This window comes from Pseudoclavibacter chungangensis (assembly GCF_013410545.1).
In the GTDB taxonomy this organism is placed as follows: Bacteria; Actinomycetota; Actinomycetes; order Actinomycetales; family Microbacteriaceae; genus Pseudoclavibacter; species Pseudoclavibacter chungangensis.
Map to the genome: position 1 here is coordinate 2,235,878 of NZ_JACCFV010000001.1, position 230,686 is coordinate 2,466,563.

At 70.4% G+C, this 230,686-nt stretch carries 184 protein-coding genes, 4 tRNA genes, 6 rRNA genes, 5 pseudogenes and 1 riboswitch (2 of these 200 cut by a window edge); of the genes and pseudogenes, 68 read left to right on the forward strand and 131 right to left on the reverse strand.

The window, feature by feature from the left end:
• From HNR16_RS18255 to HNR16_RS10065, 5 genes are all read left to right on the forward strand, one after another.
• Positions 1-209 carry the 3' portion of a hypothetical protein gene (locus HNR16_RS18255; RefSeq protein ID WP_225737862.1) on the forward strand. It extends 34 nt beyond the left edge of the window, so only the last 209 of its 243 coding nucleotides appear in the window; the start codon falls outside the window, past its left edge; its stop codon occupies positions 207-209.
• Between the two features lie 126 nt (positions 210-335).
• Positions 336-608 (forward strand): hypothetical protein, encoded by a 273-nt coding sequence (locus HNR16_RS18260; protein ID WP_158040546.1) that lies wholly within the window; start codon positions 336-338, stop codon positions 606-608.
• Between the two features lie 27 nt (positions 609-635).
• Entirely contained in the window at positions 636-944 is a 309-nt protein-coding gene (locus tag HNR16_RS18265; RefSeq protein WP_158040547.1) for a hypothetical protein, read from the forward strand.
• Positions 945-985: 41 nt separating this feature from the next.
• Entirely contained in the window at positions 986-1,723 is a 738-nt protein-coding gene (locus HNR16_RS18270) for a response regulator transcription factor (protein WP_158040548.1), read from the forward strand.
• On the forward strand, positions 1,720-3,324 hold the full coding sequence (locus HNR16_RS10065; protein ID WP_158040549.1) for a sensor histidine kinase: 1,605 nt from the start codon (positions 1,720-1,722) through the stop codon (positions 3,322-3,324). Before HNR16_RS18270 ends, HNR16_RS10065 begins: the two co-directional genes overlap by 4 nt.
• Before the next feature lie 43 nt (positions 3,325-3,367).
• On the opposite strand, the gene HNR16_RS10070 is transcribed toward HNR16_RS10065, so the two are convergent.
• The 5 genes from HNR16_RS10070 to HNR16_RS10090 form a co-directional block, all read right to left on the reverse strand.
• Positions 3,368-3,775, reverse strand: a complete 408-nt coding sequence (locus HNR16_RS10070) for a hypothetical protein (protein ID WP_158040550.1) — start codon at positions 3,773-3,775, stop codon at positions 3,368-3,370.
• A 470-nt stretch (positions 3,776-4,245) separates the two neighbouring features.
• Positions 4,246-5,442 (reverse strand): M20 metallopeptidase family protein, encoded by a 1,197-nt coding sequence (locus HNR16_RS10075; RefSeq protein WP_158040551.1) that lies wholly within the window; start codon positions 5,440-5,442, stop codon positions 4,246-4,248.
• Positions 5,439-6,590, reverse strand: coding sequence for an amidohydrolase family protein (locus HNR16_RS10080; protein ID WP_158040552.1), 1,152 nt, complete (start codon positions 6,588-6,590; stop codon positions 5,439-5,441). The genes HNR16_RS10075 and HNR16_RS10080 overlap by 4 nt, the downstream gene beginning before the upstream one ends.
• 77 nt (positions 6,591-6,667) lie before the next feature.
• The gene (locus HNR16_RS10085; RefSeq protein ID WP_158040553.1) at positions 6,668-7,960 is read right to left on the reverse strand and encodes a type I glutamate--ammonia ligase; all 1,293 of its coding nucleotides are present in this window, start codon (positions 7,958-7,960) and stop codon (positions 6,668-6,670) included.
• On the reverse strand, positions 7,957-9,408 hold the full coding sequence (locus HNR16_RS10090) for an APC family permease (protein ID WP_158040554.1): 1,452 nt from the start codon (positions 9,406-9,408) through the stop codon (positions 7,957-7,959). The genes HNR16_RS10085 and HNR16_RS10090 overlap by 4 nt, the downstream gene beginning before the upstream one ends.
• Before the next feature lie 107 nt (positions 9,409-9,515).
• Between HNR16_RS10090 and HNR16_RS10095 the strand changes: the two genes are divergently transcribed.
• Complete coding sequence (locus HNR16_RS10095) at positions 9,516-10,373, forward strand: MurR/RpiR family transcriptional regulator (protein WP_179558195.1); 858 nt, start codon at positions 9,516-9,518, stop codon at positions 10,371-10,373.
• A 308-nt stretch (positions 10,374-10,681) separates the two neighbouring features.
• On the opposite strand, the gene ndk is transcribed toward HNR16_RS10095, so the two are convergent.
• The 4 genes from ndk to ileS all read right to left on the reverse strand — a co-directional run bounded on the left by ndk (position 10,682) and on the right by ileS (position 16,700).
• Positions 10,682-11,101, reverse strand: a complete 420-nt coding sequence (ndk, locus tag HNR16_RS10100) for a nucleoside-diphosphate kinase (protein ID WP_158040556.1) — start codon at positions 11,099-11,101, stop codon at positions 10,682-10,684.
• A 106-nt stretch (positions 11,102-11,207) separates the two neighbouring features.
• Positions 11,208-11,840: a DUF4233 domain-containing protein gene (locus HNR16_RS10105; protein ID WP_179558196.1), complete on the reverse strand. Its 633-nt coding sequence runs from the start codon at positions 11,838-11,840 to the stop codon at positions 11,208-11,210.
• Between the two features lie 31 nt (positions 11,841-11,871).
• On the reverse strand, positions 11,872-13,437 hold the full coding sequence (locus HNR16_RS10110) for a bifunctional folylpolyglutamate synthase/dihydrofolate synthase (protein ID WP_338109156.1): 1,566 nt from the start codon (positions 13,435-13,437) through the stop codon (positions 11,872-11,874).
• Positions 13,434-16,700 carry an isoleucine--tRNA ligase gene (gene ileS / locus HNR16_RS10115; protein ID WP_225737852.1) on the reverse strand — a complete coding sequence of 1,089 codons (3,267 nt, stop codon included), beginning with the start codon at positions 16,698-16,700 and terminating at the stop codon, positions 13,434-13,436. The genes HNR16_RS10110 and ileS overlap by 4 nt, the downstream gene beginning before the upstream one ends.
• Before the next feature lie 329 nt (positions 16,701-17,029).
• Here ileS and HNR16_RS10120 point away from each other — a divergent pair, with 329 nt between their 5' ends.
• The gene (locus HNR16_RS10120) at positions 17,030-17,887 is read left to right on the forward strand and encodes an aminotransferase class IV (protein ID WP_158040559.1); all 858 of its coding nucleotides are present in this window, start codon (positions 17,030-17,032) and stop codon (positions 17,885-17,887) included.
• Positions 17,888-17,920: 33 nt separating this feature from the next.
• Here the strand turns inward: HNR16_RS10120 and HNR16_RS10125 are convergent, their stop codons facing one another.
• Genes HNR16_RS10125 through HNR16_RS10140 form a run of 4 tightly spaced genes read right to left on the reverse strand, consistent with a single transcriptional unit; the run spans position 17,921 to position 20,977 of the window.
• Complete coding sequence (locus HNR16_RS10125; protein WP_158040560.1) at positions 17,921-18,136, reverse strand: hypothetical protein; 216 nt, start codon at positions 18,134-18,136, stop codon at positions 17,921-17,923.
• Positions 18,133-19,086: a DUF4097 domain-containing protein gene (locus tag HNR16_RS10130; RefSeq protein ID WP_158040561.1), complete on the reverse strand. Its 954-nt coding sequence runs from the start codon at positions 19,084-19,086 to the stop codon at positions 18,133-18,135. The genes HNR16_RS10125 and HNR16_RS10130 overlap by 4 nt, the downstream gene beginning before the upstream one ends.
• A complete protein-coding gene (locus HNR16_RS10135; RefSeq protein WP_158040562.1) occupies positions 19,086-19,757 on the reverse strand; it encodes a response regulator in 672 nt (223 codons plus the stop codon). The genes HNR16_RS10130 and HNR16_RS10135 overlap by 1 nt, the downstream gene beginning before the upstream one ends.
• Positions 19,745-20,977 (reverse strand): sensor histidine kinase, encoded by a 1,233-nt coding sequence (locus HNR16_RS10140; RefSeq protein ID WP_158040563.1) that lies wholly within the window; start codon positions 20,975-20,977, stop codon positions 19,745-19,747. Before HNR16_RS10140 ends, HNR16_RS10135 begins: the two co-directional genes overlap by 13 nt.
• A 116-nt stretch (positions 20,978-21,093) precedes the next feature.
• On the opposite strand from HNR16_RS10140, the gene HNR16_RS10145 reads away from it, so the two are divergent.
• Positions 21,094-21,570, forward strand: coding sequence for a hypothetical protein (locus HNR16_RS10145; RefSeq protein ID WP_158040564.1), 477 nt, complete (start codon positions 21,094-21,096; stop codon positions 21,568-21,570).
• Here HNR16_RS10145 and HNR16_RS10150 read toward each other — a convergent pair.
• Complete coding sequence (locus HNR16_RS10150; RefSeq protein ID WP_158040565.1) at positions 21,558-22,217, reverse strand: TetR/AcrR family transcriptional regulator; 660 nt, start codon at positions 22,215-22,217, stop codon at positions 21,558-21,560. The two genes, HNR16_RS10145 and HNR16_RS10150, sit on opposite strands and share 13 nt — an antisense overlap.
• Before the next feature lie 64 nt (positions 22,218-22,281).
• Positions 22,282-23,727, reverse strand: a complete 1,446-nt coding sequence (locus HNR16_RS10155) for an XRE family transcriptional regulator (RefSeq protein WP_158040566.1) — start codon at positions 23,725-23,727, stop codon at positions 22,282-22,284.
• 242 nt (positions 23,728-23,969) lie between these two features.
• Between HNR16_RS10155 and HNR16_RS10160 the strand changes: the two genes are divergently transcribed.
• The gene (locus HNR16_RS10160) at positions 23,970-25,835 is read left to right on the forward strand and encodes a phosphoenolpyruvate carboxykinase (GTP) (RefSeq protein WP_377700694.1); all 1,866 of its coding nucleotides are present in this window, start codon (positions 23,970-23,972) and stop codon (positions 25,833-25,835) included.
• A gap of 133 nt (positions 25,836-25,968) precedes the next feature.
• Here HNR16_RS10160 and HNR16_RS10165 read toward each other — a convergent pair whose 3' ends face one another.
• Positions 25,969-26,919, reverse strand: coding sequence for a hypothetical protein (locus HNR16_RS10165; protein ID WP_158040567.1), 951 nt, complete (start codon positions 26,917-26,919; stop codon positions 25,969-25,971).
• Positions 26,920-27,359: 440 nt separating this feature from the next.
• Between HNR16_RS10165 and valS the strand changes: the two genes are divergently transcribed.
• Positions 27,360-29,969 carry a valine--tRNA ligase gene (gene valS / locus HNR16_RS10170; RefSeq protein ID WP_179558197.1) on the forward strand — a complete coding sequence of 870 codons (2,610 nt, stop codon included), beginning with the start codon at positions 27,360-27,362 and terminating at the stop codon, positions 29,967-29,969.
• A gap of 101 nt (positions 29,970-30,070) precedes the next feature.
• Here valS and HNR16_RS10175 read toward each other — a convergent pair whose 3' ends face one another.
• Positions 30,071-30,547 carry a hypothetical protein gene (locus tag HNR16_RS10175; protein ID WP_158040569.1) on the reverse strand — a complete coding sequence of 159 codons (477 nt, stop codon included), beginning with the start codon at positions 30,545-30,547 and terminating at the stop codon, positions 30,071-30,073.
• A gap of 218 nt (positions 30,548-30,765) precedes the next feature.
• On the opposite strand from HNR16_RS10175, the gene HNR16_RS10180 reads away from it, so the two are divergent.
• Genes HNR16_RS10180 through HNR16_RS10190 form a run of 3 tightly spaced genes read left to right on the forward strand, consistent with a single transcriptional unit; the run spans position 30,766 to position 33,764 of the window.
• The gene (locus HNR16_RS10180; protein WP_179558198.1) at positions 30,766-31,287 is read left to right on the forward strand and encodes a GNAT family N-acetyltransferase; all 522 of its coding nucleotides are present in this window, start codon (positions 30,766-30,768) and stop codon (positions 31,285-31,287) included.
• Between the two features lie 2 nt (positions 31,288-31,289).
• On the forward strand, positions 31,290-31,577 hold the full coding sequence (locus tag HNR16_RS10185) for a hypothetical protein (RefSeq protein ID WP_158040571.1): 288 nt from the start codon (positions 31,290-31,292) through the stop codon (positions 31,575-31,577).
• A gap of 39 nt (positions 31,578-31,616) precedes the next feature.
• Positions 31,617-33,764: a M3 family metallopeptidase gene (locus tag HNR16_RS10190; RefSeq protein ID WP_158040572.1), complete on the forward strand. Its 2,148-nt coding sequence runs from the start codon at positions 31,617-31,619 to the stop codon at positions 33,762-33,764.
• Positions 33,765-33,866: 102 nt separating this feature from the next.
• Here HNR16_RS10190 and HNR16_RS10195 read toward each other — a convergent pair whose 3' ends face one another.
• The 11 genes from HNR16_RS10195 to HNR16_RS10245 form a co-directional block, all read right to left on the reverse strand.
• Positions 33,867-36,518 (reverse strand): fibronectin type III domain-containing protein, encoded by a 2,652-nt coding sequence (locus HNR16_RS10195; RefSeq protein ID WP_158040573.1) that lies wholly within the window; start codon positions 36,516-36,518, stop codon positions 33,867-33,869.
• Complete coding sequence (locus HNR16_RS10200; RefSeq protein ID WP_158040574.1) at positions 36,515-37,765, reverse strand: hypothetical protein; 1,251 nt, start codon at positions 37,763-37,765, stop codon at positions 36,515-36,517. Before HNR16_RS10200 ends, HNR16_RS10195 begins: the two co-directional genes overlap by 4 nt.
• On the reverse strand, positions 37,762-38,847 hold the full coding sequence (locus HNR16_RS10205; protein WP_225737853.1) for a heme ABC transporter ATP-binding protein: 1,086 nt from the start codon (positions 38,845-38,847) through the stop codon (positions 37,762-37,764). The genes HNR16_RS10200 and HNR16_RS10205 overlap by 4 nt, the downstream gene beginning before the upstream one ends.
• A complete protein-coding gene (locus tag HNR16_RS10210; protein ID WP_158040575.1) occupies positions 38,844-40,040 on the reverse strand; it encodes a FecCD family ABC transporter permease in 1,197 nt (398 codons plus the stop codon). Before HNR16_RS10210 ends, HNR16_RS10205 begins: the two co-directional genes overlap by 4 nt.
• A 7-nt stretch (positions 40,041-40,047) precedes the next feature.
• Positions 40,048-41,271, reverse strand: a complete 1,224-nt coding sequence (locus HNR16_RS10215; RefSeq protein ID WP_158040576.1) for a heme/hemin ABC transporter substrate-binding protein — start codon at positions 41,269-41,271, stop codon at positions 40,048-40,050.
• Between the two features lie 58 nt (positions 41,272-41,329).
• Entirely contained in the window at positions 41,330-42,781 is a 1,452-nt protein-coding gene (locus tag HNR16_RS10220; protein ID WP_158040577.1) for a WxL protein peptidoglycan domain-containing protein, read from the reverse strand.
• A 121-nt stretch (positions 42,782-42,902) separates the two neighbouring features.
• Entirely contained in the window at positions 42,903-44,318 is a 1,416-nt protein-coding gene (locus HNR16_RS10225; RefSeq protein WP_179558199.1) for an HtaA domain-containing protein, read from the reverse strand.
• A 338-nt stretch (positions 44,319-44,656) separates the two neighbouring features.
• Complete coding sequence (locus HNR16_RS10230) at positions 44,657-45,535, reverse strand: DUF1206 domain-containing protein (protein ID WP_158040578.1); 879 nt, start codon at positions 45,533-45,535, stop codon at positions 44,657-44,659.
• Positions 45,536-45,561: 26 nt separating this feature from the next.
• Complete coding sequence (clpX, locus tag HNR16_RS10235) at positions 45,562-46,839, reverse strand: ATP-dependent Clp protease ATP-binding subunit ClpX (protein WP_158040579.1); 1,278 nt, start codon at positions 46,837-46,839, stop codon at positions 45,562-45,564.
• A 255-nt stretch (positions 46,840-47,094) separates the two neighbouring features.
• Positions 47,095-47,730 (reverse strand): ATP-dependent Clp protease proteolytic subunit, encoded by a 636-nt coding sequence (locus tag HNR16_RS10240; protein ID WP_158040580.1) that lies wholly within the window; start codon positions 47,728-47,730, stop codon positions 47,095-47,097.
• A 20-nt stretch (positions 47,731-47,750) separates the two neighbouring features.
• Entirely contained in the window at positions 47,751-48,362 is a 612-nt protein-coding gene (locus tag HNR16_RS10245; protein ID WP_179558200.1) for an ATP-dependent Clp protease proteolytic subunit, read from the reverse strand.
• A 225-nt stretch (positions 48,363-48,587) separates the two neighbouring features.
• Between HNR16_RS10245 and HNR16_RS10250 the strand changes: the two genes are divergently transcribed.
• On the forward strand, positions 48,588-49,562 hold the full coding sequence (locus tag HNR16_RS10250; protein WP_158040581.1) for an aldo/keto reductase: 975 nt from the start codon (positions 48,588-48,590) through the stop codon (positions 49,560-49,562).
• Positions 49,553-50,368, forward strand: coding sequence for an ABC transporter ATP-binding protein (locus HNR16_RS10255; RefSeq protein WP_452608576.1), 816 nt, complete (start codon positions 49,553-49,555; stop codon positions 50,366-50,368). Before HNR16_RS10250 ends, HNR16_RS10255 begins: the two co-directional genes overlap by 10 nt.
• A gap of 9 nt (positions 50,369-50,377) precedes the next feature.
• On the opposite strand, the gene HNR16_RS10260 is transcribed toward HNR16_RS10255, so the two are convergent.
• The 4 genes from HNR16_RS10260 to HNR16_RS10275 form a co-directional block, all read right to left on the reverse strand.
• Positions 50,378-50,851: a GNAT family N-acetyltransferase gene (locus tag HNR16_RS10260; protein ID WP_158040582.1), complete on the reverse strand. Its 474-nt coding sequence runs from the start codon at positions 50,849-50,851 to the stop codon at positions 50,378-50,380.
• A 140-nt stretch (positions 50,852-50,991) separates the two neighbouring features.
• Complete coding sequence (tig, locus tag HNR16_RS10265; protein WP_158040583.1) at positions 50,992-52,380, reverse strand: trigger factor; 1,389 nt, start codon at positions 52,378-52,380, stop codon at positions 50,992-50,994.
• Between the two features lie 381 nt (positions 52,381-52,761).
• Positions 52,762-53,529 carry a DUF4190 domain-containing protein gene (locus tag HNR16_RS10270; protein ID WP_158040584.1) on the reverse strand — a complete coding sequence of 256 codons (768 nt, stop codon included), beginning with the start codon at positions 53,527-53,529 and terminating at the stop codon, positions 52,762-52,764.
• Between the two features lie 164 nt (positions 53,530-53,693).
• Positions 53,694-53,767: transfer RNA gene (locus HNR16_RS10275), tRNA-Gly, on the reverse strand.
• A gap of 161 nt (positions 53,768-53,928) precedes the next feature.
• Here HNR16_RS10275 and HNR16_RS10280 point away from each other — a divergent pair.
• From HNR16_RS10280 to HNR16_RS10295, 4 genes are all read left to right on the forward strand, one after another.
• Positions 53,929-54,002, forward strand: a tRNA-Pro gene (locus HNR16_RS10280).
• A gap of 1,080 nt (positions 54,003-55,082) precedes the next feature.
• The gene (locus tag HNR16_RS10285) at positions 55,083-55,961 is read left to right on the forward strand and encodes a type I restriction-modification system subunit M N-terminal domain-containing protein (protein ID WP_158040585.1); all 879 of its coding nucleotides are present in this window, start codon (positions 55,083-55,085) and stop codon (positions 55,959-55,961) included.
• A 149-nt stretch (positions 55,962-56,110) separates the two neighbouring features.
• Positions 56,111-56,920, forward strand: coding sequence for a type II toxin-antitoxin system death-on-curing family toxin (locus HNR16_RS10290; protein ID WP_225737859.1), 810 nt, complete (start codon positions 56,111-56,113; stop codon positions 56,918-56,920).
• On the forward strand, positions 56,917-57,084 hold the full coding sequence (locus HNR16_RS10295; protein WP_158040586.1) for a restriction endonuclease subunit S: 168 nt from the start codon (positions 56,917-56,919) through the stop codon (positions 57,082-57,084). The genes HNR16_RS10290 and HNR16_RS10295 overlap by 4 nt, the downstream gene beginning before the upstream one ends.
• A 401-nt stretch (positions 57,085-57,485) precedes the next feature.
• Here HNR16_RS10295 and HNR16_RS10300 read toward each other — a convergent pair whose 3' ends face one another.
• Complete coding sequence (locus HNR16_RS10300; RefSeq protein ID WP_218868429.1) at positions 57,486-58,595, reverse strand: VanZ family protein; 1,110 nt, start codon at positions 58,593-58,595, stop codon at positions 57,486-57,488.
• A 205-nt stretch (positions 58,596-58,800) separates the two neighbouring features.
• Positions 58,801-59,451 (reverse strand): RDD family protein, encoded by a 651-nt coding sequence (locus HNR16_RS10305; RefSeq protein WP_179558201.1) that lies wholly within the window; start codon positions 59,449-59,451, stop codon positions 58,801-58,803.
• Between the two features lie 436 nt (positions 59,452-59,887).
• Between HNR16_RS10305 and HNR16_RS10310 the strand changes: the two genes are divergently transcribed.
• From HNR16_RS10310 to HNR16_RS10330, 5 genes are all read left to right on the forward strand, one after another.
• Positions 59,888-61,117, forward strand: a complete 1,230-nt coding sequence (locus tag HNR16_RS10310) for a sensor histidine kinase (protein WP_158040588.1) — start codon at positions 59,888-59,890, stop codon at positions 61,115-61,117.
• The gene (locus tag HNR16_RS10315; protein ID WP_158040589.1) at positions 61,114-61,788 is read left to right on the forward strand and encodes a response regulator transcription factor; all 675 of its coding nucleotides are present in this window, start codon (positions 61,114-61,116) and stop codon (positions 61,786-61,788) included. Before HNR16_RS10310 ends, HNR16_RS10315 begins: the two co-directional genes overlap by 4 nt.
• A 214-nt stretch (positions 61,789-62,002) precedes the next feature.
• Entirely contained in the window at positions 62,003-62,791 is a 789-nt protein-coding gene (locus tag HNR16_RS10320) for an ABC transporter ATP-binding protein (RefSeq protein WP_158040590.1), read from the forward strand.
• Positions 62,788-64,197, forward strand: coding sequence for an ABC transporter permease (locus HNR16_RS10325; protein WP_158040591.1), 1,410 nt, complete (start codon positions 62,788-62,790; stop codon positions 64,195-64,197). Before HNR16_RS10320 ends, HNR16_RS10325 begins: the two co-directional genes overlap by 4 nt.
• A gap of 205 nt (positions 64,198-64,402) precedes the next feature.
• On the forward strand, positions 64,403-69,847 hold the full coding sequence (locus tag HNR16_RS10330) for an SCO7613 C-terminal domain-containing membrane protein (protein ID WP_158040592.1): 5,445 nt from the start codon (positions 64,403-64,405) through the stop codon (positions 69,845-69,847).
• Between the two features lie 7 nt (positions 69,848-69,854).
• Here the strand turns inward: HNR16_RS10330 and HNR16_RS10335 are convergent, their stop codons facing one another.
• On the reverse strand, positions 69,855-70,232 hold the full coding sequence (locus HNR16_RS10335; RefSeq protein ID WP_225737854.1) for a VOC family protein: 378 nt from the start codon (positions 70,230-70,232) through the stop codon (positions 69,855-69,857).
• Positions 70,233-70,278: 46 nt separating this feature from the next.
• Between HNR16_RS10335 and HNR16_RS10340 the strand changes: the two genes are divergently transcribed.
• Positions 70,279-71,178, forward strand: a complete 900-nt coding sequence (locus HNR16_RS10340; protein WP_179558202.1) for a helix-turn-helix domain-containing protein — start codon at positions 70,279-70,281, stop codon at positions 71,176-71,178.
• A gap of 45 nt (positions 71,179-71,223) precedes the next feature.
• Here the strand turns inward: HNR16_RS10340 and HNR16_RS10345 are convergent, their stop codons facing one another.
• Entirely contained in the window at positions 71,224-71,814 is a 591-nt protein-coding gene (locus tag HNR16_RS10345; RefSeq protein WP_158040594.1) for a TetR/AcrR family transcriptional regulator, read from the reverse strand.
• 115 nt (positions 71,815-71,929) lie between these two features.
• On the opposite strand from HNR16_RS10345, the gene HNR16_RS10350 reads away from it, so the two are divergent.
• A complete protein-coding gene (locus HNR16_RS10350) occupies positions 71,930-72,670 on the forward strand; it encodes a hypothetical protein (RefSeq protein ID WP_158040595.1) in 741 nt (246 codons plus the stop codon).
• Positions 72,671-72,823: 153 nt separating this feature from the next.
• On the opposite strand, the gene HNR16_RS10355 is transcribed toward HNR16_RS10350, so the two are convergent.
• On the reverse strand, positions 72,824-73,867 hold the full coding sequence (locus HNR16_RS10355; protein WP_225737855.1) for a LacI family DNA-binding transcriptional regulator: 1,044 nt from the start codon (positions 73,865-73,867) through the stop codon (positions 72,824-72,826).
• Between the two features lie 105 nt (positions 73,868-73,972).
• Here HNR16_RS10355 and HNR16_RS10360 point away from each other — a divergent pair, with 105 nt between their 5' ends.
• The 5 genes from HNR16_RS10360 to HNR16_RS10380 all read left to right on the forward strand — a co-directional run bounded on the left by HNR16_RS10360 (position 73,973) and on the right by HNR16_RS10380 (position 78,325).
• Positions 73,973-75,082, forward strand: a complete 1,110-nt coding sequence (locus tag HNR16_RS10360; RefSeq protein ID WP_158040596.1) for a substrate-binding domain-containing protein — start codon at positions 73,973-73,975, stop codon at positions 75,080-75,082.
• A 64-nt stretch (positions 75,083-75,146) separates the two neighbouring features.
• Positions 75,147-76,181, forward strand: coding sequence for an ABC transporter permease (locus HNR16_RS10365; RefSeq protein ID WP_158040597.1), 1,035 nt, complete (start codon positions 75,147-75,149; stop codon positions 76,179-76,181).
• Positions 76,178-76,978 carry an ATP-binding cassette domain-containing protein gene (locus HNR16_RS10370; RefSeq protein ID WP_158040598.1) on the forward strand — a complete coding sequence of 267 codons (801 nt, stop codon included), beginning with the start codon at positions 76,178-76,180 and terminating at the stop codon, positions 76,976-76,978. Before HNR16_RS10365 ends, HNR16_RS10370 begins: the two co-directional genes overlap by 4 nt.
• Positions 76,971-77,333: a putative quinol monooxygenase gene (locus HNR16_RS10375; RefSeq protein WP_225737856.1), complete on the forward strand. Its 363-nt coding sequence runs from the start codon at positions 76,971-76,973 to the stop codon at positions 77,331-77,333. The genes HNR16_RS10370 and HNR16_RS10375 overlap by 8 nt, the downstream gene beginning before the upstream one ends.
• Positions 77,333-78,325, forward strand: a complete 993-nt coding sequence (locus HNR16_RS10380; RefSeq protein WP_158040599.1) for a carbohydrate kinase family protein — start codon at positions 77,333-77,335, stop codon at positions 78,323-78,325. The genes HNR16_RS10375 and HNR16_RS10380 overlap by 1 nt, the downstream gene beginning before the upstream one ends.
• A gap of 88 nt (positions 78,326-78,413) precedes the next feature.
• Here the strand turns inward: HNR16_RS10380 and HNR16_RS10385 are convergent, their stop codons facing one another.
• The 3 genes from HNR16_RS10385 to HNR16_RS10395 are packed head-to-tail and all read right to left on the reverse strand — an operon-like array spanning position 78,414 to position 80,529.
• Positions 78,414-79,376, reverse strand: a complete 963-nt coding sequence (locus HNR16_RS10385) for an Fpg/Nei family DNA glycosylase (protein ID WP_158040600.1) — start codon at positions 79,374-79,376, stop codon at positions 78,414-78,416.
• A gap of 2 nt (positions 79,377-79,378) precedes the next feature.
• The gene (locus tag HNR16_RS10390; RefSeq protein ID WP_158040601.1) at positions 79,379-79,915 is read right to left on the reverse strand and encodes a ribose-5-phosphate isomerase; all 537 of its coding nucleotides are present in this window, start codon (positions 79,913-79,915) and stop codon (positions 79,379-79,381) included.
• The gene (locus HNR16_RS10395) at positions 79,915-80,529 is read right to left on the reverse strand and encodes a mycothiol-dependent nitroreductase Rv2466c family protein (RefSeq protein ID WP_158040602.1); all 615 of its coding nucleotides are present in this window, start codon (positions 80,527-80,529) and stop codon (positions 79,915-79,917) included. Before HNR16_RS10395 ends, HNR16_RS10390 begins: the two co-directional genes overlap by 1 nt.
• 272 nt (positions 80,530-80,801) lie before the next feature.
• On the opposite strand from HNR16_RS10395, the gene pepN reads away from it, so the two are divergent.
• From pepN to HNR16_RS10410, 3 genes are all read left to right on the forward strand, one after another.
• Positions 80,802-83,351: an aminopeptidase N gene (gene pepN, locus HNR16_RS10400; RefSeq protein WP_158040603.1), complete on the forward strand. Its 2,550-nt coding sequence runs from the start codon at positions 80,802-80,804 to the stop codon at positions 83,349-83,351.
• Between the two features lie 138 nt (positions 83,352-83,489).
• Complete coding sequence (locus tag HNR16_RS10405) at positions 83,490-84,491, forward strand: mechanosensitive ion channel family protein (RefSeq protein ID WP_158040604.1); 1,002 nt, start codon at positions 83,490-83,492, stop codon at positions 84,489-84,491.
• Positions 84,488-84,967, forward strand: coding sequence for a globin (locus tag HNR16_RS10410; protein WP_179558009.1), 480 nt, complete (start codon positions 84,488-84,490; stop codon positions 84,965-84,967). Before HNR16_RS10405 ends, HNR16_RS10410 begins: the two co-directional genes overlap by 4 nt.
• Before the next feature lie 108 nt (positions 84,968-85,075).
• Here HNR16_RS10410 and HNR16_RS10415 read toward each other — a convergent pair whose 3' ends face one another.
• Both HNR16_RS10415 and HNR16_RS10420 read right to left on the reverse strand, forming a co-directional pair.
• Positions 85,076-85,519, reverse strand: coding sequence for an NUDIX domain-containing protein (locus tag HNR16_RS10415; protein WP_225737860.1), 444 nt, complete (start codon positions 85,517-85,519; stop codon positions 85,076-85,078).
• A 58-nt stretch (positions 85,520-85,577) separates the two neighbouring features.
• Positions 85,578-86,264, reverse strand: coding sequence for a MerR family transcriptional regulator (locus tag HNR16_RS10420; RefSeq protein WP_218868430.1), 687 nt, complete (start codon positions 86,262-86,264; stop codon positions 85,578-85,580).
• A 90-nt stretch (positions 86,265-86,354) separates the two neighbouring features.
• Here HNR16_RS10420 and HNR16_RS10425 point away from each other — a divergent pair, with 90 nt between their 5' ends.
• Together HNR16_RS10425 and HNR16_RS10430 are read left to right on the forward strand one after the other, a co-directional pair.
• The gene (locus HNR16_RS10425) at positions 86,355-86,795 is read left to right on the forward strand and encodes an anthrone oxygenase family protein (protein ID WP_158040607.1); all 441 of its coding nucleotides are present in this window, start codon (positions 86,355-86,357) and stop codon (positions 86,793-86,795) included.
• A gap of 63 nt (positions 86,796-86,858) precedes the next feature.
• Positions 86,859-87,452 (forward strand): DUF2269 family protein, encoded by a 594-nt coding sequence (locus HNR16_RS10430; RefSeq protein WP_158040608.1) that lies wholly within the window; start codon positions 86,859-86,861, stop codon positions 87,450-87,452.
• A 3-nt stretch (positions 87,453-87,455) separates the two neighbouring features.
• Here the strand turns inward: HNR16_RS10430 and HNR16_RS10435 are convergent, their stop codons facing one another.
• On the reverse strand, positions 87,456-88,694 hold the full coding sequence (locus tag HNR16_RS10435) for a DUF418 domain-containing protein (RefSeq protein WP_158040609.1): 1,239 nt from the start codon (positions 88,692-88,694) through the stop codon (positions 87,456-87,458).
• 49 nt (positions 88,695-88,743) lie between these two features.
• Between HNR16_RS10435 and HNR16_RS10440 the strand changes: the two genes are divergently transcribed.
• Entirely contained in the window at positions 88,744-89,346 is a 603-nt protein-coding gene (locus tag HNR16_RS10440; protein WP_179558203.1) for a TetR/AcrR family transcriptional regulator, read from the forward strand.
• A 46-nt stretch (positions 89,347-89,392) separates the two neighbouring features.
• Here the strand turns inward: HNR16_RS10440 and gdhA are convergent, their stop codons facing one another.
• Both gdhA and HNR16_RS10450 read right to left on the reverse strand, forming a co-directional pair.
• A complete protein-coding gene (gene gdhA, locus HNR16_RS10445; protein WP_158040611.1) occupies positions 89,393-90,739 on the reverse strand; it encodes an NADP-specific glutamate dehydrogenase in 1,347 nt (448 codons plus the stop codon).
• Between the two features lie 118 nt (positions 90,740-90,857).
• Positions 90,858-91,565, reverse strand: coding sequence for a DUF8185 domain-containing protein (locus tag HNR16_RS10450; RefSeq protein ID WP_225737857.1), 708 nt, complete (start codon positions 91,563-91,565; stop codon positions 90,858-90,860).
• A gap of 132 nt (positions 91,566-91,697) precedes the next feature.
• On the opposite strand from HNR16_RS10450, the gene HNR16_RS10455 reads away from it, so the two are divergent.
• Positions 91,698-92,561 (forward strand): acyl-CoA thioesterase, encoded by an 864-nt coding sequence (locus HNR16_RS10455; RefSeq protein ID WP_225737861.1) that lies wholly within the window; start codon positions 91,698-91,700, stop codon positions 92,559-92,561.
• A gap of 73 nt (positions 92,562-92,634) precedes the next feature.
• Here HNR16_RS10455 and HNR16_RS10460 read toward each other — a convergent pair whose 3' ends face one another.
• The 6 genes from HNR16_RS10460 to msrA form a co-directional block, all read right to left on the reverse strand.
• On the reverse strand, positions 92,635-93,129 hold the full coding sequence (locus HNR16_RS10460) for an acyl-CoA thioesterase (protein WP_158040613.1): 495 nt from the start codon (positions 93,127-93,129) through the stop codon (positions 92,635-92,637).
• 35 nt (positions 93,130-93,164) lie between these two features.
• The gene (locus tag HNR16_RS10465; protein ID WP_218868431.1) at positions 93,165-93,716 is read right to left on the reverse strand and encodes a hypothetical protein; all 552 of its coding nucleotides are present in this window, start codon (positions 93,714-93,716) and stop codon (positions 93,165-93,167) included.
• 158 nt (positions 93,717-93,874) lie between these two features.
• Positions 93,875-95,557, reverse strand: coding sequence for an energy-dependent translational throttle protein EttA (ettA, locus tag HNR16_RS10470; protein ID WP_158040614.1), 1,683 nt, complete (start codon positions 95,555-95,557; stop codon positions 93,875-93,877).
• A 79-nt stretch (positions 95,558-95,636) separates the two neighbouring features.
• On the reverse strand, positions 95,637-96,113 hold the full coding sequence (locus HNR16_RS10475) for a DUF6993 domain-containing protein (protein WP_158040615.1): 477 nt from the start codon (positions 96,111-96,113) through the stop codon (positions 95,637-95,639).
• Between the two features lie 220 nt (positions 96,114-96,333).
• Positions 96,334-96,858, reverse strand: coding sequence for a single-stranded DNA-binding protein (locus HNR16_RS10480; RefSeq protein WP_158040616.1), 525 nt, complete (start codon positions 96,856-96,858; stop codon positions 96,334-96,336).
• Between the two features lie 334 nt (positions 96,859-97,192).
• Positions 97,193-97,717: a peptide-methionine (S)-S-oxide reductase MsrA gene (gene msrA / locus HNR16_RS10485; RefSeq protein ID WP_158040617.1), complete on the reverse strand. Its 525-nt coding sequence runs from the start codon at positions 97,715-97,717 to the stop codon at positions 97,193-97,195.
• Positions 97,718-97,812: 95 nt separating this feature from the next.
• On the opposite strand from msrA, the gene HNR16_RS10490 reads away from it, so the two are divergent.
• Positions 97,813-98,064: a hypothetical protein gene (locus tag HNR16_RS10490; protein ID WP_225737858.1), complete on the forward strand. Its 252-nt coding sequence runs from the start codon at positions 97,813-97,815 to the stop codon at positions 98,062-98,064.
• 24 nt (positions 98,065-98,088) lie between these two features.
• On the opposite strand, the gene nadE is transcribed toward HNR16_RS10490, so the two are convergent.
• The gene (gene nadE / locus HNR16_RS10495; protein WP_158040618.1) at positions 98,089-98,925 is read right to left on the reverse strand and encodes an ammonia-dependent NAD(+) synthetase; all 837 of its coding nucleotides are present in this window, start codon (positions 98,923-98,925) and stop codon (positions 98,089-98,091) included.
• Between the two features lies 1 nt (position 98,926).
• Positions 98,927-98,999 (reverse strand) — tRNA-Arg (locus tag HNR16_RS10500).
• Between the two features lie 106 nt (positions 99,000-99,105).
• Here HNR16_RS10500 and orn point away from each other — a divergent pair.
• Both orn and HNR16_RS10510 read left to right on the forward strand, forming a co-directional pair.
• Complete coding sequence (orn, locus tag HNR16_RS10505; protein WP_158040619.1) at positions 99,106-99,726, forward strand: oligoribonuclease; 621 nt, start codon at positions 99,106-99,108, stop codon at positions 99,724-99,726.
• A gap of 49 nt (positions 99,727-99,775) precedes the next feature.
• Positions 99,776-99,848: transfer RNA gene (locus tag HNR16_RS10510), tRNA-His, on the forward strand.
• A gap of 137 nt (positions 99,849-99,985) precedes the next feature.
• Here HNR16_RS10510 and HNR16_RS10515 read toward each other — a convergent pair.
• Entirely contained in the window at positions 99,986-101,182 is a 1,197-nt protein-coding gene (locus tag HNR16_RS10515) for a sigma-54-dependent transcriptional regulator family protein (RefSeq protein WP_158040620.1), read from the reverse strand.
• 106 nt (positions 101,183-101,288) lie between these two features.
• Between HNR16_RS10515 and HNR16_RS10520 the strand changes: the two genes are divergently transcribed.
• Entirely contained in the window at positions 101,289-103,109 is a 1,821-nt protein-coding gene (locus tag HNR16_RS10520; RefSeq protein WP_158040621.1) for a flavin-containing monooxygenase, read from the forward strand.
• A gap of 108 nt (positions 103,110-103,217) precedes the next feature.
• On the opposite strand, the gene HNR16_RS10525 is transcribed toward HNR16_RS10520, so the two are convergent.
• Positions 103,218-104,474 (reverse strand): FAD-dependent oxidoreductase, encoded by a 1,257-nt coding sequence (locus tag HNR16_RS10525; RefSeq protein WP_158040622.1) that lies wholly within the window; start codon positions 104,472-104,474, stop codon positions 103,218-103,220.
• Positions 104,475-104,552: 78 nt separating this feature from the next.
• Between HNR16_RS10525 and HNR16_RS10530 the strand changes: the two genes are divergently transcribed.
• The gene (locus HNR16_RS10530) at positions 104,553-105,191 is read left to right on the forward strand and encodes a TetR/AcrR family transcriptional regulator (protein ID WP_158040623.1); all 639 of its coding nucleotides are present in this window, start codon (positions 104,553-104,555) and stop codon (positions 105,189-105,191) included.
• Between the two features lie 329 nt (positions 105,192-105,520).
• Here HNR16_RS10530 and HNR16_RS10535 read toward each other — a convergent pair whose 3' ends face one another.
• Positions 105,521-106,099 carry a PepSY domain-containing protein gene (locus HNR16_RS10535; RefSeq protein ID WP_179558204.1) on the reverse strand — a complete coding sequence of 193 codons (579 nt, stop codon included), beginning with the start codon at positions 106,097-106,099 and terminating at the stop codon, positions 105,521-105,523.
• Between the two features lie 93 nt (positions 106,100-106,192).
• Here HNR16_RS10535 and HNR16_RS10540 point away from each other — a divergent pair, with 93 nt between their 5' ends.
• Positions 106,193-106,537 (forward strand): metallopeptidase family protein, encoded by a 345-nt coding sequence (locus tag HNR16_RS10540; protein ID WP_158040625.1) that lies wholly within the window; start codon positions 106,193-106,195, stop codon positions 106,535-106,537.
• 252 nt (positions 106,538-106,789) lie between these two features.
• On the opposite strand, the gene HNR16_RS10545 is transcribed toward HNR16_RS10540, so the two are convergent.
• From HNR16_RS10545 to HNR16_RS19120, 6 genes and pseudogenes are all read right to left on the reverse strand, one after another.
• Positions 106,790-107,392 (reverse strand): nucleoside/nucleotide kinase family protein, encoded by a 603-nt coding sequence (locus HNR16_RS10545; protein WP_158040626.1) that lies wholly within the window; start codon positions 107,390-107,392, stop codon positions 106,790-106,792.
• Positions 107,389-108,195, reverse strand: coding sequence for an energy-coupling factor transporter transmembrane component T family protein (locus HNR16_RS10550; RefSeq protein ID WP_158040627.1), 807 nt, complete (start codon positions 108,193-108,195; stop codon positions 107,389-107,391). The genes HNR16_RS10545 and HNR16_RS10550 overlap by 4 nt, the downstream gene beginning before the upstream one ends.
• Positions 108,192-109,640 (reverse strand): ABC transporter ATP-binding protein, encoded by a 1,449-nt coding sequence (locus tag HNR16_RS10555; protein WP_158040628.1) that lies wholly within the window; start codon positions 109,638-109,640, stop codon positions 108,192-108,194. Before HNR16_RS10555 ends, HNR16_RS10550 begins: the two co-directional genes overlap by 4 nt.
• A complete protein-coding gene (locus tag HNR16_RS10560; protein WP_158040629.1) occupies positions 109,637-110,281 on the reverse strand; it encodes an ECF transporter S component in 645 nt (214 codons plus the stop codon). Before HNR16_RS10560 ends, HNR16_RS10555 begins: the two co-directional genes overlap by 4 nt.
• 50 nt (positions 110,282-110,331) lie before the next feature.
• Positions 110,332-110,440: riboswitch (TPP riboswitch) on the reverse strand.
• Positions 110,441-110,484: 44 nt separating this feature from the next.
• Positions 110,485-110,886 (reverse strand): annotated as a pseudogene (locus tag HNR16_RS19115) (EamA family transporter); the annotation flags it as partial.
• 28 nt (positions 110,887-110,914) lie between these two features.
• Positions 110,915-111,343 (reverse strand): annotated as a pseudogene (locus HNR16_RS19120) (EamA family transporter); the annotation flags it as partial.
• Positions 111,344-111,404: 61 nt separating this feature from the next.
• Here HNR16_RS19120 and HNR16_RS10570 point away from each other — a divergent pair.
• Positions 111,405-112,211, forward strand: a pseudogene (locus HNR16_RS10570) (LysR family transcriptional regulator); the annotation flags it as partial.
• Positions 112,212-112,261: 50 nt separating this feature from the next.
• Here the strand turns inward: HNR16_RS10570 and HNR16_RS18275 are convergent.
• From HNR16_RS18275 to HNR16_RS10580, 3 genes are all read right to left on the reverse strand, one after another.
• The gene (locus HNR16_RS18275) at positions 112,262-112,915 is read right to left on the reverse strand and encodes an ECF transporter S component (RefSeq protein ID WP_158040632.1); all 654 of its coding nucleotides are present in this window, start codon (positions 112,913-112,915) and stop codon (positions 112,262-112,264) included.
• A gap of 259 nt (positions 112,916-113,174) precedes the next feature.
• Positions 113,175-113,465: a DUF1540 domain-containing protein gene (locus HNR16_RS10575; RefSeq protein ID WP_158040633.1), complete on the reverse strand. Its 291-nt coding sequence runs from the start codon at positions 113,463-113,465 to the stop codon at positions 113,175-113,177.
• Between the two features lie 251 nt (positions 113,466-113,716).
• On the reverse strand, positions 113,717-114,076 hold the full coding sequence (locus HNR16_RS10580; protein ID WP_158040634.1) for a hypothetical protein: 360 nt from the start codon (positions 114,074-114,076) through the stop codon (positions 113,717-113,719).
• A 168-nt stretch (positions 114,077-114,244) separates the two neighbouring features.
• Between HNR16_RS10580 and glgX the strand changes: the two genes are divergently transcribed.
• The 3 genes from glgX to treZ are packed head-to-tail and all read left to right on the forward strand — an operon-like array spanning position 114,245 to position 120,609.
• Positions 114,245-116,443, forward strand: coding sequence for a glycogen debranching protein GlgX (gene glgX / locus HNR16_RS10585; protein ID WP_158040635.1), 2,199 nt, complete (start codon positions 114,245-114,247; stop codon positions 116,441-116,443).
• Positions 116,444-116,476: 33 nt separating this feature from the next.
• Positions 116,477-118,846, forward strand: a complete 2,370-nt coding sequence (gene treY / locus HNR16_RS10590; RefSeq protein ID WP_158040636.1) for a malto-oligosyltrehalose synthase — start codon at positions 116,477-116,479, stop codon at positions 118,844-118,846.
• Positions 118,843-120,609, forward strand: a complete 1,767-nt coding sequence (gene treZ / locus HNR16_RS10595; protein WP_158040637.1) for a malto-oligosyltrehalose trehalohydrolase — start codon at positions 118,843-118,845, stop codon at positions 120,607-120,609. Before treY ends, treZ begins: the two co-directional genes overlap by 4 nt.
• Before the next feature lie 20 nt (positions 120,610-120,629).
• Here treZ and HNR16_RS10600 read toward each other — a convergent pair whose 3' ends face one another.
• A complete protein-coding gene (locus HNR16_RS10600; protein WP_158040638.1) occupies positions 120,630-121,928 on the reverse strand; it encodes a DNA polymerase IV in 1,299 nt (432 codons plus the stop codon).
• Positions 121,929-122,162: 234 nt separating this feature from the next.
• On the opposite strand from HNR16_RS10600, the gene HNR16_RS10605 reads away from it, so the two are divergent.
• Positions 122,163-123,539: a UDP-glucose dehydrogenase family protein gene (locus HNR16_RS10605; protein ID WP_158040639.1), complete on the forward strand. Its 1,377-nt coding sequence runs from the start codon at positions 122,163-122,165 to the stop codon at positions 123,537-123,539.
• Between the two features lie 10 nt (positions 123,540-123,549).
• Entirely contained in the window at positions 123,550-125,274 is a 1,725-nt protein-coding gene (locus HNR16_RS10610; RefSeq protein WP_158040640.1) for a long-chain-fatty-acid--CoA ligase, read from the forward strand.
• A 30-nt stretch (positions 125,275-125,304) separates the two neighbouring features.
• Here HNR16_RS10610 and HNR16_RS10615 read toward each other — a convergent pair whose 3' ends face one another.
• From HNR16_RS10615 to HNR16_RS10680, 14 genes and pseudogenes are all read right to left on the reverse strand, one after another.
• Positions 125,305-126,225 (reverse strand): hypothetical protein, encoded by a 921-nt coding sequence (locus HNR16_RS10615; protein ID WP_158040641.1) that lies wholly within the window; start codon positions 126,223-126,225, stop codon positions 125,305-125,307.
• Positions 126,226-126,392: 167 nt separating this feature from the next.
• Positions 126,393-127,904, reverse strand: a complete 1,512-nt coding sequence (gatB, locus tag HNR16_RS10620) for an Asp-tRNA(Asn)/Glu-tRNA(Gln) amidotransferase subunit GatB (protein WP_158040642.1) — start codon at positions 127,902-127,904, stop codon at positions 126,393-126,395.
• The gene (gene gatA / locus HNR16_RS10625) at positions 127,901-129,427 is read right to left on the reverse strand and encodes an Asp-tRNA(Asn)/Glu-tRNA(Gln) amidotransferase subunit GatA (RefSeq protein ID WP_158040643.1); all 1,527 of its coding nucleotides are present in this window, start codon (positions 129,425-129,427) and stop codon (positions 127,901-127,903) included. The genes gatB and gatA overlap by 4 nt, the downstream gene beginning before the upstream one ends.
• Entirely contained in the window at positions 129,424-129,726 is a 303-nt protein-coding gene (gene gatC, locus HNR16_RS10630) for an Asp-tRNA(Asn)/Glu-tRNA(Gln) amidotransferase subunit GatC (protein WP_158040644.1), read from the reverse strand. The genes gatA and gatC overlap by 4 nt, the downstream gene beginning before the upstream one ends.
• 106 nt (positions 129,727-129,832) lie before the next feature.
• Positions 129,833-134,257, reverse strand: a complete 4,425-nt coding sequence (locus tag HNR16_RS10635; RefSeq protein WP_158040645.1) for a DUF6882 domain-containing protein — start codon at positions 134,255-134,257, stop codon at positions 129,833-129,835.
• Positions 134,258-134,350: 93 nt separating this feature from the next.
• Positions 134,351-136,789, reverse strand: coding sequence for an NAD-dependent DNA ligase LigA (ligA, locus tag HNR16_RS10640; RefSeq protein WP_158040646.1), 2,439 nt, complete (start codon positions 136,787-136,789; stop codon positions 134,351-134,353).
• A 33-nt stretch (positions 136,790-136,822) separates the two neighbouring features.
• Positions 136,823-137,305, reverse strand: a complete 483-nt coding sequence (locus HNR16_RS10645; RefSeq protein ID WP_158040647.1) for a hypothetical protein — start codon at positions 137,303-137,305, stop codon at positions 136,823-136,825.
• Positions 137,302-138,501, reverse strand: coding sequence for a tRNA 2-thiouridine(34) synthase MnmA (gene mnmA / locus HNR16_RS10650; RefSeq protein WP_179558207.1), 1,200 nt, complete (start codon positions 138,499-138,501; stop codon positions 137,302-137,304). Before mnmA ends, HNR16_RS10645 begins: the two co-directional genes overlap by 4 nt.
• Positions 138,502-138,585: 84 nt before the next feature.
• Positions 138,586-140,496, reverse strand: a complete 1,911-nt coding sequence (locus HNR16_RS10655) for an MDR family MFS transporter (protein WP_158040648.1) — start codon at positions 140,494-140,496, stop codon at positions 138,586-138,588.
• Positions 140,493-141,125 (reverse strand): TetR/AcrR family transcriptional regulator, encoded by a 633-nt coding sequence (locus tag HNR16_RS10660; RefSeq protein ID WP_158040649.1) that lies wholly within the window; start codon positions 141,123-141,125, stop codon positions 140,493-140,495. The genes HNR16_RS10655 and HNR16_RS10660 overlap by 4 nt, the downstream gene beginning before the upstream one ends.
• A gap of 345 nt (positions 141,126-141,470) precedes the next feature.
• Positions 141,471-141,587, reverse strand: a 5S ribosomal RNA gene (gene rrf, locus HNR16_RS10665).
• Between the two features lie 137 nt (positions 141,588-141,724).
• Positions 141,725-144,832: ribosomal RNA gene (locus HNR16_RS10670) — 23S ribosomal RNA — on the reverse strand.
• 407 nt (positions 144,833-145,239) lie between these two features.
• Positions 145,240-146,761: ribosomal RNA gene (locus HNR16_RS10675) — 16S ribosomal RNA — on the reverse strand.
• The 16S, 23S and 5S rRNA genes sit together here, the layout of an rRNA operon.
• Before the next feature lie 665 nt (positions 146,762-147,426).
• Positions 147,427-148,213 (reverse strand): annotated as a pseudogene (locus tag HNR16_RS10680) (MoaF C-terminal domain-containing protein).
• 413 nt (positions 148,214-148,626) lie between these two features.
• On the opposite strand from HNR16_RS10680, the pseudogene HNR16_RS10685 reads away from it, so the two are divergent.
• Positions 148,627-150,183 (forward strand): annotated as a pseudogene (locus HNR16_RS10685) (amidohydrolase).
• Positions 150,180-151,385 (forward strand): MFS transporter, encoded by a 1,206-nt coding sequence (locus tag HNR16_RS10690; protein WP_179558208.1) that lies wholly within the window; start codon positions 150,180-150,182, stop codon positions 151,383-151,385. The pseudogene HNR16_RS10685 and the gene HNR16_RS10690 overlap by 4 nt, the downstream one beginning before the upstream one ends.
• Positions 151,386-151,470: 85 nt before the next feature.
• Here the strand turns inward: HNR16_RS10690 and rrf (HNR16_RS10695) are convergent.
• The 5 genes from rrf (HNR16_RS10695) to HNR16_RS10715 all read right to left on the reverse strand — a co-directional run bounded on the left by rrf (HNR16_RS10695) (position 151,471) and on the right by HNR16_RS10715 (position 160,766).
• Positions 151,471-151,587, reverse strand: a 5S ribosomal RNA gene (gene rrf / locus HNR16_RS10695).
• Between the two features lie 137 nt (positions 151,588-151,724).
• Positions 151,725-154,832, reverse strand: a 23S ribosomal RNA gene (locus HNR16_RS10700).
• Between the two features lie 407 nt (positions 154,833-155,239).
• Positions 155,240-156,761: ribosomal RNA gene (locus tag HNR16_RS10705) — 16S ribosomal RNA — on the reverse strand.
• Positions 156,762-157,446: 685 nt separating this feature from the next.
• A complete protein-coding gene (locus HNR16_RS10710; RefSeq protein ID WP_158039873.1) occupies positions 157,447-159,414 on the reverse strand; it encodes an ABC transporter ATP-binding protein in 1,968 nt (655 codons plus the stop codon).
• Between the two features lie 161 nt (positions 159,415-159,575).
• Positions 159,576-160,766 carry a cysteine desulfurase family protein gene (locus HNR16_RS10715; protein WP_158039723.1) on the reverse strand — a complete coding sequence of 397 codons (1,191 nt, stop codon included), beginning with the start codon at positions 160,764-160,766 and terminating at the stop codon, positions 159,576-159,578.
• 86 nt (positions 160,767-160,852) lie between these two features.
• Here HNR16_RS10715 and HNR16_RS10720 point away from each other — a divergent pair, with 86 nt between their 5' ends.
• From HNR16_RS10720 to glgB, 3 genes are all read left to right on the forward strand, one after another.
• Positions 160,853-162,994: a glycogen debranching protein gene (locus HNR16_RS10720; protein ID WP_158039724.1), complete on the forward strand. Its 2,142-nt coding sequence runs from the start codon at positions 160,853-160,855 to the stop codon at positions 162,992-162,994.
• 418 nt (positions 162,995-163,412) lie between these two features.
• A complete protein-coding gene (locus HNR16_RS10725; RefSeq protein ID WP_377700619.1) occupies positions 163,413-165,362 on the forward strand; it encodes an alpha-1,4-glucan--maltose-1-phosphate maltosyltransferase in 1,950 nt (649 codons plus the stop codon).
• A gap of 40 nt (positions 165,363-165,402) precedes the next feature.
• Positions 165,403-167,967, forward strand: a complete 2,565-nt coding sequence (gene glgB / locus HNR16_RS10730) for a 1,4-alpha-glucan branching protein GlgB (protein ID WP_225737777.1) — start codon at positions 165,403-165,405, stop codon at positions 167,965-167,967.
• Between the two features lie 72 nt (positions 167,968-168,039).
• Here the strand turns inward: glgB and HNR16_RS10735 are convergent, their stop codons facing one another.
• Both HNR16_RS10735 and HNR16_RS10740 read right to left on the reverse strand, forming a co-directional pair.
• Positions 168,040-169,014 (reverse strand): tetratricopeptide repeat protein, encoded by a 975-nt coding sequence (locus tag HNR16_RS10735; RefSeq protein ID WP_225737778.1) that lies wholly within the window; start codon positions 169,012-169,014, stop codon positions 168,040-168,042.
• Entirely contained in the window at positions 169,007-171,607 is a 2,601-nt protein-coding gene (locus tag HNR16_RS10740; RefSeq protein ID WP_158039725.1) for a DUF8094 domain-containing protein, read from the reverse strand. Before HNR16_RS10740 ends, HNR16_RS10735 begins: the two co-directional genes overlap by 8 nt.
• Positions 171,608-171,892: 285 nt before the next feature.
• Between HNR16_RS10740 and HNR16_RS10745 the strand changes: the two genes are divergently transcribed.
• Both HNR16_RS10745 and HNR16_RS10750 read left to right on the forward strand, forming a co-directional pair.
• A complete protein-coding gene (locus HNR16_RS10745) occupies positions 171,893-173,314 on the forward strand; it encodes a DivIVA domain-containing protein (protein WP_179558209.1) in 1,422 nt (473 codons plus the stop codon).
• A 68-nt stretch (positions 173,315-173,382) separates the two neighbouring features.
• On the forward strand, positions 173,383-174,429 hold the full coding sequence (locus tag HNR16_RS10750) for an AI-2E family transporter (protein ID WP_158039727.1): 1,047 nt from the start codon (positions 173,383-173,385) through the stop codon (positions 174,427-174,429).
• A 9-nt stretch (positions 174,430-174,438) separates the two neighbouring features.
• Here HNR16_RS10750 and HNR16_RS10755 read toward each other — a convergent pair whose 3' ends face one another.
• The 10 genes from HNR16_RS10755 to rpsB all read right to left on the reverse strand — a co-directional run bounded on the left by HNR16_RS10755 (position 174,439) and on the right by rpsB (position 182,183).
• Entirely contained in the window at positions 174,439-175,170 is a 732-nt protein-coding gene (locus HNR16_RS10755; protein WP_158039728.1) for an alpha/beta hydrolase, read from the reverse strand.
• Positions 175,167-175,472, reverse strand: coding sequence for a hypothetical protein (locus tag HNR16_RS10760; RefSeq protein WP_158039729.1), 306 nt, complete (start codon positions 175,470-175,472; stop codon positions 175,167-175,169). Before HNR16_RS10760 ends, HNR16_RS10755 begins: the two co-directional genes overlap by 4 nt.
• Positions 175,473-175,610: 138 nt before the next feature.
• Positions 175,611-176,303 (reverse strand): aggregation-promoting factor C-terminal-like domain-containing protein, encoded by a 693-nt coding sequence (locus HNR16_RS17875; protein WP_218868434.1) that lies wholly within the window; start codon positions 176,301-176,303, stop codon positions 175,611-175,613.
• A 135-nt stretch (positions 176,304-176,438) separates the two neighbouring features.
• A complete protein-coding gene (locus HNR16_RS19035; RefSeq protein WP_218868435.1) occupies positions 176,439-177,032 on the reverse strand; it encodes an aggregation-promoting factor C-terminal-like domain-containing protein in 594 nt (197 codons plus the stop codon).
• Between the two features lie 103 nt (positions 177,033-177,135).
• On the reverse strand, positions 177,136-177,696 hold the full coding sequence (locus HNR16_RS10775; protein ID WP_225737779.1) for a DivIVA domain-containing protein: 561 nt from the start codon (positions 177,694-177,696) through the stop codon (positions 177,136-177,138).
• Positions 177,697-177,759: 63 nt separating this feature from the next.
• A complete protein-coding gene (locus HNR16_RS10780) occupies positions 177,760-178,806 on the reverse strand; it encodes a phosphatidate cytidylyltransferase (protein ID WP_158039731.1) in 1,047 nt (348 codons plus the stop codon).
• Between the two features lie 3 nt (positions 178,807-178,809).
• Complete coding sequence (gene frr / locus HNR16_RS10785; RefSeq protein WP_158039732.1) at positions 178,810-179,364, reverse strand: ribosome recycling factor; 555 nt, start codon at positions 179,362-179,364, stop codon at positions 178,810-178,812.
• Between the two features lie 101 nt (positions 179,365-179,465).
• Positions 179,466-180,197: a UMP kinase gene (gene pyrH, locus HNR16_RS10790; RefSeq protein WP_158039733.1), complete on the reverse strand. Its 732-nt coding sequence runs from the start codon at positions 180,195-180,197 to the stop codon at positions 179,466-179,468.
• Between the two features lie 169 nt (positions 180,198-180,366).
• Complete coding sequence (gene tsf / locus HNR16_RS10795) at positions 180,367-181,197, reverse strand: translation elongation factor Ts (RefSeq protein ID WP_158039734.1); 831 nt, start codon at positions 181,195-181,197, stop codon at positions 180,367-180,369.
• 32 nt (positions 181,198-181,229) lie between these two features.
• Entirely contained in the window at positions 181,230-182,183 is a 954-nt protein-coding gene (gene rpsB / locus HNR16_RS10800) for a 30S ribosomal protein S2 (RefSeq protein ID WP_158039735.1), read from the reverse strand.
• A 472-nt stretch (positions 182,184-182,655) separates the two neighbouring features.
• Between rpsB and HNR16_RS10805 the strand changes: the two genes are divergently transcribed.
• Complete coding sequence (locus tag HNR16_RS10805) at positions 182,656-183,603, forward strand: murein hydrolase activator EnvC family protein (RefSeq protein ID WP_179558210.1); 948 nt, start codon at positions 182,656-182,658, stop codon at positions 183,601-183,603.
• On the opposite strand, the gene HNR16_RS10810 is transcribed toward HNR16_RS10805, so the two are convergent.
• The 6 genes from HNR16_RS10810 to HNR16_RS10835 all read right to left on the reverse strand — a co-directional run bounded on the left by HNR16_RS10810 (position 183,588) and on the right by HNR16_RS10835 (position 189,463).
• Positions 183,588-184,541, reverse strand: a complete 954-nt coding sequence (locus HNR16_RS10810; protein WP_158039737.1) for a tyrosine recombinase XerC — start codon at positions 184,539-184,541, stop codon at positions 183,588-183,590. The genes HNR16_RS10805 and HNR16_RS10810 overlap by 16 nt on opposite strands.
• A gap of 101 nt (positions 184,542-184,642) precedes the next feature.
• Positions 184,643-185,146: a ferritin gene (locus HNR16_RS10815; protein WP_158039738.1), complete on the reverse strand. Its 504-nt coding sequence runs from the start codon at positions 185,144-185,146 to the stop codon at positions 184,643-184,645.
• Between the two features lie 365 nt (positions 185,147-185,511).
• Positions 185,512-186,609 (reverse strand): DNA-processing protein DprA, encoded by a 1,098-nt coding sequence (gene dprA, locus HNR16_RS10820; protein WP_158039739.1) that lies wholly within the window; start codon positions 186,607-186,609, stop codon positions 185,512-185,514.
• Positions 186,610-186,736: 127 nt separating this feature from the next.
• A complete protein-coding gene (locus HNR16_RS10825; RefSeq protein WP_158039740.1) occupies positions 186,737-188,338 on the reverse strand; it encodes a YifB family Mg chelatase-like AAA ATPase in 1,602 nt (533 codons plus the stop codon).
• Between the two features lie 34 nt (positions 188,339-188,372).
• Positions 188,373-188,780, reverse strand: coding sequence for a YraN family protein (locus HNR16_RS10830; protein ID WP_338109157.1), 408 nt, complete (start codon positions 188,778-188,780; stop codon positions 188,373-188,375).
• Between the two features lie 92 nt (positions 188,781-188,872).
• Positions 188,873-189,463 (reverse strand): hypothetical protein, encoded by a 591-nt coding sequence (locus HNR16_RS10835; protein ID WP_179558211.1) that lies wholly within the window; start codon positions 189,461-189,463, stop codon positions 188,873-188,875.
• 169 nt (positions 189,464-189,632) lie between these two features.
• Between HNR16_RS10835 and HNR16_RS10840 the strand changes: the two genes are divergently transcribed.
• Complete coding sequence (locus tag HNR16_RS10840; protein ID WP_158039741.1) at positions 189,633-191,312, forward strand: thiamine pyrophosphate-binding protein; 1,680 nt, start codon at positions 189,633-189,635, stop codon at positions 191,310-191,312.
• Between the two features lie 237 nt (positions 191,313-191,549).
• Here the strand turns inward: HNR16_RS10840 and HNR16_RS10845 are convergent, their stop codons facing one another.
• The 5 genes from HNR16_RS10845 to HNR16_RS10865 form a co-directional block, all read right to left on the reverse strand.
• Entirely contained in the window at positions 191,550-191,873 is a 324-nt protein-coding gene (locus tag HNR16_RS10845; protein WP_158039742.1) for a DUF2469 domain-containing protein, read from the reverse strand.
• Positions 191,874-191,885: 12 nt separating this feature from the next.
• Positions 191,886-192,587: a ribonuclease HII gene (locus HNR16_RS10850; RefSeq protein WP_158039743.1), complete on the reverse strand. Its 702-nt coding sequence runs from the start codon at positions 192,585-192,587 to the stop codon at positions 191,886-191,888.
• Positions 192,584-193,537 carry a signal peptidase I gene (gene lepB / locus HNR16_RS10855; protein WP_158039744.1) on the reverse strand — a complete coding sequence of 318 codons (954 nt, stop codon included), beginning with the start codon at positions 193,535-193,537 and terminating at the stop codon, positions 192,584-192,586. Before lepB ends, HNR16_RS10850 begins: the two co-directional genes overlap by 4 nt.
• Before the next feature lie 77 nt (positions 193,538-193,614).
• Positions 193,615-193,965, reverse strand: a complete 351-nt coding sequence (gene rplS, locus HNR16_RS10860) for a 50S ribosomal protein L19 (RefSeq protein WP_158039745.1) — start codon at positions 193,963-193,965, stop codon at positions 193,615-193,617.
• A gap of 157 nt (positions 193,966-194,122) precedes the next feature.
• Positions 194,123-194,875, reverse strand: coding sequence for a hypothetical protein (locus HNR16_RS10865; RefSeq protein WP_158039746.1), 753 nt, complete (start codon positions 194,873-194,875; stop codon positions 194,123-194,125).
• 132 nt (positions 194,876-195,007) lie between these two features.
• Between HNR16_RS10865 and map the strand changes: the two genes are divergently transcribed.
• On the forward strand, positions 195,008-195,775 hold the full coding sequence (map, locus tag HNR16_RS10870) for a type I methionyl aminopeptidase (RefSeq protein WP_158039747.1): 768 nt from the start codon (positions 195,008-195,010) through the stop codon (positions 195,773-195,775).
• 30 nt (positions 195,776-195,805) lie between these two features.
• On the opposite strand, the gene trmD is transcribed toward map, so the two are convergent.
• From trmD to HNR16_RS10900, 6 genes are all read right to left on the reverse strand, one after another.
• On the reverse strand, positions 195,806-196,618 hold the full coding sequence (gene trmD / locus HNR16_RS10875) for a tRNA (guanosine(37)-N1)-methyltransferase TrmD (protein ID WP_158039748.1): 813 nt from the start codon (positions 196,616-196,618) through the stop codon (positions 195,806-195,808).
• A gap of 32 nt (positions 196,619-196,650) precedes the next feature.
• Positions 196,651-197,994: a lipopolysaccharide biosynthesis protein gene (locus tag HNR16_RS10880; RefSeq protein WP_158039749.1), complete on the reverse strand. Its 1,344-nt coding sequence runs from the start codon at positions 197,992-197,994 to the stop codon at positions 196,651-196,653.
• An 11-nt stretch (positions 197,995-198,005) separates the two neighbouring features.
• The gene (gene rimM / locus HNR16_RS10885) at positions 198,006-198,632 is read right to left on the reverse strand and encodes a ribosome maturation factor RimM (RefSeq protein WP_158039750.1); all 627 of its coding nucleotides are present in this window, start codon (positions 198,630-198,632) and stop codon (positions 198,006-198,008) included.
• A 2-nt stretch (positions 198,633-198,634) separates the two neighbouring features.
• Complete coding sequence (locus tag HNR16_RS10890; protein WP_158039751.1) at positions 198,635-198,865, reverse strand: RNA-binding protein; 231 nt, start codon at positions 198,863-198,865, stop codon at positions 198,635-198,637.
• 2 nt (positions 198,866-198,867) lie between these two features.
• Complete coding sequence (gene rpsP / locus HNR16_RS10895; RefSeq protein ID WP_158039752.1) at positions 198,868-199,287, reverse strand: 30S ribosomal protein S16; 420 nt, start codon at positions 199,285-199,287, stop codon at positions 198,868-198,870.
• 327 nt (positions 199,288-199,614) lie between these two features.
• Positions 199,615-199,830: an LPXTG cell wall anchor domain-containing protein gene (locus HNR16_RS10900; RefSeq protein WP_179558212.1), complete on the reverse strand. Its 216-nt coding sequence runs from the start codon at positions 199,828-199,830 to the stop codon at positions 199,615-199,617.
• A gap of 137 nt (positions 199,831-199,967) precedes the next feature.
• Here HNR16_RS10900 and HNR16_RS10905 point away from each other — a divergent pair, with 137 nt between their 5' ends.
• Positions 199,968-201,071, forward strand: coding sequence for a glutamate--cysteine ligase (locus HNR16_RS10905; RefSeq protein WP_158039754.1), 1,104 nt, complete (start codon positions 199,968-199,970; stop codon positions 201,069-201,071).
• A gap of 173 nt (positions 201,072-201,244) precedes the next feature.
• Here HNR16_RS10905 and HNR16_RS10910 read toward each other — a convergent pair whose 3' ends face one another.
• From HNR16_RS10910 to HNR16_RS18830, 7 genes are all read right to left on the reverse strand, one after another.
• Positions 201,245-202,192, reverse strand: coding sequence for an ATP-binding cassette domain-containing protein (locus tag HNR16_RS10910; RefSeq protein ID WP_158039755.1), 948 nt, complete (start codon positions 202,190-202,192; stop codon positions 201,245-201,247).
• On the reverse strand, positions 202,189-203,238 hold the full coding sequence (locus tag HNR16_RS10915; RefSeq protein ID WP_158039756.1) for an ABC transporter permease: 1,050 nt from the start codon (positions 203,236-203,238) through the stop codon (positions 202,189-202,191). Before HNR16_RS10915 ends, HNR16_RS10910 begins: the two co-directional genes overlap by 4 nt.
• A 65-nt stretch (positions 203,239-203,303) precedes the next feature.
• Positions 203,304-204,296, reverse strand: coding sequence for a substrate-binding domain-containing protein (locus HNR16_RS10920; protein ID WP_158039757.1), 993 nt, complete (start codon positions 204,294-204,296; stop codon positions 203,304-203,306).
• Between the two features lie 263 nt (positions 204,297-204,559).
• Positions 204,560-205,660, reverse strand: coding sequence for a LacI family DNA-binding transcriptional regulator (locus HNR16_RS10925; protein WP_158039758.1), 1,101 nt, complete (start codon positions 205,658-205,660; stop codon positions 204,560-204,562).
• A gap of 22 nt (positions 205,661-205,682) precedes the next feature.
• Positions 205,683-207,245: a signal recognition particle protein gene (gene ffh / locus HNR16_RS10930; protein WP_158039759.1), complete on the reverse strand. Its 1,563-nt coding sequence runs from the start codon at positions 207,243-207,245 to the stop codon at positions 205,683-205,685.
• Positions 207,246-207,350: 105 nt separating this feature from the next.
• The gene (locus HNR16_RS18825) at positions 207,351-208,517 is read right to left on the reverse strand and encodes an ABC transporter permease (RefSeq protein WP_158039760.1); all 1,167 of its coding nucleotides are present in this window, start codon (positions 208,515-208,517) and stop codon (positions 207,351-207,353) included.
• Positions 208,518-208,668: 151 nt separating this feature from the next.
• Complete coding sequence (locus HNR16_RS18830) at positions 208,669-210,138, reverse strand: ABC transporter ATP-binding protein (RefSeq protein ID WP_338109158.1); 1,470 nt, start codon at positions 210,136-210,138, stop codon at positions 208,669-208,671.
• A gap of 208 nt (positions 210,139-210,346) precedes the next feature.
• Here HNR16_RS18830 and HNR16_RS18290 point away from each other — a divergent pair, with 208 nt between their 5' ends.
• Genes HNR16_RS18290 through HNR16_RS10955 form a run of 4 tightly spaced genes read left to right on the forward strand, consistent with a single transcriptional unit; the run spans position 210,347 to position 213,184 of the window.
• The gene (locus HNR16_RS18290; protein ID WP_244960559.1) at positions 210,347-210,709 is read left to right on the forward strand and encodes a sensor histidine kinase; all 363 of its coding nucleotides are present in this window, start codon (positions 210,347-210,349) and stop codon (positions 210,707-210,709) included.
• Positions 210,706-211,365, forward strand: a complete 660-nt coding sequence (locus HNR16_RS18295; RefSeq protein WP_225737793.1) for a response regulator transcription factor — start codon at positions 210,706-210,708, stop codon at positions 211,363-211,365. Before HNR16_RS18290 ends, HNR16_RS18295 begins: the two co-directional genes overlap by 4 nt.
• A gap of 44 nt (positions 211,366-211,409) precedes the next feature.
• Positions 211,410-212,018, forward strand: a complete 609-nt coding sequence (locus tag HNR16_RS10950; protein WP_158039763.1) for a gamma carbonic anhydrase family protein — start codon at positions 211,410-211,412, stop codon at positions 212,016-212,018.
• An 8-nt stretch (positions 212,019-212,026) separates the two neighbouring features.
• Positions 212,027-213,184, forward strand: a complete 1,158-nt coding sequence (locus tag HNR16_RS10955) for a PQQ-dependent sugar dehydrogenase (RefSeq protein WP_158039764.1) — start codon at positions 212,027-212,029, stop codon at positions 213,182-213,184.
• A 28-nt stretch (positions 213,185-213,212) separates the two neighbouring features.
• Here the strand turns inward: HNR16_RS10955 and HNR16_RS10960 are convergent, their stop codons facing one another.
• The 5 genes from HNR16_RS10960 to ftsY all read right to left on the reverse strand — a co-directional run bounded on the left by HNR16_RS10960 (position 213,213) and on the right by ftsY (position 219,308).
• On the reverse strand, positions 213,213-214,856 hold the full coding sequence (locus HNR16_RS10960; protein ID WP_158039765.1) for an ABC-F family ATP-binding cassette domain-containing protein: 1,644 nt from the start codon (positions 214,854-214,856) through the stop codon (positions 213,213-213,215).
• Positions 214,857-214,975: 119 nt separating this feature from the next.
• Complete coding sequence (locus HNR16_RS10965) at positions 214,976-216,376, reverse strand: hypothetical protein (protein ID WP_158039766.1); 1,401 nt, start codon at positions 216,374-216,376, stop codon at positions 214,976-214,978.
• 16 nt (positions 216,377-216,392) lie between these two features.
• The gene (locus HNR16_RS10970; RefSeq protein WP_158039767.1) at positions 216,393-217,331 is read right to left on the reverse strand and encodes a TIGR03943 family putative permease subunit; all 939 of its coding nucleotides are present in this window, start codon (positions 217,329-217,331) and stop codon (positions 216,393-216,395) included.
• Entirely contained in the window at positions 217,324-218,328 is a 1,005-nt protein-coding gene (locus tag HNR16_RS10975; RefSeq protein ID WP_158039768.1) for a permease, read from the reverse strand. The genes HNR16_RS10970 and HNR16_RS10975 overlap by 8 nt, the downstream gene beginning before the upstream one ends.
• Positions 218,329-218,432: 104 nt before the next feature.
• Complete coding sequence (ftsY, locus tag HNR16_RS10980; protein WP_158039769.1) at positions 218,433-219,308, reverse strand: signal recognition particle-docking protein FtsY; 876 nt, start codon at positions 219,306-219,308, stop codon at positions 218,433-218,435.
• A 62-nt stretch (positions 219,309-219,370) separates the two neighbouring features.
• Here ftsY and HNR16_RS10985 point away from each other — a divergent pair, with 62 nt between their 5' ends.
• The 3 genes from HNR16_RS10985 (at position 219,371) to HNR16_RS18835 (ending at position 222,958) form a co-directional block, all read left to right on the forward strand.
• Positions 219,371-219,982 (forward strand): histidine phosphatase family protein, encoded by a 612-nt coding sequence (locus HNR16_RS10985; protein ID WP_192498237.1) that lies wholly within the window; start codon positions 219,371-219,373, stop codon positions 219,980-219,982.
• A 285-nt stretch (positions 219,983-220,267) separates the two neighbouring features.
• Positions 220,268-221,428: a TerC/Alx family metal homeostasis membrane protein gene (locus HNR16_RS10990; RefSeq protein WP_158039771.1), complete on the forward strand. Its 1,161-nt coding sequence runs from the start codon at positions 220,268-220,270 to the stop codon at positions 221,426-221,428.
• A 147-nt stretch (positions 221,429-221,575) separates the two neighbouring features.
• Positions 221,576-222,958 carry a VWA domain-containing protein gene (locus HNR16_RS18835; RefSeq protein ID WP_158039772.1) on the forward strand — a complete coding sequence of 461 codons (1,383 nt, stop codon included), beginning with the start codon at positions 221,576-221,578 and terminating at the stop codon, positions 222,956-222,958.
• Between the two features lie 63 nt (positions 222,959-223,021).
• Here the strand turns inward: HNR16_RS18835 and HNR16_RS11000 are convergent, their stop codons facing one another.
• The 5 genes from HNR16_RS11000 to HNR16_RS11020 form a co-directional block, all read right to left on the reverse strand.
• A complete protein-coding gene (locus tag HNR16_RS11000; RefSeq protein WP_158039773.1) occupies positions 223,022-224,032 on the reverse strand; it encodes an iron-siderophore ABC transporter substrate-binding protein in 1,011 nt (336 codons plus the stop codon).
• Between the two features lie 130 nt (positions 224,033-224,162).
• Positions 224,163-226,811 (reverse strand): DEAD/DEAH box helicase, encoded by a 2,649-nt coding sequence (locus tag HNR16_RS11005; RefSeq protein ID WP_158039774.1) that lies wholly within the window; start codon positions 226,809-226,811, stop codon positions 224,163-224,165.
• A gap of 27 nt (positions 226,812-226,838) precedes the next feature.
• Positions 226,839-227,360, reverse strand: a complete 522-nt coding sequence (locus tag HNR16_RS11010; RefSeq protein ID WP_158039775.1) for a GyrI-like domain-containing protein — start codon at positions 227,358-227,360, stop codon at positions 226,839-226,841.
• Between the two features lie 51 nt (positions 227,361-227,411).
• Complete coding sequence (locus tag HNR16_RS11015) at positions 227,412-228,350, reverse strand: carbon-nitrogen hydrolase family protein (protein ID WP_158039776.1); 939 nt, start codon at positions 228,348-228,350, stop codon at positions 227,412-227,414.
• A 125-nt stretch (positions 228,351-228,475) separates the two neighbouring features.
• Positions 228,476-230,686: the 3' portion of an AAA family ATPase gene (locus HNR16_RS11020; protein WP_158039777.1), read on the reverse strand. Its footprint extends 1,692 nt past the window's final position; the window shows 2,211 of its 3,903 coding nt (coding positions 1,693-3,903); its start codon lies off the right edge, out of view; its stop codon occupies positions 228,476-228,478.

The following is a 230,686-nucleotide window of genomic DNA, read 5'->3' on the forward strand; positions in this document are numbered from 1 at the left end:
CCGAGACGACGCCCACGAAGGCGTTCGCGACCGTCGTGATCTCGGCCGCGGGCATCACGACGGGTCAGGAGTACTCGATCGTCGTCGACGGCACCGCCACGACCGTCACCGCCGGAACCGCGATCTCGGGCGGCGGGTTCGGCGGCATGACGCCGCCCGACGGCGGTTCCGGAGCGGGCGCACCCCCGTCCGGTGGCGGCCGTCAGTGACCTCCCGGGGTCCCATAGCCCACGCAGAGGGCCGACCGGCCCCCCACATGAGGACGGTCGGTAGAACGGAACCCGAACGACGACGCGAACACGCACCGCCCGCCGACAGACCGGAACGAGGAGCCCATGTCCATCACCCGCACCTTCCACGCCACCCAGCTCCGCCTGCTCGGCGCACTCGCCGTCGGCGGGGCCGCGACGCTCGCGACGTTCGGCGCCGTGCAGCTCGGCGACGAGGTCACCGAGGCGCATGCGGTCGTCCAGGTCGCCGAGACCTCGTTCGACACGAGCGTGACGGACGCGGCGACGCTCCAACTCGCCGCCGCCCTCGAGCGCATCCCAGACCCGACGACGCTGCACGCCGCGACCGTCGACCCGAGCGCACTCCCCACCCTCTGACACGAGCCGACGACGACGGAGACGACGATGAGCACGACGACACACGAACGCGCGAACACCACGAGCACCACTCTCACCCTGCACCCGCTCCCCGCGACGCCTGCGGCCTCGCGCGCTCCCGCGGCGGACCGATCGAGCGACGCCGCGGCCGCTGCCTCGCGGGCCGACGACGACCGCTTCGCACGTCGCGTCCGGGCCCTCCTGACGTGCAGCGCCGTCGCGGCCCTCGCCGCCGCGGGCGCCGTCGGGGGCGTCATGGACCTGCAGGCATGGACCTCCGACGGCACGACACTCGTCGGGCTCGCCTCGGCGGCCGGACAGGTCGGTGTGTGGTGATCGACGAGGCACGACCGGCCGCGGGGGTGTTTGATGGGGGCATGTCACCGAATCGCGGATCCGCGCAGCTTCGCCGCGCCGACGGCTCGCCGGTCCGGGCCGTCGTCGCCGACGACGAGGAGTACCTCGCGGACCTGCTCCGGATGACCTTCCGGGCCGAGGGCTGGGACGTGGAGGTCACGCACGACGGCCGAGCGGCCCTCGACGCCATCCGGTCGTTCGGACCGGACATCGTCGTCCTCGACATCATGATGCCCGGGCTCGACGGCCTCGAGGTGTTGAACGCCATGCGCGACCGCGGTGACGACACGCCCGTGCTGTTCCTCACCGCGAAGGACGGCGTCGACGATCGCATCGCGGGCATCACGGCGGGTGGCGACGACTACGTCACGAAGCCGTTCAGCCTCGAGGAGGTCGTCGCGCGCGTCCGCGGGCTCGTCCGCCGGCACCTGCGGGTCACCGCGAACGACGACGCCGAGCTGCGGGTCGGCGATCTCCGCCTCAACGAGGACACCTACGACGTGTTCCGGGGCGAGACCCGCATCACCCTCACCTCGACCGAGTTCGAGCTGCTCCGCTACCTCATGAGCAACCCGCGGCACGTGCTCAGCAAGTCGCAGATCCTCGACCACGTCTGGAGCTACGACTTCGGTGGCCGCTCGAGCATCGTCGAGCTCTACATCTCGTATCTCCGCAAGAAGATCGACACCCTCGGCGAACCGCTCATCCACACGGTGCGCGGCGTCGGCTACACCATCAGGGAGCCCGACCGCACATGACGAGGCACCCGTGGACCCTCCGCCGTCGACTCGTCGTCGGTCTCGTGCTGCTGCTCGCGATCCTGAGCGGCGTCGTGGGCACGACGAGCATCGCGATCCTGCACCAGGACCTCATGTCGCGGCTCGACGAGACCCTCGAACAGAACTCGATGAAGCGGATGTCCAAGTTCGACGACGGCGTCGACCAGGGGCGGCCGCCATCGGGGCAACAGGTGCCCGACAACCTCGGCCCTGGGCAGAAGGCGGGCAACCTCATCGTCGTCACGGACGGTGAGACGGTCGAGATGGCCGTGTTCGTCGATGAGTCGGGCACCGAGACCCAGCTGCCCGACGCGGTCGTCGACACCATCCGTGCGGGGATCGACGATAGTGCGCCCCCGCGCACGCTCGATCTCGGCGACGAGCTCGGCAGTTACCGGCTCATCGAGCGCACGGATCCGCGCACAGGGCTCAACGTCTACTCGGGCATCTCCACCTCCGAGGTCGAGACGACGATCCGCAACCTCGTGCTGATCTTCGTCGTGGTCGGCCTCGTCGCCCTCGCGATCGCCGCCGTCGCGGGCGTCGCCCTCGTGAGGCGGAGCCTGCGCCCGCTCGAGAACGTCGCGGCCACCGCGAAGCGCGTGTCGGAGCGCGACCTCGTCGACGGCGAGGTCGAGCTCCCCGAGCGCGTTCCCGAGGAGCAGGCCGATCCCCGCACCGAGGTCGGCCAGGTCGGCGCCGCACTCAACCGCCTGCTCGGGCACGTCGAACAATCGCTCGTCGCCCGCTACCGCAGCGAACAGCACCTGCGCCAGTTCGTCGCCGACGCGAGCCACGAGCTGCGCACCCCGCTCGCGTCGGTCCGCGGGTACACCGAGCTCGCGCGCCGCGAGCCGGAGCGGCTGAGCGAGACGCAGACGCACTCGCTCGCACGCATCGACGCGGAATCCGCGCGCATGACGGCACTCGTCGAGGACCTCCTCCTGCTCGCTCGCCTCGATGCGGGGCAGCGGCTGCGGCACGAGGAGGTCGACGTCGTCCGGCTCGTCGTCGAGGCGCTGAGCGATGCGCAGGCGGCCGACCGCGGCCACGTGTGGGAACTCGAGGCGCCCGACGAGGAGCTCGTCGTCACGGGCGACGGCGACCGGCTGCGCCAGGTGCTCGCGAACCTCCTCGCGAACGCGCGGCACCACACGCCCGACGGCACGCGCGTGACCGCCTCGGTCGCGGCGCGTGACGGCATCGTCGAAGTGCGCGTGAGCGACGCGGGCCCCGGTATCCCGCCCGAACTCCTGCCCGAGATCTTCGGCCGATTCGTACGCGGCGACGCGTCGCGCACGCGGCGCGGCGCGTCCGCCGGCCTCGGCCTGTCCATCTCGCAGGCGATCGTCGAATCACACGGCGGGACGATCGACGTCGACAGCGAACCGGGCCGGACGACCTTCACGGTGCGGCTGCCCGAGGACGCGGGCGCCGCGACGGCGGTCGCCGAGCCGAGCAACGGCGGCGATCCGGTGCGGCGTGCCGCCGCGGACGCGCAGGACCCCAACGAAGCCCTCCAGGACGGGGCAGGCCGGGACAGGACCTCGGCTGATCACGGCGGCGTCGGCGCACGCTGACCCGCCGATCGCCGCACGCGTCACCGGCCTCGGCGCGACACGCTCACCGCGGCTCGACGGCCACGTAGCAGCCGCCGACGTTCAGCGCCATCACCACGGGCCCGACGAACGACGTGGTACCGACCGTCGGCGCCGCCGCTCCCGGCGGGACGACCCCGTAGCCGACACCGTTCAGGAATCCTGCGTCCACGATCTCGGAGGAGCTGAAGTCGTCCTCGAGCACACGATCGGAGACCGTGAACAGGCCCGCACGCTCGGGAGAGGTCCCGGACGCCACCGCCGCCTCGAGGGTCGGCCTCGCGAGCTCGAATCCGCCCCGGAAGGGCAGGTCCACCGCGACGAGCACCATCGCGACCGCGACGATGGCCGGCGCGAGCAGGCCCGCCACCGCGAGCGTCCGACCGACGATCGCGAACACGAGCGCCACGATCCACGCGATACATGCGAGCACGATGAGGCTCCCGCGACGAGGGAAGGCTCGAAGAGCGGTTGCGGCGCGGCGTCCGACCACAGGAGCACGTCCGCGCCGGCGAACGCGAACGGAAGCGCGATCCACCCCGCGATCCGCGCCCCGCGCGGTGGGGCACGACGGCGCCGCGCGGTCGTCGTGCCGAGACGGGGCACGCGCTGCCCCGGACTCGGCACCGCCGGTCAGCGGCCCACGTCCACCGTCCCCCACTCGGGCCGGCCGCTCGCCCCCGGCCCCGTGCTGGCTCCCACGCGCGTCCATCCGCCGCCCCTCCCCCGGGCACACGCCGTGCGCGCCGCTCCTGCCGGCCTGACCGTCGCGACGGCACACGAGGTCGGCCCGACGGATGAACGCGGTTCCCCCGTCCGACCGGACGGCGTTGTCGCGTGCGGACCCGCTCGCCTCCGTCCTCGGACCGACACACCAATCGCCCGGCGATGCACGGGCCCGCCTCAGTGCTCCGCGAGGATGGCCTGGGCGCCGGCCACATAGCCCGCCGCGAGCGCATGGGCGACTGCCGCGACGGCGCCGTCCGCGGGCAGGAATCGCGGATCGTGCAGACTCGGCTGCGGGTCCACGCCGTCCGTGCGCACGCCCACGAACGACATGACCGACGGGACCGCATCGCTCAGGAACGCGAAGTCGTCGGCGCCGAGCGAACGCATCGGGGCCGTCGTGACGAGCCCGAACGCCGGCAGCCACTCGTCCATGAGATCGGCGAGCACGGCGTCATTGCGGAGGACGGGCTCACCGAAGATCTGCTCAAAGCTCGCGTCGATCCCGTACGCCTCCCCCTGTGCGACGACGAACCGCTCGAGCGCGGGGATGAGCCGCGCGCGTTCCTGCTCGGACGTGGTGCGCATGGTCGCACGGAGTCGCCCCGTCCCCGGCAGCACGTTCGCCGCCCCCTCACCCGCGGAGAGCGTTCCGATCGACACGACCGCGGGCGACATCTGGTCGACGGTGCGCCGCACGACCTCGGGGAGGCCGAGCGCGATCGAGGCGAGCGCCGAGACCACGTCACGTGCGTCGTGCGGGTACGCACCGTGGCCGCCGCGGCCCACGAGCGTGACGCGCAGTTCGTCGGCGGCGGCGTTGATGACGCCGGCACCCGTCGAGACCGCACCGATGGGCACACGAGGGTGCACGTGGGCGCCGATCGTGCGGGTGACGCCGTACCGATCGAGCGCACCCGCCTCGACCGCCTCGAGTGCGCCGGACGGATAGGACTCCTCGCTCGGCTGCAGGAACGGCACGAGCCCGACGGGCAGCTCGATCGTCGCCGCGGCCCGGACGACCGCGACGAGCGCGGCGAGGTGCACGTCGTGACCGCACGCGTGCATGACCCCGTTCGTCGAGGCGTCGGGTGCGCCCGTCGCCTCCGTGACCGGGAGCCCGTCGAGCTCGGCACGGAGGAGCACGCCGCCGCCCCCGGCCGGCCCGAGGCGCGTGATCCGGCCGGTGCCGGCGATGCGGTCGAGCGGGAGGTCGATCGCGGCGGCCGCGAGCGTCGCCGTGTCCTCCTCCTGGTGCGAGACGCGCGGATCGCGGTGCACGGCCCACCGCAGTGCCTCCGCCGCGGGGAGTTCGAGGTCGATCGCCGCTCGCAGCGCGTCCGCCGTGTTCCGGAGGTCGTGCGTCGTCGTCATGCGGGCACCTCCGTCGCCTCGTCGAGTCGGTAGACGGCACGCGCGTTGCGGGAACCGATGCGTTCCGCGACGCGCCGCTGCTCCGCCCACGGCCACGCGTCGAGCTCCGCGAAGCGCGCGAGCGCGTGATCGAGTCCGCGTCGGAACAGGAGCGCACCGAGCGTGTAGAGCTCGGCCGCACCCCACGCGTCAGACGAGTACAGGATCTTGTGGAACGGCGCGAGTTCGAGCGATTCGGCGATCACCGCCTCCGAGCGCGAACCGACGTAGTTGATCGCGAGGCCGACGTCGAACCAGACGTGCGGGAACACCTGTGCGAGGTAGCCCGCCTCGCGGTGGAACGGGTAGCAGTGCAGGAGCGTGATGCGCGTGCCCGTGTCGCGCGTGCGGCGCAGGAACTCGGTCAACAGCAGTGGCGAGCAGCGGTGCAGGTCGACGTCCGGGTCCCCGTAGCCGACGTGGAACTGCAGCACGGTGCCCCGCTCGACGGCGGTCCAGATGAGCCACCGGACGACGACGGCTGACTCGAGCCGTCCCCGCTCGGCCACCCAGGCGGCGACGGCCGCGTCGACCTCGTCGTCGCTCGGCTTCGACGGATCGAAATCGAGCCCGATGCGGTACGCCGCGATCGACTTCGTCCCGACCGCCGTCCGCAGCCGTTCGGTCAGCTCGTCCTCGAACGCCGCCCGGAACGATGCCGCGCTCACGCCGCGCTCGACGAGCTCCTCCGCGAGCCGTTCGAGCCGCACGACCTCGTACGCGCGGGCAGCCGCGAGCCGCGCCATCTCCGCGGGCGAGGCGATGAGGTCGCCCCGGTGACCCGTCTCGACGAGGTACGTCCCGGTGCCGGCCGCCGCGAGCAGACGACGATTCACCTCCTCGGGCCCGAGCACTGCGCGGCGATCCAGGTACTGCTCCGGCGTCGCGAACGCGTCGAGATCGAGCAGCGGCGCACAGTGCGCGCGGATGCCGAACCCGAGCTGCGAGTCGAACTGGGTCGCACCGGCCGGTGCGGGGACGTCGGACTCGGTGATGAGGTCCTCGAACGCCGCGCGGTCGACGGCGTCGCGGACGACGCCGTGACAGTGGTGGTCGACGAGCTCGAGCCCGGCGAAGAACCGGGCCCTCTCGGACTCGGGGGTGGACATCGTAGATCTGGCCTTCCTGTCGTGAGGATCCGGGCGCGCCGATGGTGCCGCACCGTCGGTGCGGCGCCACCGCGTGATCAGTACACCGAGGTGTACGCGTCGCAGCGCTCCTCGGGGGTCATGGGGTCGAGGCGGGTGATCTCGACACGCTTGACCGCCTCGAACGTCGCGAGCGTGTTCGGGTGGAACCAGCCCGAGACGACCTCGTCCGCGCGCAGCGCGTCGAGTGCCTCGCCCAGCGAACCGGGCAGGGCGGCGAGGTGCGCGTGCGTCCCGTCGACGTCGATCTCGCCCGTGACGATCTCGGGCGTCTCCAGCTTCTCACGAAGTCCCTGCAGTCCGGCCCGCAGGAGGCTCCCGAGCAGGATCCACGGGTTCGCCCCGATGTCCGCGCCACGGAACTCGAAGTGCAGTTGGCGCGCGGGGTCCCGCCCGTCGATCTCGTTCGTCGGGCAGATGCGCAGCAGCGCCTCGCGATTCCGCAGGCCGAGGCACGACCTCGCCGTCGACCAGTTGTGCGGCTGGAGCCGGAGGTAGCTCGTCACGAGCGGGGCGAACAGGGCCGCCATCGCGGGGCCGTGACGGACGATGCCCGCCGCGAAACTCCCCGCGAGTTCCGACAGGCGCCCCGGGCGCGCCGCGTCGTACACGAGTGTGTTCCCGTCGGCGTCGTCGAGGCCGAAGTGGACGTGCACGCCGTTCCCCGTCGCGCCCGGACGCACGACGGGGGCGAACGTCGCGCGCCGCCCGCCCGCGTCGTACACGTCGCGGACGACGTCACGCAGCAGGATCGCGCGATCTGCGGCCCGCAGCGCGTCGGTCGGTGCGAGCGTGATCTCGTACTGGTGCTCGCCGTACTCGGGCAACCACGTCTCGGGCTCGAGACCGGCATCCGCGAGGAGCGCGACGAGTCGGGAGCCGACGGGTTCGGCGTCGCGGAAGGCCTGCAACGAGAACGCGTGGGGCTCGGTCGTCGCGCCGAGCTCGACGAACTCGTGCTCGAACGCGGTGCGCGTCGTGATCCCGAACTCCTCGCGCAGATCGCGGATCGCGTCGCGCAGGAACGTGCGGGGGCAGCTCTCCCACGGCGATCCGTCGGTGTTCACGAGGTCCGCAAACACGATGTCGAGCCCCGGACGCTCGCCGACGGGCGCGAAGCGCGTGCGCGACGAGAGGTCCGGCCGCAGACGGGTATCGCCCGACGAGCCGTAGGGGATGCCCTCGACGATGTGCCCGTCGACACCGATGCCGAGGTCGGCGGGGACCCACCCGACGCTCGTCCGCTCGTCGAAGTCCGCTGCCCGCACCGCGCGCCCCTTCGTGCGCGCCGCGAGATCGCTCGTCGCGATGAAGACCAGTCCGTCGCTCATTCGAGGTCCTCCGTCGTCAGTCGCTCACCGATTCGCTTCGCGAGCCCCGGCCGCGCGAGCACGAGGACGAGCCCCAGCAGGCACCAGGCGCCCGCGATCCAAGGGAAGTACGTGTACGGGGCCTCCTGGCCGATGATCTGGATCGCGTACACGAGCACGAGGTACGCGAGGCCGAGGAGCGGCACGACGACCTCCCACCTCGGGATCCGGGACCCGGGCTTGAACATGTAGCGGACGACACCCACGGACGCCATGCCGTAGGCGACGACCATGCACAGCGTCGCGATCGTCGCGAACCAGTAGTAGACGTCGACGCTCGTGCCGCCCGCGAGACCGAGTCCGCACGCGAGCACGAGCGTCGCGATCGCGATCACGATCGTCGCGCGGGTCGGGACGCCCGTTCGCGGGTGGACCGTGCCGAGCGACACGGGCCCGAAGCCGTCTCGTGCGAGCGCGAACAGCAGGCGGGACGCGGCGGCCGAGGAGCTCAGGAGCGACGCGAACGCGACGAAGAACGCGATGACCGAGACGAGCACGGCGTACCAGGGACCGATGTACGTCGACGCGAGTGTCGTGAGCGTCGACGAGGCGTTCGCGAACGCGTCGACGCCGGCCGCGTCGGTGCCGAAGCCGATCGTCTGCGCGAACATGACGAGCACGTAGATGCACCCGCCGACGACGACCGCGCTCAACAGCGCGACCGGCACGGCCCGCTTCGGCTCGCGGGCCTCCTCACCCAGTGAGGTACCCGACTCGAAGCCGGCCCACGAGAGGAAGGCGAAGACGGAGGCGGTCATGACCGCCGTGAACGAGGCATCGCCCGGCAGCAGGACCGAGAGGTCGATGCCGGTCGAGACCGGCGCGTCGCCCGCGCCGACCCGCCCGATGATGATGAACGCGAGGACGACCATCGCGATGATGCCCGCGAACCCGATGCCGAGCAGCGTGCGTGCCGTCACGACGGACTCGCGGAGATTGAGCACGAGCGAGGCGGCGACGCTCACGAGCATCACGACGAGCCACACCCAGCTCGGCAGCTCGACCCCGAGCTCCGACATGAGTGCCTCGAAGAACACCGCACACGCACCTGCGATGCACGCGGCGAAGAACAGGTAGGTGCCGAGGAGGGCGAAGCCGCCGAAGAACCCGGCCCTGGGGCCGATCGTCGAACCGGCGAGCGCGTACACCGAGCCCGCATGGGTGATGTAGCGGGTCAGGCGGATGAACGCGTACGCGACGAGGAGCGTGCCGAGGAACGCGACGAGGAACGTGAACGGGACGGCCTTCCCGACGAGGCCCGCGACGCCGATGCCGTTGAGGGACATCGCCATGACCGGGCCCATGAACCCGATCGAGATCGCGGCGACCTCCCACACGCGCAGGCGCCGGGAGGGTCGAGGTGTGGTCGAGGCCGGGGCGTCGCCGCCCGACGCGGATGTGGTCGTCATTCGAGGATTCTCCCTGGGGCGGTGTGGTCGGCGGTCGTGCGCGAGCCGAGAGCGGGGACCCGCGCGGCGTGCGGCCGATGTCGAGGACGGCGGTGCGAACATGGAGCATGGATCAACCAGGCAGGACGGTCTCGGAGCGCGTCCGCGCATCGATCGACCGGCTCACGCCGGCGGAGCGGCGTGCGGCTCGCGCGCTGCTCGCGGCCTATCCCGTGCTGGGGCTCGACACCGTCGCGAGTTTCGCCGAGGCGTCGGGGGTGAGCGGCCCGACGATCGTCCGGCTCGTGAAGTCGCTCGGCTACGGGACGTTCCGTGAGTTCCAGGACACGCTGCGCCGTGAGGTGCACGAGCGCGGCGAATCGGCGCTGTCGCAGGCGACGCGTTCGACCGAACCGCTCGACACACAGGGCTCGCTCGGTCGGGCGCGGGATGCGTACCTGCACGGCATCGAGCGCACGTTCGCGGGTGTCCACGAGCGCGATGCCGAGACGCTCGTGCGGTGGCTCGCCGACACGCGCCGTCGTGTCGTCGCGCTCGGTGGCGACTACTCGGAGCTCCTCGCGCGCTATCTCGTCGCCCAGCTCGTGCCCGTCCGGGGTGGCGTCAGCGAGTGTTCGCCGAATCCCGTGCTCGCTGCCGGGGCGATCGCCGACATCCGTGCGGACCGGGACGTGTGGGTCGTGTTCGACTTCCGCCGCTATCAGGCGTCGTCCGAGCAGTTGGCCCGCGAGGCGGCGGCGTCCCGGGCGCGCATCGCGCTCGTCACGGATCGCTGGCTGTCGCCCGTCGCGAGTGTCGCCGACGTCGTGTTGACGTGCGACGTCGAGGCGTCCGGCCCGTCGGACACGCTCGTGCCCGCGCTCGCGCTCGTCGAGGCGCTGTGCGAGCGTGCGGTCGAGCATCTCGGCGAATCCGCGATCCAGCGTCTCGAGCGCATCGATCCGGTTCGGCAGCGCATCAGCTGAGCGGCGCTCCCGCGGCGCGGGGGATGCGGACACGGCGACTCCTCGCGATCGATTCGGGGCCGGCGATCCCGCCACAGGCTTCCCCGAGCCGCCCGGACGTGTCGAAAGCGTAAACCGGCCCCACCGGCATCCTCAACACATTCACTACGAACCACCGCACATTTGACAAACCTGAAACATCTGAACCACCACCCGGACGGGACGCGCTCCCTGCCGACGGACGAGTTCCGGGTGGTTTTCGGGGTTCCGGGCGACCCGGAAGCCCGAAAACCACCCGGAACTCGAGGTGGTCGCGGTGGTCGCGGTGGTCAGTTGAACCAGATGTCGAGCTCGCGCGCGGCCGACTCCGGTGAGTCGGAGCCGTGGACGATGTTCTGGATGACGCCCGCGTCCCAGTCGCGGCCGAGGTCGCCACGGATCGTGCCGGGCGCCGCGGTCGTCGGGTCGGTCGTTCCGGCGAGCGAGCGGAAGCCCTCGATGACGCCGTGGCCGCCGACGCGAACGGCGACGACGGGCCCCGAGCCCATGAACTCGACGAGCGGCTCGAAGAACGGCTTGCCCTCGTGCTCGGCGTAGTGCCGGGTGAGGAGTTCGCGCGTCGGACGGACCATGCGCAGGTCCTCGATGACGTAGCCCTTGCGCTCGATGCGGCGCAGCACCTCACCCGTCAGGTTGCGGGCGACACCGTCGGGCTTGACGAGGACGAGGGTGGACTGTGCTTCTGCCATGGTGGTTCCTCCGGTCGTTCGTGGCCCGTGTGGGCCGCCAATTGGTCGGTCTCTGGTCGTGTCGGGGCTTTCGCGCGCGGGCGCACGACACCGCGCCGAGGGCGCCTCAGTCGTCCGCGGTGTGCCGTCGATCGCTCGGACGCGCCGCCCACGGTCGATCGTCCCCGGGGGCCGTGCCGGACACGCCGTCGGCTGCGCTTGCATCGCCCGTCGTCGCGGGATCGCCCGCCGTCGCGGGATCGCTCGCCGTCGCGGGATCGCCCGCTGTTTCGGGAGCACCCGCCGTTTCGGGGACACCCGTCGACTCCGCAGCGCCCGCCGCGGCGGGGGTGGGCGTCACGTCGGAGGCGTCGCGCGTCAGGGGCGTCCCGTCGGGCGCGATCTCCCCGGCGGCGAGCGCCCGCTCGTACTCGGCCGTGACCTCGGCGCGATGGCGGTCGATCGGTGCCGCCTTGATCATGAAGTACGCCCACGCGGCGAGGAAGAGCCCACCGACGACGAACATGCCCGCGTGCAGGAACCCCGTCGCGAACAGCAGGATGTGGAACACCCAGCCGGCGATGATGCCCCAGCGGTAGCGCAGCGACGCGATGATGACGATCATCACGGCGAGGACCGCCGCTCCCCCACCGAGCGCGACGGGCGGAGGGAAGACGCGGGTGCCGAAGAACACGAGCACGCACAGGAAGACGGCGAGCAGCTCGAATCCCATGATGATGATGCCGAGCGTCTCACTCATCGAACGCTGACGCCGGACGCGCCGCCGCGGCTCAGCCATCCACGCGGCCCCAGTCCTCGTCCCGGGCGATGCGGATCGCGTCGCCCAGGATCGTGATCGAACCCGTGATGAGCACCGCGCCGCCCTCCTCCGCGCCGGCGAGCTCGCGAGCGTGCTCGAAGGCCTCGTCGGTACGGTCGAAGGCGTCGCAGTGGCGCCCCGTGAGCTCGGTTATGCGGTCGGCGAGCACGAACGCGTCGACCGCGCGCGGCGAGTCGGACTGCGTCGCGACGAACGCGTCGGCGACCGGCGCGAGCGCGGCGATGACGCCGTCCGCGTCCTTGTCCTCGAGCACGCCGAGGACGACCACGAGCCGGGAGTGCGGGATCGCCTCCGGCACCGCCTCCGCGAGCGCCGCGGCGCCGTGCGGGTTGTGCGCCGCGTCGATGTAGACCGCGGGCGCGTAGCCGATGCGCTGCAGGCGCCCCGGGGAGCTCGCGGCGACGAGTCCCTGCTCGACGAGATCCTGTCGCAGCGACTGCTCGCCGCCGAAGAACGACTCGACCGCGGCGATCGCGACCGCCGCGTTCTCGCCCTGGTGCGCACCGCGCAGCGGCAGGATCAGATCGTCGTAGGTGCCCGCGATGCCGCGCACGCTGATGAGGCGGGAGGCCGGTCCCTCGGGATCGTTGCGCGTGAGTTCGAACGCCTGCCCCTCGACGGCGAGCGTCGCTTCCTGGATCTCGCACGCCCGCTCCAGTTCGGCGAGCGCCTCGGGGGCCTGTATCGCACTCACGACGCGCGCCGCGGGCTTGATGATGCCCGCCTTCGTGCGGGCGATCTCGGCGATCGTGTTCCCGAGTCGGGCCGCGTGGTCGAGGGCGATGGGCGTGAAGACGGCGACGGATCCGTCGGCGACGTTCGTCGAGTCCCACTCGCCCCCCATGCCGACCTCGAGCACCGCGACGTCGACGGGCGCGTCGGCGAAGCACGCGAACGCGAGGACGGTGAGCGCCTCGAAGAACGTCAGCCGGGGCTCACCCTCGGCCTCGAGCTCGGCGTCGACGATCGCGATGAACGGCGCGATGTCGTCCCAGTTCGCGACGAGCCGCTCGTCGCTCACGGGCTCGCCGCCGATCTCGATGCGCTCCGCGAGCCGCTCGAGGTGTGGGCTCGTGAGCAGTCCGACGCGCAACCCGTGGGCGCCGAGGAGCGAGGCGATGATGCGCGCCGTCGAGGACTTGCCGTTCGTGCCGGTGAGGTGCACGACGGGGTAGGCGCGGTGCACGTCGCCGAGCAGCTCGGCGGCGCGCCTCGTCGGGGCGAGCCTCGGCTCGGGCTGCGCCTCGCCGACGCGCTCCATGAGGTCGTCGAACACACGGTCCGCCTCGCCGCGCCAGTCGGTCTCGTCGAGGAACGCGCGTTCCTGCTCCTCCCGCTCCGAGAGCTCGACGGGCTCGTCGTCCTCGTCGAGATCGGCGGTCTCGCCGCCGGCGCCGAATTCCCCGTCGGCGCCCGATGCGGCGTCGTCGAGCTCGTCCTCGCCGTCGGCGTGCCAGTCGAGCCGTTCGAGCGGGTCGTCCTCGTCGTCGGGCGTGTAGCCCTCGCCGTTCGTCATGCGGTCACCGCCTCCAGTTCGATCTCGAGCGCACCGTAGGACGACGCGTTCGAGCTGCCGTCCGCGGCGAGCCCACCCACGACGTCGAGGCTCGTCGCGAGCGTTTCCGCCGCGATGAACGCGCGGTTCGCCTCGACCGCGGCGACCGATGCGTCGTCGAGCCGCAGCACGAGTGCGATGCGGTCGGACACCTCGAGCCCGGCCGCGCGTCGAGCGTCCTGCACGGCCCGCACGACGTCGCGCGCGAGCCCCTCGGCGGCGAGTTCGGGCGTCACGGTCGTGTCGAGCACGACGATGCCACCGTCGTCGAGCAGTGCGAGCTCGCGCTCGCCCGCGTCGTCCGCCGTTTCGAGCCGGACCTCGTACTCGCCCTCGACGAGCTCGATGCCACCCGCCGTGACGACGCCGTCGACCTCCGACCAGTCGCCGGACTTGGCCGCCCGGATCGCCTCCTGCACGCGCTTGCCGATGCGGGGTCCGGCCGCGCGCGCGTTGACCTGCAGCACGCGGGAGATGCCGTAGTGGGCACCGGAGTCCGCCTCGAGCGGACGGAACTCGACGGCCTTCACGTTGAGCTCGTCGCGCAGGATGGGCGCGAAGCGTTCGAGGCGGTCGGCCGCGGGGCTCACGACCGTGAGCTTCGGCAGCGGGAGCCGCACGCGAAGCTTCGCCTGCTTGCGCAGGGCGAGCGCGGCCGAGGTGATGGAGCGGATCTCGTCCATCTCCGCGACGAGCGCGTCGTCGGCGGGGAACTCGTCCTCGTCGGGCCAATCGGTCAGGTGCACGGAGCGTCCGCCCGTGAGGCCGCGCCAGACCGCCTCGGTGACGAGCGGCGAGAGCGGCGCCGCGAGCCGCGAGACGGTCTCGAGCACGGTGAAGAGCGTGTCGAACGCCTCGGTGCCGTCACCGGACGCGTCGACACCGTGCCAGAAGCGGTCACGTGAGCGGCGCACGTACCAGTTCGTGAGCACGTCCGCGAAGTCGCGCAGGTGCGCGGCGGCGGTGGTCGAGTCGAGCGCGTCGTAGGCGTCGCGCAGGTCGCCGACGAGGGTACGCAGCTTCGCGAGCACGTAGCGGTCGAGCTCGTTCGCGGAGTCGGTGCGGCGCCTCGCCTCGTACGCGCCGCGCCCCGAGTCGAGTGCGGTGTTCGCGTACGTCGAGAAGAAGTACCACGTCGACCAGAACGGGAGGAGGAACTGCCGCACGCCCTCGCGGATGCCCTCCTCCGTCGTGATGAGGTTCCCGCCGCGCAGCACCGGGCTCGCCATGAGGAACCAGCGCATGGCGTCGGATCCGTCGCGCTCGAACACCTCGTGCACGTCGGGGTAGTTGCGCAGGCTCTTCGACATCTTGCGGCCGTCGTCGCCGAGGACGATCCCGTGCGAGACGACGCGCTTGAACGCGGGCCGGTGGAACAGCGCCGTGGACAGGACGTGCATGAGGTAGAACCAGCCGCGCGTCTGTCCGATGTACTCGACGATGAAGTCGGCCGGCGAGTGCGTGTCGAACCACTCGCGGTTCTCGAACGGATAGTGCACCTGCGCGTACGGCATCGAGCCCGAGTCGAACCACACGTCGAAGACGTCGTCGATGCGGCGCATCGTGGAGCGGCCCGTCGGGTCATCGGGGTTCGGCCGCGTGAGCTCGTCGATGAAGGGGCGGTGCAGATCCGTCGGACGCACGCCGAAGTCGCGCTCGAGCTCGTCGAGCGAGCCGTACACGTCGACGCGGGGATGGTTCGGGTCGTCGCTCTTCCACACGGGGATCGGGCTGCCCCAGTAGCGGTTGCGGCTGACGGACCAGTCGCGCGCGCCCTCGAGCCACTTCCCGAACTGCCCGTGCTTGACGTTCTCGGGCACCCACTCGATCTGCTCGTTGAGTTCGAGCATCTCGTCCTTGAACGCGGTCACGCGGACGAACCAGCTCGAGACCGCCTTGTAGATGAGCGGCTTGCGGCAGCGCCAGCAGTGCGGGTAGCTGTGCTCGTAGCTCGCCTGACGGAACACGCGGCCGCGGGTCTTCAGCTCCTGCGAGATCGGACGGTTCGCGTCGAACACCTGCAGGCCCGCGAACTCGCCCGCGGCGGCGAGGAACACGGCACGGTCGTCGACGGAGAGGATCGTGGGGATGCCCGCGGCGTCACAGACGGCCTTGTCGTCCTCACCGTATGCGGGCGCGAGGTGCACGATGCCCGTGCCGTCGCCCGTCGTGACGAAGTCGGCGACGAGGATGCGCCAGGCGTCGGCGGTGCCGTAGCGCTCCGCATCGGCGTAGAAGTCGAACAGGCGGTCGTAGCGGACGCCCTCGAGCTCGCGCCCCGTGAGGCGCCGCTCGACGGCCGCGACGGCCGCGTCGGCGTCCGGGTAGCCGAGCTCCTTGACGTGCGCCGCGACCCGCTCGGCGGCGAGCAGGTACCGCTCCCCCGGGTGGACGGCGTCGGCGCCGGCGGGCACCACGACGTACTCGATGTCGGGGCCGACCGCGAGCGCGAGGTTCGTCGGGAGCGTCCACGGCGTCGTCGTCCAGGCGAGCGCGAGCACGCCCGCCAGCCCGAGCGCCTCGGCGCGTTCGCCCTCGAGCGCGAACGTGACCGTGAGCGTCTGGTCCTGACGCATCTGGTACACGTCGTCGTCCATGCGCAGCTCGTGGTTCGACAGCGGCGTCTCGTCGTTCCAGCAGTACGGCAGGACGCGGTAGCCCTCGTAGGCGAGACCGTCCTCGTAGAGGCGCTTGAACGCCCACAGCACCGACTCCATGTACCCGATGTCGAACGTGCGGTAACCGTTCTCGAAGTCGACCCAGCGTGCCTGCCGTGTCACGTACTCCTGCCACTCGGCCGTGTAGCGCAACACCGACTCTCGGGCGGCCGCGTTGAACTCGCGGATGCCCATCCGCTCGATCTCCTCCTTCGAGGTGATCCCGAGCTGTCGCATCGCCTCGAGCTCGGCGGGCAGGCCGTGCGTGTCCCACCCGAAGACGCGCTTGACCTGGCGGCCGCGCATCGTGAAGTAGCGGGGGAAGATGTCCTTCGCGTAGCCCGTGAGCAGGTGCCCGTAGTGGGGCAGGCCGTTCGCGAACGGCGGGCCGTCGTAGAAGACCCACTCGCCGGCGCCCTCGCGCCGGTCGATCGACGCCTGGAACGTGCCGTCGCTCTGCCAGTAGTCGAGCACGTGGCGTTCGAGTTCGGGGAACGACGGCGACGCGGGCACACCCTGTGCGGGGGCGTCGCCTGCGGGACCGAACGCTGAAACGGGGTAACTCACCCGGGGCCTCCTGGACTTGTGGATCACGGTGTCGCAAGGCCGGGGACGTGCTCGCGCACGCGGTACCACCCCGATTGCCGTCCGCGAGGACGGCCACTCGTTTCTCGGCTGTGACGGGCCCACCCGTTCGGATCTACTGGGGCGGTCTCCCGCCGGTTCTCCCGAAGACTCCCCGGTGATGGCCGGATCGATGTCGGTGTTCGAAGTGTACCCCGCCGGGGCGTGCGGGGCGTGACCGGTGCGCGGACGCCACCCGACGGCCGCGCACCCCGAACCGGCGGCGGACACACCCCCACCCCGTTCGACGCCGCCCGGCATAGGCTCTCGCCATGACCGGCACGAATCTGCTCGCGAACCTCGACGGCGATCTGCTCGACCCGACCGTCCCCATCGTCCGTGCCGACGACCTCGGCGTCGTCCGTGGCGACGGCGTGTTCGACGCGATGCTCGCGATCGGCGGCACTGCGGTCGACCGTGACGCGCACCTGGATCGGCTCGAGCGTTCGGCCGCCATGCTGGCGCTTCCGCGCCCCGACCGGTCGGGCTACGAGCGCGCGATCGATGCGCTGCTCGCGGCGTGGCCGTGGGAAACGCACCCCGAGGCGATGCTGCGCCTCGTGCAGACCCGCGGGCCGGAAGGCCTCGACCTTCCCGGCGGATGGGTGATGGCAGAGCCGATGGCGCCCGCCGCGATCCGCCAGCGCCGGGAGGGCGTGCGTGTGCTCGCCCTCGACCGCGGGTTCGACGGCGGCGAGGTCGCCGCGATGCCGTGGCTGTTGCCCGGCGCGAAGACGCTCTCGTACGGCATCAACATGGCGGCGAAGCGCTACGCCCTCGCGAACGGTGCCGACGACGTCGTGTTCGTCTCACCGGGCGGCGCCGTGCTGGAGGGGCCGACGTCGACGGTGCTCGTCGACCGGGACGGCGAGCTCCTCACGCCTCCGCAGGACGGGATCCTCCCGTCGATCACGCTCGAGCGACTGTTCGAGGTGGGGCCGCCGGCGGGCCTTCCCGTCCGGTTCGAGGCCCTTCGGCTCGACGAGCTGCGTGCCGCGCGCGGCGTGTGGCTGCTGTCGTCCGGTCGGGTGCTCGCTCCCGTCACCGCGATCGACGGGGAGCCCGTGCCGCGCTCGCCGTTGCATGCCCGCATCGCGACCCTGCTCGGTGTCCCGACGTCCGTCGAGTGAGGCAGGCCCCGTCGAGGGCGGGGCGGCGGATGACTACCACCACGACGCGACGAGGGGCATGAGCCCGAGCGCGACGACGAGGCCGACGAGCAGCACCGCACCGAGCGTCGCGGTCACGATGGCGTCCGTGCGGGTGCTGCCCGCGGCCTGGTCACCGGCCGGGACGAACCCGCCCGCCGGACGCTCGCGCTCCTCATCGGTCGCCCCGGCCGCCCGCTCGGCGCGTGTGCTTCCCCGTCGCCGGATCATGCGTTGTACCCGACGTGGGCGGCGCCCGATTCCACGGTGACCTCGAGCGGCACGGTGGCCTTGGACGAGGTGTCGACCTCGATCTGGCGATCACCCGCGACGCCGCTTCCGGAGAGGGCGTACTCGCCCTCGGGGACGGCGAGGGTCGCGGCCCCGCTCTGGACCTCGAGGCTGATCGAGGTCGGTTGCTTATCGCCGCGCAGCGTGCCGGTGAGTTGACCGGACGAGACCTCCAGGGACACGTCTCCCTCGACCGTCGCGTCGAACTCGAGGCGCCCCGCGGCGATCGTCGCCGTCAGTGCGTTCGCGTCCCCCTCGAAATCCGCCTCGCCGGCTGCGACGTCGATGACGACGTCCCCGAAGGTGCCCGTGACGTCGGTCGCGCCGGCACCGACGGCGATCGTCAGATCGGGTGTGGACGCCTCGAGGGCGCGCGGCAGTTGCAGGCGGATCCACGAGATGCCCCATGAACCGCCGAACCCGATGTCGTCGTCCGGCCCGCTGAGGACGAGCGTCGAGCCCTCCGAGCTGAGGACCCAGTCCCCTCCGGCGGACGCACCACGGATGAGGGCCGTCGCCTCGTCCACGTCGGTGTACTCGACGTCGACGTCCGCTGCGCTCGCCTCGACACGGATCGCGTCGACCCCGTCGACGGGTGCGGTCGAGACGAACGACGTCTCGTTGTCGGCGGCCGGACCGTTCGGGCCGATGTAGAACCCGTCCTCGTCGGTGTGGATGTAGGCGACGGGACTGAGCGAGCTCGCGATCGCGGTCGTGAACGAGCCGACGAGGACGAGCGCCCCGACGACCGCGACCACGATCGCCACCCACGCGTGCGGCCGCCTGAGCGTCGGCCCGCCCTCCTTCGACGTGGGCGGCGGGCCACCGGCGCCCTCGAACGCGTCGGTGCCGGCCTCGGCTGCACCCGACCTCGGTTCGGTGGTGGTCATCATCGTGCTCCGTTCGAATCGGGTCGAGCGTGTGAAAGGTGTGCGAGGACGGCGAGGACGCGGCGGTTGCCGTCCTCGCCCGGTCCGAGATCGAGCTTCTGGAACAGTTGCGAGATGTGCTTCTCGACACTGCCCTCCGTCACGAAGAGCGCCTTCGCGATGGCCTGGTTCGACTTGCCCTCCGCCATGAGCGCGAGGACCTGCCCCTCGCGAGGCGTGAGCCGCTCGAGTCGCGAGTCCCGGCTGCGGCGGTGCAGGAGCTGCGCGACGACCTCCGGATCGAGCACGGTGCCGCCACCGGCGACCGTCTCGATCGACTCGAGGAACTCCTCGACGTCGGTCACGCGATCCTTCAGCAGGTACCCGAGCCCGCCGCGGCGATCCGCGATGAGCTCCGACGCGTAGCGCTCCTCGACGTACTGCGAGAGCACGAGCACCCGGAGGTCCGGGTGCTGCCCACGCAGCGCGATCGCGGCGCGGATGCCCTCGTCCGTGAACGTCGGCGGAAGTCGCACGTCGAGGACGGCCACGTCCGGTGCCTGTTCGGTGACGGCGTCGGCGAGCCCCGCGGCGTCGGGCAGCGAGGCGACGATCTCGTGCCCGGCGTCCTCGAGGAGCCGACCGATGCCCTCCCGCAGCAGGACGTTGTCCTCACAGATCAGGACGCGCACGGCAGGCTCACCTCGATCGTCGTCGGCCCACCGAGCGGGCTCGAGAGGGAGTACGTGCCCCCGGCCGCGCGGACCCGGTTCGCCACGCCGTCGATGCCGCCGCCGGGGAGCTGCTTCGCGCCGCCCACGCCGTCGTCCTCGATGCGCGCCCAGAGCATGCCGCCCGGGCGTTCGAGCACCGTCACGCGGCACCCCTGCGCCCGCGCGTGCTTCGTCGCGTTCGTGAGCGATTCGGCGATCGCGAAGTACATGGCCGACTCGGCGGCGCGGCTGCAGCGACCGCCGACCCGCACGTCGAGCTGCACGGGCAGGTGGGTGCCCGCGGCGAGCGCCGACAGTGCGGCGTCGAGCCCACGGTCCTCGAGAACGGCCGGCTGGAACCCCCGGGCGAGCTGTCGGAGTTCCGTGATCGCGGCCTTCGTCGACGTGTGCGCCTCGTCGAGGAGTGCGGTCGCCGCCTCGGGGTCGGTCGCGATCTTCTGCCGCGCGCGGCCGAGCGTCATGCCGACCGAGACGAGTCGCGGTTGGACACCGTCGTGCAGGTCGCGCTCGATGCGCGAACGCTCCACGTCGGCGGCTCGGATCGCCTCGCCCTGGCGGCGCTCCGACGCCTGGGCCTGCTCGCGCAGTTCGCGCTCGCGATCCGGGCTGAACATGGGCACCGAGATCACCCGGTGCACGACCGCGAGACCGTAGAGGACCGCGAGTCCGAGTGCGATGAACACGACACCGAGCACCACGATCCAGGGCGAGGTGGGTGCGATCGGCCCGACCCACGGCGCCTCGACGCCCGCGTAGGTGATCGGCCAGAACAGCATGCCGATCGCCCAGCCGATTCCCGTGACGACGCCGAGCGCGATCGAACCGAGCAGCGTCATGATGAATCCGTGCAGCACGGCGAGCCAGTTGTTGCCGTCCGCGAACTGCAGGAGCAGGGTGTTCGGGATCCGGAGCCAATCGGTGCGCGTCGACCGACGCATCGGAACCTGCCGGACATCGATGTCGAACAGGGTCGAGACGCGCCACGACTCGAGGAGCCAGATCGCGCGCAGGCACAGCGCGAGCAGTGCGAGGAACAGGAGACCGATACCGAAGACCGGCAACAGCCCGACGGCGAGTCCCGCCAAGGTCGTCAGCGACCAGAACACGACCCAGCCGAAAACGCCGTATGCGGCGAGATGGGTGATGGCGGCGAGAGCGCTGCCGATTCGGAGTTTCATGTCGTCTACGCTAGGCGGGGCCGGGTCGCGTCGCCCTCCGGTCAACCGGACCGTTTGCGGGGGCTATCCCCCGCCACGTGGCCCGCGAACGGCCGCGAGGCCGGGGAGGAACGATCATGCGCACCCTGAACACGACGTCACGTCCCGTCCGAGGTGCGGCGCTCGTCGCCGCGATCGGCCTGAGCGCGCTCCTCGGCGGTTGCGCCGGGAGCGGCGGCGACACGTCCGGGACGACCTCGTCCGCCACCTCGAGCGCCGACACCGTGAGCGAGTGCGCGCAGGTGCAGGCCTCGATCGAGTCGATCTCGACGACCGCCGAGGGCATCCAGTCGAAGATCCCCGGCGACATCCCCGGGGCCGTCGCCGATCTCCAGTCCATTCAGACCGAGCTCACGACCCTCGGCGACGATGTGCAGGACTCCGAGCTGAAGGGCCACATCGAGGACGCGAAGGCGAGCGTCACGGCCCTCCTCGACCTGTTCACGAAGGTGTCGAACGGGGAGATCTCCCAGAGCGACGCGATCACGCAGGGCCTCGCCGAGTACTCGACGCTGAAGACCGCGATCGACGAGGTCAACGCCTACTGCGCGTGACCTCGTGCGGCGGTGACGAATCCGACGCACACGGGCTCGACGGCCCGTTCGATGAGTGGGCCGAGCGGGCCACGCTCCGTTCCGGCCCCGACCCAGGCCGCCGCGGCCGACCCCGCTGCGGCGACGAAGGCGGCCGCGAAGGCGCCCCGCAGCACGTCGTCACCGGACGGGTCGTGGCGGCGCATGAACGACACGACGCGACGCTCGAGCGCGCGCAGCCGGCTCGCCCCCGTCGCGAGCGTCTCCTCGCTCGTCCCCATGAGTTCCGCCTGCGTGATCGCCCACGGGATGCCCGCGGCCGGGTACTCGTCGGCGAGCCGCACCGCGATGTCGCGCAGGGTCGCAACGGCCGCGGCGAACGCCTCGGCCTCGGCCGTCGTGGGCCGCTCGGCCGCGGCGGGCGCCTCCCCTGCCTCCTCGAGCGCCCGGTCGACGCCCGCGAGCGCATCGTCGACCGCGACCCAGAGCAGATCCGACTTCGAGGCGAAGTAGTTGAAGAAACTGCTCCGACTGACGCCCGCTCGACGCGCGACGTCGTCGACGCTCGTCGCGGCGTAGCCCTGTTCGAGGAACAGCTCGCTCGCGGCGTCCTCGATCGACTGCCGGCTCGCCGCCGGTGGCCGTCCTCGCCTCGCAGTTCCGGTCATACCGCCCCTTTCATCCCAGAGGCTAGCCGAGTCCGCCCCGGCCACGGGCGACGGGGCCCGGAACTCACGCCTCCTCGCGGGAGCCGGCGTCGTGGCGTTCGAGGAATTCGAACACCTCCCGCTGGTCGACGCCCGGGAAGTCGCCCGTGGGGAGCGGCGAGAACGTGCGGGCGTGCACGCGAGCGCTCGGCCACACGCGGTTCGTCCAGCGCTCGGCCTGCGCCGCCTCCGGAGCCCGGCAACACTGTTCGTCGTCCGGACACGTCGACACGGCCCGCGCCTTCGTGTTGCGCCCCCGGAACCAGCGCGCCTCGTCGAACGGCACACCGATCGTGATCGAGAAGGTCTCCTGCGCGGTCGTTCCCGTCTGGGTCGAGCACCAGAACGTTCCGGCCGGGGTGTCCGTGTACTGGTAGGTCTCGGTCGTCCGGTTCCGATTCGCGAAGGCCTGCCGCGCGGAGAACTTGCGGCAGAGGAACTGCCCCTCGATCGACCCCGTCACGTCGACGGGCAAGGGGAGGCCGTCGTTCTCGTAGACGCGGGAGATCGCCCCGTCGCCGTCGACGCGAAGCATGTGCAGCGAGATCCCCAGGTGCTCCGTCAGCAGATTGGTCATGCGCAGGGCGGCGGCCTCGTGGGTCACCCCGAAGGCGTCCCGGAAGTCCTCGACCGCCATGTCGCGGCGATCCTTCGCGTCCTGGAGGAACGCGACGGAACGATCGAGCGGCATGAGGCACGACGCAGCGAAGTAGTTGATCTCGAGCCGCTGGCGCAGGAAGTCCGCGTAGTCGGTCGGTCGCCGGTGGCCGAGCACGCGGTGCGCCATCGCCTGCAGCGCCATGGCGCGCAGGCCGTGCCCACCGGGGATGGACGCGGGAGGCAGGTAGATCCGTCCGTTCTCGAGGTCGGTGATCGACCGCGTCGACCCCGGGAGGTCGTCGACGTAGATGAGCGTGAAGCCGAGGTGCTTCGCCATCTCGGCGACGTGGTGGTGCGAGAGCGCCCCGCGAGTGTGGTCGACGCGGGACAGGAGCTGATCGGCCGCGGCGTCGATCTCGGGCATCGCGTTGTTGCGCTCGCGCATCGTCAGACGGAGTTCGGTGTTCGCACGGCGCGCCTCCTCGGGCGTCGCGGTCGACTCGATGACGCGGCGGTCCAGCTCCCGATGGAGTCCGCGCAGCACCGTGAGCACCTCGTCGGGAAGCGTCTTGACCGACGCGAGGTGCGGCAGCCCGAGCGCTTCGTACGCGGGTGAACGCTGCGCGCGCTCGACGTCGATCTCGAGCCGGGAGCGCTCGTCGGGCGGAGTGCCCGAGAGCATCTCGGTGAGGTCGACCTCGAATGCGTCCGCGAGCTGCTGCAACACCGAGAGCTTCGGCTCCCGTTTGCCGTTCTCGATGAGCGAGAGCCTGCTCGGCAGCAGCCCGGTCCGTTCGCTCAACGCCTCGAGCGTGAGCCCGCGCTCCTTCCGGTAGTAGCGGATGCGGCGTCCCAGGACGAGACCGTCCATCCCGACCTCCCTTCGTGTGCACCAGGGGGTGCCTGCGCCCGCGCCGGCCCGTCGAACAAAGGGCCGCCGAACGCGCGTTTTTCCACAGAATCACAAGATCACGAGCCGGATGCCCGCAAACCGCTGCAATCCTATGCGGATTTCGTGAAATTCCGCGATTCTTCACCCGGTTTTTCGTCGCCCGTTGATGAGAATTGGGAGACACTTGAGGAAGCCGCAACTCGCCGTCCACCGAAAGCAGCATGATGAGTCCTCAGCCGACCCTCTCCTCCACCGACATCCCCCAGCTGTCCGCCAACGCCGATGTGAACGCCTGGGTCGTCCGCACCGCGGAGCTCACGAAGCCCGACCGCGTGGTGTGGTGCGACGGCTCGCAGGAGGAGTTCGACCGACTCACCGACGAGATGGTCGAGTCGGGCACACTCATCCGCCTCAACGAGGAGAAGCGCCCCGGCTCGTTCCTCGGCCGCTCCGACGCCGGTGACGTCGCGCGCGTCGAGAGCCGCACGTTCATCTGCTCGGAGCGCGAGGAGGACGCGGGGCCGACCAACAACTGGCGGGCGCCCGCCGAGATGCGGGCCGAGCTGGAGCGGCTCTTCGACGGCTCGATGCGGGGGCGCACGATGTACGTCGTCCCGTTCGCGATGGGCCCGCTCGGCGGTGCGATCACGCAGTACGGCATCGAGATCACCGACTCGCCGTACGTCGTCGCCTCGATGGCGCTCATGACGCGCTCCGGACAGGCCGCCCTCGACCACATCACGCCCGGCTCCGAGTGGGTGCCCGCGCTCCACTCCGTCGGCTACCCCCTCGTGGACGCCGACGGCACGTCGCGCCCCGATGTCGCCTGGCCGCACAACGAGGAGAAGTACATCACGCACTTCCCCGAGACGCGCGAGATCATCTCGTTCGGCTCCGGCTACGGCGGCAACGCGCTGCTCGGCAAGAAGTGCTTCGCGCTTCGCATCGCCTCGGTCATGGCGCGCGACGAGGGCTGGATGGCCGAGCACATGCTGCTCATCCAGGTCACGAACCCCGAGGGCCGGACGTTCACGATCACGGGCGCATTCCCGTCCGCGACGGGCAAGACGAACCTCGCGATGCTCCAGCCGCGACTGCCCGGCTGGAAGGTCGAGACGCTCGGCGACGACATCGTCTGGCTCCGCAAGGGCGCCGACGGGCGCCTCAACGCGATCAACCCGGAGTTCGGCTTCTTCGGCGTCGCACCGGGCACGGGCTACGACACGAACCCCGTCGCGATGACGACGATCGAGCGCAACACGATCTTCACGAACGTGGCGCTCACGGACGACGGCGACGTGTGGTGGGAGGGCATGACCGACGAGGCGCCCGCGCACCTCATCGACTGGCAGGGCGAGGACTGGACGCCTGACTCGGGCCGCCCCGCGGCGCACCCCAACGCACGCTTCACGGTCCGCGCCGAGCAGTGCCCGACGCTCAGCCCCGACTGGAACGCGCCCGACGGGGTGCCCGTCGACGCGATCCTCTTCGGCGGTCGCCGCGCGACGAACGTGCCGCTCGTCTTCCAGTCGAAGAACTGGGAGCACGGCTGCTTCCTCGGCGCGACGCTCGCGAGCGAGCAGACGGCGGCGGCCGAGGGGCCGGTGGGCAAGCTCCGCCGCGACCCGTTCGCGATGCAGCCCTTCGCCGGCTACCACATGGCCGACTACTGGGGTCACTGGCTCGACATCGGCGCCGACCTCGGTGACGCCGCCCCGGCGATCTTCCAGGTGAACTGGTTCCGCAAGGACGCCGACGGGAAGTTCCTGTGGCCCGGCTTCGGCGAGAACGTCCGCGCCGTCAAGTGGGTCACCGACCGGCTCGCGGGCAAGGTGCCCGCCGTCGAGACGCCGATCGGCAACCTGCCGCGGCTCGGCGACATCGACCTCGAGGGACTCGACGGCTTCACCGCCGACGATCTCGTGCCGCTGTTCGAGGTGAGCGACCTGTCGTGGCTCGCGGAGCTCGACGTCACGCGCGAGTACTTCGAGGAGATCGGGCCGAAGGTGCCGGACGCCCTCGTCGCGCAGCTCGACGAGGTGGGCACCTCGCTCAAGGAGAACCTGAAGGAGAACGCGGAGGTCTGACCGCGTCGCGATGGGGGACGCCGCGACGGGCCACCGCCGTCTCGTCCACCACCGTCGCGTCCACCACCGCCGTCACATCCAGCCGGGTTGTTGCTACCGGGCCCCGGGCCCGGTAGCAACAACCCGGCTTTCTTCATGCGTGCGACGGCGCATCGCCGACCGACGCGATCGCGAGCTCGCGCGCCAGCTCCCGCAGGTAGGTCTGTTCGGGTGCGCGCAGGTCGGCGATCGTCACGCGGACGACGTGCCATCCCGCTGCGCGAAGGCGCCGGACGCGGCCGATGTCGCTCCGGAACCGCTCGACCGAGCTGCGGTGCTCGTCCCCCTCGTACTCCACGACGACCCGCGCGTCGCGGAACACGAGGTCGCCACGTGCGAGCACCGTCCCCTGCTCCTCGATCTCGCCGTTGATCTCGGGTTCGGGGAAGCCTGCGGCCAGCAGACGGCCACGCAGCTCGCTCTCCATCGGGGACTCGACACCCGCTCGCGCACGACCCGCGGCGACCCGGAGCGCGGACGCACCGGTGGCGTTGCGAAGCGCGGCGGTGAACGCGAGCAACTCGTCGGCGGTCGCGTGGGGCCTGTCGACGCGGAGCGCGGGATAGTTGTCGGCGCTCGTCAGGAGCGCATCGGCGACGACGAGCAGCTCGTCGACGGTCAGGACGCGTGCGAGGGTCGCCCACGTCGCGAGCGGCGGCAGTACGGGAACGCCCGAGACGACGACCCGGTCCCACAGGGTCCGTCGGAGTCGGAGCCCCCGCACCGCGGCGCCCGTGGGCGGATGGCGGTCCTCCGGCACCGCGACGACGACCGCCTGCGGCGAGGACCATCGCGGCGGGAGCGGCAATCCCCACACGAGTGCCGCCGAGACGCCGGCGATGGCGTGCCACGGGCGCATGCGGGGGACGAACGCTCGACACAGGTCCTCATGATCGAGCACGGGCGCGCGTGAGCGCACGCCACGGTGCGGATGGTCGAGGTCGTCACGACGGAGCCGAGCGGCCGAGAGGCCGCCCGCTCGCGCGTCGCGGTATCGGAAGGGCGCGTCACGGTACTGGTCGGGAAGTTCGATGCGAGCGTTCATGCTCGGATGTTCGGTCATCCCGCACCCTGCCGCGGGCCCGATCGAATCCCTGTGGACAGGGCGGTGTCCACAGCCCGCCCCGACACATGCACCCGGACGAGCCGCACACGCCAGCTCTGACCACCTCCCGCCTCCGCTCCTGCCCCGGACGCCGCACTGCCACCACACAAAAAGCCGGGTTGTTGCTACCGGGCCCGCGGCCCGGTAGCAACAACCCGGCTTTCTTCGGTGCGGGAAGCGGCGCCGGATCGACTCGCGGGGCAATTCGGCGTTCGCGGTCCAGGCGATTGCGGTGCGGGCGATTGCGGTCCGCGCGTTCGCGATTCGGGCGTTCGCGGTCCGGGCGCGCTCGGGCGGCGGGTGGGCGGGCTCCGTTAGGCTTGGTCGGTCACAACCAGGCACCCCTGACTCGGTGCCGCGCACAGCGAAACGGAGCCCGCATGTCGACCATGCCCGCCAACATCCCCGACAAGCCCGCACTCGAGGGCCTCGAAACCAAGTGGGGTGACACCTGGGAGGCCGAGGGCGTCTACCGCTTCGACCGCGACGGTGCCACCCGCGCCGACGTCTACTCCGTCGACACGCCCCCACCAACCGCCTCCGGCTCGCTGCACATCGGGCACGTGTTCTCGTACACCCACACCGACATCGTCTCGCGCTTCAAGCGCATGCGCGGCAAGCGCGTGTTCTACCCGATGGGCTGGGACGACAACGGCCTGCCCACGGAACGGCGCGTCCAGAACTACTACGGTGTGCGCTGCGACCCGTCACTCCCCTACGACCCCGACTTCACGCCGCCGCACTCCGGCGGCGAGGGCAAGAGCGTCCGGGCCGCCGATCAGCAGCCGATCTCGCGCCGCAACTTCATCGAGCTGTGCGAGGAGCTCACGCTCGAGGACGAGAAGGCGTTCGAGACGCTCTGGCGCCACCTCGGCCTCTCGGTCGACTGGACGCAGACCTACCGCACGATCGGTGACGACGCGCGCGCCGCGTCGCAGCTCGCGTTCCTCCGCAACATCGAACGCGGCGAGGCGTACCAGGCGCTCGCACCGACCCTCTGGGACGTGACGTTCCGCACGGCCGTCGCGCAGGCCGAGCTCGAGGACCGCGAGCAGCCGAGCGCCTACCACCGCATCGCGTTCCACCGCCCGGACGGCGAGGACGTCCTCATCGAGACGACGCGCCCCGAGCTGCTGCCCGCGTGCGTCGCCCTCGTCGCCCACCCCGACGACGAGCGGTACCAGCCGCTGTTCGGCTCGACCGTCACGACGCCGCTGTTCGGTGTCGAGGTGCCCGTGCTCGCGCACCCGCTCGCGCAGCCGGACAAGGGCTCCGGCATCGCGATGATCTGTACGTTCGGCGACGTGACCGACGTCGTCTGGTGGCGCGAGCTGAAGCTCCCCAACCGGACGATCATGGGACAGGACGGCCGCATCGTGTCGACGCCGCCCGAGGCCATCACGACCGAGGGCGGCCTGGCCGCGTACGACGAGCTCGCGGGCAAGACCGTGTTCTCGGCGAAGAAGGCCGTCGTCGAGATGCTCGCCGACTCGGGCGAGCTCATCGGCGACCCGAAGCCGATCCAGCACCCCGTCAAGTTCTTCGAGAAGGGCGACAAGCCGCTCGAGATCGTGTCGACGCGCCAGTGGTACGTGCGGAACGGCGCGAACGACGAGACGCTGCGGGCGAAGCTCATCGAGCTCGGCCGCGGCATGCGGTTCCACCCGGAGTTCATGCGGGTCCGCTACGAGAACTGGGTCGAGGGTCTCACGGGCGACTGGCTCATCTCGCGGCAGCGCTTCTTCGGCGTGCCGATCCCCGTCTGGTATCCCCTCGACGTGGACGGCAACCCCGACCACGACCGGGTCATCACGGCCGAGCGCTCGCAGCTCCCCGTCGATCCGTCGACCGACGTGCCCGAGGGGTACACGGCCGAGCAGCGCGGCGTTCCGGGCGGCTTCGTCGGCGAACACGACGTCATGGACACGTGGATGACCTCGTCGCTCACACCGCAGCTCGCGGGCGGGTGGGAGCGGGATCCCGAACTGTTCGACCTCGTGTTCCCGTTCGACACGCGTCCGCAGGGGCAGGACATCATCCGCACCTGGCTGTTCTCGACCCTGCTCCGCTCGGAACTGGAGTTCGGCGTCGCCCCCTGGGCGAACGCGACGATCTCGGGGTTCATCGTCGACCCGGACCGGAAGAAGATGTCGAAGTCGAAGGGCAACGTCGTGACGCCCGCCGATGTGCTCGAGAAGCACGGCTCCGATGCGGTGCGCTACTGGGCGGCCTCCAGCCGGCTGGGCACCGACGCCGCGTTCGATCCGCAGAATCCGACGCAGATCAAGATCGGCCGGCGACTCGCGATCAAGGTACTGAACGCGACGAAGCTCGTGCTCGGCTTCGGTGAACCCGACGGCGGTGACGACGCGTCCGCCGTGACGAACCCCCTCGACCGGGCGATGCTGCGACGTCTCGCGACGGTCGTCGACGAGGCGACCGGGGCGCTCGAGGCGTTCAACCACGCTCGCGCGCTCGAGGTGACCGAGTCGTTCTTCTGGACGTTCTGTGACGACTACCTCGAACTCGTGAAGGAGCGCGCCTACGGCGAGGACGCCGACACGGACGGCGAGGGGCGGCGTTCGGCCGTCGTCGCGATGCGGCGTGCCGTGCGCGTCCTGCTGCGCCTGTTCGCGCCCGTGATCCCGTTCGCGACCGCCGAGGCGTGGTCGTGGTCGGAGTCGGGCAGCATCCACACGGCTCCCTGGCCGCTCGCCGCGGAGCTCGGCGTCCCCGAGTCGACCGACGCCGGTCTGCTCGATCTCGCGAGCCGCGCCCTCACGAGCATCCGCGGCGCGAAGACGGCGGCCAAGGCATCGCAGAAGACTCCCGTCGAGCGTGCGACGATCGCCGGACCCGCGACGGAGATCGAGGCCCTGCGCGGAGCCGCGGACGATCTGCGCGCGGTCGGGCGTATCGCCGAACTCACGTTCGTCGAGGCGGACGACCTGGAGGTGCGGGACATCGTTCTGACGGTCGCTCAGGACTGATCCTCACGAACGAGCCGGGCACCGACCGTCGCGACGGTCGGTGCCCGGCTCGTTCGTGACGCGTCGACACGCGTCGAACCGGGCGACGCGCGGTCGAGGACTCAGACGCGCGTGTAGTTGAACGTCACGTCGCCCGTGGTCACGTTCACCGCGGTGACCACGACCTCGAGCGTGTGTGTCGAGCCGCCCGTCTCACGAGCATTGCAGTCGAACTGCATTCCCTCGTAGAACTCGATCTGGGTGCCGCCGTCGCACGTGACGGTCGCCGCGACACCGAAGCGCTGTTCGTAGTCGTCGGCGAGCGCCTTCTCGACCTGCGCGCGATCGCTCGTCACGGTCTCCCCCGACGTCGGCGAGGTGGTGGAGTTCGTCGGTTTGGGCGACGCCGTCGTCGGCTTCGGTGACCCGTTCGTCGTCCCCGGCGTCGTCGTCTCGCTCTTCGTGGGCGTCGGCGTGATCGTCTCGCGCCCGCCGCCGGCCAGGGTCGTCACGAGCGTGCACCCCGCGAGTCCCACGGTCAACAGCAGCGAGCCGATGATGGCGATGACGGGCCGGATGGTTCGGGACGTACGGTGCATGTGGTTCGCCGCTCCCTCCTCGGCGGGGTCCCGCCGACAGCATCGCGCAAGCGTATCCCCGGCCCGTGAACGTCACCCACATGGCTCGCACAGCGAGCGCCCGCTCCCTGTGGGTCACCGGTGCGAGCCCCGGTGCCCCGCCGGAGCGACGCGGTATGGTGGGAGACCCGATCCCAGGTCGCATCCCCCCGAGCACCTCCCAGTCCGAGAACAGAGGCATGCCAGACACCCCACCCGCACCGAACGCCCGCCGTGCTCGCGGCGTCCGACGTTTCCGGGCCACGGCGGCGCAGGTCCGTCCCGTGGTCTCCCGCGACTTCTTCGCCTGGCACGACGTGTTCGGTGCCTCGCTGGAGGAGCACGGGATCGAATTGACCGAACATCACGCCCTCCAGGTGTGGCAATGGATCGACGAACGCCCCGCCCGGCTCGAGGCGCTCGTCGCCGAGGCCGAGGGGGCGATCAACGGGTTCGTCCTGTTCCACGAGGCCGTGCAGCCGAAGTCGGGTGACACGGTGTTCGTTGTGGACGATCTCTATGTGGTCCGATCCGCGCGCCGCAACGGCGTCGCCGGCGAGTTGATCGGCGCGGTCGACGCGCTCGCCAACGAGCGCGGCGCGAGCGGGCTCCGCGTCGAGGCGGGCGACGACGAGGAGATCGCCGAGGTGTTGCAGGATCGTCAGGTCGCGCCACGGCGGGCCGTCGTCCACACGCTCGTCACCTCGACGAACGGCGCCTGACGGTGCGCATCGGCGGGCGCTGGGCGGCCGGTTCGCCGCCGCCGCGGGGGCTGCCGACGGCGATGCTCGATGCCCTCCGTGCGGCGGAGCGAACGCTCCCCGGAGGGGAGTGGACGCTCACGTGGCTCGAGGACCGTCCCGTCGTGGAGCACGACTCCGGGTATCGGCTCGCGCTCGGCCCGGACGGCCACGTGCACGGCGACGCACCGGGCGCCGAGGAATCGGACGCACCGGCGTGGGACGACGAGGACGAGGACGACCTCTTCCCCGACCGTCCGACCTCGGACTGACGCGCGGAACGGGGCGCCACCCGCCCCTAGTCTTGTGGGATGCCCACCCGACTCGCTCACGACAATCCCTTCGCCTCGCCGAGCACGCTCCCGTTCGCGCTCCCGCCGTTCGCCGAGATCCGCGACGAGCACTATCCGCCCGCGTTCGAGGCGGCGTTCGCCGAACAGCTCGACGAGATCGAACGGATCGCGACCGATCCCGACCCCGCGACGTTCGAGAACACGATCGAGGCGCTGGAACGGTCGGGTCGACTGCTGCGACGGGTCGCGGCCGCGTTCTACAACGTCGCGAGCGCCCACGCGACGCCGGTGATCGAGGCGATCGAGACCGAGATCAACCCACGGTACGCGGCGCACGACGACGCGATCACGCTCGACGATCGGCTGTACGCACGCATCCGCACCGTCGCGGACCACGCGGACGAACTCGATCTCACCCCCGAGCAGGCCTACGTGCTGCGTCGCACGGAGACCGCCTTCCGCGTCGGCGGCGCCGCGCTCGACGAGGCCGGCAAGGCGGCGCTCCGGGAGCTGAACCAGCGGCTGTCGACGCTCACGACGACGTTCCAGCAGCGGCTCTCGGCCGATGCGAACGATCTCGCCCTCGTGCTGGACGACGAATCGGACCTGGCCGGCCTCTCGTCGTCCGAGATCCGAGCGGCCGCGCGCGCGGCTGCCGACCGTGGGCTCGACGGCTCGTACGTGCTCCCCCTCTCCCTCTTCACGAATCAGCCCGCACTCGCCCGGCTCGAGCGCCGGGACGTGCGCGAGCGGCTCTTCCGCGCGTCGATCGCGCGAGGTGCTCGCGGTAACGCGAACGACACGGGCGAGGTGGTGCTCGAGATCGTTCGACTGCGGGCACGGCGGGCCGAGCTGCTCGGGTTCCCGAACGAATCGGCGCTCGTCGCCGCCCGGTCGACCGCCGGCTCCCCCGAGGTGATCGCCGAACGACTCGCGCTCCTCGCACCCCCTGCTGCCCGGAACGCGCGGGTCGAGCAGGAGGTCCTGCAGGGCCTCGCGGATGCACTGCAGCGGGAGGCGGGGGGCGAACCGTTCGCGCTCGAGCCGTGGGACTGGTCGTACTACGCGGAGCTCGTGCGAGCCCGCGACCACGAAATCGACACGGCCGCCCTGCGCGACTGGTTCGAGGCGGAGCGCGTGCTGCGCGACGGCGTGTTCGAGGCTGCGACCCGGCTCTACGGCGTGCGGTTCGTCGAGCGCGACGACCTCGTGGGCTACCACCCGGATGTCCGCGTGTTCGAGGTGGACGACGAGGACGGCACCCCCGTCGGGTTGTATCTGCTCGACCTGTTCACGCGTGACGAGAAGCGGGGCGGCGCGTGGATGAACGACCTCGTGCAGCAGAATCGGCTCTTCGGCGATCCGACGGTCGTGACGAACAACCTGAACGTGCCCCGTCCCTCGGAGGGCGCGCCTGCGCTGCTGACGCTCGACGAGGTCGAGACGCTGTTCCACGAGTTCGGACACGCGTTGCACGGGCTGTTCGCGATCGTCGACTACCCGTCTTCGGGCGGCACGAACGTCGAGCGCGACTTCGTGGAGTTCCCGAGCCAGGTCAACGAGTCGTGGATGCTCGAGCCGGAGATCGTGGAGAACTACGCCCGCCACGTCGAGACGGGCGAGCCGCTGCCGACCGACCTCATCGACCGCCTCGTCGCGAGTTCGGCGTTCAACGAGGGATTCGCGACGAGCGAGTACCTTGCCGCGTCGGTCCTGGACCAGGCGTGGCACACGCTGTCGGCCGCCGATGCGCAGGCGATCGACGATGTCGACGCCTTCGAGGCGGTCGCACTCGAACGCGCTGGTCTCGACAATCCGCTCGTCCCACCGCGGTACTCGTCGCGCACGTTCCAGCACATCTTCGCCGGCGGCTACGCGGCCGGTTACTACGGATACATCTGGAGCGAGGTGCTCGATGCCGACACGGTCGAGTGGTTCCGCGAGAACGGTGGCCTCCGTCGCGAGAACGGTGACCGGTTCCGCTCACGCCTGCTCGGTGTCGGTGGATCCCTCGACCCGATGGCGGCCTATCGCGACTTCCGCGGACGCGACGCCCGCCTCGAACCGCTCCTGGAGCGTCGCGGGCTGATGCCCGTCGAGCTCGATGCCCCGGACGCCCCGGACGCACCGCTCGCGCCGCTCGATGAGGGCACCGCGCACCGCTGACGGTCGAGGTGCCGCGTGCGCGGGAGACCGTCCGGTCGGCCCCGCGTCGACCGACCCGGGTGGTCGTCGTCCGAGGACGACCGCCCGGGCGGCCTCGCCCGTTCAGCCGAACATCGTCGGATCGAGGCCGAGCCGTCGCCTGATGAGCAGGCCGACGGCCCAGTTCAGTCCGGCGACCCCGACGAGCCCGGCGCCGCCGGCCGCGAGGAGCCCGGGGTGGATGGGACCGCGCGTGGTGTCCGCGCCGCCGGCCTCCGGCCCCGACGCCGTGGCGACCTCGTTCCCGCTCGCCTCGCCCGTGGCCTCCTCGGCGGCCTGGGCCTGCGGCGCTGCGGCACCGGAACCCGTGTTCGTGCCGCCGGACTGCGACTGATTCAGTGCCAGGGGCGTCGAGGCACTGTACGTGCCGACCTCGGGTGCGCCCGTGCCGTCGAGGCTCACGGTCATGGGGAGCGTCGGCTTGTAGACGTCTCGCGCACCGCCGGAGGTGAACCAGTACGAGAACAGGCCGGTCTCGTTCTGGAAGTCGACGAAGTCGCTCGGGAACGAGCCCCAGTACGATCCGTTGGCCGCCGTTCGTGCCGCCTGTCCGGTGGCGGTCCCGTCGCCCGAACCGACGACGCCCTGCGAGGATCCGGTCCCGGTGTAGCTCACGCCGAGGTAGTCGGGGGTGAGCGCGAAGCCCCCGTCTCGCTCGACGGTCGCGGCGTCGATGCCGCCGAGGTTCGCGAGCGTGATCGTGCGGTCGTCGAGTTTCACCCACTTGGACGCGTCCTGCATGGAGGCGCCGTAGCCGCTGCCGGTCGCGGTGACCCGGCCGGATCCCGATGCGTCGACGACGAGGAGGGGGTCGGTCGCCGACCAGTAGGCGAGACCGCCGTAGAACGCGACCGTGAATGATCCGCGCCACTGCACACGGAGCGAGCCGTCGCTCGCCTTCGTCACCTCACCGTCGGTGATGCGAACCTGCGATTCGCTGTCCGACCCCTGCCGCTGCGTCGAGACGGCGACACCTCCACGATCGGCGCACGTGTTGGCCCAGCTCGCCTGCTCGAAGGTGGCGCCGTTGGGCTTGATGACGGTGACGTCGCCGTCGGCCGAACGGTACTCGGATTCGTTCCACACACCGGAGCTGCCGCGCACGGGACCGGAACCGGCCACGAGGAAGTTGCAGCCGCCGTAGAACGCACCGCTCGTGCTCTCCTTGTTGAGCCCCCAGTAGAGCGTGGCACCGCCGGCGTCGGCGCCACCTGGATCGTCGGTCGGTGTGGGTGTGGGGGTCGTGTTCCCGGCGACCGCCGTCTTCGTCGTGAGGCTCGCGGGGCTCCCCTCGGCGCCCGCGACGCGTGGTGTGACGGTGACCGTGTACGACTGGTCGGGTCGGAGCCCACCGAGCGTGTACGAACGCTCCGTCGAGGTGCGCTCCCCGACCGGCGTCCCGGTGGCCGTAGTCCCGGCGTAGACACGCGTGACGTAGTCGGTCGGGGGTCCCGCGTCCGTGTGCGTCCACGACCAGTCGATCGTGACCGAGTCGCTCGTCGTGCTCGGGGTCCCGAGCGTCGGGGTCGCCGTGCCGAGCGCCGGAACGACCTCGATCTCGAGCGGCGGGATGTCGGCGGCCGTCCACGAGTCCCCCGAGCGGACTTCGACGATCAATCGGTTCGTTCCGAGCGGCAGGTCCGCGACGTTCCAGACGCCCCGGCCGGCGCCGCCCGAGACGGGGACGACGGTGGGCGAGGCGACGAGGGGCCCCGTGCCGTCGGTGACCCGCACCTCCTCGGCCGAGGCGCCGAGCCCGGTGAACCCGATGCCGAGTTCCTTCAACCCCTTCGGAATGCGTGTGTGGTCCGGGGCCGCACTCGGCGTCGCTCCGACCGTGACCGTGATGGGCTTCGCGCGCTTCTTCGGGTCGGCCGCGCCACCCGAGCTGTACCAGTAGGACGATTGGCCGGTGAGCTCGTTGAACGTGATGAACGACTGCGGGAACGACCCCGCGTCGGCGCCGCTCGTCACCTGCGGTGTCCCCGAGACCGACACCGTGACCCGGTCGTAGTCGGGCGTGATCGTGAATCCCCCGGACGCGAGCGCGACGCCGCTGAACGTCGCGAGGTCGATCTCCGTGGGAGCGAGTTCGACCCACTTCGACGTGTCGTACATGTCCGCGCCGTAGCCGGACGCCGTCCCGCGCAGCGTCCCCGAGCCGTCGGCGACATCGAGCCGCACGTCACTCACGGTCCAGTAGGTCAGGCCGCCGTAGAACACGATCGTGAACGATCCGCGCCACGCGATCGACGCCGTTCCCGCGTCGACGTCGATCGTTCCCGTGCCGTTCGCGAGGTTGACGCGGTTCGCGGTCGTCGACCCGGCGCTCGTCGCGGCAGGCGTGCCGGCGGACGTCTGGCATTTCGTGGACCAGGTCGGCGCGACCTGGGTGCCCGAGCTGTCGGGCTTCGTGATCGTCACATCGCCGTCACTGGCCCTGTAGAACCCATCCGATTCGGTCCACAACCGCGAGCTGCCCGAGTTCCCCGCCGTCCCGGCCGAGAGGAAGTTGCAGCCACCGAAATAGGCGCCACCGCCGACCTCGTCGTTCAGTTGCCACGAGAGGTTCACGTCGGTGATCGGTTCCACCGCGGCGACCGCGGCGTCGTCCGTGAGCGCGAGCAGGCCGCCGACCGCGACGACGGCCACACCGACCGCCGCGACGACACGGGTCACGATGCCGGGTGCCGCGATTCGGAGTCGCCTCGTCATGAGCGCTCCTCGTCGTCGTGACTCGCGCCCGTCGGGACGAGCACGGTCGGGGCGTCCTGGTGCTTCTCGAGATCGATGCCGCCCGCGACCGTCGCCGGGGCGGCCACCCCGCCGGCCGGCGTCGCGGGGCCGAGGAGCGGCGAGTTCTGTTCGCGCATCGCATCGGTCTCGATCCGGAAGAAGTCGATCATGCGGTCGCTCGGCGGCTCGGTGCTCGGTGCCGCGTCGGGCCCGTCGAGCAGCGTGCGCCGCGCCGCCGCCCCGGACACCCGCTGCCGCGCCCGGGCGCTGCGGGACTCCTGGGCGAGCCGGAGTGCGGCGGTCTTGCGGCGTTGCTTCTCGCGTTCGCGGATCGCGCGGCGTTCACGTTGCCCGCGCACCTTCTCGAGCGCTTCCGGATTGACGCCGAGGATGAGGCTCTTCGCGGCGAGATACGCGCCGATCCCGACGGCGAGCGCGACGACCGAGAGGCCGATGACGAAGAACACGGGCAGCAGCACGAGGAACCAGTCGAGCATCGCGAGCGACGAGCCCTGTGTCTGCTGGGTCTCGTTGCCCGTGGCGGCCGTCGCGGCCGTCCCGGCAGGTGCGGCGGCGGGCGCCGCGGTCTCGCTCGCCGCGGGCGCCGCCTCGGTCGCCGGCGCCGCGGTCTGGGGCTGCGCCGCCGCGGCACCGGCGAAGGTGACAGGCGTGAACGACTCGTTGTTCGCGTTCTTCACGCCGTGCGCACCGATCGTGATGATGCCGCACTGGACCTCACGGCAGTCGACGGTCGTCGCGTTCTGGTCGCGATCGAAGGTCTGGAACACGGCGCCCGGGATGCGGATGGTGCCCGACCAGGTGCCGTCGGCCGCGACCTCCCCGCCGTTGGCCGCGTAGGAGGTGGAGCTGCCGGGGAACGTGACGAACAGCTGGAACCCGGCCGGGTTCGTCTCGTCGTCGTACACGTAGCGATAGTTCGCGCCCGTCACGCCCCCCTGGCTCGGCCGCCAGGAGCCGCCGTTCGGGTCGTCGACCCACCCGAACAGGACGTAGATGCCGCCGAAGCCACCCTGTACGGACTGGAACCCCGTGCCCTGCAGCGCGATCTCGCTCTGCGCATCGGGATTCGGGTTGCCGGAGACCGAGACCTGCGCGGCGGCGTGGGCGGGCGCGGCGCCGAGGCCGATCGTGACGAGGCCGAGGACGAGTGCGGCGAGGACGACGCCCGCGGTTCGCTGCAGTGTTCGGGATGCGGTCGCGATCATGCGTTCGGCCTTTCGTCGTCGGCGGTCGAGGATTCGTCGGTGTCGGGAGCGGGGACGGTGTCGTCGTCGGCCGTCGGGTCCGGCCACGGTGGGGGCTCGGGAGCGGTCCCGCCGCCACCCGAGCCGCGCGCACCCACCGGCACGAGGTCGGTGTGATCGCCGACCGGCGGCGCCCCGGGGCCCGGTGGCCGCTCCGCGCCGGATCGGGTCCCGACCTCCGGCTCGTGTCGCGGCGGGTCGCGCCGCACACGATCCGGTGCGCGCCGGACGGGCACGACGATGGGGGCGTCCGTGACGGGGTCCCGGAGGATCTGGACCGGGTACTCGTAGACGTTCGACACGAGTTCCGCCGTGAGCACGTCCTCGGGCGTCCCGTCCGCGACGATCCGGCCGTCGTCGAGCAGCGCGATGCGATCCGCGTATGCGGCCGCGAGGTCGAGGTTGTGGACGATGATGACGACGGCGCAGCCCGTCGCGGCGTAGCTGCGCACGAGGTCGAGGACGAGTTCCTGGTGACGGATGTCCATCGCCGCGGTCGGCTCGTCGAGCAGCATGACCGATGCGGTCTGTGCGAGGACGCGTGCCAGCGCGGCGCGTGCTCGCTCGCCACCCGAGAGCGACGGATAGTGGCGGTCGGCGAACCGTTCCGTGTCGGTGCGGCGCATCGCGCCCGCCGTGATGAGTTCGTCGCGATCGCGCTCGCTCGTGCCCTGCCACGGCGATCGACCCATGTCGACGACCTCCTCGACCGTGAACGGGAAGGCGATGTCGACCTGCTGCAGGAGCACGGCGCGGCGCATGGCGAGTTCCGTGCCCGTCCACGCGTGGCTCGGTACCCCGTCGAGTTCGACCGTGCCCTCGACGATGTCGACGTCGTTCGTGATGACGTTGATGAGCGTCGACTTTCCGGCACCGTTCGGGCCGACGAGTGCGAGCACCTCGCCCGCGCGGATGTCGAGGTCGAGACCGTCCAGCACGCGCCGTTCGCCGAACTCGACCGTCGCGCCGCGGACGCGGAGCACGACCTCGCCCGGCGCCGCCTGCCGCGGCGTCCGCCGTCGGCCCATGATGATGCTGCTCACTGCCAGCCACCGCCCTTCGTCCGACTACGCCGGATGAGGTAGAAGAAGAATGGGCCGCCGATGAGCGATGTGAGCATGCCGATCGGGAGGTCGGCGAACTCGACGAGCGTGCGCGCCGCGAGGTCGGCCATCGTGAGCAGGAACGCACCGCCGAGCACCGAACAGAGAAGCAGCGCCCGGTGCGCGGGCCCGATGATCATGCGGATGATGTGCGGCACGACGAGGCCGACGAACGCGATGATGCCGGCGAACGCGACCGCCGCCGAGACGAGCAGCGCGACGTACACCATCGAGAGCACGCGGACGCGTTCGACGTCGACGCCCACGTGGCGGGCGGCCTTCTCGCCGAGGCTCAGGAGGTCGAGCTTGCGTCCCATCGCGATCGCGAGTGCGGCACCGACGACGATGAGCGGCGCGACGAGCAGAACCTGTTCCCAGCGACTGCCGTTGAGGCTCCCCATCTGCCAGAACACGATCTGCTCGCGCGCCTGCGTGGGCACCTTGAAGGTGATGAACGCGATGAGGGCACCGCACACCGCATTGACCGCGACGCCCGTGAGGATGAGCGTGATGACCTCCGTGCGTCCGCCCGTCCGGGACAGGGCGTACACGAGGAAGGTCGTCACGAGACCGGCGACGAACGCGAACGCCGGGGTCGTGAACGGGCCGAGGAACGTGAGCCCGAACAGGATCGAGAAGCTCGCGCCGACGGCCGCCCCCGACGAGACACCGACCGAGCCGGGCTCCGCGAGCGGGTTGCCGAAGATGCCCTGCATGAGCGCGCCGGCCACGGCGAGCGCGGCGCCGACGAGGAGCGTGAGGACGATGCGTGGGAACCGCACCTCAGCGAGCGCGGCCGCGCCGAACTCGTGGCTGGGCCCGGGCAGCCAGTCGATCCCGAGCCCGCCGAGGACGAATCCGACGACCTCACCCGGCGGGATGTAGAGCTGTCCGATCATGGCCGACAGGAGGCAGCCGGCGAGGAGGGCGATCGCGAGCCCGATCGCGAGCAGGGTCGCCCGGGCGCGCTTCGTGCGCGGCGGGGCGGGCCGCGGCGCATCGAGCGGTCGCTCGACGGACGGTGTGCTGCCGTGGGTGCCGGGACGCCGGTCGCGCTCGGACGCGGACCCGGTCGAACGGGACGGGTCGTCCTCGCGTGCCGCGCCGGTCCGGGCCTCGTGTGTGGACGTCATTCGACCATCACCCCTTCGCACCGCTCGTCGGTTCCGGCTCCGGTGTGTACGCGAGCTCGGGTGCGTAGATCGCGGTTCCGAGCGCGGCGAGCACCGATGCGGTGCGTGGCCCGAAGCTCATGACCTCGTAGTCGCTCATGTCCACGATCCGCTGGTTGGCGCCCGCGGGGGTCTGCTTGATGCCGGGGAGTTCGAGCGCCGCCTCGAGCCCGCCGACGGAGGCGAGCCCGAGGGTCATGACGATGATGACGTCGGGCGCGGCCTGCACGAGCGCTTCCGCGTTCGTCGGCGCCATGCCCTCGAAGCCGACCTCGGTCGCGACGTCGCGTGCACCGATGCTGCGGATGATCGAGTCGGCCCCCGAGCCGGCCCCCAACCAGTAGTAGATGCTGCCGCGGAGGTAGAGGAGGACCGTGCGCGGCTTGTCCTCCGTGTCGCTCGGCGACATCGCCGCGAGCGCTTGCACGGTCTGGCCGATCTCGCGCTGGGTACGGTCGGCGAGCGCACGCCCGAGTTCGGGGACCCCGAGTGCGTCCGCGACGAGTTGGATCTGGGAGCCGACGCCGTCGACGCCCTCCTCGTACACGATGGGGATCATGACGACGGGGATGCCGGCCTCGCGGAGCTGGAGCTGGACGTCGTAGGGGCCGACGGACGTATCGGAGACGACGACGGTCGGCGCGAGCTCGAGGATCGCCTCGGCGCTCAGCTCGTGCCCGTTCTGGGTGACGAGCGGAAGCTGTTCGTTGCCGGGCATGAGCTTCTCGATGTCGGTCGCGGTGTCGCGTCCGACGAGATTGCATCCGAAGCCCAGGCCGATGACGGCGGCGGCGAGGCCGCCGTTCTGATTGAGCGCGAGGATGCGGCTCGTGTCCGTGACGGTCGTCTCGGGCCCGTCGGAGCTCGTGACGGTCGCGGGGAGCTGCTGGACTGCGCTCGCCGCCGAGCTGATCGGCGGGATGGCGCTGCTCTGGGTGTACGCCGTCGACGGGCCGGTGATCGTGCGCGGATCGGGCAGGTCGGCCGAGGTCACGTCGGGCAGCGTCGGCGGCTGGGGCTCTCGCTGCTCCGGCTGGGCGACGCACGATTCGTTGCTGCCCGCGTCCGCCGCACCGATGTTGTGGAAGCCGTTCACCCAGAGGAGGGTGACGACGCTCGCCGCGACGACGATCCAGGTGGTGCGGCGGATCGTCTGTCGCCGGAAGCGCCGGAGTATGCGTGGGAGGGTCATGGGTCCCCGTGGGTCGTGGTTCGTCGGCTGGGTCCCGTCGCCGGGACGCGCCGTCCGGTCAGCGGACGCTCGTGGCGTCGCCGCTCGGGTCGTGAGGGGCGGAGCGGCGCAGCGCGAGGAGCGCCGCCCCGACGGCGAGGAGTGCGAGGGCGCCGACCCCCGCGACGAGTGCGACGTCGTCACCACCCGTGGCGGCGAGTCCGCCCGTGCCCGTGCCCGTACCCCCGGTGCCGGCCGTCGATGCACCCGTCGACTGGGGAGCGCCGGAGCTCGTCGGCGCGGTCGTCGGGAGTGACGTCGCGGTCGGGATGCCGACGACGATGTCGTCCGCGTCGCGCGTGGACGACGTGACGGCGACCGCGGCGGCCGGCTCCACCGCGAATCCCCCGACGACGGCGAGCCCGGCGACGAGCGCGACGACGGCACCGGCGGTTCGGAGGGCGACGCGCGATGCGCGTCCGGCGGCCGGTTCGGGGGCGCGCAGCGGCTCGTCCTCGTCATCGAGTTCGGCGAGCAGCAGGTCGAGTCGGCGTCGGCGCCACCACCAGAACAGGATCGCGGCGATCACGAGCAGGACGATCACGAGGAGCACGACGAGCATCCACGGCAGCGCGAACAGGCTGATCGGTGCCGTGACGGTCTGTGGCAGGTCCGATCCGGCGCCGACCGGTTGGGTGTGGACCGTGAGGGTGCCCGACAGCGGGCCGATGGCGCTCGTCGCGACCGTCTTCGACATGACGACGCTCGAGCCGGGCAGGAGCTCGGGGATCTCGCCACCGATGAGGGCGATGCCACCCGTGCCGCTGATGCCGGCGAGCCGGAGGTCCTCGATCGATGCCAGCCGGACGTTGCCCGTGTTCACGAGCTCGTACGAGATCGCGATCTCGCCGCCGCCGAAGGGGTTCCAGCCGGAGCTGTAGCTCGTGGTGAGGTTGCGGATCTCGGCCGTGGGCGCGAGCGCTCCGCTCACGCGCAGGTCGATGCGGAGGCCGAGGCGGCGCTCGACCTGCACCTGGTCGATGCTCTCGCCGGGCGGCAGCGACGCGACGATCGCGGCCGAGTGGTCGCCGGGCGTGGCGTTGTCGGGCACGGTGACCGTGAACGTCACGTCCGAGCTCTGGCCGGGTTCGAGCACGAGCTCGCTCACATCGGGGACGACCCACGATCCGGCATCGGTCGAGGTCTCCCCCGTGGGCAGGATGTCGATGGCCCCGTCCGTCGTCGTGAACGCGTCGGCCGCGTACACGTCGAGATCGAGCGTGCCCTGTCCGACGTTGGTGATGCGGATCGAGTCGGTGACCGACTGGCCCGGGTCGACCTCGTACCCGAAGTTCGCGCGTCCGGCGCCGAGATCGTTGTCGACCGTCGCGACGGTCCAGGCGGGTGCATCGGCCGTGTCCGCCTGCGCGGGGACGAGCGGCGCGATCGACAGTGCGGCGGCGCCGAGCAGCAACGCGATCGGGAGCGCCGCGCGGACGCGTCGCTCCCGCAGCGGGATCAGGGTGGGCATGGGGGTTCCCTCGTGGTGCGGCCCGGCATCGGTTGCCGGGGTGTCGTCGGTGTGGCGCAGCGGCGCCGGGATCGCGCGGTGCACGGGGTCGTGCCCGTGCACCGCGCGATCGGTCAGGCGATCAGGAGATCGCGGTGACGGTCAGCGTCGCGCGGTAGTCACCGGACGCCGTCGTGGTCGGCACCACGAGCTCGAGGCCGGCGCCGAGCGTCGCGCTCGATGCGGTGGTCGACGTCGCGAGCACGCTCGAGGTCGCGAGACCCGCACCGCCCGTGGCGCTCGATGCGACCGCGGCACCCGCGGTCACCGTCGTGGAGGCGGTGTCGACGACCGAGGGCGTCCAGCCGAGGTACGAGCCCGAGAAGGAACCCGTGCTCGACGTGAAGTCGCTCGACGCTCCCGAGAGGCTCCACGTGTACGGCGAGGCGCCGCCCTTGCGGGTGTCGGTCACGAGCACGTTGTTGAGCGATCCGTTCGCGACGAACGTGTCGCCGACCTGCGCGGCCGTTCCGAGGTCGACGACGTCGTTGCTCGCCCAGGCCCACCCGAACTCACCGCTCGGCTCCTCGATGGGCGGCGTGACCTCGGGGAGCGTCACGTCGATGTCACCGGCGCCGCCCGCGACAGGCGTCTCCGGGTCCTCGATCGTGTAGCCGACGCTGATCGGCTTGGCGGGCTTCTTCGGGTCGGCCGCGCCACCCGAGCTGTACCAGTACGACGACTGGCCGGTGAGCTCGTTGAACGTCACGAACGACTGCGGGAACGAACCGAAGGTCGCACCGGTCTTGACCTGCGGCGTGCCCGACACCGAGACCTCGACGCCCGCGTAGTCGGGGTTGATCGTGACCCCGGCGGGGGCGAGGTCGACACCGCTGAACGTCGCGAGGTCGATCGTCGCGGGCGCGAGCTCGACCCACTTCGACGTGTCGTACATGTCGGCGCCGTAGCCCGAGGCGGTGCCGCGGAGCGTTCCCTCGCCGTTCTCGACGTCGAGGTGCAGGTCGCTCACGGTCCAGTAGGTGAGACCACCGTAGAACACGATCGTGAACGACCCGTCCCAGGCGATCGAACCGGTGTCGGCGTCGACGTCGACCGTGCCCGTGCCGTTCGCGAGGTTGACGCGGTTCGCGGTCGTCGAGCCGGCGGCCGGCGACACCGCACCGCCCGCGGCGTTCTGGCACTTGGTGGACCACGTCGGTGCGACCTGGGTCCCAGCGCTGTCGGGCTTCGTGATCGTGACGTCGCCGTCACTCGACTTGTAGAAGCCGTCGCTCTCCGTCCACAGTCGCGAGCTCCCGGAGTTCCCCGCGGCGCCGGCCGAGAGGAAGTTGCAGCCGCCGAAGTAGGCGCCGCCGCCGGATTCGTCGTTGAGCTGCCACGAGAGCGACGCGCCCGTCACGTTCGCCGCTCCGTCCGCCGCGAACGCGGGCGCGGCGCCGAAGCCGAGCCCTGCCGCGAGGACACCTGCGGCGACGGCGAAGCCGCCCCGCTTCAACACGGACGACCTGGCGGCCGCCGTTTCGCGTGTTGCTGTCATCTGTTCTCCTTGTGAGCAGGCACGACACAGCAGGGGTCGATGGGGAACGACCCCGAGTCGTGCTCGAAGCGCCCTCGACCACCCGAGGAATTAAGGGGAGCCTAACTAAGGGCTGCTTAACCTTACTTCAAGTCTGAGTGTTCGCCAAGAGAGTTCTGCGCGGCCCGCGATCGCGCGACGCACGGGCCTCGACGCGGATCCGGGAGGCTGATCCACCGGCAGCCGACGCACTGCTGCGCCGGGCGCACACGCCGGCACCGTCGCCGGACGTCCACCCGGCGGCACGAACGCGCCGGCACGAACGCGTCGGCACGAACGCGTCGGACGACGCGGCCGCGTCAGACGGTGCGATCCAGATCCTCGAATCGGGCGCGCAGTGCGAGGAAGAGGCCGTACGCACACAGCCCGACGCCGACGGCGGTGAGGAGCCACGGGCCGAACGGCTGCTCGGCGATCGTCTGCAGGGTGCCGCCGAGGCCACCGACCGTCTCGGGATCACGCGTCACGACGGCGATGACGCAGAGGGCGCCCATGACGATGAAGGCGAGACCGCGGGCGACGTGCCCCACGACGCCAGCGCCGACGACGAGATGTCGGGCCGGGCCCGACCCGGCGAGATCGAGCGTCTTCGTGAAGGTCCGACGTACGCCGACCGCGATGGCGTACACACCGACGCCCGCGATCACCAGGCCGACGATCACGATCAGGCTCGCACCCCACCACGTGCCGATGATCGAGGTCGACGCGCTGTCCGCGGTCTGCTCCGTGTCGCTCGACGATCCCGAGAGCGCGCGCTGGATCGTCAGCGCCACCGCCCCGTACACCAAGAGCACGCCGACGCGCTTCCCGAACGCACGCGCCCCCTCGCTCCCGCCTCGCCTGGACCGTTCCGCGAGACCGTCGAGCAGGAGCCACAGCATCAACATCGCGATCGCGAGGAGACACACGACGAGGAGGACCGTTCCACCGGGCACCAGCTCGACCAGTTCGACCGCGCCCGCCTGATCGGGTCGCGTCGCTCCCCCACCGAGCGCGAGCTGCATCGCGAGCACCCCGATGAGGACGTTGACGAGGCCCGCCACGACGAAGCCCGCACGCGCGACCGCACGGAACGCCGGCCGGTCGACGAGCTTCTTCGCCGCGTCGCCCACACCGTCGAGGAGGCGATCGGCAGCCGCGTTGACGGCCGCGTAGCCGTTTCGCGGCCCGCTCGCCATCACGCCCCCGACGTCTTCGGAATCGCCTAGGCGGACTTCTCGGTGCGCAGCTTCTGGCGCGGGAGGATGGTCGGCGCCGCGTTCTTCATGACGACGTCGCGTGTGATGACCACGCGCTGCGCGTTCTCGTCGGACGGCACGTCGAACATGACCGGCCCGAGCGTCTCCTCGAGGATCGCGCGGAGGCCGCGAGCGCCCGTCTGCCGCTTGACGGCGAGTTCGGCGATCTCCTCGAGGGCCTCGGGCGTGAACTCGAGTTCGACGCCGTCCAGCTCGAACATCTTCTGGTACTGGCGCACGAGCGCGTTCTTCGGTGTCGTGAGGATGTCGATGAGCGCCTCGCGGTCGAGTGGCGAGACCGTCGTGATGACGGGAAGGCGACCGATGAACTCGGGGATGAGGCCGAACTTGTGCAGGTCCTCCGGCAACACCTCGCTGAAGATGTCGAGCGTCTCGTCCTTCGAGTGGAGGGGCGAGCCGAAGCCGATGCCCTTCTTGCCCGCCCGCGAGGAGATGATCTCCTCGAGGCCGGCGAACGCGCCCGCGACGATGAACAGCACGTTCGTCGTGTCGATCTGGATGAACTCCTGCTGCGGATGCTTGCGACCGCCCTGCGGCGGCACCGACGCGACGGTGCCCTCGAGGATCTTCAGGAGCGCCTGCTGCACGCCCTCACCCGAGACGTCGCGAGTGATGGAGGGGTTCTCGGCCTTGCGCGCGATCTTGTCGACCTCGTCGATGTAGATGATGCCGGTCTCGGCGCGCTTCACGTCGTAGTCGGCGGCCTGAAGGAGCTTGAGGAGGATGTTCTCGACGTCCTCGCCGACGTAGCCCGCCTCGGTGAGGGCCGTCGCGTCGGCGACCGCGAACGGCACGTTGAGACGCTTCGCGAGCGATTGCGCGAGGTACGTCTTCCCGCAGCCGGTCGGGCCGATGAGCATGATGTTGCTCTTCGCGATCTCGACCTCGTCGACGCGGTCCTCCGCGGACGTGATCTGCCCCATCGCGCGCACGCGCTTGTAGTGGTTGTAGACGGCCACGGCGAGCGACTTCTTCGCCGCCTCCTGGCCGATGACGTACTCCTCGAGGAACGCGAAGATCTCGCGGGGCTTCGGGAGGACGAAGTCGGCGACCGTCTCGTCCTGCGACTCCGCCATGCGCTCTTCGATGATCTCGTTGCAGAGCTCGACGCACTCGTCGCAGATGTACACGCCGGGCCCGGCGATGAGCTGCTTCACCTGCTTCTGGCTCTTCCCGCAGAACGAGCACTTGAGCAGGTCGCTCGATTCGCCGATTCGCGCCATGGTCCACCCTCCAGGTCGTGGAGACACAAGCCTAGCCTCCGCCCCCGACGATAGCGCGACGGTGACGCCGTTCGACGTTCCGGCACGCGCGTTCGCCGGGCGCGGACAGGTGTTGTCGACAACGTCCGCCACGCGCGGCACGTGGGTCACACGCCGCACACGTGCCCCGCCGCTCCCCCGGGCGGCGGAACGCCGACGGGCCCGGCCGAACGAATCGGTCGGGCCCGTGGAGGGTCTCGTCGTCGCGTGAGCGGATCAGTCGACGATGACGGGCTGTGCGCCCTTCCGGCTCGTGAGCACCTGGTCGATGAGCCCGTACTCGAGGGACTCCGACGCCGACAGGATCTTGTCGCGCTCGATGTCCTTGTTCACCTGCTCGACCGTGCGGTTCGAGTGCCGCGAGAGCGCCTCCTCCAGCCACTCGCGCATGCGGAGCACCTCCTGCGCCTGGATCTCGATGTCCGAGGCCTGGCCCGAGGAGCCACCCGTCGCGGGCTGGTGGATGAGCACGCGTGCGTTCGGCAGCGCGAGCCGCTTGCCGGGCTCACCGGCCGCGAGCAGCACGGCCGCGGCCGAGGCGGCCTGGCCGAGGCACACTGTCTGCACCTGGGGACGGATGTACTGCATCGTGTCGTAGATCGCCGTCATGGCCGTGAACGAGCCGCCGGGCGAGTTGATGTACATCGTGATGTCGCGGTCCGGGTCCTGGCTCTCGAGCACGAGGAGCTGGGCCATGACGTCATCGGCCGACGCGTCGTCGACCTGCACGCCGAGGAACACGATGCGGTCCTCGAAGAGCTTCGCGTACGGGTCCTGTCGCTTGTAGCCGTACGCCGTGCGCTCCTCGAAGGAGGGCAGGATGTAGCGGGACTGGAAATCTGGGATCGTCATGTGGTTCGTTCTCCTGCCGCTCAGGCGTTGTCCGGGTCGTCCGAGATGCGCTTGTCGGTGCCGCCGCCGCCGACGACCTCGCTCGCGGACGCGCGGATGTGGTCGACGAAGCCGTACTCGAGCGCCTGCTCGGCGGTGAACCAGCGGTCGCGGTCACCGTCCGCGTTGATCTGCTCGACGCTCTTGCCGGTGCGCTCGGCCGTGATCTCGGCGAGACGCTGCTTCATCGAGAGGATGAGCTGCGCCTGCGTCTGGATGTCGGACGCGGTGCCGCCGAAGCCGCCGTGCGGCTGGTGCAGCAGGACGCGTGCGTTCGGGGTGATGTAGCGCTTGCCGGGCTCGCCCGCCGTGAGCAGGAGCTGCCCCATCGAGGCGGCCATTCCGATGCCGACGGTGACGATGTCGTTCGGCACGAACTGCATCGTGTCGAAGATCGCCATACCGGCCGTGATGGACCCGCCGGGCGAGTTGATGTAGAGGTAGATGTCCTTCTCGGAATCGGCCGCGGCGAGCAGGAGGATCTTCGCGCAGATCTCGTTCGCGTTCTCGTCGCGCACCTCGGATCCGAGCCAGATGATCCGGTCGTTGAGCAGCTTCTCGAAGACGCTGTTCGGCAGAGTGATTTCGGCCACGGTCGCTCCATTCTTGTGAGTCGTGACGAATCTACCGGCGAGGCGTCCCGCTCGCCGCCCTGTTCGCCATCGGCAGAGGTTGCGCGCGACACCGCACTCGTCGATGCGCTGCGGGCGGGGCCGCCCCGACCGCGCACGAACGGGCAAGCGAGCGGCGCCGCGCACCCCGCTCGACGCAACCCTCGAACGGGCCGTCGGGCACGAATCGGCGCGTATCGTGACGGTATGCAGTCCCCCGCCACGCCCCCGGCCCCGTCGGCCGACCGGCACGACGTCACACGCCTCGGGCTCGGGCTCGCGGCGATCGGGCGACCCACCTACATCACGGCCGGTCGGGACCGTTCGCTCGGCCCGGCCGACTCGAGGTCGGTCGAGGTGATGCGGGAGCGGACCCACGAGCTCCTCGACGCGGCGTGGGACCTCGGTATCCGCTACGTCGACGTCGCGCGATCGTACGGCCTCGCCGAGTCGTTCCTCGGCTCCTGGCTGACCGCGCACGCCGCCCGTCGCGCCGAGCTCGTGATCGGCTCGAAGTGGGGCTACGAGTACGTCGGCGGCTGGGACCCGGACGCGCCCGTCCAGGAGCGCAAGGACCACTCGCTCGCGCACTTCGAGGCGCAGTGGCCACAGACCCTGGCGGCCCTCGGGACGCGGCCCGACATCTATCTCGTGCACTCGCTGACTTCCGACAGTCCCGTGCTCGACTCGCCCCCGACCCTCGATGCGCTCCGGCACCTGCGCGACTCGGGGGTGCGTGTCGGGCTGTCCACGAGCGGTCCGGGCCAGGCCGAGGTCCTCGATCGGGCGCGGGCCGTCGACGACTCCCCCTTCTCCGTCGTGCAGAGCACGTGGAACCTGCTCGACCCGTCCGCCGGGCCCTCGCTCGAGGCGGCCCACGACGCCGGCTGGACGGTCGTCGTCAAGGAGGCCCTCGCGAACGGCCGCCTGAGCCCGGCCGGCGACGAACCTCGTGTCGCCGCCCTCGCCGCCGACGACGACCAGTCGGTCGACGCGTTCGCGATCGGCGCGGCCCTCGCCGAGCCGTGGGCGGATGTCGTGCTGTGCGGCGCCGTCACGCCGACACAGCTCGCCGAGAACGCCCGCGCACGGCCGCCCCGCGTCGCCCCCGCGCTCCTGACCGGGCTCGCGGAGCCGGCGCGACGCTATTGGAACGAACGAGGAGAACGATCGTGGACGTGAGTGTGCCGGTGCTGGAACTCCGCGACGTCACCTTCCGTCGCGACGGCCGCGAGATACTTCGCGGCATCGACCTGACCGTCCGCGCGGGCGAGCACTGGGCGATGCTCGGGCCCAACGGTGCCGGGAAGAGCACAGTGCTCGGGTTCTGCGGCGCGCTCGCCCACCCGACGTCCGGCACGGTCGAGGTGCTCGGTCGCCGCCTCGGCCGCGTCGAGCTGCAGGCACTGCGGCGCGATATCGGACACGTCAATCCGCGCCACCCGATCCGGGGTGAGGAGTCCGTCCGTGACGTCGTGTTCACGGGCCTGACGGGGACGATCGAGCGACCCATCCGGTGGCAGCCCACGCCCGAGCAGGCGGCGGAGGCGGACGAGCTCATCGCCGAGGTCGGGTTGACGGCGCGGCGTGATGCGGTCTGGCCGACCATGTCGCAGGGCGAGCGCGGCCGCGCACTCATCGCCCGCGCGCTCATCGCGCACCCTCGCCTCATGCTCCTCGACGAGCCCACGACGGGGCTCGACGTCGCCGCGCGCGAGCAGTTGCTCGAGACGATCGACGATCTCGCGCACTCCGCTCCCGAGGTCGCCTCGATCCTCGTCACGCATCACCTCGAGGAGCTCCCCGAGTCGACGACCCACGCGCTCGTCATCGCGCACGGCGCGGTCGTCGCCGCCGGGCCCGCCGACGAGGTCGTCACGACCGAGATCATCTCGCACGCGTTCGAGCACCCGATCACGGTGACGAAGGAGGACGGCCGGTGGAGCGCGCGCGCCGTCCGCGAGCGGCGCACGGCCGGGGCGCGGTGATCGGGCCCGTCAGCCGTCGACCGTGCCCGCGACGGGTGCGGGGATCGCGTCGTAGGTGACCCATTCGGTGCGCGTCGCGAACCGGTCGTAGAGCACGCGGGCGCGGTAGTTGTTCTCGCGCGTGATGCCGCGGACGACGCTCCACCCCTCGGCGCGTGCGATGCGCTCGAGTTCACCGAGCAGACGAGCGGCCGCGGTGCTGCGCCGTGCCGCGTGCGCGACGAACAGGTCGTCGAGGTAGCAGCCGATCGTCGCCGACAGCGGCCGGTGGAAGGGCCGGAAGTGTGCGAGCCCGACCGGCACGTCGTGGGCGTCGACGGCGACGAGGCCACGGACGGGGTTCGCGGGGTCGGACAACCACCCCCAGACCCGGTCACGCATCGCGGCCGTCTGCTCCGTCTTGTAGAAGCGTGCGTAGCCCGCGTACAGCTCGTCCCACGCGGCCCGATCGTCCGCCTCGATCCCCCGTACCGTCACGTCCATCGCGGCTCCTTCCGTCGTCGCGATCCTGCCACGCCGATGGCGTCCCCGGGAACCGCTCGTCCCGCGCACGCCCGTGGCGGAACGACGAACGGGCCGGGACGATGTCTCGTCCCGGCCCGTTCGCTCACATGTCCTGCGTGCTACTTGGCGTCGACCTCGTCGGCCGCCTCGTCCCCGGTCTCGTCGTCGACGAGGTCCTCGGTGGGGATCGCGGTCGAGGACGCCTCGGCCGCAGCCTTCTCCTCGGCGCGACGCACCGCGACGGTGAACTCCGACACGTCGACGGGGTTCCCCTCGGCGTCGACGACCTCGGCCTTGTCGAGCACGTGGAGCAGCGCCTTCGAGCGGGCGACCTCACCGACCATGCCCATGAACTGGTTGTTCTCCTGCAGGATGTTCACGAACTCCTGCGGCGGCATGCCGTACTGGGCCGCCGACTGGATGAGGAACTGGGTGAGCTCGTCCTGCTCGACCTGCACGTTCTCGGCCTTGATGATCGCGTCGAGCAGCACCTGCTGACGGAACGACTTCTCGGCCTCGGCGCGCACCTCGACGCCGTGCTCGTCGTCGGGCTGCTTGCCCTCCTGCTCGAGGTGACGGGACACCTCGTCGTCGATGATCGACGCGGGGAGGGGGATCTCGACGAGCTCGAGCAGCTTCGGCACGATCTGCTCGCGCGCCTGGTCGACCTGCTCGAAGGTCTTCTTGCTCGTCGCGGTCGTGCGGAGGTCGTCGCGAAGCTCCTCGAGCGTGTCGAACTCCGACGCCATCTGTGCGAAGTCGTCGTCAGCCTCCGGCAGCTCGCGCTCCTTGACGGCCTCGACGGTGACCGTGATCTCCGCCTCCTCGCCCTCGTGCTCGCCACCGAGGAGCGTCGACGTGAAGGTCGTCTCCTCACCGGCGGTGAGCGTGAGGAGCGCGTCGTCGGTGCCGTCGAGCAGCTGGCCCGAGCCGATCTCGTAGGAGATGCCCTGTGCCTCGTCGACGACCTCGCCGTCGACCCTCGCGACGAGGTCGAGCGTCACGAAGTCGCCGTCCTCGATCGGGCGGTCGACGGTGCTGAGGGTGCCGAAGCGCGTGCGGAGCTCGTCGAGCTCGGCCTGGACGTCCTCGTCGGTGACCTCGGCGGCGTCGACCTCGAGCGTGAGGCCCGCGTAGTCGGGCAGCTCGAACTCGGGACGCACGTCGACCTCGACCTCGATGACGAGGTCGCCCTCGAGCGTCGCGACGTCGGGCGTCGCGGTGACGTCGGCCTGCGGGCGGCCGAGCGGCTGAACGCCGTTCTCCTGCACCGCCTGGTTGTAGAACGCGTCGAGACCGTCCGAGATGGCCTGCTCGAGCACCGCGGCGCGACCGACGCGCTGGTCGATGATCGGCGCGGGCACCTTGCCCTTGCGGAAGCCGGGAATCTGGATCTGCGACGCGATCGTCTTGTAGGCGCCGTCGAGGTAGGGCTTGAGCTCGGCGGGCTCGACGTTGATCGTGAGCTTGACGTGCGTCGGGTTGATCTGTTCGACCGAGGTCTTCACGTGGGCATTCTCCTGAGGTACGTGGGTTCACTGCGCGGTTGCGCGGCGCGGCCGACCCATCCGGCGCGATTCACCGGGGCTCGGGTTCCCGCGGGGGAACGCCGGGGCGCACAAACGGAACAAGGATACGCGTTCCGCGGGGTGCACGGGTAATCCTCTCGCCCCTGGTTCCCAGGGAACGGGATGGACGCACGCCTCGTGTGTCCGCACGGCGTCCGCGCATGTCGGGCGCGGGCGTGCCGGCCGGGCCGAGGCGACCGTGGAGCTGTCCGCCCCACGCCGAGGAACGTCCTCCCGTCCGGTACGGGACGGGCGGACGTTCGGGGCGCAGTCGACGAGCGTCGACTGCGCCCCGGACGCCGTGGCGCCGCGCGGAGTGCGTTACAGGAGGAACCCCTTCAGGAGCGCGGTCGCGGCGAAGCCGATGCCGCCGAGCACGATCGCGGCGATCGCCATGCCGTCGGGTGGCGCGGCCTCGCCGTTCGCCCGAAGCTGGTCGATCTGCGACTTCGCGATGATGCCGCACACGAGGGCGGCGATACTGAAGCCCCCCAACGGGTTGAAGACCATTCCGACGATGCCGAGCACGAGGGCGGTCGTGCTGAGCGAGCGGGCGCCCTCGAAGGTCGTGGCGGCGGGACGCTTCTGCTGCGTACCGAAACCCTTCTGCGGGCCGACACCGGGCCCCGTCCAGGTGTGGGTCGTCGGCCGTTCGCCGGGCCAGCCTCCGGGCAGCGTGTTGCCCTGCCCGAAGCCGTCCGCGGCGGGGTTGCCGCCTGGCGCGGCACCGGAGCCGGCGGGCCCGGTGGGCACGCCGTCGTACGCGGCGTTCCCGATCGGCGTCGCACCGTAGGCGGCGTTCGGCGAATACAGCGGGGTCGTCGCAGCATCGGGTGCACTCGGCAGCACCGTCTGCGATCGGGTCGGGGCGGCCGACGGTGCGGCGCCGACCGATGCGCCGAGGGGCGTGGTCGGGGCGGCGGAAGTGTTCGGGGTGGGCGTACCGAGCGGCGTCGTCGCACCCGTCACTGCCTCGTTCGTGCCCGCTGCACGGGTCGACGTGCCGAGCGGCGTGGTCGTGTCGTCCGGGCCGCCGTCCGAGCCGGTCCCTGCCTCGGTGTCGTCGCGGACGGGGTCGCTTGTGTTCATCGGTTCCCTCCCTGGGATCGCTTTCGACCGTACGCATCGTCGGGCCACGGGACAGCGGGGCTATCCCCCGCATCGCGCACGGGGGCAGCTCGGGGATCCCGGGGAAGACGACGGCGCCACGACGACATGACCGTCGACCGACAAGCGGGAGTGGCAGCGTGAAGTGGAGGGGATGACGGGAATCGAACCCGCGTAATCAGTTTGGAAGACTGAGGCTCTACCATTGAGCTACATCCCCGGACGCGGCGCGGACGCCACGAACCAGGAAAGCGTAGCGCATCCACGCAGCGCTCGCGCACGGTCGCGGAGCGCCGCGGTGCCCCGCGCCGTCCTGCGGCGCGCACGACGGGCGGTGCGTTCCGCTAGACTCGCGCCGGTGGCTGCGCTCGTCGCGGCGACCGGGGTGTGGCTCAGCTTGGTAGAGCGCCCGCTTTGGGAGCGGGATGTCGCAGGTTCAAATCCTGTCACCCCGACTCGAATCGATTCAGTTCGGTCGCGGCGGAAGTCTGCACCGCGAGCGGCGGCACTCCTCCGACGGCCAGGACCGCACGCGGCCCCGCCCCGCGAGGTTGGAACGCACTCCGCGCCTGGCCCCGAACCGTGCCCGGCCACGCCACGTCCTTGTTTGACGCCAGTTCTGCCCCCTGAAATCAGGGGTACGGATTGGGCATACCCGATCGGCAAGCGGCTCCCACACGAGGTGGGGGCCGCTTGTTCTCGATCAGGGGAAGACTTTCAGCCCATGGCCCCGCATCTCCCCTCGCGGGGACACACGCATCTTCGGCCGGATGAGATCCCAGGCGCGATTCACGTGATCTGGGCGAAGGATACCGAGTCCGATCGGGGACGCGCAGAATGTCGAAGGGTGGACGACTCTTGCGAATATCCGTCTCATGCAAGACGACCATGTCGTGCCCGAAAAGTCGAACGTGCGTCGCTGAACGCGAGGGACGACGCGCCCAACATACGCATCGATTCGAAACACGCAGAACGCCAGAACGAACAGCGGATACTCGTCAGTGATACGCGTGAGACCGTGATCGCCGGACTCGTCGACATACACAATGAAGTCGCCACGATCGGACCTGGGTGGTTCATTGCACGCGGCACGCTCAGCGACGCAACACCGCGACGATGAACGCAGGTACCTCTCTTCTATCGAATTGAATGCCCGACAGGCCACTGACATGATGACGGGGATACGAGCAGTACTGGCACGTGGTTGTCGGCACCCACTCCGGGGTGGACCATCGTCCGCGATGCAACGCACGTAGACAACCCGCCCCTCAGCCGACGGGTCAGCCCACAACTCCCCGTACTCCGCGGCCGATGCGGCCCCCGCACGTCCTCCCGCCCAACTCCCGTCGGAGCCGTGGTGGCTCCCGCCCGGAGGCGCACGGCGCAGCACGACACCGCGCTGATCCCATCGCCGGGAGACGACCACACGGCGCCCCGTTCCGCGCGGCACCGAGGGCGTGTCCGTGCGTGGCGATACCGTGAGGGCACCACATCGGCGGAACGAGCACGCGCCCGTGGCGCAGGAGAACACGCACATGGCCCCCACCACCGAGGAAGCGCAGCGCGCCGAGCTGCACAAGACGACCTGGCGCATCGCGAACGACCTTCGCGGCAGCGTCGACGGGTGGGACTTCACGACCTATGTGCTCGGCATGCTCTTCTCTCGCTTCATCTCGGCGAATTTCGCGGCCTGCATCGAAGATGCCGAGCAGAGGGCCGGTGCCGCCGACTTCACGTACGCGCGCAAGCCGGACTCGGAGGCCGAGTTCGGCCGCGCCGACACCGTGGCGGAGAAGAGCTTCTTCACCCTCCTCCCCTCGGAGCTCTTCGACAACGCGCGCACCCGCGCACCGCGGGACGCGAACCTCAACGAAAGGCTCGAGCGGGTCTTCAAGCACATCGAGGGGTCGGCGATCGGCGCCGAGGGCGAGGACGACCTGACGGGGCTGTTGGACGACCTCGACGTCAACAGTTCGAGGCTCGGCGACACGGTGGCGAAGCGCAACGAGAAACTCGTGAAACTTCTCGACGCCATCGGTGACCTCCCACCGGGTGACTTCGGCGACAACGCGATCGACCTGTTCGGTGACGCCTACGAGTACGTCGATGCCTCGAGCTGGTTCACGCGCGTCGGCAACACGAACAAGCTCATGCCGGAGGACCAGCAGCACATCCTCGACGCGTTCACGGACCGGCAGGCTGTCGAGCACGTCGCCGCGCTCGTGTCGAACGAGCGAATCGGGGCGAACGAGGACAACATCGCCGTGTCGTCGAACGTCGAGCAGGAGGTCACGCGCGAGGTCATCGACATTCGCGCGCAGAACACCGAGATCGCGCGGATCGTCGCGCATCAGGCCGAGCTGCGCACTTCGATCGACGCGATCGTCGCCGACCGCGAAGGCGGCCGCCCGTGACCGACGAACCATCGGGAGGGGTACTGCTCTACCGGCGCGACGACGGTGCGCCGGCACTGGAGGTGCGGCTCGATACCGACACGGTGTGGCTCAGTCAGCAATAGATCGCGGAGCTGTTCGACACATCGCGCACGAACGTCGTCGAACACATCGGGCACGTCTACGAGGAGGGCGAGCTCGACGAAGCGGCAACCTGTCGGAGATTCCGACAGGTTCGCGTCGAGGGCACTCGACAGGTGGCGCGCGAACTCCCGTTCTACAACCTCGACCTCATCATCTCGGTCGGGTATCGCGTGCGGAGCAAGGTCGCGACACAGTTCCGCATCTGGGCGACGGAGCGCCTGCGCGACTACCTCGTCAGCGGCTACGCACTCAACGAGCAGCGTCTTGCACAGCTCGGCTCGCTCGTACGGATTCTGGCGCGCTCGGACGACGAGCTCGTCACCGGTGTCGCCGATGTGCTCGCCGGATATCTGCCCGGCCTGACGCTCCTGCGTGACTACGACGAGGGCAGCATCGACGTCACTCCACGCGCGATACCCGGTTGGACGTTGACACTGCCGGAGGCGCGGGCAGTGATCGCGAAGCTCGCGTCGGAGTTTCCGGCCGACACGTTGCTCGGCACCGAGCGAGGCGATGCGCTCGTGGGTGTGATCGGCACGATCTACCAGACCTTCGGGGGTCAGGACCTCTACCCGACCGTGGAGGAGAGGGCCGCGAACCTGCTTTACCTCGTGGTGAAGGATCACCCGCTCGCCGATGGCAACAAGCGCAGTGGCGCTGCGCTGTTCGTCACGTTCCTCGCCCGCAACGGCACCCTGACCGCCCCTTCGGGCACACCGCGCATCACGAACAACGCGCTCGCTGCGATCACCCTCATGATCGCCATGAGCGACCCGAAGGAGAAGGACCTCATGATCGCCCTGTTAGTGCGCATGGTCACGGAAGGTGCAGCATGAGCCGCCTCGACGAGCTGATCGGGGAGCTGTGCCCGGACGGCGTGGAACTCACGCCGCTCGGCGATTTCGCCCAGCTCGTACGCGGTAACGGAATGCCCGAGACCGTCCTCACCGATGAGGGCATTGCGGCAATCCGCTATGAACGAATCTCCAAGCACGATTGAGCGGCGACGGATCAAACGATTTCCTTCGTTCGAGCAGAGATCGGCCGAGCCATCGACGCGAGCCCGAGCCCGCGCAACACGAAGGACCTCATCGAAGCCTTCGTCGACTCTGTCTCGGTCGACGCGGAACGGACCCACGAGCTCGCGCCTGTGCGAATCAGGCCGGTTCCCACCGAGATCATCGCCCTGGAGCAACTGGACCGGCTTTGGTTCGGCTACCCCGGAATGTACGGCGGCTTCAGCATGTCGGTGCACAGACGTCGGCTCGTCGTCGAGAGGTGGAGCCGAGTGGTCGGTGACTCCGGCCGAGCGCACGTCATCACCGAAGGCGGATGCGTGCTCGTCGAAGAGGGCTCCGTCTGACGCGTCCACCGCGACACGACGAGCGCACGGAAACACCCTCAGGCGTCGACGCGATGGCTCGACACCGTACCGAGTCCACTCGCCCCCTCGCGATCGTCGACGACGTGCCTTCCCGTCACGAGCCCCGCGAGCCCCCGCCCCGAATCGGTCGCGAGCGTGGCGCCGACGAGGACGACCGCCCATACAACCGCGAGCGCGGCCCACGGTTCCGGCAGCGAGGTGAGGAGCACGAAACCGCCGATGCCACCCACGAAGCGGAGCACCCTCGCGACCGGCTCGGACAGCGGCCCGCCGACGTAGCGCAGCCGCACGGCGAGGTCCCCGACGGTTCGTCCCGTCGTGAGCGCGACGAGGGCCCACACGACGAACGCCGCGACGCCACCCACGGCCACGGTCACCTGGCCGTCCTCGGCCGCCGTGTCGCCGATCACGAAGAACTGCCACACGCGCGCGACGAGCGTCACCGCGAGTGCGAACACCGTGAACCCGATCCCGTCCACGGCCATCGCGAGCAGTCGTCGCGGCTTCGTGACCGGTCGCGGTGCCGACGGGCGGGGCGTCGTTCCCCCGCCTGCACGCAGGTGCCGCGGGACCACGAACGCGACGAGCGACCCCACGAGCGCCCCGACCGTGTTCGTCAGCATGTCGTCGACGTCGAACACGCGGTAGGCGCACGGGTACAGGCCCCACACGCCGGTGAGCTGCGTGGTCTCCACGAGGACGGACAGCGCGAGGCCGATCGCTCCCGCGACGACGATGCCGCGCCCACCGAGCACCCGGACGAAGAACCCGAGCGGCACGAACAGGAACACGTTGAGGACGATCTGCAGCACGGCCGGATCGACGAGGGCCCGCGCCGGGCGCCCGCCCGCCCGCCCGATCGCGTCGCGGACCTCGCCGAGCATCGCGAACGGATCGAGGTTCCACCCCGCGCACACCATGTCGACGGGATCCGGCAGCGGCAGGAGCGTGAACGCCCAGATCGCCCACGCGTAGACGAGCGCGAGCGCCCAGAGGGCGAAGCGCCCGATCGTGACCGTGCCGCGCCGTCGGTAGCTGATCGCGACGAACGGAACGAACAGCACGACCCCGGCGACCATCCCGGCGCCGATCGCGATGAGCGCGAGGACGAGCTGATCGGTCACCATCCCTCCAGTGTGCCGCCGTCCGAGGCCCGCCCCGTCGCCGCCGACGCACGTCACGACCTGCGATGGAGGCGATTCACCCTGGCGGGAGAGCGAGGCGCCCGCGGGAGCGCCCGGTCGCGACGACGCCCCCGGTCATCAGCACCGGAAGTGGCAGGCACCCTGGCCGTCGCACGACCCACCGGCCCCTCGCTCGGTGGTGAGCGCGCTATGACGCCCGGACGTCGACCCCGACCTCGCGCGCATCGGCCACCCGGCGCCCGGACAGGAGGCCCGGCAGCCCACGCCCGCCGTCCGTCGCGAGCGTCGCGACGACCGACACGACGAGGAAGGTGCTCGACGCCCCGGCCCCGACGACCGGGAGGTTCGCGAGGATCATGTAGCCACCGATCCCGCCGAGGAATCGGAGGATGCGGGCGAACCACTCCGGCCGCGCTCCGCCGACGTAGCGGATACCGACCACGAGGTCGCCGACCGTGCGCCCGGACCGGAGCGTCACGACCGTCCAGACGACGAACGTCGCGATCACGCCGGCCGTGCTCGCGAGCGCCCCCCGATCGTCGGGTGTCGCGCCGAGCGCGAGGAACTGGCACAGGTACACGGCGGCCGCGATCCCCATCGTCACGAGCACGATCCCGAGCCCGTCGACGAGCATCCCGAGCGATCGCCGTGCCTTCGTCACCGGTCGCCGCTCGGACGGCGTCCGATCCACCGGAACCGTCCCGGCCGATGTGCCGCTCCGCGACCGTCGAACGGCGACGACCACGACCAGCACGACGAGGACGAGCGCGACGGCCACGGCGACCAGCGCGAATTCGATCGAGGCGAGCAGGGCGAGGAGTGCGTTGGAGAAGGACATGGTCCGAGCGTGCATCGCTCGACCCCGTCGGAGCAATGCATCGGCGCCCGATCGGTACCTGCGGGAGAGCCGATTCCCCCGCCCGGCAGAGGCGACCGGCCGCAGCGGGGAGGAACGTGGGAACATGCTCCTCCGCGACGTCTCCGCCCGACGGGGTGGTGACCCCCAGCCGACCACCGCCCACCCCGACACCTGCTCCCCCCGCGAGCGCGCGACCGTGACCGGTCACGTCCGGTCGCGGGTGGCGTCGGGCGCGAGCGATCGAGTGGCCGCGGTGAACTCGCCGCCGCCCACGCGGGCGGACGGGACGCGCACGGTGCCCGCGCGACGCGACGCGATCGCACCGCCGCGCCCGCCCGACCTCCGAGCGGTATCGGCGGCAGCCACTGTCGTCGCCCCCGTGCCTCCCGCCCGCGCGCGTCGCTATCGTGGCCTCATGTTCCGCCGGCTGCTCCCCCACCAGTGGTGGTTCGACGGGGTGCTCGCGGCCGTCGTCGCCGTAGTGACACTGCTGTCCGTGGACATCTCCGTCCCCCTCGAGCCGCTCATCCCGCTCGCCTACGCGAGCGCGGCCCTCGGCATCGGCGGCGTCGTCCTCCGCCGCGCCGCGCCGAGCATCGCGCTCGTGGCCGTCACGCTGTCGGCGCTCACACAGATGCTGTCCCTGTCGTGGCCGACCCCCGTCAACGCCTGTCAGGTGCTCGTGGTCTACGCGTGCGCCGCATACGGCGGCAAGGTGCTCCGGCGGATCTCGCTCGGCGCCGTCGTCATCGCCGGCATCGTCGCACCGAGCTACCTCGCCCTCGTCGACGCGCTCCTCGACCGCGTTCCCGGCCCCGAGACGGCCGCCTACCAGTTCATCGCGCTCTGGATCCTGACGACCCTCACGCTCGGGTGCGCCTGGCTCCTGGGCCTCGCCCGGTGGCTCACGATGAGGTCGGCGGAGGCGCGCGTCCAGCAGCGCCTCGCGGAGGTCGAGCAGGGCCACTTGCGCGAGCGCATGACGGTCGAGGAGGAACGGGGCCGGATCGCGCGCGAGATGCACGACGTGCTCGCGCACTCCCTCGTCGTGATCGCCACCCTCTCGGACGGCGCCAGGTACGCGATCCGGAACGACCCCGACACGGCGGACGAGGCCGTCCGCACGATCGGTGGGGTCTCCCGCGACGCGCTCACCGACGTCCGTCGCCTGCTCGCCGACCTCCGGCACGAACAGGACTCGGGGCCCGCCGCGACGTTCGACGAGCTCACCGAACTCGTCGCACAGTTCGAGGCCCTCGGGCTCCGCATCGACCGGCACGACGACGGGAACCCACAGGCGCTCACGCCGGGGGCCTCGCTCGCCGCGTTCCGCATCGTGCAGGAATCCCTCACGAATGCGCTGCGGCACGGCGACCCGTCGGCCCCGGTCTCGCTCGACGTCCGCTGGAGCCCGCACGCGCTGCACCTGCGCGTCGTCAACCGGGTGCCCGCACCCGCGGTCGGTGTCGCGCCCCGGTTCGTGAGCGGCGGGCACGGCCTCATCGGCCTGCGCGAACGCGTGCTGCTCGAAGCGGGCACGTTCCGGGCCGCCCGAGCCGGGGACGAGTTCCACGTCGACGCCGCACTCCCCATCGGCCGAGCCGAGACCCTTCCCCCAGCCGAACACGCGAGGATCGAACCGTGACCGACCCGACCATCCGCGTCGCCGTGTGCGACGACCACTCCCTCTTCCGCACCGGCCTGCGCATGATCCTCTCGAATCAGCCCGACATGACGTTCGTCGGGGAGGCGGTCGACGGACCGGGCGGCATCGCACTCGCGCGCGACCTCCGGCCCGACGTCCTCCTGATGGACGTGCGCATGCCCGGCATCGACGGCATCGAAGCGACCGAGCGCATCATCGCCGAGCTCGGCGACGCGGCCCCGAGGATCCTCATCCTCACGACGTTCGACCTCGACGAGGCCGTCGCGCGCGCGGTCGCCGCGGGAGCGAGCGGTTTCGTCCTGAAGGCCGCGGAACCCGACCTCCTCACGGCGGCGATCCGCACGATCCACGCCGGCAACCAGCTCTTCGCGGCGAATGCGACGGTCGAACTCCTCCAGCGCTTCGCGAGCCAGCCCGCGCAGCCCGCCGCGAAACCCGTCCCCGCAGCCTACGAGACGCTGAGCGATCGCGAACGCGACGTGTTCCTGCTCGTCGCCGAGGGCCTCTCGAACGCGGAGATCGCGGCGCGCGAGTTCGTGAGCGCCGGCACCGTGAAGACGCACATCAGCCACATCCTCGCCAAACTCCAGCTGCGCGACCGCGTGCAGCTCGTCGTCTACGCGTACGCGCACGGCCTCGTCGGGCACTGATCCGCCGGACAGCGATCCGCCGGACAGCGATCCGCCGGACGTCGATCCACCGGCCCGCGCCCGCGCCGAACTGCACCGTCTCCACCGGACGGTCCGCTCGTCCGCGCCGCACGGCGGACGGCGGACGGCGGCATCGGCGGATCGTCCCCCGGACAGACGCGGTCGCGACCCGAGGCAGACGCGACCCGGCCTCGGGATCCGTAGCGTGGCCGGCATGAACACGAACGAATCGCACCGGGCCGCGATCAGCGCCCGACTCCTCGACGTCTCGAAGCACTACGGTCGGCCGGGGTCGAGCGAGGTCGTCGCCCTCTCCCACGTCGCCCTCGACGTCGAGCGGGGCGAGTTCACCGCCGTCATGGGCCCCTCGGGCTCGGGCAAGTCGACGCTCATGCACTGCCTTGCAGGGCTCGACCGGCCGACCTCGGGGCGCGTCGTGATCGCCGAGCGCGACATCACCGATCTCGGCGACACGGAGCTCACGATCCTCCGTCGCCGCGACATCGGCTTCATCTTCCAGGCGTTCAACCTCATCCCCACGCTCACGGCGGCCGAGAACATCGAGTTGCCGTTCCGCCTCGACGGACGGCGCCCCGACGGCGAGGAGCGGGCGTGGATCACGCACCTCACACAGGTGCTCGGCCTCTCGGACCGCTTGGGTCACCGGCCGAACGAGCTGTCCGGCGGGCAGCAGCAGCGCGTCGCGATCGCCCGCGCACTCGCCACCCGCCCGCAGCTCGTGATCGCCGACGAGCCCACGGGCAACCTCGACTCGCGGACGGCGACCGAGGTGCAGCACCTCCTCCGCGCCGCGGCGACCGACTTCGGCCAGACGATCGTCATGGTCACACACGATCCGATCGCCGCGTCGATCGCCGACCGCATCGTCTTCCTCGCGGACGGTCGCATCGTCCGGCAGGAGCGCGGTCTCGACCCCGCCGCGGTGTCCCGCATCATGATCGACGACCTCGTGCCGCAGCAGCCGACGGAGGCCCGAGCATGACCGCGCGAAGTGTGCGCGATCAGTTCGTCACGGGACTCATCGCGTTCGTCTCGTCGTTCTTCGGCGTCGCACTCGTCATGGGGTCGACGCTCGTGCGTGATCTCGTCGTGGGCGACGATCCCGAGGCGGCGGGCACGCTCGCGGTCGCGGTCATGAGCGTCGCGTGGGTGTTCATCGGCATCGGCGCCTACACGGCCGCCGTCGTCACCTCGAACACGTTCAACACGATCGTCGCGGGGCGCGTGCGCGAGATCGCCCAGTACCGGTTGCTCGGCGCGACGGCCTCGTCGCTGCGCCGCAAGCTGGCCGTGGAGGGGCTCGTCGCCGGTGTCGTCGGCTCGCTCGCGGGCCTGCTCGCCGCCCTGTCCACCTATCGACTCGTCGTGCAGACGAACGTGGCCGCGGGCGACCTCCCGGACCTGCAGTACTCGTGGTTCGAGCCCGCGACCGTGGCGCCCGCGATCGTGGCGATCGTGACCGTGTGGCTCGCCGCGTACGTCGGTTCGCGTGCCGTCGCCCGGGTCTCCCCCGTGCAGGCGCTCTCCGCCGACGTGGAGACCCCGGCCGAACAGTTGCGGATGGGGATCGGCCGAACCGTCGTCATGTGGCTCCTGCTCGGCTCGGGGCTCGCGCTCCTGCTCGGCGGGGTCGCGCTCGGGCTCGTCTCACCGCTCGGCGTCCTCGTCGCGTTCCTCGGTGGCGTGCTCTCGTTCACGGGCGTCATCGTCGGCTCGGTCGCGATCATCCCGCGGCTCATGGCGCTCGTCGGCCGCGCGTTCGGACGCTCCGCCGCCGCCCAGCTCGCGAGCGGCAACGCCGTCCGCTCCCCGCGCTCCGCATCGCGCAGTTCCATCGGCATGGTGATCGGCGTGGCGCTGACCGTCATGTTCGTCGTGGCGCTCGCGACGATGAGCAGCATCATCCTCGCCGACATCGCGAAGGAGGTCGACGCGGCCGTCGCCGCCGAGGAACTCGAGATGTTCATGACCGTCATCCGCATCGTGACGACGATCATGGTCGCCCTCACCGCGGTCTCGGCGGTGCTCGCCGCGATCGGCATGGTGTCGAACCTCTCACTGAGCGTCCTGCAGCGTCGGCGTGAGCTCGGCCTGCTGCGCGCCGTCGGCGCGACGGGCGCCCAGGTGCGCGCGATGATCGTGACCGAGAGCGCGCTCGCGAGCATCGTCGCGGTCGGCTTCGGCGCGATCCTCGGTGTCTTCTACGGGTGGGCCGGCGCACAGGCCACCTTCGGTGCCGTGAGCCGGGGGCTCGTCGCCCCAGCGGTGCCGTGGCAGCTCGTGATCGCGATCGTCGGCGCGACCGTCCTGCTCGGCGCGCTGGCCGCGGTCGGCCCGGCCATCAGGGCGACGCGGATCGCCCCGATCGAGGCGCTGCGCGTCACGTGAGTCACGCGCGAACGGCCGTGCACCCCCGGGGTGCACGGCCGTTCGCGCGTTCCGAACCCGCCACTCGATCGGCGAACGGAGCGACGCGTCGACCGTCGATCCGACGCCTCGCGCCCAGAGGATGAGCCGGAGCCGCCTCGGGGGTGATCCCGCCACACCCCCGCTGGCCCTAGATTCGTTTCGGACGACGGAACGTGAGGCGGCGATGAACACCCAATCGGACGACAGCGCGGGCGCGCAGGGCCCGGTGTTCCCGCGCTCGATCAGCGAACTGACGGACGTCCACCTGTGCCCGTTCTGTTTCGCACCGCTCGTCACCAGGTCACGGTGCGCGAGATGCGACTTCCCGCTCGAGGCGCCCGAGGCCGAGGAGATCTTCGATCTCTCGAATCGCGCCGCGCAACTCCTCCGCGAGCGGGGCACCGTGCTCGATGCGGTCCACCGCCGCGACCTCGAGGCGACGCGCGCTCAGCGGGCTGCGGCGACGGCAGAGCCCGCGCCGCACGTCGCGGCGGCGGCCCCGGACATCGCGGCGTTCCCCCTCGCCCACGACGCGCGCGTGCCCGACACCACACGCACGGTGGGCGTCGTGGAAACGCCCGGTCCCCCGTTCGTCCAGCCGCCGGCCGCGGTTCCCGTCCGCACGACGGACCCCCTGAACGGTCCGCCGCCCGGACCGGGCTGGACGGGCCCGGCCGGCGGCGTGTTCCCGCCGGCGCAGCCGCCGGCCGCGTACGCGCACGTCCCCGTCGAACAGACCTCCCCGCCGGTCGCCCCCGCCCCCGAGCCGAAGCGGGTCAACGTCCAGCTCGTGCTCCTGAGCACGGGAATCGCGCTCCTCGGAGTCGCGGCGATCGTCTTCCTCACGATCGCCTGGGTCGCGTTCGGTCTGTTGCCGCGCGCGATCGTGACCATGGTCGTCACGGCCGGAACGATCGTCGGCGCCTCGTGGCTCGCGCGACTGCGACTTCGCGCCACCGCCGAGGGCGTCGCCGCGCTGGGTGCGCTCCTCGTCCTGCTCAACGCGTGGGCGGTTCGTGCCCTCGACGTCGGCGGGCTCGGTTCGAGCGGCGAGACGCTCTACTGGGGTACCGCGCTCCTCGTGCTGACGCTCGTGTTCGAGGTGTGGCACCGCCTTTCGGGGCTCCGGACACCCGGGATCGCGGCCTCCCTCTCCGTGCTCCCCGGAATCGGGCTGCTGCTCGCGTCGCTCGCGTCCCCGCTGGATGCCGGGGATCGCCTGGCCGTCGGCCTCACGGGCGCGGCCGCGGGCGCCCTGCTGCAGATCCTCGTCCGCACGACGCGGATCGATGCGCCTGTCGACGGCGACGAACCGTCGCACGGCCGCGGCGTGCCCGGCGCCCCGACCCCGCCACCGGTCGCGCCACGTCGGGCCCGCTCGTGGGCCTCTGTGCTCACGAGCACGGCGGGCGCCGCCCGCCCCTTCGAGTTCCATGCACTCACCATCGTCGGCATCGTCGCGATCGCCGCGACCTTCCTCACGGGACTGCCCGCACTCGTGATCGGCCGTGCGGTGGACGTCGGGCCGTTCATCGCCCCCGCCGTCTGGGTGTGCACCGCGATCGCGGGGCTGCAGACGGTGCTGCTGCTCCGGCGGTCGAGTCCGCCGAGCGCTCGCCCGCTGGCCGTCGTGACGGCCTGCCTGGCGGTCGTCGGCTTCCCGCTCGGGGGTGCCCTCCTCCCCGGTCTCGGCGTGCCGACGTCGATCGCGGCCGGGATCGCGGTCGCCGCGGCGTTCGTCGGCCCGGCGCTCGTCGACATCGTGCGGGCGCGGATCGCGAGCGACTTCCACCAGGCCCTCACGATCGCGCGCGGCGTCGCCCTCGGGACGACGGCGCTCGCATACCTCCATGTGCTCGTGACCTCGCCGATCTCGTTCGGAAACGCGTCGTCGGCCGGTGCCGACGTCGGCGACAGAGACCCGCTCGGTCCGCTCCGGCCCTCGTTCGACGCATTCGAGCCCGCGGCGTTCTGGCCCTGGCTCGGCGCCGCGCTCGGGCTCGGCGTCGCGATCGCCGCGCTCGCGATCGCGCGGCGTCTCGCCGTCCACGCGGGCTGGGTGGCCGCCGCCGCGTCGGCCGTTCTCGTGCTGGCCCCCTTCCGGGCCGGGCAGTGGCTCGCGGCGACGATCCTCTTCGCGGTCGTCGTGGTGGCACATCTCGTCGTCCTTCTCGTCGCCGACCGACGACGTGCCACTCCCGTCCGGTCGGCGATCGTTCGTGTCGCGTGGTGGGGGCTCGGCGTCGCGTGTGTCTCGGCACTCCTCCTGGGCGATGTCACCGCGGGCGCCGGTGTCGCGCTGGTGCTCGTGGTCGTGGTGGCGCTCGTCCTCGCGCGCGCGGCGATCCACGACGTCGCGGAGGTGCCCACCGGCTCGGGGCGGGCGGTGCTCGCACGCGGTGGCCTCCTCGCAGGGACCGTCGCCGTCCTGTGGTTCGGCAGCGCACGGTTCGCGCTCGAGGCGCGCGAGCCCTTCGGCCCCCTCGCCGACGACGAGGCCGTGCTCGTCGCGCTCGCGACCGGCACGCTCCTCACGGTGTTCGCGGGGCTCCTTCCCGGCCGCCTCGTGTCTCCGCTCGAACGGCTCGTGCTGCTCGTCGCCGGGGCGCCCGCCGCCACGTCGTTCGGCATCGTCACGCTCGCGCTGGCAGGGCCCGGTCCGCGCTGGGGCCTCGACCGGCCGGAGGTGATCGCGCGCCCGATCGTGGTGATCGGGCTGCTCGCGATCCTCGCGGCCGTCCTCGTCCTGATGCTCCTTCGCCGGGGGACGCCGGAGGGGCCGCTCCGCGTGACGACCGCCGCGGGAATCGACGTCCTCGCGCCCGCTGCCCTGTTCCTCCTGCTCGGAACCGTCGCCCGGTTCCTGTTCACCGCCGAGTCCCTCCACCCCGCGGCCCCGGTCGCAGGAACCGCCGCCCTCGTGGCCGTGGCCACCGCGGGGTGGAGCCTGTGGAATCGACGTGGCCTGCCGCCCGGGCGGGCGCGAAGCGCCCTCGACACCGCCGCGGCGCCGCTCACGGTCGTCTCGCTCGTGACCGGCGCCCTCGCCGGCCCCGGAACGTTCGCCGTCGCGGCGCTCGCGCTCGGCACCGTCGCGCTGCTCGTCGCGACCGGCGGCACGGGCCTGTTCCGTTCGGGATCCGGCCGCCGTCATGTCGCGTGGCTCGCGCTCCCGGCCTGGTCGCTCGCGTGGGAATCGCTCGTCGACACGTGGGCCGTCGACGTCGCGGCGGAGGTCCGCGGCGTGCCCGTCGGCCTGCTCTTCCTCGCTGCCGCCGTCTTGATCGCCGTACGCGGCCCGCATCGTCCCGACGATCGTCCCCGCTGGACGCCGGGCGTTCTGTCCGGCCTCGCGGTCCTGTTCGCGTTCGGACACGTCATCCCGTCCCTCATCGGCGCGGACTCACCGCTCCGCGCCGTCCTGTGGTTCGTGTTCGCCCTCCTCGTCACGATCACGGCGGGCGCGTTCGGGGTTCCCGCGCTCGCCCGGACGGGCCGCCCCGGGGGGCACGATCCGCTCGACGATGGCGAGGACGGGTACCGGGGCGGGGCACCGCACCGGGGCACGGACCACGGCTGGGCGAGCGTGCTCGTCGGGGCCGCCCTGGCCTCGGTGCCCGTCGCACTCGTCGTCGCCGCGACGCGCATGCCCGTCTCCCCCGGCCCCGACGTCCCGATCGTCAACGCGGCCGTGTGGTTCGGCACGGCCGTGCTCGGCGTCGTCGTCGCCACACTGCTGCCGAGCCTGCCGGGCCGCCTTCCGGCGTCGTCCCGTCTTCGGATCGCGATGTCGGTCACGCTCACGGTGGCCGGACTCGTCGCCCTCGTCCTCGCCTGGACGAGCCACCCGCGCAACGATCAGTACGCGTCGAGCGGCATCCTCGCGGTCGTGGTCGCGATCCTGCCGGCGGTGTGGCCACGCTCGCGCGCGGTCTGGCCGCAGCTCGCACTGCTTCCCGTCGGCGCGCTCGTGGCCGCCGGGGTCAACGTCGCGTGGCACGCGGGACGTGGCCCCCTGTCGCCGCTCCTGCCGGCCGTCGCCGTTGCCGCGCCCGTGCTCGTCGCACTCGCCGCCGTCGCCCTCGTCGTGCGCCCGTCGGCAGGCGTGCCTCGGGGCGCCCGCGCGATCGGCCTCGTCACCGCACCGGCCGCCCTCGCGTCGGCCGTGGCCTGGGTCGACCGAACGGACGGCCTTCCGCTGCTCGCCGATATCGGTCCGGCCGTGATCGCCGTGCTCGCGGCCGTGGCCGCCGCGGCATTCGCCGGTCGGCCGTTCACGGCCCGCGAGCGCCTCGCCCTCGACGTGTCGGCCGCGGCCGTCGCGGCATTCGGGGTGCTCGTCCGCCCAGGCGTCCCCGCGACGTGGCTCGGCCTCGCGCTCGTCGCCGTGGTCGTCGCCGTCGACCCCCCAGTTCGTGACCAGACGCGTTCGCGACGGCGGTGGCTGCGATGGCTCGGTGTGGCGGCGCTCGCGGTCCTCGTGCCCGTCGTGCTGCTCGACGAGTGGCCGCAGCTGTCGGTCCGCGCGTCGCTCCTCGCCGCCGCCGCGGTCCTCGTCGCCGCGGGGGTGCTCGCCGCACGCTGGCGTTCGAGCGTCGGCGGTCCGTGGTCGGGCGAGGCGTTCGTGATGCTCGCGTCGGGCGGTGTCGCGGGTCTCGCGCTCACGGCACTCGGCGTCGACGACGACTCCACCCTCTGGACGGTGATCGCGCTGGTCGTCTCGTCGGTCGTGCTGCTCGGGGCGTCGTCGAAGCTGTTCCCCGTGGCGCTGCGCCCGTACGGCGACGCCCTCGCGCTCGGTGCGGTCGTCGCGCTCGTCGCCGGCTCCGCGACCCGCGCGGTCGTCGGCGGGCGCGCGCTCGACGCGATCGCCTGGGTCCTGCCCGTGCTGCCCGTCCTGACGGCGGCCGCCTGGCTCGTCGCGCGTCGTGGGGGCGACCTCGAGCGGCGCTTCGCCCGGACCCTCGTGTTCGTGACGATCGGGCTCGCGACGGCCGTCGGGGTCTGGATCTGCCTGCGCGATCCCGACGGCTCGGCCGCCGGAGCCCTCGTGTTCGTCCTGACCTCGCTCCTGGCTGCGGCGGCGGTCATCGCGCACCTGCGTCCGACGCCACCGTTCGATACCCCAACCTCGTGGGTTGCCGCCGCGGGAGCGCTCCTCGTGGCGGTCGCCGGTCTATTCGGCGGTGCCGGTCGTCCGGTGGAGCTCGTGACCCTTCCGCTCGCGGCGGCCACCCTCACGATCGGGCTCGTGTCGATGCGCCGAACACCGACGCTGGGCAGCTGGCGTGCGCTCACGGTGGGACTCGCGCTGCTCCTCGCACCGAGCCTGCTCGCCGAATTCGTGTCGCAGCCCGTGTGGCGCCTCGTCGGTCTCGGTCTCGTGGCCGTCGCCATGCTCGTGTGGGGTGCGGTCGGACGGTTGCGGGCGCCGCTCGTGTTCGGGTGCGCGGCCTCGCTCTCGCACGCGCTCATGGTCTTCTGGCCGAGTGAGGCGGGTCGGAGCGCCGTCCCGTGGTGGGCATGGCTCGCCGTTGCCGGCATCATGCTCGTCGTCCTCGCGACGACCTACGAGGCGAGGGACCGCGACCGCGGCGACGGCGCGGCCTCGAAGCGCCGGCTCCGGTAGGCGTTCGTCACCAGGCGGATGCGTCGGAGACGCAGAAGGGGTGCCCCGCGGGGTCGAGCAGCACGACCCACGTGTCGCCCGGTTGCGGCTCCGCACGCGTCGCACCGAGTTCGACGCAGCGCGCGGCTGCGACCTCGACGTCCTGCGCGGCGAGGTCGAAGTGGAACGCCTTGCGGCCGTGGTCCGGCCACTCGGGCGCCACGTAGTCGTCGATCCTGCCGACTCCCAGCCGGTGGGACGGACCGGCGAGCATGCCGTACTCGTCGTCGAGGTGGACGATCTCCCAGTCGAGCACGACCGAGTAGAACGTGGCGAGCGGGCGGGTCTCGGCGCAGTCGAGCGTGATCATGGCCAGGGTGGCGACGGGGGTCGTGGTGGTGTTCACGGGTCATCCTCTCGGTGGTTCGACAGCAGTCTGCGAGGATCTGCGCATGGCGTCTTGGAGATCCGCGACACCGGCCCCGGCGGCCGGCGCCGCGGAGATCGCGGGGAACGTGCTGCACCCGTCCGATTTCCTGTCGCACGTCGCGCTCGCTCGACGTGCACCCGATGCTCGGCTCGCGCCGTGGGTGCGGCACTACTGGTTCGTCGCCTGGGACCTGCCGCCGGGTGTCGGTCATCGTCCCCGTGTCCTGCCCGCACTCGGGACCTCCCTCACCGTCGAGTACGGGCGCGTCCGCCGGACGGGAACGAACGGACCGGGCGCGTTCGCGACGGGACCCGTGACGCGGGCGACGTTCGACATCGGCCTCACGGGCCGCGGCGGCACGGCCGGGATCCTCCTGCACCCCGGCGTCGCCTCCACCGTCTTCGGCCTGGCCGCCCGCGAACTGACGGATGCGGTGCTGTCGCTCGAACGGACCTCGGAGCGCGAACGGAGCGGCGGGGCGAGGGAGATCCCGACCGAGCTCGTCACGGAGCAGCGCGCGTTCGCGAGCGACGCCGACCGGACGGCGGCCAGGTTCGACGAGGCGCTGCTGTCGGTCGACTGGCCCGACCCGGGGCCCTCGACGCTCGTCGCGGAACTCGTCGAGCGGATCGAGCACGACCCCGATGCGACGTCGGTCGCGCGCGTCGAGGGGGTGACGGGCTACTCGACGCGGACCGTTCAGCGCCTCTTCGCGCGGGACCTCGGTGTCGGCGTGGGGTGGGTCCTCCGTCGCCGTCGCCTTCGGGATGCGGTGCGACGCCTCGACCTCGGACACGAGGGTTCGCTCACGGAACTCGCGGCGGAGTGCGGCTGGTACGACCACAGCCACTTCACGCGCGAGTTCCGTGAGCTCATCGGCGTGACACCGTCCGCCTATCGGCGTGCACGTCGTCTCCCGTGAGTTCGGTGTCGTGGAACGGCGTGCGTGCCGCCGCGGGCGCGCCGTTCACAGTCCCGGTGCGTCGCACATCGCGAGCGCGGCGTGCACCGAGCGTTCGAGCATGCGCTCGTCCGTGCGACGCTCGGTCAACAGGGCGCGCGTGTAGCTCGCACCGACGAGCATCTCGATCACCTCGCCGGGGTCGACGTCGCCGGGGATCTCTCCGCGCTCGATCGCCCGCCGGACGATCGCGGCGCCGCGCTCGAAGCGGCTGTGCCAGAACGCGCGACGGGCCGCGACGACGGTGCCGTCGTCGGAGGACAATGCCATCACGCCGCGCAGGAGACGCTGCACGTCGGGCCGCTCGACGAGCGTGACGACGCTGTGGAGCAGGTGCCGGAGGTCGGTCTCGAGGACTCCCGTGTCGGGGATCGGGTTCTCGTCGAGGGCGAACTCGCCGACGGCGTCGGCGACGAGATTCGTGATGTTCCCCCACCGTCGGTACAGGGTCGCCTCGGACACGTCCGCCGTCGCGGCGATGTCCCTGAACCCGAGTCCGTCGTAGCCGTTCTCGAGGAGCGCGCCGATCGTCGCATCCAGCACGCTCCGACGGATCCGGGCGCTGCGACCACCCGGCCGCGCGTTCACGCCATCCATGTGATCAGTGTCCCCCACATCTCCCACGTCATCCTTCGCGACGTAGCTATTGCAATTATTCTCGCATTAGCGGAGACTCGGGAACGTCCGAAACGGACGGGAAGCGAGATACACGATGAGCGAACACCTCGATCTCCGCACGCGCATCGGTCGCGAGACGGTGGACCGACGCGCGGTCCTCGCGTGGGAGGCCGGTCGCGCACGACGCGTCCTCCGACAGCTCGGCGGTCGAGCACGACCCACCGACGACGTCGACGAGCTGCGCGAGCGGCTGCTCGCACTGAAGGAGGACATCGGTCCGGCGGAACTCGAGCGCCGCCTCACCGGCAGGCTGCGCGCCTCGACGCTCGTATCCCGCGCACTCACCGCCGGATCGGGGCCCGCGCGGGCCGCCAGTTCGATCCGGATCCGCGTGCCCGGTGGCCGGGCGACACACCTCGTGGACTGGTTCGGAACACAGTTCGCACTCCCCTCCTCACCGGCCATGCTCGCCGCCTGCCCCGACCACTACCTCATCGGCGACGAGCCGGACGGACGACAGAAGGTCATCGAGACCACAGGCGGCTCCCCCCTCCCGGCCCGCTTCCGCATCCGGTACGGCGATCTGACGGGCCTCCGGATGACCGCGGACCCCAGCTATCCGCTCCAGATGGCGGGCGTCGCGCGCGATGACGCCGGCACGCCGATCGGCGGGGTCCGACACCAGTTCCGCGACGTGGGCGACGGGTTCGAGGCGTGGTTGACGGTCGAGTTCCCTCGCCTCACACCGGGCCACATGATCCGCCGGCACCGCTGGCACCTCGCGTGCGAGTTCGGGAACTGGATCGAGTTCGCCGCGCGAGACACCTCGCAGTAGACGTCGCGCACGGAACGTCGCGTCGCGTCGCGTCGCGTCGACAACGTTGTCAGCCGTCAGCGCGGCCCTCGGCCGTCCGAACGCCGTGGCGATGTCGGCCGACAACGATGTCAGCATCCGTTCGGCACGCGAGGCGGTGCGAGCACGCGCAGCTCAGCCGCCGGGCCCCGGGATCTCACCGCTCCCGCGCTCGACGAACAGCGTCGGCACGACGACGCGCTGCGCCGGTCGACGATCGCCGTCCAGACGATCGAAGAGGATCCGGGCGGCGCGGTGCCCGATCTGCTGCGGATCCTGCGCGACGACCGTGACACCGGGGTCCATGAGGTCCGCGAGCGGGATGTCGTCGAACCCGACGAGCGCCACCTCGTGTTCCAGCCCGCGCTCCCGGAGGGCGCGGAGCGCCCCGAACGTGATGAGGTTCTGCGCGCTGAACACCGCCGTCGGTGGCGTGTCCGAGTCGAGCAGCCGTCCGAGCGCGAGGCGAGCCGACTCCTCGTCCCCGATCTCGGTGACGACCGACGCGAGCTTCGTCGGGATCCCGGCCTCACCGAGCGCCTCCATGAACCCCCGGTACCGCTCGTCGGCGGTCTGGATGGACAACCGGTCCGCGAGCAGGGCGATGCGTCGGTGCCCGCGCGCGATGAGGTGGGCCGTCGCCCGCGCGGCGGATGCCCGGTTGTCGCTCGCGACGACGTCGAGATCGTCACCGACCGGCGTCCGGTCGACGAACACGGCCGGGATCCCGCGGTCGCGGAGCGTGGCCAGGTAGTCCGGTTGCCTCGTGGCCATGAGGATGAGCCCGTCGACACGCCGTCGCATGAATGCACTCACCGCACCCTCCTCGCGCCGCGAGTCCCCGTCGAGCGAGGACGCGAACACGGCGACGTGGTGCTCCTCGGCGATGTCCTCGACGGCACGGTGGATGGAGGCGGAGAACGGGTTGTCGACGCTGCCGACGAGCAACCCGATCGTCCTCGTGCGACCGTCCGCGCGCCGCAGGTTCCCGGCACCGAGGTCCACGTGGTAGTTCAGCACGTTGACGGCGTGCCACACCCGCTCGGCCGTCGCGGCCGAGACGTTCGGTTCGTTGTTGACGACCCGCGAAACGGTCTTCACGCCGACACCGGCGAGCGACGCGACCTGCTTCATGGTGGTTCGAGTGCGGCCGGCCGCGAGGTGATCTGGCTCAGACATCGTTGTCACGGGCCCCTTCCTGGATCCGTTGTTGACTCTAGCGGTCGAGTGAAGTACAAACGATCTTGACAACGTTGTCAACCGCTCGATCGAAATGAGAATTCAATGACGAATCACGGACTCTTCGGACGCAAGCCGCTTCTCGCCGCATCGTCGATGCTGGCCGTCGCCGTGCTCGGCCTCACGGGCTGTGCAGGCTCCGGCCAGGGAACCGACGGCGGCGCGGACGGCGACATCGGCGTCTCGCTCATCGTGAAGACCAACTCGAACCCGTTCTTCATCGCCATGCAGGAGGGTGCCCAGACGGCCGCGGCCGCGAACGGCGTGAACCTCACGCTCTCGGCGGGCAAGGAGGACGGCGACGAGGACACCCAGATCCAGGCGATCGAGGCCGCGATCTCCAAGGGCGACGCCGGCATCCTCATCACGCCGAACGGACCCGCCGTGCTCGACGCGATCCAGAAGGCCCGCGACGCGGGTCTCTACGTCATCGCCCTCGACACCGTGCCCGACCCGGCCGACGCCGTCGACATCACCTTCGCGACCGACAACTTCCTCGCGGGCCAGCAGATCGGCTCGTGGGCCGCCGAGTCCCTCGCCGGCGGCGAGGCGGTGATCGGCATGATCGACCTGTTCGACGACAAGGCCGTCTCGGTCGACTACAACCGGGACCAGGGCTTCCTGCAGGGCATGGGCATCGAGCTCGGTGACCGGTCCGTCAACGGCGACGAGGCACCCCAGGGGTCGTACACGGGCGGCAAGGGTGGCTCCTACACGATCGTCGGCAACGAGGCGTCCCAGGGCGCCGAGGACGGCGGGCGGACGGCGATGGAGAACCTGCTCGCGAAGAACCCGAACATCAACCTCGTGTACACGATCAACGAGCCGGCCGCCTACGGCGCCTACCAGGCGCTCGAAGCGGCGGGCAAGAGCACGGACGACGTCACGATCGTCTCGATCGACGGCGGCTGCGCCGGCGTCGGGCAGGTCGCGGACGGCATCATCGACGCGACGAGCCAGCAGTACCCGGTCAAGATGGCCGAGCTCGGCGTGCAGGCGATCGCCGAACTCGTGAAGACCGGCACCGCGCCCGAGACGAGCGAGGGCCTCGACTTCTTCGACACCGGCGTCTCACTGGTGACCGACAAGCCCGTCGACGGGGTCGAGTCGATCGACACCACGCAGGGTGCGGACCTCTGCTGGGGCACGAAGTAGGCCCCACCGGACACTCCGTGCGTTCGCGACCCGCTCGCGCCACCCCTCACAAGGAAGTGATCTCGTGACACAGACGTCTCCGCCCACCTCGTCACTCGACCTCGCCGCCGAGTTCCTCGACCGCCGCACACCGCTCGACCGCGCGCGCGGCGTGCTGCACCGCTATCCCGCCATCAGCCCGGCGGTGGTCCTCGTGATCGCCATCATCGTCTTCGGGACGATCAATCCGCGGTTCTTCGCACCCGCGAACCTGTCGCTCGTGCTCGACCAGGTGTCGGTCATCGGCACCGTCGCGATCGCCCAGACCCTCATCATCCTGACCGCGGGCATCGATCTGTCGGTGGGTGCCGGGATGATCCTGGCATCGATGGTGATGGCACAGACGGCCTTCCACAACGGGTTCCCCGCGGCGCTGGCCCTGCTCGCCGGGCTCGTCGCGGCACTCGCCGCGGGCGCGCTCAACGGGTTCCTCGTCACCCGCGTCAAGCTGCCACCGTTCATCGCGACACTCGGCACGCTCAACGTCTTCATCGCGTTGACGCTGCTCTACAGCGGAGGTCAGACGGTCAGGAAGTCCGAGATGCCCGGACTCCTGTCGTGGACGGCGACGGCGTTCCCGATCGGGGACGTCATGCTGACCGTCGGGGTCGTCATCATGATCGCCCTGTACCTCCTCATGGCCTACGTGCTGGGGCGGACCTCATGGGGTCGGCACGTGTACGCGGTCGGGGACGACATCGAGGCTGCGCGCCTCGCGGGGATCTCGACGACGAAGGTGCTCATGAGCGTGTACGTCGTCGCCGGCGCGATCCTCGCGGTCGCCGCGTGGATCCAGATCGGCCGCTCCGGCGCCGCGAGCCCGAACGCGGGCGCCGATCTCAACCTCGACTCGATCACGGCCGTCGTGATCGGCGGCACCTCGCTGTTCGGTGGTCGCGGGATCATCTGGGGAACGCTGCTCGGCGCCGTCATCGTCGGCGTGTTCCGCAACGGCCTCTTCCTCGCGAACGTCGACGGCCTCTACCAGACGCTCGCGATCGGCATCCTCGTCATCGTCGCGGTCGCCGTCGACCAGTGGATCAGGAAGGTGCGCAAATGAGCCTCGTCACGGACGCCGTCGAGCCGGTGCCGACGCCGCAGGGCGTCCCCGTGCTCGAAGCGAAGCGACTCGTCAAGACGTTCGGGAAGGTCGTCGGCCTCGACGGTGTGAGCCTGCAGCTGCACGCGGGCGAGGTGCTCGCGATCATCGGCGACAACGGTGCGGGCAAGTCCACGCTCATCAAGTGTCTGACCGGTGCCTACGTCCCCGATCAGGGCGAGCTGCTGCTGGACGGTGAGCCGGTGCACTTCAAACGCCCGCAGGACGCGCGCGATGCCGGCATCGAGACGGTCTATCAGAACCTCGCCGTGTCGCCCGCGCTCGATGTCGCCTCGAACCTGTTCCTCGGTCGCGAGCGCCGGAAGCCCGGCATCCTCGGCACCGTGTTCCGGACGCTCGACACGGCCGGTATGCGCGCGGAGGCCCGTGAACAGTTGCAGCGGCTCGGGATCTCGACCCTGCAGGACGTGACGGTCGCCGTCGAGAACCTGTCGGGCGGTCAGCGACAGGCCGTCGCCGTCGCCCGGGCCGCGGCCTTCGGCTCGAAGGTCGTCGTGCTCGACGAACCGACGGCGGCACTCGGTGTGCGCGAGTCGAACCAGGTGCTCGAGCTCATCGAGCGCCTGCGCGAGCAGCACGTTCCCGTCGTCCTCATCTCGCACAACATGCCGCACGTGTTCCAGGTCGCGGACCGGATCCACATCCAGCGTCTCGGCAAGCGGGCCGCGACGATCACGCCGCGATCGCACAGCATGACCGACGCGGTCGCGATCATGACGGGAGCGGCCGTTGCCTGACGAGAACGGGACACCGGACCGGCGTGCGCCACGGGCCGAGCCGGCGGCTCCGGCTGCGGTGCCGAGGACGCTGTACGCCGAGTTCACGGCGAGGCCCGGCACCGAGTCGGCCGTCCAGGACCTCATCGTCGCCTACGCGGACGAGGTCAGGGCCGAACCCGGCAACCTCCGCTTCGAGGTGTACCGGCGAGCGGAGTCGCCCGCCGCGTTCGTCGTGTTCGAACGCTACGCCGATGAGGCGGCGTTCCGGGCGCATCTCGCGCACCCCACGGGCCGCGCGTTCAACGACGAGCTGGTGCCCCTGATCGAGGAGGACGCGAGCGTGCTCAGTTTCCTGAACGACGTGGTGAGCTGATGGCGACAACCGACGCCGACCGCCCCGACCCGGTCGGGACCGTTGACGCACGGATCGTCGTCATCGGCGAGGCGCTCGTCGACGTCGTCCACCGTCTCGACGGGCGGATCGAGGAGATGCCCGGCGGGAGCCCCGCGAACGTCGCGCTCACGCTCGGCAGGCTCGGACACCGCCCGCAGCTCGTGACGCAGCTCGCCGACGACCGTCACGGACGGGTCGTCCGCGCGTGGCTCGACGAATCCGGTGTCGAGCTCGTCGCGAGCGCCTCCCCCCGCACCTCGACGGCGACCGCGTTCCTCGACGCGGCGGGAGCGGCGAGCTACGAGTTCGACCTCGACTGGGACATCGCCATCGCCCCGCAGGAGGTGATCGATGTGCTCCACTCGGGTTCGATCGCGGCATTGCTCGAGCCCGGCGCTACCGAGGTCGTCCGGGCGATGGGCGAGGCGCGACACGACGCCCTCGTCACCTACGACCCGAACGTCCGGCCCGTACTCCTGGGTGATCGGGGCCCGGTCCGGGAACGGGTCGAGCGCGTCGTGGCACTCTCGGATCTCGTGAAGGCGAGCGACGAGGACCTCGAATGGCTCTACCCGGAATCGAGCGCCGTCGAGGTCGCGAGGGCCTGGCAGGCGACCGGCCCCGCCGTCGTCATCGTCACCTCGGGCGCCGACGGCGCCTTCGCTGTGACCGCTCACGGGGTGTGGGAGGTCGCCGCGCCCCGAATCCGGGTCGCCGACACGGTGGGCGCGGGCGACACGTTCATGGCCGCACTCATCGACGTCCTGCTCCGATTGGGGATCAGCGGAGCCGAGGGACGCGACCGCCTGCACCGCATCGGCTCGAGCGAGCTCACGGGGATGCTCGAACGCGCGGCCCTCGCCGCCGCCATCACCGTGTCACGGCCGGGGGCCGACCCGCCGAACGCGCGCGAACTGGCGGACGCGGAGGACGCCCGGGACGCGGCGAGCACGGACCGGGCCACCGACTGATCCGACACTCGACATCCGACACCGACGCACGACACGACGGCGGGGCCCGCACATCGCGGGCCTCGCCGTCGTGGTGTCGGCAGCATTCTCAGTGCTGGCAGCCGGGGCACCAGTAGAGCTTGCGCGCCTGCATCTCCTCGAGCGCGATCGGCGTACCGCACACACGGCACGGCTCCCCGGCGCGGCCGTAGACCCAGTGCCGGTCCTCGCGATGCCGGAGGGCGTCCTCCTTGCGCTTGCCGCGCAGCCCGTCCATCGTCATCATCTGGCCGACCTCGACACCGATGCGCAGGAGCTTGCGCCAATCGCGCCACAGTGCGCGCACCTGTTCCTCGGTGAGGGCCGACCCCGGCGTGTGCGGGTCGATCCCCGCCCGGTACAGCAGCTCCGCCCGGTACACGTTGCCGATGCCCGCGACGACCGACTGATCCATGAGCAGGATGCCGATCGGCGTGCGCTTGGCGAGCACGGCGCGCGTGAAGCGGTCCTCGGCGGCGCGACCGTGATCCACGAGCGGGTCGGGGCCGAGCTTCGCGAGTTGCGCATCGACCTCGGCCGGCGTCATCACGACGCACGCGGTGGGCCCCCGGAGGTCCGCACAGGTCGCCTCGGTCAGCAGGCGCACGCGAACCTGCCCGACCGGCTCGGGTGGCCACTCGCCGAGTTCCTGCTCGCGCTCGTCCTCGGCCATGCGGACCCGTGTCCGGCGCGGTGCGCCGATCGACGTGAGCGAGGTCTCGCCCCGCGAGTCCTCGATGCGCGTGACCTCACGACGACGCGAGTACTCCCCCGTCTGCCCGAGGGTCGTCGACACGTCGCCGGAGAAATCCCACGCACCGTAGAGACCGAGGTGGACACGGAGCCATTCGTCGCCCTCGAACTCCGAGAACATCTGTTTCCCGACCGCGAACGTGCGCAGCATGACGCGACCGTCGAGCTCCGCCGCCCCCTCCGCGAAACGCCCCTGGGGCGAACTGACGGCGACGCGGTGCCCCGCGAAGTTGGCCTCGAACTGTCGTGCGATGCGGTGGACGGAATGCCCTTCGGGCACTCCTAGGCCCCCGCGCCCGCACCGAGGACGACGGGCACCTCGCCCCGACCGATCGCATCGACCACGCGATCGGCGATGTCGCCCGTGCGCTCGAACTCGGCGAGCTGCGAGATGCGACGCACGTGCCGCTCGTCACCCGGGAACGGCTCCGCGAGGAAGGCGTCGATGAAGGCGATCGCCTCGTCCACACCGTGCTGCCGCGCACCGATCGAGATGACGTTCGCGTTGTTGTGTTCACGCGCGAGCTTCGCGGTGTCCAGGTTCCAGACGAGCGCCGCCCGGATGCCGCGCACCTTGTTCGCCGCGATCTGCTCACCGTTGCCCGAGCCGCCGAAGACGACCCCGAGCGATTCGACGCCGTTCGACCAGTCCTCCGCGACCGCGAGCGCCGCGTTGATGCAGAACGAGGGGTAGTCGTCGAGCGCGTCGTACTCCGCGGGCCCGTGGTCGACGACCTCGTGTCCCGCGAGACGCAGGTGTTCCTGGAGCGTGCGCGAGAACTCGAGACCGGCGTGGTCCGTCGCGACGTGCACGCGCATCAGTCGAACACCGGGCCGCGCGTCCGGGAGCGCTTGAGCTCGAAGAACCCGTCGTAAGACGCCGCCATGACGACGCCGTCGAACAGGCGTACGGCCTCCTCGCCCTTCGGTGCGGGCGAGATGACGGGGCCGAAGAACGCGACGCCGTCGACCGCGATGACGGGCGTCCCGACATCCTCGCCGACGCGGCCGATGCCGTCCTCGTGGCTCGCGCCGTAGACGGCGTCGAACTCGCCCGCGGCCGCGCGGTCGACGATCTCCTGCGGGATGCCGACCTCGGCGACCGCCTCGGGCAGCACCGTGTCGTCGTCCGAGCCGCGGCCCTCGACGTGGATGCGCGTGCCGAGCGCGTCGTAAAGCTCCTTGACCTTCTCGGGACCGAGCTCCTGACCGACGCCGGCGACGACCTTGCCGAGCTGCATCGAGCGCTGCGCGAACGTCTTGTAGCGCTCCGGCACGTCCTCGCGGTTTTCGTTGAGCAGCCCCAGGCTCATGATGTGCCACGTGAGATCGAAGTCGCGGTATTTCGCGACCTCGTCGATCCACCGGGAGGTCATCCACGCCCACGGGCACACGGGGTCGAACCAGAAATCGACCGTGATCTTGTCAGCCATGTCCCCAGATTACCGGTGCGACACCGCCGGGCGGGCCGCCCCGTCACGCTTCCGGCGAACGGCCGGAATCGGCGCCGTGATCCGGGCCGGCGCGCGGAACGACGGTGCACACGGCACCGCACAACCGTGCGACGGCGTTCCGTACGGCCACGGAATCCGCGTGGCACGCGCGACCGTCGGCGACCGCACGCGGGCGCCGGCACTAGGCTTTGGGCAGTTTCTGTAAGCCGTCTCGGGCCCTGCGGCACGAGCGCCCGCACGGAGGATCAAGGATGCCCGGAGAGAACCTGACACACCTCGAGGCGCAGGAGCGCCGCGCGGTCGTCGACGTTCACCACTACGATGTGACCCTCGATCTCACGACCGGCGACGAGACGTTCCGTTCCACGACGGTCGTGCACTTCGATGCCGAGCCCGGTTCGTCGACCTTCATCGATGCCATCACGAGGCAGGTGCACCGGGTCGAGCTGAACGGTGAGGAGCTCGACCCCGCGGTCGTCGCGGACGGCACGCGGATCCAGCTGCCCGGCCTCCGCGAGCGCAACGAGCTCGTCGTCGAGGCCGATGCCGTCTACATGAACACGGGCGAGGGGCTCCACCGCTTCGTCGACCCGGTCGACGGCGAGGTGTATCTCTACACGCAGTTCGAGGTGCCGGACTCGCGTCGCGTCTTCGCGGTGTTCGAACAGCCCGACCTCAAGGCGCAGTTCACGTTCCACGTGACGGCTCCGTCGCGGTGGCAGGTCGTCTCGAACCAGCCGACGCCCGAGCCCGTCGTGGTCGACGCCGAGCGATCGGTGTGGCACTTCCCCGCGACGCCGCGCATCTCGAGCTACATCACGGCGCTCGTCGCCGGCCCCTACGTCGTGCAGCGTGACGAACTGACCTCGAGCGACGGGCGCACCATCCCGCTCGGCGTGTTCTGCCGCGCATCGCTCGCGGAGCACCTGGATGCCGAATACATCTTCGACATCACGAAGCGCGGTTTCGCCTATTACGAGCAGAACTTCCAGGGTCCCTACCCGTTCGCGAAATACGACCAGCTCTTCGTTCCCGAGTTCAACGCGGGCGCGATGGAGAACGCGGGCTGCGTGACGTTCACCGAGGCCTACGTGTTCCGTTCCAAGGTCGAGGACGCCGTGCGCGAGCGTCGCGTCATCACGATCCTGCACGAGCTCGCCCACATGTGGTTCGGCGACCTCGTCACGATGAAGTGGTGGAACGACCTGTGGCTCAACGAGTCCTTCGCCGAGTTCATCTCGACGATCGCGAGTGCCGAAGCGACCGAGTGGACCGAGGCGTGGACCACGTTCAACGCGAGCGAGAAGAGCTGGGCGTACCGGCAGGACCAGCTCCCCTCGACGCACCCGATCGTCGCCGAGATCAACGATCTGCACGACGTGCTCGTGAACTTCGACGGCATCACGTACGCCAAGGGCGGCTCCGTCCTCAAGCAGCTGTTCTTCTGGGTCGGCCGTGAGGCCTTCTTCCAGGGTGTCGCGCAGTACTTCCGGGCTCACGGCTGGGGGAACACGGAACTCTCGGACCTGCTCGTCGAGCTCGAGCGCGCGAGCGGACGCGACCTCGACGAGTGGGCCGCGAAGTGGCTCTCGACCGCCGGGGTGAACACGCTCCGCGTCGAGATCGACGTGGACGGCGAGGGGCTCGTGCGGACGTTCTCCATCGAGCAGTCCGCCACCCCCGAGTACCCGACCATTCGGCCGCACCGCCTCGCGATCGGCCTGTACGAACCGCAGGACGGCACGCTCGTCCGCGTCGACCGGATCGAACTCGATGTCGACGGCGAGTCGACGCACGTGCCCGAGCTCGTCGGGCGCCGTCGGCCGGCCGTGATCCTGCTGAACGACGACGATCTCGCGTACGCGAAGATCCGTCTCGACGACGAGTCGTTCCGGGCGGCCGCGAACGGCCTCGCCTCGTTCGCGTCGCCGCTCGCCCGCGCGCTCGTCTACGGCAGCGCCTGGGACGCGACGCGTGACGCGGAGCTGCGGCCGCGGGAGTTCGTGCGCCTCGTGATCGGTGCGATCGGCGCCGAGACGGAATCGACGACGCGACGCACAGTCCTCGGCCAGCTCGCGACCGCGGCGCGCTTCTACACGGCCGCCGACGATCGCGGCGAGATCATCGAGGTCGTCGCGGACGAGCTCTGGGAGCTCGCGCAGCGCGCCGAGGCCGGCTCGGACGCGCAGTTCGCGTTCGTCAAGGCGTTCGCCGCCCAGGCCCACTCGGCGGCGCAGCTCGATGCGGCCGAGGCCCTGCTCACGGGCGAGACCTCGCTGCCCGGCCTCGAGATCGACACGGACCTGGGTTGGGAACTCGTCGTCGCACTCACGTCGGGCGGTCGACGCACGGCCGCGGACATCGACGCGCGACTGCAGGAGGACAACACGGCCGACGGTCAGCGCGCCGCCGCCCGGGCCCTCGCGTCGATCCCGACGGCCGAGGCGAAGGAGGCGGCGTGGGAGCGCGTCGTCACCCGCACCGACGCGCCGAACGCGATCGTCCGCGCGACCGCGGCGGGGTTCTACCGCGGTGGCGACGACGCCGTGCTCCGCCCCTACGTCGCGCGATACTTCGCGACGATCGGCAGCATCTGGGAGGAGCGCAGCTTCAGCATCGCGGAGGAGCTCATCGAGGGACTCTTCCCGAGCGAGCTCGCGGACGCGTACGTGCGCGACGCGGCGCGGTCGTGGCTCGCCGCGCACGAGGACGCGCCGGCCGCGCTACGTCGACTCGTGATCGAGGGGCTCGCCGGTATCGAGCGCTCGCTGCGCGCGCAGGAGCGCGACGCCGAGGACTGATCGACGCCACGCCCGCTCGAGGCCGTCCGCGTCGCGCGGGCGGCCTCGAGCATGTCGCGCGGCGACGCGGCGGGACCGACCGTGTGCCCGACCGCCCCAGGATTCCCCCACGGTGGGGGCACCTAGAATCGTTCCGCCATGCTTGAGTTCTGGAACAACCTCGTCACGACCCTCACGCCGTTCCGGGTGCCCATCTGGATCGTCGTCTACATCGCGGCGGGATTCGTCATCCGCTGGGGTCTCATCAAGATCATCGACCGCAGCGTCGACGAGATCGTGCACGGTGTGAAGAAGCGCCGCGGTGCGCAGGACACGCAGTCGCTCGCGATCAGCTCACCGCTGGCGGCCGTCCGGACCGTGCAGCGCACCCGCACGATCGGGTCCCTGCTGACGAACATCGTGACGGTCGTCGTCGTGATCGTCGTCGTCTTCCTCATCATCGGCAAGGTGGATCCGGGCATCCTCGCCTCCCTCTCGCTGCTGTCCGCCGCGGTCGGTGCGGGGCTCGGTTTCGGCGCACAGCGCATCGTCGGTGATGTCCTGAACGGCCTGTTCATGGTGGTCGAGGACCAGCTCGGTGTGGGCGACGACGTCGACATGGGACTCGCGAGCGGTGTCGTCGAGAACGTCGGGATCCGCGTGACGCAGGTTCGCGACGTGCACGGCACGCTCTGGTTCGTCCGGAACGGCGAGGTGCAGCGCGTCGGCAGCAACTCGCAGGGCTGGAACCGGGCGATCATCGACCTCGCCGTGCCGTACGACCTCGACCGCGACCACATCGAGGAGGTCATGCTCGAGACCGCGACGACGCTCGCGGACGACCCCGACTGGGCGGAGAAGTTCATCGAGCGGCCATCGATCTGGGGGCTCGAGACGCTGTCTGCGGAGGCCGTCGTCGTGCGTCTCGTGGCCCGCACGCGGGCCGGAGCCCGATGGGACATCGAACGCGAGCTGCGCGCGCGACTCCAGACGGCGTTCAAGGACGCCCACATCTCGCTGCCGCCGCTCAACACGATCGTACTCGACGGCCCGAACGGACTCACACCGCCGTCCGGTCGCCGACCGCACGTCGTCCACCGCGACGCCGAGCCGCAGCCCCGGCCGCGGACCGACTCGGACGACGAGGACGGCCGCTCGTGAGCGGCACACCGATCGGGCTCCGTGGGAGCGACGGGCGCTCGGCCCTCCCCACGCTCTACGACGACGTGGGCGGCATGCCGACGTTCGAGCGCCTCGTCACGGCGTTCTACGAGCGGGTGCAGCACGACGAGGTGCTGTGGCCCATGTATCCGCAGGACGATCTCGAGGGCGCCGTTCTGCGCCTGTCGACCTTCCTCGCACAGTACTTCGGCGGGCCGACGACGTACTCGGACGCGCGCGGCCACCCGAGGCTCCGCATGCGGCACGTCGCGTTCCACGTCAACCCGGACGCGCGTGACCGCTGGCTCCGGCACATGACCACGGCCGTCGACGAACTGGTCGCCGACGGCATCGTGTCGCCCATGAACCGTGCGACGATGCTCGACTACTTCGGCCGCGCCTCGACCGCCATGGTCAACACGTTCGAGCCCACGCCCGAGCCTCCGACCGGGGCCGGCGCATCGACCGGGGCCTGACGCCACCGGGATCGGACGCCACAGACCCCGGGGCCACGCGACCGCATCACCGAGCGGGCTCGCATCGCGCGTCGAACGAACGTGCGCCGACGACGATCGATGCGCCCGCTACCGGTTGGTCGCCGTGTGCCCCCGCAGCCGTTCCGCGAACGCGACCGCGCCGTCCGGGTACAGGGGTGGCCGCCCGGCCGCGAGCGCCTCGAGTGGGAACCAGCCGGCGACGGTGTCGCTGTCGAGCACGGGGCGTCGCTCCTCGATCGGCCAGGCGTCGAGATCGGGGCTCGTGACGGCGAAGACGTGTGCGTACTCGTGGCCGACACGTTCACCGCGCATGAAGTGGCTCTCGAGAACGCCGAGCAGTCGCGCCTCGCGGACCTCGACCGCGAGCTCCTCGGCGAACTCGCGACGAACCGCGTCGACGGAGTGTTCGCCGTAGTCGATCCCACCACCCGGCACGCGGACGAAGAGCTCGTGGCCCGAGCGCGCGGGGTACTCCTCCCCCAACACGAAGCCGTCCCGGACGACGAGCCCGAGGGCGATGTTCCGGATCATCGTCTTCACACCACGATGCTAACGAAGCGGGTCGCGGGGGCGCGATCCGGACCGCACGTCACGAGCCGTCGATCGCGACCGGTTCCGCGACGCGCGGTGCGTTCGCGTGGTGCTGCTGGGCGAGCAGCACGAACGTGTCGAGCAGGGTGCGCCGGAGGACACTTCCGAGGACGACACCCCGGATCATGACGTCGAGCCGGCCGAGCGACGCGACGGCCTGCAGATCCAGCCGCCCGACCTCGTCCGCGATCCGTGCGTAGTCGTCGAGGTGCGCGAGGAGCTCGTCGAGCTCCTCCGCCTGCAGATCGGCGATGGCCCGTTCGGCGGCGAGGTAGGCGGGCGAACCCGGCTCACAGTTCCACCCGCGTGCGCGGACGACCTCGGCGAGTCGCCGACGCGCCTCGGTGTCGGGTTCGCTCCCCTCCACTTCCCCGACGAGCGCGTCCTGCGTGATCGCCATCGCGTCGAGCACGGACGGCCCCTCGTCGAGCGCGTCGAGCACCGTGCGGATCGTGTGCAGCGGAAGCCCCGCGACCCTCGCGAGCGCCCGAATGAGCCTGAGCCGCTCGAGGTGTGATGTGCCGTAGACGGCCTGGTTGACGCCCGTGCGGGTCCCGTGCGGGAGGAGGCCCTCGCGCAGATAGAACTTGATCGTCGCCACGCTCAGACCCGAACGCCGGGCGAGTTCCGCCATCCGCATCTCGCCCTGCTGCCGTTCCACCACGTCGTGACCCCGTTCCGTCATCTCGACCCATCCTTGCGATCCTCGTGTGGATACTACTACTATCCGAAATAGATAGTTCACTACCGATCAGCACCGCCGAACGGAGCCACGATGACCCCGCTGCAACTCGCCGCCGTCCTCGTGGTCGGCTTCGTCGGCTCCGCCGAGTTCGGCTCCGCCGCGTTCGTCCACCCCGTCATCCGCCGCCTCGCGCCGGACGACCAGCTCGTGTTCGAGAAGGGACTCCTGCGGACGTTCGGCCGCGTGATGCCCGTGGGCATGACCGCCGCGGCCGCACTCGGCGTCGCCGCCGCGATCGCGACCCCGACACCACTGCTGGTGACCGCGGCCACGAGTCTCGCTGTCGCGCTCGTCGTGACCATCGTCGGCAACGTGCCGATCAACCTCCGCACGGGACGCATGACCGAGACCACCGCGTCCGACTCGTTCATTCGCATGCGCCGCCGCTGGGACGTGTTCCAGGTCGCCCGCGCGTCCCTCCAGCTGCTCGGCTTCGTACTACTGGCCCTCGGTCTCACGGCCTGGACCTGACCGGCGGAGCACCGCCCGACCGCCCCCGATACCTCCCACACCCGATCGAGAGGATCCGACGACATGACCACGGCACCACCGGACACCCGGCCCCGACCCCGCCTGCACACGAGCACGAAGTGGCTGCTCGGCGTCATCGTGCTCGGCATGACCATGACCGTCTCGACCCGCGTGCTCGGCGGCATCGACCTGCTTCCCGCCGACGCGGTGCCGACGAGTCTCCTGCTGTTCGGCCTCGTCCTCGGCGCCGTGCTCGTGGTCGGCAACATCATCGTCACCGAGGCCTGGACCTACATGGCCGAGCGCACGGGCGACCGCCAGGTCCTCCGGTTCGCCGCGCGGGCCGTCACGTGGGCCGATGTGTTCTTCACGGCGCCCGGCATCTTCCTCGCGGTCATCAGCGGCCTGTTCCTCACCGAACAGCTGGGCCACCACGACGCTTGGGTACGGGGTGCCGAGACGAGCTTCATCACGGCGGGCGTCATCTGGTTCGTCCTGCTCGTCCCCATGCAGAATCGCCTCGCGGTGCGGGCCGAACAGGACGAGCTCGACGAGGGGTTCACGACGATCCTCCACCGCTGGTACGGGTTCGGCATCCTCGCGACCGCGATCACGCTCGTCGCCGTCGGGTTCGCCGTGTTCCAGCCGCAGTTCTGACGATCACCCGCGCACCCCGCCGCTCTCGGCCTTCACCACGGGCCGATGGTCCGGCGCGGCTCGCGGGCGATCCGGCACGATCCTCGCCCCCTGCTTCCAGAGCCACTCGACGGGGCCGAGGCGGAAGCGCCGGAGCCAGAGGTGGGCGAACACCATGACGACGGCGGCCACCACGACGTATCCGGCCATCGTGACGGGCAGGCGCCACGCGACGAGATCGCCCGCGAGCCCGAGCCCCCAGCCGTAGAACAGCGCACCGGCGACGAGATTCTGCAGGAGGTAGCACGTGAGCGCCGTGCGTCCGACCTCGCGGAGCCGCCGGGCGACCCACCCGTCGGTCCCCTGTCGCACGCACCACTCGGCGATGAGGCCAAGGAGTCCGAGCGCGACGAGCGGTGCCGCGAGATAGCGCTCGGCGAGCATCCCGGCCGCCCCACCGACCGTGCCGAGCACGAGGTCGACGGGGAGGGCGATCGCGCCGACGATCATCAGCCGCTTCCGGAGCCGGCCGCTCTCGGGCGCGAAGACGGCCGCGCGGTGGAGCGCGGCGCCGAGCAGGAACATCGCGAGCGTGAGGAAGCCGATGAGGATCGGTTCGGCGCGGAAGAGCGCGAGGTTGTCGAGCCGGAACGCGACGAGGTCGAGGAACGATCCGTGCGCGTACGGCGTGGTTCCCACGGGGACCGATGCGGCCTCACCGCCCGATGTGAGTGCGACGACCACGACGACGAGCGTGATGACGAGGGCGTGCAGGGCCCCGAACACGATGATGAGGGCGCGCTGGGTGCGGGGGCGCGTGAGGAGCAGCCACGCGACGATCGCCCCGGTCACGGCGTAGCCCATGAGGACATCGAACTCGGCGATGAGCACGTAGTTGATCACGCCGTCGACGAGCAGGAGGAACGCTCGCCACAGGTAGCCGCCCGGCCACCGGATCCCGCGCCGCTCGGCCGAGTCGAACTGGATCGCGAGACCCATCCCGAACATGAGCGTGAGCAGCGCGAGGAACTTGCCCTGACTGAGCGCCATGATCGCGAGCTGCGCGAGCACCTCCCCCGTCCCCGTCCCCGGCACGACCGGGTCGAGGAGCATGCCGAGCAGGCCGTCGGGGTGCGTGAAGATCCAGATGTTCGTCCAGAGCGTGCCGAGGATCGCGATACCCCTGGCCACGTCGAGGGCATCGATGCGTCGACCGGGACGCGGACTGCCGGAACCAGTGGCCAATACGCTCGTATTGCTCATGGCCGCGACGCTACCATACGATCGTATTTCCACGGATCGGGGTGATGGCATGCGTGACGAACCGACTCGTCGACGGATCGTCGAGGCCGTCCTCCGCCTCGTCACGAGCCGCGGGCCGGACTCGACGACCGTGAGGAACGTCGCGACCGAGGCCGACGTGTCGGTCGGCGCGGTGCAGCACCACTTCCACACGAAGGAAGACCTACTGCTCGGCGCGATGGATGCCGTCGTCGAACGGTTCCGCACGCGCGTCGAGTCACTCGCGGACGGGAGCGGCGACGCCCGAGACCTCGTCGCCGCGTTCCTGACCGCGATCGCGTGCGCCGACCCCGACAACGAGACGGACGATGTCGAGAACGCGATCGTCTGGACCGTGTTCGCCGCTCGCGCGTGCGTCGACGACCGCATCCGCGCGGCGCACACCGCCTCGTGGCTCGAGGCGGAGCGCATACTGCTCGAGCTCCTCCGGCACGCCTACGGCCCGGAGGTCGGCCCCGACGATGCGGCGGGACTCCTCGCCCTCACGGACGGGATCGCTGTGGCCCGCGTCGCCGAGGGCGATTCCCGGATGCCGCGCGAACGCGCCGTGCGACTCATCGACGCGGCACTCGGCCGCCTCGACGCGGCCGCGCGCGACCGCCGACGGGGCTGACCGCCGCGCGACGATCATGCCGCGCGACGACCAACCGGCGCGAGGATCAGACGACGCCCTGGGCGATCATGGCGTCCACGACCTTCGTGAATCCGGCGATGTTGGCGCCGAGCACGTAGTTGTCGGGGTCGCCGTACTCCTTCGCGGTCGTCCGGCAGCGGTCGTGCACGTCGGCCATGATCTCCGACAGCCGCTCCTCCGTGTGCTCGAACGACCACGAGTCACGCGACGCGTTCTGCTGCATCTCGAGCGCGCTCGTCGCGACGCCACCCGCGTTCGCCGCCTTCGCGGGCCCGAACAGTGCGACCGGATCGGCCTGCAGCAATTCGACCGCCTCCGGCGTGCAGGGCATGTTCGCGCCCTCCGCGACGACCCGCACGCCGTGCTCGATGAGCGCGCGCGCGGCGTCACCGTCGAGCTCGTTCTGCGTCGCACACGGCAGCGCGACGTCGGTCGGGATGTTCCAGACCGAACCGTCGGCCTCGAGGAACGCCGCCCGGCCGCCCCGTCGATCGACGTACTCGCCGATGCGACCGCGCTCGACGAGCTTGATCTGCTTCAGGAGGTCGAGGTCGATGCCGTCGGGGTCGTGGATCGCGCCCGAGGAGTCCGACGCCGAGAGCACGAGCGCGCCGAACTCCTGCGCCTTCTCGATCGCGTAGATCGCGACGTTACCCGAACCGGACACGGTCACGCGCTTGCCCTCGAGCGACTCGCCTCGCGTCTCGAGCATGGCCCTCGCGAAGAGCACCGTGCCGTATCCGGTCGCCTCGGGCCGGACGAGCGAACCGCCCCACGTCATGCCCTTGCCCGTGAGGACACCGGCCTCGAAGCGGTTCGTGAGCCGCTTGTACTGTCCGAACATGTAGCCGATCTCGCGGCCGCCCACGCCGATGTCGCCCGCCGGCACGTCCGTGTGCTCGCCGATGTGGCGGTAGAGCTCGGTCATGAACGACTGGCAGAACGCCATGATCTCGCGTTCGCTCCGGCCGCGCGGGTCGAAGTCGCTGCCGCCCTTGCCGCCACCGATCGGCATGCCCGTGAGCGCGTTCTTGAAGATCTGCTCGAAGCCGAGGAACTTCACGATGCCGAGGTTCACCGACGGGTGGAACCGGAGTCCGCCCTTGTACGGTCCGAGCGCCGAGCTGAACTCGACGCGGAAGCCGCGGTTGACCTGCACGTGACCGTTGTCGTCGACCCACGGCACCCGGAAGATGATCTGCCGTTCGGGCTCCGTGAGTCGACGGATGATCGCGAGCTCGAAGTACTCGGGGTGCCGTTCGATGACCGGTTGGAGCGAATCGAGGACTTCTGCGACCGCCTGGTGGAACTCGGGTTCGCCGGCATTCCGCGCGAAGATGTCCGACTTGATGGCCTCGATGCTTCGTTCCACTCGGTTTCCTTTCGACACGGGCCCGGACTTCCGCGTGCACGGGCCCCGCGAAAGACTACCGGCGGGTCACCCCCGGCGGGAGTCCCGGTTCTCGGGGCGAGGGCGGGCGAGAAGACGGTCAGCCGTGCGACGGGTGCGCGAGACGCTCCACGCGGCGTGCGCGAGACAGGACGTGACCACGCCGGAGGGAGAGTCGGAGCCAACCGGCCGACGCCGAGAGCGCGACGGGCTCGGGCTCGACGAGGAACCCGAGCGCATGTGCCGCGAACGCGACACCGGCGACGGGGGCGTCGTCGTCGTCGAGCCCGGTTCCGGGCAACGGGCGCGTCCAGGTCTCGGTGCGCACCCGCTCGACGAGTGCCGTCCCGAGTTCGCTGGGGACCGCCTTCGCGACGTCGTCGATACCCGTCTCCGCGACGCGCGCGAGCTCGGTCGAGTCGACCTCGGCGATCCGGCGCCACCCGCCCCGGGGCGGCGAAACGGCCGCCCACGCCTCACGCACACGGTCGGGCGGCACCAGGATCGTCCGAGCCTCGTCCCCCACTCGTGCGAGACGGTCGAGCACTGCCCGGACCGGCACCGTCACATCGATCTGTCCGTCGGGCGCATCGGTGTCCGGTGCACCGTCGACCGATGCCCGCATCACCCGCAGGCCGATGACGACGGGCGAATCGTCGAGGATCGTCTGCGGTCGGAGTACGGGCACCCAGACCGCGAGCGCCTCACCGGCGGCCTGGAGCCGGACCGCCCCCTCCTCGACCCTCGCAGCGCGCCCGAGGAACGTCGCGAGATCGGCGAGGTCGCGAGCGTCGTCGAATCGGATCATCGGGGTCATCGTCCCTAAACTATCGGGGTGAGCACCGAATCCACGTCAAGCGCCGTCCCGGAGGGTTGGCTCGCCGAGGGCACCACGGTCGGCGGGGGCGCCCTCGAGCAGCTTCCCCCGCTCGATGCCTTCCTGCGCACCCTCGACCTGACCGACACGGGCGCACGCACCTCGAACGACATCTTCACGGGCCCGAGCCAATGGATGCCGAACGGACGCGTGTTCGGTGGCCAGGTGGCCGCACAATCACTCGTCGCGGCGATGCGAACGATCGAGACCGATCGCCCCGTGCACTCGATGCACGGGTACTTCCTGCGGCCCGGCGACATCGCGGAGCCGATCACGTTCGCGGTCGACCGCATCCACGACGGCAACTCGTTCTCGACGCGCTCGGTGCGCGCCTACCAGTACGGGCACGTGATCTGGTCGATGATCGCGTCCTTCCAGACCCTCGAGGGCGGGCTCGAGCACGCGGCCACGATGCCCGAGGGCATCCCGGGCCCCGAGGAGCTCCCGAGCGAGGCGGAGGCCCTGCAGCGCATCGACCCGCGACTCGCCGAGCACTGGGTGCACCGACGCCCGTTCGAGATGCGTCACGTCCAGCAGCCCGTCTACGTGCAGCCCGCCGAGGAGCGGGCGACGGGGCAGGCGGTGTGGATGCGTACCGTCGCCCCCCTCCCGGACGATCCGCTGCTCCACCAGGCCGCGATCGCCTACGTGAGCGACTACACGATGCTCGAGCCCCTGCTGCGCGCGCACGGCATCGCCTGGATGGACTCGCGGCTGCGCGTCGCGAGCCTCGACCACGCCGTCTGGTGGCACCGGGCGGCGCGTGCCGACGAGTGGCTCCTGTTCGTCGAGTCGTCGCCGAGCGCCTCGGGCGGCCGGGGCCTCACGCTCGGGAACATCTTCACGCGCACGGGCGAGCTCGTCGCGACGGTCGCCCAGGAGGGCATGGTCCGCCTCAAGACCGCACCGGCGGCGACGACGTCCTGAACGTGACGCGGCCCACGGCCGAGCGCCGCGCGCGCCGCCGGGCCGGCACTCAGCGGGAACCCGACGCGTGGCCTCAGGCGCCGCGTGCGCCGCGGAACCGGACGGGCTCCTCGACGAACGGCGTCCAGGCCTCGCGTTCCGCGTCGCTCATGCGCCGCGGCCTGCTCGTCTCGGCATCGATGAACACGATCGTCGAGGCGGCGATCGTGTACCGAGTGCGCTCCGATTCGGGTGGGCCGACAGGGCTCCACACCTCATAGCAGACCTCCGCACTCGCGGCACCGAGCTTGCCGAACCAGAGTTGCACGTCGAGCGGCTCGGGCTGGTACGTGATCGGCGCGAGGTACTCGACCTCGTTGCGCGCGATGAGCGTGAGGGTGCGCGCGCCCGCCGCGGCGTCGATCACGGCGAGCGGCCGATCCGGTTCGGGGCCGTCACCCACGCCGGGCGACGCCCAGAAGGCCCGGACACGCGACTCCTCGAGCAGGGTCAGCATCGTCGAGTTGTTGACGTGGTTGTAGGCGTCGAGGTCCGCCCAGCGCAATCTGATCGGAACGTGGTGGCGCATGCGTTCTCCTGTGTCGTGGACGGGACGCCTCGACGCTAGTCCCCCGCGAGCGCGCCGTCGAACCCTCGTCCGAGTCCGGACCGGCGACGCCGGGCGTACGCGAACGTGAGGACGCCGAGCAGTGGCCCCCACGCGAGCAGCGGCGCGTAGCTCGGCCCAATGAGCGTGAGGTCGCTCGCGTCGGTCGCGCCCCACACGGTGAGTTGCCACGTCGTGAGCGCCGTGAGCAGCACCGCCCCGCCCGCTGCGGGGACGACGGCCGCGGCGATCGGCACCCGACGACCGCCGAGCACGGGGAGCCACCGGGGGAACACCTCGCCCCAGGGGCGCACGAGCCCGAGGGCGAGCAGTGCGACCGCCTCGACGAGGACGGACAGCAGGATGATCTGCAGCGTGCCCCAGCCAGGCACGTCGTAGGACGCACGGAGTTCCTCGGCCGTCAACCCGACGGGTACCCCGAGGGCCAGGGCGATCCGCCAGAGGCCCGAAGGGAGCACGCACAGCCGGATCGCGTGCGCGACCCACACCGCCCACAGAGGCACGGACCGGCCGCCCCGGACGATCTCCGGGTGCCGTGCATCGTTCACACCGTCGAGCATCGCGGCTCGATCGCGTGCCGGCGTCTCCCGCGGGGTGGAACCCGATCTCCCGTTCGGCACGATGGTGCTCACCCGATGGGCCGGGCTGACGCACCGACGACGGACGCCGGGCCCCTTCGGGCCCGGCGTCCGTCGTCGCGCTGCGGTCAGTCGCGCGTGAGCTTGCGGTAGGTCACGCGCGAGGGCTTCGCGGCCTCGGGGCCGAGGCGGCGCACCTTGTCCTCCTCGTAGCCCTCGAAGTTGCCCTCGAACCAGTGCCAGCGGCTCGGCTCCTCGTCGGTGCCCTCGTAGGCGAGGATGTGCGTCGCGATGCGGTCGAGGAACCACCGGTCGTGCGTGATGACCACGGCGCAGCCGGGGAACTCGAGCAGCGCGTTCTCGAGGCTCGAGAGCGTTTCGACGTCGAGGTCGTTCGTCGGCTCGTCGAGCAGCAGCACGTTGCCGCCCTGCTTGAGCGTGAGCGCGAGGTTGAGGCGGTTGCGCTCACCACCGGAGAGCACACCTGCCTTCTTCTGCTGGTCCGGGCCCTTGAACCCGAACTTCGAGACGTAGGCGCGCGAGGGAATCTCGACGTTGCCGACCTGGATGTAGTCGAGCCCGTCCGAGACGACCTGCCAGAGCGTCTTGTCGGGGTCGATGCCGCCGCGGGACTGGTCGACGTACGAGAGCTTGACGGTCTCGCCCACCTTGAGGTCGCCGCCGTCGAGCGGCTCGAGGCCGACGATCGTCTTGAACAGCGTCGTCTTTCCGACACCGTTCGGGCCGATGATGCCGACGATGCCGTTGCGAGGGAGCGAGAACGACAGGTCGTCGAACAGCACGCGGTCGTCGAAGCCCTTGCGGAGGTCCTTCGCCTCGATCACGATGCTGCCGAGGCGGGGCCCCGGCGGGATCTGGATCTCCTCGAAGTCGAGCTTCCTCGTGCGCTCCGCCTCGGTCGCCATCTCCTCGTAGCGGGCGAGTCGGGCCTTCGACTTCGCCTGGCGGCCCTTCGCGTTCGAGCGCACCCACTCGAGTTCGCTCGCGAGCCGCTTCGCGAGCTTCGCGTCCTTCTGGCCCTGGATCTGCAGGCGCTCCTGCTTCTTCTCGAGGTACGTCGAGTAGTTGCCCTCGTACGGGTAGAGGCGACCACGGTCGACCTCGGCGATCCACTGCGCGACGTGGTCCAGGAAGTACCGGTCGTGCGTGATGGCGATGACGGCGCCGTGGTACTTCTGCAGGAACTGCTCGAGCCAGAGCACGCTCTCGGCGTCGAGGTGGTTCGTGGGCTCGTCGAGGAGCAGCAGGTCCGGCTTCTCGAGGAGCAGGCGGCACAGGGCGACGCGGCGCTTCTCGCCACCGGAGAGCACGGTCACGTCGGCGTCCCCCGGGGGCAGGCGAAGTGCGTCCATCGCCTGTTCGAGCTGGGAGTCGAGGTCCCACGCGTCGGCGGCGTCGATCGCCTCCTGGAGCTTGCCCATCTCCTCCATGAGCGCGTCGAAGTCGGCGTCCGGCTCGGCCATGAGTGCCGAGATCTCGTTGAACCGGTCGACCTTGCCCTTGATGTCGCCGACGCCGAGTTCGACGTTCTCGCGGACGGTCTTCGTCTCGTCGAGCTCGGGCTCCTGCATGAGGATGCCGACGGAGAAGCCGGGCGTGAGCGTCGCGTCGCCGTTCGAGGGCGAGTCGAGACCGGCCATGATCTTGAGGATCGTCGACTTTCCGGCGCCGTTCGGGCCGACCATACCGATCTTCGCGCCGGGGAAGAACGACATCGTGACGTCGTCGAGGATGAGTTTGTCGCCGACCGCCTTGCGGGCGCGGATCATTTGATAGATGTATTCGGCCATGGCTCTCAGTCTATGGTCGCGCGGTGGCGCGCCCGCTCGGAGCCGGGCGTCGTCCGCCGCTGGTGGACGGGGCTGGCGGTTACCAGGTGATGGGCTGTGTCGCGCCGATGAGGCACGTGCCGGTCGAGATCGGCGGCACGATCTCGGACGTGTAGCCACGTGGGCCACGCTGACCGATGAGGCATTCCTCGCCGATCTTGACGGACACGATGATGTAGTCGGCTTCGAGGTCGACGTTCGTGCGGTCGAACGTGACCTCCATCGCGGCCTTGTCGAACCCTCCCGCCGCGAGCCCGTCGACGAACTCGTGGGACGTCGCGACGGGGTTCGCGGTGAGCGTCTCCTGGTTGACGTGATCGAACCAGGGCTTGTTCTGTTCGGCGGTGCCGCCGGGCACGAACGACGGCGGGACCGTCGGTGTCGCGCTCGCGGTCGGTTCGGGGGACGGGGTCGGGGTGTCGTTCGAACACCCGGCGAGCGCGATCGCAGCGAGCGCGACGACGAGTGCCGCACCGACGCGTCGCGATCGCGATGGACGGCGAAGGGGTGTTGGCATGTCGCTGGGCTCCCGGAGTGGTTCGACTCGCGACATCTTACGGGCCCGTGGCGCGCGCCCCCTGGATCCGCGCCGCAACGATCCGGGTGCGCCGCTAGCGATGTGGAGCGAGCGAGCAGGCCGCCTCGATGTCGGCCGGACCTCTCGCGCTCGTCTCGGGCCCCGACGTTCTCGTGCACCATGCCGGCGGCCCGCCCGTCGGAATATCCGCGACGCCCGGTCAGAACGGCGGGTCGCCGACGTCCGAGCGACGTGCTTCCGCACCCGATGGAGTCGGCATCGGTGCCTCCTCCGCCGCCGCATCGTCGAGCGCTGCGGGCACCGCCACCGAATCCACCACCCCGGGAGTCCCGAACGCACCGGACGCACCGGACGCACCGGACGCACCGGACGCGCCGGACGCGAGGGTCACACGGTGTCGGGTGAGATCGAGCCCGATCGAGTCGGCGTCGATCTCGACGGCCGTCCCCCTCGCACCGTCGCGCTCCCAGGTGCGGATCGTGAGGCGTCCCACGACGATGACCAGTTGTCCGCGCCGCACGACCTCCGCGGCGTGCTCGGCGAGCGACTTCGTCGCGCGGACGCGGTACCAGTTCGTGTGCGCGTCCTCCCAGACGCCCGTCTCCCGGTTCTGTCTCCGCCTCGTGGAGGCCATCCGGAACGACACCTGCGGGTCACCCCACGGTGTCGTCCCGCGTTCAGGATCGATGCCGACCCTGCCCACGACGGTGATCTGATCGAGCATGGTGCCTCCTGCCGTCGAGCGCCGCACGATGCCGGCGGCGATGGCGACCCGACGGGGCGTCCGTGCCGGTCATCCTCCCCGCCGGGTCGTCACACGAGTGTGCCGCCCCGGGCACGCGGACCGTGGGGCGGACCGCACCCCGGTGGACAGTCACTCGCTCACAGCCCCGCATCGGCACCGTGACGGGCGAGACACCAGCGGACGGGACGGCGATGATTGCGGCGGCTCATGCGGCGGCAGCCCGGAATCGGTACGGACGCACGTCGACACCACCCGACGTCACCCCGCGCGGACGATGTCGCGGATGACGACGACGCGACGCGGCGGCCCCGGGTCAGGCGACGACGTAGTCCGCGAACGACTTCCGGACCTTGAGCACCTTCGGCACCGCGACCATCTGGCAGTACCCCTGGCCGGGGTTCTTCGCGAAGAAGTCCTGGTGGTAGTCCTCGGCGGGCCAGAACTCGCCGAGGGGCTCGATCTCGGTCACGACGCCGCCGTCCCACAGCTCGTCGGCGCGCGCACGCGCCGCCTCGAACGCTGCCCGCTGCTCGTCGTCGGCGTAGTACATGCCCGATCGGTACTGGGTTCCGACGTCCGCGCCCTGTCGGTTGAGCTGACGAGGGTCGTGGAGCGTGAAGAAGATGTCGAGGATCACGTCACCGGGCACGACGGTCTCGTCGAAGTCGACGCGCACCGCCTCGGCGTGGCCGGTGCGCCCCGTGCAGACGGCCTCGTAGCTCGGGTGCGGGGTCGCTCCCCCCGTGTAACCGGAGACGACGTCGCGGACGCCGCGAATCGTCCGGTACACGGCATCGAGGCACCAGAAGCAGCCGCCGGCGAGAACGTAAGAGGTCATGGGACGCAAGCGTAGGCCGAATGTCCGAGGGTCGCCCGAACATGACATCACCACCACGCGCCGGGCCGGCGACGCCGAACGAGAGGAACACGATCATGTCCATCGCACTCCTGCTCCCCCGTGCCGTCGACGTCGTCACAACCCGCCGGGGGCTCGAACGCCGACAGGTCAACCCCACCCTGTGGCGCATCACGCGTCGCGACGGCGCCGTCGTCGGCTACGTCGAACACCTGCAGTCGAGCGCCCGCCCGTTCCGGGCGAAGCGCATGAACGCCGACCGCCGCGGGTTCACCTCGCTCGGCGACTTCGACGACTTCGAGGACGCGTTCGACGTGCTCCGCCGATGAGGGCTCGGCGTGGTGCCGGCCGCGTCACTCAGTGACGTCGTCGCGCCACCACGAGTCGTACGGGGCCACCGGCACGGCACGCTTGTGGCGGGTGAGGTGGAACAGCCGTTCGATGCGTTCCGCGGCCTCGACCTCGACATCGCGCCCCTCGAGGTACGCGTCGATGTCGGTATAGCGGAGGCCGAGGTTCTCCTCGTCGGTCTGGCCGGGCTGACCGTCGAGCAGGTCGGCGGTCGGCGCCTTGACGTACAGCCGCTCCGGTGCCCCGAGTTCCTGCAGGAGCGCTCTGCCCTGCCCCTTCGTGAGCCCGGCGAGGGGTGTCAGGTCGACGGCGCCGTCGCCGTACTTCGTGAAGAACCCGGTCACGGCCTCGGCGGCGTGATCCGTGCCGAGCACGAGCAGTCCCCGTTCGCCCGCGATCGCGTACTGCGCGACCATGCGGATGCGGGCCTTCACGTTGCCCTTGTTGAAGTCGGAGATGGGGTCGGGCAATTCGAGCGCGAACTCGTCCGCGATGCCCGTCGTCGCCTGCTGGATGTTGAACGTCACGCGCTCATCGGGCTGGATGAAGTCGAGCGCGAGCTGCGCGTCGGCCTCGTCCTGCTGCACGCCGTGCGGGAGTCGGACGGCGACGAACACGGCCTCGCGCCCGTCGGCACGTGCCGACTCGACGGCGAGCTGGGCGAGGCGACCGAGGAGGGAGGAGTCCTGCCCACCCGAGATGCCGAGGACGAAGCCGCGTGCACCGGTGGCTTCGAGGTAGTCGCGCATGAACGCGACCCGTTCGCGGATCTCCGCGCTCGGGTCGATGTTCGGGCGCACGTGTAGGGCGTCGATGATGTGTTCTTGTTGTTCGCGCATGCGCCCCCGGGAGGATTCGAACCTCCGACCGGCGGATTAGAAGGCCGCTGCTCTATCCCCTGAGCTACGAGGGCAAGTGCACCTCAACCCTAGCCGGTGCCCCGATGGGGCGACGTGTCGGAATCCGATGCACTCGCGCGCGGACGCCTCTGCGGACGGGCAGGGCTACGATGTCCCTCTATGAGCAACGGCAATGACAAGCTCGTGTGGATCGACTGCGAGATGACGGGCCTCGATGTGTCCGTCGACGAGCTCGTCGAGGTGGCCGTCGTCGTGACGGACTTCGAGTTGAATCTCCTCGATCCCGGGTTCGACGTGGTCATCAAACCATCAGATGCAGCGCTCGCCCACATGGGCGAGTTCGTGCGCGACATGCACACGACCTCGGGCCTCCTGGAGGAGATCCCGGGCGGCCTCGATCTCGCGACCGCGGAGCAGCAGGTGGTCGACTACATCAAGCGCTTCGTGCCCGCGTCCGGCGCGGCACCGCTCGCGGGGAACACGATCGGCACCGACCGCATGTTCCTCGCGAAGTACATGCCGCTCGTCGACGGGCACCTGCACTACCGCAACATCGACGTGTCGACCATCAAGGAGCTCTCGCGGCGCTGGTATCCGCGGGTGTACTTCAACGCTCCCGAGAAGCACGGTGGTCACCGAGCGACCGCGGACATCCTCGAGTCGATCCGCGAGCTGCAGTACTACCGCGAGGCAGCGTTCGTCGCGCAGCCCGGCCCGTCGACCGACACGCTGAAGACGATCTCGTCCGACGTCGTGTCCACGTTCGCGAAGAATCTGTAATAGACTTCCCTGGTTGCCGTCGCACGGAGCGATCCGAGCGAGGCACATGGTGGGTATAGCTCAGTTGGTAGAGCGCCTGGTTGTGGTCTAGGAGGCCGCGGGTTCAAGCCCCGTTACTCACCCCGAACCGAAGGCCCCGACTCCCGCGGAATGACGCGGAAGTCGGGGCCTTCGCCGTTGCCGGGCGAGGCGGCGGTGGGCAGGCCCGATCGTGTCGTGCCGGATCGTGCGACCGGTCGAGGCAACGCACGCGTCGCGGTCAATCCGACCGCTCGTCCACGATCTCGACGCGCGCGCCGCCCCGGATCCGGTACGGGGAGGATTCGATGAGCGCCCCGACCACGCGCCGCAACCGCGACACCTCCGCGCGCACCGACACCTCGTGCCCGCCGTCGCCGTAGACGGCGACGCCGAGGCTCGACGCGGACAGACCGACCTCCCCCGCCCGCACGAGCAGTTCCAGGATGCGGGCGTGCCGCGGGTTCAGCGGCGTCCGCCACCGATCCTCGTCCGTGCGCGTCTCGAGCACGGGCCGTGCCCCGAGACGCAGGACGGCGTGCATCTCGCTCGCGCCGCGGCGCCGCCGGGCGAGGAACGCGTCGCCGAGGGACTCGACCTCGCACGCCCCGAGCCCGGGCACGTCGAGCGGCACGCCCGCGTGCGGCACCGCGAGCCGCGCGGGCGCGGCGACGCCGTGCGAGCTCACGACCCACCCGGTCGCGTCGAGCAGCACGTGCGGCTCGCGGACGGCGGCGAGCACGGCGGCGTGCGCGGCCCGCAGGTTCGCGAGCCGCGCGGTGTGCCGCTGCTGCAGGCTCAGTTCCCCCACCCGCACGGCCGCCGAGACGAGCGCGGAGATCGTCGGGTGCAGCGAGAGCGCGGGGCCGGAGACGTCGACGACGCCGAGCAGTCGTCCCGTCCGCGGATCGTGGATGGGCGCGGCCGTGCAGAACCAGGGGTGCTGCCCCTCCTCGAAGTGCTCGGCCGAGAAAAGTTCCACCGGGGCGCGCTCGGCGAGGGCCGTCCCGATCGCGTTCGTCCCGACGTCCACCTCCGCCCACCGCGCGCCCTCGACGAACCCGAGCCGGTCGCCCTGGCGCTTTGCGCCGCTCGGCCCGCGGCGCCACAGGACGACACCGTCCGCATCGGTCACGACCGTGAGGAATCCCGTCGCCTCCCCCGCCGGGCCGAGCGCCTGGGTCAGGTCGCCGAGCACGGGCCGCAGCGGGCTCGATTCACGGCGTGCCTCGAGACCGGCGAGTTCGAGCGGACGTCGATTGTTGAGGGTGTCCAAGCGGATCCCCGCCGACAGGACGCGTCGCCACGACCTGAGCACGAGGGGCCGCGCCACCGAGGTGGGTTCCTCGCCCGCGATGACCGCGTCGTGGGCACGGCGGAGCGTCCTCGCGTGGACCGCGAGATCGGTGCCCGACCGCACGGCGTCGTAGCCGGTCATGCAGGACAGTCTGCACGATGCGACGCCGTGCAACACCCTGCAACGGTTCCCTTCGGCGACGTGGTGCGGTGTGCTGACGGGATCGACCCCTCCGAAAGGATCCGACATGACGGAGTCACCCAGTTCGGCAACGGCGCCGGACATCGACGCATCGACCCGCGTCGACACATGGTTGCAGGCGTTCGACGAGGCGCTCGTCGCCCGTGACACCGAGCGCGCCGCCGCCCTCTTCGCCCCCGAGAGCTATTGGCGCGACCTCATCGCGTTCACGTGGAACCTCAAGACCGTGGAGCATCCCGACGGCGTGCGGCACATGCTCGACGACGTGCTCGATCGAGTGGCGCCCACGAACTGGCGCACGAGCGAACCGCCGACCGAGGCCGACGGCGTGACCGAGGCGTGGATCGAGTTCGACACGTCCGTCGGGCGCGGCAAGGGGCACCTACGACTCACCGACGAGGGCGCCTGGACACTCCTCACCACGCTCCGCGAATTGACCGGGCACGAGGAGTCCTTCGGTGAGCGCCGCCCCCGCGGCGCCCGACACGGTGCGATCGAGAACCGCCGCTCGTGGCGCGAGGAACGCGACGCCGAGGACGCCGAGCTCGGCGTCACGCGCCAACCCCACACCGTCGTCATCGGCGGCGGCCAGGGCGGCATCGCGCTCGGCGCGCGTCTGCGGCAACTCGGCGTGCCCGCGCTCGTCCTCGACCGGTACGACCGCCCCGGCGACCAGTGGCGCGGCAGGTACCGCTCGCTGTGCCTGCACGATCCGGTCTGGTACGACCACCTCCCGTACCTGCCGTTCCCCGACAACTGGCCCGTGTTCGCACCGAAGGACAAGATCGCCGACTGGCTCGAGATGTACACGCGCGTCATGGAGGTGCCGTACTGGTCGAAGACGACCGTGACGAGTGCGGAGTGGGACGAGGCGAGCGGGACGTGGACCGTGCAGGCCGAGCGCGACGGCGAACCGATCACGCTGCACCCGCGCGAGCTCGTCTTCGCGACGGGCATGTCGGGCAAGCCGAACGTGCCACCCGTGCCGGGCATGGAGACGTTCGCGGGCGACCAGCACCACTCCTCGCAGCACCCCGGGCCGGAGGCGTACGCCGGCAAGCGTGCGGTCGTGATCGGCTCGAACAACTCGGCGCACGACATCTGCGCGGCGCTGTGGGAGCACGGCGTCGACGTGACGATGGTGCAGCGCAGCTCCACACACGTCGTGAAGTCGGACAGCCTCATGGAGATCGGTCTCGGTGATCTCTACTCGGAGCGCGCCCTGCAGAACGGGGTGACGACCGAGAAGGCCGACCTCATCTTCGCCTCGCTCCCCTACCGCATCATGCACACGTTCCAGATCCCCCTCTACGAGCGCATGGCCGAGCGCGACGCGGACTTCTACGCGCGGCTCGAGCGCGCCGGGTTCGAACACGATTGGGGCGACGACGGCTCAGGGCTCTTCCTCAAGTACCTGCGGCGGGGCTCGGGGTACTACATCGATGTGGGTGCCTCGGAGCTCGTCGCGAACGGTGACATCAAGCTCGCCCACGGCCAGGTCGCGAGCATGACGCCGGACGGCGTCGTACTCGCCGACGGGACGGAACTGCCCGCCGACCTCGTCGTCCACGCCACGGGCTACGGCTCGATGAACGGTTGGGTCGCGGACCTCATCGACCAGGAGACCGCCGATCGGCTCGGCAAGGTGTGGGGACTCGGCTCCGAGACCACGAAGGATCCCGGGCCCTGGGAGGGCGAGCAGCGCAACATGTGGAAGCCGACGCAGGTGCCGCACCTCTGGTTCCACGGCGGCAACCTGCACCAGTCGCGGCACTACTCGCTGTACCTCGCGCTGCAGTTGAAGGCCCGCTACGAGGGCATCGACACCCCCGTCTACGGGCTCCAGGAGGTGCACCACCTCACGTGACCGCGTCCCCGCGGTCCCGGGTCGCGGGTCGCGGGTGGCGTCCGGCCGAGGAAGAAAGCCGGGTTGTTGCTACCGGGCCCGCGGCCCGGTAGCAACAACCCGGCTTTTTCAGGCTCGGCTCGCGGGGTGCGGCAACGGTGCGAGTCGCTCGCGTCGGATGCCGAGGCCGATCACGCGCCCGGGCATGCGCCGCAGCGGCGGAATCGCCTGCAGCAGGCGCATGAACAGCGGCACACGGCCGCCCGACCGTCGTCCCACGCGACGTCGAACGGCGCGGAGGATGCGAACCTGCAGCTGCTGCAGGATGCGCGTCACGAGTTCCCGGCGACGCCGGACACCGTCGAGCGCCGCATCGAGTTCGGCCGGCGGAGCACCACGCACGAGGAGCGGCCCGAGCAGATTCGACGCCGCCACGGCGTCCTGGACGGCGAGGTTCACGCCGATGCCCGCGACCGGCGACATGGCGTGCGCCGCATCGCCGATGCACAGCACACCACGACCGTGCCAGCGACGCAGTCGGTCGACGCGGACGCGCAGCACGTGCACGTCCTCGTCGCGCAGGGTGCCGATGCGGGACGCGAAATCCGGGGCGCACGCCGATCCGGCCACCGCGAGCGCCGCGAGCCCCGCGCCCGAAGCCGTCCCGCGCTCCGTGGTCCCGCGGGGCACGACGACGGCCACCTGCCAGTAGTCGCCGCGATCGATCGAGATGACGATCCCTGGCCCGGCACGGAACAGCGGCACCGTCTCGTCGGGGCGCCGCTCGATGCGAAGCCACAGCACGTCGACGTCCGAACCGAGCGAGGCGAGCGGGAGCCCGGCCCGTGCGCGGACGATCGAGGTGCGGCCGTCGGCACCCACCACGAGGTCCCCGGCGAGTTCGAACGGCCCGTCGGGGCCCGTCCCGCGGACGCCGACGACGCGACCGTCCGGGCCGCGGAGCACCTCGTCGACCGCCGTCGATCGCCGCAACTCGAAGGTCGGGAACGTCGCCGCCTGCGCGGCGATGAGATCGAGCAGATCCCACTGGGGCATGAACGCGACGTACGGACACGTCACGGGCAGGTGCGAGAAGTCCGCGAGCACGAGATCCCGTCCGTACACGCGCGCCGTTGCGCGGTCCATGCGGGTGTGTGGAAGACGGAGGACGCCGTCGAGCCAGCCGAGCTCCGCCATGAGTTCGAGGGTCGACGGGTGGATCGTGTCGCCGCGGAAATCGCGCAGGAAGTCGGCGTGCTTCTCGAGCACCGTGACCCGGATGCCCTGGCGGGCGAGGAGCGCCCCGAGCACGAGTCCGGCCGGCCCGCCGCCCACGACGATCACCCGCGACCCGTCTCCCGTCGATCCGTCTCGTTCGCTCGCCATCATCGTCCGCTCCCGTGCTCGTCGTGCCGTGTTCCGTCGTTCCGATGCTCACGGCACGGGTCACTAGATTCAACAGCGATGAATTCTTCCGACGGTGGTGCGCGCGGCGATCGGCGTGGCCGGGGACGGCCGCGCGGACCGTCGACGACCACGGCCGACATGCTCGCGGCGGCCCAGCGCGCCTTCCTGGCCCGCGGGTACCGGGCGGCCACCATGCGCGCGATCGCAGCGGATGCGCAGGTCGACCCGGCGCTGTTGAATTCCCGCTTCGGCTCGAAGCGCGGACTGTTCGTGGCGGCGCTCGGCAGTCCGTTCGATCCGGCCGGACGCGTGGCGGCCGCTCTCGCCGGGCCCGCCGACGCACTGTCCGAACGACTCGCGCGTGCGGCACTCGATGCCCTGCGGGAGCCCCGCCAGCGGGCGGCGATGCGCGTCATGGTCGCCGAGGCGCTCGCGGACGAGCAGCTCCGCGTCCTGCTCGCGGAGTACGTGGACCGCGAGATCGTCGATCGGATCGCCGATCGCGTCGGCGGTGCGCACGCGCACGAACGCGCCCGGGCAGTCGTCTCGGTGCTCGCCGGGATCGTGTTCACGCGGCACTTCGTCGGCGTCCCGTCGCTCATCGCCGCCGTGTCGCCGGAGGACGTGCGCCGTCTCGAGGCGGCCATCCGGGCGGCCGCCGCCCCGCCGCCCCGAACCGGAACCCCCTCGCCCTGAACAGAAGCCTCCGGGCCCGATCACACCCCCGCCACCCGGAACAGCCAACCCGAACCGAGACCTGCCCGCCCCAGGCGCAACCCCGCAGCCCTGCTCCGCAGCCCCGTCCCCCGAACCACCACCCCGAACCGCAGCCTCATCACCCCGAACCGCGCCCCGTCCGACGGACCAGCACGCCCGGTTTCGCGGTCGGACGCAACCGCGCCACCGATCCGGCACTGCGCAAGCGATCCGGTGTCGCCCGTCCCGCAAGAAAAAGCCGGGTTGTTGCTACCGGGCCCGGGGCCCGGTAGCAACAACCCGGCTTTTTCTTGCGTGGGGGGGGCGGGTCAGGAGCCGTCGGTCGCCACGAGCGTGCCGCTCTGGGCGTCGATGTACGCGTGCTGCGTTCCCGGCCCCGCCGACATGACGATCTCCACCTCGATCACGAGCAGCTCCTCGCGCTCCGTCACCTCGGCGTCGTCGATCGTGCCGGGCACCGCGCCCACGGCCGTCGCGAGCGCGTCCGAGAGCGACACCCCCACCTGCTCGAACCGCACCCGGTCGTCGCCGTCGAGTGCGTCCGGCGAATCAGTCGACACGACGCTCGTGCCGTCCGCGCTCACCTCGACCTCGACCGTCGTCTCCCCCACCACGACCTCGACCGACCAGCCGCGCGCATCGTCGTGATCGATCTCGACCCCACGACCGCCCGTGTGGGACTCCGCGGTCGCGATCGCGGCCTGGGCCGCCGCGAGTTCGCCACCCGAGTCGGGAACCGCGGGGGTCGCGGCGGTCGTGGACTCGGGCGTGCTGAGCGAGACGACCTCGGTCGGCCTCGGCGAGCCGCCGTTCGAGCATCCCGCGAGGATCGTCGCCGCTCCCACGGCGATCACGACGGCGAACGTGCGCATGGTTCGAGGCTTCATGGGGCGATGCTAACCGCGTCGCCCGACGGCGCCCGGAGCGGGCTGCCGGGAGCGCCGTGGCATCGAGTCCGCGCGACGCGACAGAATGGTGCGATGGACCTCTCCCCCGACGAGTTCGAGCGGATCGTGATCGACGAGCTCGACGCCCTGCCCGACGAGATGGTCGACGGCCTCGACAACGTGGTCTTCCTCGTCGAGGACCGCCCCGAGGACGGCAGCGAGCTGTTCGGGATCTACGAGGGCTACGCGCTCACGGAGCGCGGCCAGTACGGCTTCGGCGAGCTGCCCGACCGGATCATCGTGTACCGCGAGGCGCACCTGCGCGCGTGTGACACCGAGGCGTCGCTCCGGACGGAGATCCACACGACCCTCGTGCACGAGATCGCGCACTTCTACGGCATCGACGACGACGAGCTGCACCGCCTGGGCTGGGCCTGACGCGGGTCGGCTCGAGCGACGCACCCCCGGTCCGGCGTTCGGAGACTGCCCCGTCCCGCTGTCGGCCGGCTGCGCCCATCCCTGGGCCGGCGCACTGAACAGGCGAACCGCCACCCGGGCGAGCCGAACACGCGAACCACCCCGGCCAGGCGAAGCGCGCCCACGAACTGAACGGGCGAACGACATCGGCGAACTCCCCGGGCGAGCGACGTCGACGAGCCGCGGCGAGCGACCGGGGACGCGACCGCGGCGTCAGCGAGCCCGGGCCACGGGCGCCGGTTCGCCGGACGCGACGACACTCCGACGCGCGGCCTCGGACCGGAGCCGGTCGACGATCCGCTCGACGAGCGTCTGCTCCCCGGGGCGTGCGGACGCCGCGCAGTCGACGACGACGTCGGCGAGGGATGCGGGCGACTCCGACGCGATGAACGCGTCCTCCTCCGCGCGCCAGCCCGCCCACCACGAGTCGTCGCCGTCGCGCGCGACCGCTCGGGCGTGTCTCGTCGGCTCGTCGAGTTCGAGCCACACGCCGAGCGTCGCGAGCGACCGGTTCGCGCGCGAGAGCGCACCGCACCCCTCGACGACGATGGGCGGGCCGAGCGTCACGCGGTGCGTCTCGGCGCGACGGTCCTCGAACCAGTTCCAGCGTCGCCAGCACGGCATCTCGCCGCGCGCGAGCGGCTCGAGCACCGCTCGCGTCGCGTACTCGCTCCCCGCCCGCAGGCCGGACCACCCGGGGTAGAGGTCGTCGAGGTGTACGACGGTGCCGCCGAGTGTGCGCGCGAGTCGCGCGGCGAGCGTCGTCTTGCCCGTGCCCGAGCGCCCGTCCACGAGGACGCACTGCGCGCCCGTCACGAGGCGCCCGTCCCCACGAGGCTGAACGAGCCCGTCACGATCGAGGTCGTGAGTGCGGCCGCCGCGAGGAGGATCGCACCGAGGACGAGGACGAGATCGTCGCGGCCGAGCGTCGAGGGTCGGGCCCACGTGCGTTCGCCGCCGTCGAAGCCGCGCGCCTCCATCGCCGTCGCGAGCACACCGCCACGTCTGATGGCGAGCACGAGCAACGCGAACGCCATGGTGAGTCCCCGACGGATCGCGCCGGAGTCCCCGAGCCCCCGCGCGCGCCGTGCTTGCGCCATGGCGGTCCAGTCGTCGCGGAACACGTCGAAGAGCCGGATGCCGGCGAGCGCACCGAGCACGAAGCGCGACGGGAACCGGCACAGTTGCGCGAGGCCGTCCGCGAGTCGTGTCGCGTCGACACCGGCGAGGACCACGAGCGTGGGGACCCCGATCGCGAGCACGCGCAGGCCGACCGCGATCGACAGACGGATGGAGTTGTCGGACACCGTCGCGAGGAGGAACGTGCCGTAGACGTGTCCACCCGGTTGCGCGTACAGGAGCATGCTGATCGCCGAGACGGGTGCGGCGATGAACAGCGGCCAGGCCCGCCGGACGACATCGCGCGGCGTCGCACCCGCGAGACCGAGCAGCACCGCTGCACCGCCGAGCCCCACGAGCGCGCTCACGGCGTCGATCGTGAACAGCATCGGGATCGAGTAGCAGATGGCCGCCGCGAACGCCGCGACGGGGTTGACGCGATCGAGGAACCGCACGTGTCCGGTCGTCGTCGGGGGCCCGGGGCGCGTGTCGACGCTCATGCGGCGCGCTCCAGTTCGACGACGTGGTCGCCGAGCACGCGGACGACGTCGAGGTCGTGTGTCACGGAGACGAGCGCGTGCCCCTCGTTCACGAGCCGCGACATGAGGCCGACGAGTTCGAGCCACGTCCGGCGGTCCTGCCCGAACGTGGGCTCGTCGAGCACGATGACGCGCGGTGCGGTCGCGAGGACGGTCGCGACGGACAGCCGGCGCTGCTCGCCCCCCGAGAGCGTGAAGGGGCTCGCGTTCGCGAGGTGGTCGAGGCGCAGCGCATCGAGCAGTTCGTCGGCCGTCGCCGTGATCTCGGCCTCACCGCGTTTCGCCGCGCGCGGGCCGACCTCGAGTTCGCGCCGGACGGTCGCGGCGACGAACTGGTGGGCGGGCTCCTGGAAGACCGTGCCGATACGGGAGAGCAGGGCCCGCGACCGCCAGCGGATCGGCTCGGGGCCGACGCCGCGCGCGAGCGCATCGCTCGCGACGACCCGCCCGGCACGTGGGGCGAGCAGGCCCGCGAGCGTGTGGGCGAACGTCGTCTTGCCGACGCCGTTCGGCCCCGTCACGACCGTGGACGTCCCGGCCGGGACGGTGACCTCGAGGCCCCGCTGCACGAGCGGCGCATCGCCACCGCGCCCCACGTCGAGCGCGTCCGTCGACAGGAGGGTCTCGCCGTCGCTCGGCGTCGACCGTTCGAACACGACGGGGATGCCCGGTACCCAGGCACCGTCCGCCGCGAGTTCGGCGCCGCGCTCGGCGATGAGCCGATCCGGGGCGGCGTCGGCGCGCACGCCGCCGCCGGCCTCGAGGACGACGGCCCGGTCGACGAGTTCGAGCCAGGCGTCGACGCGGTGCTCGATCACGATGAGCGTCGCGCCCGTCCGGCGCACGACCTCGGCGACGGCATCGCGCACCTCGATGACGCCCGCGGGGTCGAGGTTCGCGGTCGGTTCGTCGAGCAGCAGCAGCCCGGGACGCATCGCGAGCACCCCCGCGAGCGCGAGCCGCTGTCGCTCGCCGCCCGAGAGCGCCGCGGTCGAGCGGTCGAGCGGCAGCCGCAGCCCGACGGCGTCGAGTGCCTCGCGGACCCGGCGCCAGATCTCATCGCGCTCGACGCCGAGGTTCTCGCAACCGAACGCGACGTCGTCGCCGACCCGACCGAAGATGGTGTTCGCCTGCGGATCCTGCAGCACGAGGCCCGCGGCGACGCGTTCGCGCGCGGGGTCACGGCCGCCGACGAGGAGTTCGCCCGTCTCCTCCCCCTCGTCCTCACCGCCGAGCACGCCCGCGAGCGCGCGGACGAACGTGGATTTGCCGGCACCCGACGGGCCGAGCAGGAGCACCCGCTCGCCCGGCTCGACGACGAGGTCGAGTCCCGCGAGAGCGGCGCGGCGACGTCCCGCGTGCCGCCACCCCCACCCGCGCGCCTCGACGCCGACGCCTCCGCTCATACGCGCGCGCTGTCTCGTCCGGCCGCGAACCGCGAGAGCGCGCCCGTCCTGGCGAGCGCCCGGACGAGGAGCCACCCGACGACGCCCGCGAGCACGGCACCGGAGACGATCGTGCAGGAGGCGTAGACGAGGTTGAAGCCGAGGCCCTTCGCGATGTTGGCGCTCAGGAACAGTTCGAGGACGATCGCGGCGAGCCCGGATCCGGCGCCCGCGAGCACGGCGACCGGCAGGCCGAAGCGACGGTATGCGAAGGCGGCGAACACGAGTTCGGCGCCGATGCCCTGTGCGAGCCCCGAGTAGACGGTCTCGATCGACCACTGGCTGCCGAGGAGCATGGAGACGACGGCCGCGAGCACCTCGACGAACAGTGCCGCGCCGGGCTTGCGGATGATGAGCCCGCCGAGCACGCCGCCGAGCAGCCAGATGCCGGTTGCGGTCCCGCCGAGGCCCGGGGTCACGGCGTCCGCCGCGAGGAACCACGCGTAGCCGACCGTGTTCCAGGCGACGAAGATGAGCCCACATGCGACACCGACGACCGCGGCCGTGATGATGTCGACGACGCGCCAGCGCGTCGTGCGCCGCTCGGTCGTCGTGCTCGGACGAGCGGCGTCCGCGGTGGTCTTGGGTGAACGGTTCGACAAGGTCGTGCCCTTTCTCGATGAGGAGGTGCACGGGTGGTGCGGCGCTTCGCGCCTCACCGAGAAGGTCTCCCTGCGCCGGCATGATCCGGATCAGGTTCGACGGTCGAAGGCTCGTGCCTTCCTCTCAGCCCGGACCACCGGACTCCCGTGTTCCCCAGCAGTCTAGCGGCACCGCGCCGCAGCGGCTCGACCGCACAGGCCACGGCGCCGATCCCGAGGGCCGTGAGCTGGACGGGCCCGAGCGGCGCGGCCGTCAGGATCGCGCCGATCACCGCCGCCGTGCCGGGGATGACGGCGAAGAGCATCGACGCGAACCGGGCACCCGCACGGCGCACGACGGCCGCGTAACCGAACGTCCCGACCGTCCCGACGGCCGTGACGAGTGCGATGAGCGCGAACTCCGGCGCGCCGCCGCTCAGGTGTTGTGGTTCGAGGAACGAGACCGCCGCGGCGGCGGGGGCGGCGACCGTCACACCGATCGCCGTGAAGACGACCGGATCGACGTCGGCCGCGCGACGCGCCTGCAGGATGGAGCCGGCGGCGAGACCGGGCAGCGCGACGATCGTCGCGATGACCCCCGGCCCGATCCGTGGGTCGGCGAGCACCGCGGGGGAGGCAGCCGAGCAGGACGGACGCGGTCGCGAGCACGAGTGCGACGACTCCCGCGGGCGACTCCCGTCGCCGCGTGACGACGCCGAGCAGCACTGCGGTGAGGACGGGATTCATCGCGATCACGAGCGCCGTGACGGTCGGTGAGACCCCGTGCGACATGCCCCGGTAGGCGCTCAGGAACTGCGCCCCCTGGACGCCGGCTCCCGCGAGGATCGTCCACGCGAGTGCGCGGCCCCTCGGCAGGGTGCTGCGGCGAGCCCGGACGATGCCCCAGAGGGCGACCGCGGAGGCGGTGAATCGGATGGTCAACAGCAGGAACGGGGTTGTCGCCCCGAGGGCGAGGGCGGCCAGGGGGTAGTTGGCCGCGTAGAGCAGGACGGTGAGCGAGGCGAGTGCGAGGGTCGATCTGGACATGCTCGGAGCCTGCGCCGAGCACACGCGGCACCGCATGACCGTTCGGGATCCTCGAACGTTCCGGAGGATTCCCGGTCACCCGGCGCACACTCGGCACATGCCGGATCTCGATCTCGTCGCCCTGCGCAGCCTCGTCGCCGTCGCCGCGTTCGCGGGCGTCCGGCGGGCCGCCACCTCGCTCCACGTCTCGACCTCCACGGTGAGCGGCCACCTGCGCCGGCTCGAGGCGATCGTGGGCGGGCCCATCGTCGAGCCGGACGGCAGGTCGGTGATGTTCACGCCACGCGGTGAATCGTTGCTCCAGGCGGCGCGGCGCATTCTCGCCGTGCACGACGAGGCGCTCGATCGACTCACGGGCCCTGACGACGCGGAACTCGTGATCGCGGCCTCACAGTTCGCGACGCATTCGGCGCTGTCGGCCGTGAGCGACGTCGTCGCTCGTTCGGCCCCCGATCGTCGCGTCCGGCTCGAGTTCCATCGCTCGGATCAGGCGCGTTCGCTCGTGACGGCGGGGCGGGCCGACGTCGCGATCGGGCTCGAGGATCTGGGATCCCGATCGAGGCGCATCGGCCGGGTCGCCCTGCGCTGGGTGGGGGCACGGACGGCCACCTTCGACGGCGACGACCGGCCGCTCCCCCTCGTCGTGTTCGCAGGGACGTGCACGGTCCGCGGCCGGATCCTCGCATCGTCCGCCGGCCGGTCCGGCCGGATCGTCCGCGAGTGCCACGATCTCACGGGCCTGCTCTCGGCGGTGCGCAGCGGTCTCGGCGTGAGCGCGCTGCCCGATCCCACGGCCTCGGCGAGCGGGCTCGCGCCCCTGCCGTTGCGCACCGAGCCCGAGCCCGTCACGCTCGTGTGCACGATGAGCGAGCGGGTGCCGAGCGCCCTCGCCGAGGAGATCGTCGAGGCGCTGCGGGTTACGTGGGCGCCGAGTTCGGGCCGCACACCGACGGATCAGCCGGGGGCGATCTCACGTCCCGACGCGAAGCGCGCCAGGACACCGGGGCGTGCGAGCGCACGGGTGAGGAGCCACCCGACGAGACCCGCCAGCACGGCACCGGAGGCGAGCGTGCACGAGACGTAGATCAGGTTGTACGCGAGCCCCTTCGCGAGATTCCCCTGCACGATCCCGTACGTCACGGTGCCGACCGCGGACCCGACGCCGAGCAGCACCGCGAACGGCGCGCCCGAACCGCGGTAGCGGAAGCACATCGCGACGAGTTCGGCACCGAGGCCCTGCGCGACGCCGATGAACACCGTCTCCATCGCGAACTGGCTCCCCATGAGCATCGAGACCGTGGCCGCGAGCACCTCGACGAAGAATGCCGCGCCGGGCTTGCGGATGATGAGGCCGCCGAGTACGCCGCCGAGCAGCCAGATGCCGGTCGACGTCCCGCCGAGCCCGGGCGTGAGCGCGTCCGCGGCGAGCATCCACGCGTAGCCCACGCTGTTCCAGACGACGAACAGGACGCCGCACGCGACGCCGATGACCGCTGCCGTGACGATGTCGACGACACGCCACCGCAACACGCCTGTTCCGGCCCCTCGCACCGGTGGCGCCGTGACGGCCCCGGACCCCTCGATATCGACCCGCTTCTCGTCGTCCATGTGGCGTCCTTCCTCGTACGCATCACACGGGCGACGAGGCGCGAATGCGCATCGCCGGTCCTGCCTCCCTGCGTCGGCATGATCCGGATCAGGTTCGACGGTCGAAGGCTCGTGCCTTCCTCTCAGCCCGGACTACCGGACTCCCGTGGTGACGAGCACACTACGGGAATGGCAGCGTCGTGGGAAGCGCCGGAATGCGCCACCAACGTCGAACGCCCCGGACCGAGGTCCGGGGCGTTCGCGGTCGTCGTGCGCGGGGTCAGGCGGCCTGGAAGGTCTGGCAGTGCGCCGGACCGTGACCACCCTCGATGCGCACCGAGGCCGCGGTGCACACGGCGGCGCTGTTGAACACGCACTCGGTGCGCTGGCAGGCGCCGACGGCGGTGACGACCTTGGGCAGGCCACCGTCGATGCCGAGCGGGAGGAACGTCGCGCAGTCGGCGCCGTTGCTGCTGATCGTGATGGCTCCCGCGTGGCAGCCGTCGTGGTTGTAGCCGCAGTCCGTCGCCGTGCAGCCGGAGACGGTGGGCAGGTCGGCGAGCATGGTCATGGCGCGCTCCTTCAGATGCTGATCCCATGCATCTGGGTTCATTCATGATGCGCTTCGAAATGCATTCTGTATAGCCAGGAAAGGCTGCCTGAATGCCGAAAGAAAGGCGAAAGGAAAGCCTTACCTGAGCATTTCGATGTCATCGGGATCGGCATCGACACGACGCGGGACGCCCCCGCGGACGCCGAGCGCCCGCCCCTCCGCGAGGCGGAACGGGGCGGGCGCGTGGCGTTCCCGACGGGCGGCGAGGATCAGCGCTTGAGCGCCTTGATGATTCGAGGGAGCGCCCAGCCGACGACCGCCGCGAGCGGCAGCGAGACGCCGAGCAGCGCGATGATGTTGGGCTGGAACCGCGTGCCGAATTCGTCGTTCACATACGCGCCGATGGGGACGGAGAAACCGCCACCGCCGCCACCCGAACCGGCACCGCCATTGGGCTCGGCCGCCTCCGAGCCACCACCCTTGCCCTCGGCCTCGCCGACGCCGAAACCGAAGCCGGCCAGCGCGACGGGAACGAGGGTCGTCGACCCGAGTTCGACCTTGTCGCCGTAGGCCGTCTGGACACCGATCCGCTTGATGTTGTCGAGCACTCGCTCAGTAACGTTCGCCATGGCCGCATGGTAGGCGGTGCGACGCCACGGCGGCTGTGCGCGTCGCGATGCGTCGCGCCGGGCCGAGTTCGCGTCGAGCACCACGGGAGGGCGTCCGCTACCGTTGAGCATCCGCCGCTCGGGCGGCGGGCGCACCTCGCGCTCCGACATCGGAGGAACGAACGACCCATGCAAAGCTGGCCAGGCACGCCGTACCCGCTCGGCGCGACCTTCGACGGATCCGGGACGAACTTCGCGATCTTCAGCGAGGTCGCCGAGAGCATCGAGCTGTCTCTGTTCGACGAGAGCGGCACCGAGACCCGCGTGCCGCTCCTCGAGAAGGACGCGTTCGTGTGGCACTGCTACCTCCCGCAGGTGCAGCCGGGACAGCGCTACGGCTACCGCGTCCACGGCGCGTACGACCCCGCCTCGGGCAAGCGCTCGAACCCCGCGAAGCTCCTCCTGGACCCGTACGCGAAGGCGACGACGGGCGAGATCGACTGGGACCAGTCGCTGTTCAGCTACAACTTCGGCGACCCCGACTCGTTCAACGACGACGACTCGGCATCCCACATGATGAAGAGCGTCGTCATCAACCCGTTCTTCGACTGGGCCGGTGACCGTGCGCCGCGCACGCCCTACCAGGACTCCTTCGTCTACGAGGCCCATGTGAAGGGCCTCACCGAGCTCCACCCCGCCGTGCCGGAGGAGATCCGCGGCACCTACGCGGGCGTCGCACACCCGGCGGTCGTCGACCACCTCAAGCGACTCGGGGTCACCGCGATCGAGCTCATGCCGGTTCACCAGTTCGTGCAGGACTCGACGCTGCTCGAGAAGGGCCTGCGCAACTACTGGGGCTACAACACGATCGGCTTCTTCGCACCGCACGCCGAGTACGCCTCGGCGGGCACCCTCGGCCAGCAGGTCCAGGAGTTCAAGTCGATGGTGAAGGAGATGCACCTCAACGGCATCGAGGTCATCCTCGACGTCGTCTACAACCACACCGCCGAGGGCAATCACCTCGGCCCCACACTCAGCTTCCGCGGCATCGACAACGCCGCCTACTACCGCCTCGAGCCGAACGACGCCCGCTACTACACGGACTACACCGGCACCGGCAACTCGTTCAACATGCGCCACCCGCACTCACTGCAGCTCATCATGGACTCGCTGCGCTACTGGGTGACCGAGATGCACGTCGACGGCTTCCGGTTCGACCTCGCCTCGACGCTCGCACGCGAACTGCACGACGTCGACAAGCTGTCGGCCTTCTTCGACCTCGTGCACCAGGACCCGGTGGTCTCACAGGTGAAGCTCATCGCCGAGCCGTGGGACGTCGGGCCCGGCGGCTACCAGGTCGGCAACTTCCCGCCCCTGTGGACGGAGTGGAACGGCAAGTACCGCGACACGGTGCGCGATTTCTGGCGCGGCGAGCCGTCGACGCTCGGTGAGTTCGCGAGCCGCATCACGGGCTCGGCCGACCTCTACGCGAGCTCGGGCCGTCGTCCCTTCGCGTCGATCAACTTCGTCACGGCCCACGACGGGTTCACGCTCAAGGACCTCGTCTCGTACAACGAGAAGCACAACGACGCGAACGGTGAGGACGGGCGCGACGGCGAGAGCCACAACCGCTCGTACAACCTGGGCGCGGAGGGCCCGACCGACGATCGTGAGATCCAGCTCATGCGCGCGCGCCAGCAGCGCAACTTCATCGCGACGCTGCTGCTCAGTCAGGGCGTGCCGATGTTGCTGCACGGCGACGAGATGGGCCGCACGCAGCAGGGCAACAACAATACCTACGCGCAGGACAACGAGCTGAGCTGGGTGCACTGGGACCAGGCCGACGAGCCGCTCATCGAGTTCACCCGCGCCGTCTCCAAGCTGCGGGCGGAGCACCCCACGTTCCGCCGGCGCGGCTTCTTCGACGGCAAGGTCGTCGACCGAGAGGACCTCGCGGGCCTGCCCGACATCCTGTGGCTGTCGACCGACGGATCGCAGATGCGCACGTCCGATTGGAACAGCGAGTACGTCCGTTCGATGGGCGTGTTCCTGAACGGGAACGCGATCGCGGGGCGCGGTGACCGCGGCGAGAAGATCGTCGACGTCGACTTCATCATCTACTTCAACGCCTCCGACACGACGGTCCCGACGACCGTGCCCTCGCTCGGGCTCGACCACCCGTGGGAGATCGTCATCGACACCTCGGGCGAGCACTCGGGTGAGGGGCCGTTCGAGGCGGGCGGGACGTTCCCGCTCGAGCCGCGTTCGCTCGTCGTCATGCGCGCGTACGCGGAGACCCCCGCGGAGCCGGACCACTCGGTCGCCGCCTCGGTCGCCTCGCTCACGACGCCCATCCCCATCATCAAACGCCCAGACCCGACCCAATAGTCTCGTCTCGACACTCTCGTCTCGGAGGACGCCTTGGGACACCCCGCGAGCACGTATCGCCTGCAGATCACGCCGACGTTCGACCTCGACGCCGCGAGGGAGGTGCTCCCCTACCTCCGGGCACTCGGTGTCGACTGGGTCTACCTCTCGCCGCTGCTGCAGTCCGGTGAGGGGTCCGACCACGGCTACGACGTCGTCGACCCGACGCGCGTCGACGCGGCGCGCGGTGGGCCGGAGGCGCTCGAGCGCTTCTCGTCCGACGCGCACGAGCTGGGGCTGCACGTCCTCGTCGACATCGTCCCGAACCACCAGGGCGTCCAGGTGCCGCGCGAGAACGCGTGGTGGTGGGACGTGCTGCGGCTGGGGCAGGACTCGCCGTTCGAGCCCGTGTTCGACATCGACTGGGAGGCCGCGGACGATCGCATCGTGCTGCCGGTCGTCGGCGACGACGACATGCCGACCGGCCCCGGCGCCCCGATCGGACACGTGCGCGTCTTCCCGGAGGAGGGCGAGCTACGCTACTACGATCTCGCGCTCCCGCTCGCCCCCGGCTCGGCGGACGACGTGATCGATGCGGAACGGGACGAGGACGGCGCGGTGACGGGTCATGACGCCATGCGCGTCCACGACCGGCAGCACTACCGGCTCATCCACTGGCGCCAGGGCGACTTCCGGATCAACTACCGTCGCTTCTTCACGGTGACGGGGCTCGCGGGCGTGCGGGTCGAGGACGAGCACGTGTTCGACCTCACGCACGCGGAGATCCTCCGCTGGGTGCGCGAGGGACTCGTCGACGGGCTGCGCATCGACCACCCGGACGGCCTGCGCGATCCGCGCGGCTACCTCGACCGGCTCGCCGAGAAATCGGGCGGCGTCTACACGGTCGTCGAGAAGATCCTCGAACCCGAGGAGCTGCTGCCCTCGGACTGGGCGACGGCGGGGACGACGGGCTACGACGCGCTCGCAGAGATCGACCGCCTCTTCACCGACCCCGACGGGCGTCCGCACCTCGACGAGATCGCCGCGAAACGCTCGAACGACGACCTCGACGACTGGCGCTCGCTCATCCACTACACGAAGCGGCAGGTGACCGACGGGCCACTGCACTCCGAGGTGTTCCGCATCACGCGCGAACTCGTGGCCGCGGGCGTGGACCACCCGAACATCGTCGACGCCGTGTCCGAGGTCCTCTCCTACTTCCCCGTCTACCGCAGCTACCTGCCCGAGGGCGAGTCCCACCTCGAGCTCGCGGCACGCCAGGCGCGGACGAACCGGCCCGACCTCGCCGAGGCGATCGATCACGTGTTCCCCGCGCTCGCGACCCCCGGGCATCCCGCGGCGGAGCGCCTCCAGATGACGAGCGGGATGGTCATGGCGAAGGCCGTCGAGGACCGCGCGTTCTACCGCTACACCCGATTGACGTCCCTCAACGAGGTCGGCGGCGACCCGTCGCGGTTCTCGCTCCGACTCTCGCGCTTCCACGAACTCCAGCAGCGCCGCCAGGCGGAGCGCCCCGCGGGCATGACGACGCTCTCGACCCACGACACGAAACGCGGCGAGGACGTCCGCGCGCGCATCCACGCGCTGAGCGAGGAGACGGAGCTGTGGGCCGAGTCGCTGCGGGAGCTCGACGAGGTCGCGCCGATCTCGCACGGCCCCCTCGCGAACCTCGTGTGGCAGGCCGTCGTCGGCGCCTGGCCCGCGTCACGGGAGCGACTCGCGGAGTTCGCGGTCAAGGCGGCGCGCGAGGCGGGTGACCGGACGAGCTGGACGATGCCGAACGCCGGGTTCGAGAAGGAACTGCGCCGCGCGGTCGATGCGGTGTTCGACGAGCCCGTCGCGGCGAGCGTCGTCTCGAACGTCGTCGACGCGCTCCGCGACGCCGGCCGCAGCAACGCCCTCGCCGCGAAGCTCGTGCAGCTCACGCTGCCCGGGGTGCCCGATGTGTACCAGGGCACGGAACTGTGGACGAGCTCGCTCGTCGACCCCGACAACCGCCGCCCCGTCGACTTCTCGTCCCGCATCGCGGCCCTCGAGGCGATCCTCCAGGGCGCGAGGCCCCCCGTCGACGACACGGGTGCGGCGAAACTCCTCGTGACGGCGGCCGCTCTCCTGCTGCGCCGTGGTCGACCGGAGCTGTTCACGAGCTACGAACCCGTGCAGGCGAGCGGCTCCGCACGGTCCAACGTCATCGCGTTCGACCGCGGCGGCGCGATCACCGTCGCGACGCGCCTCCCGATCGGCCTCGAACGCGGTGGCGGCTGGGGCGACACGATGCTCCACCTGCCCTCGGGCGAGTGGATCGACCAGATCACCGCGCGTCAGTACCGTGGCGGCTGGCCCGTCGCCGTCGGTGCGCTGCTGGCCGAGTACCCCGTCGCGCTGCTCGCGAGGCCGTCGTGAGCGCGCGCCGCAGGCCACCGTTCTCGGTGTGGGCACCGCGAGCGCAGCGGGCCGAGCTCGTCGCGGACGACGCGGTGATCTCCATGGAGCGCGCGGACGACGGCTGGTTCACGCCCGCGGGCCCCGTCCCGGACGGCGAGGTCGACTACGGCTACCGGCTCGACGGCGACGAGCTCGTCCTCCCGGATCCCCGCTCGCGGCGACAGCCCGGCGGGGTGCACGGGCGCTCCCGCACCTTCGACGCGGGCGCCCACGTCTGGGCCGACACCGCGTGGACCGGTCGGCCGCTCGCGGGGGCCGTGCTTTACGAGCTGCACATCGGGACGTTCACGCCGGGCGGCACGCTCGACACCGCGATCGACGGGCTCGACGAACTCGTCGAGCTCGGCATCGACGCCGTCGAGATCATGCCGGTCGGGGCGTGGAGCGGCACGCAGGGCTGGGGCTACGACGGCGTCGACTGGTTCGCGGTCCACGAGGGGTACGGCGGCCCCGCCGCCTACCAGCGCTTCGTCGACGCGTGCCACGTTCGCGGCCTCGCGGTCGTGCAGGACGTCGTCTACAACCACTTCGGTCCCTCGGGCAACTACCTCGGCCGGTTCGCGCCCTACCTCGCCGACGGTCGCGGCACGGACTGGGGCGACTCGATCAACCTCGACGGGCACGACTCGGACGAGGTCCGCCGCTACATCCTCGACAACGCCCGCATGTGGTTCGAGGACCACCACGTCGACGGGCTGCGGCTCGACGCGGTGCACGCGCTCGTCGACGCACGCGCGGAGCCCCTGCTCGAGGAGCTGAGCCGCGAGACCGACGCACTCGCCGCGCACCTGCGCCGCCCGCTCACGCTCATCGCCGAGTCGGACCGCAACGACCCCCGCACGATCCTGCCGCGTGAGGCCGGCGGGACCGGCATGACGGGCCAGTGGTCCGACGACTTCCACCACGCCGTCCACGTGGCCCTCACGGGCGAGACGCAGGGGTACTACGCCGACTTCGCGTCACTCGGCGCCCTCGCGCACGTCCTCGAACAGGGCTTCCTCCACGACGGCTCGTGGTCGTCGTTCCGGGGCCGCCACCACGGTCGGCCGCTCCCGCGCGACACGAGTGCCTGGCGACTCGTGGCGAGCATCCAGAACCACGACCAGGTCGGCAACCGCGCACAGGGTGATCGATTGAGCGGCACGCTCGGCGATCGCCGTCTCGTGCTCGGCGCCGTGCTCCTGCTCACCGCACCGTTCACCCCCATGCTGTTCATGGGTGAGGAGTGGGGTGCCTCGACGCCGTTCCCGTTCTTCACGTCGCACCCCGAGCCCGAGCTCGCGGAGGGGACGCGCGAGGGGCGCAAGCGCGAGTTCTCCCGCATGGGCTGGGATCCGGACCTGATCCCGGACCCGCAGTCCGACGAGACGTTCCGTTCCGCGATCCTCGATCGCGCGGAGCGGGCGGAGCCCGCACACGCACGCGTCCTCCATGCCTATCGCGAACTCATCGCGCTACGCCGCCGCCTCCCGCAACTGTCGTCGCCGTGGCTCACGGAGGTGCGGGCCGTCGCCGACGAGGCCGCCGGCACGATCGCGTTCACGCGCGACGACGTCCGCATCGTCGTCAACCTCGCGACCGAGCCGCGCGAGGTCGAGCTGCCCGCCGTCGCCGGTGCGCGGGCCACGGACGTGTGCTTCACGAGCGACGGCGACGCCGAACTCGACATCGACGCGCAGCGCGTCCGGTTGCCCGCGGAGTCCGCCGTCGTCGTGCTCTGAGCCGCGACCCGCGACGGCCCTCAGGGTTTCGGTGCGGGCGCGTCGCCTGCACTGTTGGCGCGCTCCGTGAGCCCCTCGCGACCATCGCGGCGCTCACCGCGCCCGAGGAGCGACGCCGGCCGGAGCACGCCCGGGCCGAACCGCTCGACGGCCCGGTCGACGGTGCGCTCCGCCGCGTCCCAGGCCTCGTCGCCGGCGGCCTCGCCCCACAGGTCGAGGGCGGCCGAGCCGCCGGGTTCGGCGAGCTCCCCCGCGCGCACGCCGATGAGCCGGACGGGACGTCCCTCGTCGTGCGCCGCGTCGAAGAGCTCCTTCGCGGCACGGAAGAGCACGCGTCCGAGGTCGGTCGGTTCGGGGAGCGTCTTCGAGCGCGTGATCGTCGTGAAGTCGGCCCAGCGCAGCTTGATCGACACGGTGCGGGCCGTGAGCCCCGCACGGCGGAGCCTCGCCCCGACCGCATCGGCCTGGGCTCGTATCTCGCGCTCGAGCGCCGCGTGATCGGGCTCGTCGACCGCGAACGTCTGCTCGTGGCTCACCGACTTCTCACGCCGCTCCGTCTCGACGCCGCGCGGGTCGCGGCCCCACGCGAGATCGTGCAGGCGCTCCCCCGACGCACGCCCGACGAGCCGGACGAGCGCCTCCTTCGGCGTGTGGGCCAGATCGAACACGCTGCGGATGCCCCGGGAGCGCAGCCGCTCCTCGCTCGCCTCGCCGACGCCCCACAGCGCACCGACCGGAAGCGCGTGCAGGAACGGGATCGTGTCGTCCTCGGGCACGACCAGCAGGCCGTCCGGCTTGCACTTGCCCGACGCGAGCTTCGCGACGAACTTCGTCGCCGCCGCCCCCACCGAACACGTGAGCCCCGTCTCGGTCACCACCCGTTCGCGGATGCGCGCCCCGATCTCGCCGGGCCCGCCGAAGAGCCGCGTCGCGCCCGACACGTCGAGGAACGCCTCGTCGATCGAGAGCGGCTCGACGAGCGGTGTGATCGTTCGGAAGATCGCCATGACGCGCTCCGACGCCTCGCGGTACTTGTGCATGTGGCCACCGATCACGACGGCGTTCGGGCACAGTTGCAGGGCACGCGTCATCGGCATCGCACTGCGCACACCGAACCGGCGCGCCTCGTAGCTCGCGCTCGACACGACGCCGCGGCCGCCCGCACCGCCCACGATGACGGGCTCGCCGCGCAGCTCCGGACGGTCGAGCAGCTCGACGGCGACGAAGAACGCGTCCATGTCGACGTGGAGGATCGTCGCCGTCGCGTCGTCGACCTCCGCACCGCTCGTGCGGCGGGCACCGAGATCCTTGCGCGACATACCTCCATTCTCCACCGTCCCACCGACACCCGGCCCGCCACGAGCGACCGTCGTCGCGTTCCCGACACCCGCCCGTCGCACGGCGTTCGCGGCTCGTCGTCCGGCCCGTCACCGGGTCGTCGACCACTGTTCGCGAGCCGACGAGTGCCGGTCATCTTCGCGTCGCCGTCCGTTCGCGCCCCGCTGCGAAACTTCCCGGAACCGGCCGACCGTCGGCCGACAAGGGAGGGTCCCATGCGGATCTCGGTCATCGGCTGCGGCTACCTGGGAGCGGTCCACGCCGCCGGCATGGCGAGTCTCGGACACGACGTGGTCGGCATCGACGTCGACGCGGCGAAGGTCGAGCGTCTCAAGGCGGGCCACGCCCCCTTCTACGAGCCCGGGTTCGAGGACCTCCTCCGCGAACAGCTCGCATCGGGTCGGCTGCGCTTCTCGACCGACCCCTCGGCGGCCCACGGCGCACTCGTACACTTCGTCGCCGTCGGGACACCCCAGCGCGACGAGTCCGGCGCGGCCGATCTGACCGCCGTGCGCGCGGCGGTCGCGGCGCTCGCGCCCCGCCTGCGTCCGGGCGACCTCGTCGTCGGCAAATCGACCGTCCCCGTCGGGACGGCCCGCGAACTCCTCGACCGCCTCCGCGTCGTCGCGCCCGGGGCGTCGCTCGCCTGGAACCCCGAGTTCCTGCGCGAGGGGTTCGCGGTCGGTGACACGCTCACCCCGGACCGCCTCGTGCTCGGTGTCCGCGGCGGAACCCCGGAGGAGACCGCGATCGGACAGCGCGACGCCGCACTGCTCGACGAGGTCTACGCGACGATCCTCGCGACCGGCACGCCGCGACTCGTGATGGACCTGGAGACGGCGGAACTCGTCAAGACCGCCGCGAACGCGTTCCTCGCGACGAAGATCTCGTTCATCAACGCGATGTCGGAGCTGTGCGAGGCGACCGGTGCCGACGTCACGCGCCTCGCGGACGCGATCGGTCACGATGCCCGTATCGGCCGGCGCTTCCTCGGCGCGGGGCTCGGGTTCGGCGGCGGCTGCCTGCCGAAGGACATCCGCGCGTTCCGGGCCCGGGCGGAGGACCTCGGCGTGGGCGAGGCGCTCGGGTTCCTCGGCGAGGTCGACGCGATCAACCTGCGTCGGCGCACCCACGTCGTCGACCTCGCGGAACAGCTCACGGGTGGCCTCGTCGGTCGCCGGGTCGCCGTCCTGGGCCTCGCGTTCAAGCCGTCGAGCGACGACGTCCGCGACTCGCCCGCGCTCGCCGTCGTGGCGGAACTCACGGCACGCGGCGCGATCGTGCGCGGCTACGACCCGGAGGCGGGCGCGAACGCACTGCGCGTCCTCCCGGAGCTCGACCTCGCCGCGACCGCGTTCGACGCGGCCCGCGACGCCGAGGTCGTGATCGTCGCGACCGAATGGGCCGAGTTCCGCGACCTCGACCCCGCCGCCTCGGGCCTGCGCGAACTCGTCGCGAACCCGTCCGTCATCGACGCGCGCAACTGCCTCGATCGCGACGCATGGACGGCGGCCGGCTGGAACGTCGTGGCGCTCGGCCGCGGTTCGCACCGCGCCGTCACGCGATCCGGCACCGGCGTCCCCGCCGCGTAGGCTCGGGGGCATGCACCTCAACGAGACGCGCGCTTGGAATCGCTTCTACGCCCCGGGCACGCACGTCGACATCGAGCTGCCGACCGGCTCGCTCAGCGACCTCCTGGAGGAGCGGGCCGCACAGTGGGCCGAGCATGACGCGATCAGCTACTTCGGCGCGACGACGAGCTACCGGCAGCTCGCCGAGCAGGTGGCACGCGTCGCGAACGGCCTGCGTCGCATGGGGGTGCGCCGCGGCGACCGCGTCGCGCTCGTGATGCCGAACGCGCCGCAGCACGTCGTGGCGTTCTACGCCGTGCTGCGGCTCGGCGCGATCGTCGTCGAGCACAACCCGCTCTACACGCGCGACGAGCTCGAGACGCAGTTCCGCGACCACGGTGCGCGCGTCGTCATCGCGTGGGACAAGGTGGCGCCGACGATCCAGGCGCTCCCGTCCGACCTCGGCATCTCGCGCGTCGTGGCCGTCGACGTGACGCGCGCGATGCCGCTCACGACACGCCTCGCCCTCCGCCTGCCGATCGCGAAGGCGCGGGAGTCGCGCGCGAAGCTGACGGCCAAGGCACCGGGAACCGTGCCGTTCGAGCGCCTCCTCGCGCAGCAGCCGCTCGACGCCGCGCACCCGCGCCCAACGGTGGACGACATCGCGAGCCTGCAGTACACGTCCGGGACGACGGGCACCCCGAAGGGTGCCATCATCACGCACGGCAATCTGTGGGCCAACGCCCGGCAGGGCGCCGCCTGGATGCCCGACTTCGAGCGCGGTGCCGGCAGCATCTACGGCGTCCTGCCGATGTTCCACGCGTTCGGGGTGTTGCTCTCGGTCATCTACTCCGTCGAGACGGGGTCCCGCGCCGTGCTGTTCCCGACGTTCGATCCCGCGCTCGTGTCGCAGGCCGCGAAGCGGTTCCCGCCGACGTTCATCCCCGCCGTGCCACCGATGTTCGATCGGCTCGCCCGCGTCGCGGCGGCGGGCGAGCTCGACCTGTCGCAGGTCGTGTACGCGATCTCGGGCGCCATGACCCTCACGCCAGCGACCGTCCGGCGCTGGGAGGAGCAGGCGGGCAGCATGCTGAACGAGGGGTACGGGCTCACCGAGACGAGTCCCGTCGCGCTCGCCAACCCGTTCACGGAGGCCCGGAAGATCGGCTCGATCGGCCTCCCGTTCCCGTCGACCGACATCCGCGTCGTCGACCCCGAGGAGCCGGGCCGCGAGGTCGAGCTCGGTGAGGTCGGCGAGCTGCTCATCCACGGCCCGCAGGTGTTCCGCGGCTACTGGGAACGTCCCGAGGAGACGGCGCAGACCCTGCTCGAGGGCGGCTGGCTGCGCACGGGTGACCTCGTCGTGCAGGACGAGGACGGCTTCGTCACGGTCGTCGACCGCAAGAAGGAACTCATCATCACGGGCGGCTTCAACGTGTCGCCGAGCGAGGTCGAGCGCGTCGTGAACGGGGTTCCCGGTGTCGCGGAGTCGGCCGTCGTGGGCATCCCCCGCGGGGGTGGTGCCGAGGCGGTGACGGCCGTCGTCGTCCTCGATCCGGGCGCCGCGTTCGACGAGGAGGCCGCCCGCACGGCGGCCCGTGAACACCTCGCCGAGTACAAGCGGCCCTGCACCTACGTCGTCTGGGAGGAGCTGCCGAAGTCGCTCATCGGCAAGGTGCTGCGTCGTCGGGTCCGCGAGACGCTCGTCGCCGACCGGTCGGCGACACGTGCCGCGCCCGAGGACGACGAGGCCTGAGTCCGGGTCACGCCGCCGCGGCCGGGCGGGTCACGCGTATCGGGCCGCCTCGGCATCGGCGATCGTGAACCGACCGTCCTCGGCGGTGTCGAGCGCCCCACGACGGACCGCCGCCCGGAGACTCGCTCGAACGTTCGCCGGTGCGCGCCAGCCGAGCGCGCCGTACGCCCGCGAGACGTCGTCCGCCGACACCCCTCCGAGGCCTGCGTCACGGAACGCGAGCGCGATGAGCGCGTTCCGTTGCACGTTCGTCCGGGGCGGCTGTCGCGCTACGAGCCCCTCGGCCGCGCGGAACGCCGTCTCGTGCGCGGGCGACGCCGCGTCGAGCGCGGTCACGAACGCCGCCTCGTCGTCCGTGTCGCGTCGACGTCGCCGCCTGCGCGCCTCGTCCTCGTCATCGGTGTCGCCCGCACGCGCCTCCGCCGCGATCGACAGGACGCCGGAGCGACCGCCGTGCACGGCGCTGGCGGCCGATCGGGGTGCGGGTATGACCGCCGCCTCGTCGACCGACCCGTCGTCATCGCCCGTCCACGCGTCGTCGGCCGCCCACGCATCGGTCTCCCGCGCGAGCGACGCGAGCTGCGAGGCGGTGGCACCGAACTCGGTCACGGCGGTGACATAGGAGTCGAAGATCTCACGCCGGACACCCGGTTCGTGCCGTTCCACGAGTTCGACGATGCCGTCGATCTCGTCGCGCAGCCTCGCGAAGTCCGCGCCGGGCTCCGGGTCCTCGACGCGACCGTGGTCGTTGACGTGCCGCCGACCACGCACCGAGCCCGTGCCCCGTTCCCCCACCCCTCGCCCGTCGTCACCGATGCCCACCGCTGCCGCCGCGTCGACCCGGACGTCCTCGACGTGCTCCGCGACGGTCGCCGCGACGCGTGCATCCACCTTCGCCCGCGGACCGCCGTGCGGCGCGTCGTGCTTGCTGCCCCTCACCCGCTTGGCCATGGCCTGCCCCTTCCTCCAGCGCTCGCCTCGACGACGGTTCCGCTGATACCGAGGCTATTGCCCGCACCCTCGAATAGGCCGCGGACGCGTCGCCCGATGACGCCCCGGTACACGTCGGCGCCCCGAGGTGCTGACCTCGGGGCGCCGACGGACGGGGACCGTGCGGGCTACTGCGCGGCCCGCTCGAGCACGAGCTCGCGCACGCGCGCGGCGTCCGCCTGTCCGCGCATGGCCTTCATGACGGCACCGATGATCGCACCGGCGGCCTGCACCTTGCCGGAGCGGATCTTCTCGAGCACGTCGGGCTGGGCCGCGAGCGCCTCGTCGATCGCGGCGATGAGCGGACCGTCGTCGGAGACGACCGCGAGCCCGCGGGACTCCACGACCTCGGCCGGCGTCCCCTCCCCCGCGAGGACGCCCTCGAGCACCTGGCGCGCGAGGCGGTCGTTGACGGTGCCCGCCTCGACGAGCCCGTCGAGCTCGGCGATCTGCGCGGGCGTGGCGAGCGACGTGACCTCGACCTGTCGGTCGTTCGCGATGCGCGAGAGCTCACCCATCCACCACTTGCGCGCACCCGAGGGCGTCGCCCCGGCCGCGACGCTCGCGTCGACGACGTCGAGCAGATCCGCGTTGACGATGTCCTGGAACTCCTGGGCACCGAATCCCCACGACTCGCGGAGCCTGCGGCGCTTCGCCGCCGGCGCCTCGGGCAGTGCGGCACGCAGCTCGGCGACGAGTTCGGCCGACGGTCGCAGCGGCATGAGGTCCGGCTCGGGGAAGTACCGGTAGTCGTCGGCGTCCGACTTCGGACGGCCCGACGAGGTCCGGCCCGTGTCCTCGTGCCAGTGGCGCGTCTCCTGGGTGATCGTGCCACCGGCCGCGAGGATCGCGGCCTGACGCTGGATCTCGTAGCGCACGGCGCGCTCGATCGAACGGAACGAGTTGACGTTCTTCGTCTCCGTCCGGGTACCGAGCTTCTCGGTCCCCCGAGGCCGCAGCGACACGTTCGCGTCGCAGCGCAGGTTACCCCGCTCCATGCGAGCGCCCGAGATGCCGAGCGAGCGGACGATGTCGCGCACGGTCGACACGTACGCGGCAGCGAGCTGCGGCGTCCGCTCCTCGCCACCGAAGATGGGCCTCGTGACGATCTCGACGAGCGGGACGCCTGCCCGGTTGTAGTCCACGAGCGAGTGGTCGGCGCCCTGGATGCGCCCGGTGGCACCGCCGATGTGCGTGAGCTTCCCGGCGTCCTCCTCCATGTGCGCGCGCTCGATCGGCACGGTGAACACCGTGCCGTCCTCGAGCTCCACCACGACCTCGCCGTCATGGGCGATGGGATCGTCGAACTGCGAGATCTGGTAGTTCTTCGGGTTGTCGGGGTAGAAGTAGTTCTTCCGCGCGAAGCCGCTGACCTCCGCGATCTCGCAGCCGAGCGCGAGCCCGAGCGAGATCGAGTAGCGCACGGCCTCCTCGTTCACGACGGGCAGCGTGCCCGGCAGGCCGAGGTCGACGGGCCGGATCGCCGTGTTCGGCTCCTCGGCTTCGGTCGACGCCGACACGTTCGGTGCGGACGAGAACATCTTGGTCTTCGTCGAGAGCTCCACGTGCACCTCGAGCCCGATGACGGGCTCGTAGGCCTCGAGGGCGCGCTCGTAGTCCATCAGTTCGGCCTTGCTCATGCGCGCGCTCCGCCCTTCAGCTCGGGGACGCGGCTCCAGAGGGGGCCGCCCCGTTCCTCGTCGAGGGCGCGTTCGAGCGCCGCGCCGACCGTGTAGAGCCGCGCGTCGTCGCGCGCGGCCGCCATGAACTGGATGCCCACCGGCAGCCCATCGGCGAGCCCGCCGGGCACGGAGATGCCCGGGACGCCCGCGAGATTGGCGGGGATCGTCGTGAGGTCCGCGACGTACACCGCGGTCGGGTCGTCGACGCGGGCGCCGAGCTTCCACGCGACGGACGGCGAGGTCGGTGCCGCGAGCACGTCGACCTGGGCGAACGCGTCGGCGAAGTCGCGCTGTACGAGCGTGCGCACCTTCTGGGCCGAGCCGTAGAACGCGTCGTAGTAGCCGGCGCTCAGGGCGTACGTGCCGAGCAGGATGCGTCGCTTCGCCTCGTCGCCGAAGCCCGCGGCACGCGTGGCGGACATGACCCGTTCGACCGTCGGGTTGCCCGCGACCTCGCTGCGCAGCCCGTAGCGGACCGAGTCGTATCGCGCGAGGTTGCTGGAGGCCTCGGCGGGCATGATGAGGTAGTACGCCGCGACGGCGTACGCGAAGTGCGGCGTGTCGATCCACGTCACGGTCGCGCCCCGCGCCTCGAGCGCGTCGAGCGCCTCCGTGAAGCGCTCGGTCACGCCGGACTCGAAGCCCTCGCCCGTCGCGATGGCCCGCGGCACGCCGATGCGCAGACCGTCGACGGCCCCGTCGAGCGCCCCGGCCCGGGCGGCCTCGGCGAACGAGGGCCACGGGTCGGGCAGCGACGTGGCGTCGCGGGGGTCGTGGCCGCCGAGCACGTCGTGCAGGAGGGCCGTGTCGAGCACCGTGCGGGCGGCAGGCCCGATCTGGTCGAGCGAGGACGCGAGCGCGAGCGCCCCGTAGCGGCTGACGCCACCGTACGTGGGCTTAACGCCGACCGTGCCGGTGACCGAGGCGGGCTGACGGATCGAGCCGCCCGTGTCGGTGCCGAGCGCGAGCGGCGCCTCGAAGGCCGCGACGGCCGCGGCGGAGCCGCCGCCCGATCCGCCGGGAATCCGTTCGAGGTCCCACGGGTTGCGCGTGGCGCCGAACGCGGAGTGCTCGGTCGACGAGCCCATCGCGAACTCGTCGAGGTTGGTCTTCCCGAGCACGACGAGGTCGCCGGCGCGCAGTTTCTCGACGACGGTCGCGTCGTACGGCGGCACCCAGCCCTCGAGGATTCGGGAACCTGCCGTGGTCGGCAGGCCGAGGGTTGCGATGTTGTCCTTCACCGCGACGGGGACGCCCGCGAGCGGCCCGAGGGCCTCCCCCGCGGCGCGGCGCTCGTCGACCGCTGCGGCCGCTGCGAGGGCGCCGTCGGCGTCGACGTGCAGGAACGCGCGCACGTCGCCGTCGACCGCCTCGATGCGGTCGAGGTGTGCCCGCGTGGCGTCGACGGAGCTCGTCTCGCCCGCGCGCAGGCGTTCGGCGAGTTCGGCGGCGGTGAGGCGCGTGAGGTCGGGCCCGGTCACTGCTCCTCCCCCAGGATCGCGGGCACGCGGAACCGCGTGCCGTCGCTGTCGGGCGCTCCCGCGAGCGCGGCGTCGCGGTCGAGCGGTGCCTCGACGACGTCGGCACGGACCACGTTCGACATCGCGATCGGGTGGCTCGTGGGCTCGACGTCCGGCGTCGCGACCTCCTGCACCTCGGAGATGAGGTGCTGGATGTCGACGAGCTGGGTGGTCATGTTCGCCACCTGCTCGGGCGTGAGGTCGATGCGTGCGAGTGCCGCGAGGTGTTCGACCTCGGCGGCGGTGATGTCAGTAGTCATGCGGCTCCGTGGGTGTGGGCTCGGACCGCTCAAGTCTAGTGACGTCCCCGCCCACGACGGTCGACCCGCTGTGGACGGTGCACGCCACGCGACGAGCGCGAGGCGGTCACCGCCGCGGCGGCGGAGTCCCGAACCTGCCGTCGCCGCGGTCGTCACCCGTCGGTGGCCACGGCGCCGGACCGGGAGCGGGCCACGCGGGGGCGTCGCCCGCCGACGGCTCACCGCGCCACGGCTGCGGTGCGGGCGGCCGTCGGTCGGCGCTCGGTCCTCGCCCGGGTGGCGGGTTCGTCGACACGGCCCATGCGGGGGGCGGGGTCCCGAATCCCGGGACGGACGGCACGGGCGGCACGCCGCTCGCCGCCGGTGCGGGCACGTCGTTCGTCGGCATCGCGGGCCACGCGGGTCGCGTCGCGTCGCCCGGCTGCCCCTCGAACGCGCCGTCCGCGGCGCGCATCCCGAAGCCGGGCCGCTCGGGCGGCGTCGCCGCCGTCCGGTGTTCCGCGTTCACACCGGGGGCCCCGAAGGGAGCCTGGGGTCGAGGATCCACCGGCGGCTGCCACCCTGGGCCGTTCGGCGGCGCATCACCGGTGGCGTGGGGGCGCGGAGCGCCGACCCGCTGCCGCTCGTCGCCCCGGCCGGGACCGCCGTGCGGGGGCGGGCCGTCCTGGAACCGCGGTGGCGTCCACGCGACGTGGTGCCCGCGCTCGGGCTGCTGGGGGAACGCATGCGGAGCTGCGAACTGCTGCGGCCCCGGGTACTGATTCGGCCCCGGGTACTGATTCTGGCCCGGGTACTGGTTCTGGTTCTGCGCCGGATACTGGTTCTGGTTCTGCGCCGGATACTGGTTCTGAGCCGGACGCTGAGACGGACCGGAGTCCTGAGGCGGACCGGAGTCCTGAGGCGGCGTCGGGTACGCCTGCGAGCCGGCGGACGTCGAGCCCCCGAACGGCTCCGCACCGGGGAACGGCGGCGGTGCGTCGAACGGCTGCGGCGCACCGGGCGGCCGCGTTCCCGGGAACTGCTGCGGTTCACCGGGGAGCTGCGGCATCCCGGAGAACGGCTGCGGCGCACCGGAGAACGGCTGCGGCACACCGGAGAACGGCTGCGGCACACCGGGGACAGGTGACTCCCCCGCGACCTGGTGCCCAGCGGGCACGTGTTGCCCGCCGGCGAACGGCTCCTGGTGCCCGGGCTGTTCCGGCGCGCCTGCCGGGAACGACGGTGGGACACGAGCGAACTGCTGGGTGCCCTGCCACTGCGGCACGCCAGGGATCTGCGGCGCGCCGGGTGCCCGCTGGAACCCCGGACGCTGCTGGTGCGCGGGCTGTCTCGGCGCGCCCCCCTGAGGCCCGGACGGGCTGCCGGGTTGCTGCCGCGGTTGCTGCGCGGATGCGCCGTGGAACTGCTGCCCCGCGCCCTCGGGCCGGGGCTCACCGGCGAACGGTGCCGAGCCGGGGCCCTGTGGCGCGCCCGGCCCCTGTGGCGCACCGGGGGCCGGCGGCACCCCCTGCCCGTGCTCGGGCTCACCGCCACCTGACGGCCGCGCGACGCCGAACGGCTCGCGGTCGGCATGATCGGGGGTCCGCGGCCCGACCGCCCAGGGCGGGACGGGTGCGCCCGCGGGAGCTCCCGGGACGGATGCGGGCGTCCCGAAGCCTGGTGGTGTGGGCGGCGGACCGAACGGCCGAACTCCCTCGGGACGGACGTGGTGGTCCGCCGCGGGCCACGCGATCGCGGGATCCTGTGGGCTCGGCGGAGTGCCGTCCGCCGCGGGGCGCCGCTCGCCTTCGGCGCCGTGCCGCGCAGGGATGCCGGACGCAGTCGCTCCGAGCTCGGTGGCCGACGTCGGCCCCGACGTCCAAGGCGAGAACCCCGCGCCGTTCGCCCGCGCGTCGAGCTCCTGCGACGCTCGGACCCCGAAATCAGCCGGGCCGGGGTGGGCACCGGGTTCGCCGGCTCCCGCGGCGGGCCGCGGCTCGTCGGGACCGCGCGCGGGCGCGCCCGCATCGGGCCCCTCGCCGGCCGACACCATCTCGGGCGTGTCGTTCCCGGCCGTGTCGTTCACGACCGTGCCGCGTTCCGCCGCGTCATCCTGTGCCGTCCCACGCTCGATCGGCTCGCCCTCGACCGGCTCACCCGCGTGCGACGACACGAACGCCGTCGGCGGGACGTCGCTCGACTCGACCGGACCGTGGATGTCCGTGGGAGCGGCGTCGGTGGCATCCTTCTCGGCGGAGGCCGGGTCGGCGATCGTCGGATCAGGTACCTGCGGTTCGGGCGACTCCGTGACCGGTGCAGTCGGGTGCCAGGCATCCGGGTCCTGGATGCCCGTGGTCGTCTCGTCGTCGATCGGCTCGACGTCCTGGACGGCGGGCTCCGCCGCGTCCACGCCGAGTGCCTCGGCATCGGGCCGGACCTCGGTACCGGGCCGCGTCCCGTCGTCGGCCCGCGCCCCGGCGTCGGCAGGGAGCACGGGGCCGGACGGGGCGGCGTCCGGGTCCATCGCCTGCGCCTGCGGCACGTCTTCGCTCGGCGGACCGGCATCGATCGTCGACGGTGCACCCACGTTCGTCGTCTCGGTCGCGGCGGTGTCGATGTCCGGCGGCGTGGCGGGCGGCTCGAACGTCGCGGAGATCTCGTGTGCGGAGGTGTTCGCGGATGCGTCGAGCGCCGTCGTCACCGAGGCGGTCGTGGTGGCCTCCGGTGTCACGGTGGGCGGTTCGTGTGCGCCCAGCGACTCGCCGTCGGTGGCGGGTGCGGGGAGGTTCGCGAGCTGCGGGATGCGTTCCCACCGTTCGCCGGCCCAGGGCTCCGGGGCGGGCGCGCCGCCGAACGGGCCCACGCGCAGTGCGGCACCCGAGTGCGGGGGCGCTGCCACGTCGCCGGAGCCGTCGTCCGCACGTGTCTCGCGTCCGCCGAGACCGGGCCACGGTGCCGCCGCAGCGGGCCGCGCGGGCTCGGCGTGCGATGACGACGTCCGCGGTGCGTCGGTGCGCTCACCGGGGTCCGTGTGACCGGACGCGGTGGATGGTCCCTCGCGGTTCAGTCGAACAGTCGGCGCGTCGTCGCCCGCGGCCACGAGTGGTCCCGCGAGGCCGGCGGACGCCGTCCACGCCGGGTGCTGCCGCTTCTCGAGGCGCACCGTGGGGGCGTCGTCGCCGGAGAAGGTGTCGTCGGTCGGCCGACCGTCGGCGGGGGCCACCGGTGCCGCGCGATCGAAACGCTCACCAACCGAGGGGGCGTCGTGACGACCCGCGATCGGTCCCACGTCGGCGGGGTCGCGGGCGTCGCGGGCGTCGACGGCCCACGGGGGCGGTCCGGCCGCGGGCGCCTGCGGTTCCGGGACGGTCGGTGCGCCGTCGCCGTGCCACGGCGGGGGTCCCCCGTGCTGGTCACGCGGCAACGCCGGCGCAGCGCCTGCGTCGTCGGGAGTCGCCCAGGGCGGGGCGGCCGGTGCCGACATCGCCCACGGCGGCGGGGTGTTCGGTTCGCCGGCCGGGGGCACGTCGCGGCCGTCGCCCGACCCGAGGGGCGCAGCCGCCCGGTCGTGGTGCGTGCCGACGCCCGCGATCGGAGCATTCGTGGCCCATGGCGGCGGGGTCTGCGCCGGCGCCGGGACACCCCAGCCGCCGACCGCGGCGGGCGCGATGTGGGAACCGTCGCCGTCGGAGCGAGCCGGCGCACCACGGTGCTCGTCGCCGGCGGCACGATCGGGGGCCGCGCCCTGCATCCACGCGGGACCTCGGCCATCGGGAGCGGGGAGCGCCGACACACCACCCCACGGTGTGGCCGCCGCCTGATTCGCCGAACCGGGGAGCTCGCCACCGCCGGTGTCCTCGTAGTCGATCGCGGCGATGTCGGGCGTCCCCTGGCGGACGCGGAACCGTTCGATGCGTCCGTGCTCGTCGAACGAGAATCGCAGTTCGCCGTCGGAGCAGCGCAGCACGCGCTCCGCTCCGTCCTCGACGATCGCCGCGCCGGTCACGGCCGCGTATGAATCGAGTGCCGCGATGTGGTCGGACACGAGACCGCTCGTGAGCGCATCGGTGACGGCCTGGGTGGCGCGCTCGACCGTCGGGACGTCGAGCGCGGGGCCGTCGAGGATCATGTGCACGAGCACACCGGGGGCGGCTTCCATGTCGGCGGACCAGTACCGCCCCGCGATCGCCTTCGATGCGGCGAGCAATTGCTCGGGGCTCGTCCGCTCGACGGGAACGAGTGCCGTCGTCAGCTCGGCGATCCCCTCCTTGCCGCCGACGTCGTGGATGTGTTTCGCGAGCTCGATGATGTGCTCCGGGAACCCGTTGACGTTGTTCCAGCCCCACATCCACGTCCCCGCCTCCTCCGAGACGGAACCGACGAACTGCAGGTCGAAGGTGACGGGCTCGGGTGTCGTGGCGAAACGGACGACACTGCCGCCCCCCTCGATCTCGAGCCTCGACTCACCGACGAGGTCGCTGAGCGCGAGCGCGGCATCGGCGTGCGCGATCGCCGCTTCGTCCACGAGTTCCTGAAGCGTGCGGCTGCGCATGGTTCCCCTTCCACGGCGGGACCGTCGGTACCCGGTCAGGCTACCGTGACCGTGCCGCTCGCTGGTGTGAGTCGACGAGCGACCGTACCCGGCTCATGCGGGGTCGGACGCGTCACCGAGGATGTCGGCGACGGCCTCGGGGCCGCCCTCGACGAGAAGCCGGAATCCGTTCGCGTCGAGGACAGGGATGCCGAGCTCCTCGGCCTTCGTGAGCTTCGAACCGGCACCCGGCCCGGCCGCCACGTAGTCGGTCTTCTTGGAGACGCTCGACGCGGCCTTACCGCCCGCACGGATGATCGCCTCCTTCGCGCCCTCGCGCGAGTACCCGTCGAGCGACCCCGTCGCGACGACCACGAGCCCGCTGAGCGGTCCCTCGCTCACGACGAGCGCGCCGGGGCCCGGGTGACCGGGCGTCTCGAAGCGGACGCCGGCGGCGTTCCAGCGCTCGACGATCTCCTCGTGCCAGTCGACCGTGAACCACTCCATGAGCGATGCCGCGATGATTCCACCGACCCCTTCGACCGCGGCGAGTTCGTCGGCGGTCGCGGCACGGATCGCCGTGAGGGATCCGAAGTGATCGGCGAGTGCCCGAGCGGCCGAGGGGCCGACGTGCCGGATGTTGAGCGAGACGAGAAGCCGCCACAGCTCTTTCGTCTTCGCGGTCTCGAGCTCGACGAGCAGCTTCTCGGCGGCCGACGAGGGCAGTACGTTCGGGTGATCCTTGCGGATCCCGGCCTTCCGCCGTTCGGCGGGTGACATGTGCTCCGTGCCGGGCGGGTAGACGCGTTCGATGCGCTGGAACGGGGCGCGTACGACCGGTTCGCCCGTCTCGGGGTCGGATTTCGGCTCACCGGTCTCGGCGTCACGGACGACGACCTTGATGGGGACGAGTTCGTCGAGCGTGAGGTCGAAGAGTCCCGCCTCCGTGACGAGCGGTGGCTCGGCGGGTTCGCTCGGTTGCGTGAGCGCGGCGGCGGTGACCTCACCGAGCACCTCGATGTCGAGCGCGCCGCGCGAGCCGATGTGCTCGACCCGGCCGCGGACCTGCGCCGGACACGAGCGGGCGTTGGGGCAACGAAGATCGACGTCGCCCTCCTTCATCGGCCGGAGCGGGGTGCCGCACTCGGGGCACTCGGTCGGCATGACGAATTCGTGCGCGTCGTCGGGGCGGAGTTCGAGGACGGGTCCGAGGACCTCGGGGATCACGTCACCGGCCTTGCGCAGCACGACCGTGTCGCCGATCCACACGCCCTTCGCACGCACGACGTCCTGGTTGTGGAGTGTCGCCATGCGGACGACCGAGCCGGCGACCTCGACGGGTGCCATGACCGCGTAGGGCGTCGCGCGTCCGGTGCGGCCGACCCCGACCCTGATGTCGAGGAGCTTCGTCTGCACCTCTTCGGGCGGGTACTTGTAGGCGATCGCCCAGCGCGGCGCACGCGAGTTCGCACCGAGCTCGTCGTGCATGGCGAGTTCGTCGACCTTCACCACGATGCCGTCGATCTGGTGCTCGATCTCGGCGCGTTCGGCGCCGTGCCGCTCGACGTACCCGGCGACGCCGTCCGCGTCCTCGAACACGCGGACGTGCGGTGAGGTGGGGAGTCCCCACGCGGCGAGCAGCGTGTAGACCTCGGACTGCGTCGCGACGGGCGGGTCCGGCCATGCGCCGATCCCGTGCACGTACAGGCGCAGCGCAGAGAGGCGCGCCGCCCCGGCCTCGCGCTCCAGGCCCTCCTTCTTGTCGAGCTGCTGCCGAAGCCCGCCGCTCGCCGCGTTCCGGGGGTTCGCGAAGGCCGGGAACCGGCGCTCCGCACGCTTGCGTGCCTCGGCCTCGTCGAACGGTCCGCGGCTCGCGGCAGGGCGTGCGGCCCAGCGCTCGCGGGCCTCCTCGACCGTTCGGTCACGCAGATCGAGTTGCAGTTCGTTGAGGCGGGAGAACGCCTCGACGGGGATGAAGATCTCGCCCCGCACCTCGACGAGAGCGGGGAACTCGTCGACCTCGCCGATGAACCGCTGCGGGATGTCGGTGATGGTGCCGATGTTCTCGGTGACGTCCTCACCCGTGCGACCGTCACCGCGCGTGGCCGCCGAGACGAGGATGCCGTGCTCGTAGCGCAAACTGATCGCGAGCCCGTCGATCTTCAACTCCGTCAGCCAGTGCGGGGAGCCGCCGGTCGCCTCGCGGGTGCGGAGCATCCACTCCCGCAGCTCGTCGACCGAGAACACGTTGTCGAGGCTGAGCATGCGCTCCGCGTGGACGACGGGATCGAACAGCGACGACACCCCGCCGCCGACGGTCTCGGTCGGCGAGTCCTGGGAGCGCAATTGCGGGTGGGCGTCCTCGAGCGCTCGGAGTCGCGACATCGCGGCGTCGTACACGGCATCGGTCACGAGCTGCGTGTCGCGCTCGTAGTACGCCTCCGCGTACTCGGCGAGGCGGACGCGGAGTTCGTCGACCTCCTCGCGTGCACGGTCGAACTCGATGGTCTCGGGTGCGGACTGATCGGCGTCGTGCCCGTCGTGTGCCGTCATCGGCGTCTCCTCGGTGGTGCCTGGTGGTGTTCGTCAGGAACGGCCGCGTGCGGTGCGGCGCTCCACGAGCGTGCGCGTCATGACCTTGCGCGTGACGCCGAGGAGCCATTCGCGCTTCTTCTCGAGCTTGTCGGCGTGACGCTTGACGCTCGTCGCCTCGAGGTACGACTGCCAGATGCCGACGGCGGCGATGAGCGCTGCGAACACGGCGAACACGATGCGCCACGTGCCCTCGAGCTGCATGAGCAGGACGGATCCGATGAAGACGACGAATGCGAGGAACGACCAGAAGACGACCGCGAGGATCCAGTCGCGCGCGCCGAACGACCGGGTGGAGGCCGTCGATCGACGGGCGAGGTCGGCTGCCTGGCTGTCGAACTTCGCGAGGAAGTCGCGTTCCCATCGCTCCTCGTCGTCGACGTGACGGTACGACTTCGCCCACGTCTCGACGTTCTCGGTGAGACGGTCGAGCGCCTGGCCGTCCTTCATCGGCTGCTCGCGTCGTTCGCCGCTCATGCGGACTCCCTCCGGGCCTCGGCCGCGTCGTCGGCGATGAGCGACGCGCGCGCGACGTCGGCCGCGACCGTGCGATCGATCGTGAACTGGCCGAGCACGCGCGTGCCGAGGTAGACGACCGCCGTCTGCCCGGGCGCGACGCCGAACAGCGCGTCATCGAGTCGGGCGTGCAACTCGAATCCGGGCTGTGTCGGATCGAGTCGGGCCGCGGGCCCGTCGTGCGCCTCGCTCGGGCGCAGCACGGCGGTCGCGGGAACCGGGTCGGCGTGGGCCCTGATCTGGACCTCGCAGGCGAACGGCACGGCCGGATCGAGCGGCGGCGTGCCGGTCCAGCTGAACCGCTCGCCGGCGATCTGGGAGACCGCGAGGCTCTCACGGGGGCCGACGACGACCTCGTTCTGCTTCGGTCGGATCTCGAGCACGAAACGGGGGCGCCCGTCCGGTGCCGGCCTGCCGATGTGGAGCCCCTTCCGCTGCCCGATCGTGTAGCCGGTCGCGCCGTCGTGGGTGCCGAGCTCGGTTCCGTCGCGGTCGACGATCGGCCCCGGCTCGAGGCCCGCCCGCTCGGCGAGCCAGCCGCGCGTGTCACCGTCGGGGATGAAGCAGATGTCGTGCGAATCGGGCTTCTGCGCGACGGCGAGGCCGCGGCGCGCCGCCTCCTCCCGCACGAGCCGCTTCGACGGGGTGTCGCCGAGCGGGAACAGGCAGTGCGCGAGCTGCTCGGCCGTGAGCACACCGAGCACGTACGACTGGTCCTTCGCGTCGTCCGACGCACGGTGCAGTTCGCGGCCCTCGGTGGTGTCGAGGATCGTCGCGTAGTGGCCCGTGCACACGGCGTCGAAACCGAGCCCGACGGCCTTGTCGAGCAGCGCCGCGAACTTGATCTTCTCGTTGCAGCGCATGCACGGGTTCGGTGTGCGGCCGGCCGCGTACTCGGCCACGAAGTCGTCGACCACGTCGGCCTTGAACCGCTCCGAGAGATCCCACACGTAGAACGAGATGCCGAGGCGATCGGCGGCGCGCCGCGCGTCCATCGAGTCCTCGATCGTGCAGCAGCCCCTGCTGCCGGTGCGGAGCGTGCCGGGCATGCGGGAGAGCGCGAGGTGCACGCCCGTCACCTCGTGCCCGGCCTCGACGGCCCGCGCCGCGGCCACGGCCGAGTCGACGCCACCGCTCATCGCTGCAAGAACCTTCACCGGGCCAGTCTACGTACGACCGACGACACGAACGGTGAACACCGCCTCGCCCCCGGGCGGCCCGCCGCGGACCGGCGCGGCGGATCAGTCCGCTCGCTCGCTCGCGGTTGCTCGAGGTGGACGGCCGCCCTCACGAGCCGATGGGGCCTGTCCCCCGGTCCCGCCGCAGTCGGCCCCGCCACGGGTGGGTGCGGTGTGTGCGTCGCGGCCACACGACGCACGCTCGCTCTCCGCGCCCGCCGTGCGATGCGTCGCCCGCCCGGGCGGGCGACGCCGTGGTGCGACGGCGCGTTCCTTGCCCCCGCCCACGCGTTCCGCGCGGGACCGCGCGCTCGCGTCGGTGACGGGGACGGCACCGGTCGCCGGCATCCCGTCGAGTTCCGGGTGTGTCACCGCGAGGGAGTTCACGTGTCCCTCGTCCTCCGGGCGCTCGGCATCGACCGTCGTCGCGAGCGGTCGTTCGACGACGAACAGCACGGCGACGAAGCCGAGGAGCACGAGGGGTGCGATCCACAGGTAGACGGGCAGCAGCGCCGAGTTGTAGGCCTCGAGCACGATCGAGTGGATCGGCTCGGGGAGCTGGGCGATCACGAGGGGTGTGAACGACGACGTGTCGCCCACGGCGCCGTCGGCCGGGAGGCGGTCCGAGAGTCGATCGGCGAGTCGGCTCGCGAAGAGCGCGCCGACCACCGCCGAGCCGAGCGTCGCACCCACCTGCCGGAAGTAGTTGTTCGCCGCGGTGGCCGTTCCGACCATCGCGTTCGGGAACGCGTTCTGCACGATGAGCGTGAGGATCTGGTTGGACGCACCGATGCCCGTCCCGATCACGCCGAGGGCGACGCATACGACCCACACGGGTGTGTCGACCCCGATGAACGAGAGGCCGACGAGCCCCGCGGCCAGCACTATGGTGCCGATCAGCGGCATGAGCTTGTAGCGGCCTGTACGGGACACGATCTGTCCCGTGACGATCGACGTCGTGAGCAGGCACCCCATCATGGGGATCATGAGGAGGCCGGCGGCCGCCGCACCGATGCCGGTTTCCACCTGCAGGTACGTCGGCAGGTATCCCAGCACGCCGAACATGGCGATGCCGATGACGAGCGAGGCGATCGTCGTGAGGACGAAGTTGCGGTCCCGGAACATCGCGAGCGGCATGATCGGTTCGGATGCCCGGCGCTCGACGAGCGCGAACAGCGCGGCGAACAGCACGCCCGCACCGAGGAGCGCGATGAGCACCGGGGAGTTCCAGGCGAGCGTCGTGCCACCCCAGATGGACACGAGGACGATAGCGGTCGTCGCCGCCGCCAGCACGATCATGCCGAGGAGGTCGACTCGTGCGTCGTGCCGACGCCGCTTGGGGAGTCGGAGGAGGAAGATCGCGCCGAGGAGCGCGGCGAGGCCGAGCGGCAGGTTGAACCAGAACACCCAGCGCCAGCCAGGCCCCTCGGTCAGCCAGCCGCCGAGGAGCGGGCCCGCGACCGAGGAGAAGGCGAAGACGCCGCCCATGATGCCCATGTACTTGCCGCGCTCGCGCGCTGGGACGACGTCGGCAATGGCGGCCTGGGAGAGGATCATGAGCCCACCCCCGCCGAGCCCCTGGACGACGCGGGCGACGACGAGGACCTCGATCGACTGCGCGAGTGCCCCGATCACCGACCCCGCCATGAAGAGCAGGATGGCGGTCACGAGCAGCGGTCGGCGGCCGAAGAGGTCAGAGAGCTTGCCGTAGATCGGCATGACGATCGTCGAGGCGAGGATGAACGAGGTGATGACCCAGCTCATGTGCTCGACGCCGCGCAGCTCGCCGACGATCGTGGGGACGGCACTCGACAGCAGGGTGTTGTTGAGCGAGGCGAGCAACATCGCGAGCATGAGCGAGCAGAAGAGCAGGACGAGCGTGCGGCGGGGCACCGCGGCGCCGTCCGCGGGCGCACCGGCGTGCTGTTCCCGACCCTCGCCCGAGACGGATCGGCCGGCCACGGTCGCGCTCATCGCGTCGCCTCGATGACGGCACGGAACGTCGCGACGGCGCGCTCGAGGCACGCCTCGCGGTCGGCGAGCATACCCTCCGGGTCGCTCACGAACGCGAAGCGGATGATGGTGCTCGCGAGCATGAGGAGCGCACGGGCCGCCTCGACGGGATCGTCGATCCCGCGGCACGCGAGCGGCGTCTCCCCCGCGTCGATGCGTGCACGCAGGTGCGCGAGCGCGTACCCCTCGGCGAGGCCGATGTGGGCCGCGAACCGCTCGCGCAGGCTCGGCGCCCGCTCGATCAGCAACTGCCGGCGTCCACGGAGCGCCGGGTCGAGGAACGTCGCCTCGAGGATGCGGATGAGCACGTGCATCGTCCGCTCGAAGTCGGCCTCGCCGGGTGCCCGGTCGAAGGTCTCGCGCAGCTCGGCGTCGGTGACGCGCGGCTCGGTCATGCCGAGCACCGCGTCCTCCTTCGTCTGGAAGTAGTTGAAGAAGGTGCGACGCGAGCACCCGGCCCGCGCGACCACGGTCTCGACCGTGAGGGCGGCGAGCCCGTTCTCGAGCGTGAGTTCGGCTGCCGCGTCATGGATCGACCGCCACGTCTCAATGCGGTTCCGTTCACGAATGGGCAGCATCGAAGTCGTCACCGAACCATTCTATGCACTCGTGCACTTTTGCACCAGTGCACGCGGGAGGAGACCGCGCCAAGCGAGGCGCCGAGGCGACGATGTCGCACCCGCGGGACGCGGCGCCCGTGGGACGCGGCGCCCGTGGGACGCGCCGACGGCACGACGCTTCCACGCTTCGACGCTTCGACGCTTCAACGCTTCAACGCTTCAACGCTTCAACGCTTCAACGCTTCGACGCTTCGACGCTTCGACGCTTCGAGGGCATGGCACCGCCCTGGAGGAACACCGATGTGCCGGCCACGTGGAAAGTGGTTCGGAAATGCCGAAGGCCCACCCCGTGTCGGGGTGGGCCTTCGAAAAGAAGTCCGGCGGTGACCTACTCTCCCACAGGGTCCCCCCTGCAGTACCATCGGCGCTGAGCGTCTTAGCTTCCGGGTTCGGAATGTGACCGGGCGTTTCCCGCTCGCTATGGCCGCCGAAACACTATGGATAGTGAATCGATACAGACCACACGCGCTGCGTGTGGCGGTTCCGTCCGTCTATCGGGAACCACAAAGTGGACGCGAGCACTCGTCAAGAGTCTCAGTGTTACGTGCACCCCACCACGAATGATGGGTGTTATCAAGTCATCGGCATATTAGTACCGGTCAGCTCCATGGGTCTTTGGTCCCCACTTCCACATCCGGCCTATCAACCCAGTCGTCTACTGGGAGCCTTCACCCCGAAGGGACGGAAATCTCATCTTGAAGCCGGCTTCCCGCTTAGATGCTTTCAGCGGTTATCCGTTCCGAACGTAGCCAATCAGCGGTGCTCCTGGCGGAACAACTGACACACCAGAGGTTCGTCCATCTCGGTCCTCTCGTACTAAAGATAGATCTTCTCAAATTTCCAACGCGCGCAGCGGATAGAGACCGAACTGTCTCACGACGTTCTGAACCCAGCTCGCGTACCGCTTTAATGGGCGAACAGCCCAACCCTTGGGACCTACTCCAGCCCCAGGATGCGACGAGCCGACATCGAGGTGCCAAACCATGCCGTCGATATGGACTCTTGGGCAAGATCAGCCTGTTATCCCCGAGGTACCTTTTATCCGTTGAGCGACAGCGCTTCCACAAGCCACTGCCGGATCACTAGTCCCGACTTTCGTCCCTGCTCGACTTGTCAGTCTCACAGTCAAGCTCCCTTGTGCACTTACACTCGACACCTGATTGCCAACCAGGTTGAGGGAACCTTTGGGCGCCTCCGTTACATTTTGGGAGGCAACCGCCCCAGTTAAACTACCCACCAGGCACTGTCCCTGAACCGGATCACGGTTCGAAGTTAGATATTCAGAATGACCAGAGTGGTATTTCAACAATGACTCCACACACACTGGCGTGCATGCTTCAAAGTCTCCCACCTATCCTACACAAGTCACACCGAATACCAATACCAAGCTATAGTAAAGGTCACGGGGTCTTTTCGTCCTGCTGCGCGTAACGAGCATCTTTACTCGTAATGCAATTTCGCCGAGTTCGCGGTTGAGACAGCTGGGAAGTCGTTACGCCATTCGTGCAGGTCGGAACTTACCCGACAAGGAATTTCGCTACCTTAGGATGGTTATAGTTACCACCGCCGTTTACTGGGGCTTAAATTCAGAGCTTCGCCAAAGGCTGACCCTTCCTCTTAACCTTCCAGCACCGGGCAGGCGTCAGTCCGTATACATCGTCTTGCGACTTCGCACGGACCTGTGTTTTTGATAAACAGTCGCTTCCCACTGGTCTCTGCGGCCCAAACACGCTTTCCCTGCAAGAGGTACTACGCGTCAGGCCCCCCTTCTCCCGAAGTTACGGGGGCATTTTGCCGAGTTCCTTAACCACGATTCTCTCGATCTCCTTGGTATTCTCTACCTGACCACCTGTGTCGGTTTGGGGTACGGGCGACTAGAACCTCGCGTCGATGCTTTTCTTGGCAGCAGAGGATCACCGACTACGTCTTACGACTTCCGCGTCAGATCTCAGGCTATACGAGTGACGGATTTGCCTATCACTCACCCTACATCCTTGCCCGGATTCAACCATTCACCCGGTTCAGCTACCTTTCTGCGTCACACCTGTTAACACGCTAACCGCACCAGATCGGGTCGAGCGCTAGGCCGGCAGCCACCCCGAAGGGCGGAGGCCGGATTCGGACTCTTAGCAGTACTGGATTGATTGGGACGGTTCTTCGTCGGTCACGGGAATATCAACCCGTTGTCCATCGACTACGCCTGTCGGCCTCGCCTTAGGTCCCGACTTACCCAGGGAAGATTAGCTTGACCCTGGAACCCTTGGTCTTTCGGAGGTCGGGTTTCTCACCCGACATTCGCTACTCATGCCTGCATTCTCACTCGTGTAGCGTCCACGGCTGGTTTCCACCGCCGCTTCACTCGCCACACGACGCTCTCCTACCACTCCATACGACTGAACCACAAAGGCTTGTCACAAGTATGAAATCCACGACTTCGGTGGTGTGCTTGAGCCCCGTTACATTGTCGGCGCGGAATCACTTGACCAGTGAGCTATTACGCACTCTTTCAAGGGTGGCTGCTTCTAAGCCAACCTCCTGGTTGTCACTGCAACTCCACATCCTTTTCCACTTAGCACACGCTTAGGGACCTTAGTCGGTGGTCTGGGTTGTTTCCCTCTCGACAATGAAGCTTATCCCCCACTGTCTCACTGCTGCGCTCTCACTTACCGGCATTCGGAGTTTGGCTGACGTCAGTAACCTGTTGAGGCCCATCGGCCATCCAGTAGCTCTACCTCCGGCAAGAAACACGCAACGCTGCACCTAAATGCATTTCGGAGAGAACCAGCTATCACGAAGTTTGATTGGCCTTTCACCCCTATCCACAGCTCATCCCCCCAGTTTTCAACCTAGGTGGGTTCGGTCCTCCACGAGGTCTTACCCTCGCTTCAACCTGGCCATGGATAGATCACTTCGCTTCGGGTCTAGGACATGCGACTGAATCGCCCTATTCAGACTCGCTTTCGCTACGGCTACCCCACACGGGTTAACCTCGCCACATATCGCTAACTCGCAGGCTCATTCTTCAAAAGGCACGCCGTCACACCAACAAGGGTGCTCCGACGGATTGTAAGCAAACGGTTTCAGGTACTATTTCACTCCCCTCCCGGGGTACTTTTCACCTTTCCCTCACGGTACTTGTCCGCTATCGGTCATCTGGGAGTATTTAGGCTTATCAGGTGGTCCTGACAGATTCACACGGGATTTCTCGGGCCCCGTCCTACTTGGGATACTCTCTACGCCATTGAAGCATTTCGGTTACGGGACTCACACCCACTATGGTCAGGCATTCAAACCTGTTCACCTATACTTCGCTGTCACGCTCGCTGCTCGGTAGCGCAGCCAGAAAGTCCCACAACCCCGATCATGCAACCCCTACCAGGTATCACACACGACCGGTTTAGCCTGATCCGCGTTCGCTCGCCACTACTAACGGAATCACTGTTGTTTTCTCTTCCTGTGGGTACTGAGATGTTTCACTTCCCCACGTTCCCTCAACCCGCCCTATATATTCAGGCGGGAGTCACCAGCACACCAAAAGGGTCTGGCGGGGTTTCCCCATTCGGACATCCTCGGATCACAGCCCGTTTATCGGCTCCCCGAGGCTTATCGCAGATTACCACGTCCTTCTTCGGCTCCAGATGCCAAGGCATCCACCGTTTGCTCTTAGAAACTTGATCACCATGAGTAACAAGAAACTATGTTCTTGACCAGTGGCACCCCAAAAAGGGATGTCACATAAGTGACCGCCACGATCCCGAAGAACCACGACGATCTAAGATGCTCGCGTCCACTGTGTAGTTCTCAACATACGGCCGGTCCCGAGCCGAACCACTCAAACCGAGTGACCCCAACACGGGCCGAGAAACCAGCTCCGACACCAAACGGCATCAGGCCCGGTCCCTCAGGACCCAACAGCGTGCACCCAGCAAACCCACCACCAAACCACTTTCCAACCCGAAGGCGTACTCACGACCCAGCAGCAAACCCACCAGAAATGTCAAATGTTCCACCCATGAGCACCAGCGAACGACATTCGCGTCCGATCTGGCCTCTGCCACCCCCGAAGGGGTGCAGTGCTCCTTAGAAAGGAGGTGATCCAGCCGCACCTTCCGGTACGGCTACCTTGTTACGACTTAGTCCTAATCACCGATCCCACCTTCGACGGCTCCCTCCAAAAGGTTGGGCCACCGGCTTCGGGTGTTACCGACTTTCATGACTTGACGGGCGGTGTGTACAAGGCCCGGGAACGTATTCACCGCAGCGTTGCTGATCTGCGATTACTAGCGACTCCGACTTCATGGGGTCGAGTTGCAGACCCCAATCCGAACTGAGACTGGCTTTTTGGGATTCGCTCCACCTCGCGGTATCGCAGCCCTTTGTACCAGCCATTGTAGCATGCGTGAAGCCCAAGACATAAGGGGCATGATGATTTGACGTCATCCCCACCTTCCTCCGAGTTGACCCCGGCAGTCTCATATGAGTTCCCACCATAACGTGCTGGCAACATACGACGAGGGTTGCGCTCGTTGCGGGACTTAACCCAACATCTCACGACACGAGCTGACGACAACCATGCACCACCTGTATACCGACCTTGCGGGGCGACCATCTCTGGCCGTTTCCGGTATATGTCAAGCCTTGGTAAGGTTCTTCGCGTTGCATCGAATTAATCCGCATGCTCCGCCGCTTGTGCGGGCCCCCGTCAATTCCTTTGAGTTTTAGCCTTGCGGCCGTACTCCCCAGGCGGGGCGCTTAATGCGTTAGCTACGACACGGAAACCGTAGAATGGTCCCCACATCTAGCGCCCAACGTTTACGGCATGGACTACCAGGGTATCTAATCCTGTTCGCTCCCCATGCTTTCGCTCCTCAGCGTCAGTAGCGGCCCAGAGATCTGCCTTCGCCATCGGTGTTCCTCCTGATATCTGCGCATTCCACCGCTACACCAGGAATTCCAATCTCCCCTACCGCACTCTAGTCTGCCCGTACCCACTGCAGGCCCGAGGTTGAGCCTCGGGATTTCACAGCAGACGCGACAAACCGCCTACGAGCTCTTTACGCCCAATAATTCCGGACAACGCTTGCACCCTACGTATTACCGCGGCTGCTGGCACGTAGTTAGCCGGTGCTTTTTCTGCAGGTACCGTCACTTTCGCTTCTTCCCTGCCAAAAGAGGTTTACAACCCGAAGGCCGTCATCCCTCACGCGGCGTTGCTGCATCAGGCTTGCGCCCATTGTGCAATATTCCCCACTGCTGCCTCCCGTAGGAGTCTGGGCCGTGTCTCAGTCCCAGTGTGGCCGGTCACCCTCTCAGGCCGGCTACCCGTCGTCGCCTTGGTGAGCCATTACCTCACCAACAAGCTGATAGGCCGTGAGCCGATCCCCAACCGATAAATCTTTCCAGACACAGACCATGCGGCCGCATCTCATATCCAGTATTAGCTCCGATTTCCCGAAGTTATTCCAGAGTCAAGGGCACGTTGCTCACGTGTTACTCACCCGTTCGCCACTAATCCACCAGAGCAAGCTCCAGCATCATCGTTCGACTTGCATGTGTTAAGCACGCCGCCAGCGTTCGTCCTGAGCCAGGATCAAACTCTCCGTAAATGCATAAACCCCAGCCAACCCCCGAAAGAGCCAACCAGGAAACACTACTCACCATCCCGAAGGACAGCAGAGCTGATCTGACCAACAGACCATCATTACTGACAATCAATCAATCCAAAAGGAATCATGACACCCCAAAAACGGGACGCCACGAGGTAAAATTTGGCATTTGACAATGTGCACGCTGTTGAGTTCTCAAGGATCGGACGCTCCCAGCTCACCGACTCACGCCGGATCAACAGGGGCAGCCCCGCCGCCTCGCTCGCTGCCTGTTCGGCTCGCTCCTGAGGGGCGGCGCTTCGTGGTGGGCGACGAGTGATCGTCGCTCAGCCGTGAAGCTCGATGTCGTCCTGCGGGCGTCTCGCCGGGGCGTTTCGCTCCTGCGGGGCAACGAAGGAATACATTACGCGTGAACGGGTGGTCGCGCAAGTGGCCATGTTTCCCGGGCGTGTCGGGGCTGTCGGGGCTGTCGGCGTGGGCGGTCCTGGTCGGTTCGTCCGCCCGTCCGCGCCGACGAGGCACCGATCGGCGGCCGGCCGTTCGCCGCATCGGTTGCCTCGGCTGCCTCGGCTGCACCGCCTGCCGGTCGGAGCGATCGGGCGACGACACCCGGCCGTGTCATCGCCGGCCCGGGACGATGGACGCCGCAGCCGCCCGACGGCACCTCAACCCGCGGGGCCGAGCTCGGTGACGTTGAGGATCTCGAAGCGGGAGCCGACCGGGAAGTTGACGGCACCCTGCAGGTCGAGGTCGGCCTGGCCGAGGATCTTGCCGTCGGTCCGGAGCTGTTCGAGATCGATGAGCAGCAGACCGAGGGTCGGCACGATCTTCTCGCGCCAGACGAACAGCACGAGGCCCTCACGGATCCGGTAGCTCGAGCAGGCGTCGGTGTCGGCGAGCCCGTGCTCCACCCCGGCGCGACAGTGCCACGTGTAGCGCGGGGCCGAGGGAGATGTGCTCGTACGCCTCGGTCGGTGAGTAGCGGTAGAGGTTGCGCATGCCCACGAGCTCGTCGGTGGGCGCATGCAGTTGGCCGTCGGTGCCGTCGATGCGACCGTGCTCCACGTCCGCCGCCACGAACGTCGGTTCCTCACCGCGGCGGACCCGCTCGAGGGCACTGATCGTCGCGTCCTGGGGCCGCGGAAGGCGGGCGAGCACGCGTGTGGCCGCGCCGGAGTCGAGATCGACGACGAGCGTCGTCGACGTGGGCGGCCGGGTGCCGGTGAGTCCGTCGATCAGGACGAGGCCGGAACGGATGCTCGTGATGCGTGCGGTGACCTCCTCGTCGTCGATCGTTGCCGTGTCACCGGCGAACGAGATCGTGAGCGGACCGGACGGGAAGGTCAGGTGCAACGTCCGGCCGTCGAGTTCGGTGCTCGGCCGGAGCGTGTCGGAGCCGTGTGCGAAGCCCTCCCCCAGGTCTCCCACCGAGATGAACGCTGCGTCGGTCATGTGCTGCTCCTCGTGTCGCCGCTCGTGCGCCCGCCGTCGTGACGCGGCATCAGACTACGAACCACGCCGCCACCTGAGTTGACTCTGCGCGCACCGTGCCTGTCGATCCCGGCGAGCGGCTCGTCGTGCGGCGGCGACGCGATCCCGCGACGACAAGCGATACCGGATTCGTATGCCCTCGGTCCAGGGCCGTGCGCGCACGACCAAGAACACGGCGATCGGCCGAGGGTACGTTTCTCGGCAATCGAGCGAGGGGGGTCGACCGTGCGGCAGTGAGGCCGCGACCGGAACACCGCGCCAGCGACACCGTGCCACGGATGCCGCACCGCCGAGGGGAGAGCCGCATGCAGGAGACCACCGTCGTCGTCGGCGAGATCGAGACACTCGATCCCGCCGTCGGACGAACGAACGCGATGCTGATCGAGGGGGGTGTCGTGATCGCGCACGGCGAGGACGCACTCACCCACACCGCCGACCGGCGGGTCGAATCGGACGGCACGGTCGTCCCGGGACTCGTCGACGCCCACAACCACTTCGCCCTCGCGGGGCAGGTCGATCTGTTCGAGTTCGAGCAGCCGCCGACCGCGAGCCTCGACGAGCTGCTCGCCGCACTCCGTGACCATGCGGCGACGCGTCCCGCCGACGCGTGGATCGTGGGCGGCTCGTGGGGATCCGGGCTCCTCGGCGAACTCTCGACGCTGCAGACGCTCGCGCGGCTGGACGATGCCGTCGGAGGTCGCCCCGCCATGCTCCGCGACGACAGCAAGCACAATCGCTGGGCGAGTTCCGAGGCCCTTCGACGGGCCGGGATCACCTCGACGAGCGCGGACCCGCCGGGCGGGGAGGTCCTGCGCACGGACGGACGACCGAACGGGGTGCTCCTCGAGGCGGCGGGCATCGCGGTCGAGCACGCACTCGAGCACGATGAACCGGCATCCGCCGAGCGACTCGCGGGGTCCGCGGAGCGCGCGATCGAGATGCTCCACGCACACGGCATAACCGCCTTCCAGGACGCGGCCTCCTCGCTGCAGCTCCTTCACGCGCTGAAGGCCCTCGACGACGCCGGGCGCCTCCGGGCCTGGGTCGTCACGAGCATGCTCGCGAACGACTTCATCTTCGGCTCCGCCCCGCTCGGTGAGGGCATCATCGTCGACCGGGAGGTGACGGCCTCGCGCCACCACCGGCCCGACTTCATCAAGATCTTCCTCGACGGTGTCCCGCCGTCGCGCACCGGCGCGTTCCTCGAGCCCTATCTGCCGGACGCGTGCGGCCACGTGACGTCGGGCGAACCGACGATGAGCGCCGACGAGCTGCTCGGTTGGATGCGCTCCGCGGCGGAGCGCGGCATCGGCGCGAAGGTGCACTGCACGGGCGACAGATCCGTCCGCATGGTGCTCGACGCGGCCGAGGAACTCGTCGCGAGCGGCCTCCGTGCGCCGTGGCACGTCGCACACGGCCAGTTCGTCGCGGACGACGACATCCCGCGCTTCGCCGAGCTGGGCGTCGTGGCGGAGATCTCCCCCGCGCTGTGGTTCCCGGGCGTCATCCCCGACGCGATCGCGACCGTTCTGCCGGCCGACCGCGCCGGCAGGATGCAGCCGAACCGCTCGTTGCTCGACGCGGGTGCGACCCTCATCGGCGGCTCGGACTGGCCCGTGGCCGTGACCCCGAACCTGTGGTAGGCCGTCGCCGGACTCGTGACCCGCGAGGACCCGTCGGGCACCTTCCCCGGGGCCCTGTGGCCCGAGCAGGCGATCACCGTCGACGAGGCGATCCGCGCCTACACGGTCGACGCCGCCAGGGCACTCGGCCTCGAGGACGTCGCCGGGTCGCTCGCCGTGGGCCGCTCGGCCGACTTCGTGGAGCTCGACGACGATCCGTGGGCCGTCCGGCCGCACGACATCGCCACGATCCAGCCCGTCGCCACGTGGTTCGCGGGCGAACGCGTCTACCGGAAGGCAACATCATGACCACACTCACCACCGACGCCGGGACGACCCGGCGCATCTACCTCGTCACGGGCGTGTTCTCAGCCGTCCTCTACACCGTCCTGCTCGTGGCACCGGCCATCGCGGGCCCACTCATCGAGAAGTTCACGCTGGAGCCCGCCCAGACCGGGCTCCTGTTCTCCCTCGAACTCGGCGCCTTCAGCCTCGCGACCGTCCCCGCGTACCTCTGGCTCACCCGCGTGCCGCTCACATGGGCGGTCGGTGTCTGCACGGTCGTCGTCGCACTCGGGCACCTCACATCCGGCTTCGTGACCGACTTCGGCGTGCTGCTCGTGGTGCGCGTCATCACCTCGCTCGCGGCGGGGTCCATCACGGTCGTCCTGCTCGCGCTCGGGCCACGGACGCGGAACCCGGGACGCGCGTTCGGCATCTTCGTCGTCGCCCAGCTCGCGATGGGGGCGCTCATCCTCGCGCTGTTCCCCATCGTGTTCCTCGGCGCCGGTGTCTCCGCCATCTACTGGACGCTCGCCGGCCTCACCGTGCTCTGTCTGCCCGTCGTTCCGTTGCTCCGGGGCCTCGACGTCGCGACACCGATCGCGGCACGCCGTGACGACGCTCGAGCGAGCATCGTCCCCTTCGCGGCCGGTCTCGGCGCGATCCTGCTCTTCTACGTCGCGCTGAGCGGCATCTGGTCGTTCATGGGCCAGATCTCCGCGGACGCCGAGAACGACCCCGGTGCGACGAGTTTCGTCCTCGCGATCGCGATCGCGACCGCGGCCGGCATCCTCTCGGCGCTCCTCGCCACGGCGCTCGGCGAGAGCCCCCGACGGGGCCTGTACCTCGTCATCGGCCTCGGCGGGATGATCGTCTCCGTGCTCCTCCTGCTCGGGATGCCCGGGCTCGTGCAGTTCACGATCTCGGCACTGCTCTTCAAGTTCATGTGGACGTTCGTGCTGCCGTATCTCCTGTCGGCCGTCGCGGCCCTCGGGGGCGGCCCGCAGACGATGAACACGGTGAACCTCATGATCGGTGGCGGCTTCGCGATCGGCCCGCTCCTCGCGGGGTCGCTCGTCCAGTCGACCGGTGGCTTCTCCGCGATGATCTGGGTCTCCGCCGTGGCACTCGTCCTCGCCCTGGGACTCACCCTCATGCTCACCGGCGGCCGCCTCGTCGACCGGACCGCGCTCCGCACGCCGGAGGCAACGGGCAAACGACCTCGCTGAGGACGCTGCCCGGCAGCAACGCGCATCGAAATGGTCCGGAAATGCCGAAGGCCCACCCCGTGTCGGGGTGGGCCTTCGAAAAGAAGTCCGGCGGTGACCTACTCTCCCACAGGGTCCCCCCTGCAGTACCATCGGCGCTGAGCGTCTTAGCTTCCGGGTTCGGAATGTGACCGGGCGTTTCCCGCTCGCTATGGCCGCCGAAACACTATGGATAGTGAATCGATACAGACCACACGCGCTGCGTGTGGCGGTTCCGTCCGTCTATCGGGAACCACAAAGTGGACGCGAGCACTCGTCAAGAGTCTCAGTGTTACGTGCACCCCACCACGAATGATGGGTGTTATCAAGTCATCGGCATATTAGTACCGGTCAGCTCCATGGGTCTTTGGTCCCCACTTCCACATCCGGCCTATCAACCCAGTCGTCTACTGGGAGCCTTCACCCCGAAGGGACGGAAATCTCATCTTGAAGCCGGCTTCCCGCTTAGATGCTTTCAGCGGTTATCCGTTCCGAACGTAGCCAATCAGCGGTGCTCCTGGCGGAACAACTGACACACCAGAGGTTCGTCCATCTCGGTCCTCTCGTACTAAAGATAGATCTTCTCAAATTTCCAACGCGCGCAGCGGATAGAGACCGAACTGTCTCACGACGTTCTGAACCCAGCTCGCGTACCGCTTTAATGGGCGAACAGCCCAACCCTTGGGACCTACTCCAGCCCCAGGATGCGACGAGCCGACATCGAGGTGCCAAACCATGCCGTCGATATGGACTCTTGGGCAAGATCAGCCTGTTATCCCCGAGGTACCTTTTATCCGTTGAGCGACAGCGCTTCCACAAGCCACTGCCGGATCACTAGTCCCGACTTTCGTCCCTGCTCGACTTGTCAGTCTCACAGTCAAGCTCCCTTGTGCACTTACACTCGACACCTGATTGCCAACCAGGTTGAGGGAACCTTTGGGCGCCTCCGTTACATTTTGGGAGGCAACCGCCCCAGTTAAACTACCCACCAGGCACTGTCCCTGAACCGGATCACGGTTCGAAGTTAGATATTCAGAATGACCAGAGTGGTATTTCAACAATGACTCCACACACACTGGCGTGCATGCTTCAAAGTCTCCCACCTATCCTACACAAGTCACACCGAATACCAATACCAAGCTATAGTAAAGGTCACGGGGTCTTTTCGTCCTGCTGCGCGTAACGAGCATCTTTACTCGTAATGCAATTTCGCCGAGTTCGCGGTTGAGACAGCTGGGAAGTCGTTACGCCATTCGTGCAGGTCGGAACTTACCCGACAAGGAATTTCGCTACCTTAGGATGGTTATAGTTACCACCGCCGTTTACTGGGGCTTAAATTCAGAGCTTCGCCAAAGGCTGACCCTTCCTCTTAACCTTCCAGCACCGGGCAGGCGTCAGTCCGTATACATCGTCTTGCGACTTCGCACGGACCTGTGTTTTTGATAAACAGTCGCTTCCCACTGGTCTCTGCGGCCCAAACACGCTTTCCCTGCAAGAGGTACTACGCGTCAGGCCCCCCTTCTCCCGAAGTTACGGGGGCATTTTGCCGAGTTCCTTAACCACGATTCTCTCGATCTCCTTGGTATTCTCTACCTGACCACCTGTGTCGGTTTGGGGTACGGGCGACTAGAACCTCGCGTCGATGCTTTTCTTGGCAGCAGAGGATCACCGACTACGTCTTACGACTTCCGCGTCAGATCTCAGGCTATACGAGTGACGGATTTGCCTATCACTCACCCTACATCCTTGCCCGGATTCAACCATTCACCCGGTTCGGCTACCTTTCTGCGTCACACCTGTTAACACGCTAACCGCACCAGATCGGGTCGAGCGCTAGGCCGGCAGCCACCCCGAAGGGCGGAGGCCGGATTCGGACTCTTAGCAGTACTGGATTGATTGGGACGGTTCTTCGTCGGTCACGGGAATATCAACCCGTTGTCCATCGACTACGCCTGTCGGCCTCGCCTTAGGTCCCGACTTACCCAGGGAAGATTAGCTTGACCCTGGAACCCTTGGTCTTTCGGAGGTCGGGTTTCTCACCCGACATTCGCTACTCATGCCTGCATTCTCACTCGTGTAGCGTCCACGGCTGGTTTCCACCGCCGCTTCACTCGCCACACGACGCTCTCCTACCACTCCATACGACTGAACCACAAAGGCTTGTCACAAGTATGAAATCCACGACTTCGGTGGTGTGCTTGAGCCCCGTTACATTGTCGGCGCGGAATCACTTGACCAGTGAGCTATTACGCACTCTTTCAAGGGTGGCTGCTTCTAAGCCAACCTCCTGGTTGTCACTGCAACTCCACATCCTTTTCCACTTAGCACACGCTTAGGGACCTTAGTCGGTGGTCTGGGTTGTTTCCCTCTCGACAATGAAGCTTATCCCCCACTGTCTCACTGCTGCGCTCTCACTTACCGGCATTCGGAGTTTGGCTGACGTCAGTAACCTGTTGAGGCCCATCGGCCATCCAGTAGCTCTACCTCCGGCAAGAAACACGCAACGCTGCACCTAAATGCATTTCGGAGAGAACCAGCTATCACGAAGTTTGATTGGCCTTTCACCCCTATCCACAGCTCATCCCCCCAGTTTTCAACCTAGGTGGGTTCGGTCCTCCACGAGGTCTTACCCTCGCTTCAACCTGGCCATGGATAGATCACTTCGCTTCGGGTCTAGGACATGCGACTGAATCGCCCTATTCAGACTCGCTTTCGCTACGGCTACCCCACACGGGTTAACCTCGCCACATATCGCTAACTCGCAGGCTCATTCTTCAAAAGGCACGCCGTCACACCAACAAGGGTGCTCCGACGGATTGTAAGCAAACGGTTTCAGGTACTATTTCACTCCCCTCCCGGGGTACTTTTCACCTTTCCCTCACGGTACTTGTCCGCTATCGGTCATCTGGGAGTATTTAGGCTTATCAGGTGGTCCTGACAGATTCACACGGGATTTCTCGGGCCCCGTCCTACTTGGGATACTCTCTACGCCATTGAAGCATTTCGGTTACGGGACTCACACCCACTATGGTCAGGCATTCAAACCTGTTCACCTATACTTCGCTGTCACGCTCGCTGCTCGGTAGCGCAGCCAGAAAGTCCCACAACCCCGATCATGCAACCCCTACCAGGTATCACACACGACCGGTTTAGCCTGATCCGCGTTCGCTCGCCACTACTAACGGAATCACTGTTGTTTTCTCTTCCTGTGGGTACTGAGATGTTTCACTTCCCCACGTTCCCTCAACCCGCCCTATATATTCAGGCGGGAGTCACCAGCACACCAAAAGGGTCTGGCGGGGTTTCCCCATTCGGACATCCTCGGATCACAGCCCGTTTATCGGCTCCCCGAGGCTTATCGCAGATTACCACGTCCTTCTTCGGCTCCAGATGCCAAGGCATCCACCGTTTGCTCTTAGAAACTTGATCACCATGAGTAACAAGAAACTATGTTCTTGACCAGTGGCACCCCAAAAAGGGATGTCACATAAGTGACCGCCACGATCCCGAAGAACCACGACGATCTAAGATGCTCGCGTCCACTGTGTAGTTCTCAACATACGGCCGGTCCCGAGCCGAACCACTCAAACCGAGTGACCCCAACACGGGCCGAGAAACCAGCTCCGACACCAAACGGCATCAGGCCCGGTCCCTCAGGACCCAACAGCGTGCACCCAGCAAACCCACCACCAAACCACTTTCCAACCCGAAGGCGTACTCACGACCCAGCAGCAAACCCACCAGAAATGTCAAATGTTCCACCCATGAGCACCAGCGAACGACATTCGCGTCCGATCTGGCCTCTGCCACCCCCGAAGGGGTGCAGTGCTCCTTAGAAAGGAGGTGATCCAGCCGCACCTTCCGGTACGGCTACCTTGTTACGACTTAGTCCTAATCACCGATCCCACCTTCGACGGCTCCCTCCAAAAGGTTGGGCCACCGGCTTCGGGTGTTACCGACTTTCATGACTTGACGGGCGGTGTGTACAAGGCCCGGGAACGTATTCACCGCAGCGTTGCTGATCTGCGATTACTAGCGACTCCGACTTCATGGGGTCGAGTTGCAGACCCCAATCCGAACTGAGACTGGCTTTTTGGGATTCGCTCCACCTCGCGGTATCGCAGCCCTTTGTACCAGCCATTGTAGCATGCGTGAAGCCCAAGACATAAGGGGCATGATGATTTGACGTCATCCCCACCTTCCTCCGAGTTGACCCCGGCAGTCTCATATGAGTTCCCACCATAACGTGCTGGCAACATACGACGAGGGTTGCGCTCGTTGCGGGACTTAACCCAACATCTCACGACACGAGCTGACGACAACCATGCACCACCTGTATACCGACCTTGCGGGGCGACCATCTCTGGCCGTTTCCGGTATATGTCAAGCCTTGGTAAGGTTCTTCGCGTTGCATCGAATTAATCCGCATGCTCCGCCGCTTGTGCGGGCCCCCGTCAATTCCTTTGAGTTTTAGCCTTGCGGCCGTACTCCCCAGGCGGGGCGCTTAATGCGTTAGCTACGACACGGAAACCGTAGAATGGTCCCCACATCTAGCGCCCAACGTTTACGGCATGGACTACCAGGGTATCTAATCCTGTTCGCTCCCCATGCTTTCGCTCCTCAGCGTCAGTAGCGGCCCAGAGATCTGCCTTCGCCATCGGTGTTCCTCCTGATATCTGCGCATTCCACCGCTACACCAGGAATTCCAATCTCCCCTACCGCACTCTAGTCTGCCCGTACCCACTGCAGGCCCGAGGTTGAGCCTCGGGATTTCACAGCAGACGCGACAAACCGCCTACGAGCTCTTTACGCCCAATAATTCCGGACAACGCTTGCACCCTACGTATTACCGCGGCTGCTGGCACGTAGTTAGCCGGTGCTTTTTCTGCAGGTACCGTCACTTTCGCTTCTTCCCTGCCAAAAGAGGTTTACAACCCGAAGGCCGTCATCCCTCACGCGGCGTTGCTGCATCAGGCTTGCGCCCATTGTGCAATATTCCCCACTGCTGCCTCCCGTAGGAGTCTGGGCCGTGTCTCAGTCCCAGTGTGGCCGGTCACCCTCTCAGGCCGGCTACCCGTCGTCGCCTTGGTGAGCCATTACCTCACCAACAAGCTGATAGGCCGTGAGCCGATCCCCAACCGATAAATCTTTCCAGACACAGACCATGCGGCCGCATCTCATATCCAGTATTAGCTCCGATTTCCCGAAGTTATTCCAGAGTCAAGGGCACGTTGCTCACGTGTTACTCACCCGTTCGCCACTAATCCACCAGAGCAAGCTCCAGCATCATCGTTCGACTTGCATGTGTTAAGCACGCCGCCAGCGTTCGTCCTGAGCCAGGATCAAACTCTCCGTAAATGCATAAACCCCAGCCAACCCCCGAAAGAGCCAACCAGGAAACACTACTCACCATCCCGAAGGACAGCAGAGCTGATCTGACCAACAGACCATCATTACTGACAATCAATCAATCCAAAAGGAATCATGACACCCCAAAAACGGGACGCCACGAGGTAAAATTTGGCATTTGACAATGTGCACGCTGTTGAGTTCTCAAGGATCGGACGCTCCCAGCTCACCGACTCACGCCGGATCATCAGGGGCAGCCTGGAGACATCCCGTCTCGTTCCGAACGTCGACCGTTCGTCTCGAGCCGGTTGGCTCCGTGGGCTTCGAGGTGCTTCGAGCGTCGAACGCCCTACTTCTTTCGAAGCCGGCCGGGCGGGCCGGAGCGTTTCCGCTCCGTGTGCCTGCCGGGCAACGAGTGATTACTCTACGCAGATGCGCCGAGGCCCGCAAGCCGGAGAACGAAACAAGGCCGCGTGGCCAGTGTTCATGCGGGTTCATCGATGTGGGCCCGGGCGTGTCGACGGACGCTCGGAGCACGCCAGAACGATGCCGGGAGAGCGATGCGGCCGATTCCTGCAGCGGCACGGTCCGTGCGCGCGACGTCCCCGGGTGTCCGCATGCCCGCACGACGATCGCCGCGACGTCGGCGTCGCTGTCGGCGACGAGCCCGTCGGTGCACGGTGTCGCCGGACGGTCACTCGCGGGTCGCGCGTCCCTCGTCCGCCGTCGCGCCGGGCTGCGTCCGTTCGGCACGCGTCGGCTCGCGACCCGCGACCGGGTCCTCGACGTGGTCGGCTTCCTCGCCGTCGACGGCGAGCTCCTGTTCGACGTGCTGTTCGGCGTGCAGGGTCGCGTAGAGGCCACCCCGCTCGATCAGTTCCTCGTGCGTCCCCGACTCGACGATCCGGCCGCGATCGAGGACGTGGATCGTGTCGGCGTGCCGCACGGTCGAGAGTCGGTGGGCGATCGAGAGCACGGTCCGGCCGTGCGATGCCGCGTCGAGTGCTCGCTGGACGTGCCGCTCCGAGAGGGTGTCGAGTGCGCTCGTCGCCTCGTCGAGCACCAGCACCGCCGGGTCCTTCAACAGGACGCGCGCGATCGCGATGCGCTGCTTCTCGCCGCCCGAGAGCCGATAGCCCCGTTCCCCGACGATCGTCGCGTAGCCCTCCGGGAAGGACGCGATCGTCTCGTGGATGTTCGCGCGCCGGCACACGGCCTCGAGTTCGGCGTCGCTCGCCCCGGGCTTCGCGTACCGCAGGTTGTCGGCGATGGAGGCGTGGAACAGGTACGACTCCTGGCTGACCGTCCCGACCGCGTCCACGAGCGAGTCGTGCCGGATCTCCCGGACGTCGTCGCCGGCGAAGCGCACGGCGCCGCCCGACACCTCGTACAGGCGTGCGGCGAGATACGCGATCGTCGTCTTCCCCGCCCCCGACGGCCCCACGAACGCGACGTACTGCCCCGGCTCGACGTGGAACGACACACGATCGAGGGTCGGCACCGCGTCGTCCTCGGCATCAGGATACCGGAACACGACCTCGTCGAACTCGACCTCGCCGAGGCGTGCGTCGTCCACCGGTCGGGCATCGGGGGCGTCACGGATCGCGGGCACGAGATCGAGGTACTCGAAGATGCGCGCGAAGAGCGCCTTCGAGGTCTGGACGTCGAGGGCCATGCGCATGAGCCCGAGCAGCGGCATCGTGAGCCGGGTCTGCACCGTCGTGAAGGCGACGATCGTTCCCGCCGTGATGGGGTTGCCGCCCGTGATGAGGTACGCCGACACGACGTACACGACGATCGGGACGAGACTGAACACGACGGACACGACCGCGAAGAATCCCTGACCGCTCATCGTCTGGCGCACCTGCAGGCCGATCTGCCTGAGGTTCGCCCCGCGGTAGCGCGCCGCCTCGGCGCGCTCCTGCCCGAACGACTTCGCGAGCAGGATGCCCGAGACCCCGAGCGCCTCCTGCGTCATCGCGGTCATGTCGGACAGCGACTCCTGCGTGGCCGTCGCGATGCGCGCACGCACCTGGCCCACGCGCCGCTGGACGAGGACGAGCAGGGGCATGAGGACGAGTGCGACGATCGTGAGCTGCCAGCTGAGCACCGCCATCGAGACGACCGCGGCGATGACCGTCACCGTGTTGCCGACGACGCTCGTGATGAGCGACTGCAGCGTCGACGCCACACCACCCACGTCGTTCTGCAGCCGAGATTGGATGACGCCGGTCTTCGTCCGCGTGAAGAACGCGAGTTCCATGCGCTGCAGGTGCTCGAACAGGCGCACGCGCAGATCACCCATGACCGAGTTGCCGACGCGGGCCGTGAGGTAGCTCTGCCAGATGCCGAGCGCGCTCGACGCGATGAACAGGCCTGCCATCACGAGCACGATCTTCCACAGCGCCGGCAGGTTCGGACCGCCACCGTCGACCGGGAACAGCCCCTCGTCGAACGCGCGCTGGGTGAGGAGCGGCGGGAGGACGGAGATGCCCGCGGTGACGAGCACGAGTGCGATCGCGACGGCGATGAGGGCGCGATAGGGCCGGAAGAGCCCACCGATGCGCCGCCAGAGCCCGCGGATGCGCGGTGCATCGGCATTCGCCTGTCGCTGCGCGCGTTCGTCGCGCACCCCGACGCGCGCCCCGGGCCCGCCTCGCATCGTCACGCCGCCAACAGTAGTTGTGCGGGGGATCCTGTTCCTGGCCGTCCGAGATCGCCGGTGCCGCCGAGATCGCCGGTGCCGCCGAGACCCTCCGCCCGGTCGCCCGTCGCGGCACCGCGCGGACACGCGATCCCCGCACGCCGGGCGACGCGGAACGCTCAGGCGGAGTACCCCGTGGCGCGCGCTCGCTCGACGGCGTCCGGCAGCACGGCGAGCAGGCGATCGACGTCGGCCCTCGTCGAGCCCGCCCCGAGCGTGAACCGCAGTGCCCCGAGGGACGTTCGCTCGTCGAGTCCCATCGCGCGAAGGACGTGGGACGGCTCCGCGACCCCGGCCTGGCACGCGGAGCCCGTCGACACCGAGACGCCCGCGAGGTCGAGCAGGAACAGGAGCGAATCGCCCTGGCACCCGTCGAACGTGAAGTGCGCGTTCGCATCGACCCGCGCGGGCACGATCGTGCCCGCGTCGTCGAACGTGGCGCCGGGCTCGGGCCCGCGGAGGACGGCTCCCATCACCTCGGTGCGCACGCGCGCGACGAGCTCGTCCCGCAGCTCCCGCAGGCGGGACGACTCGGCCGCGGCCTCCCGGACGCTCGCGTCGACCGCCGCGGCGAACGCCGCCGCGGACGCGACGTCCTGCGTACCCGAACGGAGCCCACGCTGTTGACCGCCACCGTGCACGAGCGCCTCGAGGGACGCGGTCCGCGACACCGCGAGCGCGCCGATGCCGACGGGCCCGCCGATCTTGTGCGCCGAGACGCTCACGGCGGCGACACCCGTGTCCCGCAGCGACACGGGCACGTGACCGAACGCCGACACCGCGTCGAGATGCAGCGGCACGCCCGCGTCCGCCGCGAGCGCGGCGAGGCCCCGCACGGGCTGGACCGCACCGACCTCGTTGTTCACGACGAGCACGGACGCGACCGCCGCGAGCCCGTCGGCGAGCGCGGCCTCGAACTCGTCGAGGCGCACCCGCCCCTCGCCGTCGAGCCCGACGCTCCGGGCACGGGCACCCGCGTGCTCGACGAGCCACTCGACCGTGTCGAGCGTCGCGTGGTGCTCCCCCGCACTCGTCACGACGGCGGGCCGCGCACCGCGTGCCGCCCAGTAGGCACCCTTGATCGCGAGGTTGATCGATTCGGTACCGCCCGAGGTCCACACGACCTCGATCGGATCGCAGTCGAGTGCCTCGGCGACCCGCTCCCGCGCGTTCTCGAGCACGCGTTTCGCGGCCTGACCGTGCCCGTGGATCGACGCCGGATTCCCGACGAGGGCGAGCGCGTCGAGGTAGGCGGCGCGGGCCTCGGGACGCATGGGCGTCGTCGCCGCATGATCGAGGTAGACGGTCACGTCGGCACCTCCCCCGGGATGGTCGTAGACTCTCGGGCGGCCCGTCCCAGGACGGGTGCCCCTGGCCGCCGACAACCCTACGCCGCATGCATCTCACTCAACGCACCACCGACCTCGGCGTCACGCACGGACCCGATGGTCCTCAGCTGCGCGTCTGGTCGGGCAACGCCACCGCGATCCACCTCTGCCTCCTCGACGAGCACGGCTCGATCATCGGCCGTGGGCCGCTCGAGCGCGGTCTCGACGACGTGTGGTCCGTCGTGAGCGACGGACTCGTCCCGGGTGCGCGCTACGCGATCCAGGTCGACGGGCCCGAGGGGGTCCGGCACGACTTCGACGGCGAACGGCTGCTCCTGGACCCCTACGCGCACGGTGTGGAGAACCTCGGGACGGCCGCCGAGCCCCGCTGGTGCGCCGTCGTGCTCGACGACGCGCCGTTCGACTGGCAGGGTGTCGAGCCGCCGCGACGCGCCCTCGGGGACGTCGTGATCTACGAGGCGCACGTGAAGGGCCTCACGAAGCTCGCCCCCTGGGCGGGCGAACGGGCCGGCAGCTACGCCGCGCTCGGGAGCCCCGAGCTCGTGTCCCACCTGACGCGCCTCGGGGTCGGCGCGGTCGAGCTCCTCCCGATCCACGCGTTCGACTCCGAGCCGTTCCTGCGCGCGCAGGACCGCGTGAACTACTGGGGCTACAACACGCTCGCCTTCTTCGCCCCGCACCCCGCCTACGCGAGCGGCCCGGGCGAGGCGGGCCGAGCCGCGCAGGCCGCGCTCGAGCTCAAGCAGGCGGTCCGGGCGCTCCACGCCGCGGGCATCGAGGTCTACCTCGACGTCGTCTACAACCACACCGCCGAGGGCGGCCGCGACGGCGACACCACCTCGTTCCGCGGGATCGACCACGAGAACTACTACCGCGTCGACGACGACGGCTTCCCCATCGACGTCACCGGCTGCGGCAACTCGCTCGACACGAGCCACCCCGTCGTGCAGCAGCTCGTGCTCGACTCGCTCATCATGTGGGTCGAGGAGTACCACATCGACGGGTTCCGCTTCGATCTCGCCGCCGAGCTCGGGCGCGACGGGAACACGACGTTCGTCCGCGACCACCCGCTCCTGAACGCGATCGTCGAGGAGCCCCGGCTCGCCGACGCGAAGATCATCGCCGAGCCGTGGGACGTGGGCTTCGGTGGCTGGCAGACCGGCAACTTCCCCGACGGCTGGTCGGAGTGGAACGACGGTTATCGCGACCGGCTTCGATCCTTCTGGGTCGGTGACGTCGCCGATGCACGACGCGACGGGCAGGCGCCCCGCGGGACCTCCGATCTCGCGACGGCGATCGCGGGGTCGTCGGACCTGTTCGCGAACTCGCGCGGGCCGCTCGCGAGCGTCAACTTCGTCACGGCCCACGACGGGTTCACGCTCCGCGACCTCGTCTCCTACAACGTGAAGCACAATCTGCTCAACATGGAGCTCGGACGGGACGGCACGAACGACAACCGCTCGTACAACTTCGGCTTCGAGGGCGACACGGACGATCCGCGCATCATCGCGGCACGCGGTCGCGCGATGCGGAATCTCGTGGCCACGCTGCTCATCAGCGCCGGGGTGCCCATGATCACGGCGGGCGACGAGTTCGCGCGCACCCAGCGGGGCAACAACAACGCCTACGTGCAGGACAACCCGATCTCGTGGATCGACTGGAGCGTCCGTCCCGACGCCGAGGCGTTCTGCGCACAGGTCGCGCAGCTCGTGTCGTTGCGGAACGCCCACCCCGTGCTGCGGCCGCAGGCGTACAACCACGGCCGCGACCTCGTGGAACACGAGACGCGCATCGACTGGTTCGATGCACTCGGTCGCCCCATGTCGCCCGAGACCTGGGGGTCGTCGTCGACGCGGACCGTGCAGGCACTCATCTGGACCCTCGTCGCCGACGAGCCCGACGACCGACCCACCGAGCCGGACACACCGCCCGCCCGTGCCCTGCAGGACGGCGACACCCTCCGGGTGCCCGACGGCTATCACGTCGACGCGATGCTGCTCGTCCTGCACGGCTCGGAGGACGAGGTCATCGTCCGCCTCCCCGAGACCGAGGGCGTCTCGCGCTTCGAGACCGTGTGGGACTCCTCGCTCGAGTCGCCGTCGCCCGCGAACGCCGGACCGACGCTCACGGGACGCTCCGAGGTCCGCCTCGACGGCCCGACCGTCCGTCTGCACGTCGCCGTCGTCTAGCGCCTCGGCGCTCGTCCGCGGCCGGGAATCCGCCCACGTCGTGACCCCCGCGGCTTGCTACCTTCGGATCGTGGCCACGACACCAGACCAGAACGTCCCGATTCCCGCCGACGGTCCGCTCGGTGCGGACCATGAACCCGGTACCACCGAGCCGAGCGAACGGGCGCGGCCGGTCGCGCCCGCCGGGCCGACCGAACCCGTCCGACCACACGGCGAGGGGACGACGTCGGGTGCGGCCGCGGGAGCCACGGCGGGCACCCGCGCGACCTGGCGGACCGCGCCCGACGCACCGGACACGGCGGTCGAGCCCGACGACGTCACCGCACCGCCGGCCGACGCAACCGCCGCCGACGCAGGATTCCCCGGCGGTTACACGCCGGTCATCGGACGCATCCCGATCCTCGGGCTCCGCCCGCAGATCGAGGACGATCTGTTCCCCACGAAGGGAACGGTCGGCGACGTCATCCCCTTCTCGTGCATCGCGTTCCGCGAGGGCCACGATCTGATCGGCGTCGAGGTGGTGCTGACCGAGCCATCGGGGCACGAACAGCGCGCGCGCCTCGTGCCCGGCGAACCCGGGACCGACCGCTGGCACGGCGAACTGCAGGTGCGCGAGCGCGGCGTCAACGAGTGGCACGTCGAGGCGTGGGGCGACGACTACGCGACCTGGCGGCACAACGCGGAACTCAAGATCCCGGCGGGCGTCGACGTCGAGCTCATGCTCCGGGAGGGCGCGGCGATCCTCGAGCGGGCCGCGGCCGATCCCGCACTCGACCCCGACGAGCGCCTGCTCCTCAGGGAGTCTGCCCGACGGTCGACCAGCACGCAGGACGCCGTGCCGACCCGCTTCGGCGCGCTCGTCGACGACGAGGTCCTCTCGATCCTCTCGGCCCACCCCGTGCGCTCGCTCGTGACGCACTCCCCGGTCCGACGCATCCGGGTCGAGCGCGAACTCGCGGGACGCGGCGCCTGGTACGAGTTCTTCCCCCGCTCGGAGGGAGCGCACCGGAACGACGACGGCACGTGGTCGAGCGGCACGTTCCGAACCGCGTCGGCACGCGTCCCCGCCGTCGCCGCGATGGGCTTCGACGTGCTCTACGTGCCGCCCATCCACCCGATCGGCCGCACGAACCGCAAGGGCCCGAACAACACGCTCACGGCCGGCCCGAACGACCCCGGCTCCCCGTGGGCGATCGGCGCGGCCGAGGGCGGCCACCAGGACATCCACCCCGAGCTCGGGACCGTCGACGACTTCCGCGACTTCGTCGCCGAGGTGCGCCGCAACGGGCTCGAGCTCGCGATCGACATCGCCCTGCAGGCCACGCCCGATCACCCCTGGGTCGACGCGCACCCCGACTGGTTCACGCAGCTCCTCGACGGCACGATCGCCTACGCGGAGAACCCGCCGAAGAAGTACCAGGACATCTACCCGCTGAACTTCGACGGCGACCGCAACGGGCTCTACCAGGAGGTGCTCGACACCTTCCTGCACTGGATCGACCTCGGCGTCTCGATCTTCCGCATCGACAACCCGCACACGAAGCCGCTGCAGTTCTGGGAGTGGCTCATCGCCGAGGTGACGGCCGTGCACCCCGATGCGGTCTTCCTGTCGGAGGCGTTCACGCGCCCCGCCGTCATGCACGCGCTCGGTGCGATCGGCTTCCAGCAGTCGTACACGTACTTCACATGGCGCAACACGAAGGAGGAGCTCGAGACGTACCTCGACGAGGTCTCCCACGAGTCGAGCGACTTCCTCCGGCCGAACTTCTTCGTCAACACCCCCGACATCCTCACGTCCTACCTGCAGCTCGGCGGGCGGCCCGCGTACACGATCCGTGCCACGATCGCCGCCACCGGCTCCCCCCTGTGGGGCATGTACGCGGGCTACGAGCTCATCGAGAACGTCGCCCGCCCCGGGTCCGAGGAGAACATCGACAACGAGAAGTACGAGTTCAAGGAACGGGACTGGGCGACCGAGGAGGCGTCCGGCCACTCCATCGCGCCGTACGTCACGCGGCTCAACGAGATCCGGCACGCCCACCCCGCGCTGCAGCACCTGCGCAACCTCACGGTCCAGCGCACCGACTCCGAGCAGCTGCTCGCGTTCTCGAAGCACCTGCCCGCCGAGTACGCGCCCGACGGGGTCGCGGACACGATCATCGTCGTCGTCGTCCTCGACCCGTACTCCCCCGTCGAGAGCATGGTGCACATCGACCAGTCGGCGTTCGGTGGCACACCCGGTGGCCTGTTCGAGGTCGAGGACCTCCTGACGGGCCAGGTCTGGACCTGGGGTGACGACAACTACGTCCGCCTCGACCCGCACACGACCCCCGCGCACGTCCTGCACGTGCGCCCCACCGGCGCATGATGCACCGGGCGACGCCGCCCACGATCACGAGGACACCAGCATGACCACGAACGACGACACCAGCGGGCCCGGCGACGCGCCCGAACAGCACGCACCGCGCGCGAAGCACGCCGGCGCGGCACCGGGCACCCTGCCTGCCGGTCGGCCGGCGATCGATGCGGCGCCGGTCCAGGGCGCACTCCTCCCGGCTCGCGACGACGTCCGACCCGACGCCACACAGGCCGCCACGGCACCGGTCGTCCCGCCCGCGGACCTCCCGACCCCGGCGCCGACCTCGGCGATGCGGGCGACCGTGCCCGACGCGGATGCCGATGCGGATGCGCCGACCGTCGGCGAGTCACGGGAGGCACCCGACGCGACGGCGGCGAGCGACGACATCGGGACGACCGTCACGGCGGACGAGGCGGCGGCCGCGGCCGAACCCGACGACGACGGTCGTTCCGCCGTCGGCGGCCACTCGGACGACGAACTCGCCGCCCTCGCGGAGGGACGCCACGGCGCACCCCACGACGTCCTCGGTCAGCACCCGCTCGGCGACGGCTCGGTCGCCGTCCGGGTCCGCCGACCGCTCGCCTCGCAGGTCGTCGTCGTGCTCGAGGACGGCACACGCGTCGACCTCGAACACGTCGCCCACGGCATCTGGGCCGCCGCTCACACGCGCGGCCTGCAGGCATACCGCATCGAGGCGCACTACGGCGATGCCGTCGACACGGCCGACGACCCGTACCGCTTCCTCCCGACGGTCGGCGAGCTCGACCTCTACCTGCTCGGCGAGGGGCGGCACGAGCGCCTCTGGGACGTGCTCGGCGCCCACGAGCGTTCGCCCGAGGGGGTTCCCGGCGTCGCGTTCGCCGTCTGGGCCCCGGACGCGAACGCCGTCCGGGTCACCGGTTCGTTCAACGACTGGGACGGGTCCCGAGCGGCCATGCGACGCCTCAACGGTCGCGGCATCTGGGAGCTGTTCGTGCCCGGTGCCCGCGCGGGCGAAGCGTACAAGTTCCAGATCCTCACGCAGGACGGCGTGTGGATCGACAAGGCCGACCCCGTCGCGCGATTCGCCGAACGCCCGCCGCACACCGCGTCCGTCGTCGCGGCACCGGCCGGTCACGTGTGGGCGGACGACGCGTGGATGCGTGAGCGCGCCGCGCGCGACCCGCACAACTCGCCCATGAGCGTCTACGAGTTGCACGCGATGTCGTGGCGGCCCGGACTCGGCTACCGCCAGCTCGCCGACGAGCTCATCCCCTACCTCGACGGCCTCGGCTTCACCCACGTGGAGTTCATGCCGCTCGCGGAGCACCCGTACGGGCCCTCGTGGGGCTACCAGGTCACGGGCTACTACGCACCGACCTCGCGCCTCGGCTCACCCGATGACCTCCGCTACCTCGTCGACCGCCTGCACCAGGCCGGGTACGGCGTGCTCATGGACTGGGTTCCCGGACACTTCCCGAAGGACGCGTTCGCGCTCGCCCGCTTCGACGGCCGACCGCTCTACGAGCACCCCGACCCACGGCGCGGCGAGCAGCCCGACTGGGGCACGCTCGTGTTCGACTTCGGCCGCCCCGAGGTGCGCAACTTCCTCGTCGCGAACGCGCTCTACTGGCTCGAGGAGTTCCACATCGACGGACTCCGCGTCGACGCGGTCGCCTCGATGCTCTACCTCGACTACTCGCGCGACGAATGGCTCCCGAACGAATTCGGCGGCCGCGAGAACCTCGAGGCCATCGCGTTCCTGCAGGAGACGTGCGCGACCGCGTACCGGCTGCACCCGGGCACGGTCATGATCGCCGAGGAGTCGACGAGCTGGGACGGCGTCACCCGCCCCACCGACCAGGGCGGACTCGGGTTCGGCCTCAAGTGGAACATGGGCTGGATGAACGACGATCTGCGCTACTTCGAGCGCGATCCGATCCATCGCCGCTATCACCACGGTGACCTCACGTTCTCGTTCGTGTACGCCTGGAGCGAGAAGTACGTCCTGCCCATCTCGCACGACGAGGTCGTGCACGGCAAGGGCTCGCTGTTCTCGAAGATGCCCGGTGACCACTGGCAGAAGCTCGCGAACGTGCGGCTATTCCTCGCGTACCAGTGGGGTCACCCGGGCAAGCAGCTGCTGTTCATGGGCCAGGAGTTCGCGCAGCCGTCCGAGTGGGACGAGAGCCGCGGGCTCGACTGGTGGCTCCTCGACCAGCCGCCGCACCGCGGCGTCTCGAAGCTCCTCGCACGGCTCAACCGCGTCTACCGCGACGCACCCGCGCTGTGGGAGCTCGACAACTCGCCCGAGGGACTGCAGTGGATCGCGGGTGGTGACGCGGAGCACTCGCTCCTCGCGTTCGTCCGCCGCGGCCACGATCGCGACGGCGAGATCGTGATGGTGTTCAACTTCTCCAACAGTGCGCTCTCGAACTACCGCATCGGTGTGCCGGCCGCGGGCGAGTGGGAGGAGATCCTCAACACGGACGCGTTCGAGTACGGCGGTTCCGGCGTCGGCAACCTCGGATCCGTCTCGTCCCAGAACGAGCCGCACGACGGGTTCGACCAGTCGCTCGAGCTCTCGGTGCCGCCGCTCGGCGCCGTCTGGTTCCGCCGCCGCACCGCGTTCTGAGGTCACCGCGACGGAACGAGGGAGCCCCTCACGACCAGAGTCGTGAGGGGCTCCCTCGTTCCGTCGCGTCGCTCAGAAGAGCAGCGAGGTGAGCCGTCGGCGGGCCGCCGAGACGCGCGGATCGTCCCTGCCGACGACCTCGAAGAGCTCGAGCAGACGCTCCCGGATGCGCGTCCGCCCATCGGCGTCGGCGCTCGGGAACGCCCGCAGGAGTCGATCGAAGGCATCCTCCACGTGACCGCCGGAGAGGTCGAGGTCGGCGACGTCGAGCTGCGCGTCGAGGTCGTCGGGCTCGGCGGCCGCCCGCGAGCGGATCTCGTCGAGTGTGCGGCCCTGGAGTCGCTCGAGCAGCTTCACCTGGGCGAGGCCCGCGTGCGCCTGCTCGTCGGCGGGGTTCTCGGCGAGCGCGCGCTCGAACGCGCTGATCCCGGCCTCGTAGTCACCGCGTTCGATCGCCGCGTACGCTTCGGCGTGCAGGGGCGGGAGCTCGGGCTCGGGAGCGGGCTCCGCGCCGTCCTCTCCGTCGCCACCGCCCTCGATCTGGACGCGTCCGCGAAGCCCCTGCTGCTGCGCCACCTGCAGGATCTCGTCCAACAGCTGCTGGATCTGCTCCTCCGGCGGATTCCCCGCGAACAACTGCACGGGCTGTCCCGCGAGCAGCGCGAGCACCTGCGGCTGCTTCCCGAGCATCGGGTGGGCGTCGAGGTCGATCCGTACGAGCACGAGCCTGCCGTGCTGTGCCCGGACGAGCCGCGCAAGCACGGGCGAGAGCGCCTGCGCCTCGCTCGACCAGGCCGCGTGCATCTCGACGACGACCGGCATGAACCGCGACAGCTGCATGAACTCCTGCAGCGTCTGCTCGTCACCCTCCACCACCGCGTCGGGGAGCACGGCGATCGGCTCGGCGCCCGAGGCGACGGCCTCGGCACGTGCCGCTTCGGCCGTCGGGGGCGCTGCCCCCTCGCCTGCACCGTTCGCGCGCTGCACGAGCGCGGAGAGATCTACGGCTCCGCGCAGGTCGGCGGGGTCCATCTGTGGGTCAGCCAAACGTCACCTCACTGGCATCGAGTTGACGGGCACTCGTCAGTGTCTGCGAGTACCCGAGGAATTGGACGGGTTTGCCCGCCGTGGCCGGCGGGACGTAGAAGAGCAGCTGGTCGGTGAAGACGGATTCGAAGCCGTTCGGCGATTGGGTGACGCCCGCGAGGGCGGCGGTCCGTCCCGTCACGGAGAGGGTCGCGAGCTGGCTCCGGGCCGAGAACCGCTCGACCTCCTCCATCGAGACCGCCACGATGGCACCGCCGTCGAGCGTGCCGACGCCGACCGGCGCGTCGGCACCGGGCCGGTTCGAGAACTCGAGCCGCGACGTCGCCTGGTCGATCGCCCCGAGCTTGCCGTCACGGTACGCCTGACCGATCTGCTCGCGCAGCGGGTCGGTCTCGGCACTGAACGATGCCGCCGACGGCGAGGCGTCCCCTTCGAGGATGACGCTGCCGTAGGCCGCCGCGAGCTGATCTGGGGCGATCGCGAGGCTCGGCGCGAGTTGCGCGAGACCGGGCGAGCCGATGGCCGCCGGCGGCGCATCGGGCAAGCTGACGTTCGCGGCGAGGCGCGTGAGCGAATCGACCTTGTAGGTGTCCCGTGGCTCGTCCTGCACGAGCATGATGCCGAACGGCGCCTCGCCCGCGGTACCCGACTCCACGACGGTGAAGACCGTCCGCGGCCAGTTGTCGGTCGCCTCCGGCACCGTGTAGACCACGTTGCCCGTCGGGAACGGGTCGGGCCCGCCCATCGCGGCATCCACCGAGCGGGCCTTGTACATGGCCGTCCGCTCCGTGAGCGCCGCTCCAGTGAACCGAACCTCGAGCTCCTTCGCATCGCCCGACGCGTCGGCGCTCTCGGCGACCGTCGCGGTGTCGGCGAGGATGTCCGTCAGTTGTGTGTCGCTCAGCGCCGGGAGGGGAGCTCCCTCCTCCGCGAGCGCCGCATCTATGTTCGACGTCGGAGTCGGGGTGGGGTTCTCCGGCGGACCACCGAGCGCCTCCGGCCACATGGTGACCGACGAGCAGCCCGTCAGGAAGAGGGTGCCGACGAGGAAGACGGGCGCGAGACGGAACAGCCGCTTGGGCGCCGCCGCACGGTCGCGACCACGGGGCCGACGCCACTTGGACGCCTCGTCCGGCGAACCGGCGCCCGGGCCGATGTCTCCCGGATCCGAGGGACCCGAATCGGACGGACCCGAATCGGACGGATCGGAATCCGACGGACCGTCCGAATGCGTGTCGTCGTCGTCCCGGCGCTCGTCCACCGCGTCGTCGCGGGACGGCGAACTCGTCGAGTCCGTTCGATCCTCCCACGCACCCGCGTGGCGGTGCTCGCCGTGATGCGTCCCGGCATCGCCCGACCGCTCGCCGAACCCGCCGTCCGTGGGAGCGGACTCCCACGGCTCGGAGCCCCGATGCGATCCGTGGTGTCCGGACGCATCCGCCGCAGGGCTCGACGTGTCCGCTCGCCACGAGTGTTCCGGCCGGTCGTCACCGACCGGGGCGTTCCAGGTGCCGCGCTCGGGCTCCCCGTCGCGCACGGGCTCGGCCGACGCCCACGACGGGGTGTCCGGTGCCGAGGCCGTGTCCACGCCGGACGGGCCGCCTTCCCGGGTGGCGTCACCGAACGGCGACGACGGTGCGGCCGCATCCCCGGTGGCCACTCCACCCCAGGCGGCAGCGTCGGGTGACGAGCCGAACGTCGGCGCCTCGGACGTGGCGGAGGTCTCGATCCGCGTCGTCCCCGGAGCGTCCGGGCCGTCCGGCGCATCCCACGTCGGCGCGCTCGCTGCGGTGCCGTCGTCGGCCGCCCCATCGTCCGCCGACCACGGCGACGGGAGCGAGGTCCCGTCCTGCGCCGTGCCGGAGAAGCTCGGTTCGAGGGTCGGCGGGGGCCAGGACGCGCGGTCGTCCCCGTCCGACGAGCCCGCCGCCTCTGCCCCCGGGGCCAGCGGGATCGGCGCGCCGGCACCGGCGTTCGACTTGCGCCGCGGCTTGATGCCACGCCGGAGCTCGATGAGCCCCCAGAGCCCGAGCCCCAGGGCGATGAGCAGGAACACGGCGCCCGCGATGAGCAGCGGCCCCGACCAGGGAGCCCGACCGTCGAGCGGCCACGTAATGCTGAGCTGACCGGGTGCCGGAGTGTCGCCCGTGCTCGCGATGAGCACCGCGAAGCCGGGCGGGAGCGACGCGTCGACCTCGAGCGTGCCGTCGCCCGTGTACTCCTCGTACCAGAGATCGCTTCCGGCGGGGTTCGGCGCGGTCGCGTCGCTGCCCTCACCGGGCGTGAAGACCATCTGTCCCGTCTCCGGGTCGATCTGCGCGAGATCGTGCGTCGTCGTACCGACCCACGCGGCGACGTCGCCCTGGCGTCCGACGACCGCGATGACCGGCCCGTCGCCCTCGATGTCGATCTTCTGGGCACCCGCGTGAGTGACGAGGGTCTCGGACGGAATGACGATGAGTGGCGCGCCGTTGCTGGTCGCGCCGGCCGCGGTGACCTGGTCCTCTGCGCGGGCCGCCACGATCTGGAAGATGCCGACACCGAACAGGGCGAGGCTCACCACGAGTGACACCGCCGCAAGGATGAAACGCACTGAAGCTCCTTCTCGAGAACCGGTCGCGGGCCGCGCTTCGGCCACGCACTCCTCTCGCGAGGGTTGTTCTCCCGCGTCCACTGGGGCAGAAACGGGTGTTGCTGACCCCTCAGTTTATCGCAACCCCCTCTCGGGACCCCGGGATTCCGCCACGAGCGACCGTCCGAGGGGGGAGGAGTGCCCAGCGCGTCGGCCCCCCGGTCGCATTACACTGCAAACGGAACCGCCATGTCGTGCGATCACGGCGGCGACGTTGTGACCGCTCCATCGACCCGGAGGCCGAAATTGCCATTCGACGACATCAACTTCTCGACGGCGATGCGCGGGTACAACCGCGAAGAGGTTGACGAGGCGATCCGGAACCTGCGCAGGCAGGTCTCGCAGCAGGGCACCCACGACGACGGGGAATCGCGCGAGATCCAGGAGCTGCGCAAGCGCGTCCGCGATCTCGAGCGCGAGCTGGGCGAGGTCGGCTCCCCCACGTACTCGGGTCTCGGCACCAAGCTCGCGGGCACGCTCGCGACCGCCGAGCAGCAGGCGCAGAAGCTCGTCGCCGACGCGCAGCGCGAGGCCGACCGGATCGAGGGCGAGGCGCAGCGCAATGCGGCCCGCATCCATCAGGAGGCGAACGACTACGCCGAGCGTGTGACGCGCGACGCCGACACGCGTGCGCAGCGACTCACGACCGACACGCGCGCCGAGGCCGACAGCCTGCTCGAGAACGCTCGCCAGGAGGCCGAGCTCATCAAGCGCAACCAGGAGCGCGAGATCGACACGGTCAAGGACCAGGTGACGACCGAGCTGCGCGAGCTCCGCCACAGCACCGACCTCGAGGTCGGTGCGCTGCGTGCCGAGGCGGAGGCGGAGGTCGCGGCCCTGCGCCAGCAGACCGACAAGGAGATCGCCGAGACGCAGGACGCGCTCGCGACCCAGCGTCGGGCGCTCGAACTCGCACGCGGTGAGCTCGAGCGCGAGCTGGCAGCCGCCCGGGAGCAGCACGACCAGGAGCTCGTGCAGGAGCGCGCGGCCATGGAGCGCGAGCGCGATGCCGCTCGACAGCAGACGGCCTCCGAGCTGGACGCGAAGCGTGAGACCGCGATGCGTGAGTTGACGGCGCAGCGCAACGAACTCGAGGTCGAGTTGACCTCGCGCCGCAACGAGTTCGAGCAGCAGCTCGTGGCCGCCGGGCGCAAGGCGGAGGCCGCGGCCAAGAAGCTCATCGACGACGCGACGGAGCAACTCGCCGACCTCAACCAGCGATCGGAGCAGGTGCGACGCGAGGCCGGCAAGCTCATGGCCGATTCCCGCCGCCGCGCCCAGGAGACGATCGACCAGGCCGAGCGCCGGGCCGCCGACCTGCTCGACAACACGAACCGTCAGGCGCGCGAACGCAACGCCGAGATCGAGCAGCGCACGCGCTCGATGATCGAGGACGCCGAGTCGCGCCTCACCGAGATCCGCGAGGAGCGCGAGCAGGTCGCGACGTACCTCGACGGGCTCCGCGCGGCCTTCTCGAACGTCAACCTGCCGGGCATCTCGATGCCCTCCGAGCAGCAGCAGCCCAAGGGCGCGGGCGGCGAGAAGGAGGGCTCGGCGCAGCAGGGTACCGACACGACGTCCGCCCAGCAGCGCGACGGCGACGACACGCGCAAGGTCGGCGCCTCCTCGAAGCAGGGTGCACCGGCAGCGGGCAACGGCTCACGCTAGTCATACACTGATCAGCACCGTGCGCCCGGCCGACCGGCCGGGCGCACGGTCGTCTCGCGAGGAGAACCATGCGCATCGAACGCCCGTTCCGGCTCGGATTCGTCGCCACGCTCGGCGTCCTCGCCGCACTCGTTCTCGGCGGGATGATCTCGTCGCTCGGAACGGTACTCACATACGTCGGGGCGGCCCTGTTCCTCGCACTCGGCTTCGAACCCATCATCGGCTGGCTGGAGCGTCACCGCTGGCCCCGCTGGCTCGCCATCCTCACGGCGCTCGTCGCCGTGTTCGGGGCACTCGCACTCGTCGTGTGGGCGATGATCCCCTCCGTCACACAGCAGGCCGCCTCGATCGTGGAGCGGTACAACACGATCGTGGCGAGCATCACGCAGCTCAACGTGATCGAGTGGGCGAACACGACGTTCCCGGACCTCAACGTCAATCAGGCGATCAACGACGCCCTCACCTGGCTGCGGGACAACGTGGCCGTCATCGGCGGGGGCGTCCTGCAGGTGGGATTCACGATCGTCAACGGCTTCTTCGGCACCCTCATCGTGTTCATCCTGACGCTGTACTTCGTCTCGAACATGAACAGCATGAAGCGCAGCTTCTACCAGCTCACGCCCGCATCCCGTCGCGCCCGCGTCGCGGATCTCACGGAGCAGATCACGAGCTCGGTGGGCCGCTACGTCGTCGGGCAGGTCTCACTCGGACTCGTCAACGGCGTGCTCACGTTCATCATCCTCACGCTGCTGGGCGCAGCGGTTCCCGCCCTGTTCGCCGTCGTGGCGTTCCTCGGCTCGCTCATCCCGCTCGTCGGAACGCTCTCGGCGTCGGTCGTCATCGTGCTGCTCCAGCTCGTGCTGACGGACTCCGGAAGCAATGTGTGGTGGATCCTGGCGATCTGGTACGTCGTCTACATGCAGCTCGAGGCGTACCTCATCAGCCCGCGCATCATGAGCTCCGCGGTCAAGGTGCCCGGCCCGGTCGTCGTGATCGCAGCACTCACGGGCGGCACGCTGCTCGGACTGCTCGGTGCGCTCGTCGCGATCCCCGTCGCGGCCGCGATCCTGATCCTCATCCGCGAGGTGTGGATCCCGGCGCAGAACGAGCGCTGAGGTCGCCCGTCAGCTCGCGTTCGGGACGTGGGTCGGGAGCGGAAGAGCACTCGGATTCGTGAGTGCGACGATCTCGCCCAGCACGCGAGACGTCTGCTTCTCCCCGACCCACAGGTGGCGACCCTCATCGACCGGGACGACCCGGATGCAGGGCACCGACGCCGTCCGCGCCCGCGCCTCCTCGGGCCGAAGATAGTCGTCGAGTTCGGGCACGATCATCACGGTCGGCCGCGTCTCGTCGCTCCACGCCACGAGCTCGTCCTGCGTCGTCCGCCGGATCGGCGGCGAGAGCATGATGAACCCGACCACGTCGGGGAACAGCCGCCCGTACTTGAGCACGAGTTCCGTCCCGAACGACCACCCGACGAGCCACGGGTTCGGGAGCCCCCGCTCTCCGACGAACGCCATCGCCGCTTCGACGTCACCCCGCTCGGTCACCCCGTCACCGAACGCACCGTCGCTCGTCCCGCGCGGTGAGCTCGTCCCACGTGTGTTGAAGCGCAGGACCGCGAGATCGGCGAGCGCGGGGAGCCGGAGCGCCGCCTTCCGGAAGATGTGCGAGTCCATGAATCCGCCGTGCGTCGGCAACGGGTGGAGCGTCACGAGCGTCGCGACGGGCTCACGCCCGACCGGCGTCGCGAGTTCACCGACGAGCGTGAGCCCGTCCGCGGTCCGCAACTCGATGTCCTCGCGGATCGCGGGCAACTCCGTGTTCGCTCGAATGCGTTCGGGTTCGGTCATGACGTCCTCCAGCAGTGCGTGTGCCAGTGCCGACGATCCGCGAGGGCGCGGTCGTCACCGAGGATCCCCTCGGCACGCCAGGCGACGAGGTGAGCCGTCCTGGGCTGCACCGTGCCGCCACAACCGGGGCAGGTGTACGGCTTCGTGGCTCGCTCCGCCGAGATCGGCTGCACGGTCCAGGACACACCGCTGCGGACCTCGGTGCGCCGCCACCCGTCACGGAGCCGTTCGAGCCCACGCTCGTCCTGGTCGTCCGCTCGGCCCCCGTGCCCCTTTCGGCGCGGTCGGTTCGAGCGGGGCATGCCGACAGTCTAGGGAACGCGGGCGAGGCGACCCTGCGTGCGAGTGAGCGGCCGCCGTGCGTGACGGGTGCCCGCCCGGAACGGGACGACGCGGGCTCCGTTCCGGAGCCCGCGTCGGGCGGTCGTTCGAGTCGGGCGTCAGTACCAGCCGTTGTTCTCCGAGTGGTTCCAGGCGCCGCAGGGCGTGCCGTAGCGGCCCGAGATGTAGTCGAGACCCCATGCGATCTGGGTCGCCGGGTTCGTCCGCCAGTCCGAACCGTGGCTGGCCATCTTGCTGCCGGGCAGCGCCTGCGGGATGCCGTACGCCCCGCTCGACGAGTTCTCGGCGCCGACGTTCCAACCCGACTCCCGCTGGTAGAGCTGGTACAGGCAGTTGTACTCGCTCGCTCCCCAGCCGCGCGCTGCAACCAGGTCCTGTGCGATCGCCTGCGCGCTGCCCGGATCCGCGGCCGGCGCGTCACCGGCGCTGCTGCCGCTCGAGCCGCTCGAGCCGCTCGACTGCTCCGTCTTGGTGGGCGTCGGCGTCGGAGTCGTCACCTCGACGGCGAGCGTGTCGCCGGCGCGGCTGTCCGTCACGCCCTGGTCCGGCGCCGAGGCGGAGCCGTCGGCCGTCAGGAGGTTCGAGTCGTAGCCCTGCGACTCGGCGGCCGCGAGCTCGGCGACACTCGGAACGCTCGAGACCGCCGCTCCGCCACCGGCCTGCCCGACCGCCACGAGCGTGATGCCGGCGACCGCGGCAACGGCGGCGAGCGGGAACAGCACCCTCGTGCGCGTGTTGCGGAGGCTGCGAGGACGGACGGCCCGAACGGAGCCTGCACGGAGCTGAGTCATGTCTGCGGTTGCCTTACTTGTTGTCACGATACCGTCAATGGTAACGGAATGATCACGGATAGACAACGCCGAGCCGCGAGCGAGCTGAGTGCCGCCGGAACACCGGGAGGGTCGCGTGCGCCCCACCCCGATCGATCAGTACGAGCCGTTGTGCTGGTTCCACGCGGCGCACGGGGTGCCGTAGACCGCCTTGATGTAGTCCATGCCCCACGTCATCTGCGTGATGGGGTTCGTTTTCCAGTCGGCGCCCGCCGCGGCCATCTTCTCCCCCGGGTAGGACTGCGGGATGCCGTACGCACCGGAGCTCGAGTTCTCGGCGTACGGGTTCCAGCCGGACTCCTTCTCCCACAGCTTGTCGAGGCACGAGAACTCACCCGCACCCCACCCGTAGTCCTCCGCCGCCATCTCCGAGGCGATCTGCTTGAGCGCGTTCTTGTCGGTCGGATCGATGGAATCGACCGCGTAGTCGTCCCTCCGGTCGCCGGCGACCGTCGAACCGTCCTCGCCCGACACGAGGCTCGCCTCGTACCCCTGCGACTCCGACTGAGCGAGCTGCTCGAGCGAAGGGTTGTCGGCCGTCGCCGGTGCGGAGGCGGGAACGAACGAGAGCCCGACGAACGCGGACCCCAGGACGGCGCAAGCGCCCGCCGCGGGCAGCAGGAAGCGGCGACGCGGGCGGTTCCGGGGACGCCGAGCCCGAAGGGAGCCGATGGGAGATTCCGTGGTCACGTTCGATCCGTTCTGCGGTGCCTGGGGGCACACAACGGTAACGATGGTAACGAACGGATCACGGTCCGACAATCCGAACCGTGACGCGACGTCCGCGAACGGGTCAGCGGATCGCGAGCATCACGTCGACGACGGCATCGATCACGAGATCGACCTGGGCCTCCTGGTAGCCGCGGCGGCGGGGCGTGAACGCGACTCCCCGCACCTCGCGGAGCGACAGCGGCGTCCCACCCCGGAGGAACTGCTCGAGCTGCGCGGCGAACCCGTCGACCTCCTTGACGTCGTACCCGCGCTGCAGCACCGAGACGCGGTCGAACTTCTCCCCGTCGGGGCGACGAAGGCGCTTCAGTACCGCACGCGCCGTCGCCTTCGTCTGCTTGAGGTACTCGTCGCGCCCCAGGCGCTCGATGCGCTCCTCACGCTCGCGCACGGCGACCGCGTCCTCGAGTCGTTCGAGCGCCGCATCGACGTGTGGCGCGGAGTAGCCCCCCTTGCGCATCGTGAACGCCGTCAGGCGGATGCTCGACGTCGTCAGGCGCTTGCCGCCAGAGCCGTTGTCGAAGTTGTCGTAGCGCTGACGGGCGACCCGCAGGGCCCGGTCGACCTCGTCGCGGTCGTAGCCGAGTTGGCCCTTCGGAGCTTTGGGGAACGCACTGGCACTCACAGCACCCATTGTGCCGCACGCGAGCCGTTCGCGTCGCACCGCGCCGTGCGAACCACGAACGCGTCAGTGCAGGGTGAGGCTCGCACCCCAGAAGTAGAGCGCGAACGCCATCGCCCCCGAGGGCAGGATCGAGTCGAGCCGATCGAAGAAGCCACCGTGTCCCGGCAGCCACGACGAGATGTCCTTGATCTGCAGATCCCGCTTCACCATCGACTCGGTGAGGTCGCCCGCGGTGGCGGTCACGAGCAGCACCGGCCCCACCACGAGGCCGAACCACCACGGCATGTCGAACAGGAACACGCTCACGGCGACCGACACGACGAGCGACGTCAGCGCCGCACCGGCGAGCCCCTCCCACGTCTTCGACGGACTGATGCGGGGCACCATCTTGTGCTTGCCGAAATTGAGGCCGAACACGTACGCACTCGTGTCGATGCTGATGACGACGAGAAGGAACCCGAGGACCCAGAACTCGCCGCGCTCCTGCGCAGCGAGCATGACCGTGAAGGACCCCAGGAACGTGACGTACAGCTGCACGAACGCACTCGCGAGGACGTCGTTCCACACGTCCGCACGCGGCGGCGGTTCGGAGCGCAGCGACGCGCGCACGATGCACCACGCGGTCAGGAACAGGATGCCCGCGACGAGCGAGATCCACTGCCCCGCCGGGCCGAAGTAGTAGGAGGCCGGCACGATCACGATCGCGACGGCGAGCGTCGGTACCCGCGGCACGTGCCGCCCCGTGCTGCGCATCGCGTTCGACAGCTCGAGGCACACGAACCCGACCATCGCGACGCCGAACAGGATGAACAGTTGCTTGATGAACAGGAGGCTCAGCAGCAGCGCGCCGCCGAGCACGACCCCGATGAGGATCGCGAACACGAGATTCCGCCCAGAGCGGGCGTTGATCTCGTCGCTCTTCGCCTTGATCCGTCGTCGACCCGCCCGCACCTGGGCGCGGACCTCGTTGCCGGCCAGCCTCGCCTGCTGCTCGATGCGCTGCAGGCGGTCCGACGTGTCCGTCGGCACCTCGTCCGGCGTGCGCCGAACCGGCTCGTCCGGATCGTCAGGGCGATCGGGACGAGCCCCGGGCTCGGCGTCGGGCGACATCGATCAGACCTCGAGGAGCTCGGCTTCCTTGTTCTTGAGCGCCTCGTCGATGCGCTCGATGAACTGCTTCGTCGACGCCTCGAGCTCCTTCTCGGCACGCGTCACGTCGTCCTCGCCGACCTCGTCGCGCAGCGCGTCGAGATCGGTCTTCGCCTTGCGGCGGATGTTGCGGATCGCGACCCGGGCCTCCTCGGCCTTCGAGTTCGCGAGCTTGACGTACTCCTTGCGGCGGTCGGCCGTGAGCTCGGGCATGACGACCCGCACGATGTTGCCGTCGTTCGACGGCGTCACACCGAGGTTCGGCGCCGTCGCGATGGTCTTCTCGATCTCCTTGAGGGCCGACTTGTCGTACGGCGTGACGACGAGCACTCGGGCCTCCGGCACCTGCAGTGACGCGAGCTGCTCGAGCGGCGTCGGCGACCCGTAGTAGTCCACCGTGAGCTTCTGGAACAGCGCCGGGTTGACCCGGCCCGTCCGCACCGTGCTGAAGTCCTCGCGCGCGTGCTCGACGGCCTTGGTCATCTTCTCGGTGGTCTCTTCGAGTACTTCCTTGATCACAAGGCTTCCTTTCGCGCGGAGGTCGGTTCGATCCTATCGACGCGCACCCGGGTGCGGACGCGCTTCCACGCGCGTCGCACCGAGCGGCGTCACGCCGACGGTCACCAACCGGAGACGCGCGTCGAGACGAGCGTACCGATGTCCTCTCCGAGGATCGCCCGACGGATCGAGCCGTCGGGGCTCATGCCGAAGATGCGCATGTCCATGCCGTTGTCCATGCAGAGACTGAACGCCGTCGCGTCGACGACGCGCAGGCCGCGCTGCAGCGCGTCCTGGTAGCTGACGTGGTGCAGGCGCTCGGCCGCCGCGTCGGTGCGCGGATCCGCGGTGTAGACGCCGTCGACACCGTTCTTCGCGACGAGGACGACGTCGGCCCGGATCTCGAGGGCACGCTGCGCCGCGACGGTGTCGGTCGAGAAGTAGGGCAGACCGGCACCGGCGCCGAAGACGACGACGCGGCCCTTCTCCATGTGCCGCTCAGCGCGCAGCGGGATGTACGGCTCCGCGACCTGGCGCATCTCGATCGCGGACTGCACGCGCGCCGCCGCGCCCGCCTGCTCGAGGAAGTCCTGCAGCGCGAGCGCGTTCATGACGGTCCCGAGCATGCCCATGTAGTCGGCTCGACCGCGGTCCATGCCCGCGTCCGCGAGCTGGGCACCGCGGAAGAAGTTGCCGCCGCCGACGACGACCGCGATCTGCACGTGCTTCGCCGCCTCGGCGATCTCTGCCGAGATACTGCGCAGCACATCGGGGTCCACCCCCATCCGTCCGGCGCCGAACGCCTCTCCGGAGAGTTTGAGGAGGACTCGGCGGCTGGTGGTGGATTCGGTCATCGGCGCTCCTCGACGGTCGGACGGTACGGCTGGCCCTCGGCCTCGTCCACTGTACTCGCCGGGAACGGCGGCGCCGCCCGGAACGGACCGCCGAGGCCGCCCCGTGTTCCCGGGAACGGCGACGGGGCCGGACCGCAGCGCGGTCCGGCCCCGTGCCGGTGGTCGAGCGTTACGCGCCGACGCGGAAGCGGGCGAAGTCGGTGACCTCGATACCCGCACCCGACGCGACCTGCGCGACGGACTGCTTGTTGTCCTTCGCGTAGTCCTGCTCGAGCAGCGCGATCTGCTTGAAGAAGCCCTTGAGGCGTCCCTCGATGATCTTCGGGAGCGCGGCCTCGGGCTTGCCCTCGCCACGGGAGATCTCCTCGACGAGCGTGCGCTCGCGGTCGACCTCCTCAGCGGGGACGTCGTCCTTCGAGAGGTACGTCGGGTTCGCGAACGCGATGTGCTGCGCGATGCCGCGAGCGGTCTCGGCGTCCGACCCCGTGTACCCGACGACGACGCCGACCTGCGGCGGCAGGTCCTTCGACGTGCGGTGCAGGTAGATCTCGACGTGCGGGCCCTGCACGCGAGCGACGCGACGGAGCTCCATCTTCTCGCCGAGGATCGCGGCGACCTCGTCGATGACGTCCTTCACCGTCTTGCCGTCGAGCGGCGCGGCGAGGGCGCTGTCGACGTCCGTCGCACCCGACTCGGCGACCGCGTCGAGGACGCGGTCCGCGAGGCCGACGAACTTGTCGCCCTTGGCGACGAAGTCCGTCTCGCACGCGAGCTCGATGAGCGTGGCGGTGCCGTCGGCGTTCTCCTTCGCGGCGACGAGGCCCTCGCTCGTGGAGCGGTCCGCGCGCTTCGCGTTGCCCTTGGCGCCCTTGAGACGGAGGATCTCCGTCGCCTTCTCGAGGTCGCCGTCGGCTTCCTCGAGCGCCTTCTTGGTGTCGATCATGCCGGTGCCGAGCTGTTCGCGCAGCGCCTTGATGTCGGCGAGGCTGACGTTTGCCATGTGCCTGGTGTCTCCCTCAGTCGTGATGGTGATTACTCGGCGGCCGCGGCCTCGGTGGCCTCGGCGCTCTCGATGTCGCTGTCCGCGACGGCCTCCGACGAGACGACCGACTCGCTGACGGTGTCATCGCGAGCGGGCTCGGCGTCCTCGGCCTCGGTGACGGCCTCGGCGTGCTCGACGGCCGCCTCGGCGGCGTCGTCGATCTGCTCCGCCTCGGGCTTGCTCTGCTCGAGCAGCTCGCGCTCCCACTCGGCGAGGGGCTCGACGGCCGAGACGTTGCCGGCCTGCTCGGGCTTCTGGTGACGCTGGATGAGGCCGTCGGCCGCGGCGTCCGCGATGATGCGCGTGAGCAGCGAGACCGAGCGGATCGCGTCGTCGTTCCCAGGGATCGGGTACTGCACGTCGTCGGGGTCGCAGTTCGTGTCGAGGATGGCGATGACCGGGATGCCCAGCTTCTTCGCCTCGTCGATCGCGAGGTGCTCCTTCTTGGTGTCCACGACCCAGAGCGCCGAGGGCGTCTTCGTGAGGTTGCGGATACCACCGAGCGACTTCTCCAGCTTGTCGCGCTCGCGACGCTGGATGAGCAGCTCCTTCTTCGTGTAGCCCTTCGTCGTGTCGTCGAAGTCGACGAGGTCGAGCTCCTTGAGACGGTTGAGGCGCTTCTGCACGGTGCCGAAGTTCGTGAGCAGTCCGCCGAGCCAACGCTGGTTGACGTAGGGCTGGCCCACGCGCGTCGCCTGCTCGGCGATCGACTCCTGCGCCTGCTTCTTCGTGCCGACGAAGAGGACGGTGCCGCCGTGGGCGACCGTCTCCTTGACGAAGTCGTACGCCTTGTCGATGTACGACAGCGACTGCTGCAGGTCGATGATGTAGATGCCCGAGCGCTCCGTGAAGATGAAGCGCTTCATCTTGGGGTTCCAGCGACGGGTCTGGTGCCCGAAGTGGACGCCGCTGTCGAGCAGCTGGCGGATGGTGACGACGGCCATGGTCGTTCTCCTTGTCTGGGCGCGCGAACGCGCCGTCCGGTTGTTCCGCGCGACCGAGCGGCCGCGTGGCCTGGTGCCCGGAGCTGCTCCGACCCGTTCCGCGGGAAGCGGACGGGACCGTGGGAGCGGCCGGTGTGCGGGCACGCGAAGTCAGCCCGCTCTCGCGGACTGCGGGATCGAGTTTACACACCGCAGGAGGCGCGCGGGTGACGTTCGTGCGTCGGGTATCTCGCCGACCGCGAACCGTTCGGCCGGGCGACCGCGTCCGTGCCGCGCGTGCCCGGTGGACAGCCGCTCGTCCACCGATCGTCCACGAACCGTGACGACCGGGTCGCGCGTCGACGAGAGTCCGGACATGGACGGCGAGGACGACGCACGACGACGGAGCGACGGCACGGCGAGGCGGCTCGGCCCGATGCGTGACAGGAGGGCGGCACGCGGCGCGTCGGGACGGGGCAGGTCGGGACGCCGCATGACCGAACTCCGTGGGGCGGGGTTCGGCACGGCCGGAAGCCGCTCGGCGGGACTCGGCGGGGCCGGGCTCCGCTCGGCCCGGCGCCTGCTCGCGTCGATCGGCCTGCTCGCCCTGCTGTGTGGACCCCTTCCGCTCGGGACCTCGCCCGCGGACGACCGTCCGGAACGCGCGACCGCCGAACCGTCGATGTCGTCGACGCCGCAGTCCACGCCACCCGGCCGATCGGCCGGCCGGGAACCGCTCGCCGCCGAGCCGGCCCCGGCCCCCGGGCTCGGGCACGGGCTCGCTCACGGGCTCGGGCGCGATCGGGGGTCGGCCGATATCCCCACCCGGGGTGACGAGACACGCACGGCCGGTCCGGTCGCGGGGTCGGCGGCGACCGAGGCGTGGTCCTGGCCCGTCGCCGGCCTTCGGACGGTCCTACGGCCCTTCCACATGACCTCGCCCTATGCGGCGGGGCACCGCGGCATCGACGTCGCGGCGGCCCCCGGCGCCACGATCCACGCGCCCGCCGACGGCGTCGTCCGGTTCGTCGGACGGGTCGCGGGCAGGCCGGTCCTTTCCGTCACGCACGAGGACGGCTCGATCTCGAGCTTCGAGCCCGTCGACGCCGCCGTCGTGGAGGGCGCACGGGTCGCGCGCGGCGAGCGGATCGGTGCGCTGGCTCTGGACGTGCGGCACGAACCGCACGGCGGCCTGCATCTCGGCCTGCGCGAGGACGACTCGTACCGGAACCCGCTCGAGCGACTCGGCGGCATCCCGCCCGCGGTCCTCCTACCGGACGGCCCGGACGAGCCGACGTCACGCATCGCGCCGCCCGCCCGCCCGCCACACGTCACCCGATCGACGACCCGGGTGCTGCTGACGCCGCGTCGTCGAGGGTGCACCGGCACCGGCGCGACAACGGCTCGGTTCTGTCGCGGCGTCGTTCAGGCGCGGGGGTGAGCGATCCGATAGGCCTCGCGAAGTCGCTCGGAACTCACGTGCGTGTAGATCTGCGTCGTGCCGAGACTCGCGTGGCCGAGCATCTCCTGCACCGTGCGCAGGTCCGCGCCGCCATCGAGCAGATGCGTCGCCGCCGTGTGCCGGAACGCGTGCGGGCCCGCGGGCCCGGCACCGGGCGAGGCGCCGAGCACCCTGCTCGTGAGCGCGTACACGCTCCGTGGCCCGATGCGGCCGCCCCTCGCGCCGACGAAGAGCGCCTCCCCCGAGTGTTCACCCGCGAGCTCGGGGCGTCCGCGCCGCAGGTAGTCGACGACGGCCTGCGCCGCCGGCACGCCGAAGGGAACCGTGCGCTGCTTGTCGCCCTTGCCGGTGACGCGCACCGTGCGTCGATCCAGGTCGACGTGGTCCCGGTCGATTGCGCACAGTTCGGAGACGCGGATGCCCGCCCCGTAGAGCAGCTCGACGACCGCGAGATCGCGGAGTGCGTTCGGATCGCCCGAACCGGCCGCGACGCGGAGACCATCGAGGATGCCTCGCATCCCCTCACCCGTGACGACCCGTGGAAGCGCTCGGCCCTGCTTCGGGGAGCGGAGCCGCCTCGCGGTGTCCGGCCCGCGCCCCGTGCGCTCCAGCCAGGCCGTGAAGCCGCGCGCCGACGCGGCACGGCGAGCGATCGTGGCGGGGGCGAGGCCGCGCTCGGATGCGTCCCACAGCCAGTCGCGGAACATCTCGAGATCGAGCTGCGCGAGCGGTGGCACCGACCTCGCGGCGAGGTGCTCGACGAGCGCTGCGAGGTCGGACGCGTACGCCCGGACGGTGTGGGGTGAGAACCCCCGTTCGATGTCGAGGTACCGCAGGTAGTCCTCGATCGCCGCACGGAGTTCACCCCCGCCGTCGGCCGTCCGCGGCACGTTCCCGTCGTGGTCCGCTCGCGTCATGTCGCCACGGTACGTCGCCGGCACGCGGCACGTGGGGCGACACGACGACGGGCCGACACGCATCGAGTGCGCGCCGGCCCGTCGTCGTCGGGGCGGGGTGGTCAGTCCTCGTCGGCGTGGCGCGAGCCGAGCTCGCTGTCGAGCCGCAGCAGGCCGTTGCCGTCGTTGCCGATGAGCTCGACACGGCCGATGATCTCGGCGACCGTCGCCTCCTCCTCGAGCTGCTCGTCGACGAACCAGTTGAGCAGCGGGAAGGCGTCGATGTCGCCCTCCTTCTGTGCGAGGCGGTAGAGGTTGCGGATCGACTCCGACACCTTGACCTCGTGCGCGAGGGATGCCTTGAACGCGTCGAGGACCGTCTCGACCGTCGTGCCCGAGCCCGAGATGGGCTGGATGACGGGGTGCGCGTCGCGATCGATCATGTGATCGATGAACTTGTTCGCGTGGACGATCTCTTCCTCGGCCTGCGCGCGGAACCATCCGGCGATGCCGGGAAGGTCGAGCACGTCCATGTCGATGGCGAGCTGTCGGTAGACGATCGATGCCTCGATCTCGAGGGTGACCTGCGCGTTGAATGCGGTTTCGAGTTCTCCTTGAAGCTTCATGACCTTCACGGTACCCCGGCAGCCTGGGGCTGTCATGGCAGGTTTGGCTAGCCTGATCAGGGAGTTCGCGGCGAGCAAAGTCCGCTGGGGTGCCCGCTACCGCCCCGCGCTCTGCATCGCGAACGTCCGGATCGTCGCGTTGTCGGAACCGGCAGAATCGACGTCCGTCCGGGTGACGCGATCGACCACACGCGGAACCCGGGCCACGTTGTCGGACGGGCGACGCGCGGAGCCGCATCCGTGGCGGACCGGCCGCATGACCCGCCGGGCGCATGACCCGCCGGGCGCATGACCCGCCGGGCGCATGACCCGCGGGCCGCATGACCCGCCGGCCGCATGACCCGCCGGGCGCATGACCGACCGGGTCACTCGGCGGGATCGCCACTCGGGCGGCGCCGCCCCGGCGTGACGAAACCGGGCGTCGCCAGCTCGAGCAGATCCTTGTCGTTCCGGACGAGGATCGCGCCGGCCTCGCGTATGAGCTCGTGGCAGCCCTCCGACATCTCGCGCTTGACGGGCCCCGGCACGGCGCCGAGGGGGCGGCCGAGTGCGGCGGCGTGGCCCGCGGTGTTCGCCGCGCCCGAGCGCTTCCCCGCCTCGACGACAACGGTCGCCGTCCCGAGTGCCGCGATGAGGCGATTGCGTTCGAGGAATCGCGACCGCGTGGGCGCTTCACCGCACGGCACCTCGGCGACGACCGCAGCGCGCTCGACGATGCGACGCAGGAGCTCCTGGTTCCCCGCGGGGTAGAGGCGATCGACCCCACCCGCCATGACGGCGACCGTCTCGCCCTCCGTGAGCGCTCCACGATGGGCGGCGGCGTCGATCCCGTACGCCCCGCCGGAGACGACGGAGAACTTCGCCCCCACGGCGCCGGATGCCAGTTCGGTCGCCGTCGCGATGCCCGCGGGCGTCGCCGCGCGCGAACCGACGATCGCGACGGACCGTTCGGTGCGCCGGAGCGCGGACGGATCTCCGCGTACCCACAGCGTGAGCGGCGCATGGTCGCCGAGATCGTCGAGCGTTGGGGGCCAATCGGGATCGCCTGCGACGAGCAGGTGCACGTCGAACGCACGTGCCGCGCGCAGCGCGTCGCGCACGCGCGCCGGTGCGAGGCGATCACGCCAACGCCGGAACGCGGCAGGCAGGCGCTCGAGCAGTTCAGCGGCCGCGATCGGGTCCTCCCCTGCCGACGCCCGGACGAGCGCCGCGATCCGGGGAACGGGATCGTCAGCACGAACCGCCGCGAGCGCACGATCCGCCCCGCACAGCCGCATGAGGACCGCGGCGTCCCGATCGCCGGACGGGGCGATCGCGGACCACGCGACGAGCAGTTCCCGACGCCGGATCCCGTCGTCGTCCACGTCCGGAGCGGTCCGAGCGACCACCCTCCGCACGAGCTCGTGCTCGCTGTGCAACTCCGGTGCGCCCGTCCGCGCACCCTCCCCGAGTGATGTCGGCATCCCGACCACCTCCCCGTCCTTCCCGCGCCACCGCGGGATGTCGTCGTCGTTCCGTCGTCATCGTGCGCGCCGTGCGTGCCGTCGTCGCCCGACTGCCGTGCGATCCGCCGTCCCCGTGCCACCGCGATCAGGCCCCGGGTGCCCGGTATGCGAGCGCCTCCGCGAGTTCGACCGCACCGGGAGTCGAACGTCCGTCCAGATCGGCGAGCGTCCACGCGACGCGGAGCACGCGGTCGTACCCGCGCATCGTGATGTGTCCGCGATCGAGCGCACGATCGAGTTCCCGTGTGACGGCGCGAGGGAGTCGAAGGTCGCGAGCGCGCAGGGCCGGCCCCGGAACGTGCCCGTTGCAGGCCCATCGACCCGCATAGCGTTCCAGGGCGGCAGCGCGGGCCCGTGCAACGCGGTCGCGGGCGACCGCCGTGCCTCGTTCCGCCTCGTGTGCCGGGTCGAGTTCGGCGGCGAGGTGTCGTGCCGTGGACACGCGCTCGACCGTCAACTGCAGGTCGATGCGGTCGAGGAGCGGGCCCGAGAGTCGCGCGAGGTACCGCCGCCTGACCGGGCTCGGGCATGTGCAGGCGAGATCGGAGTCACCGGCGTTGCCGCACGGACAGGGGTTCGCCGCGAGCACGAGTTGGAAGCGCGCCGGGAACGCGACGACGGAGCGCTCCCGGTGCACCTCGTGCCGGCCGGATTCGAGCGGCTGCCGGAGTGCGTCGAGCACGGTGCGCGGGAACTCCGGCGCCTCATCGAGGAAGAGCACGCCGCCCGTCGCGAGCGTAACGGCGCCGGGCCGGATCACGCCCGATCCGCCGCCGAGGAGGGCCACGGCGGAGGCACCGTGATGGGGTGCGATGAACGGCGGACGCCGGTCGAGCACGGCATCGACCGTCGCGCCGCGCAGCGAGCGGAGTGCGGCCAGCTCGATCGCCTCCTCGACGCCGAGATCGGGGAGAAGGCCCGGCAGTCGCTCGGCGAGCATCGTCTTCCCCGCGCCGGGTGGGCCGACCATGAGCAGATGGTGGCCACCGGCCGCGGCGATCAGGAGCGCCCGGACGGCGTCCTCGTTGCCGACGACATCGGCGAGATCAGGGCCGTCGAACCCGCGTGTCGTCTCGCCCGTCGCGCTCGCGGTGGGGCCCTCGGCGCCGCCCGTCGGAGCCGCCCCGTCGCCACGACCCGGGACGGGCAGCGGCTCGGGCGCCGGCTCATCGAACTCGGCCCCGAAGTGCTCGGCGACCTCGCGCAGCGAGCGCACCGCGACGATCTCGACGCCCTCGACGAGCCCCGCCTCGTCGGCACACGCGGCGGGCACGAGGATCCGCTCGAAGCCCGCCCGACGCCCCGCGGCGACCGCGGGCAGAACGCCCGGGACCCGGCGGACCGATCCGTCGAGCCCCAGCTCGCCGATGAGCAGCGCGCTCGCGAGCCCAGTCCCGTCGACGACCCCCGCGGCGGCGAGGACCGCGGCGGCGATCGCGACGTCGAATCCGCTGCCGTGCTTCTTGAACGGCGCGGGCGACAGGTTCAGCGTCACCCGCCGCGGCGGCAGCGGGTGCCCACAGCTCTGCAACGCCGCCCGCACACGGTCACGTGCCTCGCCGAGCGACGTGTCCGGCATCCCGATGAGGACGAACGCGGGCAGGCCGTCGGCGACGTGCGCCTCGACCCGCACGAGCGTGCCTGTGAGTCCCTCGAGCGCGATCGAGTTCGCCCGCGCCGTCGTCACGGCCGCGCCTCCCCCACCGACGCGGCCCGCGGGATCATGCGCCGACCCCCGCCACGTGTCGCACCACCGGCTCACGCCCGTGCTGCACCAGCACCCCGATCACGTCGATGCGGACGGGCCGGGCGAGGCGCGGATGCGCCTCGAGCCACAGGCCCGCGAGCCGCCGCAGACGCCGCAGCTTGATCGAGGTCACCGCCTCGAGCGGATCCCCCGTCCGGGTCGACGAACGCGTCTTGACCTCGGTGACGACGAGCATGCCGTGATCGAACGTGACGAGATCGATCTCGCCCTCACGACACCGCCAGTTCGCATCCACCAGCTCGTGCCCGCGCGCGAGCAGGTACTCCCGCGCTGTCCGCTCCCCCGTCCGTCCGAGTGCATCCTTCGCTCGCATCCCGACCACCTCCGCGAGGAAGCCTGCCCGCGCGAGGGCGGTGCTCACCGGGACACGGCGTCCTCCTGTGGAGCGACCTCACCCCACAGGTGCGCCGCGGCGCCGTCCCTGCGTGGCCGGGAGTGAGCGCGCCTTCCGCCCTAGGTGCCCGACACGTCACCCGACGAGGCCACCGGACGTCCGTCCTCCGCACGGCCGTTCGTCGCCCCGCCGTCCGCCACACCTTCCGCCCGAGCCACGCGCTCCCCACCACCCGTGCCCGACCGCTCGCCGTCGACCACACGGGACGCACCGTGCGCGGCGACCGTCCGCCGCCCGCTCAGCACGACGAAGACGACGAGGAGGACGAGCACCACGACCTCGATCGCGACGTAGATCGTGTGCAGCGGCGAGGCTCCCGGATCGCCGCCCGCGAGCACGATGTCGGTCCTGGCGTTCAGGAGCGGCCGAACGGCGATGAGCTGACCCGCGACCGCTGCCGCGAGCCCGCCCAACACGACCCACTCACCCCGGCTCGGCCGTGGCCGCAGCGCACCCAGGACGACGAGCACGACGACGAACACGAGGCTCAGCAGATCCAGGGCCGTCAGGACGAGGCGGCCGATGCCGAGCGCGACCGGGAGGGTCATACCGGGAGCCAGGAACTTGAGGGGCGTCTCAACGAACGCGAGACCGAGCACGACCCCGAACCACACCGACGCGACCACGATCCGCCACACACGCACACCCATACCGCCAGCCTAGGAGTCCGCGCGAACGGGCGTCGAACGGGCACGCCCTCGCCGATACACTGGCATCGTCCGGCGCCGACGAGGGCGACCGTCGCCCGCAAAATGGGCGATAGACCGCGGTCGAGTCACATAGGGAATCAGACACCGTCCTCCCGAAAGGCCCTTTCGCATGCCCTCCATCGCCGACCGACTCGCCACGACCATCGCCGCCCACACGAGCGACGTGTTCGGGCTCATGGGCAACGGCAACGCCTACCTCATCGACGCGTTCCGGCGCCTGACCGACGTCCGGTTCACCGCCGTGCGGCACGAGACCGCGACCGTCGCATCGGCCGACGCCTACCACCGCGTGTCCCGACGGCTCGCCGTCGCGACCACGACGTACGGCGCCGGCTTCACGAACGCCCTCACGTCCCTCACCGAGGCCGCGATGGCGCGGACGCCGGTGCTCGTCGTCGTCGGTGACGCGCCGACGAGCGGCGCCCGACCGTGGGACGTCGAGCAGTCCGCCCTCGGCACCACGGTCGGCGTGCGCTCGGTCGTCGTGACGGCGGCGGCGCCTGGCCGTGCCGCGCTCGACGCCATCCGGTACGCGCTCGAGCACCGGACGCCGGTCCTCCTCGAGCTCCCGTACGATCTCCCCGCGCTCGACGCGCCCGACGAAGATCTCGACCTCACCGAGCGACCGGCCCGTGCGCCGGTCGCGATCGACGTCGAGCGCACCGATGACGCCGCCCGTGCACTGCTCTCGGCGCGGCGGCCGCTCGTACTGGCGGGACGCGGCGCGCGGGGCGCGGCCGCCGAACTCGTCGCCCTCGCCGACCGACTCGGTGCGGCGAGCGTCTCGACGGCGCCCGCACGCGGGACGTTCGGCAATCGTGCGCTCGACCTCGGGGTGTGCGGTGGCTTCGCATCGGAGCGAACGCTCGCCCGCACGCGCGCCGCGGACGTCGTGCTCGTCGTGGGTGCGGGGCTCAACCAGTTCACGACGGCCTTCGGCACGGCCTTCGCCCCCGACGCGCGGGTCATCCGGATCGACGACGACGCACCGGCACCGAACCCGATCGTGACGGACGAGATCACGGGCGATGCACGCCTCGCGGTCGAACGGATCCTCGCGGTGATCGGTGACGCGGGCGTCGGGCAGGCACACGTCGCCGCCGACGGTGCGGTGCCGGCCGCAGCGGTCGACGACACGGCACCCGGCACCCGACTCGATCGCGAGCAGGGCGAGGAGCGCGCCGCGGACGGTCGACTCGACCCGCGCAGCCTCTCGATCGCGCTCGACGCGCTCCTGCCGACCGACCGACTCGTCGTCTCCGACGGCGGCCACTTCATCGGCTGGGCGAACATGTACTTCCGGCTGCCCTCGCCCGACAGCATCACGCTCGTCGGCACGGCCTTCCAGTCGATCGGCCTCGGATTCGCGAGCGCTCCCGGCGCCGCCGCGGCCGCGCCCGAACGCACGCTCGTCGTCGTCACGGGTGACGGCGGCGGACTCATGGCACTCGCCGACCTCGACTCGGTCGTCCGCTCGGCGCGCAGCGCGGTCGTCGTCGTGTTCAACGACGCGGCCTACACGGCCGAGGTCACGCAGTACGGCACGCTCGGACTCGACGAGGGACCGATGCGCATCGACGAGGTCGATTTCGCCGCGATCGGACGCGGAGTGGGCGCCGAGGGCGCGGTCGTCCGTTCACTCGACGACCTCGATGCCCTCCGCGCGTGGCAGGACGCCGGGGCCCGGGGCACGTTCGTGCTCGACTGCCGTGTCTCCGGTGCCGTGATCGCGCCGTACCAGCGCGAGATCATGGAGCGACTCCACGCGGCGGCCCGCCGGATCGACTGACCGACCCACATCCAGCCGGGTTGTTGCTACCGGGCCGCGGGCCCGGTAGCAACAACCCGGCTTTTTCGCGCTCGCATGTGCCGCTTGTGCCCCTCTCGGGGCACCCGCCACGTGTGGTCCTGCGAGCGGGACGTGTCCCGTGACACTGCTCGACGGGACGTGTCCCGTGACACTCCTCGGCGGGACATGCCCGCGACCTTGCGCGAGCAGCGACTTCAGCCGTGTCGTCCGGTGGCGCTACTCGTCGAGCGCGAGTTCCGTCGGCAGCTCGAACTCCTTCGATGCGAGCTCCTCGACGTTGACGTCCTTGAACGTCAGCACGCGCACCTGCTTGACGAAGCGGTTGGAGCGGTAGATGTCCCACACCCATACGTCCGACATCGTCAACTCGAAGTAGAAGTCGTGTTCCGTGTCGCGGCGCTGCAACTCGACGGCGTTCGCGAGATAGAACCGGCGCTCGGTCTCGATGACGTAGCGGAACTGGCCCGCGACGTCGCGGTACTCCTTGAAGAGCGCCAGTTCGAGATCGCGCTCGTAGTCGTCGAAGGTGTCGTCGTCCATGATCCGTCCAGTCTAGGCGTTCGCCGGTGGTCCGGCGGGCGCCGCCACGTCATCTCCACGACCGTGCAGCCACGTCCGCCGGTGCCAGGCGCTCGGCCCCAACCGATCGATCGCCGCGAGGTGCGCCGCGGACCCGTACCCCTTGTTCGCCGCCCAGCCGTACGCCTCGAGCGTCTCGTCCGTCGTGTGCGCGCCGGACATGATGCCGTCACGATTCACCTTCGCGATGACCGATGCACCGGACACGCTCGCGCAATCGCGGTCCGCCTTCGGGCGCACCATGATCCGCACCGGGTTCCGCAGCGACGGACCGAGCCAGTCGTGGCTCCCGTCGAGCACGACGAGCGCACCGCCGACCTCGACCCCGAGCGAGAACAGTACGCCCAGCGCGCGCGTCGCGGCGAGCGCGAGACACGCGGTGATGCCGTTCTCGTCGATCTCCCGCGCGGTCGCCGAGCCGACACCGCACGCGAACGCCCACTCCCGCACCGCGGGCGCGATGGCCTCCCGGCGCTTGGCACTCAACAGCTTGGAGTCGCGCAGGCCCGCGGGGAATCCGGCCTCGACCTGTGCACGGCGCACCGCGCACGCCCCGACCATGACGGGGCCCGCGAGCGCCCCTCGGCCGACCTCGTCGACACCGATGACGACGTCCGTTCCCGGTACCTCGAGCAGGGCACGTTCGAGCTCGAGGGTCGGCTCCGCGACCGTCACTCGGAGCCGTTCGGATCCCGCGACGGCACCCCCGCGAACACCTCGGGATAGTTCCCGAGGATCGTGATGCGATCGAGCGGCCAGTTGAGCACGATCGCACGCCCGACGACGTTGTCCATCGGCACGAAGCCGTGCGTCGGCAGATCCTGATGGAAGCGGGAGTCCTCCGAGTTGTAGCGATTGTCGCCCATGACCCAGAGCGACTCCGCCGGCACCGTCACGTCGAACGCGACGCCCGAGGCCGCCTGGTTCCCGCCGAGTTCCACGTACGGCTCCGAGACGGCCTGGTCGTTGATGACGAGCTGCCCGTAGCTGTTGCAGCACACGACGTGGTCGCCCGGCACGCCGATGACGCGCTTGATGAGGCTGTTGTTCGAGTCCTCGGGTTTGAGCCCGACCGCCTCGAGGGCACCGTCGACGATCGCCTGCCCCGGCGTCTTCGGCGGCGTCGAGGTCGGCGCGAGCCAACCACCCGGATCGATGAAGACGACGACATCACCCCGATTGACGGCGACGAGATCGGGCACGAGGAGATTGACGAGCACCCGGTCGTTCACGACGAGGGTGTCGCTCATCGACGCCGAGGGGATGTAGTACGGGCGGATGAGGAACGTCTTCACGAGCATCGAGATGACGACCGCGAGCACGATCACGACGACGACGTCGCGAAGGAAGACGAGCGTGGGATTGCGGCGCCGCCGGGGCGCCGACGCCTCGGTGCTCACCGGATCGTCCGCGAGGAGTTCGAGGGTGAGGGGCGTACCGCCGGGGCGTCCGTCGGGATGCACCGGGTTGGTCGCGTCGAGTTCGGCCGAGGCACCCGCATCGGCGGCCGAGCGGCGACGGTGCCGCCCCGCACCGCGAGCGCGAGGGTGCCCGGGGCCCCGTTCGGTACCCGAGGGGCCGAACGCGTCGTCCGCGTCCGAGACGGATCCGTCCGTCTGGCCCATGTCGTCACTCCTTGGTCGCTGCGGTTACCGAGACGACTGTGGCTCCCCGCTCGGGGGAGCCACAGTCGGAGGAGCACTCAGGACTCGCGCTTCTCGCGGATCTTCGCGGCCTTGCCGCGACGGCCACGCAGGTAGTACAGCTTCGCGCGGCGCACGTCGCCGCGGGAGACGACCTCGAGCTTCTCGATGATCGGGGAGTGCACGGGGAACGTACGCTCGACGCCGACCTGGAAGCTCACCTTGCGGACCGTGAAGGTCTCGCGCACGCCGTCGCCCTGGCGGCCGATGACCGCGCCCTGGAACACCTGGACACGCGAGCGGTTGCCCTCGACGATGTTGACGTGCACCTTGACGGTGTCACCGGGGCGGAAGTTGGGGATGTCGTCGCGAAGCGAAGCCGCGTCGATCTCGTCGATGAGGTTGGTCATGATGTCGCTCTCTGCACCCGCCACAGGTCGAGTGCGCCGATTCGTGAACGTCAGCGTGTGCATCGCGATGCGCCCGACTCCCCTGTGGCAGATTCGGGCCGCGGCACAAGCAGCTATTGAACCACGGTCGACGCCCGGAGCGCAACGCGTTCGCTCGTCAGCGGTGCTCGTCGGGCGATCCACCGGCATCGGTGTCGCCGACCGTCGGCGCGTCGTCCGCCTCGGCGCCGGGCGATCCCTCGCTCGCCGCGTCGCGCACGGGCCGGGTCTCGTCCCAGGTCGGTGAGACGGGGGCACGATTCGCCCCGAAGTTCGTGCCCGGCCGCGTGGAGTCGGACCGCGGCGCGTCCTCGTGGCGCGTGCTCCCCGGTACGTCGCCGCCGGCCCCGCCGCCCTCCGCGTCGGATCGCGGACCGGGCGCATCGGATCGCGGAGCGGACGGCTCGAGCACGATGACCTTGCCCGCATCCGGCCCGGCCGCGGGGCCACCGGTGTACGGACCTCCGCGCGGACCGCGCTGCCCGGTGTCGCGTGCGACGCGTTCGCTCACGACGCGACGGATCACACGGAAGAGGTGTCGTGCCGCGAGCGCCGAGACGACGAGGGCCACGACGACGAACCCGAACCGCACGAGCTCGACCGTGAATCCGGCGGCAACCCATGCGAGGGTGGCGCCACCGACCCACACCGCGTCGATCGGGTCGATGGCCGGTGGGGAAGCGGCGCTGCGTCGAATGCGCAGGACGAGCACGAGCGAGAGCGTCACGAGGAACGAGAGCCCCGCGAGGACGAGCATGAGGACGACCTGCCCGAATCCGTCGTCGCGCACGGCCGCGACGACGAAGAACACCACGGGTGGGACGATGGGCAGCACGCTGAGCAGCGCGGAGAGGACGCGAGCTCGGGACATGTCCCCAATGTAGCGACCCAGGCTGGAGCGCCGCCGATGCCGGTCGCCCGCCGCCTCCGCCCGGGCACGCGGCCCGAGCGGACGGACGGCTTCGGCGCGATACCCTCGGGGGATGCGCGATACCCTCGGGGGATGATCGAGCTCCGCACCCCATCCGAGATCGAGGCCATGCGTCCCGCGGGTCGCTTCGTCGCCGAGGTCCTGTCGACGCTCCGGGAATCGACGCGAGTGGGAACGAACCTCCTCGAGATCGACGCGCAGGCGCACGACATGATCCGGAAGCGTGGCGCCGAGTCCTGCTACCTCGACTACCACCCGTCCTTCGGCAACTCGCCGTTCGGCAAGGTCATCTGCACGTCCGTGAACGATGCGGTGCTGCACGGCCTCCCCCACGACTACGACCTGCAGGACGGCGATCTGCTCACGCTCGACTTCGCGGTCTCGGTCGACGGTTGGGTGGCCGATTCGGCGATCTCCTTCAACGTCGGCACGGCACGGGACGACGACCAGCGGCTCATCCGCGCGACCGAGGAGGCCCTCGTCGCGGGGATCGCGCAGGCACGCGAGGGCAACAAGCTCGGCGACGTGTCGCACGCGATCGGTCAGGTCGCGAAAACGGCCGGCTACCCCGTGAACGTCGAATTCGGCGGCCACGGGGTCGGCCGCACGATGCACGAGGCGCCGTCCGTCCCGAACCGCGGGCGCGCGAAGCGTGGTCTCCCGCTCAAGCACGGCCTCGTGATCGCGATCGAGCCGTGGTTCCTCGAGACGACCGACACGCTCGTCCAGGACGCCGACGGTTGGACGCTGCGCTCGGCCGACGGCTCGCGCGGCGCGCACACCGAACACACGATCGCCGTCACCGACGGCGAGCCGATCATCCTCACGGCGCGGGACTGACGGGCACCGCCCCGTGCCACGGGGGCCGCGTCACTCCGCCGCGTCGGCCCGCCCCGCGAGGAGGTCGGGACGCACGGCGCGTGTCCGTTCGATCTGCTGCTCGTGCCGCCACTCCGCGACCCGGGCGTGGTGCCCGCTCAACAGGACGGCGGGCACCTCGAGTCCCCGCCACGTCGCCGGCTTCGTGTAGCTCGGGTACTCGAGCAGCCCGTCCTCGTGCGATTCCTCCACGAGTGATTCGGGGTTGCCGACGACGCCGGGCAGGAGCCGCCCGAACGCCTCGACCATCGCGAGCACGGCGACCTCGCCGCCGTTGAGGACGTAGTCGCCGAGCGAGACGAGCTCGACGCGCGCGCGGCGCGCCGTGTCCTCGAAGACGCGGTGGTCGATGCCCTCGTACCGTCCGCAACCGAACACGATGTGCGACTCGGCCGCGTACCGTCGCGCCGTGGCCTGCGTGAACGGTGCCCCCGCGGGCGACGGGAAGACGACGAGCGGGCGCTCTCGGTCGTCGTGGGAGACGAGCGAGGGGACGCCCGGGGCAGCCACGTCCGTCGGTGCGTCATCCGCCGCCACCCCGTCGACGCCCGGGGACGCGAGCGGATCGGGTGCCGTCGCGCCGAGGATCGCATCGAGCGTCCGCCCCCACGGCTCGGGCGTCATGACCATCCCCGCTCCCCCGCCGTACGGCGTGTCGTCCACCGTCCGGTGCCGGTCGGTCGTCGCGTCGCGGAGGTCGTGCACGCGCACGTCGATGAGCCCGTGCGAGCGGGCCTTCCCCAGGAGGGACAGGTCGAGCACCGAGAAGTAGTCGGGGAAGATCGTGACGATGTCGACGCGCATCCCCCAAGCGTATTCGCTCGGGCGCGTGCCGCTCAGCGCTCCGGCGTGACGCCGTCCGGAGCGGGATCGAGCTCCTCGGCGGCACCGGACGCCGGCGCGGCGGGCGCGTCGCCGACCCCCGGGCGCATCCCGACGAAGATGTGGAACAGCACGCCGACGACCGGCCCGACCATCAGGGCGAGCACCGTCGCCACCGCGTCACCCGGCACGAGCACGAGGAGGAGCAGCGCGATCGCCGACGCCAACAGCCAGCCCGTCACGTAGACACCGTGCCGCTCCCGCGCGAGGACGGCGGAGCCCGTGATGTAGAGCGCACCCGTGAACCCGGCCGCGAACGTGAGCGCCGCGAGCAGGATCCCCCCGACGCGGAAGTCGGGCCCCATGAACTGGATGATCGGCGGACCGATGAGCCACGCGAGAACCGCCCCGATGGACGCGACCGCGAGGACGATGGCGACGGGCACCCACACCACGCGGCGTCCACGGGCGACCCGATCGACGAAGTAGACGACGATCGCGTTCTGGAACGACGTGATCGGCGTCAGCACCGGCGCCCGCGTGAGGGTCACCGCCGCGAGAAGGTTGCCGATCACGACCGGGTCCGCGTTCGGGCGTGCCGCGGAGATGAGGACCGGGAACCCGACGACGAGGATCGCCGCCGCGCTCGCGGCGAGGATCGCATGGAGGCTCCGGCGAACGAACTCTCGCGTGCGGACGTCGCCGCGCAGCTCGATCAGGCGCCTCGCCGCGGGGCTCACGGCGAGCGTCAGCGGCGTCATGACGATGCCGGCGATCGTCGCGTACATGAAGCCCGCGATCGGGTCCGCGAGCATGACGGCGACGAGTGCGACGAGAACGCGCAGGAACGCCTCGACCGTGAGGAAGATGCCAAACATGCGCCAGCGGCCGGCCCCGGACACGAGACCGCAGAAGACCGCCTGCACGGCGGCGAGCCCCGTCGCGACGGTGAGCAGCGCGATGCCGAGTGCCGTGTGCGAGGGCTCGAGCACGATCGGGGCCCAGAGCGGACTCGATGCGAGCATGAGCCCCGCCGCGACCGCACCGAACGCGAAGGAGACCCGGAACGGGCGCACCCGCTCGTGGGGCTCCGGCGCGCGCTCGCTGTCGCGCAGCGGCTCCGTCAGGAGGTCCTCGGCGGTCGGATCGTCCTCTGCCGATTGCCGCGCGAGCGCCTGACGCACGCCGCGCGTGGTCTCGTGCATGAGTCCCTGCAGGGACCCGTACACCATGAAGAACAGGCCCCAGAAGACGTTGAAGACCTGGAAGCGCTCGGCACCCAGCGTCGACGTCGCCAGGAAGATGACGAGGTACCCCGTCAGCCCGGCGAAGACGGAGGAGAAAGCGACCCAGCGCATCCAGCCTCCCTTCAGGCGTTGTCGGCGTTGCCCAGTCTGCCAGCAGGCGGCGGTTCCGTGTCGTTCCATGCCGCGGATCCCGGCGGCTCGTCGTCCGGGATGTCCTCGAAGAGGCCGAGTGGCGGCGTGACGGTCACCGTGCCCGCATCGAGGTCGACGCTCGGCACGATCGCCGACACGAAGGGGACGAACACGTCACCGTGGTCCGTCGTCACGACGATGAGGTCCTGGGCCGGGAGGTGGTCGATCCGCTTGACCGTGCCGAGCCGGACGCCGTCGCGCTCGACCGCGAGTCCCGCGAGCTGGTGGTCGTACCACGTGTCGGGTTCGAGCTCCTCGGCGTCGTCCTGGTCGACCCAGAGGATCGCACGCACGAGCGACTCGGCCGCGCTCCGGTCGGTGACGCCCTCGAAGAAGCCGACCGGCTGGCCGTTGTACCAGCGCAGTTCCGCGAAGCGGATGGTCTTGCCGTGCCAGGGGCTGTCGGCGGGCACCTGCAGCGAGAACGTGGCACCCGGGACGAAGCGTCGTTCCGGTTCGTCGGTGAACAGTTCGAGCTTGAGTGCGCCCTTGAGTCCGTGCGCCTTGGTGAGGCGCCCGACGCGGAGCTGGGTGATTCCCGCCTTCTTGGCCGACACCGTCAGTCGTCGACCACGTCGACGCGGACGCGACGGCCGTCGGCGAGGGCCGCGACGACGGTGCGGAGTGCCTTCGCCGTGCGTCCCTGACGTCCGATCACGCGGCCGAGGTCCTCGGGGTGCACGTGCACCTCGAGGACCTCGCCGCGCGAGGAGTCGCTGCGGTCCACGCGGACATCGTCGGGGTGATCGACGATCCCTCGCACGAGGTGGTCCAGCGCGGATGCGAGCATGGCTACGCCTCGACCTCGTCGGCGGGCGCCTCGGCGGCGGCCTCGTCGGTCGCGGGAGCCGGAGCCGGCTTCTCGCTCTTCGGGCGCAGGACGGGCTTCTTGCCGACCTCGGCCTCGAACGTGGCCTTCGCCTCGGGGGCCTTGACCTGGTTCTCGGTCGAGCCCTCACCCGTGAAGGTGCCCCAGTCGCCCGTGAGCTTGAGGAGCGCGAGGACGGCCTCGCTCGGCTGTGCACCGACGCCGAGCCAGTACTGCGCGCGCTCGGAGTCGACCTCGATGAACGAGGGGTGCTCGGTGGGGTGGTACTTGCCGATCTCCTCGATGACGCGGCCGTCGCGCTTGGTGCGCGAGTCGGCGACGACGATGCGGTAGAACGGGGCCCGGATCTTGCCCAGGCGCTTCAGACGGATCTTGACAGACACGTGTCTCCAGTCGGGTTGAAAAGAAATTCTGAACGGCGGTCGAGTGCGTGGGGCACTCCCGACCTGAGCTCGATGGACGTCGTGCGCGCTGGATAGAGGGTCGAGCGGCACAGACGCAAGCTCTCATTCTGCCAGATCCTGGCTCGACGCGCCAACGGAGTGCGCGCCGGGCCGACGACGCCGACGTCCGGGACGGCCGGATGCGGGTGGCGTGGCACCCGCGCGCCGGTGGGGACGCGGCGTCACGTCGAACGTGCGCCGTACGAACGACCGACGGCGGCACCCGGTGGGTGCCGCCGTCGACTCGGCCGCGTGCGGCGCGCGGACTCAGTTGAGCGAGTCGTTCTCGCTCGTGCTCGCGTCGGTGTCGGGCGTCGCGTCGGTGGCCGCGCCGTCGTTCGCGGGCTTCTTGCGGCGGAGGAAGAGGAGCGCGGCGCCGCCGAGGACGACGAGCACGATGGCGCCGATGACGAAGGGCCACGGGTTGAACTGACCGCCGGTCGTCGCGAGGACGTCGGCGAGGGCGATGAGTGAAAGCTGCACGGGTGCTCCTTGGGCGTCTGGTTCCCGCGACCGTCCGCTCGTGGCGGCGCCGCGGGCTGCTCGCCACGATTGTGGCGTGCCCGCGTGCATGAGGCAAGCCGCGCGGCCGACGGCGCGCCAGACCGTACGCTTGCCCCATGGACTTCGCGCGCTCCCGCCGATCGACGCTCGGCGTGGAATGGGAACTCTGTCTGGTCGACCCGGACACTCGGGAGCTCGCGCCCGCCGGACTCGCGATCGTGGAACAGGCCTCGAACCCGCATGTCGTGGGCGAGTTCATGCGCAACACGATCGAACTCGTGACGGGTGTGCACGAGACGGTTCCGAGCGCGGTCGCCGAGCTGCGCCGCCTGCGCGACGCGATCCTCCCCATCGCCCGCGCGGAGGGCGTCGTGCCCATCGGCCCCGGCACCCACCCCTTCTCACCGTGGCGCGCGCAGGAGCTGTGCCCGTCGCCCCGGTACGCGGAGGTCGCCGAGCGCTCGGGCGATTGGGGGCGGCAGCTCGCGATCTGGGGGGTTCACGCACACGTCGGTGTGGAGCGGGCCGACAAGGTCGTGCCGATCATGCACGGCGTGCTCGCCGCGTATCCCCTCATCCACGCGATCGCGGCGTCGAGTCCGTACTGGGAGGGCCACGACACGCGCTTCGCCTCGCACCGGGCGATGCTGTTCCAACAGCTCCCGACGGGCGGACTGCCACCCGAGCTCGACGACTGGTCGACCTACGAGCGTGTGGCCGCGGACTACCTGCACACGGGCATCGTCGATCAGCTCAACGAGCTGCGCTGGGACGTCCGCCCCGCACCGAACCTCGGCACCGTCGAGATCCGGATCGCCGACGGCGCAACGCGCCTCGACGATCTCGGGGCGGTCGTCGCGCTGTGCCAGGTGATCGCCGAGGCGACCTCGCGTCGGCTCGATGCCGGGCTCGGAGCGGGACGCCTGCCGAGCTGGTACGTGCGCGAGAACAAGTGGCGTGCCTCCCGCTACGGGCTCGAGGCGATCATCATCGAGAACGAGGCGGGCGACGAGCGTCTCGTGACGGACGTCCTCGCCGACCGGCTCGTCGAGTGGGCGCCCATCGCCGAGGAACTCGGCTGCGCGGCCGAGCTGGCGTCGATCGCGGCGCTCGTCGAGCGCAGCTCGAGCGCCGACCGGCAGCGCGCCGCGGCGTCGCGATCGAACGGCGATCTGCGCGCCGTCGTCGACCACCTCGCGGAGGAGGTCCACCTGGGCTGACCGGGGCGAGCACGCGACGACAGCGCGCGACGAGAAGGCGCGACGACAAGGCGCAGCGAAAAAAAGCCGGGTTGTTGCTACCGGGCCCCGGGCCCGGTAGCAACAACCCGGCTTTTTCTAACTTTCTTTCGTGCGTTCTCGTCGAGGCGGGTGCCGTGGGGTCTGCGCGGCGGTCAGCGCTTCTTCCCGCGCCCCCGCTCGTCCTCGGGACGGGGCAGCCCCACCGCCTCCGTGATGGGCGGCCCCGTGAAGTCGTCGGGCGTGTCGATCGACCCCTCGATGTCGGTGATCTGCTCGATCACCTCCGTGTTCCCGCTCTCGGCCGCGAGCTCGTGCGCGAGCTCCTCGAGCTCCGCCCCACCGGCCATGAGCCCCGTCAGCTCGGTGAGCGCGACCTCGTCCTTCGCGTAGTAGCCGATCGACTTACCGCGCTTCAGGATGAGGAAGCGATCGCCCACCGGATACGCGTGGTGCGGGTTGTGCGTGATGAAGATGACGCCGAGTCCGCGATCGCGCGCGCGCAGGATGTACTTGAGCACGACGCCCGACTGCTTGACGCCGAGCGCGGCGGTCGGCTCGTCGAGGATGAGCGCCTTCGCGCCGAAGTACACGGCCCGCGCGATCGCGACGCACTGCCGCTCACCGCCCGAGAGCGTCCCGATCGGCTGCTCGACGTCGCGCAGGTCGATGCCCATGTCGAGCAGCTCCTGCTTCGTGATCGCCTTCATCTCGGAGACCCGCAGCATGCCCCACGAGTTGCGCAGCTCGGAGCCGAGGAAGAAGTTGCGCCAGATGGGCATGAGGCTCACGACCGCGAGGTCCTGGTACACGGCCGCGATGCCGAGGTCGAGCGCCTGCCGCGGCGACGAGAGCGTCGTCGCCTCGCCGTTGATGAGCAGCTCGCCCGCGTCGTGCTTGTGGAGCCCGGCGATGATCTTGATGAGCGTCGATTTGCCGGCCCCGTTGTCGCCGAGCACGCACGTGACCCGGCCGGGGTCGACGTCCATCGTGACGTCGCTCAGCGCGATGATGTTGCCGTAGTGCTTGCCCACGTCACGGAGTGCGATGAGGGAGCCGGCACCCTTCGCGGGGGCCGGGGCGGTGGTCGCCGCGTCGGTCATGACTTCTTCTCCGCTCGGTTCTTGACGACGAGGTTGATGATCGTGGCGATGAGCAGCATGAGGCCGAGGAAGAACTTGAACCAGTCCGGGTTCCACTGGGCGTACACGATGCCCTTGTTCGCCATGCCGAAGATGAACGCGCCGATGGCGCCGCCGATCGCCGAGCCGTAGCCACCCGTGAGAAGGCAGCCGCCGATGACCGCCGCGATGATGTAGAGGAACTCGTTGCCGACCCCCTCACCGGACTGCACGACCTTGTAGGCGAACAGGTTGTGCATGCCCGCGACCCAGGCGCAGAACCCGACACCCATGAACAGGCCGATCTTCGTCGCGGCGACGGGCACACCGACCGCACGTGCCGCGTTCGCGTCGCCGCCGACCGCGAAGATCCAGTTGCCGATGCGCGTGCGCAGGAGGATCCAGCTCGCGACCGCGACGAGGGCGATCCAGATGAAGACGGTGATCGAGACGTTGATCCCGAAGATCGGCACGGACGACGCGAACACCGCGGCGGCCGAGTCGAAACCGTCCATGTCGGCGATCGGCGGCGACGAGACGTTGCCACCGATGAGGCGGGTCAGGGCGAGGTTGAGGCCCGTGAGCATGAGGAACGTCGCGAGCGTCACGATGAAGCTCGGCAGCTTCGTGCGCATGAGGATCCAGCCGTTCACGAAGCCGACGCCGAGCGAGAGCACGAGGGCCATGAGGACGCCGACCCACACGTTCGTCGAGAGGGACCAGCTGAACAGCGAGGCCATGAGCGCCGAGGAGATGACCCCGACCCCGGCGGAGAGGTCGAACTCGCCGCCGATCATGAGGAGCGAGACCCCGACGGCCATGATGCCGATCGTCGAGGCGCCGTAGAGGACGGTCGCGATGGAGGCCGGTTGCGTGAAGACGGGGTTCGCGACGATCGCGAAGAACACGAACAGCACGACGGCGCCGACGACGGCACCGAGTTCCGGCCGTGCGAGGAGCTTGCGGAGCGCGCTCGTGCGCGCGAGACGTTCGTCGGTCTGGGCCGACGGTGTGGAGAGGGCGGTCATCGAGGAGTCCTTTCGCTCGCTGCGCGGGGGACCGGGGATGCCCCGGTCCCCCGTGTGCGGGGTCGCTAGCGCTTGCCCTCTTGCGCGTACTCGAGCACGGCGTCGACGTTCGACGTGTCGACGATCGCGGGGCCCGTGAGGACGGGCTCACCGCCGCCGATCACGAAGCCGCCGGTGTTGTTCAGCACGAGCGCCTCGACCGCGAGGTAGCCCTGCAGGTAGGGCTGCTGGTCGACGCCGAACAGGATGCCGCCGTCCTTGATCTGCTGCGCGACGTCGGCGTTGAGGTCGAACGAGCCCACCTTGATGTCACTGCCGGCCTTCGTCGCCGCCTGCTGGATGGTCAGGGCGAACGGCGCACCGAGGCCGATGATGATGTCGGCCGAGGTGGACGCCTGGAGGCTCGCGGTGACGGTCGACTCGACCTGGGTCATGTCCTGCCCGTTGACGTAGAGGATCTCCGTACCGGGGATGATGCTCTTGATGCCCGCGCAGCGGGCCTCGAGCCCCACGTGCCCCTGCTCCTGGATGACGCAGATCGGGTGCTGGTAGCCGTCCTTCTGGAGGTACTCGCCGAGCGCGATGCCCGCCTTCTCCTCGTTCTGGCCGAAGTGGGCGAGAATGCCCATGTCCTTCCAGCGGTCCTCACCCGCATTGATCGACACGACGGGGATGTCGGCGGCGACGGCGGCCTCGACGGAGCTCTGCATCGCGTCCGGCTTCGCGAGGCTGACGGCGATGCCGTCGACGCCCTGGTCGACGTACTGCTGCACGAGCTGGGACTGGCGCGAGCCGTCGGGGTCGCTCGCGTACTGGAGGTCGACGCCGTAGGCGGCCGCGGCGTCCTCGGCCCCCTTGCGCACGATGTCCCAGAACGTGTCGCCGGGTGCGGCGTGCGTGACGAGGGCGATCGTGAGTCCGGAATCGACGCCGGGGACGGTACCGCCGCCGTCGCCGCTCTGCTCCTGGGCCCCACCCTGGTTCGAGCACGCGGCGAGCGACCCGACGACGAGTGCCGTGGTGCCGAGGCCGATGAGCAGCTTGGTGAACTTCTTCATGGAATGCTCCTTCACGTTCCATCACGATCCCGACCCGCATGGTCGACGATCGACCCCGATCCGAGCCGCTCCCCCGGCAACCTCGCCGGACGCGGTCTCCGCGTCGCCGGAGCGACGACCTCGAGCGCATCACCCTCGATGCAGCGTCTCGGTTCAGAGAATGACCGAACATTAGCACAACTCAGAGATTTTCATCAAACGGTCAGCGTGTTCGAATGGTGGGACACCTGTGTGCACCCTCGGTCCGAGCGCGACGGGCTCGGTCAGTCCGCGCGCGACGCGGCTGGAGGCGTGTCCGGGGCGTCGCGTGGCGCCTCCCGGCCCGACCCGCTCGACCGGCGGACGACGAGACGCGGACGCAGGAGCCGCTCCCCTGGGCGGAACGGCTCCTCCAGGAGCGCTCGCGCGGCGAGTACGCCGACGCTCTCGCTGTCGACGCGGACGGTCGTGAGCGAGATCGGTCCGAGGCCCGCGAGATACGTGTCGTCGTAGCCGACGACCGCGAGGTCGTCCGGGACCGACCGCCCCGCGTCCGCCGCCGCCGTCACGGCGCCCACGGCCGCGAGGTCGTTGCCCGCGCACAGCGCCGTGATGTCGTCGCGCTCCGCGAGCGCCGCGGCGGCGGCCGCCGCGCCACCCCGCTCGGTCAGGTCGGACGCGACGACGATCGGGTCGAGGCCGTGCCGCCGGACGGCGGCCTCGTACGCCCGCGCCCGCGCCTCCGCGACGCTCCCGCCGAGGCCCCCGAGGTGGGCGATGGCCCGGTGGCCCCGCGCCACGAGGTGATCGACGACGAGTCCCATCCCGACGCCCTCGTCGCCCCGCAGCACGAGGGCGCCGGGGAGTTCGTCGGGGATCGAGCTCGCGAAGACGACGTCACCGCCCGCCCCCTCGAGCAGCGGGTGGTGCAGGCCGGGTGCGGATCCGACGACGATCACGCCGCTCGGTCGCAGATCGGCGAAGGTGTCGAGCATGCGCGTGTCCGGCACGTACTCGCCGCGCGCGTCGAGGATGCGTGCGCTCGTGACGAGCCCGACCCGGCCGTGCGCCGCGAGCTCACGCCGCGCCGCCTCCACGATGTCGACGAAGACGGGATTGTGGAGGTCGGCGACGAGGATGCCGACGAAGTCACCCCGGGCTGCCTTGAGCGCCCCGGCGACGAGGTTCGGACGGTACCCGAGTCGCTGCGCGGCGTCGGTGATGCGCTGCAGCCGCTCGTCGCTCACGCGCTCGGGCTCACGGAACGCGAGCGACACGAGGGACTTCGAGACCCCGGCGGCGCCCGCGACGTCGCGCAGCGTCGGCCGACGCTCGCTCGCCTCGTGTGCCGATCCGCCGAATCGGTGCTCGTCCTGGCCGGTCATGCGACCGGATCGCCCTCCGTGCTCAGCGACCGAGGAACTTCTGCAACTGGGCGAGCTCCTCCTCCGAGGGCTGCCCCGTACCCGTCCCGCCCGCAGCGGCACCGAACCCTGCCCCCGTGGGCGCCGAGGTCGACGTGGGCTGCTCGATCGCCTGGCGCGCGGCCTTCGCGGGGTTCCCCGAGCGCGCCTTGCCCTTCTGCTTGCCCTTGGCCGCCTTCGCGGCCTTCGCCCGGCCGTAGCCGCCGGGAACCGGCCCCATGCCGGGGATCTGCGGCGTTCCGCCGCGGGCGACGGTCTTCATCATCTTCGCCGCCTGGTCGAAGCGCTTGACGAGCTCGTTGACGTCGGTCACCGTGCGACCGCAACCGCGCGCGATGCGTGCGCGTCGCGAGCCGTTGAGGAGCTTCGGATTCTGCCGCTCGGCCGGCGTCATCGACTGGATGATCGCTTCGGTGCGGGCGATCTCGCGCTCGTCGAAGTTGTCGAGCGCCTCCTTCATCTGCCCCATACCGGGCAGCATGCCCATCATCTTCTTGAGGTTGCCGGCCTTCCGCAGCTGCTGCATCTGCTGCAGGAAGTCGTCGAGCGTGAACGCCTCGGTCGCGAGCTTCTCGGCGACCCTGCGTGCCTCGTCCTCGTCGAACGCGCGCTGCGCCTGCTCGATGAGGGTGAGGATGTCACCCATGTCGAGGATGCGGCTCGCCATGCGATCGGGGTGGAAGACCTCGAAGTCGTCGAGCCCCTCACCCGTGGACGCGAACATGATGGGCTTGCCCGTCACCTGTGCGACCGAGAGCGCCGCACCACCGCGCGCGTCGCCGTCGAGCTTCGACAGCACGACCCCCGTGAAGTCGACGCCCTCCTGGAACGCCTTCGCGGTCGCGACCGCGTCCTGACCGATCATCGCGTCGATGACGAACAGCACCTCGTCGGGGTTCGTCGCCTTGCGGATGTTCGACGCCTGCTTCATGAGCTCGGCGTCGACGCCGAGTCGGCCGGCCGTGTCGATGATGACGACGTCGTACTGCTTGTCGCGGGCGAACTTGACGGCGTCCTTCGCGACGCGCACCGGGTCGCCGACACCGTTGCCGGGCTCGGGCGCGAACACGTGCGTGTCGGCCTGCTCGCCCACGACCTGCAACTGCTGCACGGCGTTCGGTCGCTGCAGGTCCGCGGCGACGAGGAGCGGCGCGTGGCGGTCGGCGCGCAGCTGCTTCGCGAGCTTGCCTGCGAGCGTCGTCTTGCCGGCGCCCTGGAGGCCCGCGAGCATGATCACGGTCGGTGGCTGCTTCGCGAACTCGATACGGCGCACCTGCCCGCCGAGGATGCGGATGAGCTCGTCATTGACGATCTGGACGACCTGCTGCGCCGGGTTGAGCGCGCGGTTCACCTCGTCGCCGAGGGCACGCTCGCGAACGTGCGCGGTGAAGTCCTTGACGACCGGCAGGGCCACATCGGCCTCGAGCAGTGCGCGACGGATCTCGCGCACCGTGCCGTCGACGTCCGAGGCGGTGAGCTTGCCCTTGGTGCGCAGGTTGGCGAGCGTCTCGGCGAGACGGTCGGAGAGGTTCCCGAAAATGGCCATAGTGCCGCACATCCTACCGGGCGACGCGGCGCGACGGGCCCGTCGCCCGCCGCAACGCCCCGGTTGCGCGGGACGGCGCGCGCACCGTCCCCGCGCAACGGGGTGTCATTCGGTCCTGAGGGCGTCCACGGGGTCCTTTCGTGCGGCCCGCAGCGCGGGCACGGTTCCCGCGAGGAGCGCGATGCCGAGCACGATCACGAGCGTCGTGGCGAGCCCCACTGGTTCGATCGTGAACAGGGTGAGGCCGTGGAGTCCCGTGAGTGCGCCATCGGCCAACAGTGGATTCGCGATCCCACCAAGCGTCGTCCCCGCGAGCATGCCGAGGGCGCCCCCGAGGAGTCCGATCACGAGCGCCTCGACCGTGAACAGGGCGAACACGCGGGCGGATCCGAGGCCGAGCGCCTTCAGCAGCCCGATCTCGCGGGTCCGCTCCTGCACGCTCATGAGCAGCGTGTTCACGATGCCGAACCCCGCTGCGACGAGCGCGACGGCCGCGAACGCGTTGAGGACGAGCAGGATGCCGTCGACGATCGAGCGGATCGCGCCGAGCTGGTCCGCGAGGGTGTCGGCGTGGAACCCCTGCGCATCGATCCGTGCCTGCAGCGCAGCGATGCCCGCCGCATCGAGCGAGGGATCGGCGTCGACGGTCACGAGCGTCACGATCTCCGGCGTCCCGGGCGGCAACCCGAGGCGCGCCAGCTCGATCAGCTCTGATTCGAGTGCGGCGTTCGGCGCGAGCGACTCGTCGAGCATCGTGAACGGCGGCTGCGTGACGCCGACGATGACGGCCGAGACCTCGTGCAGTTCGCCCGAGGCGTCGGACACGCCGAGCGTCAGGTTCCCGCCCACGGCCTCCTGCGGTGCCGCGTAGCCGAGGTCGTCCGCGTACAGCTCGGGGACGGTGATCTCGAAGCGCGACGAGGCCTGGTCCGGCGACGAGCCGGCCGCGACCTGCGGCTGCGCGCTCACCCCGGCGGAGGCCATCGGGATGCCGAAGCGCGCACCGTCCACGGCCGAGACGTACTCGACGTCGACGTCCCTGACGGGCCTCACCCCCGCGACGCCCGAGAGCGACTCGAGCGTCGCGATGTGCCCGGGCTCGATCGCCGTGAGTGACATCCCCGCACCCGGGGCGTTCTCCAGGGGCGAGCCGTTCCGATCACCGCCCCGCTGCGATTCGGCGTCGTACGGCGCGGGTGCGCCGTCCGCGATGATCGTCGTCGGATCGGGTTGCACGACCGTGAGACGGTTCTCGGCGCCGTACGACGCCACGGTGTCGTCGAGGTAGCGCCCTCCCCCGCACCGATCGCGGCGGTGATCGTGAGCGTGAACGCACCGATGAAGATCGCGAGCACCGTGAGCACCGTCCGCGTGCGCGAACGGAACGTGTTCCCGACCGCGGTCGCGACGAGATCCCCGCTCCTCATGCCGCCACCGCCTCGGCCGCGTGCACGTCACCGTCGCGCACGTGGACGCGTCGATCACAGCGTTCGGCGAGCTCCGCGTCGTGTGTGATGACGACGAGCGTGATCCCGAGCCGCCGGTTGAGGTCGAACAGGAGGTCCTCGACCTGCGCGCCCGTCGACGTGTCGAGGTTCCCGGTCGGTTCGTCGGCGAAGACGACTCGCGGCCGGGCGACGATCGCGCGGGCGATCGCGACGCGCTGCCGCTGACCGCCCGACAGTTCCGTCGCGCGATTGCCCGCCTTGTCCGCGATGCCGAGGTGTTCGAGGGCGTCCGTGACGGCCGCTCGCCGCTCGCGCCGCGAGACCCCCGCGATGACGAGCGGAATCGCGACGTTGTCGAAGACGGGGCGACCGGGCAGCAGGAAGAACTGCTGGAAGACGAAGCCGAACGAGCGGCCGCGGATGCGGTCGAGTTGTGCCCCGTGCAGCCGCGCCGTGTCCTCGCCCTCGAACAGCAACGTGCCGCCGTCGGGCCGGTCCATGAGCGCGAGCACGTGCATGAGCGTCGACTTCCCCGAGCCGCTCCGGCCGACGATCGCGAGCGTCTCGCCCTCGTGGACGTCGAGCTCGACGCCACGGAGCGCCTCGAACCGGGATGCGCCGTGCCCGTAGTGCTTGTGGACGCCTCTCGCCGTGAAGATCGGTTGCATCGTGTCCTCCGTTCGTTGACGCCGGGTCGTCCCGACGCTCCGCGGACAGACTCCGTCGTGGACGACCGGTTCGACATCGCCGCACCGGGTGCACTCCGTGGCCCCCGCTCGGGGCACCGTCCGCGCCCCGTACCCTCCCCGGGGGACGGACGACGACACCGGGCGGTGGATGTCGTCCACACGCGCCGCCCGCATACTCGGAGCATGCGCGAACCGATGCCCCGCCGTCGTGTGCTCCTCGACGTCCTGGCCGTCCTCGCCGTGCTCGGGACCGCGATCGCGAACGTCGCGGAGGAACACGTCGACGATCCGCTCGTCATCGCGCTGTGGCTGGTCCCGGGGCTGCTCGTGTGCGCGCGCCACCGGTTCCCGATCGCGACGCTCATCACACTCCTCGTGCTCGCCGTCGCCGGATTCGTCGTCGCCCAGGGCGTCGAGCAACCGTTGCCCGTGGGGATCGGCATCGTCCTCGCGACGATCGTGTCCGGCGACGACCGGCGTCGATCCGCCGTGTGCGTCGCCGCGACGACGGTCGCGACCGTGCCGCTCATGATCGACGGCGCCGGTGAGCCGCCGCTCACGGACGTGTTGCGCGGCCTCGGGTTCCTGGCGATCTTCGTCGCCGTCGGTGAGGTCACGCGAGCGCACCGGCACACGCTCCGCGCCCTCTCCGAACGGGCCGCGGCGGCAGAACTCAGGGCGACCGCGGAAGCCGAACGGGCGACGGCCCAGGAGCGCGTCCGGATCGCCCGCGACCTGCACGACGTGGTCGCGCACCAGATCACGGTCATCAACCTGAACGCCGGCGTCGCCGCGGGGCACCTCGAGCGTCGCCCGGCGCGCGAGAGAGGCCCTCGCGAGCATCAACACCGCCTCGGGCCGCATCCTCACGGACACCTCCGCCCTGCTCACCGCGCTGCGCGAACCGGTCACGACGGTCGGCGCCGACACGGCGGTGCCCGGGCTCGCGACGATCGATCGGCTCGTGTCCTCGTTCGCCGGGGCGGGTCTGCACGTGACCGTTGCCGACTCGACCGACGGCGCCCGCCTAGAGCCCGCAGTCGACGTCGTCGCGTACCGCGTGCTGCAGGAGGGACTCACGAACGCACACCGGCACGGCGACGACGGCATGGCGGAGGTCACGCTCGACGCGGACGACGAGACCCTGCGGATCGTCGTCCGGAATCCGGTCGACGACACGTCCCGGCGTTCGGGCACGGGACACGGGCTCCTCGGCCTCCGCGAGCGCGTCGCGACCGTGCGGGGTCACGTGCTCGCCGAACGGCTCGGACCGACGTCCACGCTCGAAGCACACCTCCCGCTCAGGGGGCCGGCGGGCGACGCATGATCCGCGTGCTCGTCGTCGACGACCAGACGCTCGTACGGGGCGCGCTCGTCGCCCTGCTCGACACGGAGGACGACATCGAGGTGATCGGCGAGGCGGCCGACGGGCGGGCGGCGCTCGCGCTCGTGCGACGGCTCCATCCGGACGTCGTGCTCATGGACATCCGGATGCCCGGCACGGACGGCATCGAGGCGACGCGGGCCATCCGCGCCGACGCCACGCTCGCGACGAGTCGCGTGCTCGTCCTCACGACCTTCGAGGAGGACGAGCACGTGTTCGATGCGCTCCGCGAGGGGGCCGCCGGGTTCCTCGGCAAGGGTGCGGAACCGAGCGAGATCGCCCGCGGCGTGCGTGCCGTGCACGGGGGCGAGTCCCTGCTCTCCCCGGCTGCCGCGACGACTGACGTCGCACGGATGCGTGACCTGCCGCCCCCGGAAGCGTCGTCGGATCGTGTCGCCGATCTCACGGCCCGCGAACTCGAGGTCCTCACGCTCGGGGGGCGTGGCCGGTCGAACGAGGAGATCGCCGCCACCCTCGTCATCTCGCCGCACACGGCGAAGACGCACGTGAAGCGCATCATGTTGAAGCTCGGCGCCCACGATCGTGCGCGGCTCGTCATCATCGCCTACGAGTCGGGCCTCCTCCGGCCCGGACGGTGACGGCGACCCTGGACGGACGCAGGCACGCCTGGGAGCATCGGAGCATGACGAGTGCAGCGACGCCGGGCCCCCTCATCCTCCCCTTCCGCGGACGGGCACCGCGGATCCACCCCTCGGCGTGGATCGCGCCGACCGCCGTCATCATCGGCGACGTCGAGATCGGCCCCGACTCCTCGGTGTTCTACGGGTGCGTGCTGCGTGGTGACAGCGGCAGCATCCGCATCGGTGCCCGAACGAACCTGCAGGACGGCACGGTCGTGCACGTCGACGCCGACGCACCGACGACGCTCGGTGACGACGTGACCGTCGGGCACCAGGCGCTCGTCCACGGCTCGACCGTCGGGAACGGCACGCTCGTGGGCATGAAGTCGGCGCTGTTGTCGCACTCGGTCATCGGGACCGGCTCCCTCATCGCCGCCGGGGCGGTCGTCCTCGAGGGCGCCGAGATCCCCGCCACCTCGCTCGCGGCCGGCGTGCCCGCGAAGGTGCGGCGCGAGCTCAGCGCCGAGGAGTCGGCCGCGTTCATCCCGCACGCCGCGGCGTACGTCGAACTCGCGCACGCGCAGCCGCGCGTCGACCAGGCGCTGCCCTGGCCGCCCGTGAACCCGCTCGCGGCGCTCGACGTCGACGACGACCCGGCGACGACGGACTAGGCGACGCGATGCCCCGGACGATCCGCCCCGCCCTCGCGGCGATCTCGGTGCTCGTCCTGCTCACGGGGTGCGCCGGCGGCCCGGAACCGACCCCGACGGGTTCCCCGGCCCCGGCGGCGTCCACGACGACGGATGCGAGCCCCCCGACGACCCCGTGGGCATACGACGGCGGGACGATCAGCTCGCTCGGCACACCGAGCGACCTCGCGACGGGGCTCGCCGCCCCCTGGTCCGTCGCACCGCTGCCCGACGGCGGCGCCCTCGTCTCCGAGCGCGACACGGCGCGCATCCTGCGCTGGCACCCCGACGGCCACGTCTCGGAGCTCGCGACCGTGGCGGGCGTGGACGCGGGCGGCGAGGGCGGCCTCATGGGCCTCGCGCTGCATGCCCACGAGGGGCAGCTCACGGGCGACGCCGCGCTGTACGCGATGTTCACCGCCGCCGCCGACAATCGCGTTGTCCGGTTCCCGCTCGGCACCGAGGGGGACGAGCTCCGGCTCGGCACGCCCGAGGTGATCCTCGAGGGACTCCCGCGCGCGAGCAACCACAACGGTGGCCGCATCGCGATCGGGCCCGACGATCTGCTCTACGTCACCGCGGGTGACGCGGGCGTGCCCGCGAACGCGCAGGATCCGGGCTCGCTGGGCGGCAAGATCCTGCGGATCGGCCTCGACGGGTCCGTCCCGTCCGACAACCCCTTCGGCACGGCCGTGTACTCGATGGGGCACCGCAATCCGCAGGGCCTCGCGTGGGACGGCCCGGGGCAGCTCTGGGCGAGCGAGTTCGGACAGGACACGTGGGACGAGCTGAACCGCATCGAGCCCGGCGCGAACTACGGTTGGCCCACGGTCGAGGGGCAGGTCGGCGCCGAGGGCTTCGTCGATCCGGTCGCCCAGTGGCCGACGAACGACGCGAGCCCCTCGGGCCTCACGTGGGCACGCGGCTCGTTCTTCATGGCGGCGCTCCGTGGCCGCACGCTCTGGCAGATCACGATCGGCCCCGACGGCCAGGCCACGGCGACACCCTGGCTCGCCGACTCGCTCGGTCGCCTGCGCGACGTCGTGCCCGGCGGTGAGGGGCAGCTCTGGGTGCTCACGAACAACACCGACGGGCGGGGCTCGCCGAACGACGGCGACGACCGGCTCGTGAGCGTTCCCGCCACCTGACGGCCATCGTCCGTCGCGCCCGCGTGGTTCAGCTCTCGACGACGCGCCCCGCCTCGACACGGATCGCGCGATCGAGCCGGACCGCCTCGAGCATGCGGCGGTCGTGGGTGACGAGCAGGAGCGTGCCCTCGTAGGCGTCGAGGGCCTGCTCGAGCTGCTCGATCGCCTCGAGGTCGAGGTGGTTCGTCGGCTCGTCGAGCACGAGCACGTTCACGCCCCGCGCCTGCAGGAGTGCCATGGCGGCACGGGTCCGCTCGCCGGGCGAGAGCGCGCCGGCCGCGCGGTGCACGTGGTCGGCCCCGAGCCCGAACTTCGCGAGCAGGGTGCGCAGGGGCTCGGCCGCGAGGTCGGGGACGAGTTCGCCCATCCGTTCGATGAGGCTCGTCGACCCGGCGAACAGGGCACGTGCCTGATCCACCTCGCCGATCGCGACGGATGCGCCGACGCTCGCGCGACCCTCGTCCGGCGTGGTGCGCCCGAGCAGCAGCCGGAGGAGCGTCGACTTCCCCGCACCGTTGGGCCCCGTGATGCCGATACGGTCACCCGCGTCGACCTGGAGCGAGACCGGGCCGAGCGTGAAGTCGCCCTGTCGCACGATCGCGGCGTCGAGCGTCGAGACGACACCGCTCGATCGCGGCGCCGAACCGATCGAGAACTGCAGGCGCCACTCCTTGCGCGGCTCCTCGACCTCCTCGAGCCTCGCGATGCGGCTCTCCATCTGCCGCACCTTTTGCGCCTGCTTCTCGCTCGACGCCGTCGCCGCCCGACGCCGGATCTTGTCGTTGTCGGGGGACTTGCGCATCGCGTTGCGCACGCCCTTGCTCGACCACTCGCGCTGGGTGCGTGCACGGCCCACGAGGTCCGCCCGCTGCTCCGCGTACTCCTCGTACGCCTCGCGCGCGTGCCGCCGCGCGGTCGCACGCTCCTCGAGATATGACTCGTACCCGCCGCCGTACACACGGTTCGCGTGCTGCGCGAGGTCGAGTTCGAGCACGCGCGTCACGGTGCGGGCGAGGAACTCGCGATCGTGGCTCACGAGCACGACACCGCCGCGCTGCACGGTGACGAACGTCTCGAGCCGTTCGAGTCCGTCGAGGTCGAGATCGTTCGTCGGCTCGTCGAGCAGGACGAGGTCGAAGCGCGAGAGCAACAGGGCCGCGAGCCCGACGCGCGCGGCCTGCCCGCCGGAGAGCGAGGTCATGTGCGCGTCCGCGTCGAGTTCGGCACCACCGAGCTCGGCGAGCACGACCGGGATCCGCTCGTCGAGGTCGGCTGCCCCGGATGCAAGCCACCGGTCGAGAGCGGCGGCGTAGGCGTCGTTCGCGCGGTCGTCGCCGCCGTCCCCGAGCGCCTCGAGCGTGCGCTCCATCCCGGCAGTCGCGTCGGTGCACCCCGTGCGGCGGGCCAGGTACGCGGCGATCGACTCGCCCGCGACGCGCTCGTGCTCCTGCGGCAGGTAGCCGACGAACGCGTCCGGCGGCGCGAGCTGCACCGTACCCGCCTGCGGTTCGAGCCGACCCGCGAGGATGCGCAACAGGGTCGACTTGCCCGCGCCGTTCACCCCGACGACCCCGACGACGTCCCCCGGCGCGACGGTCAGTTCGAGCCCGTCGAACAGGGTCCGGTGGTCGTATCCGCCCGCGAGCGCGTGGGCGACGAGCGTTGCAGTCACCACTCAACCGTAGCGCCGACGCGCACGGACGCATCCCACGCGTTCCGGGTGGTTTTCGGGGTTCCGGGTGCCCCGGAACCCCGAAAACCACCCGGAACGCGGCGGCGGCGCGGTCGTGGTCAGCGGCACCAATCGGGCGACATGCCCGGTGCGCCGCTCGTCGAGGTGCCGTCGGCGATCTGCACGAAGTAGGTGGTCGTCTCGGTGTAGCCCGGGTTCATCGTGTAGCCGTCGGGTCGCCCGCTCTCGGGCACGACCTCGACCGAGAGGAACTGGCCGTTGGGCGAGAGACAGACCGCGTTGATGCGGCTCGTCGACGCCGGCGGGCGATAGAGCTCGGCGATGCCGTCCGGCCTCGACAGGAAGAGCGCCGACGTGAACTCCCCCGACGTGTCGAAGCGGGAGAACTGTTCGACGAAGTGCTCCTCGTCGAGCATGAGGAACGCGCCCGGGTAGAGGCCCGGCCCGACGTCGATGGGCGGGAGCGTGATCTGCCGGATCTCACCCGTCGTGAGATCGATCGTCGAGCTGCCCGTCGGGTCGGCGACCACGAGCTCGACGGTCCCCGGCAGGAACCCGCGCACCTCGCTGTGCTGCCCCACCTGCAGCGGCTCACCGCCCGCCACGACGTCGACGACGAGGATCTGGAGGTCGACGGTCTGCACGACGACCGAGGTCGTCCCGGGCACGAACGCCCAGTTCTTCACGTCGAGCGGCGCACCGCCGATCCCCGTCACCTCCTTCGAGACACCGGACGGATCGGCGAGGTCGCGGATGTACAGGCGACCACCACCCGTGAGCAGGTTCTCGCTGCCGTACGACGCGACGACGTACCCGAAGATCGTCTCCCCCGGTGCGGCGGCGAGATCACGGATCGCCCTCGCCTCGGGGATCGCGATCGGCTCGGAGCGTCCGTCCGCGGGCGTCGCGACGATCACGGACGGCAGCTTCGCGTCGTCGAGGGTGACCGCGACGAGCGCGTCGCCGGAGACCGCGAACTCCTGGATGGTGGGGGCCTCGAACTCAACGGCGCCGTCGGTCGTGCCCGCGAGCGACGTCCGCACGATCCGGTCCGGCGTCGCGGCGTCACCGCGCACGAGCGTGCGGACGTCGATGTCGGGGGTCGTGAAATCGTGGCGGAGCGTCGAGCTCGCGCCCGTCGAGGTGCCCCGCACATCGACCTCGACGTGGTACGTGGTCGCATAGTGCAGCGGATCGGCGAACTGGATGACGATCTGTCCGCCGTCGCTCGTCACATCGGCGGGCGTCGCCGGCTCGATCCGCACGTTCGCGGGATCGACGGGTTCGATCGCCTGGTTCGCCTCGAGCACGAGCCGCTGACCGTCGCGCTCGATCGCGGCCTGCACGTTGATCGCCGCATCGCGCACCTTGGGGCCCTGCAGTGCACCCGCCGCGCCGAGGCCGGCCGCGAGCAGCACGAGCACCCCGATGACGGCGAGGACGGAGTTCGAGAAGCGCCGACGCCCCTCCCGGTCGCGTCGCTCGGCCCGCAACCCCACGCGCGACCCGGACGGCTCACGTGACATACGGCTGTGCGGGCTGTTCGGTCGGCGCGATCGAGACCGGGTCGACGACGACGGTCTGCATGCTGCGGGCGGAGGGGTTCGTGATGAACGGCCCCGACACCTCGACCCAGCTGTCGACCGGGAACCGCTGCTCCCAGCCGGGGAGGTAGACGGGCACGCCGACCGGCTGGGCGTCGACGGCGCAGCACGTCACCGTGAATCGTGCGACGAAGAAGGTGTCCTCGGGGTCGTCCGGATCGGGCGTGACGAAACCCACGAGCGTGGGCGTCATGCCCGAGAGGGTCGCGGCGTCGGCCCCCTGACGCAGGAGACCCGCCCAGTCGCGCACCGTGAACTGCGAGGTGTCGGCGCCCGCGAGCTGCACCTGTTCGCCCTGGGCCGCGGCGGCCGCGGCGTTCATGTCGCGCTTGTCGATGAGCGACGTCGTGAGGGTCGTGGGCGGCAGGACGAGCAGCACGAGGGTCGCGACGAGCACGAGCGTGATGCCGCTCGCGACGTTCCACGCGCGCGAACGGCGCGTCTCCTCGGCTCCCGAGCCGTGGTCGTGGTCGTGGTCGTCGTCCGCGTGCTCGAGGAGCGCCGTGGCGGACGAGCCCGCGCCGTGCGAGCCGTGGGTGTGGCCGCCGGCCGTCCGCGTCCGGGCCGTGCCGCGTCGGGCGCCCGTGTGGCGACGGCCGCGTCGAGCGGCACCGGGGCCGTGATCGTGGTCGCGTCCGTCGCCGGCTCCCCCGCCCCGCCCGCGCAGGAGGTAGACGATGGCGGCGACGATCATGACGGCCCCGAGGACCGCCATCGTGATCGTGAACCCGAAGTACCGCGGGTGGATGTAGAGGCTGAGCCCGCCGGTGAACGCGAGCCAGAGCACCGCGACGATGCCGACGAGGCTCAGCGCGAGACCGAGAAGGCGCGTGCGAAGCGGGTCATGCAAAGAGGTTCACCCCGAATCCGAGAACGAGACAGCAGAGGGCGACGACAATCGTGACACGCACGAGTGTGGGCCCCGTGAAGGTGGTGCGCAGGAGCGCGAGCATCTTGATGTCGACCATCGCGCCGAACACGAGGAACGCGACGATCGCGCCGGGCATGAACGTCGAGCCGAACGACAGGATGAAGAAGGCGTCGACGTTCGAGCAGACCGAGACGACGAACGCGAGCGTCATGAGCGCGAGCACCGACCAGATGGGGTTCGACCCGAGCGAGACGAGCACCTCGCGCGGCACGCCGACCTGGATGATGCCGGCGAGGAGCGCACCGATCGCGAGCGCGGGGAGCATCGTGCCGGTCTCGGTCGCGAAGTCCTCGGCACTGCGGCGGATGCGCGATCCCGTCTCGGGGTGATCGTGATGGGCCTGGCAGGTCGCCTCGAAGCGACCGGTGAGCAGTTCGTGTTGCCGCGGATGGCGGCTCACGAGCCAGCCGAGGAGGTTCGCGATGACGAACCCGCCGATGATGCGCGAGACGAGGACGCCGTCGTTCCACCCGAACGCCTGGTAGGTCGTGATGATCGTGACCGGATTGAGGATGGGGGCCGCGAGCAGGAAGGTGAGCGCCTCCGAGACCGTGAAGCCCCGCAGCATGAGGCCACGCGCGAGGGGGACGTTGCCGCACTCGCACACGGGCAGCAACACGCCGAGGAGGGAGAGCGCCGCACGGCGCAGCACGGGCACGCGGGGCAGGATCCGGTCGAGGAGCGTCGGCGGGAGCCAGCGCTGGACGAGGATCGACAGCAGGACGCCGAGGAACACGAACGGCAGCGATTCGACGAAGACGCTGATCGCGAGCGTGAACAGGTCGCGCACCGCCGACGGGAGCGCGTCGACGGGCAGATCGGCCGTGAGGACGCGGATCGCGAACAGGCCGATCGTGATGAGGACCGCCGCGAGCGCCCACGCGACGGCAGCGGTTCTCGTTCTCAGGGCGGGCACCCCGGAATGGTACCCGGCCCGCGCCCGGGGAGCCGGGAACGACCTGCTGTTCGCTCGGCGATGGCCGCGAGGGGGCCGTGCCGTCAGCCGTCAGCCGTCAGCCGTCAGCCGACGAGCTTCTCGGCGAAGACGTGCGGCGTGAAGCCCGTGAGGTCGTCGATGCCCTCGCCCTGCCCGATGAGCTTGATCGGCAGCCCCGTGCGTTCCTGCACGTTCAGGACGAATCCGCCCTTCGCCGAGCCGTCGAGCTTCGTGATGACGAGCCCCGTGACCCCGGCGTGCTGGATGAACGCCTCGGCCTGCGAGACGCCGTTCTGCCCGGTCGTGGCGTCGAGCACGAGCAGCACCTCGCTCACGGGCGCGAGCTTCTCGACGACGCGGCGCACCTTGCCGAGCTCGTCCATGAGCCCGCCCTTCGTCTGGAGGCGCCCGGCGGTGTCGATGATGACCATCTCGATGCCGTCGCGGATCGCGGCCTCGACGGTCTGGTAGGCGACCGACGCGGGGTCCTGGCCCGGCTGCTGGGGTCGCACGACGAGCGCACCCGCCCGACCGGCCCACGTCGACACCTGCTCGACCGCCGCCGCACGGAACGTGTCGGCCGCACCGATCACGACCGAGCGGCCGTGTGACCGGAGGAACTTCGCCAGCTTGCCGATCGTGGTCGTCTTCCCGACCCCGTTGACGCCGACGACGAGCGTCACGGCGGGACGCTCGCTGAGCTTCAGCGTCGGGTCGTACTCGCTGAGCGTCTCCTCGATGTACTCCCGCAGCATGCGCTTGAGGTCCTTCGGGTCCTCCGTGCGGTACCGATCGACCTCGGCGCGCAGATGCTCGACGATCCGGTCCGTGAGGTCGGGGCCGAAGTCCGCGCCGATGAGCGCCTCCTCGAGGTCCTCCCACGTCGTCTCGTCGATCGTCTTCTTGCCGAACATGCCGCGCAGCGCGCTGCCGAGGGACCAGGGAGTGCGTTCCGCCATGCGCCCAGGCTACCCGCAGCGCGTCGCGTCACCGAGGTCTTCGCGACGATGGGAGGATGGGGGTGACCGATTCGAGGAGCGCGATGCACATCGGCCTGATCCGCCACGGCGAGACCGACTGGAACACGGGCGGCCTGCTGCAGGGTCGGAGCGACATCCCGCTCAATCGGCGCGGCCTCGAGCAGGCGAGCCAGGCGGGCTTCATGCTCGCGAGGCGCGGCTGGTGTGCGGTGTACTCGTCCCCGCTGACGCGGGCCGTCGCGACGGCCGAGCGGATCGCGTCCGCGACGGGCCTGCCCGCGCCGACGCCGATCGCCGACCTCATCGAGCGCGACTTCGGACGCTTCGAGGGGCGGAGCTACTTCCGGACGGACGGGACGCCCGTGGATCTCGCCGACCCGTCGGTCGAGTCCGAGGACGCCGTCCTCGCGCGCGTCCTGCCGGCCCTCCGGGACGTCGCGCGCAGCCACCACGACGAGGACGTGCTCGTCGTGAGTCACGGCAGTGTCATCCTGTCCGTCCTGGATCACGTGATGGGCGGCCAGGGCCCGATCATCGGTAATTCGACACTGTCGATCATCGAGGTCGACGCGGGCGGCGGCATGCACGTGACGCTCGCGGGCGGTTTCCCGGTGGACTCGCGGACCGACGAACCACGCGACTGGCGCCACTGAGCCGCCGCCCGCCGTCGCGGGCCCCGGCGGATCGGTGGACCCGAGGTGCGGCGCACGCCCCGTGCGAACACGCGTCCGGGAGACCGGGACTCCTCCTCGCGGTTGATCCCACGGAAACATCCATCGTGTAGCGTGTCACCTCGTGAAGGGGAGTATTCCTCTCGCGACGATCTCGTCAACACGGAGCCGCCATCGGCATCCCGGGGTCGTCGGCCGGGATCTCCGGCGGAAGAGACCTTCGGACTACAGCACCGTTCGGAAGCGGGCTGCCTACCGAAAGGCGTCATGGACGTTCCACTCTGGATCTGGGGCGTCACCATCGCGGTGACGATCGGATTCTTCTTCTTCGATTTCTACTCGCACGTCAAGCACGCGCACGTCCCCTCCCTCAAGGAGGCGGCGCTCTGGTCGTTGTTCTACATCGCGCTCGCCGTCCTGCTCATGGTGGGCATCGGGTTCGTGTGGGACTGGCAGCACGCCGGTGAGTTCATCGGCGGGTACGCGGCCGAGAAGGCGTTGTCCATGGACAACCTCTTCGTGTTCCTCATCATCATGACCTCGTTCCAGGTGCCCAAGGAGGCCCAGCAGAAGGTCCTCCTCATCGGCATCGCGATCGCGCTGCTCGTCCGCACGATCTTCATCATCGGCGGTGCCGCGATCCTCGAGCACTTCGTCTGGGTGTTCTTCATCTTCGGTGGCTACCTCATCTGGATGGCGATCAAGCTCGCCGTCGACTCCTTCAAGGAGGACGAGGAGCCGGAGATGCCCAAGTGGGTGGGCGTGTTCCGCAAGTGGTTCCACACGAGCGAGCACTACAACAGCGACAAGTTCACGGTCGTCGAGAACGGCAAGCGCATCCTCACGCCGATGGTCATCGTCGTCGTGGCGCTCGGTCTCACCGACGTCGTGTTCGCGCTCGACTCGATCCCCGCGATCTTCACGATCACGCAGGAGGCGTACCTCGTCTTCACGGCGAACGCGCTCGCGCTGCTGGGGCTGCGTCAGCTGTTCTTCCTCATCGGTGGTCTGCTCGAGAAGCTCGTCTACCTCGACCTCGGCCTCGCCGTGATCCTCGCGTTCATCGGTGTCAAGGCCGTGCTGCACGCCCTGCACGACAACGAGCTGCCGTTCATCAACGGTGGCGAGAACGTCGCGTGGGCGCCGGACATCCCGATCTGGCTCTCGCTGCTCGTCATCTTCGGCGTGCTGGCGATCGCCACGATCGCGAGCCTCATCGCGACGCGCGGCAAGTCGGCCGACGAGGTGTTCGCCGAGCACCCCGGTGCGGCAGCCGTCGAGGAGTCGCGCTCGTTCACGAAGCACAACGCCGAGTCGACGGAGGCCGCTGCCGTCGCGACGGACGCATCCGCACCCGTCGACGATTCGGACCACGGCGTGTCGGCACGGACGTCCTCGCTCGAACTCCCGAGCGACGACGACAAGTAGTCGCCGCATCACGAACGCCCCGCCGAGCCCCGCTCGGCGGGGCGTTCGCCGTCTCTCCACGGTCACCCGGCCGCATTCCGGTGGGGGCCGTCCCGCAGCCGTCGGCCTGTGATCGCGCGGTCGACGCGACCGGATAGGCTCCGCTCCGTGACGGATCTCATCAGGGGCGGCAACACCGCCCTCGCCACCGACCGCATCGAGATCGCCGTGAGCGGGGCGTCGCCCGGGACGGTGGATCTGCTCGTGTTCCAGGTGGGTGACTCTGGCCGTGTGCGCAGTGACGCGGACATGGTGTTCTACAACCAGCCCGCCTCGCCCGAGGGCGCGGTACGGCTGCTCGGCCCGGACCGCGTCGCGGCCGACCTCATCGCGGTTCCGGCGGACGTGACGACGCTCGTCGTGTCCGTCGCGCTCGACGAGGGCGCCGCGGGCTCGCTCGCGAACGTCGCGGGGCTCGGCGTCACGGTGACGGACGGTCACGAGGTCCACCGCGCGTTCGCGAGCGACCTGTCCGAGGAACGTGCCGCGGTCCTCGCGGAGATCTACCGGCGTGGGGCCGGCTGGAAGCTCCGGAACGTGTCCGCGGGCTGGAACGCCGGGCTCGCCGCGCTCGCGCGCGAGCACGGCGTGACGATCGAGGACGAGCCCGCGCCTACCCCCGCGGCACCGGCGGAGTCCGTCGCGCCGTCGGCACCGGTCCCGCCGGCAGCACCGGCCGCGCCGCCGCGGGGCGGACCGATCGGTGGACCGACCGCCCCGCCACCCGCACCCGCACCGGCGCCGCAGGCCGCGAGCGGCCCCCGCACCGTGCCGGGTGAGGCGGCGCTCTCGCTCGAGAAGCGACAGGTGCTCGATCTGCGCAAGCGGGAGGTGCACCGCGTGCTGCTCGCCAAGAACGCGACGGGCATCCGCGCCCGCGTCCTGCTCGTGCTCGACAAGACCGGATCGATGACGCGCGAGTACCGGGACGGTGTCGTGCGCCGGGTCGTCGAGCGCATGGTGCCCGTCGCGACGCAGCTCGACGACGACGGCACGCTCGAGTGCTACCTGTACGCGGACGCGTTCCTCGCGCTCCCCGATCTGCGGGTCGAGCACCTCGACGCGTGGCTCGACGAGTTCGTTCACCTGCGCGGCGTCCACGGTGGGCTCGACTACGACGGCATCGGCTTCGTGAACAGCGAGATCCCGATCATGCGGGAGATCGTGTCGCAGTTGCGGGCGGGCGATCCCGTTCCGACGCTCGTGCTCTTCTTCACGGACGGCGGGTTCAGCAACCGTCGGCCGATCATCAAGCTCATCACGGAGGCGGCGCACCTGCCCGCGTTCTGGCAGTTCGTGGGCATCGGCAAGCGGGGCTCGTTCGGCGTCCTCGAGAAGCTCGACGACATGGGCGGCCGCGTGATCGACAACGTGGACTTCTTCCCGGTGCAGGAGATCGACCGGATGAGCGACGACGAGCTCTACCGGCTGCTGCTCACGGAGTTCCCCGACTGGCTGTCCGGCGCGCGCTCGCTCGGCATCGTGGGGTGACGCGCGGACGTCCGCGCGAGACGTGCTCGCGCGGCCGTCCGCGACCCTCCCCTGATCGCGGCGTCAGGTGGTCGTCGCCTCGCCCTTCGCGGCGGACGAGAGCAGCGGCAGGTACGTGTCGAACATCCACGGCAGGCTCAGCACCGTCACGGCGCTCGTCGCGTACACCATGTCGGGGTCCGTGAACGCGACGTAGCCGCCGCGCTGGACGGCCGGGATCTGCGCGAACAGCGGCGTGGATTCGAGCTGCGACTTGACCTCGTCGCTGAGGTACCAGGCGACGAGCACGTCGGAGTCGATGCTCGGGAGGTTCTCGAGGCTCACCTGCACGGCGAACTGCTCGCCCTCGGTGGGCACGCTCGGTGCGATCGTGAAGCCGAGCTGTTCGAGCAGTTGGACGCGTGAATCGGACGCGAGGTACTCGTTGAACGAGTCGGCCACCGTCCCCGAGCCGAACGCGACGGTCTTGCCCGCGAACTCCGGGTGGTCGGCCTTCGCCTGCGCGATGAGGTCGTTCGTCCGCTGCACGAGCGCCTGCGCCTCGTCGGTCTTCCCGAGGGCCTGCCCAACGATCGTGACCTGGTCCTCCCAGCTCGTGAGCCACGGCTTGCCCGGGTACGCGACCGTGGGCGCGACGCCGCTGAGCTTGTCGAAGTCCTCCTGGGTGAGGCCGGAGTTCACCGCGAGGATCAGGTCGGGCTCGAGCTCCGCGATCGCCTCGAAGGGCACGTCCGCGGTCGAGTAGTCTATGAGCGTCGGCTCGGCCCCGCCGAGCGGCTCGACGTCCCACGGCAGGATCCCGCTGCCGTCGCTCGTGTTGTCCGACATGTCCTGCATGCCGACGGGGACGACGCCGAGGGCGAGTGCGGCGTCCTGGCTGCCCCAGCCGATCGTGACGACGCGCTGTGGTTCGGCCTCGATCGTCGCGGAGCCGAGCGCGGACTCGATCGTGACGGGGAACGCACCGTCCCCCGATGCGGTCGTGTTCTCCGTCCCCGAGTCGGCGGCGCACCCGGCGAGGGTGAGCGCCGCGGTCGCGGTGAGGGCGGCGAGCAGGGTCAGACGTGAAGCCATCGAGATCCTCCATGCATTAGGTGAGCCTCACCTTATGTCACCCGCGCGGGCGTCGACAGGATCGTGCGCCGCGGACCGCCCACGTTCCGATCGCCGCGCGCCGGCGGGTTCCCGGCCGGCTGGACCGCGCTTAGAGGTGCACGAGTTCGGTGACGCGCACGACGGCCTCGCCCGCCTCCGTCGACGCCGTGAGGTCGACCTCGGCGCGGATGCGCCAATCGTGGTCCCCCTCCGGGTCGTCGATGATCTGCACGACGCTCCAGCGTCCGTCCGAACTCGCCGACTCGTCGATCTCGCACAGCTTCGGCGAGCGTGCCCGCGCGTCGACGCCGATGTCGTCGTGCACCTCGAAGTACTCGTCGAGGAACGCCGACCAGTCGACGTCCGGGTCGAGCGCGGCGAGGTCCTCGTCGCGCTCCTGCGCCGCGAGCTGCACGCGACGGAACAGCTCGTTGCGCACGAGCACCGTGAACGCGCGCCGGTTGACGACGATGCTCGGCGGTGCCGGGGGGACGACGATCTCGCCCTCCGCCACGGGCCGCGGGTCGACGAGTTCGGCCCACTCGTCGACGAGGCTCGAGTCGACCTGGCGCACGAGCGCCCCGAGCCACTCGATGATCTCGTGCAGCTCCTCGTTCTTCCACTCCTCGGGCACGGTCTGGCGGATCGCCCGGTCGGCATCGGAGAGGTAGCGCAGCACGAGCCCCTCGCTCCGGGCGAGCTGGTAGAAGTCGATGAACTCGGCGAAGCTCATCGCCCGCTCGTACATGTCGCGCACGACCGCCTTCGGGCGCAATTCGAAGTCGGCCGCCCACGGCTGCGAGGCCGTGTAGCTCGTGAACGCCTCGTCGAGCAGCTCGGCGAGCGGCTTCGGGTGCGTGACCTCCTCGAGGCGCTCCATGCGCTCGTCGTACTCGATCCCCTCCCGCTTCATCGCCGCGACGGCCTCGCCGCGCGCCTTGAACTGCTGCTGCGACAGGACGGGCCGCGGGTCGTCGAGGGTCGACTCGATGACGCTCACGACGTCGAGCGCGTAGTGCCCCGTGCCTGGGCCCTGATCGGTGCCGTCGTCCGCCGGGTCGAGCAGTTCGATCACCGCGAGCGCGAACGGCGAGAGCGGCTGGTTGAGCGCGAAGTTCGGTTGCAGGTCGACCGTGAGGTGGATGCTCGGGCGACGGATGCCGCCGGGGGTCGCGGGCAGCGGCTCGTCGCGATCGATCTCCACGACGTCGGCCGCGACGAGCGTGCGGAAGATCGCGATCGCGCGTCGCTTGAGCTCGGTCTTCCGCGTCGCGGACACGTGGCTCGACTCGATGAGCGAGCGCACGTGGTCGAGCGCGTCGCCACCCCGCGCGACGATGTTGATGAGCATCGCGGCCGTCATCTGCATCGTCGGCGTGAGCGGTTCGGGCCGGCTCTCGACGAGTTTCTCGAAGGATCGCTCGCCCCACGACACGAATCCCGTCGGCGGCTTCTTGCGCACGACACGCTTGCGCTTGCGTTCGTCGTCGCCGGCCTTGCGCAGCGCCTGCGCGTTCTCGATCTCGTGCTCGGGGGCGAGGCACACGACCGAGCCCGCCGTGTCGTACCCCGCACGCCCGGCGCGACCCGCGATCTGGTGGAACTCGCGGGCCGTGAGGTGCCGCATGCGTTCGCCGTCGAACTTCGTGAGCGCCGTGAGCAACACGGTGCGGATCGGCACGTTGATGCCGACCCCGAGCGTGTCCGTCCCGCAGATGACGCGCAGCAGCCCGCGCTGCGCGAGGGTCTCGACGAGTCGCCGGTAGCGGGGCAGCATGCCCGCGTGGTGGACGCCGATCCCCGAGCGCAGATAGCGCGAGAGCGTGCGCCCGAACACCGTCGTGAACCGGAACCCGCCGATCGCGTCGGCGATCTCGTCGCGCCCGGCGCGGTCGACGATGCGGATGGAGGAGAGCGCCTGTGCGCGTTCGACGGCCGCGGCCTGCGAGAAGTGCACGACGTAGATCGGGCCCTTGCCGTCCTGCAGGAGCGTCTCGACGGTCTCGTGCGCGGGCGTGTCGACGTAGTCGAAGTCGAGCGGGACGGGGCGCTCGACGCCCGTGATCTCGGCGACGTCGCGGCCCGTGCGCTCCTCGAGGTCGTCGACGATGTCGGTGACGTCGCCGAGGGTCGCCGACATGAGCAGGAACTGGGCACCCGTCAGCTCGATGAGCGGCACCTGCCACGCCCACCCGCGATCGGGGTCGGCGTAGTAGTGGAACTCGTCCATGACGACCTGGCCGATGTCGGCGTCGGGGCCGTGACGCAGCGCGAGGTTCGCGAGGATCTCGGCGGTGCAGCACACGATCGGGGCGTCCGCGTTGACCGAGGAGTCACCCGTGACCATGCCGACGTTCTCGGCACCGAAGGTGTCGACGAGGTCGAAGAATTTCTCGCTCACGAGCGCCTTGATGGGGGCCGTGTAGTAGCTCCGCTCCCCCTTCGCGAGCGCGACGGCGTGCGCGGCGACCGCGACGAGCGACTTGCCGGTGCCCGTCGGGGTCGACAGGATGACGTGGCTGCCAGCGGCGAGCTCCATCGCGGCCTCGTCCTGCGCGGGGTAGAGCGAGATGCCCCGGTCGCCAGCCCACTCGACGAACGCGTCGTAGACGGCGTCCGGATCGTAGGTGTCGAACTCCTCGTCGGTCCAGACCCCGGCGGGCCGCGCCGAACGGCCGGTGAGCCCGAGCCGTTCCGGCAGGGTCGGGATCTCGGGCGTCGTCGGGGTCGCCGGGCCGGGGGCTGCGTCTGAGGTCATCCCCCCGAGTCTTTCACGCGCCGACGCTCAGCCCGTCTGCTCGACGACGATGAAGAGATCCGTGCGGAGCGTCGCGGGGTCGGTGTCGGGCGTCGGCTCCGTCACGTAGACCTCCCACATCGGGCTCCCGATCGTGCCGCCGCTCGTCGCGACGGCGTCGACGAGGTCCGACCACGCGTTCGGCAGCTCGTCGTAGGGGCCGATGTGCGTCACCACGGCCACGCGCCCGCCGGGGAGTGTCGATGGGATGATGTGCTCGCCGCCGGCGTCGACGGGTTCGGTGAACGAGCCGTCGACGGGAAAGCCGAGTTCGATCGCGAACGAGCCCGACAGATCGCCGTCGTACGCGGCGAACGCGGGGCCGGCGATGTGTGCACCGGAACCGCCGACCGCCTCCGCGACGGGCCCGAACGCGTGGTCGAACAGCTCGTGGACGCCCGCCATCGTGATGGAGTCACGCCGCACGACCGCGGTGTGGCGCGGCTCGAGATCGTCGAGGACGACGGGCTTCGGCCAGGGCCCCTCGGGGCCAGGCTGCTCGGTGTTCATCGTCCGCTCCTCACGCTCGTGGCCCCGCCACGGGCTCGTTCCCGGTCGGCGTCACGACCCTATCGGCGACGACTGACGCACGCCTGACGACGCCCCGTCGCCGGCGTCCGGCAGGTGCCACGTCTCGGGATCGAGCCGGCCACCGTAGAGCGGCAGCGGCACGATCGGGTCGCCGGGCCGGGCGTGCGCCCACGGCTGGGTGCACCTCGCCGTGCCGACCTCCCGGGCGCGCCCGACCGCGGCGAGGTCGATGGTGCGCACGATGACCTCGGGCTCGGCCCCCTCGGCCTGCGCGACGACGTTCCCCTCGGGGTCGACGAGCAGGCTCAGCCCCGCACCGATGGGAGCGGCCACGTTCACGCTCGCCGTGAAGGTCTGGTTGACGATGCTGTTCGCGCGCGCCAGCACGACCTCCTGCGGCCGGTCGGGTGTCGTCGTCTTGACGACGTTCACGACGAGTTCGGCGCCGAGCCAGGCGAGGTGGCGCGTGACCTCCGGGAACCACGCGTCGAAGCAGATGCTGAGGCCGATGCGGCCGAGTCCGGCGAGCTCACCGACCACGAACGACGTCCCCGGGTGGTACGGCTCGGTCGGGCGCCACGGGAAGACCTTGCGGTAGTGCGCGACGAGGGTCCCGTCACGGTCGTACAGGAGGGCCGTGTTGAACAGCTCGCCGTTCGCCCCGAGCTCGCACACGCTCCCCGGCACGAGCGCGACACCGGAGCGCGCGGCGATCTCGCCGAGCTCGCGCACGAGCGGACCGTCGAGCGGGACGGCGGAACGGCGCAGCGCCTCGTTCTGCTCGTCGAGGTCGGGACGGTCCGCGCCGAAGAGGTGCAGCTCGGGGAACACGACGAGATCGACGCCCGCGTCGGCCTCGACGATGCCGCGGATCTGCGATTCGAATCCCTCGAGCCCGGTGCCGAGCGGAACCGGGGCGGCCTGCACGATCGCGATCGTGAGCGGGCGAGCGAGCTGCGACTCGGACACGTGGACCTCCGGTTCGTCGAGGGACGGACGGCGGCGTCGCCGACCAGGGGCCCATCATCGCACCAGGAGCCCGGGACCGGACCCCACGTGCCGCGATCCGGTGCGGCGCCCGTCGGGCGGACGCCTCAGGCCCCGAGGCCCACCCGGTCGTCCTCGCGCGGCTCGGCGCGCTCCGCGTGCTCGATGCGTTGCCCCACGACGGCCGAGACGCCGTCGCGACGCATCGAGACGCCGTACAGCGCGTCGGCGATCTCCATCGTGCGCTTCTGGTGCGTGATGACGATGAGCTGGCTCGACGCACGCAGATCCTGGAACACCTGCAGGAGCCGACCGAGGTTCGCGTCGTCGAGCGCCGCCTCGACCTCGTCCATGATGTAGAAGGGGCTCGGGCGCGCCTTGAAGATCGCGATGAGCAGCGCGACCGCCGCGAGCGAGCGCTCGCCGCCGGACAGCAGCGTGAGCCGCTCGATCTTCTTCCCCGCCGGTTTGACCGTGACCTCGATGCCCGTGCGCAGCATGTCGTCGGGCAGGGTGAGCGTGATGTCGCCCTCGCCGCCGGGGAACAGCACGGGGAACACCTCGTGGAACGCGCGGCGCGTGTCCTCGAACGCCGCCTCGAACACCGTGCGCATGCGCTCGTCGATCTCACCGACGATCTCGAGCAGATCCGTGCGCGTCCGTTCGAGATCGTCGAGCTGCGCCACGAGGAATCCGTGGCGCTGTTCGAGCGCCGCGAACTCCTCGAGCGCGAGCGGATTCACGCGACCCAGCTGCGAGAGCTGCCGCTCCGCGCCCGCGAGTCGCTTCTCCTGTGCCGCCCGCACGAAGGGCACCCCGTCCTCGGGTTCGACCGGCTCGACCGGCTCGGTCGGCGGCGTCGGCCCGCCGACGGTCCCCTCGCCCGCCGCGGCGCGTTCCTCGTCGCTCGCGTGCAGGTCGCCGAGCCCGGGCTCGGCATCGGCCGCGGCGAGTCGTTCGCGCACGGACGTCGTCCCGCCCACCGCGGTTCCCGCACCGGCCTCCACATCGCCGACCTCGTCCCGGTCCACGGGGTCGCGTCCGGCAGCGTCCTCGCCCGTGGCCACCTCGCCCGTGGCCTCGTCGTCCGCCGCCCGCGCGGCGGCCGCGGCGGCCGCGGCCTCGGCGGCCCGCTCCGCGAGATCGCGCAGCGCGTCGTCGTCCCCCGGGACGCGCCGGTGCGGCCCGTATTCCGCGACGAGCACGGCCTCGGTGAGTCCGAGCTCGCTCGCGACGCGTTCGAGGAGTCCGCGCAGTTCGAGGCCGCGTTCGGCGATCCGGAGTTCGAGCGCGTGCACGTCGTCCGCGAGCGCCGCCGCCCTCGCACGCAATTCGGATTCCTCGCGTCGCACGAGCACGAGTTCGGCATCCTGCGCCTCCCGTTCGGCCTGCGCCGCGCGCAACCGGTCGCGCGCCTCCTCCACGCTCGACGACACCGCGGCGATCGCGAGCGGCAATGCGGCGAGCACGTCCTCGGTGCGGACGAGCTCGCGCCGTCGCAGCACCGTCTCGCGCGCGGCCCGCTCCGCGGCCGCCCGTTCGGCGTCGAGCCGTTCGGCGAGCTGACGGGCGCGGCCCGACTCGGCCCGCGCGCGCTCGCGGAGGGTCTCGACGCGCAGTCGCGCCTCCACCTCGGCCTCGCGGGCACGTTCGACGCGCGCGGCGTACTCGTCGCGAGCGGCACCGTCGACGACGGGTTTCGGCTCAGCGCGGTGCGCGTCGAGCGCCGACCTCGCGCCCTCGGCGCGCGCCTCCGCGTCCGCCACCCCGGAGCCCGCGAGCTCGAGGGCCTTGACGGCACGCGCGAGCTCCGCCCGGGCCGCGTCCCGACGTGCCTGCGCCCGGTTGAGGGCCTCTCGGCGCTGGGCGAGATCCGCGTCGAACGCCCGCAACCGTTCGAGCGCGGCCGCGGCACCGGACCGCGCCTGCTCGAGCGCGCCGCGCTGCTCGGCGACGTCGATCGCGAGCCGGTCGACCTCGTCGCGGACCTCCGCGAGGCGGGCGCTCGCCCGCTCCCGCTCGGCGGTCAGCTCGAGCCGCGACCGGCCGGTGCCGGCCGAGCCGCCGCGCATCGTCGAACGCCCGAGCACCTCACCGCCGCGGGTCACGAGCACGAGCTCGCCCGCGAGCGATCGAGTGCGTTCGTGGACGCGGACGGCGAGAGCCAGGTCGTCGACGACGACGACGTTCGAGAGCAGGCGACGAACCGGCCTCGGCGCCGCGTCGAGCAGATCTCTCGCACGGCTCGTTCCCGGCTCCTCGAGCGCACGCCGGACGGCGTCGTCGACGAGCGGCGCGTCCCCGTCGTCCGGCTCGTC

What these genes read in the sequence shown, in the direction of transcription:
- HNR16_RS11005 (WP_158039774.1), bottom strand. Translation starts at nt 226,811, where the DNA reads ATGACCTCAGACGCAGCCCCCGGCCCGGCGACCCCGACGACGCCCGAG.
- ftsY (WP_158039769.1), bottom strand. Translation starts at nt 219,308, where the DNA reads ATGGCGGAACGCACTCCCTGGTCCCTCGGCAGCGCGCTGCGCGGCATG.
- HNR16_RS10090 (WP_158040554.1), bottom strand. Translation starts at nt 9,408, where the DNA reads ATGACGACCACATCCGCGTCGGGCGGCGACGCCCCGGCCTCGACCACA.
- HNR16_RS10840 (WP_158039741.1), top strand. Translation starts at nt 189,633, where the DNA reads ATGCCCTCCATCGCCGACCGACTCGCCACGACCATCGCCGCCCACACG.
- HNR16_RS10835 (WP_179558211.1), bottom strand. Translation starts at nt 189,463, where the DNA reads ATGGGTGTGCGTGTGTGGCGGATCGTGGTCGCGTCGGTGTGGTTCGGG.
- HNR16_RS10150 (WP_158040565.1), bottom strand. Translation starts at nt 22,217, where the DNA reads ATGACCGGAACTGCGAGGCGAGGACGGCCACCGGCGGCGAGCCGGCAG.
- HNR16_RS10805 (WP_179558210.1), top strand. Translation starts at nt 182,656, where the DNA reads ATGACCGAACTCCGTGGGGCGGGGTTCGGCACGGCCGGAAGCCGCTCG.
- HNR16_RS10780 (WP_158039731.1), bottom strand. Translation starts at nt 178,806, where the DNA reads ATGTCGCCCGACGCCGAGCCCGGGGCTCGTCCCGATCGCCCTGACGAT.
- HNR16_RS10955 (WP_158039764.1), top strand. Translation starts at nt 212,027, where the DNA reads ATGCCCCGGACGATCCGCCCCGCCCTCGCGGCGATCTCGGTGCTCGTC.
- HNR16_RS10890 (WP_158039751.1), bottom strand. Translation starts at nt 198,865, where the DNA reads ATGCTCGCATCCGCGCTGGACCACCTCGTGCGAGGGATCGTCGATCAC.
- HNR16_RS10605 (WP_158040639.1), top strand. Translation starts at nt 122,163, where the DNA reads ATGCGGATCTCGGTCATCGGCTGCGGCTACCTGGGAGCGGTCCACGCC.
- HNR16_RS10120 (WP_158040559.1), top strand. Translation starts at nt 17,030, where the DNA reads ATGACCGGCACGAATCTGCTCGCGAACCTCGACGGCGATCTGCTCGAC.
- trmD (WP_158039748.1), bottom strand. Translation starts at nt 196,618, where the DNA reads ATGCGCGTCGACATCGTCACGATCTTCCCCGACTACTTCTCGGTGCTC.
- HNR16_RS10230 (WP_158040578.1), bottom strand. Translation starts at nt 45,535, where the DNA reads ATGGCGAGCGGGCCGCGAAACGGCTACGCGGCCGTCAACGCGGCTGCC.
- HNR16_RS10240 (WP_158040580.1), bottom strand. Translation starts at nt 47,730, where the DNA reads ATGACGATCCCAGATTTCCAGTCCCGCTACATCCTGCCCTCCTTCGAG.
- HNR16_RS10390 (WP_158040601.1), bottom strand. Translation starts at nt 79,915, where the DNA reads ATGCGCGTGCACGTCGCGACGGACCACGCCGGTCTCGAGTTCTCGCGC.
- HNR16_RS10340 (WP_179558202.1), top strand. Translation starts at nt 70,279, where the DNA reads ATGGCGTCTTGGAGATCCGCGACACCGGCCCCGGCGGCCGGCGCCGCG.
- HNR16_RS10580 (WP_158040634.1), bottom strand. Translation starts at nt 114,076, where the DNA reads ATGGCGAACGTTACTGAGCGAGTGCTCGACAACATCAAGCGGATCGGT.
- HNR16_RS10990 (WP_158039771.1), top strand. Translation starts at nt 220,268, where the DNA reads ATGGACGTTCCACTCTGGATCTGGGGCGTCACCATCGCGGTGACGATC.
- HNR16_RS10270 (WP_158040584.1), bottom strand. Translation starts at nt 53,529, where the DNA reads ATGAACACAAGCGACCCCGTCCGCGACGACACCGAGGCAGGGACCGGC.
- HNR16_RS10260 (WP_158040582.1), bottom strand. Translation starts at nt 50,851, where the DNA reads ATGGACGTGACGGTACGGGGGATCGAGGCGGACGATCGGGCCGCGTGG.
- HNR16_RS10310 (WP_158040588.1), top strand. Translation starts at nt 59,888, where the DNA reads ATGTTCCGCCGGCTGCTCCCCCACCAGTGGTGGTTCGACGGGGTGCTC.
- HNR16_RS10635 (WP_158040645.1), bottom strand. Translation starts at nt 134,257, where the DNA reads ATGCGCAGCCGCACGCTTCAGGAACTCGTGGACGAAGCGGCGATCGCG.
- rpsB (WP_158039735.1), bottom strand. Translation starts at nt 182,183, where the DNA reads ATGGCCGTCGTCACCATCCGCCAGCTGCTCGACAGCGGCGTCCACTTC.
- HNR16_RS10085 (WP_158040553.1), bottom strand. Translation starts at nt 7,960, where the DNA reads ATGAGCGACGGACTGGTCTTCATCGCGACGAGCGATCTCGCGGCGCGC.
- HNR16_RS10420 (WP_218868430.1), bottom strand. Translation starts at nt 86,264, where the DNA reads ATGACGGAACGGGGTCACGACGTGGTGGAACGGCAGCAGGGCGAGATG.
- HNR16_RS10065 (WP_158040549.1), top strand. Translation starts at nt 1,720, where the DNA reads ATGACGAGGCACCCGTGGACCCTCCGCCGTCGACTCGTCGTCGGTCTC.
- valS (WP_179558197.1), top strand. Translation starts at nt 27,360, where the DNA reads ATGTCGACCATGCCCGCCAACATCCCCGACAAGCCCGCACTCGAGGGC.
- HNR16_RS10750 (WP_158039727.1), top strand. Translation starts at nt 173,383, where the DNA reads ATGCGCATCGAACGCCCGTTCCGGCTCGGATTCGTCGCCACGCTCGGC.
- HNR16_RS10810 (WP_158039737.1), bottom strand. Translation starts at nt 184,541, where the DNA reads ATGACGCGAGCGGACCACGACGGGAACGTGCCGCGGACGGCCGACGGC.
- HNR16_RS10175 (WP_158040569.1), bottom strand. Translation starts at nt 30,547, where the DNA reads ATGCACCGTACGTCCCGAACCATCCGGCCCGTCATCGCCATCATCGGC.
- HNR16_RS10350 (WP_158040595.1), top strand. Translation starts at nt 71,930, where the DNA reads ATGAGCGAACACCTCGATCTCCGCACGCGCATCGGTCGCGAGACGGTG.
- HNR16_RS10285 (WP_158040585.1), top strand. Translation starts at nt 55,083, where the DNA reads ATGGCCCCCACCACCGAGGAAGCGCAGCGCGCCGAGCTGCACAAGACG.
- HNR16_RS10610 (WP_158040640.1), top strand. Translation starts at nt 123,550, where the DNA reads ATGCACCTCAACGAGACGCGCGCTTGGAATCGCTTCTACGCCCCGGGC.
- HNR16_RS10130 (WP_158040561.1), bottom strand. Translation starts at nt 19,086, where the DNA reads ATGACCACCACCGAACCGAGGTCGGGTGCAGCCGAGGCCGGCACCGAC.
- HNR16_RS10250 (WP_158040581.1), top strand. Translation starts at nt 48,588, where the DNA reads ATGCAGTCCCCCGCCACGCCCCCGGCCCCGTCGGCCGACCGGCACGAC.
- HNR16_RS10920 (WP_158039757.1), bottom strand. Translation starts at nt 204,296, where the DNA reads ATGAAGAAGTTCACCAAGCTGCTCATCGGCCTCGGCACCACGGCACTC.
- HNR16_RS10160 (WP_377700694.1), top strand. Translation starts at nt 23,970, where the DNA reads ATGATGAGTCCTCAGCCGACCCTCTCCTCCACCGACATCCCCCAGCTG.
- HNR16_RS10535 (WP_179558204.1), bottom strand. Translation starts at nt 106,099, where the DNA reads ATGAAGCCTCGAACCATGCGCACGTTCGCCGTCGTGATCGCCGTGGGA.
- pyrH (WP_158039733.1), bottom strand. Translation starts at nt 180,197, where the DNA reads ATGACCGAATCCACCACCAGCCGCCGAGTCCTCCTCAAACTCTCCGGA.
- HNR16_RS10075 (WP_158040551.1), bottom strand. Translation starts at nt 5,442, where the DNA reads ATGACGACGACGCACGACCTCCGGAACACGGCGGACGCGCTGCGAGCG.
- ffh (WP_158039759.1), bottom strand. Translation starts at nt 207,245, where the DNA reads ATGGCCATTTTCGGGAACCTCTCCGACCGTCTCGCCGAGACGCTCGCC.
- HNR16_RS10105 (WP_179558196.1), bottom strand. Translation starts at nt 11,840, where the DNA reads ATGAGTGAGACGCTCGGCATCATCATCATGGGATTCGAGCTGCTCGCC.
- HNR16_RS10555 (WP_158040628.1), bottom strand. Translation starts at nt 109,640, where the DNA reads ATGAGCGGAGGCGTCGGCGTCGAGGCGCGCGGGTGGGGGTGGCGGCAC.
- HNR16_RS10440 (WP_179558203.1), top strand. Translation starts at nt 88,744, where the DNA reads ATGCGTGACGAACCGACTCGTCGACGGATCGTCGAGGCCGTCCTCCGC.
- HNR16_RS10755 (WP_158039728.1), bottom strand. Translation starts at nt 175,170, where the DNA reads ATGACCGAACCCGAACGCATTCGAGCGAACACGGAGTTGCCCGCGATC.
- HNR16_RS10300 (WP_218868429.1), bottom strand. Translation starts at nt 58,595, where the DNA reads ATGGTGACCGATCAGCTCGTCCTCGCGCTCATCGCGATCGGCGCCGGG.
- HNR16_RS10600 (WP_158040638.1), bottom strand. Translation starts at nt 121,928, where the DNA reads ATGTCGCGCAAGGATCTCGGTGCCCGCCGCACGAGCGGTGCGGAGGTC.
- HNR16_RS10815 (WP_158039738.1), bottom strand. Translation starts at nt 185,146, where the DNA reads ATGAAGCTTCAAGGAGAACTCGAAACCGCATTCAACGCGCAGGTCACC.
- glgB (WP_225737777.1), top strand. Translation starts at nt 165,403, where the DNA reads ATGACCACGAACGACGACACCAGCGGGCCCGGCGACGCGCCCGAACAG.
- HNR16_RS10490 (WP_225737858.1), top strand. Translation starts at nt 97,813, where the DNA reads ATGTCCATCGCACTCCTGCTCCCCCGTGCCGTCGACGTCGTCACAACC.
- HNR16_RS10710 (WP_158039873.1), bottom strand. Translation starts at nt 159,414, where the DNA reads ATGCGAGGCGGGCCCGGGGCGCGCGTCGGGGTGCGCGACGAACGCGCG.
- HNR16_RS10645 (WP_158040647.1), bottom strand. Translation starts at nt 137,305, where the DNA reads ATGAGCGGCGAACGACGCGAGCAGCCGATGAAGGACGGCCAGGCGCTC.
- HNR16_RS10615 (WP_158040641.1), bottom strand. Translation starts at nt 126,225, where the DNA reads ATGGCCAAGCGGGTGAGGGGCAGCAAGCACGACGCGCCGCACGGCGGT.
- HNR16_RS10950 (WP_158039763.1), top strand. Translation starts at nt 211,410, where the DNA reads ATGACGAGTGCAGCGACGCCGGGCCCCCTCATCCTCCCCTTCCGCGGA.
- HNR16_RS18260 (WP_158040546.1), top strand. Translation starts at nt 336, where the DNA reads ATGTCCATCACCCGCACCTTCCACGCCACCCAGCTCCGCCTGCTCGGC.
- orn (WP_158040619.1), top strand. Translation starts at nt 99,106, where the DNA reads ATGAGCAACGGCAATGACAAGCTCGTGTGGATCGACTGCGAGATGACG.
- HNR16_RS10200 (WP_158040574.1), bottom strand. Translation starts at nt 37,765, where the DNA reads ATGATCGCGACCGCATCCCGAACACTGCAGCGAACCGCGGGCGTCGTC.
- HNR16_RS10330 (WP_158040592.1), top strand. Translation starts at nt 64,403, where the DNA reads ATGAACACCCAATCGGACGACAGCGCGGGCGCGCAGGGCCCGGTGTTC.
- HNR16_RS10760 (WP_158039729.1), bottom strand. Translation starts at nt 175,472, where the DNA reads ATGCCCCGCTCGAACCGACCGCGCCGAAAGGGGCACGGGGGCCGAGCG.
- HNR16_RS10195 (WP_158040573.1), bottom strand. Translation starts at nt 36,518, where the DNA reads ATGACGAGGCGACTCCGAATCGCGGCACCCGGCATCGTGACCCGTGTC.
- dprA (WP_158039739.1), bottom strand. Translation starts at nt 186,609, where the DNA reads ATGCCGACATCACTCGGGGAGGGTGCGCGGACGGGCGCACCGGAGTTG.
- HNR16_RS10125 (WP_158040560.1), bottom strand. Translation starts at nt 18,136, where the DNA reads ATGATCCGGCGACGGGGAAGCACACGCGCCGAGCGGGCGGCCGGGGCG.
- HNR16_RS10540 (WP_158040625.1), top strand. Translation starts at nt 106,193, where the DNA reads ATGGACCTCTCCCCCGACGAGTTCGAGCGGATCGTGATCGACGAGCTC.
- HNR16_RS18275 (WP_158040632.1), bottom strand. Translation starts at nt 112,915, where the DNA reads ATGGACGACGAGAAGCGGGTCGATATCGAGGGGTCCGGGGCCGTCACG.
- HNR16_RS10405 (WP_158040604.1), top strand. Translation starts at nt 83,490, where the DNA reads ATGCTTGAGTTCTGGAACAACCTCGTCACGACCCTCACGCCGTTCCGG.
- ettA (WP_158040614.1), bottom strand. Translation starts at nt 95,557, where the DNA reads ATGGCCGAATACATCTATCAAATGATCCGCGCCCGCAAGGCGGTCGGC.
- HNR16_RS10305 (WP_179558201.1), bottom strand. Translation starts at nt 59,451, where the DNA reads ATGTCCTTCTCCAACGCACTCCTCGCCCTGCTCGCCTCGATCGAATTC.
- HNR16_RS10395 (WP_158040602.1), bottom strand. Translation starts at nt 80,529, where the DNA reads ATGGCTGACAAGATCACGGTCGATTTCTGGTTCGACCCCGTGTGCCCG.
- HNR16_RS10210 (WP_158040575.1), bottom strand. Translation starts at nt 40,040, where the DNA reads ATGACGTCCACACACGAGGCCCGGACCGGCGCGGCACGCGAGGACGAC.
- HNR16_RS10425 (WP_158040607.1), top strand. Translation starts at nt 86,355, where the DNA reads ATGACCCCGCTGCAACTCGCCGCCGTCCTCGTGGTCGGCTTCGTCGGC.
- HNR16_RS10915 (WP_158039756.1), bottom strand. Translation starts at nt 203,238, where the DNA reads ATGACCGCCCTCTCCACACCGTCGGCCCAGACCGACGAACGTCTCGCG.
- HNR16_RS10080 (WP_158040552.1), bottom strand. Translation starts at nt 6,590, where the DNA reads ATGTCCACCCCCGAGTCCGAGAGGGCCCGGTTCTTCGCCGGGCTCGAG.
- HNR16_RS10295 (WP_158040586.1), top strand. Translation starts at nt 56,917, where the DNA reads ATGAGCCGCCTCGACGAGCTGATCGGGGAGCTGTGCCCGGACGGCGTG.
- HNR16_RS10430 (WP_158040608.1), top strand. Translation starts at nt 86,859, where the DNA reads ATGACCACGGCACCACCGGACACCCGGCCCCGACCCCGCCTGCACACG.
- HNR16_RS17875 (WP_218868434.1), bottom strand. Translation starts at nt 176,303, where the DNA reads ATGACTCAGCTCCGTGCAGGCTCCGTTCGGGCCGTCCGTCCTCGCAGC.
- HNR16_RS10925 (WP_158039758.1), bottom strand. Translation starts at nt 205,660, where the DNA reads ATGACCGGCCAGGACGAGCACCGATTCGGCGGATCGGCACACGAGGCG.
- HNR16_RS10720 (WP_158039724.1), top strand. Translation starts at nt 160,853, where the DNA reads ATGCATCTCACTCAACGCACCACCGACCTCGGCGTCACGCACGGACCC.
- clpX (WP_158040579.1), bottom strand. Translation starts at nt 46,839, where the DNA reads ATGGCGCGAATCGGCGAATCGAGCGACCTGCTCAAGTGCTCGTTCTGC.
- msrA (WP_158040617.1), bottom strand. Translation starts at nt 97,717, where the DNA reads ATGACCTCTTACGTTCTCGCCGGCGGCTGCTTCTGGTGCCTCGATGCC.
- HNR16_RS10190 (WP_158040572.1), top strand. Translation starts at nt 31,617, where the DNA reads ATGCCCACCCGACTCGCTCACGACAATCCCTTCGCCTCGCCGAGCACG.
- HNR16_RS10325 (WP_158040591.1), top strand. Translation starts at nt 62,788, where the DNA reads ATGACCGCGCGAAGTGTGCGCGATCAGTTCGTCACGGGACTCATCGCG.
- pepN (WP_158040603.1), top strand. Translation starts at nt 80,802, where the DNA reads ATGCCCGGAGAGAACCTGACACACCTCGAGGCGCAGGAGCGCCGCGCG.
- nadE (WP_158040618.1), bottom strand. Translation starts at nt 98,925, where the DNA reads ATGCGCGAACAACAAGAACACATCATCGACGCCCTACACGTGCGCCCG.
- HNR16_RS10905 (WP_158039754.1), top strand. Translation starts at nt 199,968, where the DNA reads ATGGACTTCGCGCGCTCCCGCCGATCGACGCTCGGCGTGGAATGGGAA.
- lepB (WP_158039744.1), bottom strand. Translation starts at nt 193,537, where the DNA reads ATGGGCCAGACGGACGGATCCGTCTCGGACGCGGACGACGCGTTCGGC.
- HNR16_RS10880 (WP_158039749.1), bottom strand. Translation starts at nt 197,994, where the DNA reads ATGCGCTGGGTCGCTTTCTCCTCCGTCTTCGCCGGGCTGACGGGGTAC.
- HNR16_RS10345 (WP_158040594.1), bottom strand. Translation starts at nt 71,814, where the DNA reads ATGGATGGCGTGAACGCGCGGCCGGGTGGTCGCAGCGCCCGGATCCGT.
- HNR16_RS10845 (WP_158039742.1), bottom strand. Translation starts at nt 191,873, where the DNA reads ATGGACGACGACACCTTCGACGACTACGAGCGCGATCTCGAACTGGCG.
- HNR16_RS10360 (WP_158040596.1), top strand. Translation starts at nt 73,973, where the DNA reads ATGACGAATCACGGACTCTTCGGACGCAAGCCGCTTCTCGCCGCATCG.
- HNR16_RS10220 (WP_158040577.1), bottom strand. Translation starts at nt 42,781, where the DNA reads ATGCCCACCCTGATCCCGCTGCGGGAGCGACGCGTCCGCGCGGCGCTC.
- HNR16_RS10110 (WP_338109156.1), bottom strand. Translation starts at nt 13,437, where the DNA reads ATGACGAACGGCGAGGGCTACACGCCCGACGACGAGGACGACCCGCTC.
- HNR16_RS10095 (WP_179558195.1), top strand. Translation starts at nt 9,516, where the DNA reads ATGGATCAACCAGGCAGGACGGTCTCGGAGCGCGTCCGCGCATCGATC.
- HNR16_RS10865 (WP_158039746.1), bottom strand. Translation starts at nt 194,875, where the DNA reads ATGTCCCGAGCTCGCGTCCTCTCCGCGCTGCTCAGCGTGCTGCCCATC.
- HNR16_RS10520 (WP_158040621.1), top strand. Translation starts at nt 101,289, where the DNA reads ATGACGGAGTCACCCAGTTCGGCAACGGCGCCGGACATCGACGCATCG.
- HNR16_RS10910 (WP_158039755.1), bottom strand. Translation starts at nt 202,192, where the DNA reads ATGACCGACGCGGCGACCACCGCCCCGGCCCCCGCGAAGGGTGCCGGC.
- HNR16_RS11000 (WP_158039773.1), bottom strand. Translation starts at nt 224,032, where the DNA reads ATGGCTTCACGTCTGACCCTGCTCGCCGCCCTCACCGCGACCGCGGCG.
- HNR16_RS10155 (WP_158040566.1), bottom strand. Translation starts at nt 23,727, where the DNA reads ATGGACGGTCTCGTCCTGGGACGCCGCATCCGCTACTACCGGAAGGAG.
- HNR16_RS10525 (WP_158040622.1), bottom strand. Translation starts at nt 104,474, where the DNA reads ATGGCGAGCGAACGAGACGGATCGACGGGAGACGGGTCGCGGGTGATC.
- HNR16_RS10355 (WP_225737855.1), bottom strand. Translation starts at nt 73,867, where the DNA reads ATGTCTGAGCCAGATCACCTCGCGGCCGGCCGCACTCGAACCACCATG.
- HNR16_RS18270 (WP_158040548.1), top strand. Translation starts at nt 986, where the DNA reads ATGTCACCGAATCGCGGATCCGCGCAGCTTCGCCGCGCCGACGGCTCG.
- ligA (WP_158040646.1), bottom strand. Translation starts at nt 136,789, where the DNA reads ATGACGGCACACGACGGGCACGACGCCGATCAGTCCGCACCCGAGACC.
- HNR16_RS18295 (WP_225737793.1), top strand. Translation starts at nt 210,706, where the DNA reads ATGATCCGCGTGCTCGTCGTCGACGACCAGACGCTCGTACGGGGCGCG.
- HNR16_RS10550 (WP_158040627.1), bottom strand. Translation starts at nt 108,195, where the DNA reads ATGAGCGTCGACACGCGCCCCGGGCCCCCGACGACGACCGGACACGTG.
- HNR16_RS10690 (WP_179558208.1), top strand. Translation starts at nt 150,180, where the DNA reads ATGACCACACTCACCACCGACGCCGGGACGACCCGGCGCATCTACCTC.
- HNR16_RS11010 (WP_158039775.1), bottom strand. Translation starts at nt 227,360, where the DNA reads ATGAACACCGAGCAGCCTGGCCCCGAGGGGCCCTGGCCGAAGCCCGTC.
- map (WP_158039747.1), top strand. Translation starts at nt 195,008, where the DNA reads ATGATCGAGCTCCGCACCCCATCCGAGATCGAGGCCATGCGTCCCGCG.
- HNR16_RS10215 (WP_158040576.1), bottom strand. Translation starts at nt 41,271, where the DNA reads ATGACCCTCCCACGCATACTCCGGCGCTTCCGGCGACAGACGATCCGC.
- HNR16_RS10370 (WP_158040598.1), top strand. Translation starts at nt 76,178, where the DNA reads ATGAGCCTCGTCACGGACGCCGTCGAGCCGGTGCCGACGCCGCAGGGC.
- HNR16_RS10435 (WP_158040609.1), bottom strand. Translation starts at nt 88,694, where the DNA reads ATGAGCAATACGAGCGTATTGGCCACTGGTTCCGGCAGTCCGCGTCCC.
- HNR16_RS10475 (WP_158040615.1), bottom strand. Translation starts at nt 96,113, where the DNA reads ATGCCAACACCCCTTCGCCGTCCATCGCGATCGCGACGCGTCGGTGCG.
- rplS (WP_158039745.1), bottom strand. Translation starts at nt 193,965, where the DNA reads ATGACCAACCTCATCGACGAGATCGACGCGGCTTCGCTTCGCGACGAC.
- HNR16_RS18265 (WP_158040547.1), top strand. Translation starts at nt 636, where the DNA reads ATGAGCACGACGACACACGAACGCGCGAACACCACGAGCACCACTCTC.
- HNR16_RS10460 (WP_158040613.1), bottom strand. Translation starts at nt 93,129, where the DNA reads ATGCGCCACCACGTTCCGATCAGATTGCGCTGGGCGGACCTCGACGCC.
- HNR16_RS10530 (WP_158040623.1), top strand. Translation starts at nt 104,553, where the DNA reads ATGAATTCTTCCGACGGTGGTGCGCGCGGCGATCGGCGTGGCCGGGGA.
- HNR16_RS10225 (WP_179558199.1), bottom strand. Translation starts at nt 44,318, where the DNA reads ATGACAGCAACACGCGAAACGGCGGCCGCCAGGTCGTCCGTGTTGAAG.
- ndk (WP_158040556.1), bottom strand. Translation starts at nt 11,101, where the DNA reads ATGGCAGAAGCACAGTCCACCCTCGTCCTCGTCAAGCCCGACGGTGTC.
- HNR16_RS10320 (WP_158040590.1), top strand. Translation starts at nt 62,003, where the DNA reads ATGAACACGAACGAATCGCACCGGGCCGCGATCAGCGCCCGACTCCTC.
- tsf (WP_158039734.1), bottom strand. Translation starts at nt 181,197, where the DNA reads ATGGCAAACGTCAGCCTCGCCGACATCAAGGCGCTGCGCGAACAGCTC.
- gatB (WP_158040642.1), bottom strand. Translation starts at nt 127,904, where the DNA reads ATGAGCAAGGCCGAACTGATGGACTACGAGCGCGCCCTCGAGGCCTAC.
- HNR16_RS10515 (WP_158040620.1), bottom strand. Translation starts at nt 101,182, where the DNA reads ATGACCGGCTACGACGCCGTGCGGTCGGGCACCGATCTCGCGGTCCAC.
- HNR16_RS10450 (WP_225737857.1), bottom strand. Translation starts at nt 91,565, where the DNA reads ATGATCCGATTCGACGACGCTCGCGACCTCGCCGATCTCGCGACGTTC.
- gatC (WP_158040644.1), bottom strand. Translation starts at nt 129,726, where the DNA reads ATGACTACTGACATCACCGCCGCCGAGGTCGAACACCTCGCGGCACTC.
- glgX (WP_158040635.1), top strand. Translation starts at nt 114,245, where the DNA reads ATGCAAAGCTGGCCAGGCACGCCGTACCCGCTCGGCGCGACCTTCGAC.
- HNR16_RS10380 (WP_158040599.1), top strand. Translation starts at nt 77,333, where the DNA reads ATGGCGACAACCGACGCCGACCGCCCCGACCCGGTCGGGACCGTTGAC.
- HNR16_RS10145 (WP_158040564.1), top strand. Translation starts at nt 21,094, where the DNA reads ATGCGCACCCTGAACACGACGTCACGTCCCGTCCGAGGTGCGGCGCTC.
- HNR16_RS10165 (WP_158040567.1), bottom strand. Translation starts at nt 26,919, where the DNA reads ATGAACGCTCGCATCGAACTTCCCGACCAGTACCGTGACGCGCCCTTC.
- HNR16_RS10655 (WP_158040648.1), bottom strand. Translation starts at nt 140,496, where the DNA reads ATGAGCGCGACCGTGGCCGGCCGATCCGTCTCGGGCGAGGGTCGGGAA.
- HNR16_RS10140 (WP_158040563.1), bottom strand. Translation starts at nt 20,977, where the DNA reads ATGAAACTCCGAATCGGCAGCGCTCTCGCCGCCATCACCCATCTCGCC.
- HNR16_RS10180 (WP_179558198.1), top strand. Translation starts at nt 30,766, where the DNA reads ATGCCAGACACCCCACCCGCACCGAACGCCCGCCGTGCTCGCGGCGTC.
- HNR16_RS10480 (WP_158040616.1), bottom strand. Translation starts at nt 96,858, where the DNA reads ATGCTCGATCAGATCACCGTCGTGGGCAGGGTCGGCATCGATCCTGAA.
- HNR16_RS10575 (WP_158040633.1), bottom strand. Translation starts at nt 113,465, where the DNA reads ATGACCATGCTCGCCGACCTGCCCACCGTCTCCGGCTGCACGGCGACG.
- HNR16_RS10415 (WP_225737860.1), bottom strand. Translation starts at nt 85,519, where the DNA reads ATGATCCGGAACATCGCCCTCGGGCTCGTCGTCCGGGACGGCTTCGTG.